General features: G+C 69.5%; 166 protein-coding genes, 1 tRNA gene and 5 pseudogenes. 80 read left to right on the forward strand and 92 right to left on the reverse strand.

The genetic code is table 11. From position 1 onward, the window contains the following. From ACFYOS_RS12290 to ACFYOS_RS12300, 3 genes are all read right to left on the reverse strand, one after another. On the reverse strand, nucleotides 1-326 hold a 326-nt coding region (locus tag ACFYOS_RS12290; RefSeq protein ID WP_387139150.1), incomplete at its 3' end, for a hypothetical protein. Nucleotides 327-712: 386 nt separating this feature from the next. Beyond that, nucleotides 713-1195 carry a hypothetical protein gene (locus ACFYOS_RS12295; protein WP_387139153.1) on the reverse strand — a complete coding sequence of 161 codons (483 nt, stop codon included), beginning with the start codon at nucleotides 1193-1195 and terminating at the stop codon, nucleotides 713-715. Between the two features lie 47 nt (nucleotides 1196-1242). Continuing rightward, nucleotides 1243-7386 carry an RHS repeat-associated core domain-containing protein gene (locus tag ACFYOS_RS12300; RefSeq protein WP_387139156.1) on the reverse strand — a complete coding sequence of 2048 codons (6144 nt, stop codon included), beginning with the start codon at nucleotides 7384-7386 and terminating at the stop codon, nucleotides 1243-1245. 402 nt (nucleotides 7387-7788) lie between these two features. Here ACFYOS_RS12300 and ACFYOS_RS12305 point away from each other — a divergent pair, with 402 nt between their 5' ends. Continuing rightward, on the forward strand, nucleotides 7789-8520 hold the full coding sequence (locus tag ACFYOS_RS12305; protein WP_387139159.1) for a LamG-like jellyroll fold domain-containing protein: 732 nt from the start codon (nucleotides 7789-7791) through the stop codon (nucleotides 8518-8520). 441 nt (nucleotides 8521-8961) lie between these two features. Here ACFYOS_RS12305 and ACFYOS_RS12310 read toward each other — a convergent pair whose 3' ends face one another. After that, a complete protein-coding gene (locus ACFYOS_RS12310) occupies nucleotides 8962-10140 on the reverse strand; it encodes a glycosyl hydrolase family 28-related protein (RefSeq protein ID WP_387139162.1) in 1179 nt (392 codons plus the stop codon). A gap of 1021 nt (nucleotides 10141-11161) precedes the next feature. Here ACFYOS_RS12310 and ACFYOS_RS12315 point away from each other — a divergent pair. From ACFYOS_RS12315 to ACFYOS_RS12330, 4 genes are all read left to right on the forward strand, one after another. Next, entirely contained in the window at nucleotides 11162-11929 is a 768-nt protein-coding gene (locus ACFYOS_RS12315) for a hypothetical protein (RefSeq protein WP_387139164.1), read from the forward strand. After that, nucleotides 11929-16218: a hypothetical protein gene (locus tag ACFYOS_RS12320; protein ID WP_387139166.1), complete on the forward strand. Its 4290-nt coding sequence runs from the start codon at nucleotides 11929-11931 to the stop codon at nucleotides 16216-16218. The genes ACFYOS_RS12315 and ACFYOS_RS12320 overlap by 1 nt, the downstream gene beginning before the upstream one ends. Before the next feature lie 511 nt (nucleotides 16219-16729). After that, on the forward strand, nucleotides 16730-17332 hold the full coding sequence (locus tag ACFYOS_RS12325) for a DNA-binding response regulator (protein WP_387139168.1): 603 nt from the start codon (nucleotides 16730-16732) through the stop codon (nucleotides 17330-17332). A 360-nt stretch (nucleotides 17333-17692) separates the two neighbouring features. Further along, complete coding sequence (locus tag ACFYOS_RS12330) at nucleotides 17693-18094, forward strand: hypothetical protein (protein WP_387139171.1); 402 nt, start codon at nucleotides 17693-17695, stop codon at nucleotides 18092-18094. A 10-nt stretch (nucleotides 18095-18104) separates the two neighbouring features. Here the strand turns inward: ACFYOS_RS12330 and ACFYOS_RS12335 are convergent, their stop codons facing one another. Beyond that, nucleotides 18105-19427 carry an IS701 family transposase gene (locus ACFYOS_RS12335; protein ID WP_387139173.1) on the reverse strand — a complete coding sequence of 441 codons (1323 nt, stop codon included), beginning with the start codon at nucleotides 19425-19427 and terminating at the stop codon, nucleotides 18105-18107. Nucleotides 19428-19725: 298 nt separating this feature from the next. On the opposite strand from ACFYOS_RS12335, the gene ACFYOS_RS12340 reads away from it, so the two are divergent. Beyond that, entirely contained in the window at nucleotides 19726-20760 is a 1035-nt protein-coding gene (locus tag ACFYOS_RS12340; protein WP_387139176.1) for an IS110 family transposase, read from the forward strand. Between the two features lie 355 nt (nucleotides 20761-21115). Here the strand turns inward: ACFYOS_RS12340 and ACFYOS_RS12345 are convergent, their stop codons facing one another. The 3 genes from ACFYOS_RS12345 to ACFYOS_RS12355 all read right to left on the reverse strand — a co-directional run bounded on the left by ACFYOS_RS12345 (nucleotide 21116) and on the right by ACFYOS_RS12355 (nucleotide 23119). After that, nucleotides 21116-21319: a hypothetical protein gene (locus tag ACFYOS_RS12345; RefSeq protein ID WP_387139179.1), complete on the reverse strand. Its 204-nt coding sequence runs from the start codon at nucleotides 21317-21319 to the stop codon at nucleotides 21116-21118. A gap of 91 nt (nucleotides 21320-21410) precedes the next feature. Then, on the reverse strand, nucleotides 21411-22151 hold the full coding sequence (locus ACFYOS_RS12350; RefSeq protein WP_387139182.1) for a hypothetical protein: 741 nt from the start codon (nucleotides 22149-22151) through the stop codon (nucleotides 21411-21413). 14 nt (nucleotides 22152-22165) lie between these two features. Further along, on the reverse strand, nucleotides 22166-23119 hold the full coding sequence (locus tag ACFYOS_RS12355; RefSeq protein WP_387139184.1) for a DNA-processing protein DprA: 954 nt from the start codon (nucleotides 23117-23119) through the stop codon (nucleotides 22166-22168). Nucleotides 23120-23434: 315 nt separating this feature from the next. On the opposite strand from ACFYOS_RS12355, the pseudogene ACFYOS_RS12360 reads away from it, so the two are divergent. From ACFYOS_RS12360 to ACFYOS_RS12380, 5 genes and pseudogenes are all read left to right on the forward strand, one after another. Next, nucleotides 23435-24137: pseudogene (locus tag ACFYOS_RS12360) on the forward strand (IS5 family transposase); the annotation flags it as partial. 201 nt (nucleotides 24138-24338) lie between these two features. Beyond that, entirely contained in the window at nucleotides 24339-25781 is a 1443-nt protein-coding gene (locus ACFYOS_RS12365) for a hypothetical protein (RefSeq protein ID WP_387139187.1), read from the forward strand. Beyond that, nucleotides 25778-26500 (forward strand): hypothetical protein, encoded by a 723-nt coding sequence (locus tag ACFYOS_RS12370; protein ID WP_387139190.1) that lies wholly within the window; start codon nucleotides 25778-25780, stop codon nucleotides 26498-26500. The genes ACFYOS_RS12365 and ACFYOS_RS12370 overlap by 4 nt, the downstream gene beginning before the upstream one ends. Further along, a complete protein-coding gene (locus tag ACFYOS_RS12375; RefSeq protein ID WP_387139192.1) occupies nucleotides 26500-30918 on the forward strand; it encodes a hypothetical protein in 4419 nt (1472 codons plus the stop codon). Before ACFYOS_RS12370 ends, ACFYOS_RS12375 begins: the two co-directional genes overlap by 1 nt. Then, a complete protein-coding gene (locus ACFYOS_RS12380; protein WP_387139195.1) occupies nucleotides 30915-32009 on the forward strand; it encodes a Wadjet anti-phage system protein JetD domain-containing protein in 1095 nt (364 codons plus the stop codon). Before ACFYOS_RS12375 ends, ACFYOS_RS12380 begins: the two co-directional genes overlap by 4 nt. Before the next feature lie 40 nt (nucleotides 32010-32049). Here ACFYOS_RS12380 and ACFYOS_RS12385 read toward each other — a convergent pair whose 3' ends face one another. The 6 genes from ACFYOS_RS12385 to ACFYOS_RS12410 all read right to left on the reverse strand — a co-directional run bounded on the left by ACFYOS_RS12385 (nucleotide 32050) and on the right by ACFYOS_RS12410 (nucleotide 41127). Further along, nucleotides 32050-35037, reverse strand: a complete 2988-nt coding sequence (locus ACFYOS_RS12385; protein WP_387139199.1) for an AAA family ATPase — start codon at nucleotides 35035-35037, stop codon at nucleotides 32050-32052. After that, nucleotides 35034-36275 (reverse strand): exonuclease SbcCD subunit D, encoded by a 1242-nt coding sequence (locus ACFYOS_RS12390; RefSeq protein ID WP_387139201.1) that lies wholly within the window; start codon nucleotides 36273-36275, stop codon nucleotides 35034-35036. The genes ACFYOS_RS12385 and ACFYOS_RS12390 overlap by 4 nt, the downstream gene beginning before the upstream one ends. A gap of 39 nt (nucleotides 36276-36314) precedes the next feature. After that, nucleotides 36315-37643, reverse strand: coding sequence for an AAA family ATPase (locus ACFYOS_RS12395; RefSeq protein ID WP_387139204.1), 1329 nt, complete (start codon nucleotides 37641-37643; stop codon nucleotides 36315-36317). After that, nucleotides 37640-39124, reverse strand: coding sequence for a hypothetical protein (locus ACFYOS_RS12400; RefSeq protein WP_387139599.1), 1485 nt, complete (start codon nucleotides 39122-39124; stop codon nucleotides 37640-37642). The genes ACFYOS_RS12395 and ACFYOS_RS12400 overlap by 4 nt, the downstream gene beginning before the upstream one ends. A 2-nt stretch (nucleotides 39125-39126) precedes the next feature. Further along, nucleotides 39127-40257 carry a hypothetical protein gene (locus tag ACFYOS_RS12405; RefSeq protein ID WP_387139207.1) on the reverse strand — a complete coding sequence of 377 codons (1131 nt, stop codon included), beginning with the start codon at nucleotides 40255-40257 and terminating at the stop codon, nucleotides 39127-39129. A gap of 66 nt (nucleotides 40258-40323) precedes the next feature. Then, nucleotides 40324-41127: a hypothetical protein gene (locus ACFYOS_RS12410; RefSeq protein WP_387139210.1), complete on the reverse strand. Its 804-nt coding sequence runs from the start codon at nucleotides 41125-41127 to the stop codon at nucleotides 40324-40326. A 1860-nt stretch (nucleotides 41128-42987) separates the two neighbouring features. On the opposite strand from ACFYOS_RS12410, the gene ACFYOS_RS12415 reads away from it, so the two are divergent. Then, entirely contained in the window at nucleotides 42988-44085 is a 1098-nt protein-coding gene (locus tag ACFYOS_RS12415; RefSeq protein WP_387139213.1) for an IS110 family transposase, read from the forward strand. Between the two features lie 56 nt (nucleotides 44086-44141). Here ACFYOS_RS12415 and ACFYOS_RS12420 read toward each other — a convergent pair whose 3' ends face one another. From ACFYOS_RS12420 to ACFYOS_RS12430, 3 genes are all read right to left on the reverse strand, one after another. Beyond that, the gene (locus ACFYOS_RS12420) at nucleotides 44142-44540 is read right to left on the reverse strand and encodes an SMI1/KNR4 family protein (protein ID WP_387139216.1); all 399 of its coding nucleotides are present in this window, start codon (nucleotides 44538-44540) and stop codon (nucleotides 44142-44144) included. 29 nt (nucleotides 44541-44569) lie between these two features. Continuing rightward, nucleotides 44570-51700: an FG-GAP-like repeat-containing protein gene (locus ACFYOS_RS12425; protein WP_387139219.1), complete on the reverse strand. Its 7131-nt coding sequence runs from the start codon at nucleotides 51698-51700 to the stop codon at nucleotides 44570-44572. Nucleotides 51701-52004: 304 nt separating this feature from the next. Further along, entirely contained in the window at nucleotides 52005-54815 is a 2811-nt protein-coding gene (locus ACFYOS_RS12430) for an NACHT domain-containing protein (protein ID WP_387139222.1), read from the reverse strand. A 1016-nt stretch (nucleotides 54816-55831) separates the two neighbouring features. Here ACFYOS_RS12430 and ACFYOS_RS12435 point away from each other — a divergent pair. Next, nucleotides 55832-56416 (forward strand): methyltransferase family protein, encoded by a 585-nt coding sequence (locus tag ACFYOS_RS12435; protein ID WP_387139225.1) that lies wholly within the window; start codon nucleotides 55832-55834, stop codon nucleotides 56414-56416. 43 nt (nucleotides 56417-56459) lie between these two features. On the opposite strand, the gene ACFYOS_RS12440 is transcribed toward ACFYOS_RS12435, so the two are convergent. After that, nucleotides 56460-56645 carry a transposase gene (locus ACFYOS_RS12440; RefSeq protein WP_387139228.1) on the reverse strand — a complete coding sequence of 62 codons (186 nt, stop codon included), beginning with the start codon at nucleotides 56643-56645 and terminating at the stop codon, nucleotides 56460-56462. 184 nt (nucleotides 56646-56829) lie between these two features. On the opposite strand from ACFYOS_RS12440, the gene ACFYOS_RS12445 reads away from it, so the two are divergent. Continuing rightward, the gene (locus ACFYOS_RS12445) at nucleotides 56830-57300 is read left to right on the forward strand and encodes a hypothetical protein (RefSeq protein WP_387139231.1); all 471 of its coding nucleotides are present in this window, start codon (nucleotides 56830-56832) and stop codon (nucleotides 57298-57300) included. Between the two features lie 28 nt (nucleotides 57301-57328). On the opposite strand, the gene ACFYOS_RS12450 is transcribed toward ACFYOS_RS12445, so the two are convergent. The 5 genes from ACFYOS_RS12450 to ACFYOS_RS12470 form a co-directional block, all read right to left on the reverse strand. Beyond that, a complete protein-coding gene (locus tag ACFYOS_RS12450) occupies nucleotides 57329-60820 on the reverse strand; it encodes a hypothetical protein (RefSeq protein WP_387139234.1) in 3492 nt (1163 codons plus the stop codon). After that, a complete protein-coding gene (locus ACFYOS_RS12455; RefSeq protein ID WP_387139237.1) occupies nucleotides 60817-62757 on the reverse strand; it encodes a trypsin-like serine peptidase in 1941 nt (646 codons plus the stop codon). The genes ACFYOS_RS12450 and ACFYOS_RS12455 overlap by 4 nt, the downstream gene beginning before the upstream one ends. After that, nucleotides 62754-63920 carry a trypsin-like serine peptidase gene (locus ACFYOS_RS12460; protein ID WP_387139240.1) on the reverse strand — a complete coding sequence of 389 codons (1167 nt, stop codon included), beginning with the start codon at nucleotides 63918-63920 and terminating at the stop codon, nucleotides 62754-62756. The genes ACFYOS_RS12455 and ACFYOS_RS12460 overlap by 4 nt, the downstream gene beginning before the upstream one ends. A gap of 1218 nt (nucleotides 63921-65138) precedes the next feature. Then, on the reverse strand, nucleotides 65139-65849 hold the full coding sequence (locus ACFYOS_RS12465) for a GNAT family N-acetyltransferase (RefSeq protein ID WP_387139243.1): 711 nt from the start codon (nucleotides 65847-65849) through the stop codon (nucleotides 65139-65141). Between the two features lie 651 nt (nucleotides 65850-66500). Then, on the reverse strand, nucleotides 66501-67091 hold the full coding sequence (locus tag ACFYOS_RS12470; protein ID WP_387139246.1) for a PH domain-containing protein: 591 nt from the start codon (nucleotides 67089-67091) through the stop codon (nucleotides 66501-66503). 454 nt (nucleotides 67092-67545) lie between these two features. On the opposite strand from ACFYOS_RS12470, the gene ACFYOS_RS12475 reads away from it, so the two are divergent. The 4 genes from ACFYOS_RS12475 (at nucleotide 67546) to ACFYOS_RS12490 (ending at nucleotide 70557) form a co-directional block, all read left to right on the forward strand. Continuing rightward, nucleotides 67546-68790 (forward strand): IS701 family transposase, encoded by a 1245-nt coding sequence (locus ACFYOS_RS12475; protein WP_387139601.1) that lies wholly within the window; start codon nucleotides 67546-67548, stop codon nucleotides 68788-68790. Between the two features lie 227 nt (nucleotides 68791-69017). Continuing rightward, nucleotides 69018-69533 carry a hypothetical protein gene (locus ACFYOS_RS12480; protein ID WP_387139248.1) on the forward strand — a complete coding sequence of 172 codons (516 nt, stop codon included), beginning with the start codon at nucleotides 69018-69020 and terminating at the stop codon, nucleotides 69531-69533. Next, nucleotides 69499-70122 carry a DUF3883 domain-containing protein gene (locus ACFYOS_RS12485; protein ID WP_387139250.1) on the forward strand — a complete coding sequence of 208 codons (624 nt, stop codon included), beginning with the start codon at nucleotides 69499-69501 and terminating at the stop codon, nucleotides 70120-70122. The genes ACFYOS_RS12480 and ACFYOS_RS12485 overlap by 35 nt, the downstream gene beginning before the upstream one ends. A gap of 192 nt (nucleotides 70123-70314) precedes the next feature. Then, nucleotides 70315-70557 carry a hypothetical protein gene (locus ACFYOS_RS12490; protein WP_387139253.1) on the forward strand — a complete coding sequence of 81 codons (243 nt, stop codon included), beginning with the start codon at nucleotides 70315-70317 and terminating at the stop codon, nucleotides 70555-70557. A 267-nt stretch (nucleotides 70558-70824) separates the two neighbouring features. On the opposite strand, the gene ACFYOS_RS12495 is transcribed toward ACFYOS_RS12490, so the two are convergent. From ACFYOS_RS12495 to ACFYOS_RS12515, 5 genes are all read right to left on the reverse strand, one after another. Then, the gene (locus ACFYOS_RS12495; protein ID WP_387139256.1) at nucleotides 70825-71112 is read right to left on the reverse strand and encodes a DUF2277 domain-containing protein; all 288 of its coding nucleotides are present in this window, start codon (nucleotides 71110-71112) and stop codon (nucleotides 70825-70827) included. A gap of 223 nt (nucleotides 71113-71335) precedes the next feature. Then, the gene (locus ACFYOS_RS12500; protein WP_387139259.1) at nucleotides 71336-71872 is read right to left on the reverse strand and encodes a GNAT family N-acetyltransferase; all 537 of its coding nucleotides are present in this window, start codon (nucleotides 71870-71872) and stop codon (nucleotides 71336-71338) included. Nucleotides 71873-72259: 387 nt separating this feature from the next. After that, entirely contained in the window at nucleotides 72260-74476 is a 2217-nt protein-coding gene (locus ACFYOS_RS12505; protein WP_387139262.1) for a protein NO VEIN domain-containing protein, read from the reverse strand. 264 nt (nucleotides 74477-74740) lie between these two features. Further along, nucleotides 74741-76141 (reverse strand): DUF4157 domain-containing protein, encoded by a 1401-nt coding sequence (locus tag ACFYOS_RS12510; protein WP_387139265.1) that lies wholly within the window; start codon nucleotides 76139-76141, stop codon nucleotides 74741-74743. A gap of 1 nt (nucleotide 76142) precedes the next feature. Next, nucleotides 76143-78284, reverse strand: a complete 2142-nt coding sequence (locus ACFYOS_RS12515) for a glycosyltransferase (protein ID WP_387139268.1) — start codon at nucleotides 78282-78284, stop codon at nucleotides 76143-76145. Nucleotides 78285-78363: 79 nt separating this feature from the next. On the opposite strand from ACFYOS_RS12515, the gene ACFYOS_RS12520 reads away from it, so the two are divergent. Further along, nucleotides 78364-84057, forward strand: a complete 5694-nt coding sequence (locus tag ACFYOS_RS12520; protein ID WP_387139271.1) for a DUF4157 domain-containing protein — start codon at nucleotides 78364-78366, stop codon at nucleotides 84055-84057. 30 nt (nucleotides 84058-84087) lie between these two features. Here the strand turns inward: ACFYOS_RS12520 and ACFYOS_RS12525 are convergent, their stop codons facing one another. Genes ACFYOS_RS12525 through ACFYOS_RS12615 form a run of 19 tightly spaced genes read right to left on the reverse strand, consistent with a single transcriptional unit; the run spans nucleotide 84088 to nucleotide 106921 of the window. Next, a complete protein-coding gene (locus ACFYOS_RS12525; RefSeq protein ID WP_387139273.1) occupies nucleotides 84088-84819 on the reverse strand; it encodes an FkbM family methyltransferase in 732 nt (243 codons plus the stop codon). Nucleotides 84820-84822: 3 nt separating this feature from the next. Then, entirely contained in the window at nucleotides 84823-86757 is a 1935-nt protein-coding gene (locus ACFYOS_RS12530) for an ATP-binding protein (protein WP_387139276.1), read from the reverse strand. Further along, entirely contained in the window at nucleotides 86754-88187 is a 1434-nt protein-coding gene (locus tag ACFYOS_RS12535; RefSeq protein WP_387139279.1) for a hypothetical protein, read from the reverse strand. Before ACFYOS_RS12535 ends, ACFYOS_RS12530 begins: the two co-directional genes overlap by 4 nt. Further along, nucleotides 88184-89497 carry a hypothetical protein gene (locus tag ACFYOS_RS12540; protein WP_387139282.1) on the reverse strand — a complete coding sequence of 438 codons (1314 nt, stop codon included), beginning with the start codon at nucleotides 89495-89497 and terminating at the stop codon, nucleotides 88184-88186. Before ACFYOS_RS12540 ends, ACFYOS_RS12535 begins: the two co-directional genes overlap by 4 nt. Continuing rightward, nucleotides 89494-91317 carry a hypothetical protein gene (locus ACFYOS_RS12545; protein ID WP_387139285.1) on the reverse strand — a complete coding sequence of 608 codons (1824 nt, stop codon included), beginning with the start codon at nucleotides 91315-91317 and terminating at the stop codon, nucleotides 89494-89496. The genes ACFYOS_RS12540 and ACFYOS_RS12545 overlap by 4 nt, the downstream gene beginning before the upstream one ends. Before the next feature lie 25 nt (nucleotides 91318-91342). Beyond that, nucleotides 91343-93616, reverse strand: coding sequence for a phage tail protein (locus ACFYOS_RS12550; RefSeq protein ID WP_387139288.1), 2274 nt, complete (start codon nucleotides 93614-93616; stop codon nucleotides 91343-91345). A 7-nt stretch (nucleotides 93617-93623) separates the two neighbouring features. Then, the gene (locus tag ACFYOS_RS12555) at nucleotides 93624-95795 is read right to left on the reverse strand and encodes a putative baseplate assembly protein (RefSeq protein ID WP_387139291.1); all 2172 of its coding nucleotides are present in this window, start codon (nucleotides 95793-95795) and stop codon (nucleotides 93624-93626) included. Continuing rightward, nucleotides 95792-96190, reverse strand: coding sequence for a GPW/gp25 family protein (locus ACFYOS_RS12560; protein ID WP_387139294.1), 399 nt, complete (start codon nucleotides 96188-96190; stop codon nucleotides 95792-95794). Before ACFYOS_RS12560 ends, ACFYOS_RS12555 begins: the two co-directional genes overlap by 4 nt. Beyond that, on the reverse strand, nucleotides 96187-97779 hold the full coding sequence (locus tag ACFYOS_RS12565) for a hypothetical protein (protein WP_387139297.1): 1593 nt from the start codon (nucleotides 97777-97779) through the stop codon (nucleotides 96187-96189). Before ACFYOS_RS12565 ends, ACFYOS_RS12560 begins: the two co-directional genes overlap by 4 nt. After that, on the reverse strand, nucleotides 97776-98489 hold the full coding sequence (locus tag ACFYOS_RS12570; RefSeq protein ID WP_387139300.1) for a phage baseplate assembly protein V: 714 nt from the start codon (nucleotides 98487-98489) through the stop codon (nucleotides 97776-97778). The genes ACFYOS_RS12565 and ACFYOS_RS12570 overlap by 4 nt, the downstream gene beginning before the upstream one ends. Then, complete coding sequence (locus ACFYOS_RS12575; protein WP_387139303.1) at nucleotides 98486-99571, reverse strand: phage late control D family protein; 1086 nt, start codon at nucleotides 99569-99571, stop codon at nucleotides 98486-98488. The genes ACFYOS_RS12570 and ACFYOS_RS12575 overlap by 4 nt, the downstream gene beginning before the upstream one ends. 3 nt (nucleotides 99572-99574) lie before the next feature. After that, nucleotides 99575-99739, reverse strand: a complete 165-nt coding sequence (locus tag ACFYOS_RS12580; protein WP_387139307.1) for a hypothetical protein — start codon at nucleotides 99737-99739, stop codon at nucleotides 99575-99577. A 14-nt stretch (nucleotides 99740-99753) separates the two neighbouring features. Next, nucleotides 99754-100494, reverse strand: coding sequence for a LysM peptidoglycan-binding domain-containing protein (locus ACFYOS_RS12585; RefSeq protein ID WP_387139310.1), 741 nt, complete (start codon nucleotides 100492-100494; stop codon nucleotides 99754-99756). Next, a complete protein-coding gene (locus ACFYOS_RS12590; protein WP_387139312.1) occupies nucleotides 100494-101060 on the reverse strand; it encodes a phage tail protein in 567 nt (188 codons plus the stop codon). Before ACFYOS_RS12590 ends, ACFYOS_RS12585 begins: the two co-directional genes overlap by 1 nt. Before the next feature lie 3 nt (nucleotides 101061-101063). Continuing rightward, on the reverse strand, nucleotides 101064-103109 hold the full coding sequence (locus tag ACFYOS_RS12595; protein WP_387139315.1) for a hypothetical protein: 2046 nt from the start codon (nucleotides 103107-103109) through the stop codon (nucleotides 101064-101066). Between the two features lie 5 nt (nucleotides 103110-103114). Beyond that, nucleotides 103115-103570 carry a phage tail protein gene (locus ACFYOS_RS12600; RefSeq protein WP_387139318.1) on the reverse strand — a complete coding sequence of 152 codons (456 nt, stop codon included), beginning with the start codon at nucleotides 103568-103570 and terminating at the stop codon, nucleotides 103115-103117. Nucleotides 103571-103592: 22 nt separating this feature from the next. Further along, on the reverse strand, nucleotides 103593-105524 hold the full coding sequence (locus ACFYOS_RS12605; protein ID WP_387139321.1) for a phage tail sheath family protein: 1932 nt from the start codon (nucleotides 105522-105524) through the stop codon (nucleotides 103593-103595). A gap of 22 nt (nucleotides 105525-105546) precedes the next feature. After that, nucleotides 105547-106284, reverse strand: coding sequence for a hypothetical protein (locus ACFYOS_RS12610; RefSeq protein ID WP_387139323.1), 738 nt, complete (start codon nucleotides 106282-106284; stop codon nucleotides 105547-105549). Between the two features lie 58 nt (nucleotides 106285-106342). Continuing rightward, the gene (locus tag ACFYOS_RS12615) at nucleotides 106343-106921 is read right to left on the reverse strand and encodes a DUF4255 domain-containing protein (protein WP_387139326.1); all 579 of its coding nucleotides are present in this window, start codon (nucleotides 106919-106921) and stop codon (nucleotides 106343-106345) included. A gap of 215 nt (nucleotides 106922-107136) precedes the next feature. Here ACFYOS_RS12615 and ACFYOS_RS12620 point away from each other — a divergent pair, with 215 nt between their 5' ends. Next, complete coding sequence (locus ACFYOS_RS12620; protein WP_387139328.1) at nucleotides 107137-107307, forward strand: hypothetical protein; 171 nt, start codon at nucleotides 107137-107139, stop codon at nucleotides 107305-107307. Nucleotides 107308-107404: 97 nt separating this feature from the next. Further along, a complete protein-coding gene (locus tag ACFYOS_RS12625; RefSeq protein WP_387139331.1) occupies nucleotides 107405-108220 on the forward strand; it encodes a BTAD domain-containing putative transcriptional regulator in 816 nt (271 codons plus the stop codon). On the opposite strand, the gene ACFYOS_RS12630 is transcribed toward ACFYOS_RS12625, so the two are convergent. Further along, nucleotides 108153-108818, reverse strand: a complete 666-nt coding sequence (locus ACFYOS_RS12630) for a BTAD domain-containing putative transcriptional regulator (protein WP_387139334.1) — start codon at nucleotides 108816-108818, stop codon at nucleotides 108153-108155. The two genes, ACFYOS_RS12625 and ACFYOS_RS12630, sit on opposite strands and share 68 nt — an antisense overlap. A 278-nt stretch (nucleotides 108819-109096) precedes the next feature. Here ACFYOS_RS12630 and ACFYOS_RS12635 point away from each other — a divergent pair, with 278 nt between their 5' ends. The 3 genes from ACFYOS_RS12635 to ACFYOS_RS12645 are packed head-to-tail and all read left to right on the forward strand — an operon-like array spanning nucleotide 109097 to nucleotide 110842. Beyond that, on the forward strand, nucleotides 109097-109813 hold the full coding sequence (locus ACFYOS_RS12635) for a PIG-L deacetylase family protein (RefSeq protein ID WP_387139337.1): 717 nt from the start codon (nucleotides 109097-109099) through the stop codon (nucleotides 109811-109813). After that, nucleotides 109810-110418, forward strand: coding sequence for a class I SAM-dependent DNA methyltransferase (locus tag ACFYOS_RS12640; RefSeq protein WP_387139340.1), 609 nt, complete (start codon nucleotides 109810-109812; stop codon nucleotides 110416-110418). The genes ACFYOS_RS12635 and ACFYOS_RS12640 overlap by 4 nt, the downstream gene beginning before the upstream one ends. Nucleotides 110419-110467: 49 nt before the next feature. Continuing rightward, nucleotides 110468-110842: a hypothetical protein gene (locus tag ACFYOS_RS12645; protein WP_387139343.1), complete on the forward strand. Its 375-nt coding sequence runs from the start codon at nucleotides 110468-110470 to the stop codon at nucleotides 110840-110842. Here the strand turns inward: ACFYOS_RS12645 and ACFYOS_RS12650 are convergent. The 4 genes from ACFYOS_RS12650 to ACFYOS_RS12665 all read right to left on the reverse strand — a co-directional run bounded on the left by ACFYOS_RS12650 (nucleotide 110839) and on the right by ACFYOS_RS12665 (nucleotide 121045). After that, nucleotides 110839-116778: an RHS repeat-associated core domain-containing protein gene (locus ACFYOS_RS12650; protein ID WP_387139346.1), complete on the reverse strand. Its 5940-nt coding sequence runs from the start codon at nucleotides 116776-116778 to the stop codon at nucleotides 110839-110841. The two genes, ACFYOS_RS12645 and ACFYOS_RS12650, sit on opposite strands and share 4 nt — an antisense overlap. Nucleotides 116779-116781: 3 nt before the next feature. Next, on the reverse strand, nucleotides 116782-117081 hold the full coding sequence (locus ACFYOS_RS12655) for a hypothetical protein (RefSeq protein WP_387139349.1): 300 nt from the start codon (nucleotides 117079-117081) through the stop codon (nucleotides 116782-116784). A gap of 5 nt (nucleotides 117082-117086) precedes the next feature. Next, entirely contained in the window at nucleotides 117087-119795 is a 2709-nt protein-coding gene (locus ACFYOS_RS12660; protein WP_387139352.1) for a hypothetical protein, read from the reverse strand. A gap of 200 nt (nucleotides 119796-119995) precedes the next feature. Further along, entirely contained in the window at nucleotides 119996-121045 is a 1050-nt protein-coding gene (locus ACFYOS_RS12665) for a peptidoglycan-binding protein (RefSeq protein WP_387139355.1), read from the reverse strand. A 2052-nt stretch (nucleotides 121046-123097) separates the two neighbouring features. Here ACFYOS_RS12665 and ACFYOS_RS12670 point away from each other — a divergent pair. The 3 genes from ACFYOS_RS12670 (at nucleotide 123098) to ACFYOS_RS12680 (ending at nucleotide 126619) form a co-directional block, all read left to right on the forward strand. Further along, nucleotides 123098-123334: a hypothetical protein gene (locus ACFYOS_RS12670; RefSeq protein ID WP_387139358.1), complete on the forward strand. Its 237-nt coding sequence runs from the start codon at nucleotides 123098-123100 to the stop codon at nucleotides 123332-123334. Nucleotides 123335-123485: 151 nt separating this feature from the next. Further along, a complete protein-coding gene (locus ACFYOS_RS12675) occupies nucleotides 123486-123788 on the forward strand; it encodes a hypothetical protein (protein WP_387139361.1) in 303 nt (100 codons plus the stop codon). Nucleotides 123789-123955: 167 nt separating this feature from the next. Next, nucleotides 123956-126619 (forward strand): tetratricopeptide repeat protein, encoded by a 2664-nt coding sequence (locus ACFYOS_RS12680; RefSeq protein ID WP_387139364.1) that lies wholly within the window; start codon nucleotides 123956-123958, stop codon nucleotides 126617-126619. A 216-nt stretch (nucleotides 126620-126835) separates the two neighbouring features. On the opposite strand, the gene ACFYOS_RS12685 is transcribed toward ACFYOS_RS12680, so the two are convergent. The 7 genes from ACFYOS_RS12685 to ACFYOS_RS12715 form a co-directional block, all read right to left on the reverse strand. Further along, complete coding sequence (locus ACFYOS_RS12685; RefSeq protein WP_387139367.1) at nucleotides 126836-128005, reverse strand: tyrosine-type recombinase/integrase; 1170 nt, start codon at nucleotides 128003-128005, stop codon at nucleotides 126836-126838. A gap of 2 nt (nucleotides 128006-128007) precedes the next feature. Next, nucleotides 128008-128382 carry a helix-turn-helix domain-containing protein gene (locus tag ACFYOS_RS12690; RefSeq protein WP_387139370.1) on the reverse strand — a complete coding sequence of 125 codons (375 nt, stop codon included), beginning with the start codon at nucleotides 128380-128382 and terminating at the stop codon, nucleotides 128008-128010. 105 nt (nucleotides 128383-128487) lie between these two features. After that, nucleotides 128488-128892, reverse strand: coding sequence for a hypothetical protein (locus ACFYOS_RS12695; protein ID WP_387139373.1), 405 nt, complete (start codon nucleotides 128890-128892; stop codon nucleotides 128488-128490). 241 nt (nucleotides 128893-129133) lie between these two features. Further along, a complete protein-coding gene (locus ACFYOS_RS12700; protein ID WP_387139375.1) occupies nucleotides 129134-129676 on the reverse strand; it encodes a DNA cytosine methyltransferase in 543 nt (180 codons plus the stop codon). 47 nt (nucleotides 129677-129723) lie between these two features. Next, nucleotides 129724-130716 carry a DNA methyltransferase gene (locus ACFYOS_RS12705; protein WP_387139378.1) on the reverse strand — a complete coding sequence of 331 codons (993 nt, stop codon included), beginning with the start codon at nucleotides 130714-130716 and terminating at the stop codon, nucleotides 129724-129726. After that, nucleotides 130709-131593 (reverse strand): hypothetical protein, encoded by an 885-nt coding sequence (locus tag ACFYOS_RS12710; RefSeq protein WP_387139380.1) that lies wholly within the window; start codon nucleotides 131591-131593, stop codon nucleotides 130709-130711. Before ACFYOS_RS12710 ends, ACFYOS_RS12705 begins: the two co-directional genes overlap by 8 nt. 361 nt (nucleotides 131594-131954) lie before the next feature. Beyond that, nucleotides 131955-132827, reverse strand: coding sequence for a hypothetical protein (locus ACFYOS_RS12715; RefSeq protein ID WP_387139383.1), 873 nt, complete (start codon nucleotides 132825-132827; stop codon nucleotides 131955-131957). Between the two features lie 1064 nt (nucleotides 132828-133891). On the opposite strand from ACFYOS_RS12715, the gene ACFYOS_RS12720 reads away from it, so the two are divergent. Both ACFYOS_RS12720 and ACFYOS_RS12725 read left to right on the forward strand, forming a co-directional pair. Further along, the gene (locus ACFYOS_RS12720; RefSeq protein WP_387139386.1) at nucleotides 133892-134266 is read left to right on the forward strand and encodes a pilin; all 375 of its coding nucleotides are present in this window, start codon (nucleotides 133892-133894) and stop codon (nucleotides 134264-134266) included. A 2-nt stretch (nucleotides 134267-134268) separates the two neighbouring features. Continuing rightward, nucleotides 134269-135189: a hypothetical protein gene (locus ACFYOS_RS12725; RefSeq protein WP_387139388.1), complete on the forward strand. Its 921-nt coding sequence runs from the start codon at nucleotides 134269-134271 to the stop codon at nucleotides 135187-135189. Between the two features lie 587 nt (nucleotides 135190-135776). On the opposite strand, the gene ACFYOS_RS12730 is transcribed toward ACFYOS_RS12725, so the two are convergent. Together ACFYOS_RS12730 and ACFYOS_RS12735 are read right to left on the reverse strand one after the other, a co-directional pair. Next, nucleotides 135777-135965 carry a hypothetical protein gene (locus ACFYOS_RS12730; protein WP_387139390.1) on the reverse strand — a complete coding sequence of 63 codons (189 nt, stop codon included), beginning with the start codon at nucleotides 135963-135965 and terminating at the stop codon, nucleotides 135777-135779. A gap of 139 nt (nucleotides 135966-136104) precedes the next feature. Beyond that, nucleotides 136105-136362, reverse strand: a complete 258-nt coding sequence (locus tag ACFYOS_RS12735) for a DUF5372 family protein (protein ID WP_387139393.1) — start codon at nucleotides 136360-136362, stop codon at nucleotides 136105-136107. Between ACFYOS_RS12735 and ACFYOS_RS12740 the strand changes: the two genes are divergently transcribed. The 4 genes from ACFYOS_RS12740 to ACFYOS_RS12755 all read left to right on the forward strand — a co-directional run bounded on the left by ACFYOS_RS12740 (nucleotide 136362) and on the right by ACFYOS_RS12755 (nucleotide 142830). Next, on the forward strand, nucleotides 136362-137336 hold the full coding sequence (locus ACFYOS_RS12740; protein WP_387139396.1) for a PrgI family protein: 975 nt from the start codon (nucleotides 136362-136364) through the stop codon (nucleotides 137334-137336). The genes ACFYOS_RS12735 and ACFYOS_RS12740 overlap by 1 nt on opposite strands. Beyond that, on the forward strand, nucleotides 137333-139120 hold the full coding sequence (locus ACFYOS_RS12745; RefSeq protein ID WP_387139399.1) for a VirB4 family type IV secretion system protein: 1788 nt from the start codon (nucleotides 137333-137335) through the stop codon (nucleotides 139118-139120). The genes ACFYOS_RS12740 and ACFYOS_RS12745 overlap by 4 nt, the downstream gene beginning before the upstream one ends. Nucleotides 139121-139194: 74 nt before the next feature. Further along, nucleotides 139195-141657, forward strand: a complete 2463-nt coding sequence (locus tag ACFYOS_RS12750) for a type IV secretory system conjugative DNA transfer family protein (RefSeq protein ID WP_387139604.1) — start codon at nucleotides 139195-139197, stop codon at nucleotides 141655-141657. 267 nt (nucleotides 141658-141924) lie between these two features. After that, nucleotides 141925-142830 (forward strand): replication-relaxation family protein, encoded by a 906-nt coding sequence (locus tag ACFYOS_RS12755; protein ID WP_387139402.1) that lies wholly within the window; start codon nucleotides 141925-141927, stop codon nucleotides 142828-142830. Nucleotides 142831-142970: 140 nt separating this feature from the next. Here the strand turns inward: ACFYOS_RS12755 and ACFYOS_RS12760 are convergent, their stop codons facing one another. Together ACFYOS_RS12760 and ACFYOS_RS12765 are read right to left on the reverse strand one after the other, a co-directional pair. Further along, nucleotides 142971-145346 carry a tetratricopeptide repeat protein gene (locus ACFYOS_RS12760; protein WP_387139607.1) on the reverse strand — a complete coding sequence of 792 codons (2376 nt, stop codon included), beginning with the start codon at nucleotides 145344-145346 and terminating at the stop codon, nucleotides 142971-142973. Between the two features lie 110 nt (nucleotides 145347-145456). Further along, a complete protein-coding gene (locus ACFYOS_RS12765; protein ID WP_387139405.1) occupies nucleotides 145457-145642 on the reverse strand; it encodes a hypothetical protein in 186 nt (61 codons plus the stop codon). Nucleotides 145643-146803: 1161 nt separating this feature from the next. Here ACFYOS_RS12765 and ACFYOS_RS12770 point away from each other — a divergent pair. From ACFYOS_RS12770 to ACFYOS_RS12870, 21 genes and pseudogenes are all read left to right on the forward strand, one after another. After that, on the forward strand, nucleotides 146804-147628 hold the full coding sequence (locus ACFYOS_RS12770) for a hypothetical protein (protein WP_387139408.1): 825 nt from the start codon (nucleotides 146804-146806) through the stop codon (nucleotides 147626-147628). Nucleotides 147629-148200: 572 nt separating this feature from the next. After that, the gene (locus ACFYOS_RS12775; RefSeq protein ID WP_387139411.1) at nucleotides 148201-149046 is read left to right on the forward strand and encodes a MarR family transcriptional regulator; all 846 of its coding nucleotides are present in this window, start codon (nucleotides 148201-148203) and stop codon (nucleotides 149044-149046) included. 89 nt (nucleotides 149047-149135) lie between these two features. Then, a complete protein-coding gene (locus ACFYOS_RS12780) occupies nucleotides 149136-149774 on the forward strand; it encodes a diguanylate cyclase domain-containing protein (protein ID WP_387139414.1) in 639 nt (212 codons plus the stop codon). An 80-nt stretch (nucleotides 149775-149854) separates the two neighbouring features. Then, nucleotides 149855-150697 carry a hypothetical protein gene (locus tag ACFYOS_RS12785; protein WP_387139417.1) on the forward strand — a complete coding sequence of 281 codons (843 nt, stop codon included), beginning with the start codon at nucleotides 149855-149857 and terminating at the stop codon, nucleotides 150695-150697. A gap of 83 nt (nucleotides 150698-150780) precedes the next feature. Beyond that, nucleotides 150781-151311, forward strand: coding sequence for a hypothetical protein (locus tag ACFYOS_RS12790; protein WP_387139420.1), 531 nt, complete (start codon nucleotides 150781-150783; stop codon nucleotides 151309-151311). After that, complete coding sequence (locus ACFYOS_RS12795; protein WP_387139423.1) at nucleotides 151308-152414, forward strand: C40 family peptidase; 1107 nt, start codon at nucleotides 151308-151310, stop codon at nucleotides 152412-152414. Before ACFYOS_RS12790 ends, ACFYOS_RS12795 begins: the two co-directional genes overlap by 4 nt. Nucleotides 152415-152516: 102 nt before the next feature. Continuing rightward, nucleotides 152517-153401, forward strand: coding sequence for a hypothetical protein (locus tag ACFYOS_RS12800; protein WP_387139426.1), 885 nt, complete (start codon nucleotides 152517-152519; stop codon nucleotides 153399-153401). Further along, the gene (locus ACFYOS_RS12805) at nucleotides 153398-154510 is read left to right on the forward strand and encodes a DUF4314 domain-containing protein (RefSeq protein ID WP_387139429.1); all 1113 of its coding nucleotides are present in this window, start codon (nucleotides 153398-153400) and stop codon (nucleotides 154508-154510) included. Before ACFYOS_RS12800 ends, ACFYOS_RS12805 begins: the two co-directional genes overlap by 4 nt. Then, on the forward strand, nucleotides 154503-154805 hold the full coding sequence (locus ACFYOS_RS12810; protein ID WP_387139432.1) for a hypothetical protein: 303 nt from the start codon (nucleotides 154503-154505) through the stop codon (nucleotides 154803-154805). The genes ACFYOS_RS12805 and ACFYOS_RS12810 overlap by 8 nt, the downstream gene beginning before the upstream one ends. Before the next feature lie 269 nt (nucleotides 154806-155074). Continuing rightward, entirely contained in the window at nucleotides 155075-156208 is a 1134-nt protein-coding gene (locus tag ACFYOS_RS12815; RefSeq protein WP_387139435.1) for an AAA family ATPase, read from the forward strand. A gap of 13 nt (nucleotides 156209-156221) precedes the next feature. Then, the gene (locus ACFYOS_RS12820; RefSeq protein ID WP_387139438.1) at nucleotides 156222-157820 is read left to right on the forward strand and encodes a VWA domain-containing protein; all 1599 of its coding nucleotides are present in this window, start codon (nucleotides 156222-156224) and stop codon (nucleotides 157818-157820) included. Between the two features lie 203 nt (nucleotides 157821-158023). Then, the gene (locus ACFYOS_RS12825; protein WP_387139441.1) at nucleotides 158024-159022 is read left to right on the forward strand and encodes a DUF4192 domain-containing protein; all 999 of its coding nucleotides are present in this window, start codon (nucleotides 158024-158026) and stop codon (nucleotides 159020-159022) included. A 44-nt stretch (nucleotides 159023-159066) separates the two neighbouring features. Continuing rightward, the gene (locus ACFYOS_RS12830) at nucleotides 159067-159483 is read left to right on the forward strand and encodes a hypothetical protein (protein ID WP_387139444.1); all 417 of its coding nucleotides are present in this window, start codon (nucleotides 159067-159069) and stop codon (nucleotides 159481-159483) included. A gap of 1027 nt (nucleotides 159484-160510) precedes the next feature. Beyond that, nucleotides 160511-161143: a hypothetical protein gene (locus ACFYOS_RS12835; protein ID WP_387139447.1), complete on the forward strand. Its 633-nt coding sequence runs from the start codon at nucleotides 160511-160513 to the stop codon at nucleotides 161141-161143. Nucleotides 161144-161174: 31 nt separating this feature from the next. Further along, entirely contained in the window at nucleotides 161175-161420 is a 246-nt protein-coding gene (locus ACFYOS_RS12840) for a hypothetical protein (protein WP_387139449.1), read from the forward strand. Between the two features lie 179 nt (nucleotides 161421-161599). Next, nucleotides 161600-161923: a hypothetical protein gene (locus ACFYOS_RS12845; RefSeq protein ID WP_387139452.1), complete on the forward strand. Its 324-nt coding sequence runs from the start codon at nucleotides 161600-161602 to the stop codon at nucleotides 161921-161923. A gap of 35 nt (nucleotides 161924-161958) precedes the next feature. Further along, the gene (locus ACFYOS_RS12850; protein ID WP_387139456.1) at nucleotides 161959-162345 is read left to right on the forward strand and encodes a hypothetical protein; all 387 of its coding nucleotides are present in this window, start codon (nucleotides 161959-161961) and stop codon (nucleotides 162343-162345) included. Between the two features lie 88 nt (nucleotides 162346-162433). Then, the gene (locus ACFYOS_RS12855) at nucleotides 162434-162595 is read left to right on the forward strand and encodes a hypothetical protein (protein ID WP_387139459.1); all 162 of its coding nucleotides are present in this window, start codon (nucleotides 162434-162436) and stop codon (nucleotides 162593-162595) included. Nucleotides 162596-163242: 647 nt separating this feature from the next. Beyond that, nucleotides 163243-163560 (forward strand): hypothetical protein, encoded by a 318-nt coding sequence (locus ACFYOS_RS12860; protein ID WP_387139462.1) that lies wholly within the window; start codon nucleotides 163243-163245, stop codon nucleotides 163558-163560. 6 nt (nucleotides 163561-163566) lie between these two features. Further along, nucleotides 163567-167676, forward strand: coding sequence for a tetratricopeptide repeat protein (locus ACFYOS_RS12865; protein WP_387139464.1), 4110 nt, complete (start codon nucleotides 163567-163569; stop codon nucleotides 167674-167676). 220 nt (nucleotides 167677-167896) lie between these two features. Continuing rightward, nucleotides 167897-168079: pseudogene (locus ACFYOS_RS12870) on the forward strand (DUF4262 domain-containing protein); the annotation flags it as partial. 276 nt (nucleotides 168080-168355) lie between these two features. On the opposite strand, the gene ACFYOS_RS12875 reads toward ACFYOS_RS12870, so the two are convergent. The 12 genes from ACFYOS_RS12875 to ACFYOS_RS12930 all read right to left on the reverse strand — a co-directional run bounded on the left by ACFYOS_RS12875 (nucleotide 168356) and on the right by ACFYOS_RS12930 (nucleotide 178922). Beyond that, nucleotides 168356-171541 carry a BTAD domain-containing putative transcriptional regulator gene (locus ACFYOS_RS12875; RefSeq protein WP_387139467.1) on the reverse strand — a complete coding sequence of 1062 codons (3186 nt, stop codon included), beginning with the start codon at nucleotides 171539-171541 and terminating at the stop codon, nucleotides 168356-168358. Nucleotides 171542-171572: 31 nt separating this feature from the next. Continuing rightward, nucleotides 171573-172019, reverse strand: a complete 447-nt coding sequence (locus ACFYOS_RS12880) for a pilus assembly protein TadG-related protein (protein ID WP_387139470.1) — start codon at nucleotides 172017-172019, stop codon at nucleotides 171573-171575. Continuing rightward, entirely contained in the window at nucleotides 172016-172483 is a 468-nt protein-coding gene (locus ACFYOS_RS12885; protein WP_387139473.1) for a hypothetical protein, read from the reverse strand. The genes ACFYOS_RS12880 and ACFYOS_RS12885 overlap by 4 nt, the downstream gene beginning before the upstream one ends. After that, nucleotides 172480-172920: a TadE/TadG family type IV pilus assembly protein gene (locus ACFYOS_RS12890; protein ID WP_387139476.1), complete on the reverse strand. Its 441-nt coding sequence runs from the start codon at nucleotides 172918-172920 to the stop codon at nucleotides 172480-172482. The genes ACFYOS_RS12885 and ACFYOS_RS12890 overlap by 4 nt, the downstream gene beginning before the upstream one ends. A 16-nt stretch (nucleotides 172921-172936) precedes the next feature. After that, complete coding sequence (locus ACFYOS_RS12895) at nucleotides 172937-173137, reverse strand: hypothetical protein (RefSeq protein ID WP_109966482.1); 201 nt, start codon at nucleotides 173135-173137, stop codon at nucleotides 172937-172939. Nucleotides 173138-173162: 25 nt separating this feature from the next. Next, the gene (locus tag ACFYOS_RS12900) at nucleotides 173163-174035 is read right to left on the reverse strand and encodes a type II secretion system F family protein (protein WP_387139480.1); all 873 of its coding nucleotides are present in this window, start codon (nucleotides 174033-174035) and stop codon (nucleotides 173163-173165) included. Beyond that, nucleotides 174032-174880 carry a type II secretion system F family protein gene (locus tag ACFYOS_RS12905; RefSeq protein ID WP_387139483.1) on the reverse strand — a complete coding sequence of 283 codons (849 nt, stop codon included), beginning with the start codon at nucleotides 174878-174880 and terminating at the stop codon, nucleotides 174032-174034. Before ACFYOS_RS12905 ends, ACFYOS_RS12900 begins: the two co-directional genes overlap by 4 nt. A gap of 3 nt (nucleotides 174881-174883) precedes the next feature. Beyond that, the gene (locus ACFYOS_RS12910; protein ID WP_387139486.1) at nucleotides 174884-176191 is read right to left on the reverse strand and encodes a CpaF family protein; all 1308 of its coding nucleotides are present in this window, start codon (nucleotides 176189-176191) and stop codon (nucleotides 174884-174886) included. Next, nucleotides 176188-176931 (reverse strand): hypothetical protein, encoded by a 744-nt coding sequence (locus ACFYOS_RS12915; RefSeq protein WP_387139488.1) that lies wholly within the window; start codon nucleotides 176929-176931, stop codon nucleotides 176188-176190. The genes ACFYOS_RS12910 and ACFYOS_RS12915 overlap by 4 nt, the downstream gene beginning before the upstream one ends. A gap of 7 nt (nucleotides 176932-176938) precedes the next feature. Further along, nucleotides 176939-177631 (reverse strand): SAF domain-containing protein, encoded by a 693-nt coding sequence (locus ACFYOS_RS12920; protein ID WP_387139491.1) that lies wholly within the window; start codon nucleotides 177629-177631, stop codon nucleotides 176939-176941. Continuing rightward, on the reverse strand, nucleotides 177628-178236 hold the full coding sequence (locus ACFYOS_RS12925) for a hypothetical protein (protein ID WP_387139494.1): 609 nt from the start codon (nucleotides 178234-178236) through the stop codon (nucleotides 177628-177630). The genes ACFYOS_RS12920 and ACFYOS_RS12925 overlap by 4 nt, the downstream gene beginning before the upstream one ends. A gap of 248 nt (nucleotides 178237-178484) precedes the next feature. Beyond that, nucleotides 178485-178922, reverse strand: a complete 438-nt coding sequence (locus ACFYOS_RS12930) for a hypothetical protein (protein ID WP_387139497.1) — start codon at nucleotides 178920-178922, stop codon at nucleotides 178485-178487. 864 nt (nucleotides 178923-179786) lie between these two features. Here ACFYOS_RS12930 and ACFYOS_RS12935 point away from each other — a divergent pair. After that, on the forward strand, nucleotides 179787-180167 hold the full coding sequence (locus tag ACFYOS_RS12935; RefSeq protein ID WP_387139500.1) for a winged helix-turn-helix transcriptional regulator: 381 nt from the start codon (nucleotides 179787-179789) through the stop codon (nucleotides 180165-180167). Nucleotides 180168-180427: 260 nt separating this feature from the next. On the opposite strand, the gene ACFYOS_RS12940 is transcribed toward ACFYOS_RS12935, so the two are convergent. After that, nucleotides 180428-180634: a hypothetical protein gene (locus tag ACFYOS_RS12940; RefSeq protein WP_387139503.1), complete on the reverse strand. Its 207-nt coding sequence runs from the start codon at nucleotides 180632-180634 to the stop codon at nucleotides 180428-180430. 339 nt (nucleotides 180635-180973) lie between these two features. Beyond that, nucleotides 180974-181209, reverse strand: a pseudogene (locus tag ACFYOS_RS12945) (IS630 family transposase); the annotation flags it as partial. Between the two features lie 226 nt (nucleotides 181210-181435). On the opposite strand from ACFYOS_RS12945, the gene ACFYOS_RS12950 reads away from it, so the two are divergent. Further along, nucleotides 181436-183640 carry an ATP-dependent RecD-like DNA helicase gene (locus ACFYOS_RS12950; protein WP_387139506.1) on the forward strand — a complete coding sequence of 735 codons (2205 nt, stop codon included), beginning with the start codon at nucleotides 181436-181438 and terminating at the stop codon, nucleotides 183638-183640. A gap of 33 nt (nucleotides 183641-183673) precedes the next feature. After that, nucleotides 183674-183925, forward strand: coding sequence for a hypothetical protein (locus tag ACFYOS_RS12955; RefSeq protein WP_387139509.1), 252 nt, complete (start codon nucleotides 183674-183676; stop codon nucleotides 183923-183925). A 63-nt stretch (nucleotides 183926-183988) separates the two neighbouring features. Here the strand turns inward: ACFYOS_RS12955 and ACFYOS_RS12960 are convergent, their stop codons facing one another. After that, nucleotides 183989-184660 (reverse strand): HNH endonuclease family protein, encoded by a 672-nt coding sequence (locus ACFYOS_RS12960; protein WP_387139512.1) that lies wholly within the window; start codon nucleotides 184658-184660, stop codon nucleotides 183989-183991. 261 nt (nucleotides 184661-184921) lie between these two features. Between ACFYOS_RS12960 and ACFYOS_RS12965 the strand changes: the two genes are divergently transcribed. Then, on the forward strand, nucleotides 184922-185488 hold the full coding sequence (locus ACFYOS_RS12965) for an endonuclease/exonuclease/phosphatase family protein (RefSeq protein WP_387139515.1): 567 nt from the start codon (nucleotides 184922-184924) through the stop codon (nucleotides 185486-185488). A 37-nt stretch (nucleotides 185489-185525) separates the two neighbouring features. Continuing rightward, nucleotides 185526-185873: an endonuclease/exonuclease/phosphatase family protein gene (locus ACFYOS_RS12970; protein ID WP_387139517.1), complete on the forward strand. Its 348-nt coding sequence runs from the start codon at nucleotides 185526-185528 to the stop codon at nucleotides 185871-185873. A 97-nt stretch (nucleotides 185874-185970) separates the two neighbouring features. On the opposite strand, the gene ACFYOS_RS12975 is transcribed toward ACFYOS_RS12970, so the two are convergent. Further along, nucleotides 185971-187041: an ATP-dependent DNA ligase gene (locus tag ACFYOS_RS12975; RefSeq protein WP_387139520.1), complete on the reverse strand. Its 1071-nt coding sequence runs from the start codon at nucleotides 187039-187041 to the stop codon at nucleotides 185971-185973. Nucleotides 187042-187966: 925 nt separating this feature from the next. Here ACFYOS_RS12975 and ACFYOS_RS12980 point away from each other — a divergent pair. After that, nucleotides 187967-188338 carry an ArsR/SmtB family transcription factor gene (locus tag ACFYOS_RS12980; RefSeq protein ID WP_387139610.1) on the forward strand — a complete coding sequence of 124 codons (372 nt, stop codon included), beginning with the start codon at nucleotides 187967-187969 and terminating at the stop codon, nucleotides 188336-188338. Nucleotides 188339-188371: 33 nt separating this feature from the next. Further along, nucleotides 188372-188701 (forward strand): DUF6924 domain-containing protein, encoded by a 330-nt coding sequence (locus tag ACFYOS_RS12985; RefSeq protein WP_387139613.1) that lies wholly within the window; start codon nucleotides 188372-188374, stop codon nucleotides 188699-188701. A 212-nt stretch (nucleotides 188702-188913) separates the two neighbouring features. On the opposite strand, the gene ACFYOS_RS12990 is transcribed toward ACFYOS_RS12985, so the two are convergent. From ACFYOS_RS12990 to ACFYOS_RS13000, 3 genes and pseudogenes are all read right to left on the reverse strand, one after another. Next, a complete protein-coding gene (locus ACFYOS_RS12990; protein WP_387139523.1) occupies nucleotides 188914-189639 on the reverse strand; it encodes a hypothetical protein in 726 nt (241 codons plus the stop codon). Nucleotides 189640-189907: 268 nt separating this feature from the next. After that, complete coding sequence (locus ACFYOS_RS12995; RefSeq protein ID WP_387139526.1) at nucleotides 189908-190120, reverse strand: transposase; 213 nt, start codon at nucleotides 190118-190120, stop codon at nucleotides 189908-189910. 91 nt (nucleotides 190121-190211) lie between these two features. After that, nucleotides 190212-190271: pseudogene (locus tag ACFYOS_RS13000) on the reverse strand (hypothetical protein); the annotation flags it as partial. 342 nt (nucleotides 190272-190613) lie between these two features. On the opposite strand from ACFYOS_RS13000, the gene ACFYOS_RS13005 reads away from it, so the two are divergent. Beyond that, nucleotides 190614-192071, forward strand: coding sequence for a stress response protein (locus tag ACFYOS_RS13005; RefSeq protein ID WP_387139529.1), 1458 nt, complete (start codon nucleotides 190614-190616; stop codon nucleotides 192069-192071). Nucleotides 192072-192289: 218 nt separating this feature from the next. Here ACFYOS_RS13005 and ACFYOS_RS13010 read toward each other — a convergent pair whose 3' ends face one another. Together ACFYOS_RS13010 and ACFYOS_RS13015 are read right to left on the reverse strand one after the other, a co-directional pair. After that, on the reverse strand, nucleotides 192290-193504 hold the full coding sequence (locus ACFYOS_RS13010; RefSeq protein ID WP_387139532.1) for an McrC family protein: 1215 nt from the start codon (nucleotides 193502-193504) through the stop codon (nucleotides 192290-192292). Continuing rightward, the gene (locus ACFYOS_RS13015) at nucleotides 193501-195789 is read right to left on the reverse strand and encodes an McrB family protein (protein ID WP_387139535.1); all 2289 of its coding nucleotides are present in this window, start codon (nucleotides 195787-195789) and stop codon (nucleotides 193501-193503) included. The genes ACFYOS_RS13010 and ACFYOS_RS13015 overlap by 4 nt, the downstream gene beginning before the upstream one ends. Before the next feature lie 984 nt (nucleotides 195790-196773). On the opposite strand from ACFYOS_RS13015, the gene ACFYOS_RS13020 reads away from it, so the two are divergent. The 3 genes from ACFYOS_RS13020 to ACFYOS_RS13030 all read left to right on the forward strand — a co-directional run bounded on the left by ACFYOS_RS13020 (nucleotide 196774) and on the right by ACFYOS_RS13030 (nucleotide 201639). Then, a complete protein-coding gene (locus ACFYOS_RS13020) occupies nucleotides 196774-197283 on the forward strand; it encodes a hypothetical protein (protein ID WP_387139538.1) in 510 nt (169 codons plus the stop codon). Further along, on the forward strand, nucleotides 197280-199427 hold the full coding sequence (locus tag ACFYOS_RS13025) for a DEAD/DEAH box helicase family protein (RefSeq protein ID WP_387139541.1): 2148 nt from the start codon (nucleotides 197280-197282) through the stop codon (nucleotides 199425-199427). The genes ACFYOS_RS13020 and ACFYOS_RS13025 overlap by 4 nt, the downstream gene beginning before the upstream one ends. A gap of 232 nt (nucleotides 199428-199659) precedes the next feature. Beyond that, nucleotides 199660-201639 (forward strand): AAA family ATPase, encoded by a 1980-nt coding sequence (locus tag ACFYOS_RS13030; RefSeq protein WP_387139544.1) that lies wholly within the window; start codon nucleotides 199660-199662, stop codon nucleotides 201637-201639. Between the two features lie 500 nt (nucleotides 201640-202139). On the opposite strand, the gene ACFYOS_RS13035 is transcribed toward ACFYOS_RS13030, so the two are convergent. After that, nucleotides 202140-203117 (reverse strand): DNA-methyltransferase, encoded by a 978-nt coding sequence (locus ACFYOS_RS13035; RefSeq protein WP_387139616.1) that lies wholly within the window; start codon nucleotides 203115-203117, stop codon nucleotides 202140-202142. A 355-nt stretch (nucleotides 203118-203472) separates the two neighbouring features. Between ACFYOS_RS13035 and ACFYOS_RS13040 the strand changes: the two genes are divergently transcribed. From ACFYOS_RS13040 to ACFYOS_RS13075, 8 genes and pseudogenes are all read left to right on the forward strand, one after another. Continuing rightward, complete coding sequence (locus ACFYOS_RS13040; protein ID WP_387139547.1) at nucleotides 203473-203601, forward strand: hypothetical protein; 129 nt, start codon at nucleotides 203473-203475, stop codon at nucleotides 203599-203601. Between the two features lie 134 nt (nucleotides 203602-203735). Next, nucleotides 203736-203903 (forward strand): hypothetical protein, encoded by a 168-nt coding sequence (locus ACFYOS_RS13045; RefSeq protein ID WP_387139551.1) that lies wholly within the window; start codon nucleotides 203736-203738, stop codon nucleotides 203901-203903. A 565-nt stretch (nucleotides 203904-204468) separates the two neighbouring features. Next, complete coding sequence (locus ACFYOS_RS13050; RefSeq protein WP_387139554.1) at nucleotides 204469-205521, forward strand: hypothetical protein; 1053 nt, start codon at nucleotides 204469-204471, stop codon at nucleotides 205519-205521. A gap of 41 nt (nucleotides 205522-205562) precedes the next feature. Then, nucleotides 205563-206144: a hypothetical protein gene (locus ACFYOS_RS13055; protein ID WP_387139557.1), complete on the forward strand. Its 582-nt coding sequence runs from the start codon at nucleotides 205563-205565 to the stop codon at nucleotides 206142-206144. Beyond that, nucleotides 206141-208243, forward strand: a complete 2103-nt coding sequence (locus ACFYOS_RS13060; RefSeq protein ID WP_387139560.1) for a DNA recombination protein RecN — start codon at nucleotides 206141-206143, stop codon at nucleotides 208241-208243. Before ACFYOS_RS13055 ends, ACFYOS_RS13060 begins: the two co-directional genes overlap by 4 nt. Nucleotides 208244-208565: 322 nt before the next feature. Further along, nucleotides 208566-208939: pseudogene (locus tag ACFYOS_RS13065) on the forward strand (transposase); the annotation flags it as partial. A gap of 180 nt (nucleotides 208940-209119) precedes the next feature. Continuing rightward, complete coding sequence (locus ACFYOS_RS13070) at nucleotides 209120-211633, forward strand: helicase C-terminal domain-containing protein (RefSeq protein ID WP_387139563.1); 2514 nt, start codon at nucleotides 209120-209122, stop codon at nucleotides 211631-211633. A gap of 587 nt (nucleotides 211634-212220) precedes the next feature. Continuing rightward, nucleotides 212221-212412 (forward strand): AlpA family transcriptional regulator, encoded by a 192-nt coding sequence (locus ACFYOS_RS13075; RefSeq protein WP_091341910.1) that lies wholly within the window; start codon nucleotides 212221-212223, stop codon nucleotides 212410-212412. A gap of 90 nt (nucleotides 212413-212502) precedes the next feature. Here ACFYOS_RS13075 and ACFYOS_RS13080 read toward each other — a convergent pair whose 3' ends face one another. Beyond that, nucleotides 212503-212874, reverse strand: coding sequence for a hypothetical protein (locus ACFYOS_RS13080; RefSeq protein WP_387139566.1), 372 nt, complete (start codon nucleotides 212872-212874; stop codon nucleotides 212503-212505). Nucleotides 212875-213406: 532 nt separating this feature from the next. On the opposite strand from ACFYOS_RS13080, the gene ACFYOS_RS13085 reads away from it, so the two are divergent. After that, nucleotides 213407-214666 (forward strand): IS701 family transposase, encoded by a 1260-nt coding sequence (locus tag ACFYOS_RS13085; protein WP_387139569.1) that lies wholly within the window; start codon nucleotides 213407-213409, stop codon nucleotides 214664-214666. A 689-nt stretch (nucleotides 214667-215355) separates the two neighbouring features. Here the strand turns inward: ACFYOS_RS13085 and ACFYOS_RS13090 are convergent. Together ACFYOS_RS13090 and ACFYOS_RS13095 are read right to left on the reverse strand one after the other, a co-directional pair. After that, nucleotides 215356-215427 (reverse strand) — tRNA-Val (locus ACFYOS_RS13090). A gap of 51 nt (nucleotides 215428-215478) precedes the next feature. Next, a complete protein-coding gene (locus ACFYOS_RS13095; RefSeq protein ID WP_387139572.1) occupies nucleotides 215479-216021 on the reverse strand; it encodes a PGPGW domain-containing protein in 543 nt (180 codons plus the stop codon). 272 nt (nucleotides 216022-216293) lie between these two features. Here ACFYOS_RS13095 and ACFYOS_RS13100 point away from each other — a divergent pair, with 272 nt between their 5' ends. After that, the gene (locus ACFYOS_RS13100) at nucleotides 216294-216725 is read left to right on the forward strand and encodes an SsgA family sporulation/cell division regulator (protein ID WP_007457244.1); all 432 of its coding nucleotides are present in this window, start codon (nucleotides 216294-216296) and stop codon (nucleotides 216723-216725) included. Nucleotides 216726-216796: 71 nt separating this feature from the next. Here ACFYOS_RS13100 and ACFYOS_RS13105 read toward each other — a convergent pair whose 3' ends face one another. Continuing rightward, nucleotides 216797-217576, reverse strand: coding sequence for an SDR family oxidoreductase (locus tag ACFYOS_RS13105; RefSeq protein ID WP_387139575.1), 780 nt, complete (start codon nucleotides 217574-217576; stop codon nucleotides 216797-216799). A gap of 158 nt (nucleotides 217577-217734) precedes the next feature. Here ACFYOS_RS13105 and ACFYOS_RS13110 point away from each other — a divergent pair, with 158 nt between their 5' ends. The 3 genes from ACFYOS_RS13110 (at nucleotide 217735) to ACFYOS_RS13120 (ending at nucleotide 219511) form a co-directional block, all read left to right on the forward strand. Beyond that, entirely contained in the window at nucleotides 217735-218655 is a 921-nt protein-coding gene (locus ACFYOS_RS13110; protein WP_387139578.1) for a helix-turn-helix transcriptional regulator, read from the forward strand. A 7-nt stretch (nucleotides 218656-218662) separates the two neighbouring features. Further along, a complete protein-coding gene (locus ACFYOS_RS13115) occupies nucleotides 218663-219118 on the forward strand; it encodes an RrF2 family transcriptional regulator (protein ID WP_387139581.1) in 456 nt (151 codons plus the stop codon). A gap of 213 nt (nucleotides 219119-219331) precedes the next feature. Beyond that, nucleotides 219332-219511, forward strand: coding sequence for a DUF4236 domain-containing protein (locus ACFYOS_RS13120; RefSeq protein WP_265004803.1), 180 nt, complete (start codon nucleotides 219332-219334; stop codon nucleotides 219509-219511). A 116-nt stretch (nucleotides 219512-219627) separates the two neighbouring features. On the opposite strand, the gene ACFYOS_RS13125 is transcribed toward ACFYOS_RS13120, so the two are convergent. Both ACFYOS_RS13125 and ACFYOS_RS13130 read right to left on the reverse strand, forming a co-directional pair. Beyond that, nucleotides 219628-220533, reverse strand: coding sequence for a hypothetical protein (locus ACFYOS_RS13125; RefSeq protein WP_387139584.1), 906 nt, complete (start codon nucleotides 220531-220533; stop codon nucleotides 219628-219630). Between the two features lie 18 nt (nucleotides 220534-220551). After that, a complete protein-coding gene (locus ACFYOS_RS13130; protein ID WP_387139587.1) occupies nucleotides 220552-221073 on the reverse strand; it encodes a VOC family protein in 522 nt (173 codons plus the stop codon). A gap of 50 nt (nucleotides 221074-221123) precedes the next feature. On the opposite strand from ACFYOS_RS13130, the gene ACFYOS_RS13135 reads away from it, so the two are divergent. Together ACFYOS_RS13135 and ACFYOS_RS13140 are read left to right on the forward strand one after the other, a co-directional pair. Then, nucleotides 221124-221594 carry a MarR family winged helix-turn-helix transcriptional regulator gene (locus ACFYOS_RS13135; protein WP_387139590.1) on the forward strand — a complete coding sequence of 157 codons (471 nt, stop codon included), beginning with the start codon at nucleotides 221124-221126 and terminating at the stop codon, nucleotides 221592-221594. A gap of 48 nt (nucleotides 221595-221642) precedes the next feature. After that, nucleotides 221643-223178 (forward strand): tetratricopeptide repeat protein, encoded by a 1536-nt coding sequence (locus tag ACFYOS_RS13140; protein ID WP_387139593.1) that lies wholly within the window; start codon nucleotides 221643-221645, stop codon nucleotides 223176-223178. A 15-nt stretch (nucleotides 223179-223193) separates the two neighbouring features. On the opposite strand, the gene ACFYOS_RS13145 is transcribed toward ACFYOS_RS13140, so the two are convergent. Continuing rightward, entirely contained in the window at nucleotides 223194-223721 is a 528-nt protein-coding gene (locus tag ACFYOS_RS13145; RefSeq protein WP_387139596.1) for a dihydrofolate reductase family protein, read from the reverse strand. Nucleotides 223722-223890 lie beyond the last annotated feature (169 nt).

The following is a 223890-nucleotide window of genomic DNA, read 5'->3' on the forward strand; positions in this document are numbered from 1 at the left end:
GAGACCCTCAGCAAGTCCCATCCTTCCAGCCCAGAGGGCACTTTCACGTTCTCGACCCGCCACCACAACGAGCCTTCATGAAGGCGCGAGGCTAGCTGGTGCTGCTCGGCACCTGGTTGACAGCCTTGGCAGTCCATGACGGTCATCGGCCGCAGGACGGTAAGAGGCTCGGCAGGAGCTCGACGCCGTCCCGCAAACGAGTAGTCGGTGAGCGGCTGGCGCAGGAGGAAGACCCACATGAACCAGGGCGCAACCACCGACCTCGACACGCATCCGACCGTCGCGGCACCGCTGCATCCCGCGGCGCTCGCCGCGACGATCTGCACCGCAACCCGACCAGCGGACGCTCCACCTAAACGAAACGCTAGAAGATGGCCCGCCAGCCCAGGCCGGAGAGCCGCAGGCAGGCTCGGCTAGCTGACCTTGACGGTCAGCCAGTGCGCGCGGCGTTCAGCGAGGTGGCGCAGGTCTCCGCCCCGGCGGAGTCGAACGAAATCGCGCCTCGAACCGCTGCCGCTGGACGCGGTCGAATGCGAAGCCTGGGTGGGCGCCAGTCTGGCGCCCACCCAGGTCCCGCGTTACCAGCACATATACCGGTTGAAGTCGGCGACACTCCTTCTATGTAGCCGTTTACGAGGCGAGAGGATTCTTCGCTCTCCCACGCCTTCCGCACTAGCGGGCCGTTCGGAGAACCCCCAGCACCCCCGTCTTATTAGGCACCAATAATCCTGATGGCGCCTACCGGATTAAGGCTGATCCAGATTCCGGCCGCCTCTCTGTCGACTCCGCGAATATATACATCACCCTTCACTTCTTTCGGGTGGTGCCGTGAGGTCAGCAGGCTCAGCGCTAGCCTTGCGGCCAGCGAAGCAAAGGCCAGAACGAGGGCGATCAACAGCGTCGACCCCAGATACTGCGCGTCATTGCACACCGAGTCGATGACGTGCGCGACGACGAGCAGTGACGCTACAACGACAACCGCCGGATAGACCCGACGCATCCATACCTTTTCCATTCGACAGGTCAGGGCGATTCGCTTTGCCGTTGCCGTGTCCACCGGGAGGGTGACTTCCACCCCACTCAGCCCGAAGCGACCCAGACAGCAGGTGCGCACTACAGATGCCGCCGCACTGCCATCAATGATGGACCTGCCGGGCGGCGTCAGCGTACCGGCAATCTTTCCGTCGAGCCACACGTCGACTCTTGGTCGCATTCGTCCACCCTTCAGACTCCACCAGTCTCCTAAGCGCAGAACTTACTGTTGATCCACGCATATCCGTGCGAGTAGTAACGGTGCTTGGTCAGGTATCCACGGAAGGTGCCATCAATGTAAGCACCTCGCTTCCGGGAGCATTTGTCACTGTATTCCCAGGCAATCCAAGCGATGGCGACGCCCGCGGCCCCGAAAGCAGCTGATACAGGCGGGGCCCACCAGGTGAGCACGGCGATGATCGCGTATGCGAAGCCGAGCCTCGTAACGTTCTTCGTGTCGTTGTGCGTGAAATAGCACTGCCAGTACACGTCGACGCGATAGCCCCCCCAGCCGCCCCACCAGTAGTACCACTTCCGTTCACTGGATCCGTATCGATAGCAGGAGTAGTTGCCGGAGATATCGTGCTTGTTGATCGAGTCTCCGGTGGCGTATTCGTAAGGGTTCGCGTTACCGCCGTAGACGGAGTCGACTGAGTTGAATCGACTGGTGGCGGGGTTGTAGAGGCGGGCGCCCATGAGTATCGAGCCATCAGGGGTGTCAGCGGCGCGTTGATGGGTGCCGAGCCAGCCGTAGCGGCGGGTGCCGGCGTCGGCGGAGTTACGGGCATTGCCGTGTTCATCGTATTCGCTGGTGTAGGCGAGTCCAGCACCGGTCTCGGTCATTCCGGCGAGAAGGTCACCGTGCAGATTGGTGATCTGCCAGACGACCCCGGTGGTGTTGGTGAACACGCCGGCGATGCCGGCGAGGCCGACGATGGCCCGGGAGTGTTTGCCGCCGCCCTCATCGGTCCAGCTCGGGCTGTCGCCATCGGCGCTGTAGTGGTTGATTCTCGTGAGGTTGTCGGTGGTGTCGGTCCAGGAGCGGATCCGGTCGGGTGCGACGTCCAGGGTGTAGGTGGTGGTGCGCGTGCCCTGGTTGATGCTGCGCACCATGTCGTTGACGTGGTAGGTCATGGTGCTGCCGGCGGCGCCGGGAACCGCGGAGTCGGCGGCAGGTTGGGTCAGCGTGCGACCTAGAGCGTCGTAGGTGTAGCCGACGCTGCTGGTGCGGTCGGCACTGTCGTAGCTCCATTCCTGACTAGCGCTGGTCGCGGTTGTCTGGCAGGCGCCGTCAGCCCCCGGGCCGTATGTCACCTGGCCGGTACGGTTGGTGGCGGCATCGAAGGTGTACTTGCGGGTGGTGCACTGACCAGCGATGGTGTCCTGGACATCGGTGAGCCGAGCAGCGTCGTCATACGTGTAGGCCTGCCCGGACAGGGTTGATGTGCGGCTGCGCCACTGATCGTGGACGCTGGATATGACCGTTTCGGTGTAGAGCGTGCAGTCGGTCTGGCCGCAACCAGGTTTGGTGTAGCTCGTACTGGTGGCTGCCCCGCTTTCATCGATGGTCAAGGCAACCGCGAGCCCGTTGGGCCAGGTCTGGCTGACAGTCGCCCCATCGCTGTCGTAGGCGCCAGTGAAGGTGCCCGTCTGGGTGTCCGCCACTGACGTCGGTAGGCCACGTCGCTCGGCGCCACCATCGTAGGTGTAGGTGCGGGTTCCCTTGCCATCGTTGACGGTGGCTGGGCGGCCAGCGATGTCGAAGGTGCTGGTAGTGACAGTCCCGTCGGCATCGGTGTACGCGTTCATCCGGCCCAAGCTGTCGTAGGCGCGGATGATCTCGGCCGTTACCGATCCCGGACCGTTGATCGTCTGAGTGCGGACGGCCTGCCCGTTGGCCTGGTCATAGATGGTGCGCCGCTTCTCCAGCGCGGTGCCCAGACCGGCTGCGGTCACCGAACTCTCCCACTGGCGGCCAGCGGAGTCATAGGTGACTTCGATCCGCCGCAGTTCACCCGATCCTGTCTTCGTCGACTGCACGCGTGGCTGCCCGTACATGTCGTAGGTGGTCACCGTCGCCGGTAGCTCCGGGCCGGATTCCGGCTGGCCGCCGGTCTGGGTACGGCAGACCAAGCCGTGCCACTCCGGCCGGTTGCCGCATTCGGCGTAGCTGGCGTTGGCCGCCGCCGTGTAGTAGACGACGACCCGGGTCGCCGGACTGGTGTCCACGCTGCCACCGGCCGGGGTCGTGGTGCTGACCACGCGACCTTCGCTGTCGTAGCTGGTGCGGGTGACCAGATCCAGAGCGCCCGGTGCCGCGGTCACCCTCACCGGCTGACGCAGCGTCCAGTCGTAATCGGTGGTCGTGGTGCGGCTGTCCGCGTCCACAGTCTGGCCGGCGTTGACGTAGCTGACCGAAAGCCGTTCGGTGGTTGGCAGGGAATACGGCCCACCACTGCTCGGCGCCCCTTCGTCGTAGGTGAGCCGGGTGTGCCGCCGACCGCGCACGATCGTGCCCGAGTCGAGCATCACGTCATGTTCCGGACCGAAGGTCTCCAGCAACTGCTGGCCGTCGCTGGAGTAGATGTTGAGGGTGGCGAGCTTGGCCGCGATCTGGGCCTCAACGGTGGCGTCGTCGCTCGGTGCCGCCGCCAGGGCCCGTTGGCGGTTCCCGGGGGTCAGCTCCCGAGCAACGTTGCCGTACTGGTCGTACCAGGTCGTGGTGATGTGCCCGCCCGGTGCGGCCATGTTCACGGTACGGGCGTTGGCGTCGAGGTAGGTCACCGTTGCCCGCTCGTAGGAGCTGGGCAGCGTCCCGGCCGCCGGGTCGCCGGTGGGCACCTGAGTGGGCGGGTAGACGGCGGTCGCGTCGGTCGGGGGTTCAGTCTGAGCCCACCGGGCCGTCTGGGCGCCCGACAGATCGTATGGTGCGCCAGTCCCGGAGGTTGGGACGCGGTAGACGACGGTCTCCACAGCCGTGCCGGCGGCTAGCGCCGAATGGGTAACCTTCGAGAGCCGCCCCTTGCCCGGGTCGTCGGGCAGGGTGGTGTAGGAGAACTGCAACGGCTCCTGAGCCGGCGGCGTCACCGTGGTGAGGATGCCGTCGGCGTCGTAGTCGTATACGGTGCGCAGCGAGTGCGCCCCGCTTCCGTCGGTGTAATCCAGGCGCGGATCCCACATCGCCCGCAGCCGGCCGGCGTCGTCGTAGGTGTAGCGAGCCAGGACAACCGTGCGCATTGCCGGAGTGGACAGATCCGGATCCCAGGCGGTGTACGCGATCTCCTTGACCCGGCCGAGGTAGTCGCCCCAGGCGTTAGCCGCAGTGCCCGTGGCCGTCGTCGCGGCGGCGTACGTGAAAATCAGCGCCTGGCAGCCACGGACCATCGTGGAGCAGGTCACCCCTGACGGCACGGGCGCGAGCAGGCGCGTCGGCCGCATCACGTCCTGGGTGCCGAGGGTCGCCTTCTGCCACGAGTACGTCGACGAGTTCGTGGAGCCGGCCGCACTGACCGCGGTCGGTGCATAGACCCCGGCGGGGTCGGTGGAGCCTCGGGTGAAGGTGGCGCTGTTGCCGTCGATGTCGGTCAGCCGGAAACTGTTGGCCGTCGAGTCGTAGGTCAGGCTGTACTTCTCCGCACCGACCTGCGGCTGGTACGTCGCCCCGGTGCTGTCGACCTTGGTGAACCCGAGGACCGACCCGTCGGGCAGGGAGACCTGGACCAGACTGTCGTAGGTGGTGAGCTTGGTGTACGGAGCGTCCGCCGCGCTGAGCACGCCGGAGACCCAGCCGGGACCGAAGAGCGGGTCAGTCCCGCCGGCCTGCCGCGTGTTGAAGGTGCGCCCGACCGACAGGCCACCTACCGAGACATCCGGTTGTGAGATCTGGTAGTTGCCGGTAATCAGGTTGACCGATCCGGGGCCCACCTCGGCGGTGGCGGCGCTGGCGAGGTTGCGGTCGAAGGTGATCCGGATGGCCGGCTCACCGACGTTGTCGTACTGGCCGCGGAACTCCAGTGGTCCGTCCCGCGGGATGCCCTGGGGGTCGGCCGCCGCGAGGGTGGCGGCCACGTTCCAGGTGACCTTCGGGATGGCGCCGTTGGACGCCTTGATCGGCCATCCGGCCACCGCGCCACCGCCGACCGCGTAGGTCACGTCGCTCGTCGGCAGGACGGTCCAGGTATCGGCGCCGGCCCGGCGCCACTGGTAGCGTACACCGACGATGGTCGGCGAGATCACCGAGGTGATCGAGACCTTGGCCGCGGTGATGTCACCGACCTGCGGCGAGGTGACCGCCGCGGAGCCCACCTTGAACGGGTAGCCGCGCACGTTGGACAGGTTGCCGGCGGAGTCCCGGCTGCGGACGTAGATGGTGTGCCACCCGGCGGTGGGCGGAGTCAGCGTCACCGACGCCTGAGCGCCGAGGCTGGGGGCGTTGACTACATTGGTCGGCGGGTTGACGTCCATCTCGTACACGTAGGCGGCCACGTCGCCGGCGCCGTTGGGGTCGAAGGTGAACACGCCCGGAACGCCGGCGTCCCCACCCCACTCGTTCTTCGGGTACGTCGGCGAGCTGGTCCACGGCGGGCTCGCGTGCGTGGTGTCGACCGAAAACTCACAGAACGACGACCAGGTGCCGTCGACGGTGCCGTCGTTGCCGCGCACCCGCCACTTGTAGGTGGATCCATTGGCCAGGGCGCCGGAAGGAACGGTGGCGCTCAGCGTGGAACCGGAGGCCCCGGTGGCGGTGACGGTGCTGCCGAGCTTGGTGGTGCCGTTCAGGGTCCACCACTCGAACTCGGCCTTCACCGATGACGCCTCCCCGTCGGAGATCACGGCCTTCAACTGCGGCGTCAGGCTGTTGATCTGCGGGCGGCTGCTTCCGATAACGCAGGCGGAGTCGGGGACGGTCGACCGGGTACCGACGGTGGGGTACGAGTTGTACGTCACCACCGCGTACGGCACCTGGGAGGTGTCGACCGCGTTGCGGGAGCGGAACTGCTTGAAGCTGTTGCCGGTCGTCTCGTCCGTGCCCCGCACACCCATGTACGCGGTGGACTGTCCGGCCGTAGCGGCCCGCTGGAAGAAGCTGGTGCCGCTGATACTCACCCAGCCGTCGTCGCAGGCCGACGAGTAGCCCTTGGTCTGGGTGGAGGTCGCTTCCTTCTGGATCCAGGTCGGCTGGGTGCCCCACCGAGTCGCGGAGGAGGCCGCGCCGGTGGTCCAGATCTCCCAGGAGTTCGCGGTGCAGGTGTTCGACCAGAAGTTCCAGAAGTTGACCGTCGCCGAGGTGATCTGCTTCCCGGCCAGCGCGGAAGTCGGCCAGTGCACGAACGCACGGGACTTGGCGTTCGGCGAACCGGCCAGCAGACCGAGCTGCAGGTCGTTCGCCCCGCTTCGGTCGACGGTGTCGCCCTCCTTCACGTACGTGTCGAAGGAGGTGTAGAGCGGGTTGATCTGCGGGTCGATGGTCACCGGGTACTTGGTGGCAGGGTCCTTGAGCCACTTCAGGTCGGGTGTGAGCCGCATGGTCAGGCCGCCACCGGTGCGGGACGCGCTCTTGGCCGGGCGGTCGGCCCGAGTGGCGATGACCGCCCGCCGCGTCGGCTCCTCGGAGCCCGGCGCCCGCTGACCGTCCCACATCTCCGGGGCCGGGACCGCCGCGATCGGCTTGCCCTTGGCGTTGGTGAGGGTGAGCCCGCCGGAGGGGTCCTGTGTGAACGAGGACAGCCCCTTGCCGCTGACTGGGAGTGCTAGCGAGGGGATCCGGTCGACGGCGGCCCGGTCCTTGACGGTCAGGTACTCGGAGAAGCCGGTACGGGTTGCCTCGACGACCAGGTCGATGCCGGGCACGACGTCCTGGTAGGTAGCCCGGTTGTGGTTGAGGGTCGGCGCGGGCAGGGCGCCCGGCCAACCGAGGGAGAGTCTGCCGTCGCCCTTCCCGACGGCCGCGAGCTCCCCGGCGGTCGAGCGGGCGCCGGATATCCACAGGTCGAGGGGGTGCGCGAGGGCGCTTACCGAGCCGTCAGCGGCCGGCTGGAGGGTCAAATCAATCGGCACCCAGCGGTTGTCGCGCCGCATCCGGACCGGACCGGCGTGGACCGTCGCCTCGACTTGCCCGTTCGGGTGGGCGATGTACTCGGCCGAGTCGGTGGTCATGTTCGTGATCTTGACCCGCTGCCCGGTCATCCGGGCGGTGATGAGCGCGGCCATCTCGTCCGGCCGCTCCAGCATCTTGTCGGGCTCTTTCAGTGGCGCCGCCTCCGCCCTCCGGGCAGGAAGCTCGTTGGCCACGGTCACCGCCATTACGGCGGCCATTCCGGCGGTGAGCAATCTGCCCCACCGGGTGTTTGTCATCTTCGCGCAGCCGATGATCGATCCGGCTGTTCGTACGCGCGCAGAAGCCACTAGCGGCCCTCCCCCGTATCGATGGACCTAAAGAGTGAGCAAACGCTACGGCCGCAGAGAGAAGATCGTCAATCACAACTTTGCGTCACCACCGCCCACCGAGTACAGGGCGTCTGACCAGGCAAAAAGGCAGCCGGAGAGGTGACCCTGAAGGGATCTAAGGTCTCCAACCCTTACAGATGGTGGCCGCGTGTTGGCCCGCGAGGCGAGCAGCCGCCGTGGCTCATGCCGGACACGCTTGTCGACTCCCAGGGCATTGACAGCGGCCGTATGCGTAGTGATCATGTTGACACGCTGCGACCGTACGGGGACCCGCAGCACGATCTCCGGAGGACCTTCATGGGTCGTACCATGTCCGCATTCGCCCTGGGTATCACCGCTCTCGCCGCCGCCGTGCTGGTCGACACCGCGCCCGCGTACGCCGCCACCGAGCAGCTGCGACTCGACTTCGACGCCACCCCGAGCGGGCAGGTCGAGCCCGGCCCATGGACGTCCGGCTGCTTCGCCGACGTCGCCACCCCTGGCGACTCGGGATGCATCGCGGTGAGCGACCCGGGCAGCATCTCCCGGACGACCCGCCCCAGCGGCACCAGCACCAGCCCGGCGATCGCCTTCCCCGCCGCGGGCAGCGCCGTAATCCAGGTGCCGGACGCCGTCAACCTCAACCCCGGTACCCAGGACTTCACAGTCAGCACGCTGGTGAAGACCACCTCGAGCCAGGTGACCAGTGGGGCCAACCTGATGCAGAAGGGCCTCTTCGCCGACCCGGCCCAGTGGAAGCTCCAGCTCGACAACGGCAAGCCGGGCTGCCGCATCGCCGGCACCGGTGCCAACGGCGCAACCTCACTACTGCTCACCGCAGACGCCTCCATCGCCGACCAGGGCTGGACGTTCGTCCAGTGCAAGCGGCGCGGTGACGTGCTGAGCCTGATCGTCGGCGGGCAGGTGGTGAAGACCGGGGCCGGCGCCACCATGGACATCACCAGCACCGCGAAGGTCAACATTGGCGCCAAGGGCCCCGGCCTGACCAACAACGACCAGTTCCGCGGGGAGATGGACAACGCCCTCTTCAGCATCGGTTGAGGTCTCGTTGTGTTCGGTGGGGCGGGCCCAGCGCCCGCCCCACCGTTCGGCGTCAAGAGGACCTTGACGGCGTGCAGCGGCTCCCAAGGGGAAATGCGCGATGAGGCCGTGGTCGGGATCCGGCGCGTGTATCCAGGGCAGGCCACTGGCCTGCCCGCAATATCCGATCCGGACGGTCGCAGAGGCTCCGGGACCAAGTGCGGCATAGCCGGAACCACGCTCCCGAACCCTGAGCGAACACCGATCACGGCAGGCGACACGAACCGGCTCTGGCCTGTTGTGGAACACCAGGCCAGAGACCCTATGACGTCACGACGACCCGGTCCGGTGAATGCACGAGCAGTTCTTCCCAGCCCGGTCGACGGATCCTGTTGAAGACCCATCGTCTGCCAGCCGGAGGGTCGGACCAGGCCGGGAGGACTCCCTCGTACATCCTGGCTGTCAGCCGATGGCCGAGACCGACGAGTGGACGCCGACCGTACCGCTGATCAGGCGCTGGAACGGCGCTGCCCGGCCCGCGCCGGTGACCAGCCGCACGGAGAGGTAGTCGGCGCTGCTGGCCAGGTACAGCGCGCACCGCATCCCGGCTCCGGAGAGGAGCCAGGAGGCGCCGCCGCCGCTCCGCTGGAAGGCGCTGCCCTCCAGGCTCAACGCGGACGTGGCGACGTAGAAGCCCGCGGACTGAGCGTCGTTGCTGGCACTGCTGCCGACCCCCGTGGAGTCGGCGGTGCAACCGGAGACCGTGCAGTTCGCGGCGACGATCTCGAAGCCGTTACCGATGGTGTCCTGGGCCTCGCAGCCCACGACTGTGGCGCGGGCGGACTCGAGCCGGAACGCGGGCTTCGGCGCCATCGCGGTGCCGGTGCCGTACGCCTTGCTGCCCCAGACCTTGATGTTGCCGCCGCTGATCAGGTAGCCGCCGCCGGAGCAGCCCTGCGACGAGCAGCCGCTGACGAAGCCGTCGGAGGACTGGAGGTTGTAGGCCCAGCCGCCCGAGTCCTCCACGCGGCAGTCGGTCAGCTTGAACTCCCGCTGCCCGCCGGAGTACGTGCCGCCGAGGTAGATGCCGTCGCCGGTGGTCCGGGTGACGAATACCCGGGTCACCCACGGCGCCGGGTCCGGCCCGTAATAGGTCGGCGCACCGTTCATTTGGAAGTTGATCCCGTTGGCCACCAGGTTCGCCGCGTCGAGGCCGATGTCGGTGACGCACTGCCGCGAGCCGGTCACGTCGCTGGTCGACCCGTCGACGACCAGGGCCGACCCGCTGAAGCCCGAGTCGGCGCGCAGCATGGTGACCAGCGGACCGGCGCCGATCAGGGCCTGCTTGTCGTACAGCACCACCGGGGCCTTGACCGTGTGGGTGCCGGGCGCAACGTAGACCGCCCGCTGGCTGCTGTCGGTCAGCGCGGTGTTGATGGCGGCCTGGGCGCCGACCGCCGGGTCGATCTCGTACGTGGCGCCGGAGCCGGCGGGACCGACCCACGGGATGGCGCCGGTGGACGCGAGTGCGGCGGCCTGGGCTGGCGTGATGCCGCCCAGCGCCGGCGCGGCGGCGACGGCGCCCGCGGTGACCGCGGCAGCCCGGAGCAGACCGCGACGGTCGGAACGCTTGTCCTGCATGCTTCTCCTGAGGGGTGGTCGGCCCTCGGCCCCTTGTCGAGGCGAGGCGCCGCGGCAGTGCCCACCGACGCACGGAGGAAGCGGACGGGCAGCCCGGCGTGCGCCGGGCTACGGGCAGCCTCTCCGTCAGAGACGATCCCCGTGGCAGCGGCGGGTCCCGCGCTGCATCGCGGGCCATCATTGCACCTGATCGGCGAACGGTCTGCCCCGCGAGCGCACTCACGGGACCACTGCCGCGCAGCAACCGCTATCCGCGCCATCAGAGCGTTGACCACTTCGGGCCAGCTCGAAGAGGTCACCACACTGGAGGCCCTGGTCAGGGCATTGCACGTGGGATCCGTGTCTCAGCTCGCGGGACCCACGCGGAAGCCAGCACGGCTAAGCCCAGAGTCATAGATCGATGCGGCAAGGCCTGTCCTGGCCGCCATGAGAGAGTCGAGACGACAGCCGGCGCCAGCCAGGCAGAAAGCAGCGGAGCCTGACCACTTCGGTCTTCCCGAAGAGGTCAGTCAAGCACGATCAACGACGCGGGACCCCTGGTGACCGGCGCGAATGGAAGGTTCCAGGCGTGGCCACGGGCCTGTTCAACGCCGTCTAGTGCTCCCAGCCGCTCCCACCGTTCTCCCCCGCCCTTGCGTCGGCGACGAGGGCGGGCGGCGTACGGAGCAGGATCGCGAACCGCAGAGTGCGACCAAGCGTCCAGGGTTGGCCGCGCGCAGAAGCCGATGAGCGCTCAGCCGATCTTGCCGCCATTCAATCACTGTTCCCGATCGAGAGATGTCAGACGAATGCCCTTCGCCGCTCGCAGGCCTCTAAGGAGAGCGCCGCGGGAGATCCCGCGGCGCCGACTCGAATCGTCTTGCAAGCTGGTCCGACCCTGCGCACTCCACGCAGTCACTCACGCTCGAGGGCGGACGTGCGGTGGCGCTGTTGACGCGGCCGCCCAGTCACAGGCAGCATCGAAGTTGTTGCATTCGGTTTCTGCGATCGATCGCTCTGGTCACTGGACGGGAGGCGCCGCGTGCTCGCCAACATCGTCGCCGGCCTGGTCACTGCGGCCCTGCTCGCCGTCGGCGGACTGGCATGGCAATACCGGGGACGCCTGGGGCTGCTACGAGCCCAGCTGCGCCGATCGGGCCGGCTGCGGGTGTCGGTCGCGGCTCTACTGCGCATCAAGGACGACGACGGCTACATCCTGATGCAGCATCCGTTTCGCCCGGATTCCTACGGTCCGCCCGGCGGCGTCTTCAAGTACACCAGCGCGGCACGCGTGGCCCTGGACGCGGTCGGCTTCGTCGAGCGCCGGCCGCCCGGCCGCGAGGCGACGATGAGTCGCGACCTGCGTGGCTTCGTGCCGGCGCGGCGCGGCCTCGGCTTCCTGCGCTGGTTCGACAGCGGCGCGGATCGCGAGTCCGGCCCCGAGTGTCTGCATCGCGAGTTGCGCGAGGAACTGGTTGAGGCGGGGCACCCCGAGCTGGTGGCGTTGGCCGAGAACCTGCGGTTCCGGAAGGTCCGTGCCGTCGTTGACGGGCCCCGGCCGACGCCCGGCAAGGAGTACCGCACGGTGCGTTCGTTCGAGGTGTACGACATCATCGCCGACACCCCGGAGGCGCTACAGCTCGTGCAGAGCTTGCTCACACTGGGCCGCGACGCGGGCGAGACGGCAATCTTGCTCGCGACGGCCGCCGACATCGAAGAGGGGCGCTGCGAGCGCCACCTCGTCAGCCCGCAGTCCGCGTTCCTGCTCGGCGAACAGCGGATCCACGAAGATCTGCCCGCGCTGCGCTGATGGTTCCTGCGGCCGCGACCGGTGGAAGCGAGGACCCGCTCGCCTCGCTGCTGGACCCGCAGGTCGCCCGGGCCCTGCGGGAATGGGCTATGGCGGGAGGCGGCGTCGTTCAGGCTCCCCACCCCAGTTGGAGCGCGTCGGGCTACACCGGCGCCGTCGTGGCGGTGATCCTTTTCGAGGAACGCCGTCCTGACGGTTCCTGGAGTTCGGACAAGCAGATCATTAAGGTCATCCCGGCCGGCGAGGAGCAGGAGACTGGCCTGCATGAGGAGGCCTGGCGGCATAACAAGCCATTCGCCGCGCAACATCTGGTGCGGCAGCGGGGCCGGCCGTGGCCGGTCGGTGACGGGCGCCACATCATGTTCCAGGACATCGCCGGTGACCTGCTCGACTATCGCCCAGTCGACAGGATAAGCGGCGACGTGCAGGCCGCCTGCTGCGCGGCCGTGGCACGGCTCGTCCTGACCGACTGGAACGGCGATCGATGGCCGGACCGGCCTACCCTTACGCGGAAGCTGGTCGGCGACTACCTACGCCACGAACTGCGAAAGCGAATCGACAAGATCGAGCAGTGGGCGGAGCGGCACGGCCTGGCCCGGCCAGGCGAGCAGTGGGTCGGCGCACCGACGGCCGACGAGGGCGAGCGACTGCCGAATCCCATCGCGATGGTCCGCACTGGGCTGTCCGCGCAGCGCGTCATCGTTCAGTACCTGTGGGGCCTGAGCCACGGCGACCTGCATCGCGGCAACATCCTCGTCCCTGCGCCCGAGCCGGCGCCCGGCGACCCAACCGCGCCGCCGGAGGTCGATCAGATCAGGATCGTCGACCTGGCGGCGTTTGACCCGGCCGCGCCGCTGACCCGCGACCTCGCCGAACTGTCCCTGTCGTTCGCCGCGGCCGAGCTAAAGGACAGCGCCCGGCCAGACGCCGCGGAGGTCTTGCTCTGCGTGCTCCTCGACGGCACCGGTCGACCCGGCCGCGCGGCGTCCCCGACCGGCGAGGCCCTCCGGTCCATCCAGCGCGCGGGTGGACAGCCCCGGCCGTTCCTCGTCGAGTGGCGGACGCAGTACCTGCTGTCGTTGCTGGCCGCCGCGCTGCGGCACACCGGCTACAAGAACCACGACGACGCGACGCGGCGGTGGTTCTTCCGCGTCGCAGCCAAATCTGCGGCGGAGTTTCTCCAGTTCGCCGAGCGAAGGCAGCTCATCCCGGCCGAACCGGCGGCCGAGGAGGCGCCGGAGCACGTGGTCGTGTCGCTGGTCTCCGCCGTGAGCGACCGACCGGCCGCCTATGCGCTACAGAAGCAACTGGCGCATCACGCAGAGGCCGGCGGGCTGAGCTGGACAGTCCACGTCCTGCTGCACACGGAGGAGCGCGGCGCGTCGCCCGACGCCGGCCCGCGCAGTCCAGACGTGGTCGTGTACCTGCTCTCCGAGCGCAGCCTCGTGGACCACGGCTGCCGGCGCGAGCTCGACGCCGCGAAGACCGGCGGCTTCCACGTGATCACCGTCCGGACCGACGCCACAACCATGGGACTCGGCGATCGCCAGGATGTGGTGCAGGCGGGCCCCGACGGCTTCGCCGAACTTACCCGTCGCATCGCCGAGCTCTCGCTGACGGAGCAGGTACGCCGGCAGATCTCTGAAAAGCTCGCACAGACCGAGGCGGAGGCGGAATGGGCGGAGGGGCCGAGGCTGCGAAGGCTCGACACCTACAACAGCGAGCAACGTGTGCGGCTGGAGGACGAACGGCGCCGGACGGCCGGCGACGGCCCCCGACGCGACGAGCCGGTGCCGTCGGACCTCACCGCCGAGACCGTCTCGGCGCACCATGTCCGGCTGATCAACAAGGCACCGGCCGTCGCCGAGGGCGAATTCTGCGACCGCGTGGCCGCGATGCACGGCGTCGAGGATGCGATCGGCGATGCATCGACCCGGGTGGTCGTGGTCGACGGCGCGGCTGGCGCCGGCAAAACGGCCTTCACGGCGGAGCTGCGGCGTCGGCTCGCCGCGCCCCGGCCGCGGGCAGCGGTAGACGCCGTCGTGTACCTTTCGGCCGACGGGTACCGGCCGGTCAACGTGGCAACCGTACTGCTCGACCTGGTGCGCAGCCTCGCGGAGGGCGCGGACCGCGAGCGGCTCACCGAGCGGCTAACGGACCCGATCGAGTGGCGGGAGAAACTGACCGACGTGCTGGTGGGCCTCGACGGACGGCCCGTCGTGGTGATCCTCGATGCCGCGGAGTATCTGTTCGACGCGACCGGTACCTTCCGGGACAGGGATCTGGGTGCGTTCGTGCGGGAGCTCGCCGGTCGCCCCGGGCACTCCGTAACGCTGGTCCTCGCCGTGGCTGAGGGACCGCCGCGGCAGATCCGGCGCGATCTGCCGACGAACGTCAGGTTCGTCGCCATCGAGCGCGGCCTGCCGTTCGCCGACACCATCAGGTTCCTCGACGCGCTGGACCGTACCGCGACGCTGGGTCTGTCGGCGCTGGCGCAGGACGAAGGCTATCGGCAGCGGGTGTACGAGGTGAGCCGCGGACATCCGCGGACGCTCGAACTGCTGGTAGGCCTCCTGCGGCTGGACCCGGACCGATCCGTGATCGGTCTCCTCGACGAGATCGAACGAGTGGCGCCGGAGAACGTCGCACTGACGCTGTTCGGCTGGACCTTCGCTCAGCTCGACCGGACCGAGCAGCGCGCGCTCCAGGCGCTCGCCGCCTACCGCCGGCCGGTACCGCCAGCGGCGGTCGACTTCCTGCTGAAGCCGTTCGTGAAGGGGGTCGACAGCGCTCCAGTGCTGCGCGGCCTCCACGAGCGGCGCATCATCCGCCACGACCACGGGCACTACTTCATGCCCTCCGCGGACAGCGCGCAGGTCCTTGCCGGCATACCGCAGGGGGCCCTCGACGACCATGGTCACGTGCCTCCGGTGCTGACCCGCTTCGCACTGCTGTACCGCGCCGCCGTGTACTTCAAGCAGGAACAGGCGGCCGGGGTCACCGGCCCGCTCGATCTCCGTCCGTACTTCAGCGAGATCGACTTACGCATCCGGGCCTGGGACTTCCACCGGGCGTACGAGGTCATGAACCACATCGAGGACGAGTACCTCCGGCCGTGGGGGCAGAGCGACGTGCTGCTGGACTGGCGGCGCGCGGTCCGCGGACGAGTCGGGGACGACGCCGAGGAGGCGAACAACCGCCGCCGTCTGGTCGCGGCGCTGCAGCAGCAGGAAGACATCGACGGAGCCCTGATCGAGCTGACGCAGGCACGCCGGGAATGCTCGTGGCTTCGTGCCCCGCGGGCCCGCCTCACGCTCAACATCCAGCTAGCGAACGTGTACTTCGACGCCGGGCGGCTGAGCCGCGCCGGTCGGCTGTATCGCCGGCAGCTGTGGCAGAGCAGGCTGGTGGGCGGAGCGGGAAGCGAGTTGACCGTCGCCCAGTGCAATCTCGCGCTCTGCCTCGGCCGGATCGGTCGCCACTCGCGGGCACTTCGTATGTTCGCCGCCGCCCGGTCCGCCGCCCGCAGCCTGTCGGACACCGACCGAAAACGCATCCTCCCGGAGCTGCTGGCAAGCCACGCCTGGGTCCTCGGTCAGCTCGACGAGACGCCGGCGGCCATCGAGCGGTTGCGAGAGGGCCAATCGTTGGCCTCCGCCGCTGGCAACCGGAACAAGGTCGGCCTCGGGCTCTGCCTCAACGGAGAGGCGGCGATCCTGGTCGACTCCGGAGCGGCCGAGGCCGCCGGCGGGTTGGCGCAGCAGGCGGCCGAGATCGGCGTGCTGACTCGTGACCCGAACCTCATTCGGCAGGCTAACCTCAACCTTGGCCTAGCCTATCTCTGCCTCGATCGGGAGGATGACGCACTCGCCACAGCGGAAATCAGTGCCCGGCTGGACCGCGGTCCGCACGCGGTCGGGGCCAACGGCCTGTTGGGCATTGCCGCGTTCCGCTGCGGGCGGCCGGACCGCGCGAGGCTCGCCTTCCTCACCGCGATGGATGCCGCCGGCCGGCAGCTGGAACGAGAACAGCACGACTATGTGGCGTGGGATGCGCGTGGTCTCGCCTGTTTCGGCCTTGCGCTGATCGAGGTCGAGCAGCAGTCCAAGCGACTCACCCAGGCCGCGGAGGCCTTTGCCCGAGCGCGCCGGATCACCGGCGCCGCCGGGGCCGTACGCCGGAATGCGATCCTGCTCGGCGGCTTCGGCGAGCGGGCGGATGACGGCCTGGTTGCCGCGATGACGGCGGTGGCCCGCGGATCCGGATCGCCGTTCGGCACCGCCTACTAAATCCGATCGACCGATCGGATCGCGACGTTGCTCTCTGTGTTGTCCGTCCAGAGAACCCGGAGCCGGCGCATCCCTACCCGGTTGACATGGACGACGACGCCCGTCGAGGCCTGGTCCGGGCGGGGATTCCGACGGCGGACCCGGTCGCCCCGCCGCCAGCCTTTTCGGCCCGGCGGCACGTCACCGGGATCGATGCGCCGAAAGTTTCCATTGACCATTGCCATCCCTCATCAGCATGCGCTAACGCGTCGGAATGAGGTCGTCGAAACGAAAGCGATACGCGCGCCGAGATCCATTCGGGCGTAAACAAGAAAGCGGCTTCGACGTATCTACACTTGAAGTTACGGGATGGACACTCCGCGCGTCCACGACGTCATTGGGGCAGGCTGACCTCACCCATGGCGGTATCCTGTCGCGATTGTGGCGCGTTCTTCGTCACATTCTGGACCAGACTGCATCCAGGTAAGACGGTAGGAGCAGCTTGCCGAGCCACGCTGAGAGGGCATGCCCGATGCCGGTGCGGATCGCCGTCTCCGATCCTCTGCCGATGTTCCGCCGCGGAGTAGCGGAGGCAATGCGCGGCGCAGGCTACGATGTTGAGTCGCCCGACGACCTGCTGTCGTGGACGAACGAAGTCGGTCCGCACATGGTAATCCTGACGCTGCTCAGCCCGGCCGACTGGACCCTCCTCGCCACGTTGCGCGAAAGCCGGTCGCAGGTCGCCTTGATCGCCGTGATCGAGCACGGCGACGTACTGACTTCCGTCCGGGCCCTCGTCTCCGGGGCCGTCGGCGTCATGGCCCGGGAGGCCGACCCCGAAACGGTGTGCAGCGTGGTGTCGGCCGTTGCCGCCGGTCGCAGCCTTTTGCCGGCCGAGGTGGTCCGCGCACTCACCGCACCGCAGTACCGGCCACCGCCCGAACACATTCCTACGGACAGGGAGATCGCATGGGTTCGCATGCTCACGCAAGGCTGCACGGTCGCCCGGCTGGCCCAGCACGCCGGCTACTCCGAACGGATGATGTTCCGGCTCCTGCGCGCCCTTTATGAGCGGTGGGGCGTAGCCAACCGTACAGAGGCCATCGTCCACGCCCGCGGGAACGGCTGGCTGTAAACCTCAGCGGGGGAGGATGCGGACGGGTCGGGAATCCGCACAATGGCGGGAAGGCCGGCAGACCTGTAGTCGTCCACCGCGTAGGTAAGGTCGGCCGAGTGGCGGGTGGACTGCAGTCGGCGCCGTTACCTCACGCTCGCGGTAGTGGCAGCCAACAGCTCACTCGGGCACGGTTCCTCTTTGGTCCCAGAGCGAGGGCTGACCACTCCATGATCACGCTTCCGCTCATGCCGTGTAGCGCTCGTCACGCAAGGTAACCAACTCACGGGTGCACGCATCCGGACGCGCCAAGTACAGCGTCTCCGTGCGCTGTTGTGCGACGCTGCGTGCGACGCGTTTACTCGCCTGCTGGAGACACACATGGATGTTGCATGGATCGCGACCGATCCTGGAAGTGGCGACCTGGCCTCCAAGGAAAACCGGTCTGACGTCGATGGCTTCATGTCCCGGCTCCAGCACCTTCTGAGCGTCGGAGAGGGATACACGGAGGTACGCCGCGTCGATACGGACTACCCCCACTTGACGTTCTCATTCAGAGAGGGCTACGCGGTCATGCACTTGTTCGCGTCCCCAGACGACTGCCGCCTTCTTCGTGGGGATGGCGGGCTGCCCACGACGAAAATCGTCGAAGTCCCGGTGCTCGGCGACGACTGCACATTCTCGGGTGACTTCGTCTCCAGCGTGACCAGGGCAACGGCGGCGATCGTCGCCTTCATCGATGGTGCTCCAGCCGAACGACTCGGAGAATGGGTTCGGCTCTAATACTCCAACGTCACTTCGCCGGTCGGCTGGCGTGGTGGCTGAGTCTGCGCTGGTAGTGGGATCGTCGGGCTCGGGCTTGGGATGTTCGCCGCCAGTACGACCAGTTCAGGGTGTGTTCTGGTGGTAGCGGTAGGGCGAGGACGAAGGCGTTGAGGAGTCGGCGGATCTCCGCCACGGTCAGCGGGATTGTCTGCGGGTCGGAGTCGCCTTGCTCAGCGGCGGAGGTGGCGGCGAGGACGGTCAGCACGGCCAGGGCGAGCATGGCCAGGGTGATGAACCGGTGCCAGCCGGTCCAGCCGCGGACCTGGTAGTGGTCCAGACCGACCTGGCCTTTGCCGGTCTGGAACAACTCCTCGATGCTCCAACGGGACCCGGCGACGGTCACGAGGGTGTGCAGCGGAACCGGCTTGGCTGACCAGCATAAGTAGAAGGCCAGCTCGCCGGTGGTGCGGTTGCGGCGGATGAGCAGCCAGCGGTGCTCACCGTGACTGGTGGCGGTGGTGATCCAGGCCCACAGGTAGTCGCGGGGTCCTTTCGCCCCGGGCCCGCAGCTGCGCAACTGCCATTCACGGGTGGGTATCCGGTCGGCGAGGTCATCGACGCGGACGATGGTGCGGCCGTCGTTGACGGTGACGCGCCGGTCGCAGCCGACCGCCAGGACATATCCCACGCCGCGCTGTTCGAGTTCGGCGCGCAGGCCGGGATCAGCGCCGTAGACCTCGTCGCCGGTGACCCACCTGGCCGGAACACCGGCGTCCACCGCCGCGGTGATCATCTGCCGGGCAAGGGCCGGTTTCGTGGCGAAGCCGACTTCATCGGGAACGCCGGCGGCGGTGCGGCGGGCAGGGCGGTCGCACCATGTCGTCTCCGGCAGGTAGAGCCGTCGGTCGATCAACCCGCGTCCGAGGGGTGAGGCGTAGGCCAGGAACACCCCGACCTGGCTGTTCTCGACACGACCGGCGGTGCCGGTGTACTGCCGCTGCACCCCGACCGAGCCCACACCCTTCTTCAGGAACCCGGTCTCGTCGGTGACCAGGACACCATCCGGGTGACCGACATGCTCCATCAGCAAAGCGCGGACGTCATCGCGGACGGCGTCGACGTCCCACACCGCCGTACGCAGCAGCCGCTGCATCGCCTGCGGATCCGCATGACCCGCGCGTTCCGCCAGGGACCAGCACGTCTTGCGTTCCACCATCGACAGCAGCCCCTCGACGAACGCCGCCATGCTCCGGCGTGGCTCGGCCCGGGCGAACCGTCCAGCGACACGCGCTACCGCCGCGTCGAGGATGACCCGCCACCCGGCGGGGTTTACGCTGTGGCCCGCGGCCACCGCACGATCTTCGGTTGTCTTCACAAACCATCGATGATCACGCGGTGGCCGTCTTCATGCCTCCGCCACGCCCAACACCAAAGCCAAGTGACGTTGGAGTATTAGATCCCAGTGTCACCCTCGAAGGGTCCGGCAGGTCCGCTCTACCTGTTACTTGCCTTCGTGGCTGTTGTGCATTCTGCGGCCTGCCGGACATGCAAGGACCGGCCGGTATGGCTTAAGAGGAGCGTGTCAGCGCCCGACTGGGATCTGCCTACCGACCGGCCCGCATCCCCTCGGTCAGAAGGAGACACCACCCATGGTGGTCATCGGGATCGACGCGCACAAGCGCACCCACACCGCGGTCATGGTCGACGCCAACGGACGGCAGCTCGCCACGCGGACCTGCGGCTCCACCAGCAAGGACCACCTGGCGTTGCTGCGTTGGGCAAGCAAGCACGACACCGACCGGGTCTGGGCACTCGAGGACTGCCGCAACATGACCCGCCGCCTCGAGCAGGACCTCCTCGCCGCCGGCGAACGCATCGTCCGGGTCCCGCCGAAGCTGATGGCCCACATTCGCGACGCCGCTCGCACCTACGGCAAGTCCGACCCGATCGACGCCCTGGCCGTCGCCCGCGCCGCCTTGCGCGAGGACAACCTGCCCATCGCGCACCTGGACGGGCCCGACCGCGACGTCCGGCTCCTCGTCGACCACCGCGAAGACCTCATCGCCGAACGCACTCGTGCGGTGAACCGGCTGCGCTGGCACCTGCACGAACTCGACGCCGACTGGGACCCACCCGCGCGATCATTGGACCGCGTCAGCAACCTCAATCGCATCAGCCACCGCCTCGCCGGTCTGCCCGGCATCGTCGCCCGTCTCGCCGCCGCGATCACCGAGCGATGCCGTCAGCTGACCATCGAGATCGACGCTCTCGAGGCCGAGATCAAAACACTGACCGAGCACCTCGCCCCCACGCTGATCGCCATACCCGGCTGCGCGGCGCTGACCGCGGCGAAGATCCTCGGCGAAACCGCCAGCATCCTCCGATTCCACTCCCCAGCCGCCTACGCCCGCCACAACGGCACCGCACCGCTGCCGGTCTGGTCGTCGAATCGGACCCGGCACCGCCTCAGCCGCACCGGCAACCGCCAGCTCAACGCCGCCCTGCACCGCATCGCCATGACCCAAGCCCGCTGCCATTCACCAGCGCGAGACCTCGTCGCACGCCGCAAAGCCTGCGGCGACGGCGGCCTGGAGGCCCTCCGCGTCCTCAAGCGGCGTCTCTCCGACGTCGTCTACCAAGCGCTACGCGCCGACCTCGTCACCCGACAACCAGTCGCCGCTTGACAGAGGAGCAATCCACACTCCCGGTAGTAGTCACTCAGGGCACTGACCGCCACGTGGTCGAGGTTCTTGGTCGTGGTGTGAGAGTGACTGTGAGCGCCGTACGTCGGTCGCGGGGGCGACAGCGAGCCGCAGGTCCTTCCAGCAAAGGTGTCGTCCTCGTGATCTCGTGGCCCTGCTGCCGCAACGCATCCCGGATGCGGGCGAGCGAGACGATCTGCTTCGCCGGGGCGACCTGCAAATTGGCCGACGCACCGAGGTACCACCGGCCGTCCTCAGCGGTCTCGCCGCCACGTCCCAAGCACGGCATCATGTTGGTGCTCCAAGCGTTCATCAGGGCACCAGCAGGCCCTCTCGGCTACGCCGGATCCAGCCACTTCTGATCATCGAGGTACAGCCTGCATTCGCCGGTATCCTCGAACAACACCGTGGCGATGCGCTGCCCGCTCACAGTCTGCCGGATGTCGATAACGACGCCGACTTCGTTGGTCGTCTTGACGCGCACGCGGCGAGCCTCCGGCGTGCCGCCGCGAATCACTTCCGTTCGCACTTCAAGGTCCATGTACGAAGTATGTCTCCTGGGTGTGACACAAGGCTGAGTGATCAGGACCGAGGGATGCTGTAGCCGATAGACAGTCTCGGCTACCAGCTCCTCAATGCCCAATCACGCAGTGGTCGAAGCTAAAGGTGCCACGGCGAGCCCCAGCCCAGACCCGCTGGCAGTTCTCGTTCCAGCCAGGGTCGATAACCCTGCCGACAGTCACAGCGACGACACCCGCAGCTCCCGCCAGTTGAAGCGCGGAGGCCGCGCTCTGCGTTCGCGCTCCAGAGGTGAACGTGTCCTCGACGAGTAAGACTCGGTGGCCCTCGACATCGTCGGTGACGACGAAGGCATCGTCGCTCGCCCTAACATGGCCTACAGCACCTGGGCCTCTCACCAGCACTGGTTGGTAGAGGTCTATAAGGTGAGGCACTCGGCTGACCGCCTGGACGAGTGGGTGACCGCCAGGTCGAGGAACCGGACGGGTGCTGGGGACAGTGGTCACACGGGTTGGCTCACCGCCGGTGAGACTAGAGATACAGGCCCAATGGGCGGCCGTGAAGCGTGCGATCGTGGCGGCGACAATAGTGCCGAACTGCCCTCGTTGGGCGGTGTTGCCGTCCTTGTAGTACCGCAGCACATGCCAGAGCTGGCTCTGTACCTGGTAGAGCGAGATCGGCACGACGTTCTCGGTCGGCAGGCTGACTTGTGACCGAGTGACGAAGCAGCTGTAGCAGGTGCTGTAGCCCGGACCCGTTCCGGTATGGCAGACGCCACACACGCCCTCCCCAGCAAGCGGTGGCTGCCGGAAGATCCCGAGGTAGGGCTCCGTGTACTGCTGGACGGTCGTCATCGACGTCCATCCTGCTACATCTTGAGCGTGAGCTGTTCCGGCGGAGTAGCTAGCTTGACCAGCACGTCTAGGACATCGTCGAGCTGGCGCACTACGCGGACACCGGGGCGCGTGGCATAGCGTTTCGCCCACTCCTGCGTTCTGACCAGGGACTCCAGCAGGAAGAGCCGCTTGCCATGCTCAAGCGCCAGCCTTGCCTGCATCTTCGCGCCGCTAGTTGCAGAGGCCTCGACGACTACCGTTCCCATCGCCATGCCGCTCATAACGACATTTCGCATAGGGAAGTTCATCGATCGCGGTGGCGCGTCCGGCCAGAACTGTGAGACGAGCGCGCCCTTCTCGCTGATCTCAGTGCCGAGACCCCTGTTCTCCTTCGGGTAGAGCGGGGTGCAGAGGCCTTGGCCGATCACGCCGACTGTACGCCCATCAGCGGCCAACGTTGCGGTGTGTGCTGCGGTGTCAATGCCGCGAGCTAAGCCGGAAAGCACCGTGACCCGCTCCATTGCCAGCTCTCTGGCGAGGCGCGCGGCACGCTTCCTCCCCTCGTCCGAGGCTTGGCGAGTCCCGACAATGGCGATAGCTCTGAAGTCCTGCGGCCTGAGCTCACCCTTCAGCCAGATGAAGGGAGGCCTGTTATAGATGAGCTGCAAGTTCGATGGGTAGTCATCATCGAGCACTGTCAGGAGCTTTATGCCCTGCTGAGCCATGCGCTCGATTAGATGCTCCGCCGCAGTGATGTCGGTTGACTCAGCGCGCTCGACTAGCTGCTCCGCGTAGAGCCTGTGTTCGTCAGCCATCAGGCCGATGCGGCCCTCTAGGAGAGCTGTGGCGCTGCCAGCTTCGTAGATGACCGTGGCAGTCTTGTACCACTCACCAGGGGAGACACGGGTCAGAGCAAGGACAGCGGCCTGTTCCGCAAGCGAGCTGCCCATCGTCGCTCCCTTGTTCGAATGCATGTTCGAGTCCATGCTACAGGTCCCTCACCGTCGTACGATAGCGTCCCACGTGTGATACGGGGGTTACCCGAGCAGGTGGTTTCGCTGGATAGTTTCCCTCCGTACCCGCTGGGAACCCAGTCACCTCAGGTTCTCGTCCCTCACCGAGCCGCCCCGTCTGACCAAGTCGGCCCTCAGCGCTCCTCGTGTGCATGAGTGCAGCGCGTTCGTTCCGACGCCGGACGCGATGCAAGGACCTGCTCGTTGACGCCAGCTGGCAGCGATCGGGTCAGCTGCAGCCGATGGCTTGCGTCCGCAACCCGCCAGCGGGGTTTAGCGCGGGTAGACCTGGCCGACGTGCAGTGGACGGTGCTGGAGCCGTTGCTGCCGGCGGGTAAGCGGCCAGGTCGACCGTCGTAGTGGAGTAGACGGCAGTTGATCGACGGGATCCGGTGGCGGACCAGGGTGGGTGTCCCCTGGCGGGACGTGCCACCGCAGTACGGGCCCTAGTCGGCGGTGTATGCGCTGTTCCCCTGATGGCGGCGCGAAGGCACCTGGCGGCGTTGCAGGCCCTCGCCGACACGGCCGGCAGGATCACCTGGGACGTGTCCCTGGACTCGACCAGCGCCCGTGCCCACCGACACGCGGCCGGGGCGAGGAAGAGGGGGATCTGCAGGCCGAACCACCCGGCAGAGTCAGCGTCGAACCGGCCGACTACGCGCTCGGCCGCTCCCGCGGTGGGTTGACCACGAAGCTGCACCTGGGCTGCGAGCAAGGGCAGAAGCCCTTCGCCATGGTGCTGACCGCCGGGCAGCGCGGCGACAGCCCGCAGTTCATCCCCGTCCTGGCCGCCACCCGCATTCCTCGCCTGGTCACCGGCCGACCGACGACCCGCCCGGACCGGGTCCTGGCCGACAAGGCGTACACATCGAAAGCCAACCGGGCCTACCTGCGCCGGCGAGGGATCGCCGCAACCATCCCGAGCAAGGCGGAACTGCGGCTGGCGATCTTTCCCCGTAGTCAGAGCGCATCCCAAACACCCCGACCACCTAGCACAAGTGTACGAGTCGCGGCTTTTGTCGCAACCATGTGCAACCATCTGTCATCCACGGAGCGCTGACTGTCGATCTCGTTCGGTCGTTGGGAGAATCGCTTGGTAGTACATGGGCAGCCGCCCGATCTGTTCAGGGTCGAGGACAGCACTTCGGAGCCATCGACGATCGAGGTACGCTCGCCGGTTGGGGACGCGTCCGTGCGGGCGAGGTGGCGAGCGCTGGTTCTCACCGACCCGGTAGCTCGCCTGGTTCGTAACGCAGGACATGCCGGTATTGACGACGAAATCTTCGATCTGCGGCAGTTGGCCCTCGCCGCGATCGACGTGGCGGTTGCCTCGATGGGATTCGCCCGGCAAATCACTCTGGCGCAGTTGGTGGACACCGTCGCCGAGCTCGCCCGGCTGATGGACGACCGGGAAGACTCAGCGGCGGCGATTGAGGCTGCGCGGTGGGTGGTTCGGGGCCTGCTCAACGACGCCGAGAATCAAGGCAAATTTGTGTACGTCTTTCATGACGTACGTTCGGCGCCGCGCCGGCGGGAGGAGTACGCCTTCAAGCTGCTGTCGTTGCAAGACAGCCCGTCCGGCGCCGTCGTGCAGGCATCGCCGCAGGCGGTCATGCTTTACCTCAACGGCCTGAACCTCGATGTCGACGACGCCGAGGAGGCCCTGTCGGTGGTCTTGCGTCGCCAATTGGAGGACCGCCGTTTCGAGGCTGCTGGCCGAACTGCGGAGACGGCCGAGCGTGCCTCGGTGGCGATGGCGGCCACCCTGGCAGACATCATCGAGTCGACTCGCCGCGACGTGCGTTCAGCCGACTGGCTGGTGGATGTCCCAACACGACTGGCCCGTGCTCGCAAGCACGTGAAAGCTCGGATCGAAGCGGACGGCGAGGTGATCGGTCATGTCATGTCCGGCATCGATGCGGAGTCCGATGCCGCAGTCCGACGTGCGTCCGGTGATCTGGTGGAGACGTTGCAGCGGATCCGCGACGTGCACCTCGATCTCGCGTCTCGTGCCGCCGGCGCGCGGGAGGTGCTCCAGCAGGCGCAACTGCGTCAGGTGTTCAGCCGGCCCGTACGGTTGCGGCTGCTCAACGTCGAACGGGAGCTGTTCGAGCCGATCCTGACGATGAACACCGCCGAGGCGCAGACGGTCGGCGAGGCGTTCACCGACCGGATTCTAGGGTTTCGGCTGCCGCGGGTGCTGCACCTGGGCGACCTGGTAAACACTCTACTGGCCCCGACCCGGCAGGTCGCGCCGGTCGACTATGTGCCGGAGGAACCTGGCAACGCCGACGAGGCCGATGCCCAGGCATACTCGCCAGAAGTTATCGCGGCAGCCACGAGGATTCTGCGCCGGGCCGAACACGCACCTGTACCGCTCACCCAGCTTGTCGACGCCGCCACCGGCGTCGACCCTGACGAGGTGGACGGCGCGGTCGAGGACGTCATCGAACTAGTCACCCTCGCCGCTCTGTGGGCCTACGCTCCCGACCTGCCCGAACCGGGAGATTCACCGACCGCAGGCATCGACACGTTGATTGCTGCCCTGGCAGCAGAGCGCAACGGTCACACCATCGACCGGCCCATGGTCTGGGGCAACCAGTTGATGATCTCCTCGATTGAGACGGCCTCATGAGTATTTCTCTGGAAGACGTCCGGCGCGCCGCTGAACTGGTCAGCTTCGGACTGCGCCACGGCGCCCGGCCAACCGATGGCAACCCCTATGGCCTGCTGCTGCACCGCTACCGCACCGAGGCGGTGTTTCGTGACTTGGTCGACGTACTCGCCAGCGGATTCGGCCTCGTCGTGCTCGGGACTCCGGCACGCACCGGCATCGTGGTAACCACCCAGCCCGGCAGCGTCTTCGCGATCCGGACCGCCGACCTGCGCAGCACCAACATGAGCCCGGACGACAAACTGGTGGCCGGCCTGGTCACCCTTGCGATCGCCGCATACGCCTTCCCCCACCCGCGGGACCTCGACAGCACCGATGTCAAGATCGTCGAAGTCGTCAGCCTGGACACCTTCATTCGTTCGGCAGTTGCGCGTGTAGCCGCCACAACTGGCGAGGACGGCAACGACGCACAGGCACGCCGCGCCGCCGACATCTACGACCGGATGAGCGCCTTCCTGCCCAAAGCGAACCAGACCGGCCCGGCTAAGGGATGCACGCAGTGGGCAATCGGCGAGGTCCTCGGCTGGCTCGTCGACCGCGGCGCCGCCCGCCCCGCACCAACCATGGGAGCCACCACCTATCAGCTCACCGACCGGTTTCGGCTCTTGGTCGCCGACATCGGCGGCGGTGAAGCCCTCGAGGCGCTGCGCACTGCCCGACGCGAATCGGAGACCGCCTGATGCCTGCTCCTGCCCGGCTGTGGAAGATCCACCGGATCTACCTCGACCGCATCGGTGCCCCTGCTGCCCGTTTCCGCGACGTGTGGCTGGAGTTCGGCAGCCGCACCGGCAATCCGCTCGACACCATCCTGTGGATGCGCAACGGCGGTGGGAAGTCCACGCTCATCGCGCTGATCTGCGCATCGATCCGGCCAGCACGCAACGACTACCTCGCCACCGCGGAGACCGGCCGTCACCTTGAGGACTGTGTCTTGGGTGCCGACACTGCCCACATCGCGATCGAGTGGCAGGATCCCGACGGCCGGCGCATGGTCACCGGGGCCGTCTACGAATGGACCGACCGCGTCCAACCCGCCGACCCGAACGTCTCCTGGGAACAGCTGCAACAACGTTGGTACGCCTTCACCCCGTCGCGCCCGCTCGCCGAGATTGACCTCCTACCCTTCCACGACGTCAACCAGCACCCCACGACGCTGAAGGCGTTCGCCGACGCAATCACAGCACTGCCACCCGAGGCGGACTCTGTGGTGGTCGAGTACAAAGATCAAGGGAAGTGGACGAGCGCACTGCAGGACCGCGGCTTGGATCCCGGTCTGTTCACCGCCATCCTGAAGATCAACGCCAGTGAAGGCGGCATCGAGAAGCAGTTCAAGTTCTCCACCACCGACGATTTCGTGCGCTACTTGCTCAGCCTGGTCGGTGACTCTGCGACGTCTCGCAAGTTGTCAACGATGCTGGGCAAACATCGCGACAGCATCGCCCGGCACCCGCGGCTGCGCACCGAGCTCGACTTCACACAAGAAGCCGTCGAGCACCTCGGCTTACTCAAGGACGACCATCAGCGACTCCATGAAGCCGCGGATGTCCGCGCCACGAAGCGCCGCCGTGCACGAGCACTGGCTGCTTCCTTCGCCGCGACAGCCGCGCAGGCCCGCGCCCAGATCGCCCGCCACAGCACGGACGCCGACCACCAGCGCGACCGTCAGAAGCAGGCCGCCGACAGCGCCGATGCCTACGAGCGTCTGCACCGCGAGTACCAGTGGTGGGCAGCATACCTGCACGAAGAAGCCGCCCGAGCCGCCAGCACAGCAGCGAAGAAGATCGTCACCGAGCGCCGCCGGCTACGCGAGGCGTGGCAGCTGGTCCCCGATGTCGTCCAGCACACGGAGTTGTCAGCACAGCTTGAGGGCCTCCGCGAGCAACAAACTCGCGACGAAGCCGACGCCGCGCCGGTCCGCCACCGCTACCAGCGCGCTGCTGCCCAGCTGATCGCGGTGCTGGAACGATCCCGACGCGAACTCGAACCGATGATCGCCGCCAACGTTGAGGCCGCCGCCGCTGCCGAAGGTGAACTGGAGAAGGCTCGGGACAAGATCGGGCACGTTGATCGCGAACTCGGTGCTTTGACCGCCGAGCGCACCCAACTCAGGCACAGCATCACCGTGTTCGAGACGGCGGTCGCCCAGGCTGTCGCCGGTAAGCACCTGCCAGCCGACGCTGACCTGGCCAACACGCACACAGCATGCGCCAGCCAGCACGCACGGTTGCTGCGCCAGATCGACGTGGAGCTACCCCAGGCGGTTGCCGCGCTGGCCGAGGAGCGTTCGCCCATCGACGTCGAACACGACGACCTGGCCACACAGATCGCCAACCTCGAAGCCGCGCTGCGCGAACTCAACCGCGAACGCCAGCCGCTGCTTGACCGGATCAACCAGCTGAGCACGCACAACCGGCTCACCCTGCTGGCGCAGGCCGACACCGTTGACCCGATCGCCGCAAACGACACTCTCAAACAGGCACTGAACGAAGCGATCATCGCGATCGACCGCGAACGTATCGATCTCGCCGTCGATGACGCCGACGACCGGCGAGCGCTGCGATCACTCGCTCAGCAACCCGGCCTGCTCCCGGCATCGCTCGACCTGACGCGAGCCGCCGACGTCCTGCGTGAACACAACATTCCCGCGGCTACCGGCTGGCACTACCTCGCCGACGCGGTCGCACCCACGTTGTGGCAGCGCGCCATCGCGACCGCGCCATCCCTGGTCGCCGGCCTGCTCGTGTACGACGCTGGCGATCTGGACGCCGCCCGAAAACACCTGGAAGCAGCTGCTCTCACCCCCGGCACCACCGTGCAGGTTTCCACCACCCATGCCCTGCAGGCCGCCATCGACGCCAGCACAAGAGCGGTGGACGGCTTCGTCGTACCGCCGGCGGCGGCACTCTTCGACCGTAACGCTGCCGCCATTGAGATCGAACGCCGGGAGGCGGCCCGCGCGGCCCGCGACGAGCACATGCGTCAACTTGAACTCGCCCGCGACCGCGACAAGCAGCTGATCGACGAACTCACGCTCCTGGCCACCAATTGCCCTCCGGGCCACCTCGAGCACCTAGCCGCCGAGCACAAGCGCATCACCTCCGGTGTCGGCGCCGCGCGGAAACGCCACAGCGAGCTCACCGGGCTGCGGGTCGGCTTCGATGCTCGCGCTGCGGAACTGCGCCAACAACGTGAGGAGGTCACCCGAGAGGAAAGGATCACGAGTTCCCGGGATCAGATCCTCGGCGTCCTGGCCCAGCAACTGCCCGCCATCACAGAGATCCGTGCTCGGCTAACGCAGATACCCGCCGCACGGAAAGACCTTGAGGCTACGCGGGCGACCGCGGTGGCATCCGAACAGCAGCACCGTCGGACCGCCGAGCGCGCGAATGGCGACGTTGGCCGTAACCGGCGGACCGTCGCCGAGTTCCTGCGCGAGGCCACCGAGCTCGCCGACGCCGCAGGCGAGGCGACCGCCGACGCCGAGGCTGTCACGCTTGCGCAGGCGCGAAGCACATTCGACACCGCTCGCACGGCCTATCAAATTCACGCATCTCGCAACGTGATCGACGCTCAGATCGAAAGCCTTGTTGTACAGACCTCGCGCCTGGCCGCCGCCATAGCCACGGCCGACCAGGACGTCCTGCACCTCGCCCGCGACCTTGCCGCCACCCCCGCTGCGGCCGACCCTGCGGTGACCGCCGAGCTCGCAGCGACTGCGGAGGAGCAGTACGCTACGGCGGTAGGCGAGGCGGCCGTCAAAGGCGCCGAAGCCACCACCGCCAACGCGGCGCTGCAGAAGGCCAGCGTCGAACGCCCGACTCGGGCCGAACTGATGCTGCCGGTCACCGAACCCGCCGATCTCGACCTCGCTCTGCACCTGCGGGCCGACACCGACGAACAGCAGAAGCATCACCGTACACAGCAACAGGCCGCAGCGAACGTCCTCGCCAGCCTGGATACGAAGATCGAGCGTCTGACGAACGACGCCGAGCAGTTCGGCAGCCTCGCTACCAGCCTCATCAGCGACGACGAGCAAGCCGCATGTGCCGCGGATGCGCCCACCGCCTACGCGGGAGCCATCACCGAGGCCATGGCCGAGGCCGACACGGCACGCAAAGAACTCGCCAAAGCCGACCGAAACTTCAACACCGCCCGCAACGCCGTCACCGAACGCGGGCACGCCATCAACCGCTGGGTCGGCGAGGCTCGATTCGCTACCGTCTCCGCTGAGGTGAAGGACCGGTTCACCGGCGGCGAACACACCACGGGCTTGGCTGAGGAGGCCGACCACCTCATTGCCGAAATCGCCCTCTATCGTGCAAATCTTCAAGGACAGCTTGATGAAGTCGAGCAGGACAAAGAGATCGTCGTCTCCGCCCTTTGCGAAGAAGCGCGCACCTGCCTCAAGATGCTGCAACGTGCCCAGACGCAAGCGCAGCTCCCGCCTGGCATCGGCGAACACCTCAAGAATCGCCGTTTCCTCGACGTCGGCCCAAAGTCCGGCGTCGATACCACCCCTGCTGTCATGCGCAGCCGCATCAGCACTCTCGTCGACGGCCTCGTGCGGAGCGAAGCCAAGACACAGCCTGATGGCAAGACCCTAACCTGGCAGGCTGTCTGCGCCGCCGTCGGCGGCCCCGGCAACTTCATCGCCCGCGTCCTGAAGCCCTCCACCAACCTCGCTGACGAACGTGAACCCGTCGAACGCATGGGCAAGTGGTCCGGCGGGGAGAAGGTCACTATCAGCCTGTTGCTGTTTTGCATGCTGGCCCGCCTACGCGCCGCCAGCCGCGGCACCGATCATCCCGGCCTGGGCGTCCTGCCCATGGACAACCCCCTCGGCACCGTCAACTACGTCGCGTTCCTGGATCTGCAACGACGGGTCGCCGCCGCCAACGGCATTCAACTCATCTTCCTATCCGGCCTGGCCGACATGCGCGCCATCGGCCGCTTCCCCAACATCATCCGGATGAAGAACACCCACAACCACGATCGTACCTACGCCCAGGTCAGCGAGCGTGACGTCAACGACGACACCCTCGCCACCGCCATCACCACCGCGAGGCTCACCTTTCCCCTCCAAGAGAGCCTGCTGTGACCGGCCTCAGCCCGCTGGCCCGTCACTTGGCCACAGCCGTCACCGCCCACCGGACCGCCCGGATACCGCTCGGCGTCCTGCGGACCGCAGCCCATACCGCGGACCTCTCGCTCGCCGGCGACCCCGACGCGCGTCGCAGAATCGCCGGCGCGCTCGACGAACTCGCCACCGCCGGCGTCATCCGCAAACCAGCAACCACCACACGGGCTGCCTGGGACCACACCCTCCAGCCACCATTGCCCAACTGGGTCCAACGCCCCACCGCACAACGACGTCCAACAGCCGTCCCGACGGCGGTTTCCACCACCTGGCATGCACGACTCGCGTGGGCCGCCGCGTTCGTCGCCACCGAACGCCCCACCGACCACGAACTCGCCCTGCTCCATGCGGCGAACCGCTACCTTGCGGGACACCAACCACCCGAGATCGTCCCGATGCGGGAACGCTCCTGGGAATTGCTCCACGAAGAGAAGGCCCTCGACGCCCTCAGCCGGGGACGGCTGTTCGCCTTGAACCGCCTTACCCTGGCGGACCTGCGGTGCGAACGCATACCCTTGCCTCTCGTTCAGTGGCAGATCGGCGAGGGCCCCGCCGCGCTTCTGGTCGAGAACCACACCACCGCCCACAGTCTCGCCTGCTGGCTGCCTGCGGACGGCACCGTCGGCACCGTCATGTGGACCGGGGGCAGCCAGCTCCCGCAGATTCTTGCCTCAATGCCGGCAGACTGGTCAGGTCCTCTGTACTATTACGGAGATCTCGACCTGCGCGGTATCGAGATCGCCGCCGACGGGGACCATCACGCCCAAGCCCTCGGGCTCGGTCCACTGACCCCGGCATCGAGCCTGTACCGACTGCTGCTGAATGTCGGCGCACCGATCAAACCCAGGACACGCGCCCGGATCATCGCCGCCGACCACGCCATCCTCAACTGGTTCCCACCCGACCTGCGTACACCGATCGGCGTCATCATCGCGGCAGGCCTGCGCATCCCTCAGGAAGCCACCGGCCGCAGCCAACTGGTCAACCTCGACCCGAAAGACTTCGACCCCTGCGGCGCCCCGGCAAGCCCTCAATGCTCGCCGGGGCGTTGATGGCCCGGCGGTCACCGACCACGCAGCACGGCCTTGCACGTCACGAGTGCAGCCCTTCGGCGTCTGCGGCGTCGGCGAGGGCGACCAGCTCAGCCTCGGTCGCCCACCGCAGGCTGCTGCCGATGGGTGATTTGGTGACCCGGATCAGGGATGTCACGTGCTGGGCGACGGCCAGCATGTGGCTGATGACGACGACCAGCCGTCCGGCGCTTGCCTGGGTGGACAACGCGTCGAGTGCCTCGGCCAGCGCCGACTGGTCGAGTGTCCCGAAGCCTTCGTCGAGGAAGAGCGCCTCAGCCCGGCCGCCGCTACTGCTGGCGTGTTCAACGAGTGCCAAGGCTAATGCCAAGCTGGCCTGGAACGTCTCTCCTCCAGAGAGGGTTTTCACGTCCCGCAGGCGGCAGGTGTGCTCGTCCCACACCTGGAAGTCGGTGCCGAACGAGAACCGTCCGAGGGACATGCCGCGCAGGAGTCCGGTAGCGGTGCCCAGCAACGTTTGCTGCCGCTCGTGGACGACATCGGCCACGAACTTTCCGTCGCCTAGGAGTTTCACCAGGGCATCGAGCCCGTCCACGTGTGGTTGCGCGATCTCGAGACGAGCGACGAGTTCGTCGTACTCGAGCGTCTTGACGGTGGCGTCCTGATACGTGCGGTCGGCGACCGCCTTGCGCCCAATCGCATCGGTGAGTGCCTCTTCGAGCGGCTTACCGCCGGTCGGCGCTTCAGCGATGATCGCGGCGCTCTTCTGCGCACACCGGCGTCGGACCTCGCCGAGCTGGACCAGCTGATGGTCGGCGGACGTCATCGCGGCCAGTGCCTTCTCGGCGACGTGGGCGGCCCACTCGGAGTGGACGTTGACGTCGTCTGTGACGTCGATGTCGGGTGCTTCCGGTAGCGACAGCGTCGCCGCGATCGCGACCTGTGCGGTTCGGAGCTTCAGCGCTGTTTGGCTGGCAGTCCTGGCCGGCTTGGTGACGTGTTCGGCGCGGCGGGCGGTGAGTTCCTGGCGCAGGTTGCCGATCTGCACGAGGTCGCCGTCGATTTCGTCGATCGTCTTCCAACGTTCGGCGAGGTCTTCCTGCTCGCGGGTGGCGGCCTCCTGCCGCGCGACCACGGCGTTCGCGGTCGGCTCGTCGGGCCGGTAGCGTTCCGGCACCTGCTTGATGAGCTCGACAATTCCGGCCCAGAGCGTCGCCAGTTCACGTTCTTCGCGGTCCACCGCGGCGGCATCGCGGTCGACCTGGTTGCCGAGGGCTTTGGCCTTGGCGGCGGCCTCCGTCTTGCTCTTGCGCAGCGCCGCAGCGGCTTCGGAGAGGGCGGCCTGCTCGTCGACGGCCCGCTGCAAGGCGGACAGGTAGTCGGCGAGGATCGCGTCGTCCTCGGATTCCAGCATGATCGGGCCGAGCTGCGCGGTGAGGGCGTCGATGGCGTGCTGCGTCCGCGTGTTCTGCGCCGTGAGGTCCTGTGTTGCTCGGGCAGCACGGGCCTGCGCCTCACGGTGAGCGGCAACCGCCTCGGTGACCGCCTCACCGGCCTTTTGGGCCTTCCGCTGCACGGAGGTGAGGGCGCGCTGCGCAGCCTTGAGGTCGGGTGCGTTGGGCGGGGCGAACCCGTCGGGCAACGGGTGTTCGCACACCGGGCATGCGTCGCCGGGTGCCAAACCTTCACCGGCGTGGGCGGCGGCGTTGGCACGCCGCTGGTCCTGGAGTGCCGCATCGACGGCGGCGACCTCGCGGTCAAGGTCGGTGGCGGCTTCGCGTGCCTTCTCCACGTCCGCGGCCGTCTCGGCCGCCGCGCCGTCGAGACGCTGCTTGGTGGCGGCGAACTCGTGGCGTTGCTCGGTGAGGCGGCGGGCGTCGGCGAGGGCGGCGCGAAGCTTCGCCAGATCGTCCTTGAGCCCATTGACGACACAGGTGCGTTCGGTCAGGGTGGCGTCTGTCTGCGTGAGCAGCGGCTGGTGCCGTGTGTCTTCGGCAGCGGCTGCCGAGGCTTCCACTCGCAGGGTGTCAAGGGCCTCCACCTCCGCTCGGTGGCGGTCGCGACGCTGCGCCGTGCTGATAATGCGTTCGTGCAGCTGAGACAGTTGTCGCACTGCGGTCGTAAGGGCGTTGGCCTGCGCGCCGCCGGGCCGGAAGTCACCCAGCTCAGCGAGAAGTTGCTCCCGTCGGATGCGCAGCGGGTCGGCTCGGTCGGTGAGTTCGTGTTCCTGGTCGGTGATCTCACGGTCGAGGTCGGCCAGCTGACGCAGTCGCTGCGGCGCATCGGTTTGGGCGGCTTTCGACAGGGCTGTCCGCAGCTTGGTGAGGGCGGCGTGTTGTTCGCCTGCGACCTTCTCCTCCTCGACGAGACCGGCGACGGCTGCCTGCGCTGCTCTGAGGTGGCCGAGCTGCACGCTGATTGCTTCCGCCTCAGCAGCGGCGGCCTCGGCGGTCGCGCGGGGGTCTCCGAGTGCCGTTTTGCGGGCGCGCAGGTCGGCGATGGCAGGGGTGAGCGCGTCGCGGTGCTGGCGGGCATAGTCCACGATCGTGTCGAGGATGTCGAGACCGAGCAGACCTTTGAGGATCTTGGCGCGCTCGCCGTCGCTGGCGTGCAGCAGTTGCTCGAACTTGCCTTGTGGCAGGAGGACCGAGCGGAGGAATGTCTTGTTGTCCATGCCGACGAGGTCAGCGACGCGTTGAGTGACGAACCTGCCGTGGACGACCTCGCCGCCGTCGAGCGACTCGAGCTTGTGGATGGTTCCGGTGGGCTTCCTCGACAGTTGTCGCGTCACCCGCCAGGGGCGCCCACGGGCCTCGAATTCCAGAGTCGCGGTCATGGTGCCGTCGCCGCCGTCGGCGATCAATACCTTCGGGGATGGGGTGTCCCAGGTTGGGGTTCCGAAGAGCGCGAAGTTGATCGCCATCAGGATGGTCGACTTACCGGCGCCAGTATCGCCGGTGATCCCGACGAGGTCGTGGCCACGGAAGTCGATGTGCTGCCGGCCGACGTACGAGCGAAACCCGGAGAAGGTGAGCTGCAGCGGCTTCATGCGGCACCGCCGGTCAGGGTGCGGAGCTGTTCCTCGGCCGGGAAGTACGGGTCGCGCTCGTCCTGCGCCGCGGCAAGGAACTCGGCCATCATGCTGGTGACCGTGTCGATCGGCGCGGTGCCCGCGCCGTGCTCGTTCACGTACTGCTCGAACGATTCGAGCAGGCTGCGCTGCAGCGGTATCTGCCCGGGCTCGACGACATCGTTGCGCGGCTCGGCGCCGGCGACGCGTTGCTGCACGTCCAGCACCCGGGCCTTGGCGAGCAGGGTGTGGACGCGTTGGGCGAGGGCGGGTTCATACGCCGGGGTGTGCACTGTGACCAGGCACAGCGCGTCGCCGATGGTGCCGGCTTGTTTCTGCAGCTCGTCCCAGGTGCCGTCGAACTTGATTAGGGCTCGGCCGCCGCGGAGCGGGACCTCCTCACACACGGTCGGCCTGCCGGGCTTTACGGTCACGAGGGCCACGCTCTTGCGTTGCCCGGCCTCGCCGAAATCGAGCGGGATCGGCGAGCCTGCGTAGCGTCCGACGACCCGGCCGGGCAGCGGCTGCGGCTGGTGGATGTGGCCGAAGGCGGCGTAGTTCACGGCGGGGATGGCGTCCGGGTCGATGGCGAACTCTTCGGTGGTGTGGCGGGCCCGCTCGCTGCCGGCGAGTCCGGCGCCGGTGACGTGCATGTGGGCGGTGAACAGGGTGACCTCGGTCCGTGGGTCCAGCCCGCCCGACAGGCCGGCGGCGATCCGGGCCTGCAGGTCGGCGAGCTGTTCGCGGTAGGTGCTCGACCAGGACTGGGCGCCGGGGACGGTGGTCATGCGTTGGGGGTAGATGAACGGCAGGACGCCGATCCGGGCGCGGGTGCCGTCACGGCCCGGCACGACCAGATAGTCACCGTTGGCACCGAGCGGCTGGCTGACGAAGTGCAACTGGTGCAGGCGGCCGAGCTTGTCGAGGTAGCGGTGCAGGGCGACGTTGTCGTGGTTGCCCGCGACGACGATCGTGGGGGCGATCGCCGCCAGTTCGGCGAGCCAGCCGACGACGCGTTCGATGTCGATGTGGCCGACCCTGGAGTGGTCGATCAGGTCCCCGGAGTGCAGGATGCCGTCGGGTCGGTGTTGCTTGGCGATGTCGATGATTTCGGTCATGGCGTCGGCGAGGTCGGACATTCGGGGCTCGTTGTAGGTGGTCCGGCCGGCATGCCAGTCGGAGGTGTGCAGAAAGAGCATGGCGATGTCGCCTTTCATCCGGCTACGTCGCGGCGCAGCCTGAGGCATCGGGAGTGGTCAGTGGAAGGCGCTGACGCGGTGGTTGGCCAGGTGGGCGAGGACGGCCTGGTTGGCCTCCCACCCGTCGGGGAACTTGATGAAGTCCTTGAGGTGCACGGGTTCGGTGCCGGGGTGGGCGTCCAGGAGTTCGGGGATACCGCGGCGTCCGACCACGATGCAGGCGTGACGGTGCCGGGATGTCAGCACGCACAGTCGGCCGGGGGTGAGGTGGAACGGTGTCGCGTCGATCCGTCCGGACAGTGGATGCAGGATCACGGTGATGTCGAATTCAGCGCCTTGCAGCCGGTTCGCGGTGTCCACCCGGATCCCGTGCGCTATCTCGCCGTGGTCCCGCAGCGCTCGGGTTATGGCGGCGACCTGGTCGCGGTGCGCGGCGCCGACGGCGATCCGAGCGGCGGTGAGCCGCCGGCCGTCAGGGGCTTGTTCGCAGCTCGTTTCGGTGCCGCGTTGCAGGAGCCGGACGGCGACGTCTGCGGTTGCAGCGACCGTCTCGGCGTCGGTCCGCAAGGTGTTGCGGTGCGGTAGCTCGAGGAATCCCCATCCGGTGTCCGCGGCGAGGTCGATCACTTCGTCGACTGCCGTGCGTCGGATCCCGACGGTTGGCACATGTATCGTGCGTTCGTCGTCGTGGGTGCCGGGAGTGAACTCGGAAAATGGGTAGAAGGCCGTCTGGACCAGGCGTGTGGCGCTGGCTGGCAGCCGCCAGGTCACGGGCAGTTCGTGCGGGACGATGTCCGGGTTGTTGCGCAGCAACACCGCCACAGCGCTCTGCATCGGGTCCCAGGGCAGGCCGGCCCACCGTTCCCCGTCGATGGGGGAGAACGGATCCAGCTGTCCCGGGTCGCCGACGAACAGCATCTGCTTGAACAGCGGCACGATCAGCAGCAGCATGTCCGAGCGCATCTGGTATGCCTCGTCGACGATGGCCCAGGGCCACGTCCGGGCGGTCTGCACCTGCGCCCACTTGGCGGCGGTGCCGACCACGACCCGGCAATCTGGCAGGTCATCGACGCGCGATGCGACTTGGACGCTGGGCAGGAGCAGCGTGGGCGGCGGCAGGTAGCCGTCGCGGGACAGCCGTCCGACCATCAGGCCGGGTAGCCGCGTCGCGATCTTGGCGACGAGGTCGTCGACCTGTGCGTTGGTCTGGGCGACGACCACCACGGTGTCACCGGCCGTGGCGATCTCAGCCGCGATGCGCCCGACCAGGGTGGACTTGCCGGCTCCGGGCGGAGAGTCGACGACGACGCCCCGGCGACCGCCGTTGGTGAACGCGGTGAGGATCTCTGCGGTCTTGATCTCCGCGCGGTCTTGAGGTGAGGTCATGACCAGTCCTCCGCCGCGTCCTCGACGACGGGCCCGGAGTCAGGTGGCGGGCCGCCGTGCGTCCAGGGGGTTTCGTCCCGCGTCGGCCAGGGCCGGCGCCGGACGAACGCCTCGGTCACGCTCGTGTACGTGACGTCCTCGCCGAGCACGGGAACCGAGCCGGGCTTTGCGGTCTGGCCGCTGCCCATCTGGTTCTGCAGCTCAAGTTCGATACGCCAGCCGTCCTCGGTCTCGGTGACCGACTCGATGACCGCCTGCTGGCCGTTGCGGGCCGGGTCGTACACGTGCTGGCCGACGTCGAGATGGACCTGGTCGGCGGTTGCCACCGTGACCAACGGACGCAGCACGCTGCGACGCGACCCGGGCACGCGGCGAGTCGCGTCGACATCGGCGACCTGCCCGGCGAACGCCTCACCAGTGAGCCGATGATCCGCAATCACCAGCGGGTCGTCGTAGGCGCGTTGCGCCTCGAACGCGGCCATCCGCTGTTCCAGCTCGGCAAGTCGATGGGCGCTGCGGCCGGCGCTGTCGCGTTTGGCCTGCGGTCTGCCACCGGTCGCCAGGTATTGATGAAACGAAGTGAACCGGTCACGTTGCTGTTCCCACCGTTTCGAAACCCGCGGCGCCTCAGGCACATCGCGCAGCAGGTCGATCGCCGTCCACACCAGCTCCCAGGTTGGACGCATTTGCTCTTGCAGCATCGCGGTCAGCCGCCGGTGAACGGCGCTATGCGCCGCCGAGGTCCGCGCGGCGGCCAGGTCCCGCAGCGCGGGTTCCAAGAAAAGCCGGTCGAAGGTCGGATCGGTGGACGGACCGGCCGGTGGGCACAGCTGTGGGTTCTCCGCCCGGCTGACTGCCGAGGCAACGTCCATCCCTTCGGGCGGGTCGAGCCAGGCCATCTGAGCTGCGAGATTGCCGTCTTCGAGATCGCTTTGGCCGGTCGCCCACACCGCAGCTATCGCCCGGGTCGCCGCGATCAGCGCGCCGGTGTCGGCGAACTCGGCCTGCTCCGCGAACCAGGTCAGCCAGATGCCGAGGTCGCGCACCTTCTTCGGCACCGCCCACGGTCCTTCGATCTGCCGTAGCCTCGTCATTCGACCCAACGTGCGGACGAACTCGATACCTGCCGGGTTCGGTACCCAGATCTGTGGGGCGTCGACGACCCGAATCCGCGCATTCGGCCCCGGACCGGTGACCTGTGTCCGTTGCGCGGCCATTTCGATGGGGAACAGCAGCTCGCTGGCGAGCCTACCGGCGAACTGCAGTCGCTCCGCTCGTTCACGTGGCTGCCGAGTGACGATCAGAGTCGGCCGGGCACGGTCGCGGCCGACCATCGCCGCGAGCGGCGCGTTGGTCTCCCCGGCCAAGGTGAGCGGCACGATGACGATCGGATTCGGCGAGATGTACTGGTGTCGGAAGACGGTCAGGCGCTGAGGGGTCATCGAGTAGGCCGCCAGCGCCTTGGCCAAGGAGGTCAGCATGGTCACCGGACAGCCCCCAACGCTGCCTCGCGCATGCCGTAGGCCCTTCGCAGCAGATCAGCCGCCTGCTGCTGGCCGGCGTCCGGCTCCCGCCGGCCGGTGGCCAGTTCGACCGCCTCCTTGATCGAGTCGATGCCGCCCAGATCTTCGCGTACCACTCGGCCCAGTACCGGCACCATGCCGCTCGCCTCCGACCGGCACACCCCACCCAGCTCGCAGGCGCCCAGGCACTCCGGCGAATACCGGGCGGTGACCTGGAAGACCGCCGCCGCGAGCTCCTGAGGATCGCGTGTCGGCCGACCGGCGTCATCCAACCGCAAGTCGAACGAGAGGTCCGGCGGCAGGAAGCGCAGCAGGCTTTCCACACTTTCCATCCGGTCCAGCTGCCGCTTCAACGTTGCCAACTGCTTGCGAACGTCGAGCAGTTCCGCAACCGGTTGATTGCTGAAGTCCTTCGGGCATACGAGCACGACCTGGTCCGACACCATGCCAGGGTCCAGTCCGGCCGTCTGCAACATCTCCCGCATCGCGAGCACGTACACCGCGGACTGTTGCGCGGCAGCCGCCACCTTGCCGGAGTCCGCGGTGCCGTCCAAGATGGCGAAGGACTTGATCTCCACGATGAAGAACTGGTTGCCGAGTTTGAACGTGATCAGATCCGGTTCGATCCGGACCTGCACGCCGTTCACGGTGAGCTGCAGGATCGGATGGTCGAACAACGTCCCGGTCGGCTCATTCGACTCTGCCGACGCCTGCAGGGCGCGCTGCGAGCGACGCAGCCGCGAGGTGATCCTGTCGTCGGTGTCGGCCGGGTTGAGGTCGTGATAGTGGACCTCGGCGACCGGCAGCCTGATGTGTTCGCGCAACAAGCGCAGCAGCTCAGCACATCCGTCCGCCTTCACCTTGGCCTCGAAACCCCTTCCACGGGCGATGGCGATGCTTGACATCTGGCCGATGGAGATACGCACGCCCAGCCCTTGCGCAATCTGCCCTTTGTCGATACCTGCGGCATCGAGCAGCGTGCGTCGACGGCAACCAGGGTTCGCCGCGAGCGCGGCGAGTGTGCGGGCGTTGTGCGGCTTTCGCGGCGCCGCACCTCGCAGAGCGTTCAAACGATCGTCGACGGCAGACATGTCATCCTTCGGAGGACGGGTCCGAATCTTCGCGGGATCCGGGCCGCCGGATGGGGGAAGTAGGATCTAGCCTTTCGTGACGGACCGAACTGCTTTGAGCTGCTGGCCCCCGAACAGTTGTTCCGCGTCGGAAAGCCGCCGCGCACGCTCAGCCGCAGCCTCACGTTGCTGCCGGTCGGATTCCTCGTGAATCTGCAGCTCCGCTTGTGCCGCGGCGATAAGCCTCGACGGCTCGAACTCCTCGGTGGAACCGCTGGCACCTGGGATGTTGTTGGTGAACGGCCACAGGAGGCGGATCGACTGCGGTCCAAGCTCCCCGGTGGTCTGCAGGTGGCGAACCAGCCGTACCGCGGCGGTAAGAAAGTCAACCCTGGGCGACAGTGGACCCATGATGCGGCGATCCAGCGGCCACGTGGATATCGCTAAGAGGCCACGCACCGCCACGAGCTGGTCAGCTGCCAGGGCAGCACACACGTAATACGGTCGGGAGTACGGCGCCGCGCGGAAGGATCGCTCCTCGTCGCGCCGAAGACTGGCCAGCTTGGTTGCAATCAGTCCGCCCGCGAACAACGCCTCGTGCGTCGCGACGATCAGCCGCGGCGCCGCAGCGACCCCGAGCACCGTAAGGACCTGATGGACCTGCTCGCGAACGGGGAACAACGACATGCCCGCTGGCAGCGTCGCCGGCGGTGACGGCGCCGACACCGAGTCGTCGGACTCCAGCAACGCCGAATCCCAACTCAGCTCCGCCGCCCGCAGCTCCGCGCGCAGACGCGGGACGGCGGCACGCTCGCCGGCGGCAAGTGCCTGGCGAAGGCGACCGCGAAGCTGCGAGATCCGCTCCTCGAGTTCGTCCATGGTTTCGGGCATGGCAAGGACCGTATCACAAGTTCCAAGTTTTTCCAGGGAGTTCCAAGATTAGTCGGTGGGGCAGCCACGCCGATCGCCACGCGAGGCCAACGGCCTCACCGCCCCCGATCCCAACCGCCTGACTCGAACAGCAGGGTCAAGAAACCAGCGGTGCCCGCTCCGAGCGGAGCGGCCCGGATACCAGGGATGTGACTTACCGCTCGGTCGTCTATGCGCCGTCTTCGCCGACACCCTCGACGGTTTGTGCCACGCCTGCCGTCGCCGCCCCGGGCACGTCTGTCAACGTCGGTTGACCATGGCCACCTCACCAACCGGTGCAGCAGACCCCGAGCTTCCTCGAAGGCTGCGGCGAGCTACAGCCACAGACCAGGCTGCAATACGCCATTGTGTCCACATCGACGCCCTGACGAAGCTGCCGCTCCAGCACGACGGCGCGCAGGAATGGTCGCCGGGGGCCACCGGCATGCCAGTCCTGAGCAGTTGAGATGTTCCGCAGGGCACCCGCCGTGCTGGTGTTCGACCTTCAACGGCTGGCACGAGCCGGGCGGTTGCCATGCCGGCTTGGCGTCGGTACGCCAGGGAGCTGCCTGCTCCCAATCTGCTCCCAATTTAAGGGGCAACAGCGGAGAAGCCCGTTACCGGTGATTCCGGTAACGGGCTTCCTGCCTGCCTATATTCATGGTGGGCGATACTGGGATCGAACCAGTGACCTCTTCGGTGTGAAGCAGGACGCTCCACCCACTCTGACCTGGGAAAACGCAGAACCGCAGGTCGGCGGTGGTGCCGTTGAGCGCTGTTCGATGGCGTTGGGTGCAGTTGACTGCCGTTCAGCGCACCCGGTTGCTCCCACCCCGCTCCCCCGGCCCCGCCACGGGTAAGCCTCCGGACGGTGGGGACGACGGGGTTTCGGCGGAGGGGTGAACGGCGGCGCGTACCTGGCTTTCCTTACGGGTTGAGTTGGTCGCCGGCGGCGGTGTCGAACGGTGGCCCCGCCCAGGCAGGGTCTTCGCCGCGAGCCGGTCGCGCACACCTTCGACCAGTTCGGTGCCGCGATCGACCTGGCGTTTTGCCCGCTGGGACCTGGCCCACATGCACATGTTCACGATGGGCGACCGGACCGAGATCACGCCGCTTGAGTTGTGGGACGACAAGCACCCGAGGGTGGCATCGACAGCGGCCGGACCAAGTTGGGCCGCCTGGGCAGCGGCGAGCAGTTCGCGTACGTGTTCGACTTCGGTGACGACTGGGCGCACCTGTGCACGGTCGCCGAGTCCCGCACCGAGCCGCTGGAGACGCTCGGCTTCCTGCCTGCCCAGCCAATGCCGTACTTCGGGTGGGGTGACTTGCCCGATCAGTACGGCGGCGTTGGGACGGCGACCACGGGGACTCACCGCGGCCGAAGCCGCCGCGACGCCCGCTCGCCGAACTTCCGCCACTGCTGCCCCGGCGGGGACCTCGTCAACGCGGACATTGACGACCCCCCTCCGGCGACACGCACCTGGACACCTTCACGCCCACCTACCTGGACATGCAACCGAGAGCGGGTCAACGACTTCACTGCTCAAGCCTGCCTCGATCATGCCAACACTCAACGCAACTGTGAGTGTGAGGGTGCGGTTCTGAGATCGTAGGAGCCGTGCTCCCGCGGGCCGCGGTCTGACCCGCAACGCAACCGGCTCAGTCGATGCCTTCGCGCTGATCTGTCGACTGTGGCTCGCGGGAGGGCCTGCTGTCACCGGACCGGTAGAGCGTGTCCCGATAGGGGCCTTGCTGCAACAAGGGCACCATCACAGTTCTGACCGCCCTGCCGGCCCGGCGATGGCCATCCGCCGTCCCGAGCCACCAGGAGACAAACGGTCCATGTCCAGCATGCCAAACACCGCCCCGGACGGTCAGCCCGACCCGGCCGGCGAGGAGGTCATCCTCGGCGTCGACACCCACAAGGACGCTCACGTCGCCGCAGTGACCACCCCACTCGGCGTCCAGGTCGCCTCTGCCAGCTTCCCGACCACCGCCGCCGGCTACCGCGACCTGCTGGCTTGGGCACGTGGTTTCGGCGACCTCCGCCGCGCCGGTGTCGAGGGAACCGGCTCTTTCGGCGCGGGCCTGGCCCGCTACCTGCGCAACCAGCGTCTGACCGTGATCGAGGTCAACCGCCCCGACCGCGCGGCGCGCCGCCGCCACGGCAAGACCGACACCATCGACGCGATGGCCGCCGCCCTGGCGGTGCTGTCCGGCCGGGCCGCCGCCACCGCAAAGACCGCCGACGGGCCGGTGGAGATGCTGCGCATGTTCCGCCTGGCCAGAGCCTCCGCGGTGAAATCCCGCACCCAGGCGGTCAACCAGCTCAAGGCCGTAATCGTCACCGCCGCAACGACGCTACGCGACACCTTGACCGGCCTGTCCAACACAGCGTTGATCCGCCACTGCGCCGCCCTGCCTGACACCGCCCCGACCGACGTGGCCACCGCCACCGTCTACACCCTGCGCCGCCTGGCCCAGCGCATCCAGGCACTCACCGCCGAGGAACGCGAACTCCAGCGTCAGATCACCGCCGTGCTGAACTCGTACGCGCCACAGCTGCTGCAACGTCACGGGATCGGCCCCGACAGCGCCTCCGCGCTGCTGGTCACCGCAGGTGACAACCCCGACCGGATGCACAGCCAGGCGTCCTTCGCCGCGCTATGCGGCGTCAACCCGATCGAGGCGTCCTCGGGCAAGACCCGCCGGCGCCGACTCAACCGCGGCGGTGACCGCCGCGCCAACGCCGCCCTCTACCGCATCGCCCTGACCCGATCACGCGGTGACCAACGCACCCGCGACTACCTCGACCGACGCAGCAGCCAAGGCCTCACCCGCCGCGAAGCCATGCGATGCCTCAAGCGCTACATCGCCCGCGAGATCTACCACCTGCTCCGCCGGCTCGATCCCGTAGATCCGACCCCACGAACCGCTTGACAGAACATAGGGGCATCAGAGCCACCTCTGCTCCCCGATCCGAAGCGCCGCCTATGTCACCTTTGTGAAATCTCGTGGCGCAAGAAATCAGTAAATGAACTCCATTCCCGAGAGACCTCCTTGTCGCCCTCCTGATACATGCACACCGGCGGATCGTCCGACAACGCATTTGTCATCCAGTAGACTTGGTATCCCTGATGCATTGCAAAGACGACAACGCCCCTTGGTGCGAGGCCAGGAACACCGCTGTCGGCAAGCAAATCGAATGCGTCATGCTTGATACCGAGAATGCCAGGATAGAAGGCATCCGTACCCGCAAGGAGAAAGCCGGCTTTCCTGCCCATCAGCCGAAGGAACTCAACGTAACGACTCGGTAGCGTGGCGACGGATTGATCCCTCGCGATCTCGGCTATCTCCGCCTCCGAAATACCGACAAGTTCGCCGGACGCGAACATGCCAAGCTCTTCTATGAGTGATCCCATCACTATCCCCAACTCACGTTCACTCGAATACCAGGAAACATTTCCCGGAACTGGTCAATAACAGACGAACAGCTTGGGCATGGCACCCTCTCAGAATACAAGTTGATCGTGCCTCGTGCATTCGGGCTGAGATTCGCGGCGTAATGCTCAAAGATCTTGTTCTCTGAATCAAATGGCCTCTCACCTGGATTGAACACGCGGCTTTTAGGTGCGGCTACAGAGCCGGGATTTGTGTGTTGCCCGCTAACTCCAATGCGTTGCCCAGACACGCCGTCAATATCATGCTGCGCAACAGCGACGTTCCTCCGACTGCCGACTCCATTAGCCGGGTTGGCACGGTATTCAGCAGCCACCTGCTTAGGTGTGCAGCTATCCCCCTTGCAGCCCGGATTGTTACTGGGCCGATTTCCACCGGCGGGCTTAGTGCTCTGCGTCGGCCCAGATTTTGTCGACTTGGGCGGCCTGGGCGGATCGGACTTGGGCGGCTTGGGCGGATCGGACTTGGTCCGCTTGGGCGGCTTGGGCGGATCGGACTTGGTCCGCTTGGGCGGCTTGGGCGGCCTGTGCGGATCCTTTTTGATGATCTTCTTGAGGAGCGCGGCAGCTTTTCCGATGAACTTGCCTAGGAATTTTCCGAACGCCTTTGCGAGTATCCCTGCACTGGCGAAGATTGCGCCGCTCTTGCCTATAGCACCGCCACCGCCGAGTCCTCCCCCTCCCGCGGAAGCGCCGCCTCCGCCCCCGTCGTTCGGTTTCCACTGGAGGCCATCGGGGTCAGTGAAGGTGATGGGGCTGTTGTTGCTGTAGGCGTAGGCGTTGAGGTGTTGCGGTTCGTAGTAGTCGATGAGGGGGTCGACGGAGAGGAACCGGCCGGTGGTGGGGTCGTATTCGCGGGCGCCGAGGTGGGTGTAGCCGGTGGGGTCGGTCGTGCCACCGACGAAGCCCTTGTCGTCGGGCCAGGTGGCGGGGGGTGCTCCGCGGTCTTCACCGAAGGGGGTGAGGCGTCGGCGGGTGGTGGTGAGGGTGGTGGCGTTGATGGCGACCTGCGTGGTGCCTTGGTGGTTGGCGGCCGTCCAGGTGAGGCCGTCGTTGGTGGTGCGGATGGCGTTGGGGTAGTAGCGGGTGGCGGTGACTTGTCCGGTGGTGTGGCTGAGGTGGTATTCGGTGTCGTCCAGGTAGAGGGTTTTTTCGGTGCCGGGGTTGTCGGCGATGAGGCGGTTGCCGTCGGGGTAGTAGATGTAGGTGTGGGTGGTGGCGCCGTTGGCGAGTTGGGTGAGGTGGCCTTCGGCGTCGTAGGTCAGGTTCTGGTCGGGCTTGCCGGTGGCGGTGCGGGTTTGGAGGTAGCCGCCGTTGTCGTAGGTGTAGTGGTTGGCGGGTTCGCCGCCGTCGCTGGTGATGTCGGTGAGGGCGTGGGGGCGGGGGCTGCCGGCGGGGGGGTAGGTGTAGATGCGGGTGGTGTCGCCGGTGCCGCTGTGACGGGTGTCGGTGGTTCGGTTGCCGATCTTGTTGTATGTGTAGGAGTGCCAGTAGGCGTCGGTGCCGCCGACGAAGTTCTGGCTGGGTGTGGTTTGGCAGGTGGTGGCGGTGGTGGTCCAGGCTTCGGTGAGGCGTTGCAGGTAGTCGTAGCCGAAGCACTGGTTCGCCACGACGCTGCGACCGTTGGTTTCTGCGATGCTGGTGATGTTGCCGGCGGAGTCGTAGGTGTACTGCTCGGTGAGTTTCTCGTCCCACGTGTCCGGGACGGTCTGGTTCTCGGTCTCAACCAGGTACGCGGTGAGGCGGCCAGTGGCGTCGTCGACCGTGTTGGTCAGGCGGGCCTGTTTCGTGCCGGAGGCCAGGATTTGCTGCTTGACGGCGCCGTGCCAGTAGTACTGGGCGCTGGCGAGGTAGGTGTCGAGGCCGGTGACGCCGGTGAGGTAGCCCTCGTCGGTGTAGGTGTAGGTGACGGTTTCGGCGGGGAGCCCGCCCTTGGCGGGCAGATCCGTCGTAGCGGGCGACCCGTTCGGGTTGTAGCCGTATCCGGTGGTGTAGGTGCCGGCGAGGGCTCCCTGGCTGGCGGGGATGGTGTTGGTCTGCCCGGTGGGTTGGTAGAGGTCGGTGTAGCCGGTCACGGCCTGGACGTAGTCGCCGGTGGGGTCGTGGCGGGTGGCCGAGGTGGGGTAGCCCTTGGCGAGGGTGTCGTAGAGCCAGGACACGCGCAGGTTGCCGGTGGCGTTGTCGTCGCGCAGTTCAGTGGGACGGCCGAGGGCGTCGTAGGCGCGGTAGAGGACCTCCCCGCGGCCGTCGGTGCTCGTGATGACCTGGTCGTTGTTGTCGTAGGTGTATGAGGTGTTGCCGGCGTCGGGGTCGGTGCTGGTGGTCAGCCGGTCGAGGCGGTCGTAGGTGTGGTTCCAGGTGTTGCCGTCGGCGTCGGTGACGGACTTCAGACGGTCGAGACGGTCGTAGGTGTAGGTCGTTTCGTCGTAGGGGCCGCTGAGGTTGGTGCTCTGGTATTGGCGTTGGGTGGTGGTGCGGCCGAGGGCGTCCTCGATGAGGGTGGTGGGGATTCCGCCGGAGGGTGGTTCGACGGTGACGCGGTCGCCGTCGCGGCTGAGGGTGATGTGCCACTTCTCCGTGTTGAGGGACCAGAGGGCGTCTCGGGTGAGGTCCTCGGTGCCGTCGTAGGTGTAGCGGCGTTGAGTGGGGACGGTGGCGTCGGTGAAGGTCACCAGGGTGCTGGTAGGTGCGCTGACGTTGTTGTAGAAGGCGGATTCGGCGGCGACAAGTCCGCGGGCGTCGTAGCGGACGTCGGAGATGACACGTTTGCCGTCGGGCGCGGTGGTCTGGGTTTGCCGCGGACGCAGGTGTCCGTCGTAGATCTCGAAGGAGCTGATCTGGCTACCGTTGGGACCGAGGGTCTTCGTCTGCAGGTAGTTGGCGACCGAGGCGCTGTCGGTGCCGTAGACGTACTCCTGGTTAGGGGTGTCGGCCGTGGTGCGCCCTGGCAGCCAGATCTTCAGCTGCCGCCCGAGCGGATCGTAGGTCGTCGTGGTGGTCTTGTCGTTGGGATCGACGACGGTGCTGGGCAGCCCGCGCAGGTTGAGGTTGGTGGTGGTGGTCTGCGACTTGGGGTTGGTCTCGTCGACCCGGGTGACCGGGCCGCCGGTGATGGGCGTGTAGACGGTGGTGGTGGTGTTACCTAGGGCATCACTGGATGTCAGGACCCGGCCGAGGGCGTCGTAGCTGGTGGTCCAGCGGGTAATGTAGGTGGGAGTGGCCCCGGTGAAGTCCGACAGGGCTTCGATCTTGGTGGGCAGTCCTCGGCTTCCGATGGTCCCGACGATGGTGTTGTCGTCGTAGTAGACGCGGGCGCCGGAGAGGGTGTCGTCGGGGCCGGGCGTCGTGGCGCAGTTGGTGGTGGTCGTCTGGGACAGTGGCTCGATCAGCCAGGCGGTGGTGTTGCGGGCGTATTCGACGGTGGTGCAGGTGTCGTCGGTGGAGACGGCGACGTCGCCGTGCTCTTCAGTGCGGGTGAGGGTGCCGTACGTGGTGTCGTAGGTGTTGACGGTCCTGGTGGTGCGCCAGGTTGCTGAGGCGGCGAGCCAGGTCATGTCGCGGGTGGTGCCGGGCTCGGTGTAGTAGGCGTAGGCGGTGGATGGCTGGGCGAGGTCGCTTGGTGACTGTCGCTGGGCGGTCTGCTGCAGCCACGGCGTCGTGACGGACTTTGTTAGTGGGATGCCGCCAGCGCCGTTGTAGTCGATCTCCTCGTGGAGCATGCCGGCGAGGTGGGAGTGGTCCTCGGTGACCTCACCCAACGAGTTGGTGATCTTCGCGTCGCGGGTGTTCTCGCCGGCGTCGGTGCGGTCGCCGTCCATGCCGCGGAAGTACAGGGCTCGGGTTTGCGACTGGGCCTGCCCGGCGATGCCGGTGGTGGTGGTGACGGTGGGCCAGCCGCGGAAGTCCGACCAGGAGCGCTTCTCCAGCGGGTTGCTCCAGGTGGCGGAGCCGTCGTTGTGGTGCCACAGCACGGTCGTGGAGGATCCGGCGGTGGAGTAGGCGTAGGTTTCCTCGACGTCGGGGCTGCCGCCGACGAGGTCCTTGTCGACCACCTTGGTGACGCGGTACTTGTTCCACCAGGACCAGCCCGGGGCGGGGGCGGCCGGCGGGTAGTAGTACTGCGGGAAGCAGCGCTTCGGGTTGTTGTCCGGGTTCGCCTGGGAGGCGACGGTGCAGTCCGATCCCTCGTAGGTCACGTTGGTTTCGCCGCCGGTTTCGTTGCTGACGCGGGTGATCCGGTAGCGGTTGACCATGGGGACGGCCGCGGACAGGTTGTAGTCGGTGCGGTTGGCGTAGCGGGTGCCGCCGAAGGTGGTGGCCGGCAGCGCCTTGGTGCCGCCGTCCTTGCCGGTCTGAACGATGGTCGCCAGCCACAGGGCGGCGCTGACGTCGGTTTCGCCGGTGGCCGGGTACTGGTGCGTGAGCACCCATTCGTCCATGTCGGCGTAGGTGGATCCGTTCCACGCCTGGGTGGTGACCTTTGCCAGCCGGCGGGTGGTCCAGAACGACGGGCTGATGTTCGTCGGGCAGGAGCTTGTCGTGCAGTTGAGGTCCCACGGGGTGTCGGGCCAGTTCGCGGTGATGGGCGTCGACCCGGACCAGCAGGAGGCCAGGCACCGGTCACCCGCAGTGAAGACGACCTGCATGGGTGCGGTGCCGGTGAGTTCCTGGCCGGCGCGGGTGCCGTACTCGATGCGCTGGAGCGTGCCGCCGCGCTCATACAAGGCGGTGGTGTTGGAGTTTCCAGCCAGTCCGGTGCGGGCCTGTTCGCGGCTGTACCAGTAGGAGATCGAGTTCTGGTGGGGGTCGATGACATGGTCGAGGTTCCATCGCCACGCCTGGGAGCAGTAGGAGGCGGTGAAGCCGGTGGCGCGCCAGCACGGCTCGTCGGCGGTGTTGCCGAAGACCGGCGCGGTCCAGACGGATCCGGTTTCCCGTTGGTTGGCGGTCCAGCCGGGCAGGCGGGACCGGCCGAAGTAGTACTGGACGCCGTCGGTGGTGGTCAGGCGCCAGTGTTCCCCGTTGTCGTCGCCGTTTTTGAGCCGTAGCCCGTCGGTGAGGTTCTGGGAGTTGCCGGTCTTCCAGCCGCCGGTGCCGTTGCCCGCGAGCAGGTAGAGGTCTTTGCTGGCCGCCTCGCGCCAGAGCACGTCGGGCTTGCCGTCACCGTCGAAGTCGCCGCCGGACAAAGCGATATCGGCGCCGTTAGGCCCGGAGGCGATCTTGGTGCCGATGCCGGTGATGAACCCGCCGGCACCGTTGCCGGTGTAGATCATCAGGTTCTTGGTGGTGGCGTCGCGGGTGATGACGTCGACCTTGTTGTCGCCGGTGAAGTCACCGGTGGAGAACATGAGGTCCTGGCTGTTGAAGCCGTTGCCGATCGATTCGCTGCTGCCGGTGATCCAGCCGCCGGTGCCGTTGCCACGAACCATGAACAGTTGGCCGTCGGAGGAACGCCGCCACAGGATGTCGATCTTGCCGTCGCCGCTGAAGTCGCCTCTGCCGAAGATGACGTTCGCGGTGCTGAAGCTGCCGATCAGTTCGCTGCTGCCGGTCAGCCAGCCGCCGGCGCCGTTGCCCCGCAGCAGATAGACGGTGCCGTCGGAGGTCTTGCGCCACAGCACGTCGGCCTTGCCGTCACCGGTGAAGTCACCGGGCGAGAGGATGAGGTCGGCGCCGCTGATGGACGCGACGGGTGTCGCCGCGCCGTTGTTGAGGAACCCTCCCGTGCCGTTGCCGCGCAGCAGGTAGAGGTCGTTGTCCGCGGCCCGGCGCAGCAGCACGTCGGCCTTGCCGTCACCGTCAAAGTCGCCGGGCGACAGGACGTTGATGGCGGCGTTCCAGTCCGCGCCGTCGCGGATGAGCTCGATTCGGCTGCCGTCATCATCGGCCAGCCGCCACGTCCCGGTGGTCGTGTCCCGCACCAACTCGGTCGATCGGCCCTGCCAGGACAGGGTGGCGTTGTCCTCGCGCCAGCACAGGTCACCGGTGGCGTTGGTGTAGGTGGGCGCCGGGAGTTGGTCGTCCTTGCATGACCGGTAGGACCGCTCAACGTAACCCGGCTCGTAGTTCCACCCCTCCCCCAGCCACGACGTCTGCCCGCTCTCACCGTTCGTGCGGCCGTCAACGGCACCGGAGGAGTAGCCGAAGGTGACGTCCGGGTCGAGGTCGCCCGGCGAGGATGGCATATCGAGGGGGTAGGAGTAGCTGAAGTCGCCGGCGGACTGCCCGGCCTGCCAGCTCGACGACTCCGCCAGCGACGTCCGGGTGAACGAACCCGTCTCGCTGTCGGTCCCCGCCGCCAGGGCCACCACCGCATCCGCCGCCAACGCGCCCTCGCCGGCGCCCAGGGAACTCACATCCCCGCCGCTGCTCACCGCAAGGTCCACGCTCGCCGACACCACACCGGAGGTTGTGTCATTCGTAGAGGTCAGGACTTCCTCGACACCGCAGCCCGCCGCAGAAGCCGCGGCCTCGCCCGCACATGGCGTCATCCGCACCAAGCGCAGCCGCGAAGCCCAGTCCGCCCCGTACGCCTCACGAAAGCCCGAATAGTCAACCTCAACCCGGACACGGGCCCGCGCGGCACCCGGGTCGACCCGGTCAAGTCGTAGCAGCACCGGCACGCCGGACACCGCGGACTGGGCTTGGTCGGCAACCTCTACGCGAACCTGCGCCGGCGCCACGACAGATGAAGCGACATCCTTCGTCAGACGCACCGGCAGGCCACCCACCCGGGTCCGCTCCACCTCACCGGCGCCCGGAGTAGACGCGACCTGCAGCACGGCCGACCCCGACGACGGCAACACCGCCGATCCAGGCTGCCACTTCCGGCCATCGGAAGGCGAAACACCGCGCTCACGCACCGGCAGCCTCTTCACCGGCACCGAACGGTCCTTCGCCGCCACCGCCGAGGAGCCACCACCTGCCGCCACGGCCGGCGTCGCCGGCACCACCGTCACCGCCAACAGGAACGCCGTCGCGAGACAGCCGCGACGCGCCAGCGCATGTACGCGGGCGAATACCGACGACGAACGCACACCATCGATCACTCGGGCCTCCCCAGGCGAGCAAGTGATCGGAGACGTTAAGTAGATCAACACCAGCCGTCAAGATCACGGCACAAACTATCACCACAAAGCCGACAAAGATCCATTAACCGACCGAGGCCTTCACTCGCAGTTACGAGCCTCGATTTGGCCATTCCGGCCTTACCGCCCGAGGCGGTGGGTTGTCGCCTGCGAGCGTGTCCGCCCATAGCGCCGCGGGATTGACCATTTCGGAGCCGCCGAAGAGGTCAGCGACCAAGTAGCCGATCACAGCCAGCGTGCCCTCGCCGAGCCTCCGATCGGCGTGTGCGACATCGGCACCTGACGACGCACAGGGCCGACGAGGAGCCGAAGCTCAGGAGACGGCGGTGGCACGAACGACGTCGTAGTAAATGATGCTCATGCGCTGACCGCACCACCGGTCGAACGCCTCGGCGTCGGCAGGCTGCAAAGCGGAGCGCAGGGCCTCCGGAGCCGACGTACCGACGCCCGATCGAGCCTGGAGGAGCTTGGCGACAACTCCATCGACCGGGTACTCACCGAGACGGTAGCGACTCTCGATGATCTCGCAGATGCAGAGGACGAGGCAGAGCACTCCGATCAGCACCTCGGGTCCATGACCCACAGCCCTGGTGAGCGCGGCGGCAGCGAGATCGGCCTGGCCGGTTCCACCGAGGACGTATTGGTTGAGCCGCCGACTCCCGGGGTGGTTCTGCAACGAGCCGGCGAGCTTGCTCAACCCCCCGGCCTGCCGCCCGAGCCAGCGGAGGCCACGGATCGCCGCTATTCGGCGGGATCGCTCCGTCTCTCGGTCGGCCACTGCCCTCAGCAGGGTGACGGCGACCGCGGGCGGACCATTATCCGCGAATTCGGACCAGGCGCCGGTCAGCAGTCGATCGAGCGTACCCGACAGGCTTTCGCCGAGCTGGCCGGCGAGGGCGTCGAGGCGGACGATTCCCTCCTGCACGAAGAAGTCCAGCAGCCATTGCCGCCCGTTCGCGATCTTGACCAGCTCACCGACGTTACGGCCGCTCAGACAGCTCAGCAGGATCTCCTCCATGCCGGTCGAGTACCGGAAGTCGGGGAGAAACATGGTGCGCAGTACGTCGTGGGGCACCGGAACAGTGAGCGACAGTGTCACCAGCTTCTTGAGCGCGGTGCCGTTCAGCATCACCACGTCGGCAGCAGCAACGACGAACTCCATCGCAGAGGACCTGAAGTCACCGGTCGCCCCGCTGATCAACTCCAACAGGGCCAGCATCGCTTTCGACGTCCCGAGCCGGCTCCGTTCCCCGTACATCAGAAGGGCGATTTGGGCCAAGATCTCGCCCTCCCCCGCCTTCATCATCTCGAAGACGTGTTCGGCGAGCTCCTCTGGGGAGTCCGAAATGCGAGTCAGGCGGTATGCCGCGAAGTACTCGTAGAAGCTTCGGTGGGTAAAGGAGTAGACGTCCTCGCCGTCGTGATCAGCGCCGATCTTTGTGAACATCCAGCCGCGGTCCCTACAGAAGTCGACGATCTCGCCCGCCACCCGGAGCCCCTCGGCAGTGTTCGGTATCGCCTCCGCCTCCAACGCCTGCGAGATCGCCTGCAGCAAACGTCCCTTTGTCATACCGTTGCGGTAAGCCTCGCTGCTCCTAATCAACTCGGCCACCGCACTGAGGGCAAACTCGTACATCCCGATTTCCCAAGGGTTCACCCGAATGCCCCGGGACAGGTCCCAATCACGCAGCAGCAGTTCAATGCAGCGACGATAGATCTCCGGGCGTCGCCGGGGAATGTCCTTCGTTCCCCGGTAAAGGACGCACACCAGCGCCAGCATGAGTGGGTTGGTTCTCAGGTCGTGGATCGACTCGCTGCCGCGCATGAAGTCGTCCACCGTCTTTTTCAAATCCCAGTGGAGCTGACGGGAGCTGAGCGCAAACCACTTTTCTACGTATTCTCGGACCTGGTCGACCCGGAACGGTTGGAGCGTGAACTCCGTGAAGACGTCGGGGTCTAACTGCACGGCCGAGTAGCCCACCAGACGGGCGGTCACCAAGAATCGGCACAACGGGAACATCCGCTGTGCCGATTCGACCACCTGCGCGATCTGTTTCCTGCGATACATGGGTGCAACCTCGTCGAGCCCGTCCAGGATGACGAGGGCGGCACCGTTCAGGAGCAGCTCCTCGACGAGCCCCGCAGGCGCCGGACGCTGGTAGACGGAAGAGAGAAGGCGCTCAATCTCACGAACCAGGTTGAATCCCGCCTCGTCCATACTGAGCTCACGAGCACGAAGATAGAAGGGCGCACCCCGATCCCGAGACCACAGCACCGCGAGTGCGGCCGTGGTGGTCGACTTGCCGGCTCCGGGATCGCCGAGGATCACCGCCTGGGTTAGGTCGTCGAAGAATTCTTCGAAGCTGAGCCCGAGGTCGTATCGGAATGGGCTGGACGGGATGTAGGAGACGTTGTAGACGGCGTGGAAGCTCGGCTTCACGAAGATCTCGCCGAGTCGCACCCGCCGCTTCGGCCCTATGTCGAACAGCGGTATTTGGCTGTGCACCTTACCGAATTCACTCTTGTAGCTGGTCAACCAACGCTCGGCCTCCTGCACGCTCGCACGCCCGGGGCTGTTGACCACGGCGAGGTGCCGCTCAATCGATTCGAAAAGGGACCTGGAGATCTGTCCGAGAGCCCAAGCGTGTACTGTCTCCTCCTGCGGAACGTCCCGCTTCAGCTGTCCGGCTACTGCTTCGCACGCCGCGTCCAAGGCCGCGTTGAACTTGGCCTGATATGCCACCAACTGCGGGCTGACGGGCACCCCCGTCGACTCCACCATCCATTGGTCGAGCGCGGAGAAGATCCGTTCGCGGTTGTGCGCCGAGGCCTCCAGTACGTGGATTGCCACCAACTGGGTGGCGTACGTGCGGAAGGTCGGCGAATCAATGCTCTTCTTCACCTTGGCGTAGGTCAGGCCCGGCGGAAGCCCCTCCAGCCCCGCCAGAGTGGAGAAGCCGGTGCGATGCGGGCCCTGGATCTGCAGGGATCGACCGAAAGCACCACCCGCCTTGACCAGACCCTTCTTAGTCAGAGCGGACTGAATCGTCTGCACGAAGGGCTTTACGCTGGCGGCAACAGCCGCCGTCAGCAACTTGACGACCGTGTCGGGGCCAACCGTCATGAGTCCATGCTGGAGCTTGCCCGCACGGATGTCGAGTCCGGTAGTCGACAACCGCAGGCCCGGTTTCTACGCACTCGCGACGCAGCTCGGACTACTGCCGCGCAATGCCTCATCACGTGCCGCAGCACCCCTGTTCGAGGCCGGCGTCGCAGACGATCGCCCGCCGGCAGCTTGACCACTTCGGGCACGCCGAAGAGGTCACCGGACAGGAAGCCCTTGTCAGAGGGTTGCCGGTGGGATTCGAGCCTCAGCTTCCGGGATCTATACCGACGCCACCACCGCGGAGCCCAGAGCCGTACGTCGATGCAGCATGGCCCTCGTGAGTGGCGTCCGCGGGCCTCAGGACGACAGCCGGCACGAGCCCGGCTGGAAGCAGTGAAACCTGACCACTTCGGTCTTCCCTCGGAGGTCACGCCGACCCGCTCGCCCGCATCACCGCAGGTCGGAGCCCTCTGCACTGTCCGACCCCGGTGAGCACTTCGGACGCGGTGACCACTTAGCCAAGCTGCACCCAATCTGCTCCCAGATGCAAGGCCAGGCCATCCAGCAGCTCCTTACCGGCCTGACCTGCGCATACTCGCCTGCCAGGCAACATAGAACGGCATCGACCGCTGGCCAAAACGGCTGAGCACTCCGTGTGAAGCAGGACGCCGCACCGACTCCGACCTGCGAAAACGGAAACCCGCAGGTCCGGGTGGGTGAAGTTGAGCGCCGTTGGGCACTGTTGGATGCAGTACAACGCCGTTCAGCGCACCCGACTGCTCCCCGGGTGCTCCCCGATCCCCGGTGCGCGACCGCGGCGCCGCCCGGAACCTTGGCGCTTCGCTTCGGCGCCTACCCAAGGAACAGCGCCGAGGCTGACGTTATTCAGCGTGACCGGTGCGCCGAGACACAGCGTGCACGGTCGGCGGCCATGAGAGTGCGGTGTTCCCGCGCCGGGCGAACGGGTTCGCGTACGCCCGCTGTCGCGGGGGTGTGTATAGCCGCCACCTCGGGGACCAGGCGATAATCCCCGTGTGCTCGCGCCGTATGGAGAACACTCGGCCTGGGCTCGCATCGTCCTGGATGCGAGCGTCGGCGCCTTCGCGGTGGGCGAGGTTTCGCAGGCGCTCCGCGTACGGCACGGCGCGACCCGTATCAATCTGCGCGCGGAGACACTGTTCCGGGCGATGTTCTTCGGTGGAATCCTGCTGCTACCTGCCGGACGAGCTGTCGCACCCGACGCCACCATCGGCGGCCCGTGGCTGTTCGCGCTCGGGGTGGTGATCGGGTGGCTCGGCCTGCTGCTGCGTTGGTGGTCCTTCGTGACCTTAGGGATGTACTTCACAGTAGTAGTGAAGACCAGTGAGGATCAGCCCGTCGTGGATAGCGGTCCGTACCGGGTACTGCGGCACCCGAGTTACACAGGCCTGCTGCTCGCCTTCGCCGGGTGCGGCCTGATGCTGGGGAACTGGGTCAGCACTGCCGCCGCGGTGGTCGTGATCTTAATCGCTCTCATCTATCGACTTCGGATCGAGGAGCGCGCCCTGGTCGCTGAGCTTGGCAACCGCTACCGAGACTTTGCAGCTAGCCGTGCTCGCCTAATTCCCCACGTCTGGTGAAGTCCGGAGTCGGTCGCAAACAACCTCGCAATATCAACTTGACTTAACGCGCTCGTCGCTTAGTCAGACCTTCGCGCTTACCGTCGTCGGTGTCGGCCTGGGCCAGCCAGTTACGCAGACACGACTCGGAGATCCCCAAGTCCGTGGCCACCTCCCGGATCGGCTTGTCCCGCAGCCGAGCCAACTCGACCGCGCGCTGACGAAACTCCGGCGGGTGTGGTGCGGGCATCCGAACTCCTCCCTCGGCGACCAGTGTCGCCTCAGCTCAGGTGTCCAGGAAACCGGGGGAAGCTCAAATCGAAACGGCCCTGGCGAGTGCGGCATCGCCGCATGTCAGGAACATGGCTGCCGGTGGCCGCTCGTCGTGATGAACCCCTCGCCGAAGCCCCTGCCCTCATCATTGGAGTTACGTCATGACTGACGCCGATGTGTCCGCACGGGACACCACCCGGACGGCCGCAGATGGGCCGGCATGGTACTCAAACCGCTTCGTCCAGGTAGTCGTCCTGGCCGCCCTGGTCGTGTTTGTGGTGCTGACCGTGTGGACGATGGCTGCGGCAGGCGACTGGCGGGACCGGCTCGCTGTCTACGACGGGGCGCTGGCATGGCTCTCCTTCCTGATCGGGGCGCTGGCGGGAGTCAGCGTGACGATCCCTCGCATCAACGACTTCCGGCAGCAGGCCTCGAAGGCCGAGAAGGGCCGGGAGGAAGCCGACAAGGACCTCGCCCGCGCCACAGGTCTGACCCACGAGCTCGTGGCAAGCGTAGAGATGGTGGCGCAAGGCGTCATGATCCCGCTTGGCGGCGAGGAATCCGTCGGCGGGGTAAACCCCGCCCTGGCGTCATTGCGGCAAAAGGCCCAGGAGGTCCCCCGAGCTGCGTGAACTCACCGAGCGCGGGCGCTATTGACGGTCATGCCGGCGCTGCGGCTTCCGAGAGGAGCTCGGCGAGTTGGCGGATGCCGGACGCCAGCGTTGTCGGACCGGCGCCCAGACCCACCTCGTGGCGCTCCGAGCGCACGACGATGCCGCGGACCCCGACGTTGCGTAGGGTAACCATGAGGATGTCGGTCAGGGCGACCCGCCCAGCGGTGGAGGTCGGCCGGGCGACAACGACCTCGCCAGCAGCGCCGGGCGTCGTCGTGAGGCCAGCCAGCGCAATGTGGCGGCGCAGCCGTGTCAACAGCTCGTTAGCGAGCGGCTGCGGATCACCCCGGTGGGGGAGGACACTCAGCGTCAGGTCGGGGCCGGACGGCGCCCGGCGACCGGCACGCAGCTCGTCGGCAACCGCGTCGAGCACGCCGGCGTACGCGAGGTCCCACCGCACGAACGCCCGCTGGGTGCGCCGCAGCCGCCGGCCCGCCGGCCAGGCGGCGCGTGCGACGTCGAGGAATGGGCCCATGACCCCGGACCGGTCCACGTACTCGACTAGTCGGGTGAGAACCGCACGGGCCTCCGGTGCCTCGTCGGCGGGCATGGCAGCAGGCGTCAGGTCGGCCGTGGGTACCGGCAACAGCTGCTCGGCGATCCGAGCCAGGCGCACCAACGCCTGGTCCTCGCCGAGGAGCTCGGCCAGCGCCAGCCGGATGGCGGGGCGCAGCTCAGGGTTGTCTCCCCGCAGCACGCCGACCACACGGGGGTACTCCCGCAGCCGGTCGGTGGCGAGTCTGGCCCCGTCGAATTCCCGCCCGAACCGCAACGCCAAATCGCCGAGGATCTCGTCAGTGCGCAGATCACCGATGGAACGGGGCACCGGCGCGGGGCGGCCGGTCAGTCGCGCGAAGTCGCGTTCCCAGGACGGGTCAGGGCGGTAGAGGCCGGCCAGGTGCCCGAGTGTCAGAGGTGGTCCCTGCGCACCGGCGGCCATCCAGGTCAGCGCCCGCCGAAGCTGGTCGACCGGGAACCGATCCTCCCGCTTTCGGGAGTCGCGAGCCTGTCGCGCGGTCAGGTCGGCCGCCAGCCGCCGATAGCGCCAGGGGCCGCTTGCGGGCCGCTGCAGAAGCAGCGAGTAGAACAGCTGCTCGACGGCCTCGTCAACAGGCGGTCGCTGGCCGCTGATCCCGTCGAGGTAGTCGGCTTGCCAGCGAAGGCAGGTCGTCACGTCCGTGTCCACGCGCGAAGCCACCGCATCAACCACCGCGTACCGGGTGGTCCGGGGGCGCTCGCGGTCACGGCCTCGTGCAGAAGTGGCGAACCGCCTGTCGGCCGTGCTCCAGTACTCCGACCACCGCGCGGCCTCGCAGTATGCCTGCGCCAGCCACTCGGGCTCCGTGGCCAGCTCGCGGTCGTCAAGCAGCGCGAGGGCGCGTGGTGCGTCGCCAGCCTCGACGAGGGCGGCGCCGCGCCGTACCACCCACCGGGCCCACATGGCGTCGGGAAGCGTGGCGGCGTCGTCCTCGGTGATGTCGTCGCCGCGCAGCACCCGAACCTGGGCGGCCAGGCGGGGTGGCAGTTCCGCCACAGACTCGCCGAGCGCGAGCGCCTGCCGGCGCCATTCCGCGTCGACGCGTGCCTCGTCGATCTCTGTGTCGCGGTCGCGCATCATCAGCCTGTGGTAGAGCGCCTCTACCGCCGCCTCCGCGGGCGACAGGTCGTCGCGTCCTTGCTCGTACCAGCGGGCCGCTGCCTCGTGGATTGCCCGCGTTCGCACGGTTTGTTCGGTGTCGGTAACCATCATCCTCAGCATCGCGCGGCGCACATCGGGCTGGTGTCGTAGCCCATCGGGCATCTGCTTGACCAGCCACACCTCGTCGGCCAACCGGCGGGTGAGCGCCTCGGCGTCGGCGACCGTGAGCGGGCCGAGATCGCACTGCGGCGCGAGGACGTCCCGGACGAGGGCAGGGGTGACCCGGCGCAGCACCAGGCCCGGGTGGGCGAGTTGGCGCACCCGGGGATCGCCGATATGCCCGAGGAAGCGGTCGTAGAGGACCGCGCGTCGCAGGTCGCTGTCGAGGTTGGCCGTCGCTTCGGCTCCGCCTGCAATGAAAGCGTTGCGCTCGGAGGGGTCGAGGCGCTCGAAGAACCGCGCAGCAACGCGCAGCGTTAGCGGATTGCCGCCGACGATGTCGGCCAGTGCATGCGCATGCCCGGCCGTCAGACCGAGGGCGCCCAGCAGCTCGCACGCCGCAGCGGGCGGGAGGTCGCCGAGGTGCTCGGTCAGTGGGTGCCCGAGTCCCGCAGCCGGCGCGACCTCGGCTCGGCCGGACACGATGACCCGCAGCCCGCCGAGGTCCATCTGGCGCCGGATTCGGTCGATCCACCCGAGAATGCGCCGCTCAGGGTCGTTCCAGTCTTCCCGCGGCGCGTCGTGGTACGGACGTTCGCGCTGCCACTCCTCGAACGTGTCGAGGACCAGCAGCACTGGCCGCGACTGCAATCCGTGGAGACGCACCAAGATGCCGGCGTCGTGCTCGAAACCCTGCGATCCGCGGCTGTCGCTCTCGACGGAGTTTGGGCCGGCCCAGACGTTGCCGCCCGTGCCGCGAAGCACCTCCCGGGCCTGGTGACGCAGAGCGGAGAAGTCAGCACCGGCCACCGGGTGGGCCGCGCCGAGCTGTCGGGTCACCTCGAAGGAAAGTTCCAGTTGCGCGTCGATCCGGAACTGCATTCGGTCGAAATCGATGACCACGACGGCCGGCACCGTGGGGTCGGCGACGGTCATCCCGTCGAGGTACGGGCGGATCAGCGCCGCGAGCACCGTAGACTTCCCGGCGCCGCCGATGCCGGTCACGGCCAGCAGGGGCAGGTCGGCCGCCGGGTCGACAGGCGCCTCGGCGAACGCCCGAAGCTGGGCCATCACCGCCTCGCGCCCGAAGAATCCGCGTTGCAGCAGGACGCCGTAGCTGGCGGAGATCGCCCGAATGCGCGCCTGCCGGCGGGCCTCGGCAAGGTGACCTGCGAAACCGCCGAGCGACACAGCCCAGGCCAGCGCCTGGACGGCCACATCGGGCGACACCGCCCTTGACGCCGCTGGCCCGTGCCGGACCAACTCACGCAGCGACTCCCCTGCCGGGTCGGTCGGGATGTTGTCGGCATCGCTCAGGGCGGTCATGATTGCGCCGCCGGCGGCCAACCGTACGAGAGTTTCTTGACGCGGTGCGCTGCGCAGCGTCCAGCTCCACGCGCTGCCGTCGTACGTACGGTCGAACTCCGGGGCGAGGACGGCTAGTAGATGTTCCGCCTGCTCGTCGGCAAAGTCTGCGACAAGTAGCTGCGGCGCGACCGCGCCGGACAGGGCCGCCCGCTGGCGTACCCGCTGCCGCGCCTGCCATGGTGGCGCCAACGGAGCCTCAGCCGGCAAAAGGCGGTGGGTAAAGTCCGCGCGCTCGGCGGCGGAGCGCCGCGACCAGGCTCGGGCGATGCGTTCGACGGCCGAGGTGACGGACGCGTCGGAGGGGCCTGTCATGGTTCGCCTACCGGGATCGCGTGCGGCAGCTCCGCGGCGAGCCTGGCAACTACCCAGTGCGCCGCGTCGTAGCCGAACAGAGCGTCCGCGTGGGCCTTAGCGAGCAGGCGGTCGGCCTCGTCAACGAGCTGCCAGTCGAGCGTGTCGCCGGGCGGCAGGAAATGCTGGGCGATGTCAGCTCCGGTCGGCGGCATAAGGTCCTCGATGGACGCTTCCATACCGAGAGGCGGGTTCCCCGGCCACCCGACGAGTACGAGTCGCAGCAATGGGTACTCGTCCAGCCGCCCGACGAGTGAGGTGACCAGGTCGCCCACGGCCTGCGGTACGTCGAGGGCGGCGCCGGCGAAGCCCTCGAGGACGAGCCACATCGCGTGTCGGCTGGCCAGATCCTCCCAGGTACGGCGCAGTGCCGGTGTGACCTCGTGGCGGACCTCGCGCGGTGCCGTGGTCAGGCCGTCGAGCCGGGCCTGCGGGATCTGCGCCGACATCGCGCCGGCGATGCGCCGTGCAAAGGAGGCGGCGTCGTCGGTCAGCGCATTGGCGAGGTCGAGCGTCGCCACGGCTCCGCCCTGGGACTCGACATACTCACGCACCAACCGCTTCGTGAAGCGCTTGCCGGTGCCAGGATCGCCGCGCACGATGAGCAACCGGTCCACGGCCGGGGCGTTCGCTCGCATGCCCCACCACAGGCTCGCCTGGGTGCGCCGCCGTCCGATCACTGGGTACGGGTACGGACTCAGGTCAACTGCGTTCACCAGGTGTGTCAGGATGGGCGCGTCGTCCGGCGGTGGCTGTCCGATCCGCTCGAGCCGCTCGCACCAGTAGCGGATCGGCACCGCGCGGTTGCGGTCGCCGGGCGACAGCCCGGCCGCTTGGGCGGCGTCCTGCAGGACGCGAGGTCCGGCCTGGTGCACCGCGACGATGCGCCACTGCTGGTCGAACACCGGCGCACCCGACGAGCCGCCGAGGGTATTGGCGTCGTGCAGGTAGCGCAGCGGCGGTACCCCGCCCAGCTGTTCGTCCAGCTTGCCGATCGACCAGACCAGCGGCTGACCCTGCCGTTGTGCACCATGCGGGTGGTGCAGGACATGGACAGGGAACACGCCGCCCGGCGGCTCACGGACCAGCTGTGGCGGCCCGGGAAGGTCGAGCGGTTGGGCCAGCCGGATGACGGCGAGGTCCCATGGACCGTCCGATGCCGTGATGCCGTCGACGTCACGTACGTCGAACAGGGCCGTCGCCCGTTCTAGCTGTGTGGGTGGGCTGCCCCAGTAGAGCCAGTCTGGGTGCAGCGTGGCCACCTTACCGGCCGGGCGGCTGGGTGTTCCGCCGTCTGGGCTCTCATCAAGGGCGTCACCGAAAGTCAGGGTCAGCCGATGCAGGCTGTCGTCGCTGGCGCGCAGGCTATCGTCCTCCGCGAGCGACGGCGAGCCATCCGCGTCGCGGGCGACAAGGGGCCAGATCACGTGGGCCGCGGTCGCCACGAGCGTGGGTTCGATGAGCACCCCCGTGCCGACCTGCAGTTCGTCGATGTCAATGCGGCAGACGTAGTCACAGGCCCGCAGCAGCCCGCGTCCGGCGAGCCTGGCGTCAACGCCGCCGAAGACCCCGTTGACGAACGCCTGCTGGGCGAACAGGGACCGTCCGATTAACGCCTCGATCTTGTCGTTGAAGGCCTCGATTCCCTCGGCGACGAGGTCGTCTTTGGCGAGGCGAAGGGCGAACGTGCGCAGGACCCCGAGCCGCAGCGCGGTCGCGAAGGCCTCGGCGAGAAACCGCGTCGGCTCCAACCCTGACTGCCGGCGTAGGTGGCTGCCGTGCTCGAGCGCCAGTCGTTCCCAGATCACGTCGATTCGTGCCCAGTCAGGCCGCACGGACCCGGCCAGACTGAGCATCGCCGGCTGGCCCGAGTTAGGGAGAGACGTCGTCTGGGTCATCCCAGCAACTCCGGCAGCATCCGGTTGACTTCGCGTGTCGTGCGTTCCAACGCGTGCGCCCAATTCTGCCGCGCGTGCAGGCCGGCGAAGTGCAGTCCGAGCGCCGTACGCCCGTCGGCGTCGAGGTCGACGACGGCGGAGCCGGAGTTGCCACCGAGCGTGCTCACGTCGTGCGTGAGCACCCACCCGCGCGGGTCGTGCGGGACCTGACCGGCGGCATCGACGATGCGGCCCGGAGCGAGTCGTTTGAAGCTCTTCACGCCGGCGAACAGGCGAACGAAGAGGTCGGGCGTGGTGGACTGCTCGTTCCCCGGGTAGCCGACGACGTAGACGCCGCGTCCGGCGTTGGCCAGCGCGCCCATCGTTCGGAGATCGTCACCGCGGGCCACCGTGATCGGCGCCGGGAACGGGCGCCCGGGAACGGGCTCGAGTTCCAGCACGGCCAAGTCGAGGCCGTCGAAGTTGAGGTTGGGCAGCTCGGGATGGACGTGCTCGTCGGCGCCCTGTTGCCCGACGGCGATAACCCGACGGACGGGGAAGCGCCGATCCTGCCGAACGTCGCGCACCTCGTGTCCGAAGTGAACGGCTACGCCTGGGTTGAGCCGCCCTTCGAAACGGCCATCACGACGCACTGCGGAGGGTGCGACGGCCCGAAGCACGTGATAGTTGGTGACGACAATGCCCTCGGCGACTGCCCAGGCGGTGCCTTGGTAGCCCAGCGGCTGCGCGGCAGGATCGTCGACCCGCCCGACCGAACGACAGACCGCCCGCACCGCGTCCTCTAACCGCGATAGCGGGGCTGCGTAGTCGCCAATCGACGGCGCGCGCACGTCGACGAAGTCGTCCTCCACGAACAGCACCGGTCGGGACCCGTCGGTGGCGATCACCGCCTCCAATCCGCCGACGTCGTCCCGGCCCAGCCGCGCATCAGGCCCGTCGCCGAACAGCTTGGCCAGCGCATCATCGGCCTTGCCGAGCAGCGCTCGCCAGCCGTAGGGGTCGACGCTAACGCCGGTCTTGCGCTCCACGTACGCGATCTCGGCGTCGAGCCGCTCGACGAGTTCAGAGCGAGCTGTGTGCGCGCGATTGCCGCCCGCACTCTCCAAGGCGCTGCCCGCCGGGCCGGTCGTCAGCAGGCCGACGTATGTGCGCGCGTCGGTCACGGTCAATCCCTCTGGGCAAACGACGCCAGCAGGTCTACCACCCGGTCGCGGTAAGCGGTGGCAGGGCCGCCTGTGTCCTCGCACCCGCCCTGCCGCCAACGGACCAACAGGGAGCAGGTGAACCCATCCAGGTTGAGACTGCGCTGGCACGCCGCCTTCGTCATCGCCGGCTCCCGTGCGTAGAGCAACATCCCGTCGTCCCGATATGGAGCGTGCTCCCCAAAATCCAGAAGTGTCAATGACGGATCACGGACAACGCGCGTCGCGGCGACCATCGGGGCGGGCCCGGTGCGGCTGACGACCGCAGCGTCACGTGCGGGAGGTGTCCACAACAACGGCGACCACAGCCGCCGGGGATGGCCGCGGACGCAGCTCATGGTCCCTACACGCCGCGAGGATCGCCCTTCCCAGCGACACCCGTAGCCACCCATTGGTAGGCGCGGCACGAACCTACGCTGCAAGTCGCCATCCGGGCACTAGCCGAAGCGGCGACGTCCGGCGTGACTCCCCGGACGCCGGACGCGGTTCGCCCGCCGAGCAGAGCAAGAACTCATCGGGTCCGCAGAAGAGGTCACTGAGCAGGAAGTCCTGGTCAACGCGTTGCCGCTGGGATCGATCTTCCAGAGAGCAAGACGACGCCAGACTGACCGACAGGCAGACGTAGAGACGATTGTCGATCGGTGAGATCCTCAGCCGGTTCGCTCCAGCCACCTACCTGGCACCGGAAGGAAGTCGGCGCCTTCGCGTCGACCGCGTGACCACTTCGGTGTTCTCTGGGAGGTCACGCCGGCATGCTCACCGGCATCGCCGCAGGTCAGAGCCTTGCGCCCGGTCCGACGTCAGTGAGCACTTCGGGCGCGGTGACCACTTCGCCAAGCTGCACCCAATCTGCTCCCAGATGCAAGGCCAAGCCATCCAGCAGCTCCTTACCGCCCCGACCTGCGCATACTCGCCTGCCAGGCGACATAGAGCATTGTCGACTGCTGCTCAATTTGGCTGAGCACTCCGTGTGAAGCAGGACGCCGCACCGGCTCTGAGCTGCGGAAACGGAAACCCGTACGTCGGGATGGGTGCAGTTGGTTGCCGTTCGGTGCCGTCGGACGCTGTCCAACGCCGTTCAGCGCACCCGGTTGCTCCCAACCTGCTCCCTCATCACGAGCAGCGATGTCGACCCCGGGACATCACGGAAGGCCGGCAACTCGCAGTCTGATCCGTCAACTAGGTCCCTGGTACCGGTACGAGTAGGACATGGTCGTCGACGTGCCGGTACCCGAGCCCTTCGTAGAGAGTCCGTGAACTTGGGGTGCAGTGCAGCCAGACCAGGTCTGAGTACCTGGCGGCAAGTTCACCCGAGGCGATGGTTAGCGCCGTGCCGAGTCCCTTGCCCTGCCAGGTTGGAAGCACGGTGATGGCTCCCAGATACGCAGTGTCGGCCATGAGCCGCACCCGCGCGCAACCGACTGGTTCACCCCCGACCCGCGCGACCAGGTGATGCATCCGTCCGGAGGCAAGGTGAGCGCCGGTGACCAGAGGTGCCAGTTCGGCTCCATACGGGATAAGGAACTCGTCGCGGTCGCGGGCCGGTCCGATGTCGGCCACCGATCGAGGGCGCGATGGAGGCGGACCTTGCAGGGCGAGTACGGGCATCAGGTCCCACCGCTGGAAGCCGACGACCTGGTGCTCGTCCTCGGCCCGGGCCATCAGCGTCCACTGTGGTGATCTGGCGCGCAGCCAGTCGGCTACCTGGGTCACCTGACCGGCGGTGGGCGGACCGGGCAACGCGAGGACCCGCCCGGTGGTGGCCCACAGGTAGGGCAGCTCGATGTGTTGACACGGCACGCCGGACACGACAGCCCAGTCGTCGCCGGCGGGGGTGAGATCGGCGGTATCCGCGTGGGCGGCCGAGATTCGCGCAGCAGCGTCACCCATCCGAACACCTCACCCCGAGCCACATCCCCGTGTCCACCCAAATCCGCAAGCCCAACGAGGAAGCCTGGGGCTAATGTGCCGGTAGCTCTGAAAACACCCGATTTGATGCGACCAGGCGGTCGGACGTTGAGCACCCCGTGCTTACGCACTGGCTGCGGCACCCCAGGACGGGTAGGCGTACTCGCCGCGCAGCAGCGGCACGTCGTACACCGACAGGTCCGACCGCGCGCATGCGCTGGAAAACCACGTTGATCGCGTTCGCCATCACCTTCAGCTCCCCTGCATACCGGGAGCCCTCCGGGGACCGGGCGTCCACGACGGACAGCCCGGTCCTCCGGGTCAGGGCGGCGCGGCTGCCCTCTACACCGAGCGACGCGTCAGCACCTGCCCACCATCGGCGAGGTGCACGCTTCATCGCCACCGTGGTCCTGGTGTCGGGTGCGCCCAGGGGCAATGCCTTGGTTCAGCCGGGTGGACCGCCTCGGTTACCACCATCCAAACAGCAGCGGAATTCGGATTGGCAAGCCCGAGTGGCCATGGCCGCCACCGCTCATCGGCGGTTGAGGGCGTCGCCGATCGACCAGCGCAAGCCGCGGACGCTGACGCCTTCGGGCGCCGAAGACTGCCAAATTCCGGATCACTAAGGATCGATTACAGCCGAGACAGTATCTCGGCTTTCTTGGTGGCGAACTCCTGCTCAGAGAGGATGCCCGCATCGCGCAACTGGCCGAGCTGACGCAGCTGTTCAATCGGGTCCGGTGCTGCGGCGGGTGGTGGCGTCGGGGTGGCCGGAGCTGGCTGTGGTTCTGGCACTACGGGCGGTAGTCCCGCGTAGATTCGGGTGTTCATTCGCTGCTGCTCGATCAATCGTGCATCCTGCACGGCCTTGTTGATGATCGACAAGGCGTTGCGTGGATCCGGGACGTCTTCTAGGATGACCCACTCCACACCGTTCGAGCGCTGCACCTGCACAACGATGTTCCCGACACCGCGGCCCTTCTGCACTATCGACTGGCGCAAGTCCACGTCGAGCACATGAGCAACCGGCACCTGCTGCGCGTTCGTGGACAACACGCCCTTTTCAAAGAAGAGCATCGTGGCCGTCAACTTGTACCGGCCTCCCCCGATACCGGTAAGCGGCTGGCCCTTGGCTGCCCACAACACTCCTGGTTCGAGCTGCGGCTGGGGTGGCGGCGGTGCGGCCTGCGGCGGGGGCGGGGCAGAAACGGGAATGCCGGTCAAGGTGACCACGTCAGGTTGCGCGTCTTGCCTCGTCACCTCTGAGGGAGCCCGCAGCGCAGGCAGATTAGTGGGCCCGGAGCTTGCCGGCCTGGGCGAGCGGGCGTCGTCAATGAAAAGCTGCCAGCCCTGCGGCGGCGCCGGCCAAGAAGGGTCCGGCTGCCATCCGGCCGGTGGGAGAAAACCTTCGGGTGCTGGTGGCCAGCCCGGTGGGGTGTTGAACCGAATTGCCATGAAGTGGAGCAGCCTTATCTGACCTTTTTCCGACCGATTGCCCGGTGAAGCCTAGTACTCCAGCCGGGGATGTTGACCTTGGCTGCGGGAGGGTTTGGGCCGGAGCAGGAATGAGGGCAGCCACCGTCGATCATGGACGGTTGTGTGGACTGACCATGACGCAGCGGTGGCTGCCGGATACAGGGTAGACGCCCAGCGTTGGCGGGTGTTGTTCGACGACCTGATGTTGACTGTCGGGCATCGTTTCCGCAGGCCGGAGCCTCGTCGCCGGGTGCGTGACTTCGTCCGGGGCTTGCTGGCGCCGTTACCGGCGAAGAACTGCTGGACCATTGCGGAGCACGCCGGAGACGCCGGCCCGGACGGGATGCAGGACCTGCTGAACCGGGTGAAGTGGGACGACAAAGCGGTCCGTGTCGACGTCCGCGCGTTCGTCGCCCGGCAGCTCGGCGATGCCGAAGCCGTGCTGGTCATCGATGAGACGGGTGACCTGAAGAAAGGACGGCACACCGTCGGCGTTCAGCGGCAGTACTCGGGCACGGCCGGCAAGATCGAGAACTGTCAGCTCGCCGTGCATCTCGTCTACGCCACCGAGGCTGCTCACGCGATGCTCGACACGGCCCTCTACCTGCCGAAGTCGTGGTGCGACAACCCCGAGCGTCGCACCGAGGCCGGCATCCCCGATACCGTGCGGTTCGCGACCAAGCCGCAACTGGCGTCCCGCATGATCGAGGCCGCGGTCACTGCCGGGCTGCCGTGCCGGTGGGCGGCCGGCGACGAGGCCTACGGCAACGATCCGCGCCTGGCCGCACGGCTACGTCAGCTGCGACTGGGCTACGTCCTGGCCGTGGCCTGCTCGCACCAGGTGACCACCGGCATCGGCACCTACCGCGTCGACGTGCTGGCCGCGGGTCTTCCCGCCACCGCGTCGCAGCGCGTGTCCGCCGGCCAGGGCGCGAAAGGTTACCGCTACTACGACTGGTCATTCACCGCTCTGTCACACACCGCCGACGAGCACGGCGGACACCACTGGCTGCTGATCCGCCGCAACCGCAGGACCGGCGAGCTGGCCTTCTACCGCTGCTGGTCACCCGAACCCGCCGCGCTGCACACGCTCGTCGCGGTTGCTGGCCGCCGCTGGAAGATCGAGGAATCGTTCCAGGCCGCGAAGACCGGACTCGGCCTCGACCAGCACCAACACCGCCGCTGGACGTCCTGGCACCGCTGGACCACCCTCGCGATCCTCGCCCACGCCTTCCTCGCCGCCGCGTCCGCCAGCCACCGCCACCGCTACAACCCGGCCGATCTGATCCCGCTGACTGTCAACGAGCTACGCCACCTGTTCAACATCCTGATCATCGAACCCACCCGCCGACGCTGCGACCCGCTGCTCTGGTCCATCCGCCGGCGCCGTCACCAAGCCCGAGCCAAGACCAGCCACTACACCCGACAAGCCCTCATCGAGCCGTGATCACAATCCCCGGCTGGAGTACTAGTCGCCCTGATGCCTCCCGCGACTCCGCCGAAAGACCGGTCCCAGACGGCGGGTGTCCACTCACCACCTTCGCTCGCACATTCCCGACAGGACGAACCGGCCGAGCTCCGCACAATCCGGCGTTGACCTGCCAGGTGACGGCGGGCAGACTTCGCCTGCAAGATCGCATGAATCACGGACGGCCTGCGGGAGGGCGGCGAGCCATGACTAGAGCGATCAACGCTGGCAACCTCGGCGCATGGCTGATCAAGTGTGATCCAAAGGTGTGGGACTTCCCGGGCTTCGTCCACGACGGCAACGACTACATCGACAGCTGGTCCCTGCGCGAGAACTACCGCAGCCACATGATGCAAGCCGGCGACCCGATCTTGTTCTGGCTGTCCGGGCGCCAATCGAGCTACCCGAGGGGTATCTGGGGTGCCGGGTACGTCACGGGCGAAGCTGGCGACGTAGCCGAGATAGTCGGCGACGAAGACGAGGTCGACTACTGGCTCGACGAGGATGCACGCATTGCGGTCACATACAGCGTGCCGGTGCATATCCCGCTGAGGCTCGACGCACCCGTGACGGACGCCGAACTCCGCGTAGCGGGAATCGAGGATCTCGAAGTCCAGCGAATGCCGGGCGGCAGCAACCCGTCATGGGTTACCACTGACCAGCTTACGAAGATCGACGCTTTGCTTGGTGAATGGCCCCAGCCACCCGGTCAAACAGGATGAGATCACCGTGACCGACCAAGGCGCTGGCTTCGGCAGCCCCTTGCAGAACCGCGCAGTAGAAGACGCAGCCACCAAGGCGGTCACTCAGGCGTATGAGGACGAGGGCTGGACAGTGGAGGACGTCAGCACGGAAAAGCTCGGCTGGGACCTCACATGCACCCACCCGGGTGGCGCCATCGTCAAGGTAGAGGTAAAGGGCGTGAGCGGCATCCGTCCGGCAGTGCTCCTGACAACCAACGAGGTGCGCGCCGCCCGGCACGAGGAGGAATGGGTGCTGACGGTGGTCACGCGCGCGTTGAGCAGCCGCCCTGAGATCACCGAGTTCAGCCGAGAGGACACTCTGGCCGCTGCGACGCCGTACGTCTTCCGCGCCGACCTGGGGGCTTCCGTCTCTACGCCTGCATCCACCTGCCCTCACTGCAGCCGTCCCGGCATACCGATCGTCCACGGGGAACCTGGCCCGGAAATGATCGCAGCGGCCAACGAGGGACGGATCGCTCTCGGTGGGTGCAGTATCAACGCCGGCCAACCAACGTGGACCTGTTCTGAGGGGCACAAGTGGCGCCTGGATGACCGGCCCCAGACATAGGCCTTCTTGTCGCCTGATGCGCGCACCGCTTCGGGTGCCACGCTTGCCAAGTTGCCGACGGCGACCATCGATGCCGGCCACGCGAGTCGCCCTACAGGGCCGGTACCGAGCAACACTAACGCCGAGCGCCACCGCTACTCGCGCATCGGCCGCCTACCGTGGTCCCGACGCCCGATTGCAAGGATAACCCCGATGGCTCGCACCCCCGCCGAACCCAAGCCTCTATCCACCGGGATCACCTGGAGCGGTGTGGCAGCCGTGGTGCTGATCAGCCTGTGGCCGGCGCTGCACGGCGTCTACTGGGCGATCCCTCTCACCGGAGCGACCGTCGCTATCGGCATCGGGGTATGGCGAGGCGTCGTGATCCTCGGCATGATCATCAACCACCTTCGGTGGCGCGACATCGAAGTACCCGCCAACGACGACCTCGCCTGAGAAGCGGAAATGAACTCGCCGACGCTGCACGGCGAAACTGCCGCATTCCCGGCTGGCCGTCAGGGCACGGTCACTTCGTACGGCCTCAACTATGGGCCAGCCTCAAGATTCGCTCCGCGGTCAGGCGGCCGAACGGCCGTTCGCCCGCCACGTCGCGTGATGATCATCCCGTCAGGAAGCCCTATACATGGTGACCTCCTTGGGTCCGCCGAAGAGGTCACCGAGCAGGAAGCCCTAACCGAGCGTGGCCCGTGAGATCGGGAGCCGTCAGTCCGAGGCCGCCGCTCGAATCCCATATCTTTCGGCCGCGCGCGCCTTGGCCTTCGCGGCCTCCACCTCGCGGTCACGGGGAGGCGCCTTCGTCACGAGGCTGTCCAGTAGTGTTCGGATGGCCGTCGTGACAGCGCGGACCGCCTCGTCGAACGCCTCCGCGTTGGCGGCGGACGGCCGTGTCGTTCCGCTGACCTTGCGCACGTACTGGAGGGCGGCGGCCTCGATCTCATCGCCGGTCGCAGGCGGTTCGAAGTTGTGGAGCACGCGAATGTCCCTGCACATGCCTCTACCATGCCAGTGCTCGCCGACACTGGCAGATGGGTCACCACCGGCATCGACGATGTTTGGCGCGCGTAACCCGATTATCGTGAGCAGTCGCCGACGGCCATGGCGGCGGCCGACTGGCGCTCGCCGCCGAAGAGGATGAACCGAAGATGGCTCCCCCGGCACTCCAGCGGATGACCGCAGTGCGCACATTCACCCCTGACTGACCGCTGCACGGCGATCATTTCGTCGCCGGGATTTTCTCCAGCCGCAGCTTCAGGACCTGCTCGTGGTTGAACATCTGTCCTGTGGGTTGAAACCCGTACCGCTGGTAGAAACCCATCGGCGAGCCCTGTCCCGGAACCACGCTCGTCACCAACACATCCGCGCCCGGACGGGTCTTCACATACGCGACGACACAGTCCAGGGCCGCGCGACCATAGCCGCGGCCTTGGAAACGCGCGTCGATCAGCAGCCGCCAAAGGTAGTAGCGCCAAGGTATGTGGGGACTACCAGGGGGAACGTCATCGCCGAGCATCACGAAGCCCACCGGGGCCTCTCCCGAGTAGACGGCCCGGTACCACGGCCTGGCGTGCGGAGTGGCTGCTGCTTCGACAAGCGATTGCTGGACGCCGTCAACGAAGGCCTCTTGCCCCGCCGCCACCCTCAAGTCCTCAATAGACTTACGATTGCTCTCCGTGATCACACGCAGCGTCACCGGTTCAGACGCCTCAGGAGTGCGACGGCCCGCCGGGTTCATGACTTCATCATCGCGCATCCGCACCCTGCTGGGAGACCACCGACCGCCTCAGGTCTCAGGGCTGGGCATCCTCAAAATCGGCTTCTTATCTACTGGTGCCGCGACCGCAGACCGGCCAGGCCTCGTCGAGGTGACCAGTTGAGGACATCGGCGGCTGACCAACGCGACCACGGACCCTGACGCCGATGGCGTGGACGATTGACCGGTAGGGGTCCGGCGCCGCCGGCTCACCAACGAGCGGCTTCCGATTCCTGGGCAACGGCCGAATCAGGTTGTCGAGGAGAACGGACAATCATCGCAGTGTGTCGATTAACTCGCGAAGCTTGTCGTCCATTCGAGCAGCACCGGAGCACCACGCGGGCATCCGGAGCCACCGACGGGCAGGGCTAACAGGGCTGCCGACGGTCACGACCAGCGGTACTCCAGACGGAGACCTTGTCCGGCGAACTGATAACGGCCGCGGCTCGCCGGCTCGAACGGGTTCGGCAGCATGCGGATTTGGCGGTTCTCATTCATGACGTTGGTGATCACGATGAGCCGCCACCGCTGGTTCCGGGCGTTCTCTTGCGCCGCGATCACCTGGGTCTCGCCTAGCTCGATCCGACCACCCTCGCCGAGCGTGGTCTTAACCTCGTAGTACCAACTGCCGCGCCGGCTGGGGATTTCGAAGTCCCAGCCCAGGCCGTCGTCACCGGTGCCGGGAAATACCTGCTCGCGGTACCTCGAAACCCAGCACTCCGGGGTGAAGTCGGCCCCGTAATGCCGCTCCAGCCACCGATACGCGTACCACTCGCCGGCGAAACCCACCCCCAGTTTCTGCAGGCTCGACAGCTCGGAGGCGGACCTGCCGCCGCCGAAGCCGCCACCGCTGGTCCGGGCGCCGCAGCCCGGTCGGCTGTCGATTTCCTGAAGGCCGGTGAACTTGCGAGGGGTGGTCAGGAATTCGGGCGTCCGGTCAAGCGCGTCGTCGAGAGCCGCGCGTAGCGATGCGAAGCCGTCGTCCAGGTCGAACGGCTTGTCGTCGATGGTCACGGTCCGTCGCTGCCGTTCCCGTTCGGCGCGTTGCTGCCGCTCCTCGGCCTTTTGGCGGTCGAGGTCGTCGTCTGTGAGTTCGAGCGTGGCGGCGTCATCGGTCGGGAGCATGTCGGCCGGCCAGACGCCAAGCGTCTGCAACCAGCGCAGCACATCCGGCAATGTCAGGACGGCGAAGTCGAGCGCTCCGGCCGAGTCGAGCGTCGCGCGCAGCGCGGGACCCGCCGACGCCTCATCGGTCCACGGCGCGGGAATGGGCCGGCCGTGTCGCTCAAGCCAGGCGCGCACGAGCTTGGCCAGCCGTCGGGCGGCGGTGTCGACCAGCTCGGCGTTGGCCTTCGCGCAGTCACTGCGGCGCGGCAGGGATGGGCCGCTGGTCGGCGGTCGTCCGCCCAGCCGCGCCTCGAGTTCCTCCTCAACCCGCACCGCCATGAGGTCGGCCGAGAGCACGTCGACGATCGTGCCCCAACTGGGGTCGGGGGCGAGTAGCTCGACGCGCCGGAGTTGCGGCCAGTCCGGCTGCGGCTCGCCGGCCGCGAACCGATCCCATCGATGCCAGCGCAGCCGGTCGAGCAGCGAGTCGCGCTGGCCGCGTGCATAGTCGGCGAAGTCCTCGGCGTACTGCGCGCTGTAGTCGATGAGCGCATAGCGCCCGCCCATTCCGGAAAGGGTGGCGTTGAGCTCGCGGACCGGGATTTTCAGTTGTTGCTGGAGTACCGCGAGGGTCGGAGCGTCGAGAGCGGCAACGAACAGCCGGTCCGGTTCGTGGCCGAGCCGGTCAGCCAGCGCGGCGAGCCGGTCCCGCGCGTCCTGCTCGCTCTCCACCGACGGCGAGTCGGGATCGAACGCCGCGGCCGCTTCGGCGTCCAGGTAGTACGCCAGAACGGGATAGAGACGATGCAGTACGGGCTGCAGGGCCGACTGGATGCGCCGTGCCATCGCCCGGATGTCCTCGGCGGTGACGTCGCAGATCTCGGCCACGTCATCGTCGCTGAGTTGGGCGACGGGGACACCGATCCGCCGGGTCCGCTCCGCGGCCCAGCGCAGGGTGCGGGCGTAGTCGCGCCGGCCGATGAGGTAGGCCAGCGGCTCCGCCATCGCCTCCAGCATGTCGCAGTCCAGGTCCGGCTCCGCTCCCTCGACGATCAGGGTCGGATGTTCGGCGTGCGGCGCCGGCAGCACCCCGTGCAGCCGATCCGGGAGCCGCCTGGTCTCCTCGCCGAGACGGACCTCGACCGTGACCGCGAAGGCGATCCGCACCCGCCGCAGCGCGTCGAGTGTGTCGTCGAACGCCCGCTGGCCGAGGCGGCTGAACTGGCTGCGCTGGTGTTCGAGCAGCGTCGCCACGAACAACGGCAGCCACGGGAGGACACCGACGATCGGCCGGGCGCTGGCCGCAGCCGTCGCGCCGAACTCGTGACCGTCCAGCAGCACGACCGGACTGATGTTGCTGGCGCGCGACACCCGGTCACCGAGGCGGCGGCGCAGGATGGCGGTCACCGTCTCGGGATGCGCGTCCACTTCGAGGACCCGCCACCCGAAATCGGCCATAAGCCGCAGTAGGCTCTGTTCGTCCTCCCGCGACGCCACAACTACCGGCGGTTCCTGCTCACCGCCGTCCGGCTCCAGCGGCAGGGCGGTCGACGAACCGCCGACGTCGACGACAAGGTAGCCCCGGGTGTTCGGCGGGAACGGTTCCGCCTCGACGCCGAGTCCGGCGCAGGCCGCCCACGCCGCCCGGTACGCGTTTTGGAACTGCGCCCCATGGGTCTCGGTAATCGCACCGCCGTGGAACAACGCTCCCAGGTGGCGCACCAGCCGCGGGGCGTCGGTGCCGCGGCCCCACACGCCTAGCTAGACGCCGGTCGGGGTGAACGGCTTGCCGGCCTTCTCCGCCTTGACCGCGGCGGCGGCGCGAGCCGTCACCTCATCGCGGTAGGTGGCGGCTTTGGGCCCGCTGCCGTTGTACGCGCGGACCGCCTCCGACCAACTGCTCACGTTCTTGCGTTTCTCGAAGAGCCAGCGGATGGCGGTGCGGATCCAGAACTCGTAATCGAGCTGGCGGGTGGTGGCGCCGACCGACGCCGTGAAGAATTCCTGCACAGCGGTGGCGAAGCCGGCGGGCGCTCCGGGCGCCCGGTACTGCCAGAAGTAGTCCTCCCAGCTGCCACCGGGGCCGGACAGGCCGGACAGGGCGGCGAGCTCGGCGTTCTCGGCGGCGCTGCGGGTCGCCTTCTTGGTCAGTTTGTCCCACCGGTTCTGCGCGGCGATCAGATCGGGCCGCAGGTTCTCCAGCTTGTACTTGGCGAACAGGGCGGCGTCGACCTCCTGGATCATGATGAGCAGTGCCGGACCGGAGGTATCGATCACCTGCCCCAGGTTGAACCGGGACTTGCGCGAGGCCGGGCCGGCCGGCGTGGGCATCAGATGCTCGCCGGCCGTTCCCATCTGCGATTCCTGAAACAGCATGGCCTTGACCAGGTTCGGGTCGAGCCCGGCCGCTGCGGTGTAGCCGAACTGGGCGTTGTAGTGGTCGGTCCAGAGTTTGATGAGCGGGTCGAACCGGTTGAGCATCGTCTCCTGGATCAATCGGCGGTTGAGCGTTTTCTCGCGGGTGTCCTGCAGACCCTCGAGCCGGGGGATCTCCCCGGGCCGCGGGCCGCCGGGCCGAGCCGCCTCCGCCGCGATCGCCGCTTCCCCGCGTCGCACCGTGGCCGCCTGCGCCGCCGCGCCCGCGCTGTACGGTGCGACGCCGGCGGTCACCGGCCGTACCGGAAGAAGGATCGACTTGGGGAGGTCGGTCTCCGCGGGCGGCGGGCCGGGCACCCGGACGCGCGCGGTATCACTGTCGTTCGCCCAGCTCACCACCGTGACGGTGGTGCCCGCGGCGACGGCGCCGGCCGGCGCCGTCGTCTTCATTGTGGTACCGGCCATCTCGGAGCTGACGTCCTCGGGCACGATCCGGCGGCGCACCGGCGGCGGCCCTGCGTGGTGGGCGTCGGCCACCACGTGTCCGAGCTCGTGGGCCAGGTCGCCGGGGCCGGCCCGGTTGCCGACCACGATGTCGAGGTCGTGCGTGTAGGCGACCGCCCCGATCGACCGTACCGCCGTGTCATCGTGGTGAATGCGCACGCCGGACAGGTCCAGCGGCACCGCGGCGAGGCCGTCGCGGTTGATCTGCTCCGCCACCCGGTCGGCGGCCTCCTCCGGCTCCGCCTCGTCGCGGCGGCGCCGGTGTGGCTCGAACGCGTACATCTCAGGCCACCCTGCTCAGGTTTCGGTAGAAGGACGCGTCGGGGCCGAGGCAGGCGGTCACCTCACCCACGCCGATCGGGTTCCAGTACGCGTTGCGGCCCGACTTGGCCACCGTGTTGCCCGGATGCACCAGGCCGACCACGCAGTTCTCGGCGGCGACGTCGGCCAGTCTGCGGACCGGTGCCCGCCACAGGAACCGGGTGTCCTCGCCGGTGGCGATCTCGGCGAACGGGGAGCCCTGCCACAACGACCGCGGATAGCAGAGGCTGGTGCCGGCCGCCCAGGCGCGGCGGCCGGGCCACGTGTATCGCCACGCCCGGTCGCGGCCCGGTTCCCAGAACATCAGGCTGGCCGCGCCGCACAGGTCGGCGCCGTCGAGCCGGGCCAGCTGGGTGCGCAGCCGGTGCGGCGCCTGCCAGTCGTCGTCGTCCCAGTGCACGATGACCTCGCCGGTGGCGATCTCGCACGCGCGGTTGCGTTTCGCGCCGAGCACCAGCGGCCGGTCGAGCCGGTGATAGTGGATGCCGGGCGCGCCGGGCACCACGTCGGCGACCGGGTCGTCGCCGTCGTCCAGGACGATCAGCTCCTTGGCCGGGTGGTCCTGGCGCAGGAAGTATTCGACGGCCTTGACCACGTACGGGCGCCGGTCCCGGGTCGGCATGATGCAGCTGACCAGCGCGGCGGTCCGGAGCGGGCGGGCCAGCGCGGCGTAGAAGGCGCGGTCGCCCGGCGGCAGGTTGGGTACGGGGGCCGGGGTCCAGCCGTCCGCGCGCACCGCCCGGCCCGCGTCGACCTGCCAGCTGTTGCCGCCGTGCCGCACGTAGACGTACCGGCCCTGGCCATTGATCCGCCGCAGCCGCGCGCCGGCGCGGACCGCCCGGTCGAGGAAGTCGGCGTCCTCGGCGAGCGACCAGTCCGGGAAGCGGTGGTGGCGCAGCAGCCCGCGGCGAAACGCCATGGTGCCGGCGTAGACGTCCCGCCGGAGCATCTTGCGGTGCAGCTCGGGGGTGAGCCGCCAGGCCCGCCAGGTGGCCGGCTCGAACCAGTCGAGGCCGGCCAGCGCGGTGATGTCGGCGTGGCCCTCCAGCAGCGGCGCGACCTGGTCGGACACCCGAGTTGGGCCATGCCAGTCGTCGTCGTCCCACAGCACGACGAACTCGCCGCGGGCGGCCGTGCAGCCGAGGTTGCGCAGCGCGCCGATGCTGCTCGGCGTGGCGGTCCGGCCAGCGGTCAGGACGCGGACGCGCGGGTCCGGGGGCAGGTCGACCGGGCCGTCCGCGACGACGACCAGTTCCCGGTGCGGGTAGTTCTGGCCGAGGAAGTAGCGGACCGCCTGGACGGCGAACTCGTTCCGGTCGCGGGTCGGCATCACGCAGCTGACCAGCGGCGTTCGGGGCATGGCCCGAACAGGGGGCCCGGCCGGGCGGATGGTGATCAGCTCGAGGGGCGCGAACTCGGCGCACTCCTCGCCGCGGCAGTGCGGCTGGTAACCGCCGGTGCCGCGCAACCGCAGGCCACAGAACCGGTCCTGGTAGAGCTCGCGGGCGCGGCGCATCTGCGCCTCGCTCTCCGCGGCGGGCGGCGGCCGCCAGACGTACGCGCCGCCGACCCAGATGCCGTCGAATCCGGCCCGGGCGGCGCGGACGTTGTAGTCCATCTCCCAGCACGGCCCCTCGCCGTACGCGATGTCGGCCGGCCCGATCGCGTCGATCACCTCGCGGCGTACCGCGTAGCAGAAGTCGCCGAGCGAGTAGAGCGGGGCAAGCGTGCGGACCGCGTGCCCGAAGCGCCGCAGCAGCGCGGAGGCGTCCCGACGGATGCCGCGCAGGTCCGGGGTGGCAACACCGACGCAGCTCTGCTCGTTCCAGGCCCGGTTCGTGCTCGGGCCGGCCAGGCCGGCGCCGGTGCGGTCCATCGCGGCGGTGAGCAGGTCGAGCCAGCGCGGCCCGACCCGGACGCCCGCCTCCAGCAGCACCACGACGGCGGCGCCGGTGGCCGCCAGCTCGTTGAACGCCCGCGGGCCGACCCCGTCCAGCCGGATCCGGGGTACGGCCGGGTCGGTGTGCACGGCCAGGAACTCCAGCGAATCCGCGACGGCGCCGGCCTCGCCCGCCGCTACGCCGACCGCGATCCCGGGTGCCACCGCACCACCGTCCAACCCGGCCGTCACCGGGTCGTCACGAGTGACGACCGGGTGACAACGGCGGCGTTGACTGGCCGGCATGGCCAGCGAGGCGGCGCGGATTCAGCAGGGTCCGTCGCCCGCTCCCGCCCCGATCGAGGAGCCGGCCCGGGCCTCGGCGGCACCCGCCCAGGCCGCCGCCGATCCGATCTGGGTGCGGATCCGCGACGGCGACGCGTCGGCCGGGCCGGCGCTGCGGGCCATGAGCGGGCCGTTCGGGCAGTCGTTCGACGGCGTCACGCTCGACGACGATCCGCGCGCCGACGCGGAGGCGCGCGAGCGGCACGCGGCGGCGTTCACCGACCGCGAGCGGATCGGCTTCGCGGCGGGGCGGTTCGAGCCGTGGACGCGGGCCGGGGCGTTCACGCTGGCGCACGAGCTCGCGCACGTGGTGCAGCTGCGATCCGGGGTGGGCGACCGGCCGCACGCACTGCTCGAGGCGGACGCCGATCGCGCCGCGAACGACGTGCTGGCCGGGCGCCGCCCGCAGATCGCCGCCGGGGGTTCCGGCCCGTCCCCCGACATGGTCCTGCGGCAGGACGCCGACGCCGCCAAGAACGAGCCGGCGGCGGACAAGTCGGAGTGGCAACCGGTCGTCCGGAGCGGCGGCATCGCCGACAATCAGCCGTTCCTGCTGCGGTACATCATGCGGAACAACCCCGACGTTCCGGCCGACCGCATCGGCCTGTTCTTCTTCGCTGGCAAAAGCCTGGAGCTCTACATCGGCGACAAACACCGCGCGACGATGACGCTCGCCGAGTCGTCGGCGCCGGTCCCCGCCGGGATCTACGCGGCCGGTTCCGGCGGCCACGCCGATCAGCTCTATCAGCGGCGAACCGCCGACGGCAAAGTCACCTACGACTGGTTCGCGGTGCCGGTGACCGATCCGGACCGCAGCACCCTGGACCAGGTCATTCCCGCCCAGGTCGAGCAGTACAAGGCGATCGCCCGGGAAACCAAGATTCTCTGGTACGTCCGGACACAGTCGACCGGCACCGGGACCGGCGAGGGCGGCGGGGGCGGGAAGACCACCGAGGGCGAGGGCGGCGGCCCGGCGGGCGAGGGCGGGACGCCGCTCCCCCAGTGGGCGACCGACATGCACCGTGGCCTGGTCGCCCGCCTCAACCGCGAGCAGGCCCGCATCAAGGAGACCGCGCAACAGACCGTCCAGGACACCGAGCCCAAGACGCTGCAACGGCTCTACTCCTTCGAGGGCATCCCGAAGGCACTCGCGCTCGGGACATCCGGGGAGCGCCCCAGCGAACAGGTCACCGTGGACCGGCCCAAGGACAAGGACAAGCCGGCCGAGGTGTCCGGCGTCGTCCCGCTGGTGGAACGGGACGAGGTCGACGACGCGTGGGAGCGGATCGTCACGGCGGCCCGCCTGCTCTACGCCAACCGGCCGGCGCGGCCCGGCGACGCCGAGGCCGACGCGCCGATGGGCATCCCGGGCGAGGACCCCGCCGACCCGGAGACCGTCGCCCCGAACAAGGCCGCCTATCCGTCACAGATCCACAACTACGGACCACCGATCGGTGTCGTCGGCACGCCGCAGCACTTCGCCATGGAGCTGAACTGGTCGATCGAGGGTCAGTGGGGCGTTTTCGGGCCGATGGCGCTGCGCGGCTACCACTGGCGCATCTTCCGGATCCGCGACAAGACCGGCACCGACGTACGCGAAGAAGGCCGGAAGGTCGGGGTCGGCGAGGGGCCCGGTGCCGTGATCCGGCACGGGTTCGGCGACATCGGGGAGGACCTCGACTCGACCACGATCGGCGAGTACGCCGTGATGGGCGACCTGGTGGCGCTCGACGCGATCCTGCGCGGCGCCGGCACGCTGGTCAAGAGCTACGTGTCGCTGGTGACCCAGCCGCAGAACGAGCGCGCCGTCGAGTTCGGGGCGCCCGGGACGTACGTCATCGTCTGTGTCAGCTCTCAGGTGCCGGTGAAGCCCACCGAGGACATCCCCGATCCGGTCGTACGGGCGCCGAGCGTCGCGACGTACCTGCTGCGGGTGGAGAACAAGAAGGATCTGGCGCAGACCAGCGTCGAGGCGACCGACCTGAAGGCGGCCGAGGCCGAGCTGGTCGACCTCGCCGACAAGGCGAGCGCCGCCCCGGAGGAGGAGAAGGAGCAGGCCGAGGCGGAGGTGAGGGCGCAGCAGGCCGAGATTGAGCGGCTCCGCGAGGCCGACCGGGCGGACCTGCCCGGCCACCTGTCCTCGAGCATCGCCACCAGCGAGAAGCAGATCGACGTCCTGAAGCGGCTGATCGCCTTGCAGGCCACCGGCACCGCGCCGGCCACCTGGACGGACTTCGAGGCCCGGGTGACCCGGGTCGGGCTGGAGCTGCAGCACATCCCGGCGGAGGAGGCTCTCCGGCAGGTCACCGCGGCGCTCGACCAGCTGAAGGTCCAGCAGCGGATGATGCTGGAGGTCACCGACCTCAAGACGGTGACCTACCGGCCGCACGTCGCGTTCGTGCCGGACGCCGACGGCCGGGTGCTGCCGGTGATGATGATGCTCGGCGAGCACACCGCCAGCACCGACCGGCGGCAACGCTGGGTGCTGATCGACGTTTCGGTGCCCGGTCACCGCGATCGTTACGAGGGCACGAGCGGTCGCGGCGGCGCCGCCGGCACGGCCGAGGCGATCACCAACGCTTTCGAGGACTTCGCCGGCAAGATTCCGTACGGGCGGGGCGAGGTCGGCGTACGGCTGCCCGACGCGCTCCTGGATCTCATCCAGGGCCAGACCGTGCCGAACCGGTACCGCGCTCATCCCGACATGAGCACCCGCTTCTGGCAGCGGCTCGAGAGCCTGGCCACCGCGGCCTCGATCGCCGCCCTCGTGGTGTCCGGGCCGGCGGGCGTCGCGCTCGGCGTGGTGGGCGGGCTGGCCGGCGGCGCGATCGCCGCGCACCGCATCCACCAGCGGGTGTCCGGCGGATATTTCGAGTGGGATCTGCAGACGGCCCTCGACGTGACCGCGATCGTGGCGGCCGTGCTGCCGGGGCTGGGGGCCGCCGCGGGCCGGGTACCGGCCGGATCCCGGTTCGCGCGGACCGCGGACTGGATACAGAACGGCATCGAGATCTACGGATACGTGCAGTTGGCCGGCACGTTCGTGCTCATTCCGGAGTCGTTGTACCGGCAGATCAAGGCGATCGAGGACGATCCGAAGCTGTCGCCGGGCGAGAAGGCGGCCAAGCGCGCCGAGGCGTTCCTCGACTCGACCCGGGACATGGTGGTGGCGGCCGCGACCGCGGCCCAGATGATCGAGCACGCGACCGCCGGGCCGCGACCGCCGCGCCCGGCCGCGCCGGAGAATCCGCCCGTCGAGACCCAAAAGCCCCCTCGCCCACCCGAGGAGACAACGCCACCGGCGCCCATCGAGGAACCGAAGCCACCGGCGCAGGCCGAAGAGCCGAAGCAGCCGAGGCAGCCGAAGCCATCGGCGCCGGCCGAAGAGCCCAAGCCACCGCCGGAGGTCGCGGGGCAGGACGTCGTACGGGAGTCCATCGAGGAGGGCATGGTCCTCATGGCTCCCGAGGGGCAGACCCTCAGCAGCCGGGTCGCGACGGACCTGTTCGTCAGCGCCGCGCACAGCACCCCGTACGCCGAGGTCGCGCTGCTCTACAACCTCGACGGCGGCGACTACGTCGTGGTGATCGGCAACGAGCGCAGCGTACGGCTCGGCGAGTCGAACCCGAACTGGCAGGAGATCCTGCCGGAGCGCTCCCGGACCGGCCGCTGGGTGATGCGGGAGCACAGCCACGCCGCCGACCGGACGACCGGCTACGTCTCGTTCGAGCGGCGCTGGCCGAGCGGCGCCGACGGCGACTTCCTCGTCCTGGTCGACGAGGCCAGGGCCACCGGCGAGACCGCGGTCGGCAAGATCCGGCTGCGTACGCCCGAGGGCGAGCAGGTGACCACCTACAAGTACCACCCCAAGACCGCGCGGCCGTACGAGGTGGACGTCGCCCTGCCCGGCAACCGTCGGTACGCGCGCCGGTACGCGAACATCGAGGACTACCAGGCCGACCTCGCCGAGAAGACCGGACAGCCCCAGGGTCCGGTGCCCGAGGACTTCCCCGGGGCCAAGCGTGGCCCGGCCGGCCCGGAACGCCCGCCCGCGGCCGACATCCCGGAACCGGCTCGCGCGCCGGGGCAGGCCGAGGCGCCGGCCCGCACCCGCCAGCAGGAGCTCACCGCCCGGGAGAAGGCCGCCCAGGACGCCCTGGCCAGCGGCAACACCGAGCTCAGCAGCGAGGCCACAGCCCGGCTGCGGCAGTTCCAGGAGCAGCTCGCCGCCGGGTTCGAGGGCACCGGCTTCGACGTCAAGCAGATCGCCCGGCTCCTCGACGCCGGCGTGACGCCCGACCAGGTCCGCGCGCTGCGCACCTGGCTCGGCGAGAGCGCCGGCGCCTACCTCGACCGGCGCAGTCTGAGCCGGGCCGACCTCGAGGTGCTCGGCCGGGCCGCGGAACAGCTGGCGCCGTTGCTGGGCAACCCGGACGTCGACGCCGGGCTGGCCCGGATGGCCCGGCCGGGCGGTGACCGCAAGGTCGGGCCGTTGAAGATCGCCAAACGGCTGGCCGAGGTCCCGCCGGCCAAGCTGCCCACCCTGCTGCGCATCTTCGCGGATCCGCTGTTCCCGGTCCGCGGCCTGCAGGACCGGCACTACGACCTGCTCCGCGAACCGAACGTCATCGATCTCATCGGCCAGTACGGCGCGACGCTGTGGCGCCAGATGAACCTCCCCCAGGACTACCAGGTGCGCGAGCAGGCCCTGCGCGCGCTGGCCGACAAGGTCGCGGCGAACCCGGCCGGCGGCCCCGACCTGGTCCAGGCGGTCCTCGACGCCAAGACGGCCCGGGCGATGGCGACCGTCGTCGAGCTGCCGCCGCCCCAGCGCAAGGTGTCACCGCGCCGCGGCGGCATCGACCTGGCGGAGGCGCCGGGGACCGCCGAGTGGGAGACCGCGCTGCTGCAAGCCGGCGAGTTCGCCCGGGACCATCCGGAGTGGCTGGCCCAGGCCATGCAGCCGCAGCGGGGCGGGATCCCGGCCCGGACCCAGGCCGAGGTCGAGGCGCTGCTGGCCCGCACGTACATGGCGGAGGCCCGCGCCCGGCGGCAGTACTACGACTATCTGAGCCACGACGACAAGCTCGTCCTGCTGCGCAACTTCGTCGAGCTGACCCGGCAGCTCGGCTGGGAGGGGCGGTTGCAGACCTGGGCCAACCGGGCCTCCGGCGCGGTGAGCGAGGGGTTGTTCCTGCCCGAGGGCGCGCGCCCGCAGATTCGGCTGCCGCACCCGGGCGAGGCGCCGAACAAGCCCACGATCATCGACTACGAGCTGCCGGCCGACAAGCGAGTCGTGCCGGACCGGCGCAACTTCGTGGAGCAGAAGTCCGACGCGCTCAGCGCTCCGTCCAGCCGGGGCGTCGACGCCGGCGACGTGGCCTTGGCCCGCAAGTACGTCGGGGACGCGCGCGACGACGCGCCGGGCGTGGCGGCGGCGCCCGCGAACACCCGGCCCGGCTTCGAGGCGCCGGGCGGCGGCGTCCACATGATCGAGTTCGTCCGCACGCCGAACGACGTCACCATGGAGGCCATGCTGGACGTCCTGCTGGCGCCGGACTCGCCGTTCGAGGCGGCCAAGTTCGGCGACGGACCCTGGGTCACGAAGGCCGCGTGGCAGGCCCGGCAGCCGGTGATCGCCTCGCCGCGCTGAACGGTCACGGCTAAAGCAATCGGCACAGTTTCATATGCGCCCCCGGCAGGCGACAACCTCGAAAAGCCCGCTCGCGTACGGCTCAGCCAGCATCAGCGACGGCTCGAACGGGCGCAGGCCGGGCGTCAGGACCGTGTCGTATCCGGCGAGCACCGCCTCGAGCTGTTCGAGGCGCGGCCGCGGGTCGCTCCAGAAGCGGGCGTGCACCGACACGAACAGCGGCGGCTGCCGGGCGGCGAGGTGGGCGGCCGCGGCGGACAGCACCTCCGCCTCGGCGCCCTCAATGTCGATCTTGACTAGGCCGAGTTCGTCGTCGGCGATGCCGTCGAGCACCTCGGCGAGACCCACCGAACTCACCTCCCATCCGACGGGCGACTCGGCGAACAGCAGGCTGGACATCGAGTCGCCGCCGCCGGCCGACGTGCGGTTGCCCAGCCGCACCGAGCCGGCCGCCGCCCCGACGGCGGCCGGCGACACCTGTACGAGGCCGGCCAGCTCCGGGTTGCGGGCCAGGTTGGCGAGCAGCTCGGCCCGGGCCACCGGATCCGGCTCGAACGCGTGGCTGCGCGCGCCGATCGCCGCCGCGTACAGCGTCAGCGGGCCGATCCACGCGCCCACGTCGACCAGCACGGAACCGGGCGTCAGGAAGCGATCGAGCACGCCGTACGAATCCGGCTCCCAGTCGCCCGCGATGACCCGCCGCCAGAACGCGTCGTGGCCGCCGCCCACCCGGAACCGCGCGCTGCCGACCGTGACGTCCATCCGTCAGCCTCGCCGCAGCCGGTCCGGCAGCGGGCAGGTACCGCCGATGCGGCGGTACTCGCGGCGGACCGCGGCCAGCAGATGCGGGTCGCCGACCGGTACGTCGTCGTCGAGCGCGAGCAGGCTTGCGTGCAGCGCCGCGTTGCGAATCGCGCCGCCGGTCTGCGGGCAGCGGCGGGCGATCTCGGTGAGCGTCTCGTCGGTGACCGTGTTGTCGTCCGGCAGGTGCGTGCTCCAGATCAGCCAGCGCTGCTCGGCGGTCGGCGGCAGGAAGTCCACCGTGACGTCGATCCGCCGTTGGAAGGCCGGGTCGATGCGCCCAGCCGCGTTGCTGGTCACGATCAGGACGCCGGCGAACGACTCGAGCCGCTGCAACAGGAAGTTCGTCTCCAGGTTCGCGTAGCGGTCGTGCGCGTCGCCGACGTCGGTGCGCCGGGCCAGCAGCGAGTCGCCCTCGTCGAGCAGCAGCACGACGCCCAGTTCCTCGGCGAGCGACAGCACCCGGTCCAGGTTCCGCTCGGTGACCCCGATGTACTTGTTGACCACGCCGGCCAGGTTGATCCGGTAGACGTCCAGGGACAGGCAGCCGGCCAGGTAGCGCGCGGTGAGCGTCTTGCCGGTGCCGCTCGGCCCGCTGAACAACGCCCGCAGCCCGCGGTCGGCGGTCACGCCCCGCTCGGCCAGCCGCTCACGGTGCCGGCAGCGCAGCAGGAGCGTGTCCAGTTCCTCGTCGGCCGCCGGGGCGAGCACCGGCCGCGGTCCGGCCAGCGGCTCGAGCCGGACGGCCAGCGGTTCCAGCTGCTGGCGGTCGAGCTGGCCGACCGCCTCGCGGATGTCCTCGGCCCCGATCCGATCCCGGCGGGCGGAGAGCGCCAGGCCGGCCGCGTTGCGCAGGTTGCCCGGGGTGAGCAGGAACGACTCGACGATCGCGGGCAGCTCGTCGCGGTCGGCGCGCAGGCCCGCCCGCACCCACAGGTCACGCCGGGCGGACGCGTCGCAGTGCGGCAGGGTCAGCGTCCGCGGCCGGCGCAGCGGCTCGCCACCGAGCCCGCCGGCCGGCCCGGCCGTGACGCCGACGGCCCGCTCGACGCCGGGCAGCGGCGGCAGCGTCAGCGTCTCGTCCGGCGTGGGCGTGCACCGGACGACCGGCAGGATCGGCCCGACGGCGGTGAGCGCGGCCAGGGTCCGCCAGGTCTCCGGGGTCGCGGCGGCCTGGTCGCAGGCGAGCACGTCCCAGCCGAGTTCGCGGGCCGCCGCGCCCAGCAGCGTCCGCCGCCCCGACCGGGCCGGGCCGCGCACCACGACGGCGCTGACCTCGCCGTCGCGCAGGATCGCGGGCAGCGTCTCGACCTCCAGGTCACCCACCCAGACGTCGCCGAGCGCCGGGAACCCGGCGGCCGGGTGCAGGCTCAGGCCGGCCGGCAGCACCCCGGGGCCGACCCGGCCGGTACGCACCAGCTCGTCCACCGGCGCCGGCAGCCGCACGATCCACTCGGCGCGCGGATCGCCCGGGTTGGTGACCTCCAGCAGGCCGCGCTCGGCCAGGCCCCGGCAGCGCAGCGCCGGGTCGTCACCGGCGCCGGCGAGCAGCCAGCCGAGCAGTCCCACGGTCGGCCGGCGGGCCGTCAGCGGAGCCTGGAACGCGGCGAACAGCGACCCGAACCGGATGTCGTCGTCGACCAGGCCGGCCGCCACCACCAGCAGCGCCTCGGCCCGCTCGAGCCGGGCCAGCGGCGTCGGCTCGGCCATGGTCCGCTCGAACTCGTCGAGCCGGGCCGCGCACTCCCCCTCCCCCGCGTCGGCGTAGCGGCGCAGCCAGCCCTCCTCGGCCGCGCCCGATTCGTCGAGCCGGCGCAGCAGGCCGGCGACCACGACGGCGCGCATCAGCCCGGCGTGCCGGGCGGCCCGGTTGGTGACCCGATCCAGGGTTGCCGTCATGGCCGGTCCTCGAAGTGGAAGGCGACGATCCGGCCCAGCCGGGGCATCCATCCCGGGTCCTGGTCGAGGCCGGCGATCCGGACGTCCAGGTCGATCTGGTCGACGCCGAGGACGACGTCGACGTGGGTGTCGGTGATCAGCAGCCGGCCGGGCTGCTCGAAGGTCGCGGGGCCCAGGTGGTGCTCGCCGAGCCACCCCCGGGCCGGCGGCCACCAGGTCCTCGGGCGCGGCGGCGGGAGGCGGTCGAGCCCGGCCAGGTCGCGCAGGACGGTCCAGATCGGATCCCGGTGGCGGCGGGCGCGCGGGCGGCCGCGCAGCAGGTGCCGGCCGAAATCGGCGAAGCCCGCCCAGTCCAGGTCGTCCTCGGCGTAGCGCCGCATGAGGTTGAGCAGGTAGAAGAGGCCGGCGTGGCCGGTGTGGACCGGCTCGCCCGACGCGTCCTCGGCGACCGGGGACGCGGCGGGCGGTACGCCGGGCGGGGCGGCCCGGCGTGAAGCCGGGTCCGGCGCCGGGCGGGGCGCGATCGGGGGGAGATCGGGCAGCGCCGGCGGGGCGGGAAGCGGGGGCGGGCCCGGCCTCGGATCGGGGTGCGGTGTGCAGTGCGGTGCGGTGTCCGGTGCGACGAGCGTCCGGACCCAGGCTCGCAGGACGTCCCGGCGGGCCGCCGGTTCGGCCGCGAGCACGGCGGCGGCCGCCAGCAGGGCTCGCCCGGTGGGCGACTGCGGAACGGTCGCGGCGGGCACCATGCGGAGCCATCGGGCGGGCGGCCGGTCCGGCGGCGACGGCTCCAACGGCCGGGCGGGGGCGATCGGGCGCCCCTCGGCGTACGCCACCGGGTCTTGCGATCTTGTCGATGCGGCCGCGGGCGCCGCGGCGGGCGTGCCCACCCGCCGGAGATCGCGGTGGACCGGCGCCGGCGGATCCGCGGGCACGGCCAGCAGCGCCGCGAGCACCGACTCGGCCTCCGCCGGGGTGAGCCACGCGACGGCGTGCCCGGCCAGCGCCGGCCGCCGCCGCTCCAGCGTGGACAGCACGGCCGGCAGCCAGCGGATCTCGGCGAGCCAAACCTGCGCCAGGGCCGCCGATCCGGTCGCGGCGCGGGGCAGCCAGGACCGCCAGTACCAGCGGTCGTGGGCCACGCCGTACCGCAGATCGGCGGTCAGACAGGCGAGCAGGTCGACCTCGTCGCGGAAGAGGACGGCGTCGGCGGCCGGGTCGACGCGGGCGGCCACCGGGCGCGCCGCGCGGCGGCGCAGGTCGTCGAGGCGGCGTCGGGCCTCGGCCGGAGACGAGCCGGTGAGCACCAGCCGCCGGGCGATGAGCACGCTGCGGTCGGCGTCGGTGGGCAGCATCGCGCGCAGCAGGTTCTCTGCGGCCGGGCGCGGCGACGTGCCGTGCATCCGCAGCGTGCGCACCGCGAGGTCGGTCATCCGCGTGGCCCGCTGTCCACCGAGTCGGCCAGGATCACCGGGGCGAGCGACTGGCTGTACCAGCCGTAGTTGGCCACGAAGACGGCGTAGAGCGTTGCGGGGATCCGCAGGCGCCGCTTGTCCAGGTGCTCGGGGATCCGCCGGCCGAGCTGGATCAGGTTCTCCCGGATCAGGTAGACGGTGATCGGCTGGACGCCCTGCGGGAACGCGGCCGGATCCGCCATCACGGCGGGCGGGCGATACCACGACTCGCGCAGCATGAGCTCGGCCACCTCGAAGTCGACGACCCCGCCGAACCGCGCCAGGTTGCCGAAGAAGGTGCCGAGGTCGAAGCCGGGACGGATGAGCGCCGCGGACGCCGCGTCGATCAGCTCCGCGTCCTGGCGGACCCGTTTGCCGAGCGTGGTCAGGAAGTCGACCGCGACCGGCAGGAAGCCGACCGGCGGGAGCAGCGGGAGGTACTCCGACACGATGATCTTCCCGGCCATGCCGCGGTCGAGGTACTCCGCGACCTGGTCCTGGAACTGATGGAAGCGCGCCTGGCCGTCGCGGTCGCGGCGGTCGGCGGTGAGCGTGTGCCAGCCACCGGCGCCCGGCTCCGGCGCGGTGACCCGGCGCCGCACCGACCAGTTGTCCAGGTCGCCGACCGTCTGGCCGTCCCAGGCGAACACGGCCAGCGGCACGTCGTCGGCGGTCACCTCGGCGAGCTGGTCGACACCCAGCGCGGGCGCGAAGTCGAACGGGTCGATCGGCAGGCCGGCGAGCTGGTCGGCGCCGAAGCACCAGGACGCGACCAGGTTGCGCCCGTTCGCCGTGGTCAGCGGGATGCCGCGCAGGTCGGTGCCGATCGGCAGCGTGGTGACCCGGAACTCCAGGCCGGCGGCGGTCATGGTGGTGCAGTCGCCGGACGAGCGGCCGGCCGGGCGCGCGGTCAGCAGATAGCGCCCGGCGCCGACCGAGGACCCGCCGCCGGCCGGCCCGGAGTCGCAGCAGGAGAACGCCGCATTGTCGCGGGTCGCGACCTCCGCGAGCGGGATGGCCAGCGCGAGGGTGGCCTGGCTGGTCAGCGACACCGGCTCGCCGGCCCGGTTGATCGCTAGCCCGGGCGCGACGCTCAGCGTCGTCGCGGACGGGGTGACCTCGAGGCCGGTCACGATCCCGGCCCCGGCCGCCTGCCCCGCCCACCGGTCGCGCAGCAGCAGCGTGCCCTGGTCGGTGGTGAGGTCGTCGGCCCGCAGCAGCCGGCCGTCGGTGTAGCTGGGCAGCAGCGGCGCCCCGGTGAAGTCGGTACCCAGGCCGTAGGTGGTCATTGCTTCGCTCCGGGCGCCACCCGGGCGAACGCGATGATCTGCAGTTCGCGGCGGTCCCAGCCGACGAACAGGATGCCGTTCTTGTCGATCCAGGTGGCCAGGTTGATCTTCTTCTGGAGCTGGTTCTGAACGGTCATCTCCTTCGTGCGGAAGACCAGGCGCAGGTACGCCGGCAGCGGCGACTTGTTGTCGGGAACGTCGGTCTCCACGTTCCAGACGTTGGCGTACAGCTGGTTCGGGGTCAGCGCGGTCACGTTCACCGGGTTGCCGGTGATCTCGTCGAAGATCTCGAAGACCGGCTTGTCGGCCAGCCGGGTGTCGTCCCGCGGCCCGCGCGGCTGCGGGTGGAACCACAGCTCGAGGCCGAGCTTCTTCTCGGCGAGCACGCCGGTGGTGATCATGACGAACTCGGCGCTGGCCACCGGCGGCGGGGGCGGCGGGGGCGGCGCCGGATCGATCTCGATGGTCGCGTAGGCTGCCACGCTGCCGTCCGGATCGCTGTTGAGCAGGGTCAGCCCGGCGGCCTGGACGTCGGCCAGGGTGGTGGCCGGCGCGCCGATCCGCAGGGCGCCGATCAGCGTCGTGGCGCCGTCGAAGTGGACCACGAGCTGCTCGCCGTCGAGGGGAACGAAATCGTCCGGGGCGCTGATCAGCCAGCGTGGGGCGGGAGCAATGCCGCCGACCGCCGTGGCGGTGAACCCCGCGGACCCGCCGCCCTCGGTCTCCACCGCGACGATGCCGGGCAGCGTCACCGGATCGGTCAGGTGGAACCATGCGTCCAGGGACAGGTGGCCGTTCGCGTCCACGGCGGCGGCCAGGGTCACCAGCTCGCGGGGTTTCGTGACGAGGTCCGCGTCGAGCGACCGCAGCTCCTGCAGCAGGCCGGTGTGCAGAAGGTACGGCCGGCCGGTGTCGTCCGGCGGGTCGAACGCGGTGATCACCGGGTGCAGCGGGTCGAACGGCTCGGCGGCCGAGAAGGCGATCGTCGCGAGCAGGATCGGCGCCGGCTCGCCCGGGGTGGACAGATCCGGTTCCAGCTGCGGCCGCACCCGTGTCACCCAGGCCGTGAAGATCCGGTCGAGGGCGTCGGCGGCGGTCTCGGCCGGCAGCCGGAACACCGGGCCGCTGGGCGAGGAGTCCGGGTCGAGGTCGCCCGGGCCGTCGCCGACCCGATCGGACAGGCCGAGCACCGCGTCCAGCAGTTGCTGCTCGGCCGAGTCGGCCTCGGGCAGGCCGGGCACGAGGTGCACGGCGGCGAGCAGCCGGGCGAGCCGGCGGTCGGTGTCCCAGCGCGGCATCGGCGGCAGGTCGAAGGTGAGCTCGACGTCCCAGGCGTCCCGGATGCGCGACGCCACCGAGGTCTGCGAGCTGGTGCTGCACGGGGTGCCGGGCAGCGGGACCAGGTTGTCGAGGCAGGTGGCGTACTTGGCGACCACGTAGACGGTCAGCCCGCCGGACGGGTCGCGATGCCCGGCCACCGTTCCCGGGGCGGCCTGCTCACGGGCGGCCAGCCAGGCGCCGATCCGGGCGCACTGGGCGCAGGTGATCAAGGCCTCCCGGCCGGCCTGGTCGATCAGCAGGCCGGTCGAGACGGTCACGGTCACGTCGTTCGGGTCGTCGGCCGAGGTCTCGGCGGTCACCTCGAGGCCGTACACGGTGCCGAAGCCGTGCAGCGCGCGCTCGTGCCGGTAGGCGTGCTCCAGCCGGTGCTGCTGCTCGGTCAGGAACTCGTCGACGCCGAGCACCATGCCGTACGCGTAGTTGACCCGCTGGTCGGGGCCGGTCGTGCCGGTGGTCAGGGACACGCAGGTGTCGGTCATCGCTCCTCCTCGCAAACGGTGGTGGTCATAGCGCCGGCCAACTGCCGAGGCGATCGCGGTCGGCAACCACCCGGTCGGCGATGTCGAAGGGGCGCTGGAAGCCGAGGTAACCCCGGCCGAGCGGGGTCTCGCCCAGCACCACGGGCACGAAGCGGGGCGAGCCGACCAGCTCGGTGTCGAGGCCGAGGCGCGCCCGACCGACCACGAACAGCTCCTCGTACGGCTGCAGGTCGAACGCCGCGTGCGCGGGTTTGCCCTGCTCGACGATGCGCCCCACCATGGCCAGTTGGTCGGCGGTGAGCGTGCCGGGGGCCTGCACGTCGAAGCGGTGCGCCGCGTCGGCGGTCAACGGCTCGACGAGGAACCGTTCGATCAGGCGGATCCGGGAGGCGGTGGCGGGCACCGCGCCGACCTCGAAGATGCTCGCCTCGTCGACCGTGTCGTCGAAGAACACCCGCAGCATGGCCAGCAGCCCCGCAACAGTGCCGCGGCGGCGGTAGAACGCGTCCACGTGGGCGATCAGGAACCTGCGCCGTTCGGTGGTCCACATCGGATCGAGGACGAGCCCGAACCAGGATGCCAGCCACGGCAGGTCGGCGACGCGGGCCGTGCGGGGGTCGAGGATCAGGTGGCTGTGCTCGATCTTCTCCTCGATCGCGGTGAGGATCCCCTCCGGGTTGGCCAGGAACCGCTCGAGGAAGCGGGCGGGACGGTCGTTGTCGGCATACGTGGCGGGAAGGTAGTTGTCCACGTAGGAGAACCGGGGGAACCAGGCGCGCACCGAGCGGATCGTGGCGCTGGACCGGCCGGTGCCCAGGACGGTGATCTCCAACTGCAGGTAGCGTCCGACGATCTCCTGGAAGAGCAGCTCGTACGCGTCCACGTCGTCGTTCTCGGCCCACGGCAGCTCGGAGCCGTCCGTCCGCCGGTACGGCACCGGCTGGCTCACCCAGGGCGCGACCTCGACCAGGTCCGCCTCGTCGGCGGCGCGGGCCCGGACGGCGATCGACGTGCCGGTCGGCACGAACGCGTCCAGCAGCAGCCGGTGCCAGACGCAGCCGGGCTGCCGGCCGTCGAACATCTCGCCCGGCAGCGTGCCGCTCGCGAGCGCGGTGACCAGGGTCGCGGCCGAGGCGAACCGGCACTCGGTGAACACCGCGAGGGGGACCCACCGCTCGCCGAAGTCGTACCACGCGCCCCCGGTGGCCCGGACCAGGGCGCGCCCGGCGAACCGGCGCATCGGCAGGAAGTCGTCCTTGCCGATCAGCTCGCCGGTGGCCGGGTCGAGCGTGAACGCGACGACCTGGTCGCCCTCGGAGTCCGCGACGTAGAGCACCGGGATCTCGTCCAGGTAGACGAAGTCGTAGCCGAGCACCGAGTACCGGTGGGCGGTGCTCGCCGGGTCGGCCGGGTCGATCACCTCGACGATGTCCCGCAGCGGCGTCTGCCAGCGCAGCGTCTGTTCGTCGAAGCAGTAGAGCGTCGACCAGCCGCGAACCGGGTCGGCGTCGAGGACCAGGACGGATCCGCCGGGGCCCGGCTCGATGCTGATCGGACGGACACCGCCGAGGTCGTACGGCCGGGGCGCGGCCGGTTCCGGGTAGACCAGCGGGCCACTCCCGTCGGTGGCGGCGAAGAACGCGGTGCGGGACCGCTCCTGGCCGCGTACCCGGAAATGCTCGTCGAGCCGCCAGTAGCGCGCGGGTTCGAGCACCAGGACGCCACCGTCGGGCAGGTCGCAGAGGTCGATCGGGGTGAACGGCTCGCCGGCCGGCCACACCAGGCGCAGCGGCCCGCCGCCGCCCTGCAGGTCGAACAGCAGCAGCCCGGACTCGTCGGCGCTGGTATACCCGGCGACGAGATAGTGGTGGGTGGTCACCGCGAGACCGGACAGCACGGCGTCGGCGGCCGGGCACGGCGCGGCGGCGGTGAAGCCGTCCGCCGCCGCGCAGGCGGCCGACAGGTCGTCCACCGACCACCACGCCGCGGCGGCCGCGTCACCCACCGGAAGCCATTGGATGCCCCGCCGGTCGGTGTCGATCCAGTACCAGTTGCCGTAGCCGTCCCGGCCCGCGCCGCGCCGCCCGGCCGGGTCCATCGGCGGGGTCCGCCCGGCCCGGCGGAACAGCGGGGTGTCCCGGCGCAGTCGCAGCCAGCCCACTTCGTCGTCGTACTCCCAGGCGGTGTCCGAGCGTTGCTGCCAGAGGTCGCCGAGCGGGCGGCCGGCGGCCACGTCGACGCAGCCGGCCCAGTCCGCGCGCCCGTGGATGAGGTGGTACTGCGAGCCCTGGACGTCCATCCCGGCCTCAGCAGGTCGGCGGGACGACGGGAACCGGGACGGTGCTGGGTGGCGTCGCCTGGCTGCCCCCGATGAGGCTCGCCGGGTCGGCCGCCGGCCCGCTGCCGGCGAACACCGTGGCGTCCGGCATCTGGAGCCCGGTGATCTCGACGGTGTCCAGCGGCGAGACCAGCGCGCCCCCGGCGAACGCGGCCGCCATGACCACCGAGTCGACGTAGCGGACGCCGAGCACCCGGGTCGCGACGGCCTCGATGTCCCGGGTCCGCACCGCCACCCCGAGCGGCCAGCCGATGCCGGCCAGGCCGCCGGTCAGCGGCGACAGGAACGCGCGGACCGCGGCCGCGACCGCCTGCTCGATCAGTGTCGGCACCTGGCCGGCCAGCGTGACGATGCCGACCGACACCCAGATCGGCTGGTAGACCGGGCCGCACACGTGCAGCTCGGTGGTGATGAGCCGGCGCGGCTCGAGCCAGCCGCAGACCGCGGACAGGAACTGCCGGTCGGGGGCGGGCGCGGACGGGTGCAGCGGGTCGGTGCGCGGGACGACCAGGACCGTGACGGTGCCGGGCGAGGCCCGGTCCGGTCCGAGGTCGGGGTGGAACAGCGGCAGCACCTCGACCCGGCCGAGGTCCACCCCGGGCGTACGCCGGGTCAGGTCCGTGAAGTCCTCGGCGGTGACCAGCCGGTCGCGGTGCCGCAGCCAACTGGTCACCGCCGCCTCGCCGTCGCTCACGGTCTCACCGTTGCCGGCCCCCCAGGTGGCGACCGGGTTGCCGATCGTGAAGCCGCCGGGCAGCGCCACCGAGCGGTTGATCGCCCCGATCGGCACCTGGCCGGCCAGCCCGCCGCCGAAGGAGTACGCGACCCGGACCGCGGCGCCGCGCGGCACCCGGCGGCCGGCGAGCCCGCTGCCGAAGGTGACCTTCCCGGTGGCCCGGTCGAGCGCGAACGCCGTGGCCTCCGGGTCGGCCGCGAAGATGTCGTCGATCTCCGCCCAGGCCTGCCACTGGTCGCCGGTGTCGCGGACCTCGAGCACGAACGGGTGCTCGTCGTCGGCGACCACCGGCGCGTTGGCCAGGGTGAAGCTCTGGAAGGGGGTGCCGGTGCCGAGCCCGAGCGCCTCCCGCCCGATCGCGACCGTCTGGGCCGCGCGGGCCGCGTTGACCCCGGCCCAGGAGATCGTCCCGGTGTTGCCGCGCAGCCGCAGCCAGGTCACCAGCCGGCTGCTCACGGCGGCGTCGTCGAGGCGCGGCGGGTAGTCGCTGGTGCCCTCCTCCTCGGGGTCGAACGCCCACAGCAGCAGTCGTTCGTACGGCGGCAGGGTGACCTGCAAGATGCCCGGCGCGTCGAGGACCGGCTCGCTGTACGTCGGCTGCAGCCGCGTGTAGCGCGGCGCGCCGATGCCGAACCCGGGCCCGGCCAGCCCGGACGGGTCGGTCTCCGGCGCCGCGATCTCCACCACCAGTCCCGGGTCGGTGCCCGGCCGCGGCGCCACGGTCAGGCCGGCGACCCGGCCGTACGGATAGACGCCGATCGACAGGCTCTGCCCGGCGACCGCCCGCCGCACGTCGTCGACGTCGGTGTTTCCCGGCGCGAGAACGGCCAGCCACAGCGAACGGTCGAGGGTTTCGCCGAGGTCGACCACCGGATCGGGTTTCCCGGCGGCCGGCTCGTCGAGGCGGATCGGCGAGTAGAAGGAGAGCGTGTCGGTGTCGGACTCCAGGAACGTCTGGTAGATCAGCCGATAGCGGGCGAGCGTCGCGTCGTCGAGCTGTTCCGGCCGCTTGTAGTACGCCTGGCTGGTCACCGGGAGCACGGCCAGCCCCGTCGTGGTGGCGAACCGCACCGGCCCGGCCTTCGCCTCGGTCCCGGCCGGCAGCGCCAGCGGATCCAGCGGTCCCTTCACGTTGGCGACCGTGACCAACGCCCGCCCCGGCGTCGGCGGCTGCAGCGCGATGCCCAGCATGGTGAGGAACTTCAGCCGGTTCGCCTCGGGGATGCGGTTGCTGCGGTACAGCAGGTTGTCGGTGAGGAAGGCGAACAGCTCGAGGATCGTGATGCCGGGGTCGCTCGCGTTGAGGTTGGTCCACTCCGGGGTGTGCACCGCGGCACGGGCCCGGACCTCGGCCATCAACTGGTCGTAGGAGCGGTCGTCGAGGACCGGGATCTCGATGGTCATGCCGTGCCCTCCGCTGTGAGAGTCATCCCGATCCGCTCCTGCACGCCGGTGGCGACCAGGGTGTACGAGACGGTGATGTCGACCGCCCGCACGTCCTCGGGGTTGACCACCGCGGTCACGTCGTCCAGCGAGATCCGCGGCTCCCACCGGCCGAGCGCCTGCTGCACGTCCTCGACGATCAGCCGCAGGGTGGCGACCGAGTTCGGCTCGAACAGGTAGCGGTCGAGTCCGCAGCCGAACCCGGCCCGCTCGACCCGCTCGCCGGGCCGGGTACGCAGGATGGTGGCGATGCACTCGCGCACGTTCGGCTCGCCGGCCGACCACACCATCGCGCCGTCCGGCCCCACCCGCGGAGGGAAGGACAGTCCCTGTCCGTAGAGCGCCGGAGACGTCATGGCGTCGGCCCGTTCGGCGTGGCGGGCCGCACCGGCACCGGGAAGCAGATCTTCAGGAACGGCAGCCACCAGAACACGATGTTCAGCAGGATCAGGAAGATGAACATCACGATGAAGGCGACGAGCATGATGATCTGCAGCGAGAACGAGCAGATCATGCCGAGCTGCAGGCCGGTGCTCGGGCCGAGGCCGTCGCCCTTCATCATCTCCGGCGTGACCCGGTCGAGCAGGGCGCGCAGCGACGGCGGCATCTCGATCGCCACCCCGCGGTTGAAGCTGCGCAGGTGGTTGACGTCGGGCAGCTGGATCAGCACGGGCCGGGCGGGCGCGTCCGGGTCGAGCGGCCGGGCCAGCTCGAACGGGTGGGTCGGGGCGCTGAGCACCGGGCGGCAGGGCGGGTGGTCGAGAACGACGCGGATGACGTACGCCTGATTGTCGCCGGGCTGCACGGCGTCGACCGGATCCCCCTTGATCAGGCCCTGCAGCTCCGGCGGCACCCGGTATGGATCGCCGATCTCGAGGACCGCCGCCAGCGCGAGCCCGGCCAGGCTCGCCGGTTTCTTGGCCGGTTGCAGCCAGTCGGCGGTCCGGGCCGCGGTCTTCAGGTCGTAGCTGGTGGCCGGGCCGGGGTCATCGGCGCCGGTCAGCAGGGACAGGAACGAGGCGACGGCGGCGAGCGCGGCGTCCAGGTCGACCGTGCCGCCGCTGGTCGGCACCCGCACCGCGTGGATCCCGTCGAACAGCGCCCTTGCGGCCGAGCCGGGCGTCAGCGCGCCGCCCTCGGTGATCGCGTCGAACACGGCCGGCACGTTCACCCGCAGCCAGTCCAGAAGGTCCAGGAGCAGATACAGCGACGCGTACCCGATGTCGGAGCCCGCGGGCGCCAGGGTGAGCCGGGTCCACGGGTCGACCACCCGCCCGATCAGCTCGACGATCGCCGGATGCTCCTTCGGGTTCGGGAACGACATCGTGTCCTGCAGTTGCTTGAGCGCGGCGCCCGGATCGGCGATCGGCGGCACCATAGCGTCGCGCGCCGCGACCGGGATGTAGCCGTAGAACACGCTCCGGGTGGACGGCTGCCCGGCGGCCATGCCGAGCGCGGCGGCCGTCGTGCCGGGCGCCGCGAACCCGGGCACCGAGGCCGGGTGCATCGGGTGCTCCAACTCCCCCGGCAGCAGCTCGGTGGCGCCGGCCGGCAGCCACGCGCCGTCGACCAGGCCGTGCTCCGCGCCGGACGCGTCGACCTGCCGCATCACGAAGAACGCCCGCTCACCGGCCGAGACCCGGTGATCCGGGATGCCCGGCCGCCGGCACACGAGGGTGGCCGCGACCAGGTAGTAGCGCATGCTCAGCGGCTGGAACAGCCGGTACGGGCCGCCGGTCGCGGGCGGCTGGGTCGCGGCGAGACCGCCCGGCAGCGCGGCGCGGAAGTCGTCGACGAACCGGTCCGACCGCAGCTCGGCGATCCACGGCTCGACCAGGTCGCGGGCCGCCCGGCCGACGCCGCCGTCCGGCCACAGCGGCGCCGGCGCCAGCCACTGCAGCGACTCCGCGGTGTGCGCCGGCACCGGCAGGCGGACGGTGCTCACCAGATGTTCCCGGCGCCGGGGGTGTAGCTGCTGCCCACGACCGCGTTGGCGATGGCGGTGCTGCACTGGATGACACCCGAGTACGTCCACATGGCGGAGCTGACGTTCGCCGAGCCGCAGTCGATCTCGACGGTGCCGGCGGTGATCTTCAGCTGGCTCGCGGCCGTGAGGGTCACGCCGCTGGGCGCCATCTCCAGCGAGTTGCCGGTGCTGTCCTCGAGCTTGACCGTGGTGGCGCCGTCGTCGAGGGTGACCTTCTGCCCGCCGGGCGTCTCCAGCGTCAGCTTGACCGCCCCCGCCGTGTCATCCATCGTGATCTTGATGCCGCTGCGGGAGGTCAGCGAGCGGACGTCGTCGTTCTGGGAGATCGTCTCGGGCGTCGCGTCGACCCCGTTCCACAGCGAGCCCACCACGTACGGCCACGCCGGATCGCCGCCGCCGAAGCAGACCAGCACCTCGTCGCCCACCTCGGGGATGAACCAGCTGCCCCGGTTGTCGCCGGCGCTCATCGTCGCCAGCCGCGCCCACGCGTTGTACTCGTCGCCGTCGCTGTCCGGCGACCAGGGCAGCCGCACCCGCACCCGGCCCTGCCCGTCCGGATCCTGGTTGTCCGACACCGTCGCCGGGTAGACGCCGTAGTGGTGGCGGCGGGCCGATCCGGCCAGCAGGTCCAGGTCGAGGTCGGTGGCGTTCGCGTCCACCAGGCTCATGAGGTCGCTCCTATCCCGGCGCGTTCCACGTCGATGTGGGTGCGGTAGCCGTGCGTCAGGTCGAAGGTGTGCCGCGCCCGGGTGACGTAGTAGTCGCCGTCGAACATCGGGCCCAGTCCGGCGAGGGTCACCCGGGAGCCGACCCGGGCGGCCGGGGTGCCGCCGGTGGTCCCGCTGCCGCACACGAAGCGCCGCGCCTTCTCCAGGTAGGCGGCCCGGGCCCAGGCGCGGGCGTCGTCCGCGGCCAGCGGCACGGCCCGGACCACCCGCTCGTCCCGGCTGCCCAGCGTGTCGTCGAGGATGCTGGAGCCGCCGGTGAGATCGCCGAGTTCGGCGCCGAGCGCGGAGGAGTCGCTCGACTCGTCGATCGCGTCCTTGTCGGCGACCGACCAGCCGGTGACGGCGAGGGAGCTCACCTGGTGGGCGAGATCCGCGCGCACCGAGAAGGAGAGCAGATTCCCGCCGTACGTCAGTCGCGGCGGATCACCGGCGTCCTGCTCCCGGTCCGGGCGGCGGGCGACGTGCAGGGTGCTGCCGGCCAGCCACACCTCGCCGTCGTCGGCGCGCGCGAGACCGCGGAGGAAGGCCAGGTCGGACTGGTTGAGCTGAGCTGACACCCGGCGGGTCGGGCCGTCCAGGCCGACGTCGGCGGTCAGGCCGTGCTCGCGGGCGATCTGGTCGGCGATGTCGGCCGTGGACGAGTCGGCGAACGTCCTCGTCCGCCGCTTCATCCGCAGGCCCTGCAGGCCGTCCTCGGCCAGCACGGTCAGCCGGGCGACATCGTCGGCCGGGTACTCCGCCTGCAGCGCGCTGACCCGACCGGCGAAAACCTCGTGCCGGTCACCGTCGGGCCCGAAGGAGACCGCCAGGTCGGTGCCGAAGTCAAGCACGTCCCGGGACAGGTAGAGGTAGTCCGGGCCGCCCCGGCGCGTGCCCCAATTGCGGAACGTCGCCTCGCACCAGGCCATGCCGGCGGTGTCCTCCTCGGCGGACAGCGACAGCAGGTTCGCCACCGCCAGGTCGTCCGGCGAGCCGCCGACGGTCAGGGCGGGCGTCGACACGTACGCAGTCTCCGTGCTCATCGCTCAGTCCGCCCGCCGCCGCGCGGCCCGCTCGGCCAGCTCACGATGCCAGGCCCGTAGCTGATCGCCGGTCGCCGCGGCCGGCGCTTTCCCCGGCCGGGCGGGCGCTTTCTCCGGGGGCGCCGGCGGATCGTTGATGATCTCCACCTCGTGGATCTCGATGGGCACGAGGAGCTCCTTCCCTAGGGCAGCCGTACCTGGACGTCGAGGACCGTGCCGGGCGGCAGCAGCCGGGGGTTGTCGATGTTGTTGGCGGCCGCGACCGACTTCCAGGAGGCGCCGGCCCCGGCCCGGGCGGTGATCGCAGCGACCGTGTCCCCCGCCTGGCTGAAGGTCAGCGGGGTGGTGCCGATCGACGCGCCGATCGAACCGCCGATCGAGGCGTTGAGCGAGAGCCCGATCCCCGCGTTCGCCCCGAACCCGAACCCGCCGCCGCCCCCGCCCGAGGAGCCGGCCGTCCCGCCGGAGCCGTTGTCTGGGTTGGGCGGATCGACCTTGCTGAGGCTGACGTTGACCGCGGCGCGCAGCGGCACCCCGGCGTCCGAGAAGAAGTCGATCGTCTGGGACATCGAGGAGACCGTGCCGTAGAACAGGAAGCTGCCCCAGCTGAAGCGCACCACCCGCCGGCTCTGCGAGTTCGGGTAGGTCAGCCGTACCATCTGATCGGTCTTCTCCTGCACCGAATCCCCGGTGGCCGAGGTGTCGAAGGTGAGGTCGACCGTGAGGCTGGTGGAATGACCGGTCTGCTGCGGCGCCGTCTTGCCGACGAGCCGGTCGTCGACCGGGGTGGACGCGCTGGTGGTGCCGGTCGGCGAGTAGGACAGCGACAGGCTCTTCGGATCGAAGTCGACGGTGAGCTGCACGCCGCCGGAGGTGGCGCGACCGTTGTCCGCGTCCCACTCGGTGATCGTCGCGGTGCCCATCAGGAGATCCCCGCGCTGAGGCCGACGCTGCCGGACAGCCCGATGCCCGCCGACAGGCTCACCGACGCGCCGATGCCGACGGAGAGGCCGAGGCTCGCGCCCGCGGCGCCCACCTCGAGCTTCTCGTAGACCAGGGCCAGTTCCTCGATCGCCACCCCGCCGGCGCCGGCCGCGTTGAGGCCGGGCGCCCGCATCCGTACCGGAAGGCAGCCGGTGAGGGTGAACTCGAGGCCGGGGGTGCCGTCGGCGGCCCAAACCACGATCTGGCCGTGCGCGGTCAGCACCGAGCCGGGCCGGGTGCCCCGGGCGAACCAGTCCCACAATTGCAGGTTGGTGGTCATGCCGCGTTTGAGGGTGAGCTGACCGGCGGTGACCGGGCCGATGAGGTGCACCTGCCGGTCGTTGACGCCGCCCACCTCGAGGGTCTTGACCTGCATGGTGAGCTCGAGCCCGTCGCATTCGGCGAACGCGGCCTCGCACAGCGGGCTGGCCAGGCCGGCGGTGGGCTCGTCCAGGTCGAGGACGACCTCGAAGCGGAAGGCGACGAACGGCTGGTCGAGGGGCATCGCTCAGTCCTCCCAGACGTCGAGCAGGCCCTCGCCGCTGCGGACGAGGGTGACGGTAACGAACTCGACCGGCGAGGTGGGCGCGACCCGCAGCGACACGACCAGGCTGCCGTCGTCGGCGGCGGTGCCGACCTCGTACGCGTGGAAGGCGCCCTGGGCGGTCAGCGCGGCGAGGATCCGCTCGAACCGGCGCTGCACGAGCTGCCGGAACCGCTCGTTGTTGATCTCGAAGGTGTAGCGCTGCCCGGCCTGCAGGGCGATCTTGCGGAGCAGGATCAGGGTGCGCCGCACCGACAGTTGCAGCAGCGGCTCGTCGGCGAGGGTGTGCGCGGCGATCGGCGCGAAGCTGCCGGGCCGCTGCACGACGACGTTGGCGTGCGCGTCGAACAGCCGCACCGGGTCGTCGCCGACGAGCCGAGGACCAACATCAATAGGACCGAGCAGGGGTACGGCGGCGGGCGCCACCCAGACGCCCCGGCTCAGCTCGCGGGCCGCGATCATCCCGGCCACGGCGCCGTCCGGCGGCACGTCGCGCAGCGGATCCGGGAGGGTGAGCCACGGATGCCAGTAGGCCGCGAAGCTGAGCAGGTCCGGCGCCGACGCGACCAGGGCGCGGTGCCAGTCCTCGACGTCCCGCCGGTCGTAGTGGCGGGGCACGCTGAGCAGCGCGACCAGGTCGGCGCGGGCCGCGCACATGGTGACCAGGGCGGACTGCACGGCCAGCAGCGGGCCGTCGTCGTACGCCGCGACCGGGTCGAGCTGCACCCCGGCCACCGGCGGCGTCACGATCGGCTCGGGTGCGGGCGGCGGGGGTGCCGGCGTCTCGGCCACCGCGCAGCAGCGGAAGTCGCTCCAGTCCGGGCCGAGCGGCGGCTCGGGGGGATCGGGCGGCGGGTCGGCGGCCGGCGGCGGCACCGGTGACCAGCCCCGCTGGGTCAGGTCGGGGCAGGCCACCATGGCCACGTCCTCGATCGGCAGCAGCGCGTGGATGCCACGCAGCCGGGCCGGCACGGCGGCCAGGGAGGTGAGCGCGTCGGCGTCGGCCATCAGGCTCAGGACGGTGTCGTGGCCGAGCCGGTCGTCGACGAAGACCGCCCACGGGTCGTACGTGTCCAGGTCGTCGTCGCCCTCGACGAGCGGCGGTCCCGCGGCGGCCGGGCCGGTCGGCACCACCAGGCCGGCCGGGCCGCCGGCCACGGCACGCAGGTTCAGCGAACGATCCAGGTCGGGCTCCGGGTCGCCGGCGGGCTGCAGGACCTCGCCGAAGGACGCGTAAGCGAGGTCGTCGAACCGCTCGACCAGGTGCAGTTGGCCGTCCTCGAGGCGCTGCACCACGAGATCCATCCGCAGCAGCGTCACGACGTCGACGGGGAACACCGACGGCAGGCCGGCCAGGGCGCCCGGGTCCGGCCCGCTGAGGCCGTACGGAAGCTCTGTCCCCGTGCTGACCACGCCGCCGTCGACCGCCACCGCCCGTACGAAAAGATGGTCGTCGAGGGTGAGCAGATCCCCCGGCTGCACCGACGCGGCGGCGACCGGTGGCAGCAGCAACTGACCAGGGCCGGCACCGGCGCGCTGATAGGCGGCCGCGCGAGTCAGCGGTCGGGCGATCGGCGCGATCGTCACCTGGGTGCCCGCCGCCCACCGCCCCGGCCACGCGGCCTCGACCTCGACCGGCGTGACCGCACCGCTGACCGGGTCCCAGACCTGCATCCCGGGGATCTGCCAGCGCGAGGTGGTCCGGTTCGGCCCGGCGACCCGGACGGCGTAGCAGCGCTTGCCGCCGTTGTCGAAGAACGCCCGGACGGCCGCCGGCAGTTGGGCGTAGACGGGTTTGCCGGCGTCCTCGGCGAGCACGAGATCGCCCCCGAAGATGGTGGTGAACGCGGCCGGATCGGCGAGCGCCACCGGAACGTCCACCGGCCCCCGCCCCGCGAACCCGGCGAACGCGGCCACGTCGAGCCGGACCGGCGACGCGGCCGGCGGCAGCGCCGGGGCGATCCCGACGCCCGGGAGGCGGCCGTGGAAGGTGAGGGCGGGCGAGGTCATCGCGGTCACTCGATGGTCAGGTCTTCGACCGACAGGACCAGTTCCTCGATCGCCACGTCGGTGCCGGTCTTGGCGTTGAAGCTGGGCACGGTGTAGCGCATCGGGCGGGCGTTGATCAGCGTCCAGGTCATCACCGGCCCGTTGTGCTGCTCGTCCATCAGCGAGACGTGCACAGTGCGCAGCAGCGAATGGTCACCGGTGCGCAGCGAGTGCATCCACGAGTAGAGGTCGAGGAAGCCGATCAGGCCGCGCTTGAACGTCACGTCCCCGACCTTGTAAAGGCCGTTGATCTTGACGGCGTGGTTGGTCTTCGAGTTGCCGGCCCGGTACTCCATGATGGAGTTGTCGATGTTCATCCCGCTGACCTCGGCAAACCCACCGCGGGCGGTGTTCACGTCGCCGGTGGAGAAGTCGACGAGGAAGTTGAAGCTTCCGTACGGGTTTTCCCGGTCCTTGGCCATGGAGCTGTCTCCTTGATCCGGCCTAGCTGGTGGCGGCGGCGGTGAACTGGCTGATGCGGAAGATGACGAACTCGGCCGGCTTGGCCGCCGCGACGCCGATGACGCAGATGAGCCGCCCGTTGTCCAGGTCGTCGGCGGTCATGGTCGACTCGTCGCAGCGCACGAAGAAGCCCTCCTCCGGCTTGCGGCCGAGCAGGGCGCCGCCGCGCCACTCGTTGAACAGGAAGCCCTCGACGGTGTGCCGGACCGAGTCCCACAGCGCCGGGCCGTTGATCTCGAAGACCACCCACTGGGTGCCCTGGTCGATGGACCGTTCCAGGTAGTTGAAGTACCGGCGGATGGACAGGTACTTCCACTCGGGGTCGTCGGAGATGGTGCGCGCCCCCCAGACCAGGAACCCCGGCCCCGGGAAGAAGCGCAGGCAGTTGACGCCCTCCGGGTTGAGCAACTCCTGCTGGGCCTTGTTGACCCGGGTCTCCAGGTCGAGCGCCGAGCGTACGGTCTCGTTCGCGGGCGCCTTGATGACGCCGCGGGCGTTGTCCGAGCGGGCCCAGATCCCGGCCATGTAGGCGGACGGCGGCACGTCGATCCGGCTGCCGTCGATCGGGTGGGACACCGTGACCCAGGGGTAGTAGAGCGCCGCGTGGGTGGAGGATCGCAGGTTGCGGTAGTCGAGCGCGTTGGTCGGCAGGAACCCGGGCGGGGTGTCTAGAGCCGCGACCCGATAGAGCATCCGCTCGCAGTGCGCGGTGACCGCGTTGTTGATCGCCTGTCCCTGCTGGGCCCCGGTCGTCGGATCGCCGGCCGGCCCGACCCAGCCGGTGGCGGCCCCGGGCGCGGCCACGATCGACACGTCCTCGACCACCTCGAGGGCGAGCAGCCCGTTCAGCGGCAGCGCGGTCGCGTTGTTCTGGTAGTCGGCGAAGTTGAGCGGATCCCCGGCGTACTCGGTGATGTCCGGGGCGCCGCCGTCCGAGCCGTCGGCGAGGGTGACGACCCGCTGCCGGTCGGCGAGCGGCGTCGTCGACACCGGCGCGGTGCCCAGGAGGGTGGCGCCGAACAGCGTCGTGGCGATCGCACCCGGCACGGCGTCCGGGCTCGCCCCGCTGACCGACGGCCCGATCAGCTCGTCGATGCCCTCGATGGCCAGCGGCACGGTCAGCGCCTGCCGCCGGGTGGGCGGGTTCGCGGTCAGCACCGTCGAGATCCCGGTACCGGTCGCGCGCGGGTCGAACCCGAACTCGCCGATCGACACCCGCGGCCCGAACGCCGGCAGCCCGCGCGAGTCGACGGTCGGCCGCTCCACCTCGACCAGCACGGTCAGCGGATAGACCGCGCCCACCTCGTCGAGGGTCAGCTCGGTGTCGCCCCCGGCCAGCCGCCAGTCCCCGGTGGCGGCGTCGCGGCGCACCACGTGGACGGAGCCCGCCGGCGTCGACTCGGCGGACATCGCCCAGACCGTGTCGAACTCGTGCACCCGGGTGAGGTTCGCGCCGCCCGCGGTCGACACGAGGGCGTTGCCGCCGGCCCGCAGCGTGAACGTGACCCGCAGGTTGCCGGCCTGGCCGGGGAACCGGGCGCGCAGGGTGAGCAGTTGGTTCGGGTCGTCCGGGTCGGTCAGGTCGACGTGGGCATGGTCGGCCTCCGGCGAGCCGGGCGTGCTGTAGGCGAAGGTGCGGACGACGTACAGGCTGCTGCCGCCCTCGTCGAAGAAGCCCTTCACCCCCAGCGCCACGAAGTTGGTGACGGCCCCGGCGTCGCCCAGGTTGAGCTCGGCCGCGTCGCCGTAGATCTGGCCGAAATCGAGATAGGAGGTCAGCAACTCGGGGCGGCCGCTGGTCGGGCCGAACCGGCACGGTCCCACGAAGGCGGCCACGCTCGTGCTGACTCCTTCGATGGTGCGCGGGCCCGGGATCTCCTCGACGTAGACGCCAGGCGCGAGGTATTGGGGCATGTCTCCGCTCCGTTCGGATCAGTCAGGACGGCTGTACGAGAAGGATCAGGACGGTGGGTGCGCCGAAGGCGAGCTCGTCGGTGGCGGGTGGCCCGGCAACGGGCGCCTGGCCGAGGATCGAGCCGAGCTCGGGCGGGTCGCCCCCGGTCAGGGCGCCCGGCTCGCTCCGGACGGCAATCGTGAGTGGCCAGGTCATCGCGCTCAGCCCGGGTCCGGCGGGCGGCGAGCCGGACAGCGGCGGCAGGGCCTCCGGATAGGGCGCGATCAGCAGGAAGCGGCCGAGCCCGTCGCCGACCACGTCGTACGTGTCCGGCCCGGCCGTCACCGAGACGACCGGCCAGGCGAGCGGATCCCCGGACGTCTGGTCGTGCACCTCGCCGCGCACCACCGCCCAGCCCGAGGGCGGCAACCGCGACACGCTGGAGTGCAGCGGCACCTCCACCGGGGCGGCCACCGGCACCGGCACCTCGAGGACGACCGGCAGATACCGCCGTCGAAGATCAACAACGCCGATTGCGTACGTCGTGGGGGCGGGCGCCGGGCCGGGTGCTCGTTGATAGGTGCGCAGGCTGGGCAGCTCGCCGAAGCCTTGCAGCCCGGACAGCGGCGAGGAGGTGGCGGTCAGCCGCACGTCGGGGTCGGCCGCCGGCCCGGCCGTGACCACGAGCTCGTCGGCCACCACGACGCCGGTGATCGCGTCGGTGCAGCGTACGCTCAGCGCCGCCCGGTAGAACGCCCGTTCCAGCTCGCACGCCGTCACGACTGTCCCACCCCGTGCTCGCTTCCAAGGCCCGGGCATGACCCGTCGGGATAACCCGTCATGGCTGCCCCACCCCGTCGAGATAGCGCAGGTCGCGCACCTGGACCGGCCGGGCGGCCGGCTCCAGGATCGCCGACTCGATCCGCACCACCCGGGCCTGGTAGGGCATCGACAGCTGCAGGCTGATCGGCATCGCCTGCCACAGCTGGAAGACCTCGTCGTTGGTGAGCTGCGCGGCCACCAGCTCGACGGTCTCCTCGGGCCGGAACACGTCCGGGACGGCCGCGTTGAGAAAGCCGCTGGAGAGCACCGGGTTGTCGGCGATCGCCCGCATCGCCCAGCCGAGCAGGGTGTGCTCGGCCGGGGCGTTCTTCGCCCACGCGGTCAGCATGAGCGACACGCAGATCGGCAGAGGGCGCCGGTGACGCGGGTCCGGCGGCGGCAGCGTGCGCTGAATCGCGTCGAGCCCCACCTGGTACACGAAGATCGACACGCCGGTGGCCATCGGCTCGTCGAAGTCGGTGCGGTGGTAGACCTCGAAGCGCGGGTTCAGGCCGCCGGCGTCCTCGGTCCAGGAGTGCTCCAGCAGCCGGCGCACGGCCTCGGCCACCGAGCCGATCGCCTGATACGTCGCCATGTGCCGCCCCCCACGCTGCCGTCCGGTTTACCGGTGCGGCCACTGTGGCAGTCCAGCGTGGCGGCACCGTCACACCCGCGTCACCCCGACCCGGCCGGTTGACACGGCGAGTACGCGCCGGTGACGCCCGGCGCGCAGAATGCACTCATCCACCGTGGAAAGGCGCTGACGTGACAGCTCCGGAACCCGTTCGTGGGGGCGTGCTGGTCGTTCAGGTGTGGTTCGAGGACGGTCCGGCCGACGCGTCGTTCCGCGCCCGGATCACCAGCAGCGTGGACCTCGACAGCGAGACGCAATACGTTTCGGTCGTCGCGTCGGCCGAGAGCGCCGTCGAGGAGGTGCGCAGCCGGCTCTCCGAGATGATCGATCACCAGCACCCGATCTGACGAACCTCCGACAGCTGAGGCCCGCTGTGATGCGCCGGTGACGCTGCGACGACTAGCGTGCGACTGTCTCCGCTGCTTACGCCAATGGGAGGCCGCCATGATCGCCGACCTGGTCGACTCGCTCGTCGCCGGCGAACCCGCGTCCCGGCCGGTGCTGCGCCTGTTCGACGATCCCAAGATCAGTTACGGGCGGGACCGGCGCGACGTGCCGGACGGATGCAAACGGCTGCTGGTCTTCCTCGCGCTGCACCGCCGCCGCGTCGACCGCCGCTACGCCGCCGGGATCCTGTGGCCGGACGGCACCGACGACCGCGCGGCCGGCAACCTGCGGTCCGCGCTGTGGCGACTCAACCGGGCGTATCAGGACCTGGTCCGGGTCGACCGGCACGGACTCGCCTTCGGACCCGACGTGCTGGTCGACATCGATCTCGTGGCGGAGTGGGCCAAGCGGGTCATCTCGGGCCGGCTCGCGCACAGTGACCTGCGGGTGGTGCCGACCGGCAACGAGGCGTTCGATCTGCTGCCCGGCTGGTACGACGACTGGGTGCTGGTCGAGCGCGAGCGCATCCGGCAACGCGTGCTGCACGCCATGGAGGCGATGAGCCGGCACCTGGTCGCGGCCGGGCGGTGCGCCGAGGCGGTGGAGGTGGCCCTGCTGGCCACGAGCGCCGACCCGCTGCGGGAGAGCGCCCAGATCGTGCTGCTGGAAGCGCATCTCGCCGAGGGCAACTGGGTCGAGGCCCGCCGCGGGCTGGACGCCTACCGCGGGTTGCTGGCCCGCGAGTTCGGCATCGAACCGGGCACACGGCTGCGAGCCCTGCTAGACGCGTACCCGAACGCTCGCGTCACTCGGCCGGCCGGTCCCGCGCCTGCCGGATCAACGCCGCGAGTTGCGCCGACGGCTGCACGCTGAGCCGCTCGGCCAGCAGCCGCCTCACCACATCGGCCTGCCGTCGCGCCTCCGCGATCCGGCCGTCGGCCAGGAACGCCGCCAGCACCAGCCGGTGCGCACTCTCCCGCAGGCTGTCGGCGGAGACGGCGGCCGTGGCCCACCGCAGTGCGCTGCCCGGGTCCCCGGCGCACAGCGCCGTCGAGGCGGCGTTCTCCAGCATCCGGAGGTACCGGTGGTGAAGGCGCTCCCGGCTGATCAACACCCAGTCGTTCTCCCAGCCGGGCAGCAGCGGCGGGCAGCCGCGGCCGATGTAGTCCGAGAGGAAGGCCTCGTCCACGGCGCCGGCCGTGAACCGCCGGGTGTCGATCTCCACCTCGAGCGGGATGGCCAGCACGCCGTCCCGCCGCTGGAGCAGGCACGGCGCCACCTGATCGAGCCGCCACAGCGTCGTCCGCAGAATCGCCATGGCCCGGTCGTCCCGGCGGGACTGCCACAGCGTCCCCGCCGCCTGGGTCCGTGCCGTCGGGCCATGGATGGCGAGGAACGCGACCAGCCGCTGCGCCGTCGGTGCCAGCGTCACCGGGCTGGCACCGCGGACGATGTCGAACCCGCCAAGCATCCTCACACGCCACCGGCCGGGCTCGGGAGCGGAGGAAATCTGCACGTCGATGCACCCCTCTCGACGTTCGCAGCAGACACCAGCCGCCGCACCGGAGGAAGCATGCTGTCGCAGCCCCGACAGTCGGTAGTCGGCTCCCGGCTCGGCTCCCGCCTCCCGCCTCCCGCCTCCCGGCTCCCGGCACCCGGCTCCCGGCTCCCGGCTTGCGGCTCCCGGCTCCCGGCTTGCGGTGACGACACGGCCACGGCCGGGTGACATGCCGGCGAGATCTTTGATCGATGGGAGGCTTGCTCACCGGCACCGGCACCGACGAGTCGCTGTGGCGATCATGGCCGACGATCGCGACCTGGCCCGAGCTGCCCCTGCCGACCGCCGCGCCGCTCGTGGTGGCGCCGCACCCGGACGACGAGGTCCTCGGCGTCGGCGGACTACTGAACCTGGCCGGCGCGGCCGAGGTGGTCGCGGTGACCGACGGCGAGGCGTCGCATCCCGACTCCGCGGTCCACCGCCTGGAGGACCTCGCATCGATCCGCCGGGCCGAGACCGCCGAGGCGCTGCTCCGGCTGGGGCTGCGGGCCGACGTGCACCGCCTGGGCCATCCGGACGGAGACATCGACGAAGACGCCCTCGCCGCACAGCTCGCGGAGCGGCTCACCGCCGGTCGATGGTGCCTGGCCACCTGGGCCTCCGACGGGCACCCGGACCACGAGGCCGCCGGCCGCGCCGCCGCCGCGGCGTGCCGGGCGACGAACGCCGTGCTGCTGGAATACCCGATCTGGGCTTGGCACTGGGCCGAGCCCGGCGATGCGCGGGTGCCCTGGCACCGGGCCCACCGGGTCGATCTGCCGGGAGAGGCGCAGGCCGCGAAGGCACGGGCCGTGGCGGCCTTCCGAAGTCAGATCGCCGCCCTGGGCCCGGGTCCGGGCGACGGACCGGTGCTGCCCCCATCGGTCCTGGCCAAATTCGCCCGCCCGTACGAGGTGGTGTTCGCGTGAGTACGCCGTTGCACTACTTCGAGGGTCTCTACGCCGCCGCCGAGGACCCGTGGAACTTCACCGACAGCTGGTACGACCAGCGGAAACATGCGCTGACCGTGGCGAGCCTGCCCCGGCGAAGGTACCGGTCCGCCTTCGAGCCCGGATGCTCCACCGGGATGCTCACCCACCTGCTGGCGGCACGCTGCGATCGCCTGCTGGCCGTGGACGCCGTCGAATCCGCCGCAACAACGGCGGCCGAGCGGCTCGGCGCATGCCCGCACGTCCGCGTCGCTCGCGGCCAGGTACCCGACGATTGGCCGGAGGAACAATTCGACCTCATCGTGCTGTCCGAGCTGATCTACTACTTCGACGACCTCCGGGCCGGTCGGCTGATCGACCAGACCATCACCTCGCTGGCCCCCGGCGGCGACCTGGTCACCGTGCATTGGCGGTGGCCGGTCCCCCAGCACGTCCGCAGCGCCGATGAGGTGCAGCGAGAGCTCGCCGGGCGCACCGAACTGACCCGCACCGTCAGCCACCGCGAAGCCGACTTCTACCTGGACGTCTACAGCCGCACCCCGCCGGCGGCGCGGTCCGTGGCCCAGCGAGAGGGCCGCTGCTGAGCTCGCCGCCGACACGATCGCCTCAGCGGACTCCTCCACGAATACGATCATGCTGCCTGACCTGCGCAGTCGGGATTTCCGGCACCTGCGGACTCGCGACGACGTCTTCGGTCAACTCATGACCTCGCCGACCGTACGGACTTCCATGCCCCGCACCTTGATTGCCCGCATGATCTTCGCGAAGTCGTCCCGATGGCACTCGGAACTGTTCGCCGGTGTCGTCGTGACGATCCGATGGAAGCAGAGGATGAGCCAGCCGCCAGCTGTCGCCGCCCATCGGGGCCCCGGTCTGTACACCAGCGCCTACGACTTGGCGCTGGTCGCACGCGCCGTGCGCGACAACCACCACGCGGCTCGGCGACCACGCCGATGCGGGACTGGTGGCCGTGCCGCTGTGGCGGGCATCGCGCGGGCGACGCATTAGAACGAGACTTGGATGCCAGTGCTCCAGGACTGGTCGCTGCGGCCTCCGAGCGGGACCGGCTGGGGCGGCCCGAATAGAGTGCGGCCGGTGCCGGTCAGCGGTTCAAGGATGTTCCCCGCCGGGTATTTCAGCGCCTTGCCAACTTCTCCAGGGGTAGTGATGTCGATGACGGTTTGGTTGCCCGCAGCGATGCGGTAGTCGGGGAAGATGTTGTTGCCGCGGGCGTTGCGGCCGAACGCGCCCTGCTGGATGACCTGGTTGCTCAGGATCGGGTCCGCGCTGTTGGCCAGTTCATCGTCGACGAGCCGGTTGACGGCGGTGCCGTATCTCGCCCGCTCCCACGCGGTGCCCACGGACCGCAGGAACCGCTGGACAGCCGGGTGGGTGGCCGCCTCGCCGTTGCCGATCGCCTGCTCGGCGCGAAACACCGCCTGCCCGATTTCCCGCTGGGCCACATAGCTGGCCCAGTTCTCGTACGGCGAGCCCCGGCCGACCGCGGTGCGCACCTCGCCGACCCCGCCGAGGCCGCCCCAGGTGTTTGGCTCCTTGTAGCGGGTGGCCCAGTACGCCAGCGAGAACCCCAGCCCCTTGCTCGCCTCTAGGAAGCCGAACTGGCGCACCTCGAGACCGAAGCTGATGCCGCCGCGCGCGAGGCCGTAGGTGCCCCGGCCGATCGCGTAGGCGTTCATGGCGGTGTCGCCGAAGACCATTGCGGCATCGAAGTGCCTGCCCTGGGCCTCGAGCGCCTGCATCCGCTCCGAGCGTTCCGTGAGGCCCTCGCCGACCCAGTCCAGGAACCGGCCGGAGTCGACGGCCCCGTACAGGCTCTGGAACCACTCGCCGGCCGCTGCGCGCTTCAGCTGCGCCTCCTCGTTCATCGGGACACCGGCGATGTCCAGCCAGGAGATGACTCCCATCTCGATCAGGCCGTACACGTTGTGCAGGGCGCCGGCCGCGCCGCCGGCGAAGTGCCGCACGGCCTTGCCGGCCTCGCCCGGCTCCAGGCCCAAGAGGTCCACGTAACGCGCCGGGTTGTTCAGCCCGTACGTGTAGAGACTGGTGCCGGCCACGGATCCTTTCGGGTCGCGCTGCAGGAAGCGGCCCAGCGCCGGGGAGTAGGCGCGGGCGCGCAGGTCGTACGCGGCGGCTTCGGTGTCGTAGCGGCGCCCCGCGTAGCCGGCTGGCATCGCTGTCCCGCTGGCCGCCGTCCGGTTTCCCCACAGGTCGTACGAGGCTCGGCCGACCACGACGCCGCTCACGTCGGTCAGCAGCCGCGGCGTGCCAACGCTGTCCTCGTGTACCCACAGGTCCTGCAGCGGCCGGCAGCTCTGCACCGGCCGCTCCTCGGCGCCGCCGTAGACGTGCTGGGCGACGAGCGCCCCCGACCGCCGCTCCTCTAGCACCCGGAGGCCGTCCAGGACCATCGTCGTCGCGGTCCCGCCGCGCAGCTCGGCGACGCGTCGCCCCTCGGCGTCGTGCAGGAATGTGACGAGCCGGGCGCCGGTCGCGGAGTCGACGACGCCGGTCAGGAGGTGTCGGCTGTCGTAGCGGTATTCCCGCGTCCCGTCGGAGACGAGGTTGCCCGCCCTGTCGTAGCGCAGGACGTGGCCACCGACCTCGGTGTACTGGTGCAGGGCGTTGCTGATGTACGGCACCGGCGGTCCGGCCGGCGGCAGTTCCTGGGTCCGGCTGCCGGCCGGGTCGTACGTCCAGCGGGCGGTGGGCGGGGTTTGGGCCAGCGGGCCGGCCAGCGCGTCCATCGCGGCCTGCCGACCTTGGACCGGCTCGGGCGGCGGGCTCGCCGGCGGGGCGAACGCGGCCGGGTCGAACGCGGGTATGCCGGCCGCCGGCTCGGCGTGGGTGAGCTGCCCGATCGAGTCGTAGCGCAGGCGGTCGCCGGCGCCCTGGCCGGCGGCCAGGTCGGTGCGCAGCCGGACGTCTCCGGCGGCGTCGTAGAGGTACTGCATGCGCAGCGCGTCGCCGGTTGCGTCCCGGTGCCGGATTTCCACCAGTCGGTTCACCCCGTCGTAGGCGTATCCGGTGGAGGTGCCGTTGCCATAGCGGGCGCGGGCCGGCCGTGTACCCCGGTACTCGAAGCGCGCTACCTCGTATGGCACCGGCAGGGTGGGCGAGCCCAGCAGACCACCGGGGCGGGTCAGGCTGCGCAGGCGGGTGATCCGGCCCAGCGCGTCGCGGTCGACAGCGATCCGGCGGCCGGCAGGGTAGCCCAGTTCCGTCAGCGCGCCCCGGGCGTCGAAGCCCCGGTCGAGGACGTACGGACCGGCCCCGCCGAGCGCCGGGGCGGTGAACGACCAGCACTCCTGGACTGCGCGGCCGAGGGAGTCCCGGGAGGTGGTGATCCGGCAATGGTCGTTGGCCTCGACCACCACCGCCCCGGCGGCGTCGTAGCCGTAGGACTCGAACCGCTCGCCTTCCACAGCCGGCGTTCCCGCGGCGACGGTCACCCGGATCAGCCGGCCCAGCCCGTCGTAGGCGCGGTGTCGCACGGTGCCGTTCGCGTCCCGGGTACGTCTTAGCAGGTCGTCGCCGTCATAGGCTTCCGCGGTGCTACTGCCGTCGGCGTAGCGAGTGGCCACTCGACGGTTGAGAGCGTCGAAGTCCTGGTCGGTCCTGGCGCCCGCGCCGTCGACGAAGGTCACCACGTGTCCGTCCGGGTCGTACTCGCGGCGGCACACGATCGGGTCAAGCGCAGGTCCGCCGCCAAGCCCGGAAGCGGTTCGTTCGATCGACTCGGCGACCAGCCGGCCATACACGTCGTACTCGTTGCGCCGGACGTTGCCCAGCGGGTCGACGGTCCGTTCCACCCGGTCGCGGCTGTCGTAGCCGGTCTCGGTGGCGTTGCCGAAGCCGTCCACCGTCCGCACCCGCCGGTTCAACTCGTCGTAGGCACACCAGGTGGAGAACACCTCGGATCCCGTCACCGCGGCGGTCGACGGGTCGCGTACCAGCTCAACGACGTCGATTCGTAGCACGTTGCCGTGCGGGTCGTGGTCTTGGCGTATCTCGTTGCCAAGCGGGTCGGTGCGTACCCGCTCGCGTCCCAACGCGTCGAAGGTCACGGTGCTGGCGGCGCCTGCTGCGTCGTCCAACCGGACCGCCCGATCCAGGGCGTCGTAGAAGGTATGGTTCGCCAGCACGGTGCCGGGTCCGGGCGGGGCGAGGTGGGCGCCAGCCGGGTCGGCCACCGGCAGGGGCGCGGGGAACAGGTTTCGCCGCTCCTCGATGCGCCGGCCGCGTTCGTCGTAGCGATACTCGGTGCGCCGCAGCAGCTCGAAGCCACCGTCCGGGCGCCGACCGAAGAGCCGCTCGACCAGCAGGTTGTCGCCTTTGTCATGGGTGAGCAGGCGCAGGTTTCCCGCGTCGTCCTCGATCCGGGTGATGCGGCCGAGCGCGTCGTAGCCGTACCGGGTGACTCGCCCCTCGTGCGAGCGCACCTCGACCGGGCGTCCGTCCCCGTCGTACCGGGTGCGACGGGTCGACGCCTCCGGCGTGCAGGCGCCTCGGGTCACCGCGATCTCAAGGCCCCGCCCGTCGTGGACCCGGATGGTCCGGGTACCGCGCGGGCTGGTGGTCCGCGCCAGCCGTCCCGCGGCGTCGTAGTCGTACCGGGTGACCAGGTGCCCGGCCGGGTTGCTACCGCCGAACGACTCTTCCACCAGGTGTGCGGCTTCGTCGTACCCCCGTGTGAGAACCTCGACCCCGCCGTGCAAGGGCCGGCCCGCCTCGTCGCGCAATTCCCGCTCGACCCGTACCACCAAGCCCCGCGCGTCGTATTCGGTGCGGGTGAGGTAGCGGAACGGCGCGGGACTTTCCGTGCGGACCACGCGGTCCAGCGCGTCGATCTCGAAGCGCGTCGTGCATGCGGACTCGGGGTCGCCGGCGTACCGGGGGCGGCGGATGGCAGTGACCATGCCGACGTCGTTGACCTCGTACTCGGTTCGCACCGCGAGGGTGTCCGGATCCGCCACCTGCGACTGCAGGTAACCCTCGCGGACACCGTCCTCGGGCCCGAAGTAGACGTGCGCGGTGACCGTGCCGGCCGCGTCGACGTGCCGCAGCAGGCGGCCCCGCACGTCGTGGTCGGTGAACCGCTCCACCGTCTCTGGCGTGCTGCTGCCGTCGGCCTGTGTGGTGGCGGGGCGGCGCACCAGCGTCGGCAGCCGGTACGGGTCACCGGGCGGTCCGGTGTACTCGTAGCGCACCAGGGTCCGGTGGTAGTCGGCCGATTCCGGCGCCCGGGGGTCCGCCGAGGCGGTGTACCGCGGATCCGAGGCGGTCAGCGGCTGCTGGTAGTCCGGGTCGCGGGTCCATTTGACCACGATGTCGTCGGAATGGGCCCGCATCGGGTCGGGAAAGATGTCGCCCCACGGGCCGCCGGTGAGGGCCAGCACCCCGGGCCGGAAGACGCGGCCTCGGCGCACCGTGGCGAGCACGTTGCCGAACGCCCGCCGTCGGCGGGCGGTCAACCCGGGGTGGGTCGCGATGTCGTCGTCGTGGGAGTCCTCGACGCGCAGGAAGTCGTCGCGCCCGTAGTGGTACTGGGTGAGGCGGCCCTCCGGGCTCACCGCTGCGACCAACGCTCCGTCCCGGTTGTAGCGGTACTGCCAGCGCAGCACCCCGGTCCCGTTCTCCTCCTTCAGCAGCAGGTTGCCCCGACTGTTGTAGACACGGCGGGTCCAGTGCCCGTCGGGCGCGACCAGCGTCGTGCGCGAGGCCGGTCTGTCCTGCTCGGTGTAGTCGTACTCGAAGACGTTGGTGACCCGCTCGTAGGTCAGCAGCCACTCGCCGCCGGCCCGCTGCCGCACCACCCGGTTGAAGTCCAGCTCACCCGGGTTGGTGCCGTAGACGTTCTCCACCTGCACACCGCCCACGCCGTCGATGACCCGGAGCAGGTTGTGCGCCAGGGGACCGGTCACTGCGGCGGTGGAGTACTCGTACCTGGTGGTCGTACCGGCCGGGAAGTGGGTGGTCGCCGGGGTGGTTACGGCGACGAGGTCGCCGAGGTCGTCGTACCGGTACGACCAGGCTCGACCGGTGAAGTCGCGGACCACCGTCAGCCGGCCCTCGTCGTCGTAGTCGAATGCGACAAGCCGGTCGGGATGGTTGACCCTGACCCGACGGAGCCGGTCGTCGGCGTACTCGAACTCCAGCGCGTTGTCGAACCGGTCGGCGATCCGGACCACGCGGTGCAGGTCTGGCCGCGCCGGGTCGCGGCGGTACGCGAAGCGCACCCCACCCGGCGTGGTAAGCAGGTAGCTGTCGGCGGCCGGGCCGAGGGTCGCGTGCTGCCCGTCCGGCGGCACCCAGTACGAGAAGCCGGCCTGCCCGTACCGGGGATGCCGGGTGTAGCGGTCCTCGCGCAGAGTCCCGGTCGAGCGCAGCAGGTCGTCGCCGGTCTCCCGGATCCAGAGGTTGTAGGCGTGGTCCCAGCACGGGCCGAGCGGCCCCAGGTACGCGACCTGGCTGCGGTACACCCGGTGGAACCGGAAGTCCATGCCGGCGCCCTTGACGACGAGGTCGTCCGCCTCGTGCACGAACTGCCCGCTGAACATCTCGATCGGGTCCGCGGCCCGCTGCACCTGACCGGTTGCCGGGTCGGTGCCGGCGATGCCGACCTGCGCCGCGAACGCGTCCAGCTGCGCGCCGACCACGGCGTCCACCGACGGGAGGCTCGCGCCGAGGTCCAACCCCTCCACCAGGTATGTCTGCAGCTGTCGCCGCTGCGACGCGGCGAGCAGCCCGGCGACGTCCTGCGGGTACGTCTGGATCACCGCGTTGACGAACTGCCGTACCGCCTCTCGGGTCGCCGGGGAGTCTCCGCCGCGGCGGAAGTGCTCCTGGGCGGCGAGGCGCAGCTGTTCGACCCGTTCGGCGGCCTCGTTGCCCTGCTCGCAGACGAGTTCGGCGTCGGGCATGGCTCAGCCGGCTTTCGACTGTCCGGTGCTGCCCCGCGTGCTGCCTGAGTCGTCGAACTGCTCGGGCGCGTTGACGATGAGGACCGAGGTGAGCAGCGAGCCGTTGAGCAACAGGCTCGCTTCCTGCCGGTCGGTCTCGGGCAGCAGCACGGAGACCTCGATGGTCTGGCCGGTGCCCATGCCGTCGTTGAGCCGTCGGCGCAGATCTTGCTCGTCGGTCTCGGACGGCAGCGGCCAGTGGGTGCCGGTCAGGTGCCCGGATGTGGGATCGACGTACGCGTTGAGCAGCAGGATCAATGGCATGAACCTCACTCCTCCGTGGCCGTGGGGTCGCCGAGCAACGTCAGACGGGCCCTGACCGCCTCGTCGACCGGCAGGCCGGTACGGCGGGCGAAATCGGGCAGCGGCAGGGCCAGGGCATCGGTGACCGGGGTGTTCGCGCCCAGGCCCTCGCGCACGGACTCGGGTACTGAGGTGTCGGCCAGCCTCGCCCGCAGGCGGTCCTCGGGCAGCAGCCTGGCGATCCGTTCCTTGACGTGGTCGGTTTCCAGCAGGCCGGTGACACCGGGCGGACGCCGTGACGGCATCCGCCACGAGCGGGCGAGCGCCTGGTGGATCTGCCGCAGCAGGTCCTTGGTGGCGCTGCCGCCGCTGATCGGGTCGGGCTGCTCCTCGAGCAGCACCGGGGCGACGGGCAGCGTCTGCTCGTCAACCACCGAGTCGGTACGCGCCACGAGCCGGTCCTGCGGCAGTGGGAGCGGCTCAAGGCAGCGGCTGCCAGTGCGCAGGCACGTGGAGAGCGAGCGTGAGGTGATGAGGAACTTCGTGGTGACCTTGGGGCCGCCGCCGCCCTGGTCGTCGGCCGGCTTCGGCTTGCGGGTGTGCACCTGGTACGTCCGGTTGAAGATGGCGCCGGGACCCCACCACGGCGCCCCGTAGATGGTGCCGAAAACCTGCACGCTGGTGTCGGAGGTGGCCCGGTAGTCGTAGCCGGTCAGCGATGTGTTGGCCTGGTTGTTTGAGTTGTTCGCGATCTCGGAGATGCCTCCGTGGCTGGGGTCGCCCTTGGTCCGGTCGATGGTCCAGGGAGAGCTGATCGTGTACACGGAGGTCGGCTGGTCCTCGATCTTCTTCGTCTCGCCGCCAAGGCCGCCGACGCCGCCGTTGTTGGCGTGCAGCGAGATGGTGAACTCCTCCGTGTTCTCGATCCACTGCTCCGCCGGCGGCTCTTCCTTGGTGACTGTCTCCGGAAAGTGCCCGGTCTCCAGCAACGCCTCGACGCACAGGCCGGGCATGCCGGTGGGGTGCTCGACGACGAGGAAGAATTCCTGCACGCCCTCGATGATTCGCAGGCCCTGCGCGAACGTGCGCCGGTCGGTGGGCTGCAGCATGTGCGGGCGGGGCAGCATGATGAATGACGCCCGGTTGGTGCCCTGGTGGTAGCCGGTCAGCAGGTTGTACATCTGGCTGATGTTGGTGGACGTGCCCTGGGTCTCCCGGCTGTTGCGCGAGGCATCCGCCTGCACCTGGAAGCTGTCCTGGTCGGTGGTGCCCCACTTGTGGGAGATCTTGCCGTTGACCTCGGCCTGGCCGTACGGCGACGGCGGTGAGGTGTACTTCGAACCCAGCTCCAGGCCGGTCTCGGTGGTCTCGGTGTGCGCCCGGGTCTTGTCCGTCTTCACGCCGGAGACCGAGGCGGTGAGGATCTCGCCGTTTTGCGTCGCCGCCTGGTACAGATCACGGATCTTCGGCTCGAAGTCGATGATGTGCGGGTAGTCGGAGAGGACGACCGCGCGCTCGACCGGGACCTCACGGCACAGTTCCAGCAGGGACGCGTTGCCGGCCGGGGACTCCAGAATCACTTTGTCGATTCCCTCGCCCTGGGCCTCGAGGGTATGCGGGACCCCGAGGTCGCTCGGGCTGGTTGATGCGGACACCAGCTCGTCGCCCCGGTACGCGTACAGAGTGACCCCCTCCACTGCGGGGCGGGTGGGGACGTACCAGCAGAGTTCCAGCAGCAGGCCGCCCTTGGGCCCGGCGGAGAACACCACCTGGTCGATGCCCTGGCCGGCGACCTCCAGTCCGTGCTCCACACCCGCGTCCGCGGGAGTCGTCGCGGAGCCGACCTGAGTACCCGCGCTGTAGGCGGTCATCGACACGGCCCGCGGCTTGGGATCACCCTTGGCAGACACCAGGCGGGCGGTCACCCGGGAGGAGGCCGGCAATCGCACCGACATGCCATCCTCGAAGGACAGCTCGCCCCGCCCGTCGGGAGTGTCTGGGTACTGGTCGACGATCTTCATCGTCTTGCCGGGCTGCGCTTCAAACGTCACGTCACCGGCAGGATAGGGGTTCGGCAGAGCACCGCCGGGTGTTACGTCGGCGAAAGAGAGGCAGCGCGGGCGCGGCACCGGCGCGGGCTCGCGCAGGGCTACCTTCGTGGTCACCCGGCCGGTTGTCGGGAGGGTGACCGCCATGCGTTGACCAAGGTCGAGTTCCCCGCTGCCGTTGCCGCCGGACGGGTAGGAGTCGACGACCATGTTGCGATCACGATCGACATCGAAGCTGACGTCGCCGTCAACGTACGGGTTGGCCAGCGAGACGCCAGGCCGCAGAGCATCGAAGCGCAGGCACGTCGTCTTCTGTTCGACGATGGTGTCGGAGTGCGGGAACACTGCGATGTTGAGCATCACCCCGTAGCACGCCAGGTATTCGTCGAGGATCTGGGTAAGGCGTTCTGTGGGTACGTCGGGAAAGATCACATAACCCCGGTCGGTCTCTTCCTTGGTCGCCTGGTACCCCGTGATGGTGGCGCTCACCTTGAGGAACAGCAGTCCGCGCGGGCACGGATCCGCGTCCGACGGGACGATGTCCGGCTCGTATGCCGAGATCGCCAGCGACGATCGGAACGCGAACGGGTACGCCTTGTTCCCGAACGTAGTGTCCATCATGTCCGGGCTGACGGCGACGAGTTTCCACGGGATGTCCAGCGGGAGCGCCATGTCCTGGTAGGCCACGTCAACACTTCTTTCATGAGGGAGTTCACGCGGGGCCCGGCGGCCAAATGGCAGCCAGGTGCAAGATTCCAGCTAATCGCCGGCCACAGCATTGCGGCATGCGACAGAGCACAACGTTCCAACGTCCACATCGGGCCACCGGCCTCGTCTCCACGTTGGCCGCCAGAATGCTGCTCAGGTGCCATTCCGTCGTGACGGTGCTAATAGCGTGTGGTCACGCGCATCTCTCGCCACGTGATTCGGCCGACTATGCCATCGGCCTCGACACCCCGCATCTTCTGGTACCAGCGCACGCCGTTTTCGGTGCGGTCATCGAACACCCCGGTTGATTTTCCGCACCTCCGTTCGCCGATGAACTGCTGCACGAACGCGACGTCCTTGCCTGTCATGCCTGGGGTCAGGGTCCGGGTGCCCGGGCTTCTGTCCCGCGGTCTCGGCCTCGGCTTTGTCGCCTCGAGAATGGCGTTCGTTGTCTTAGGGCCGACAACACCGTCCACTGCGAGACTCTTCGATCGCTGGAAATTGCGGACCCAGGCTTCGGTCTTGCTGCCAAACTCGCCGTCGACCACGAGCTTTCCGCCGAGTTGGTTCGCGAGAATCTGGAGTTCCCTAACGTCGCCGCCCTCGCTCCCGTTTCGGAGAACGCGATCGCCCAGCCTCTCGACCCTTGCTGCGGCGATACCCCAGGCCTGTGCGCTGTTTTCCAACGCCGGCGTGTGACTCACGCTGACATGCAGGTGCTTATCGTGCGGGTTCGCGCCGGTGTACCGTGCGGGCTTGAACCCCCGTACCCGGCTCCAGATAGTCCGGTCGAAGATGACGTATTGCGTGGACGGGTGTTGGACGGCTTTACGGACAACCAGGATCGGATCGATGCCGTCCTTGTCGAAGTCCGCCGCGTTCACCGAGTTATCGTCCGTGTCCGGGTTGTGGTCCGACTTTCTGGCTTGGTGTGCCGCGTCCCCGATCCAACCGTCCGATGTCTTGTCCCGGCGGGGCCAGCGTTCATTGATCTCGTCTCGCAGGATTCTCAGTGCGGGCGCGAGATGTACTTCAGCTTGGATTCGGGATCCGTCTAATGCGATGCGCCGATGCCCTGGCGAAGCGTCAAGTCGGTCATCCGACTCCTCGTCTTCTTTCTCGTCCACGCCGAGGTCATACGCAACAGCCTCTCCGAGGTTGCCCTCGGGATCGTCGTCCTCGTCCGCATGCGCGATTTCGGGGTCTTCGAGATCGGGGGGAGAATCCATGACACACGTCACCTCTCAAGCCTTCCTGGCACGAGGTATGATGCCTAGCGGGATCGATAAGAGGCGCACCCGCGTACATCCTTTCTAGATGGCAACTACTCGGATCGAAAGCTCAAGTCGGGTACACGACGTAGTCTGCGTCTTCCAGCTCGATCGCGGACAATAAGCCTCTGTCCATCGCGGCCGTGGCATGACGTGTCCATGCCCGACAACGGCACGCAGCCCGACAAGTCCGACCTCAAGGCCGCATCCGCGGCCGAGTACGGGGCCGCTGCGGACCTTCGATGACCTGCGCATTCACGCCGGACCCTGCGCCTCTGCATTGCCAGCGGCTCTGGCAGTTGGCGCCGCCTGCCGAGTGAAGGTATGGACGCTGTCGAGCCGGCGCTCGGCGCTCGGACTCCACAGCGCGGAGATAAGCGCCAATTCAGCTGGCGGGTTGTGGCTCGCTGGGGAGCCGACGTGGGTGCCGAGGCCCACCCGCCCCATAACCCCAAACGTCCGACCACTTCAGTCTTCCCGAAGAGGTCACCAGGCGGAAAGTCCTGGCGGGAGGTCGCCCAGCGGGGGCAACGAGGAATCGAGCGGGCGGCAAGCCGTTGCGGAACCCGCTGCCGCTGAGGCCGACCTGACCGGCGCCTCATCCATCAGCTCGCCCCCGTGCCGGAAGCCGCCCGCACCGCGCTGCTCGTGCTTGCCCTGACCGCGGCGCCAGAGCTTCCGGTGATACTCACGGCGCTCGGCGCTCGGTCTGCCGGCGTCGGTTTTGGATCCGGCGGACGCGGCCGGGCTGATCGTCGCCGACGGGAACGGCTCCGGTTCTCTCATCCGCCGGTGCAGACCGCCGTGGAGAACGGGGCCAGCGGGTGGCGACGCCGCCGGGCCTACGACGCCTTGATCTCCTCGTGCGACGGTAACAACCGCCTCCGCTCCCAGCCGGCCGCCGCCACCGGGCCGGACGACGAGCTCGAGGCGACCGCCGGGCGGAGGCGGGATCTGTCGGCATCGGCCGTCGCGGCGCACACGCTCTACCGTGCCGCGCAGCTCGGCGCCGGGGAGGGCGGGCGGGCCCAGCGGCTGGTTCGCGCCACCGCCGACGCGCTCGACGGCGGGCTGCTGGACGAGGCTTCCCGCTGGTATGAGCGGGCGTCCGCCACGGCAGGCGACGCCCGCTTCGCAGCCGACGTCGATCTCCTACGGCGACGGGTTCTGACCATGTGGGGACCATGTAGGCGTACCTGTCGACGGCCGCAGACACGGTCGCGGTTGACGATCCGGGGCGGGTCGCTCGGCTGCTGTGTGATACCGGCGCTGCGGTGTGCACCGAGGGGCGGGTCAGCGCGGCCCGGGCGGATGGGCTGGCGGCCGTGCGGATGTGCCGGCGGCCGTGCGGCACGCGGAGGCCGCCGGCGACCCTGTCATTCTCAGCCACGCCCAAGTCGTGCACGCCCAAGCCCTGATCCTCGGTGGGCAGGTGACCGCGCCCGCGAGGTACTCGGGGCCCCTCGCGCCGTCCCGGCTCGACCGAGAACCCGGTGGCGCTGGGCAGATGTGCCACGCCTGATGGAGGAGTTCGCCTGGCCCGGCGCGCTGCTGGACATCTCCGCCGCTCCGGCCGCCGGCGGCAGCGCATGAGCCTCGCCCAGCCTTGGCGGGCACATCGGCGGAGTTCACCGGTACTGCCCTGCTGGTCGCCGCCGCGCGGCATTGACGCCAAAACCAAGGGACGGAAGGCCATGAACGGGTGGCACTGGCCCAGCCTAGGCACGTAGAGGGTTGTCAGCTACCGGACATGGTCTCCTGTGGGGCAATGCCGGCATTCGCATTAGGGTAGGGGTCCCTGAGAGTTCTACGACATGGCCAAACGGGCAGCAGGCGGAAGTCAGGACCGCACGCTTATTAGGGCGGTGTGACCTTGGTGGGTGCGGGCACTCGGGACAAATCACTCGGTCACGGCGGACAATTCGATGAGAACACCGGGCGCGCGACCGTCACAGATTTTAAGTCTTACCGCGGAGCGAGTCGAGCCGCTTACTAGGCGGGGTGGTTGACATGACGGGTGGCCGCTGGGCTCTATTTGCTACCGGACTGATGATGGTCGCGGCGGCCGTCGTCTTTCTGCTGATCCAGCACGACCAGGTGGCGGTGGTCGCTGCCGTGCTCTCCGCCGTGGTGGCGATCGCTGGGCTCGGCGTTGCGGTCTGGGCGGCGCTCCGGAAGCCCGCCGGTCCGGGACGACGGTGCGAGTGCGGCGGTCTGGTTCGGTCCAGCGCTCAGGTGCTGGGATGAACGCCACGGCAGTCACCGGGGTAGACGTGCAGGGCGACGAAGTGCCGACACAGGTCGACGTTCAGCGGTCGGGGTCGGTGGACGGTGACGGCGACGCAGTGACGGGCTTCCGGCAGCGGTGAGGCATCACGAGGACCGCAACCCTCAGGTGGTGAGCGCTCACCGCACCGGTGATGTGCAAGCCGAGGCCGCCGTGGTGGCGGTGACCGGCGTGGTGCTCGGCCCGATCACGGTCGGCCTCAGCCGTTACCTGCTCGACGAATTCCCGGTGTCGCCACCCGCAGTGCCTGCAGGGGTGTCGCTCAGCCACCTCTTGGCGGCCCGCTACGCGTTCCTGCCGTTCGCGGGCCGAAAAGCCGAGCTCGACGACTTGCGTGGCTGGCGCGATGATCCGCAACGCTTGCGGGCCGCGCGGTTGGTGTACGGCCCGCCGGTCAGGGCAAGAGCAGACTGATCGCCCAGTTCGCTCGCCAAAGCACACAAGAGGGATGGTGGGTCGTTCAGGCCCGCCACGATTCGGCCCTGGACGAGGTACCGGCAGCCAAGTCTAGGCGACCTAAATCCGGTCTGCTCCTGGTAGTCGACTACGCGGAGCGCTGGCCAGCCAGTCATCTGCTGACCATGCTCCGCGAGCGGGTGCAGCCCGTTGCCGGCCCGGTTCGAGTGCTGCTGGTCGCACGCCCCGCCGGATCCTGGTGGCACGGGTTGCGACACGAGCTGGCAAAGGCGGGGATGGCCAGTAGCGCAACTGGGCTCGGCCCGCTGGCACCGACCATCGCCGGACGGGCCGCGATTTACGGCGCGGCGTGCGCTACCTTCGCCGACCGGCTCGGCGTGACTGACGTGACCGAGTGGCCGGTCCCCGACCTGGCTGGCGACCGATGGAAACTGGTTCTCACAATTCATATGGCCGCGCTCGCCGCAGTGGACGCCCACGTGCGGGAAACGACCGCGCCTATCGAGCCCGACCTGATCTCGGCCTACCTGCTCGACCGCGAGCACGCCCACTGGCAGGCCCTGCATGGCAACGGGCGGATCGGCACCGCGCAGGCCATGATCGGTCGAGCCGCCTACACGGCGACGCTCACCGGTCCGATGCCTCGTGCCCGCGCCGTCGAGGTGCTCACCGCCGTCCAGGTTGAGCCAAGTAATTCCGTCGTAGACGACCACGCCATGTGCTATCCGCCGGATGATCCCGCCGCCGCCTTGCAACCCATCTATCCCGACCTGCTCGGCGAGGACTTTCTCGCGCTGAGCACTCCCGGGCATCCGGTAGCCGACTACCTTCCGGACGGGTGGGCAACAACCGCAGCGGCGAAGTTGCTGTCCGGGGTAGATGCAGACGAGCCGTCACCTTGGGCTGCGTCCGCGGTTACCGTCCTAGTGGAGACGGCTCGGCGCTGGCCGCACATCGCCACCGGCGTCCTCGGCCCGCTGCTGCGGGCGAACCCCGGACTCGCCCTGACGGCAGGCAACGCCGCGATGACCGGGCTAGCAGCCATCGAGGACATCGGGATGGAGGTGTTAGACCTGATCGCGGCACGGTTCCCCGCCAGGCGCCACCTCGACCTCGACGTCGGCATTGCCGCGATCACCAGCCGGCTGACTGGCCCGAGGCTGCGGGCCGCCGTCGACGACCACACCCGCGCCAGTCTGCATGACGAGGCCGGCCAGCGCCTGGGCAACGCGGGCCGCTATGCCGAAGGCGCCGACGCGCTGGCCGCGGCGGCGGACCTCTACCGCCACATGGGGGACGAGTACGCTTCCGAACTCGCCGGCGCGCTGTCCTCGCTCAGCTACCTCTATTCCAAGCTGGGGCGACAGTCCGAAGCCATCGCCGCTACCACAGAAGCAGTCGGGACCTTGCGGCGGCTTGTGCGCACCGACGTCAGCCACCTGCCCGACCTCGCGAATGCGTTGCAGAGTCTGGGTGTGGACCTCAGCCATCAGGGCCGGCTGGCCGAATCCTTGGACGCCACCGTCGAGGGGGTGCGCTACCTGCGACTGATCGCCGAGGCCGACCCCGAGCGATCCAAGGTTGACCTGGCGCGGGCATTGGCAAACCTCGGCATCCGGCTAAGCCATGCTGGCGAGCGGAAGGAAGCGCTGGTCGTCGGCCGCGAAGCAGTGGGGCTTTTCCGAGAGGCGGTGGCCCGTGACCCAACCCGCCACCAAGACGAGCTGGCGCTCGCGCTGGACGAGCTCGGTAGCCGCCTCACCGACGTCGGTCGACGGGAGCAGGCGGTGGAGGCGTCGCAGGAGGCCGTGGTGCTACACCGCCGCCTCGCGGCGGTCAACCCGGCGGCGTTCGGACCCGACTTGGCGCAGTCGCTGGGCCGCTTGGGGATCCGATTGTCGTTCGTCGGGAGATGGAGCGAAGGCCTGGCGGTGACCGCGGAGGCGGTCGGCACGTGGCGTCTGCTTGCTGCGATGGCTCCCCTAGCCTACGAACCTCAGCTGGCCGAAGCGCTGAGCTTATACGGGGTTCGCGCGGCTGAAGTAGGTAGGGTTGCCGACGCCCTACGCGCCACTGCAGACGCGGCACACGTACTACGCCGACTCGCCTCAGACAACCCGCGGGCGTATCAGCCCAACCTTGCGGCAACGCTGGACAACCTAGGCGTTCGCCTCTTTGAGGCCGGTCGCCGAACGGAGGCCCGGCAGGTAACGGCTGAGTCCGTGCAGCTCTATCGAGATCTCGCGGCCGCCGATCCCCGTACGTACGAACCCGACCTCGCGATGGCGCTTGCAAATCTCGGTGCCTTCGCCTCCTCACTGGGGGAGCCGGAAGCGGCGGTAGAGGCGGCTGCCGAAGCCGTGCAGATTCGGGGACGGCTCGCCGCCGCCAACCCGGACGCATTCCTGCCCGACCTAGCCATGTCGCTCGTCAACCTGGGCATCGGACTGGCCAAGACCCACCGCTGCAGCGACGGGCTGGTCGTCACTGCGGACGCCGTACAGATGTGCCGCCAGCTCTCCGCAAACGTCCCCGACGCCTTTCGGTTTGACCTGGCCCGGGCGCTACGCGGCTTCGCCGCGGTCCGGCTCTGGTGCGGTCGGGAGCTGCCGGAGGCGTCGGCCGCAGCCGACGAGTCGCAGGCCCTGCTCCGCTCTCTCGCCGACGAGTACCCCGATAAGTTCACGGCGGAGCTTGCCTCACTCGACGATATCCGCATTGGCCTGCAGGCCGCCAGCACGAACTCCAGCGGCGACAACCCCGATGGAGTGCTTCCATCTGCCGCCTCGGAGCCCGTGGCCGGCGACGGCCAGGATGCCACGCCCTAACTCGTGCGACCTGTATGCGTTCTTGCCGTGGGGGGTGCAGCCGCGGAATCTGCCCCGGGCAGCCGGCCCACACCGGTCTGCGTGCCGGCCCGAGCGAACCCGCTGTGACCGCGGGTGTCGGCTAACCGGAGCGACCCCAGCATGCCGAGCGATCGGGGCACGAGCGCAAGGCCAGAGCCCGGCGGCTACCCACGGCGGTCGTGGACCCCCGGGCCGCTAGCCTGGCCAGCACTTCGGTTGCTTGGTCGCCGGCGTCAGCGGGCGTAGCCGCCGGACGACCGGGTCAGGGACGTCGGGTTGGGTCGCTTCCCAGCGGCGCTGCAGCGCGTCCAGGAGGTTGCTAATCATCACCTCGGTGACGTGGCTGTAGATGCCCCTTACGCCGGCGAGGCGGTGTCCGAGGCGGCGGGCTTGTGCGATTTCGGGGATGCCGTCTTCGATGAGCCAGGTCTTGTGGGTGTGGCGCAGGTCGTGGAAGTGCATGCCGGGCAGTATCGGCGGGATTTCTCGTTTCGTGTCGCCGGTGACGGCGGGGGTCCAGGCGCGGCGGTTGAAGTTGGAGCGGCGTTGGTGGTAGCCGCGGGCGCCGGGGAAGACGGTGTCGTGGAGGTGTTCGGCGAGGTGGGTGGCGAGGAGGTTGGTCAGGAAGCGCGGTAGGCGGATGTGGCGGACGGAGTCGTTGGTCTTGGGTGGGCCGAGGTACAGCTTGCCTTCGACTTCGTGCAGAGCGCCGATGTCGGGGTGGACGTAGATGTTGCCGGTGGTGAGGTCGAGGTTGTCTCGGTGGAGGCCGGTGAGTTCGCCCCATCGCATGCCGGTGTAGGCGGCGGTGAGGATCATCAACCCGTCGGTGGCCCGTGGTTGGCGGGCGACGATGGCGGCGACCTGGTCGGCGGTGGCGTGGGGTCGTTCGGCGCGGATGCCTTTGGGGATGCGGATGCCGCGGCAGGGGTTGAGCGGGATGCGCCGGTCTTCGACCGCTTCCTGGAGGATCATCGACAGGACCATGATCACGTCGGTGACGGATCGGGGTGACAGGCGCTTGCCGAGGGTGACGGCGAGCGTCTTGACGTGTTGGCGGCGGATGTCGACCAGGGACAGCGGGCCGAGGGCGGGCAGGATGTGCAGCCGCAGGTGGCTGCGGTAGGCCGACCAGGTGGCCGGGGATGCCTGGTGTGTTGACTGCCAGATGGGTACCCAGTCGGCGAGGGGGATGCGTCCGCCGCGGGGGTCGATGAAGGTGTCGCGGGCGACTTCCACGTCGATCTCTTTGGCGCGGATGACGGCGTCGGCGCGTACGTCGTGGACGGAGTCGGTGGTGACGGTGCCGTCGGGCATGCGGAGGCGGACGCGGAATTTGGTGCCGCGCTTTTCCACCCAGGCCATGGCTATTCCTCCGATCGGTTCGTGTGCGGTGCGTCGGTGATGGACGCGTGACTTCCGGCGTGGGGCAAGTCGGTGGTGGTAGGCGGTCGTGGGCGTCGCCGGGTGGGGCGCCGTCCGGTGGCGGGTTCCGCGGCGGCGGCGATGATGGCGGCGAGGTCGGCGGCGGAGAAGCGCAGGTGCTTGCCGAGGAAGGTGCAGGGGATCTGGCGGCGGCCGGCGCGGCGGCGCAGCCAGGATTCCGTGACGCGCATTCGTGCTGCGGCTTCTGACGGGGTGTAGAGACGCGGTTCTTGGTCGTCGCTGTGACCGGTTACGTGGGCGGGTGGGGGCGCGGGTGGCGGTAGCCGGCGTTGGGGTCGAGGCGGGGTGGATTGCATGCGGCTTCCTCGAGTCGAGGTGGGTGACGGGGCCTGGGCCAGCACGGGTGGCTCTTCGCGGGCAGCGTGGGGCCGTCCGCGAAGAGCCGTGTGGTGCGGCAGGGTTCAGTGGTGGCGGCGCAGCAGGAGGCGGAGGGCGGTTGCCGCTTGGGCGGGGACGACGCCGTTGCCGAGGACGCGCAGCGCGGCGGTGCGGGGCAGTCCGAGTGTGGGGTTGGTGACCCAGTGTTCGGGTAGGCCCATGAGCCATTCCACGAACGGCGGCGCGAGGACGGGTTTGCCGTGCTGCCCGGGTTGGGTGGGTGCGGGGACGGGCCGGCCGATCAGTATTTCCCAGCTGGCGATCGCGGGGGCGTAGATCCCCCAGGTGGTCTCGTCGAGTGTGCCGAGGCTTCCGCTGGTGAGCTGGGCGACGGTGGTGCGCAGGTCCGCGCTGCCGTCGCCGTGGCGGCCGGGGCCGTGCGCGTCGGAGGCCCGGGGCGTCGGTAGGTGATGTGGTACGCAGCGCACGGCCGCTGACGGCAGGGTGAGGTCCCCGTGCGAGCCCCGTTGCCCTGGGCAGCCTTTCTGCCCGTCGGTGGCACGCGGGGTGGGCAGCAGTACTTGTGACAGGGGCGGCCGGAAGTTTGTGCCGGCGCGACGGCCTGAGGTGCCGGTGTCGCTGGCGCGTGGGGTCGGTAGAAGGTTATGCCGGGTGCCGTGGGGTTCGATGACGTCGGGCAGTCCGTGCTGGTGGCCTGGCCCCTTGCCGTCACGGGCGCAGGGTGTGGGCAGCGTCCGCAGCCTCTCCCCCGCTTCGGGTGGCGAGCAGGAACAGCCGGTCGCGTCGGTGGGCGGCGCCGATGTCGGATGCGCGTAGGCATAGCCAGCTCGTGTCGTACCCGAGCGTGGCCAGGTCGGCGTGGACGACGTCGAGTCCGCGTCTGCGGAGGGCGGCCACGTTTTCCACGAACACGAGTGGGGGTCGAAGGACGCGAAGGGCTGTAGTGATGTGGTGCCACAGGCTGGAGTGGGGTCCGGTGATGCCGGCGCGTTTGCCGGCGTTGGAGATGTCCTGGCAGGGGAAGCCTGCGGTGAGGACGTCGACGGGTGGGACGCGGGTCCAGTCGACGGTGCGGATGTCGCCGAGGTTGGGCACGTGCGGCCAGTGGTGGGCGCAGACGGTGCGGGCGTGTCGGTCGGTTTCGGCGTACCAGATGAGCTGGCCGCCGAGCACCAGTTCGACGGCCAAGTCGAGGCCGCCGTATCCGGTGCACAGCGATCCGATCCGCGGCCCGGGAACGTGGTCACTCACGCCACCTCCCGCGCACCGGTGCGGACGTTGGCGCCCAGCGGTGGTCGTCAGTCATCGGCGACCTCCGCGGGTAGTTCCGGCCGGCGGAAGATCAGCACGTCCTCGTGGGTGATCAGGTGCAGCGGGGTGCCGACGGTGCGGGCCTTGCGCACGGCTTGAAGTTGAAAAAACGACGGCCGGGCGACGAGCCGCCCGTCGCGGACCGCGGCGAGGAGCGCGACGCACCGCTCGGTCGGGATGAGGCCCGCGCGGACACCAGCGGCGATGACCGCGCTGGGCAGGTCGACGAGCTGGCCGTTCTTGCGCCACGGACGGGCGGTGACCACCACGGTGCCGCCGGGGCGCAGCAGCACCGCGCACCCGGAAAGGATCTGCTCGAACCCATCAGTGAGACCGGTGAGGTCCCGGTAGGCGAGGTTTCCCTTGTCGGTGCCGTCGTTGTAGGCGTTGTCGAACTTCGCCACCCCGTCGGCGCCGGGTCGGACGAGGCCGTGAACGGTGGGCCCGTACGGCGGTGAGGTGACGACCAGGGCGACCTGCCCGGTGAGGGCGGCGGGCAGCAGCGATCGCAGGCGGGTGGCGTCGCCGCGGACCACGGAGGCCCGGCCGCCGGCGCCCTGTTGCTGGGCGTGGGTGATGTTGGCGTCGGCGATGTTCGACCAGCGCGGCTCGTACTCCACCCCGATCGCGTCGCGGCGCGCGTGGATCGCTTCGATCAGGGTGGTGCCGATTCCGCACATCGGGTCGAGGACCAGGTCGCCGGGCTGGGTGTAGGCGGCGATGGCGTGTGCGGCGATCGCGGGCAGCATCCGGGCGGGGTGTTTGACGGACTCGGCCACGTAGCGGCCGCGGCGCTGCACCGGCCCGGTCCGCTGGGCGGTCGCCCACACTGACAGGCCCTCCGGTCCGCCCGGCGCGCGGTGGCGTCCGCCGGTGTCGCGGTGGCGGCCCTCGTAGAGGTGGCGCCTGCCGGGGCGGGTGTCCTCGGCCGGGTTTGCCGGCTGGTTCGGGTCGGCGGGGAAGGGCAGGTGCTCAGCCACGGCGACCGCCCCCCGAGCGCGGTTTCGGCTGTGGCGTCGGTGCCTGGTGGTGGGTGAACACCAGCAGGTCCGCGTGCACCCGCAGGTGCGCCACCGTCCACGGCTGCTCGGCCTGCGTGGCGAGGGCGAGGAGTTCCTCGTCGGTGACGTGGTAGACGAACGCGTCGCCGCACGTGTCGGCGGTGACGGCGACGATGTGCTGCAGGTAGCCCAGCCCGACGCTGGCGGCCGCCTGCACGACGGGGGTGAAGTCCTGCGGGGCGGCCGGGCTGGCGGGGGCGGTGACGACGAGGATCAGGCAGCCGCCGGGTCGCAGCAGCCGCGCGCACGCGGTCAACAGCCACGCCAGTCGGATGCGGTTGGTCGCGTCGGCGGTGTCGAGGGGCCAGCACGCCACGACCAGGCTGGTCGCCTCCGCCAGGGACGCGCCGTCGGGTACAGGGACAGCCGGGTTGCTGGACGGGGGAAGGTCGGCGTCGGTGAGGTCGTCACCGAACCAAGCGGTCGTGTCCGGCAGGTCGCCGTCGTCGAACTGGGCGGCCGAGTCGGGGCGGGTCGGCGGGCCGATAATCAGGCTGGACGCATCGGTGAACCAGCCCGGATGGTGTCGGCGCCCACCCGTGGCGCAGGCGCTGGTGAGGGCGTGGTCCGTGGTGAGGTCGATGACCGCGTCGCCGGGGCGGCTGTAGGCGGCCACGAGCCGGTAGGCCAGCCGGGCGCCGATCGCGCGGCCGGTGTCGGAGTCCGTGCGGGCGGTGCGCCACACGGTGACCGGGACCGGCGGGTCACCGGCCACCAGGTCGATGAGGGTCGGGTCGACATGCGGGTCGACGGGGTGGGCGGGGTCGTGGTGGTGCTGCGGCGTGTGCTCGCTCATCTGGATGTCGGCTCCGCGCCGCGCGGGTAGTGCGCTGACACCCCCAAACCGGCGGTTGTGTGCTCTGACGAACGCCCCCGGTTCTCACAGCGGCTCGCAAGCGCTCACGGTCAGGCGTTCGTTGCGCTCACATCGCAGGTCAGCGGCGGTATAGCGGTACTGGGCTGGTGAGGGGGTCGCGAGCGCCCCGCCGTTTGCTCCAGTGGCGTGCGCCCGCTCAACCCGGCTGGGCCGGGGCGGGGTGTGGCGTTCGGCTGCTGTGCGGTGGGAACATGCGGCGGCGCCCTCACCTGAGAGGGTGAGGGCGCCGGCGGGTGTTGCGAGTTCGGGTCGGTCAGGCAGGGCCGTGCCAGTGGACGCCTCAGGCGGCCGCCCCGGCTTCGCACACGAGGTGAGGTCGGCTAGTGGTGGCACGGCCGGCGCGAGTGGCTGCTCGGTGTTCGGCTTGCGCGGCGAGGGTTGCGGCGGCGTGCGGGGAGGCGGTGCCGGTGAGCAGACCCCTGTGCAGTGCGTCGGCGATGCGGGTGTCGATGCGGCCCAGACGCATGCGTAGGGCGTCGGCGGTGATGCCGAGTCCGGCGGCGATCGGCTCGATCGCCCGCCGTGCGAGCCGCACGTCGATGTAGGGCTGTTCGTCGTCCGGGTCGAGGATGCCCAAGCCGACGGCGCGGCGCACGAGCACGTCGGGGTGTCCGTAGGGCACCTTGGGGGTGCGAGGGCCGGGCAGGTGGTCGACGTTGGCGATCGAGGTGTACTCGCCGGCCTGCAGGCGCAGCCGGTGCCCGGCGCGCCACGCCGCCCGGCACAGCGCCGCGTACGGGGCGTCGCGGGTCAGGTCGACGCGGTCGCGCAGGGCGGTGAGGAATCCGGTGAGGATCTCGGCGTCGATGTCGTCGGGGTCGCCGTCGTAGCCGGCGCACAACTGGCCGGCGTAACGGCGCAGGGCGGGCATGGCCATCCCGACTGCGGCGATCACCCACGCCGGCCCGTCCAAGCGGGCCCGGCGGATCAGCTCCCGCCACACGCTGTCGCGTAGCGCGTATGCCTGAGGGTGACGCAGGAGCCAGTCGCGCAGCGCCGGCAGTGTCATGACGCCCGACCCGGATGCGTCGGGCACGCCGCAGGTGTCTAGGTCGAGCGTCAAGGGTGCTGGCTCGCCGGTCAGCGCGGTGAAGGCGGCGTCTGCGGCTGCGAGAGGCGAGGTTGGCCAGTCGGTGGCGGCGGGCAGGCTCATGTCACAACTCCCCCTGTCGAAGATGACCGCCGATTCGGCAAAGCCGCGATGCCACGGCGGCGCGGCGGTACCGATTGGGCCACGGCCGTCTCACAACCCGCTCACAGCGCAGGCCACGGCCCAGCGGGGCGGCGCCGGCACTCGTGACACCGCCCCAGGCAGGCAACCCGTGACATCGAGCCGATGTCGTTGGCGTTTGGATTTGTCAGTGCCGTTGAGCTGGGCTGTGACACAGGCCGGGCGCTGATGCCACCGGCCGCCGAGGGCAGGGCCGTCGACAACCGGATGGAGCGCGACGGGGTTGCTACCGGCCGGAGGTGACACTCACCGCCGCCCACGGCCGCTCACAACGACTCACATCGCGGCACCTGTGACATCGGGCGACCGCGACGATGCCGCGTCTGGCGCGACAGGGCGTCGATGTCAGTGCCACCAAGACGTCACAAAGCCGGTCTGACACCGACACCTGAGGTCATGTCAGCGGCAGGATGACAAGCATCGGTGCCATCGGCCGCGGTGGTCACAGGAGGTGTCGTCCGCGCCGTGTCATCGGCGCCTATCGCTAACTCGGGCGGCCTTCAGTGGTGCGTCGTGTCTGACAGCCGTACCTGACATCGCCACGACTCGACCAGATGTCGCACGTCGGTCGCCCCTGGCCGACATCCGCCATCACATCGAGGCGGAGCCCAATCGGCGCGACATGGAGTCGCTGTGTGTCGCTGTGAGTGGCGGTGATAACCGGGGGCGTTCGCCAGAGCACACAACCGGCGGTTTGGGGGTGCGGGACTTCTCGTCGCCCACGGCGTGGCGAGGATCCCGCCCGCCGCCGGGTCCGCACCTAGTCGGGCCGCCCGCCGTGCCGGCCGCCTCGGGTGCCGCGCAGTGCTTGGTGCGCTGACACCTCATCGAACACCCGCTACCCGACAAGGGAGGAAGGGCTCCTCCCGGGGACGGCCTGGTTCGCGGCGCGTCTCGTCCGCGGGCCCGGCGGCGGTCTTCCGTGACCATCCGCTAGCACCCCCGCCGCGTCTCCGGGCGGCGGCGGGGCCGGAGGTGAAAGAGTCATGTCCCGCATTTCGGCACGTCTTCGTGCCCTCACCCGCTCCCGTACCGCCCGCCGCGTCGCCGTCACCGGTTCCGTGATGGTGTTGTTGTTGGCGCCCACCGCCGCGCACGCCGATCCTGGCTCGCCGGCGATCGTGGCGGTGAACTCGCTGCCGGTTGTCATCGCCAATCTGCGGGCCTGGCTGATCGGCATCCTCACCGCACTGGCCACCTTGTTCCTCGTCCTGGCCGGCGTCTACTGGGCCACCGCAGGCGGCGACCCGGCGCAGGTCGAGCGGGCCAAGGGCGCACTGAAAAACGCCCTGATCGGCTACGGCCTGGCCATCCTCGCCCCTGTCCTGCTGCAGGTCGTCCAAGGCATCGTCGGAGGCTGACCATGAGCTGGCTACTCGACCAGATCCTGGACTGGCTGGCGGCGGCGATCCTCGCGAGCCTCGACGCGCTGTTCGGGGTGATCAGCAGCGCGCTGCTGATCACCCCGAAGGTCACCGCCCTGCCCCAGGTCCAAGCCCTGACCGGCCGTTCGGCGCTCGTCGTCGACACCGTCTTCGTCCTCGCCTTCGTCGCCGCCGGGGTGCTCACCATGACCGCCGGCGGCAGTGAAACCACCCGCTACACGGCCAAAGACCTCATTCCGAGGCTGATCGTCGGGTTCGTCGCCGCGCACTTCTCTCAGCTGTGGTGCGGCATGCTCATCGACCTGGCCAACGCCCTGACCGGCGCGCTCACCACACCCGAGGGCGACAGCGACGGCGCGCTGCGCGCCATCAAAACGCACATCCTCGCCGGGCAGGACACCACCGCGGTGCTTCTGTTCGTGATCTGCGTGGCGATCATCGCCGTCCTCCTCGCGGGCACCGCGTTCAGCGTGATCGTCCGCTTCGCCGTCGTCATCGTCCTGACCGCCTTCGCGCCACTGGCCCTCGCCTGTCACGCGATGCCGCAGACCGAACCGGTCGCCCGCCTGTGGTGGCGGTCCTACACTGGCGTCCTCGCCGTGCCCGTGGTGCAGGGCTTCACCCTCTACGCCGGGCAGTGGATGCTCACCGACCCCGAGCACCTGCTGCCGGTGCTCGGACTGCCGGTGGATCCGGTCGGCGCGATCAACCTGTTCGTCGTCATGGTCATGCTCTGGACGACGCTGCGCGTGCCGTCCCTCATGCGCCGCTACGTGGCCACGGGCAACAGCGGCCGCGGGGTGAACATGCTCGGCGCGGCGGTGCGGGTCATCGTCGTGCAGCAGGCCACCCGCGCCGTTCCCGGCCTCAGCCGCGGGCTGAAGGCGGTCGGCCGATGAGCCGCCACGACGACGGAGCAGATCCGGGCCGGGTGCGGATGCCGACGGGCGCTTAATACTGCCCTTTCTGCGGTTGGTGGTGGGATTGGGCGGGGCTGGGTCGGAGCCTGGCTTCGGTCGTGGGGACCGATCCCGGATGGGCGTTTCTCTCGGACCCCGGCTGAGCGTTTCGCCATGATCAATGTGTGTGGGTTTGGGTCCCACCCTGCGGGCGTAGGCGGGTGAGCGCGAGCATGTCGATCAGGCTGCCGGGGCCGCCAGCCCCCGCAACCTCTCTGGCGCGCTGCGGGGGACTCTGCATATCCGCTCACGCTCAGCGCCCGAGGTCGGGCCAGTCCGCTGGGACTTCCTCTTCGGTCGAGTAGATCTCCGGCGTCGGGTGCCCAACGCCCGCATTCCACTGGTGCCGTTGGGCGGCATGCTCCGCGCCCGAGGGTATGTTCCAGCCGTTGCGAGAATGGGCGCCGCACGAGCAGCGCCACCGGTAGGACGTCCGAGTCTTGGTGCTGACGCGATCAGGCGCGGTGCCGCTGAGCGCCCGCAGAATCTTCCCGAACATGGCTGGCCTCCTGTTGCCCGCGGAGAGTCTATGTCCCGCAAGCTCGGCTCAGCCCGCCGCCGGGCGCCCAGCCCATCTCCACCGCGGTCGCGGCCAGCCCGTACTGCCGTGTCGTGGACTCCCCGTGCACCCGGACCTGCACCACGCTCGACTGCCGGACATTCACCACCGCCAGCCTGCCCCGGTGCGAGGCTATGATCTTCGACGTCGTCTTCACCGCGATCCGCCTCCGCCTGCAACACCGCTGCGGCCATGTTCGCCATGGCCATCACGGCCTCGACCTGGTCCCACCCGGCGCCCACGCCTCATCCCCGTTCGCGCCGTCCGGACGACCGTGCTGTCCACAACGGACTGGATCATTCCGTATCTCCCATAGCGGCGCACAGCCGGGATGCGAGCGCGTCGACGAGCTCTCGGGCTGCGGTGAGCCCGTCAACGGCCAGCCGGTTCGGACCGGCCTGCGGACCGCGATCGGTCCAGGACTGCGGCAGCGAGATCCGCCGCTTACCGTCCTCGATCTCGCACACGAACACCAACACGCCCTTCATCCGGGCGGTGAACAACACCGGCAACTCCTCACCCACCAATGGGTGGAAAGGGTGCGTAACGACCAATGAATCCGAAGAAAAACTTTGACGACGAGCCCTATAGAGCTCGTATTCCCGCTGACGTCGACGCTCCCGACAAGGTGCTGTACGGGCTGACGTTCCGGCAGCTGGCGGTCCTCGCCGTCGCCGCCCTGGCCTTCTACGGCGTCTGGCAGGCCCTGCATCAGGTCGTGCCCGCGCCGGTGCTCGTCGGCGCCGCCGTCGTCATCGGCGGCCTCGTCTTCGGCGTCGCTGTCGGCCGTCGCGACGGCCTGCCACTGGACGTGTGGCTGCTCGCCGCCGTCGGTCACGCGCGGGCTCCGCGCGCCCTATCGACAACGGACACGACGTCGAAGACACCGGACTGGGTGCAGGCGCCGACGACGAAGGTGATGCTGCCGGCGCCGTTGAAGCTGCCCGCCGACGCCATCGACGAGGGAGGGGAAATCCGACTCGGCGCCGCGCGAGCGGCGATGGTCGCTACGACGAATGTCAACCTCGCGCTGCGCACCGGCGATGAGCAGGCCGCCCTTGTCGACACTTTCGGTCGCTGGCTCAACAGCTTGTCGACCCCGACGCAGATCGTGGTGTCGGCGCAGCCGGTGGACCTGCACTCGGCCGCCCGCAGCCTCGCCCAAGCAGCCATGCAGCTGCCGCACCCGGCGCTGACCGACGCGGCGGCCGACCACGCCCGCTTCCTCGACGACCTCGCAGCGCGCAAGGATCCGCTGCGCCGGCAGGTCCTCATCGTCACCGGCACGAGCGCCGGTGAGCGCGGCGAGCACGCGGCTCGACGGCGTGCCGACGACACGGTTCGCGCCCTGTCCGGCCTCGGCGTCACCACCCGCGCCCTCGACGGGCCGGCGGTCACCGCGGCGCTCGCCGCAGCCGCCGACCCCTACCGGGCGCCCCGTCCCGGCGGCCTCGCGGCCCCCGACACCGTCATCACCTCACCCACACCCCATCAGCGTCACCGGCGCGGAAGGAGCCAACCGACATGAAGCTGCGCCGTCGCTCCCAGCCTGCCGACGGTGGCTGCCAGCCGGACGGGCTGGCGGCCACCGTCGCCCCCGCCGCCGTCGAGGTCACCCCGCGGTTCCTGCGCGTCGGGGACGGCTACGCCGCCACCCTCGTGGTGACCGGCTACCCGGCCGAGGTCGGTCCGGCCTGGCTCGAACCCCTCCTGTCTTGGCCGGGCCGGCTCGACCTTGCCCTGCACATCGATCCGCTGCCCGCCCCGGTCGCCGCCACCCGACTGCGTAACCAGCGGGCCCGCTTCGAATCGTCCCGCCGGGCGGACGCCGAGCGGGGCAAGCTGCCCGACCCGTCCGTGGAAGCCGCCGCCGACGACGCAGCGGACCTCGCGCAACGGTTGGCCCGCGGCGCGGCGAAACTGTTCCGCGTCGGCCTCTACCTGACCGTGCACGCCCGCACCGAAGACGAACTGCTCGAGGCGTGCGCGCAGGTGAAGGCCGCCGCCGCCTCGACGCTGATCGAGGTGCAGCCCGCCACGTGGCGGCACCTGGCCGGGTGGACCACCACCCTGCCGCTTGCCACCGACAGCCTGCAGATGCGCCGCACCATGGACACCGCCGCTCTCGCCGCTGCGTTCCCCCTCGCCAGCGCAGACCTGCCCGCGCCGCTGCCCGGCGACCCGCCCGCCGACGGCGGGGTGCTCTACGGCGTCAACCCCGACTCCAGCGGGATCGTGTGGTGGGACCGCTGGGCACAGGAGAACCACAACAGCGTCGTTCTCGCCCGCTCGGGCGCCGGCAAGTCGTACTTCGTGAAGCTGGAGATCCTGCGCAACCTCTACCAGCAGGTGCAGGTCGCCGTCATCGACCCTGAGGACGAGTACCTGCGGTTGGCCGACGCGGTCGGTGGAGCCGTGGTCCGCCTCGGCGTCGCCGGCGTGAAGGTCAACCCGCTCGACCTGCCGGGAGGTGACTCCCGCCCTGACGTGCTCACCCGACGCGGCCTGTTCCTGCACACCCTCATCAGCGTGCTGCTGGGCCAGCAGCCGCCACCGGCGGAACGGGCGGCCCTGGACCGGGCGATCCTGGCCGTCTACCGGGCCGCGGGCATCACCCCGGACCCGGCCACCCACCACCGGCCCGCCCCGCTCCTGCGCGACCTCGCCGACTGCCTGCACACCGACACCGACCCCGCCGCCGGCCAGCTCGCCGCCCGCCTCACCCCCTGGGTTGAGGGTTCCTTCTCGCACCTGTTCGACGGGCCCACCACCACCCGCCCCGACGGCTACCTCGTGGTGTGGTCGCTACGGCACCTGCCCGACGAACTGCGCACCGTCGGCACCCTGCTCGCCTTGGACGCGATCTGGCGGCAGGTCGACGCACCCAGCCGGCAGGCCGCACGGCGGCTCGTCGTGGTGGACGAGGCGTGGCTGCTCCTGCGCGACGGTGAAGGCGCCCGGTTCCTGTTCCGCATGTCCAAGGCCGCCCGTAAACGCCACGCCGGGCTGACCGTCATCACCCAGGACGTCGCCGACATGCTCGGCACCGACCTCGGCCAGGCCGTCGTCGCCAACGCCGCCACCCAGATCCTGCTCAAGCAGGCCCCGCAAGCCATCGACGCCATCGGCGACGCCTTCGGGCTCACCGCCGGCGAGCGGCGGCTGCTCCTCGCCGCGCGGGTCGGCACCGGCCTGCTGATCTCCGGCACCAACCGGACCAGCTTCGAAGCCGTCGCCTCGCAGGCGGAGCACCAGCTGTGTACGACACGGCCGAGCGAACTCGCCGACCTCGACGAGGGAGACGACCTGTGACCCCACCCGCCGCATACCTCGCGGCCATCCTGACCTTCACTCCCCATCCGACCGGCCCAGGCGCCGACATCGTCGTGCCGCCCACCGGCGCCACCCGCTGGCTGCTCGAGGCCACCGCGTGGCTGGGGCAGCGGCCGTGGCTGCTCGCCGTCGCCGCCGGCTTGCTCGTAGCGCACGTCGCCGGCCGCAATCTCCTCGCAGAATGGCAGCACCGCCGGCACAGTGAGGGCGCAAGACTCGTAACGATCGCCCCACCCCCCGAGGTCGACCCCCACAGCGCGGGCGCGCTGTGGGCCAACCTCGCCGGCACCCTCACCCCGTCCCGGCACCGGCGCTGGCTCTACGGCAGCCCTCACGTCGCCTGGCAGTACACCTGGGCCGGACGACGGCTGCTCATCTCCATCTGGGTACCCGGCACCGTCCCGCCCGGCGCCGTCGAAGCCGCCGTACGCGCCGCCTGGCCCGGCGCCGCCTGCACCACCGACGACACCCCCGCCCCGCCCATCCCGCTCGACATGCCAACAGTGGTGGGCGGACATCTGCTGCCCACCGCCGCCGAATGGCTGCCCCTGCGCATCGACCACGACAACGACCCGCTGCGCGCGCTGATCTCCGCCGGCTCCCAACTGCGGGCCGACGAGCACGCCTGCGTTCAGATCCTCGCCCGCCCCGCCGCACCCCGCCGCGCCCTGCGCGCCCGCCGCACCGCCGGCAGGTTGCGCGACGGCAAGACCGCCCTCCCCGCCATCAACCCAGCCGCGCCGCTGCTGTGGCTCGTCGAGGCGTTCCTACCCGGCCACACCTCCAGCGCCCGCCAGCCGGGGCCCACGGGCCGCCGCGACCCCGGCGTGGAACGCGATGTCCGGGCCATCCTCGACAAGACCTCCCACCCGCTGTGGGAGACCGCCATCCGCTACGCCGTCGGCAAGGACAGTCGACGCGCCGGGACCGACCAGCGGCCACGGTTGAGAGGCATCGCCGACACCATCGCCTCCTCCTTCGCCGTCTACTCCGGCCGCAACCGCCTCACCCACCGCGCCCGCATGCCCTCCCCCACCGCGGTCCTCGCGCGGCGGCGCCTCGGCGCCGGATTCCTCACCTCCACCCCCGAACTGGCCGCGCTCGCCGCGCTGCCCCAAGATCTGGCCGTCCCTGGCCTGGACCGCGCGCGGGCGAAGTCCATGCCCGCACCGGTCGCCGTCGCGACCGGCGGACGTGGCACCAAGGCCCTCGGCACCGCCGAGGTCGGCGTCCACGGCGTGGCCCTGGCCGTGCCGGATGCGAGGTATCACCTGCACGTGATCGGATCCACTGGCAGCGGGAAGACGACGCTGCTGGTCAACATGGCCGTCGACGACATCACCGCCGGCCGCGGCACTGTCGTCATCGACCCGCACGGCGACATGGTCCTCGACATCCTCGACCGGCTTCCCGCCTCTGTCGCCGACCGCCTCGTCATCTTCGACCCGGACCAGCCGAACCCGCCGACCATCAACCCTCTCGCCGGGGACGACCCCGACCTGGTCGTGGACAACCTCGTGTCGATCTTCGGGAACATCTTCGCCAAAGCGTGGGGCCCCCGGATGGACGACGTCATGCGCGTCGCCTGTCTCACGTTGTTGCGGCACGCCAACGTCACCCTGCAACACATCCCACCGCTGCTCAACAGCGCCCAGTTCCGGTCGGCGATGACCGTCGACCTGGACGACCCGGCCGGCCTGTCCGGGTTCTGGCAGTGGTACGACGAGCTCAACCCCGCCCTGCGCTCGCAGGTCATCGGCCCCGTCCTCGCCCGCCTCCGCGCGTTCCTCCTGCGTGACTTCGTCAAGCGCACCATGCGCTACCCGCGCTCGAGCTTCGACATGGGCAAAGTCCTCGACGGCGGCGCGCTGCTCGTGCGCATCCCGAAAGGCCAACTGGGGGAAGACACCAGCAAGCTGCTCGGCTCCCTGGTGTTGGCGCAGGTGTGGCAGGCCGCCACCGCCCGCGCCAAGATCGACCCCGACAAGCGGCGCGACGCCACTCTGATAATCGACGAGGCGCAGAACTTCCTCACCCTCGCCAACAGCCTCGACACGATGCTCGCCGAGGCCCGCAAGTACCGGCTGTCCCTCGTCCTCAGCCATCAGGACCTCGCCCAGTTCCCGAAGGACCTCCTCGCCGCCGCATCGGCGAACGCCCGCAACAAGGTCTACTTCTCGTGCGCGCCCGAGGACGCCCGCGTGCTGGCCCGCCACACCCTGCCCGAGCTCGACGAGCACGACCTGACCCACCTCGACGCCTACACCACCGCGACGCGTCTCGTCGCCGACGGCCGCCAGACACCGGCGTTCACCATGAAGACGCACCCGCCGAAACCGGTGGTCGGGGAGGCGACCGCGATCCGGCACGTCGCGGCCGAAGCCATCAAACCCCAGGACACCAGCGCCATCGACGCCCTCGTCGACCGGTTCTCCCGCCCAGACAACAGCGACCGGCCCACCGGAGCGGACACTCGCGACGCCCGGCGGAGCAGCCGCCCTTCCCGCCCCGCCTGACCACCAACCACCGTATGCCCGACACCGTCGCTGTCAGCGGCGCCGCGGGCTGATCCGGCGGGGTCCGTGGGCCTTCCGTGAAGCCTTCCGCTGCGGCTTCACCACGCCTTCACCACCTCTCACAACCTCCCGACTGGCGTCGCAGCCGTGTCCGGCTGTCAGGGCAGCACACCGCCCGTGAGGACATCCGCTGAGCAGTGGTGACAGTTCCAGACTCCTCCCTCTGGGAGGAGTCTCTCTTCGTCTACTCCCCTGAGGAGATCCCTCATGTCCCGCGAATCCACCAACCCCGACTCCCGCCCGTCCCGCTCCCCCTCCAGCAGACTCCAGCGGCTGGCCCACCTGCGTCGGCTGACCCTGCGCGACCGTCAACTCCTGGCCTGGCTCGCCGAGCACTATGTGCTGTCCACCGCCCAGATCGCGGCGGCCCTGTTCCCGTCACCGCGCTCCGCGCGGCTGCGCCTGGCCGCCCTGCACCGCATCGACGCCGTGCACCGCTTCGTCGACGTCACCACCGGCGACGGCCAACACCTCTACACCCTCGGCCCCCTCGGCATGCTCGTGCACCCCACCACCTACACCGACCCCGAACACCCTGACGCCCGGCCGCCGCGCTCCAGCATCGAACGCACCGAACGCATCATCGGCAGCCCCCGCCTGCGCCACCTGCTCGGCACCAACCAGCTCTTCATCGACCTGCACGCCTACACCCGCACCGACCCCAGCACGAAGCTGGCACGGTGGTGGTCCGAGCAGCACGCCACCACCGCCTACACCCTCGCCGGCATCCGCCCCGACGGCCACGGCATCTGGTCAGTAGCCGGCCGCACCGTCGGGTTCTTCCTCGAGCACGACAACGGCACCGAACCCCTGCGCACGGTGCTGCGAAAGCTGCGCGGCTACGAACGCCTCGCCGAGTTCGGCCCCCGCTACCCCGTCCTTCTACGGATACCCACCCGACGCCGCGAGGCCCACCTGCTCGACGCTCTCGCTGGCGTCCCGACGGTCATGCCGGTGGTTACCGGCCTGCACGACGAGCATCCCGCCGGCCCCGCCTGGACCCTCGCCGCCGAGCCCGGCCCTCGTCGGTGGCTGCACGAACTGCCCTCCGACCACGGCCCCCACCACACCGCCACGAACCCACACCGCTACACCGACCTCGACGACCACTGACAGCCGCGCCTGCAACTCCCAGCGAGGGTTGACCCTTCGTAGGGGAGTTGGCATCACGACCAACGGCTGAGCACCTGTGAAGAGGCGCGGATCACCAGGCAACCGCTGGTTCGTCGACTGACCGCCACTGCAAGATCAAATTAGCCTCTGGCTTGGCATGCCCGCAGCAAATCAGCCGCAGCTATCGTGTCTGGGTGCTGGCGGCCGAGTAGCCGCGCGGAGTCGGCGACCACCTGCTCCAGGATGGTGATCGCGTCAGCTGTGCGCCCTGCTTCCCAGTAGGAGGCGGCGAGGTTGAAACGGGCGGTCAGCGTGGATGGGTGCTCGTGGCCGAGCAGTCGCTCCCGGTCGGCGACCACCTGCTCCAGGATGGTGATCGCGTCAGCGGTGCGCCCTGCTTCCCAGTAGGAGATGGCGAGGTTGGCGCGGGCGGTCAGCGTGAAGGGGTGCTTGTCGCCGAGCAGCCGCGCGGAGTCGGCGACCACCTGCTCCAGGATGGTGATCGCGTCAGCTGCGCGCCCTGCTTGCAAGTAGCAGGCGGCAAGGTTGGTGCGGGCGGTCAGAGTGTCCGGGTGCTCGTGGCCGAGCAGTCGCTCCCGGTCAGCGACCACCTGCTCCAAGATGGTGATCGCGCCGGCAGTGAGCCCTGCTTGCCGGTAGGAAGTGGCGAGGTTGGAGCGGGCGGTCAGCGTGTCCGGGTGCTCGTGGCCGAGCAGTCGCTGCCGGTCAGCGACCACCTGCTCCTCAATGCTGATCGCGTCGAAGGTGCGCCCTGCTTGCCAGTAGGAGGTGGCGAGGCTGGCGCGGGCGGTCAGCGTGTCCGGGTGCTCGTGGCCGAGCAGTCGCTCCCGGTCAGCGACCACCTGCTCCAGGATGGTGATCGCGTCGAAGGTGCGCCCTGCTTGCCAGTAGGAGGTGGCGAGGTTGGCGCGGGCGGTCAGCGTGGAGGGGTGCTTGTCGCCGAGCAGCCGCGCGGAGTCAGCGACCACCTGCTCCAAGATGGTGATCGCGTCGGCGGTGAACCCTGCGTGCCAGTAGGAGCCCGCGAGGCTGGCGCGGGCGGTCAGCGTGTCCGGGTGCTCGTCGCCGAGCAGCCGCCCGGCCTGTTCGGCCAAATGGTGCCAGTAGGTGACGGCGGAGGTGTACAGGCCGGCGCGAAGCAGGCTGTCGCCGGCCCAGTACAGCAGCGGGTGCCCGTCGGGGTGCCAGAGCAGATCACCGGCGACGCCGGTCAAGGTGGCAGCATTGGTACGCAGCGCGGCGACGAGGTCGGTGGTGGTGTGGTCGTCGGCCGGCCACAGCTGCAGCAGCGCGTCGGCGGCGGCGTGGGCGAGCGCCGCCGGGTCGGTGGTGTTTTCCCGGGCGGCGCGGGCGGTCAGGGCGTGGATGCGCACGGCGCGGGCGCCGTCGGTGGAGGTGTGGGTGAGCAGACCGTAGCGGTGCAGCAGCCGCAGGACCTTACGTGTCTGGTCGTTGGTGACAGGCTGGCCTGGGCCGCCGGTCCGGTGGGCGGACAGGTAGTCGGTGACGGCGGTGGTGGCCCAGAGCGTGTCGGGATGACCGTCGGGGTCGTAGACGGCCGCCAGGGCCAGGGCGGGGCGGGCCAGCCCGGCGGGGGCGGCGGTGTCCGCGGCCTCCAGGGCGAGCAGAAGGGTGACGGCCACGGGTCGGCCGTAGCCGTCGGGGTCGGTGCCGGGGGGCATGAGTTCGGCCAGCCGTTCCCGGCCGGTGGTGTAGCGGGTCAGGTAGGTCGCGCACCCTTCCTCCTGGTTGATCATGTAGGCGGCGGCGTGTGACAACGCCAGGGGCAGGTGCCCCAAGGCCGCAGCCAGGTCGGCAGCGCGCGGGTCGAGCAGGTGAGCCAGCCCGGCGTTGGTGAGCCGGTTGGTCAGATATGCCATCGACTCGTCCTGGGTGTACACGCGGACGTCGATCATCTGCCGACCGGAACTGGCGAGGGTGGCGTCTTGCAGGCGGGTGGTGGCCAGGGTCCATCCGGTTGGCCGATGCGGCGGCCACCACTTCGCCAGGTGGGCCGGGTCGGTGATGTCGTCGAGGACGACCAGCCAGGTGCGGTCGGTGGTGTGCAGCCACTCCAGCAACGCCCTGGCGTCGCCAGCTGGGTCGGCGCCGTCGGCGCCGGGCACGCCAACCCGTGCCGCGGCGCGGGCGTACGCGGTGATGACCTGGTCGGGGCTGCTGGCGGCCACCCATACCATCAGGTCCGTGCCGTGCTCGAGAGCATCGTGGGCGAACCACGCCGCCAGCTGGGACTTACCGACGCCTCCTCCACCCGCAAGGACCCGCGTGCCCGGACCAGCGCTGCCACGTCCGCTGGCAGGCTGGGCCAGGACTACGTCGTCGCCGTGACGGCGGGCGGCGAGGACCTTCTCCCGCAGCCCCCGCCGAGGCTGAAACGCAGACGCCAAGGCTGGGGGCTGCCCCACCTGGACCGGCCAGACCGGCTGCGGGGCCGCAGGGGGATAGTGATGGTGCTCGACGGTGACATCGCCCATGACGCCGGTGTTGGCGATACCGCCGTTGTCAGCGCTTGCGTTGCCGGAGCCGGTGACGGTCGCCGGAGCCGCGTCGGCGTTCCTCGTTGGGGGTGAGGTTTCGCTGGTGGTCACGGCCGGGATCCGCGCTGGACACCGGTGTTGGCCACCGAACCGGGTCCATCGGCGGTCGCGTCCCCCGAACGCAGGACCTGCGCCGGCCGGTCGTCGCCGGTGGCCTCAAGTCCAGTATTGGCCCGGCCACCACCCGTGGCGGTGGCCTTCCCGGAATCCTCGACCCTGTCCGGATTAGGCATCGATACACCTCCTGGCTGGGGCGGGGGCAGCAGATACGGCGCGCCCAAAGCGACCAACGCCAGGACGGCACCGATGCTGCTGGCCAGCTTGTCCGCCCTGTCGACTCCGACCGCGGCGAGGTAGACCAACAGCGCCACGACGATCACGCCGAAGCCGACGCGCCCAGCCCATATCCATCGCCGACTCCGACGCGGCACAACGGCCACCCCCAACCATCAAGATCAAGTCCTGGGTGATTGACCCCAGTCTACGAACACGACTCCACTTCGACTGATCCCAACGTCGCCCACACCGTCCATGACTGGTGGCGGTTTTCCGACACCCCACGGACAGAGGGCGTCGCATCAGCTCTACCGATGCGAGACACCCCCCGGCGCATACAAGTGCCAAACGTTTCGGCACTCGCCAGCGAGAAGCCGGGCAGGGTGCTGCGCAAGCTGCGTACCGACGACGCCTCGCCAAGTTCGGCCCCCGCTACCCCTCCCACTTCGCGCGGGCAACCGCCGCCGCGAGGCAATCTCCTGCACGCCCTGCCCGGCACACCACATGCCGGTCGCCACCGGCATCCAAGAAGATCACCCCGGCACAGCTGGACACTGACCAACGACCCGGGGTTGCGACGCTGGCTGCACGAGCTGGTTGCCCAGCGACCACAGGGCCCACAACCCGCCACCGCACCACAGCGTCCGCTCGCAACCAGCGCCAGTCGCGCCGTCGATCACCGCGCCGGTCACCATCCCTGCCGCACCTCACCACGGCCGGTGACTGTCACGCCACAAGATCGGCTGTGAGCGGGGCGACGGCTCACAGCGAAGCAGGCCCCACCCATCCAACAGCGACAATTGATCTCTCACGGCGCAGGTCAACCGTCTTTCCTGCCGCTGTCGCTCCGGAATGCACTGTGAGTGGCAGCCGCTACCTTTCCGGCAACACCACACCCCAGATATCGCTCCACCCCGGTTCGGTCCCACCTCAGGGATCCCCGCCGCACCCCAGCGATACGCGACGCCCACCCGCTTCGGCCGGTCGGCACGCGCCCGCGCGGCGACCCTCGAGGTCGCACCAGCCACCCACACCAACTCTTCCCTTGATCCGACCCACGTACCCGATGGGCCGGTCATCCCTGCGCCCGCGCGCACCCCATCCAAGGAGGACGACTTATGCCCACTGTCAACGGCACCCCGCTGACCCGCCACGGCAGCCGTGTGCCAGCCATCCCGACACGACCGGCGTCAGCGAAGGCGACGCCGGCAGCCGAGGCCCGCCCGGTCCGCACCCGGGCCACCACCACCACCACTCGGCCAACCGTCACGCCGGCCCCGACCATCGCCACGATGATCATCTGCCTGCCCGACGCGCTGCCCGCGCAGGCGCTCACCAGCCATCAGCTCGACACCCACTTCAATGTCAGCGGCACTCTCGCGCCTGTGTTCTGGGCGGTCGCGCAGCTGCGTGTGTGGCAGCGCCAGCAGATGGTCCGGCTGCGCAAGGGCCGACCCGCGCCGTGCGCGGGCGGACCGGTCCGGCTGCTCGACCTGCGCGGGATGCGCCACGCCGCCGCGGTCGGCGCCGGGATCCGCTACCAGATCTGGCAGCAGGTCGTCCACGGCACCCGAGCCGCCACCCCGTGGCCGCTGTTCGAAACCCGCCACCTCACCGACCCCGACCGCTACCCCCTCGACACGGCGATCGCGGAATTCCACGCCCAACCCCGCGTCCACGCCATGCGCCTGCACGCCGCCGCCGCTCCCGGCCCTGTCCAGCCCGCCGTCGGAGAGCTGGAGATGTACCAGGCGGGCCAGATTGCCTACCAGCACTACCGCGCCGCAAGCGCCGTCGCCGGCGATGCGATGCTCACCTCCGACGGCCGCAAGCTCGCCCCGGCCAGCGACGCCCTCGCCCACCGCATCACCTACCTCGAGCAGGCCCTGGCCCACCTCGACACCCTCGACCCCGATCAGCGGCTACTCGCCGTCGCTCTCTAAACCGCATCCCCAAGCCCGCGGTCGAGGGCACCGGAAACTCACTGCGGGCCCAGCCCAGCTGGATTCCCCAGCGATCGGTCCATGCCGTGTCAACCTGCAGGGCCAGCTTTCCTCTGCTGCCAACGACGCACCGCAGCTGCCTCAACGGCCAGCTGCCGCACCGCCGCACACAGCGGCGGTCACTGCTCTACAGGCCGGGCGCCCCGGGCCAGGGGAGCCCGCTCCCCCCTGGCCTGAAACAGGCCGCCGTATTCCTCTTCCAGCCCCATCGGCAGGCGGTCCTCCCACGGTTCCGCATCGACGGCGGGCTGCCCCTCGTGCAGCACCTCATGGCCTGCCCGGCCCACCGCCTCACCGGGGCACACGGCATCGAGCCCTCGTTCTCACCGCACCCAGCCGGCACCCGCGCCGGCCGATCAGTCATTCCTTCCCACGCGCGCCCGCCACGCCCCTGGCTGGCGACGACCACAGCGCGGATCTCGGGATGTCCCGAGATCCGGTCGTCGCACTTGATCAGCGACGCGGTCGAAGCGTGGATCACTGCTGACCTCCACACCAGGAAGGACGTGCCCATGACGGATGCAACGCAGCCCGTGCCGGCGCACACGATGTTCACGGTCCTCGCCGCGCTCAGCGAGCTCGGCGAGGCCACTGCCACGGCCGTGGCCGAGCACGCCGGGCTCGGCTATTCCACGGCGACGGCGAAGCTGCGCGCCTGGGAGAAGACCGGGCAGGCCGAGCGGTTCCGCAGCGACGACAACCGCGCCATGTGGCGGTTGACCGACACCGGCCGCACCACCACCGCCACGCCACTCTCCACCCAGGAGGCGGCTGACACACCATCCAGCGGGACCGCGGTCGCCACCTCGGACACCGCCACCCCGACCGATCCCCTCGGCGCCCCTGGCGTGCCGGAACGGGACGGCGAGCCTCCTGTACCGGCAGACCAGGACACGGACGAGGCGTCCCCGGCCCTGGCTTCCACCGGTGGCGCACCTGCTCCGCTGGACACCGTCACGTCTTCCAGTGGCGGCGACGAGCAGCGGCCGCCCTCGGAGGAGGCAGGCCACGACCGCCAACAGTCCGACGCCGCGCCCGACGACGCCGAGGCCGAGGGCGAGGGCGGGTCGAACGCCGACCCGCAGGGGCAGGCAACCGCAACGGGGAACGGCCGCCGGGTAAAGGGCTCCCTGCGGGGTGCCGTACTGGACATCCTCGAGGCCCACCGCGACCGGCAGTACAAGACCAGTGAGCTGTGCAAGCTCATCGACGCCGCGAACGCCGGCAGCGGCGCGAAGAAAGCCAGCCAGGGCGCGGTGTACAACGCGGCGATCAAGCTAGTCGCCGCCGGCGCGCTCGTGCAGACCGTCGAACGCCCGGCCACCTTCCAACTCGCCCCCAGCGATGGCGGCCAGTAGCCCACTCGCCAGGCAGCCCGAGGGCGGGCGTTGAAGTTGGCGCCTCACGCCCGCCCCCGGTGCTCCTTCGTATCCAAGGAGCGTTCCGAGTGTCTCCCATCCTGCAAGGAATCGTCACCACCGTCGGCGGGATCCTCGCCGGCCTCGCCTTGGCCAGCGCCCTCCTGTGGCGTCAACAGCAATCCCTCGACGCGGCCCGCTACCAGGCCAGCCACGACGAGATCACCGGGCTGCCCAACCGGCGGCTGTTCCTCACGCGGCTGCGCGCCGCCCTCGCCGGCCGAGCGGCCGTCGGGGTGGTGCTACTCGACCTCGACGGGTTCAAGGCCGTCAACGACACCCTCGGCCACGACACCGGCAACCTTCTGCTCGCCCACGTCGGCCGGCTCCTCGCCGCCCTCGACGCCCCGGTGGAGATCGCCGCGCGGCTGTCCGGCGACGAGTTCGCCCTCCTCGTGCGGGGCGACCACGAGGACGTGGCTGCTGCCGCCCGTGCCGCATGGCAGGCCATCGGCGCCGTTCCCTTCCGCCTGAACAGCGGCGAGGTCAGTGTCAGCGGCTCCGTGGGCTACACCCACAACCCCGCCTACCTGTCCGCCAACCCCCGTCAGCTGCTGGCCGAGGCGGACGCGGCGATGTACCACGCGAAGCGTTCCGGCGCCGGCGTGCACGGCCACCATCCTTTGGCCACCCCAGTGGGACGCAGCCGCGACCGCCACCACCACTGACAGATCTGACGCCTTGAGGGCCCCCAACCACCCGGTTGCGGGGCCCTCCCCCCTTTTCCGCCCTGGCAAGGGAGACCCCTGTGCTGTCCTTCACCGCTGTCCACGCCCTGGCCGGTTGCCTCCTGGCGACCGACGCCGACGCTGAGCATCTGGGCTGGAGCCAGTCCCCGACGCTGCTGCTCATCCACACCCGACCCCTCCACACGGCTCCGCCCGCGCACGCCTTGCGCAGCGTGGAATTCCCGCTGCGCCGCGACGACCTGCTCACCGACCCCGCTGGCCTGCCCGCCCTGCTGCACCGCCTCGCCGCAGGCTTGCGCCAGCCCCACGCGTCAACGCCCTACCAGGCCACCCTCGACACGATCGTCCGCCTGATCCGGGCGACCGAACCCGATGCGCGGCTACTGGCCTGGGCCACCTGCTACGACGAGATCCTCGCCATCGGCGGCGCGCCCCGGCAGGCGCGCCGCATCGACGCCGTCGACACAGACGGCCGCCTCTACCAGCTCACCCACCCGCGAGGCGATGACCAACCGCTGCTGCTCATCCACGAGACCCCCGACCCGGGCGACGTCCCCGCCACCTACCCAGGACTGACCGCCCTCCTCACCGCCACCGCCCAGCCGGCCAGCCGCGGTGGCCGCGGGGGGCATTGCGTGACCGGCCCGCGACGGCGACCCGACGCCAACGACGAGGAGCCGATCTTCATCACGTGGGGGCCCGACGGGACGTCACTGCGCTGCCAGGTGTGCGGGGTCGTCGACGAGTTCGTCCAGGACGAGATGCCGTCTATGGCCGGCTACGGCGAAGACACCTACATCCGCTGCAGCCGCTGCGGATCCGTCGAGACCAGCGACCCGATCTTTGGCTGGCGCGCCAAGCCCGCCCCTTGGCCGGCACCGCAGCAACAGGACGAGCCGTGATCGTCCCGTCCGGCGTCTCGGCCACCGGTCCGCGCACCTCATGCCCTCCCGTTCCCGCATCTGCTGCGAAGGAGACCTGCCCCGTGAGCACCCACTGCTTCGTCGGCACCACCGATGTCGCGAACCCGCACCTCGTGCACGCCCGGTTCGTGCTCTTGGACGGCCAGCCGAGCGTCGTCGTGCCGACCCTCGCCGCGATCTGGGTCGGCCGCGCCCGCCGCGACGCCCACGCGCTGAACACCGCGATCCTCGCCTCCGACTGGGAGTACCTCGACCCGGCTATCACCGCCGCCACCGAATCCGGGTTCGCCGGGCAGCGCCCGGTGCCCGGCGTCGGCATGACCCTCGCCAGCACGACCGACGGTGCCATCGACGCGCCGGAACCGGTCACCGTGCTCCCGTTGTCCCACGCCCGGCACCTCGACGTGGAATGGATCTACCTGATCGACCCGCTCACCGCCACGGTCGCCGTGCACACCGACGACGGGCAGCACCTGGCCCGCTACCGGCTCGCCGGCTGCCTGCCCCCGTCACCGGCTGCCACCTGCACCCCCGCGAGCCGCTCCCCCGCAGCGCGCTACGCCCCGCGGCCGCCGGTAGGAGCCCCGCGGTGAGCGGGCGCGGTCTCGCCGCAATCGTCGCCGCGGTGCTCGCCGTGCTGATGCAGTGCGCGGGCGGGATCGGAATGCTGTTCACCGGCGGTGGCACCGCCTCGGCCGCGTGCAGCGGCAGTGTCGGCCCAGGCCGGCAGCCGTTGCTGCCCACCGTCACCGTGTCCCCGCCCGCTGCGGACCTCGGGGGCTGGACCGGTAAGCAGGTCACCAACGGCGCCGTGATCGTGTCCGTCGGCGTCGAGCTGAAGGTCCCGCCTCGAGGCTGGGTCATCGCCCTGGCCACCGCCATGCAGGAGTCCACCCTGCGCAACCTTCCCGGCGGGGACCGCGACTCGGTGGGGCTGTTCCAGCAGCGCCCGTCCCAAGGCTGGGGCACACCCGCCCAACTACAGGACCCGCGCTACGCGGCCGGCAGGTTCTACCGGGCGTTGCTGGGCGTCGACGGTTGGCAGGCCATGCCGTTGACCGACGCCGCGCAAGCGGTGCAGCGCTCCGCCTACCCCGGCACCTACGCGAAGTGGGAGGACGACGCGATCGCCCTGGTCCGCGTCCTGAGCGGTGGCACCCTCGCCGGGCCCGTCGGAGGGGATCTGGAGCAGGCGATGAGCAACCCGCTGTGCCTGTTCGACGCAGGTGACGGCCAGCCCGGCGGCGAGCAGGTGCCGCTGCCGGCGGGGTTCACCCTGCCTGCGGGCACGCCGGGCCCGGTCGTCACGGCGGTCGGCTGGGCCCTGGCGCAGCTCGGCAGCCCATACACCTTTGGCGGGGACTGCACCGCACCACACTCCGGCATCCCCGCCCGCCAATGCGACTGCTCGTCGCTGATACAGCAGGCCTACCGGGCCGCCGGCGTCACCCTGCCCCGCACCACCAGCGAGCAGATCCACGCGGGCCGGCCGGTCACCGATTACCGGGACCTGCGGCCGGGGGACCTGCTGTTCATTCCCGGCAGCCGTGGCACCACCGCCAGGCCCGGGCACGTCGGTCTCTACCTCGGGCAAGGGCTGATCGTGCAGGCCCCGCACAGCGGTGACGTCGTCAAGATCAGCCGCCTGTCGGCGTGGGCCGAGCAGCTCGCCGCCGCGCGCCGCGTCATCGGCTGAACCACCGCATTCCCAAACCGTTCACGGATCCCGTCGGCCGGGGCGGCCCCTTCTGGGCGCCGGCCGCTGCGGATCCCCCATCCCTTCGGAGAGGACATGACCGTGACCGACACGGACCACACCAGCAGCAGGAAACAGCCGGGGACCCGGCCCGAGGACCACACGGACTGGGTCGCCTTGGGCCGCCGGCTGCAGAACATCCAGAACACCCTGGTCCACCACGAGAAGACCCCGCGCTACGGCGACGACTACTACGCCGAGGCGCTGCGCCGGCTGCTGACCGACTCCCGCTGCGGCTGGATGAGCACCGCGGAGCACCAGTGGCTGCTCGACCTGCACACCCAGGTGGACCGGCGCAACGCGCAGGAGGCGAACCGGCGGGCCCGTGAGGCCCGTGCCCGCTACGCCGCCGCCTCCCGCAAGATCCGCGCCGAGCTGGCCGGGTGGCTGCGCCGGGTCACCAATGAGCGGACCGTGCCGGCCCGCTACCGCCGTGAGGGGGTGCTGCTCGCCGCCGATTGGCTCGACCCGGCCACCTCCGCATCCCCGTACGCCGGTCTCGAGACCAGCGCCGCCTTCAGTAGCTCCCAGCAGGCGCCCGTTTCGCCGGTCGGCTCGGACGTGCTGCTGGCGTTGCGGAACGCGGGTGAGCGTGAGGGACGGCTCGCCGTGGGCTGGTGGCAGCAGCACGCCCTCGAGGGGCGCGGCGCGTCCGAGCAGGCGCGGAGCGCCCAGGCGGTCCTGGACGGCATCGACAGCAGCGACGACGGTGTCCTGGCGGCGTTGCCCCGCTTCGACGTTGCTGGCTACGACGCCGACCGCTACCAGGCCCACGCGCCGGCTGGCGCCCCCGGCTGGTCGGAGCTGCCCGACCACGATCAGGCGCTGGTGGTCGACGCGGTGCGGGACGGGTTCACCGACGCCGTCCGCGACGGTGTCGCCGCCCGCTGCCACGCCGTCCTGACGGCACGGGAGGGGACCCGATGACCTACCAGCCTGGCGAGCGGGTGGCGCTTGAGCACACCAGCGACCCGCACACGCTTCTGCGTCCGGGTGACGAGGGCACGGTGCGCCACTACAACCCGGACCAGCAGGTCCTCGAGGTGAACTGGGACAGCGATTCCCGCCTGTCGATGCTTCTCGAGGCCGGTGACCACGTCCGGCGGCTCCCCGCCCCCACTGGCGACGCTGGCTGGGAGCAGGTGCTCGACTCGGTGCGGGTCGCGGGCGCGGCGGCTGGCCGGGACGCAGCCGTGTGGTGGGCGCAGAACGTCATCGGCGGGAGGACCACCGGCGACGTCAGCGAGGTCGCGCGGCAGGTGCTGGCCGGCATCGACGACGTGGACCCGCCCGTCATTGACGGGCTGCCCGCCGCCGACCGGTACGTCCTCGCAGAGGACAGCGACCGGTATGCCGAGCACGCCCCGCAGGGTGCTCCGGCGTGGGAGGACCTGACCGCCCGGCAGCGCGACCAGACGCGGTGGGCGTGGTGCGACGGGTTCGAAGACGCCGCCGAAGCCGAGGTGGCCCGGCAGTGCCGGATCGTGCTGCACCCGCACGGCGACGACCGGGACATGAGCCACCTGGCTCCCGACCGGGTGCGCCTCGGCGGGCCGGGCGTCTTCGCCGGGGACTGGGCGTGGACGCCGAACGGCGACGGACAGATGCGGATCCCGGTCGGGTTCGTCGGCACGCTGGTGGACACGTGGAACGGGTGGGCGGTGTTCACCTGCACCCGGCAGGTGGCCGAGGCGATCGTCGCCGACCAGCGCGACGCCCGCGACCGCTACCGCCGCCAGCTCGCCGCCGAGGGCATCAGCGGCCAGCGGCAGGACCGGATGGTCGACGAGTCCATGGCGCGGCTGTGGTTCGACGGGGACGTCATCGTCGCCCACGAAACCCGCGTGCACGACGACCCGGGCGCCACCGAACGGATCAGCCCCGACTCGGACGGCCGGTACATGGTGATGGGCCGCGCCTGGACTTGGCTGCCGGTGCACCCGTACGACTGCGACCGGATCGCAGGCGACATCCCCGACCCGCCCTCCGCCGCCGGCACTGCAGGAACGCCGACGGCGGGAGCAGCTGATGCGTGACGACGTGACTGACGTGTTCGGCGAGTACGCCCACGAGGACATCCTGCAAGCCCTCGTCCTGAGCCTGCTGACTAGCGCTGACCTGGACGAGCTGTGCGATGACGCCGACCTGCCGCAGCTCACCTACGACGACGGGCTGCCGGTGACGATCGCGTCGGCGCGCACGTGCCGGGACGCGGGGGTTCTGACGTTGGACCGTGGGGTGTGGCTGGAGCTGTCCGACGGCAGCGTGTTCGGGCTGACTGTGCAGGTCTCCCGCCGCCCCCGCGGCGAGGTCACCCTCCGCCGCAGGTAGCCGCACTGGCCCACCGCGCCGGGCCGACTTGATCAATCCCGGCGCGGGTGCGTTCCTTGTCGTCGCCCACCACCCGATGGCGGCGACATCACCGATCCGCAGCCCTGTCGGGGTGCCTGCTGAGCACCTCACGGAGCTTGCCGGCCGTCCCTGCCAACGGGGCCCGGCCCGTCAACCGCCCCGTCTCCACCGCGCGGACACCGCACCAGCATGCCCGCGCACCCGGAGGCGGGGTGCGCGGGCCCAACCCCAGATGACAGGAGGCCTGCATGGACCCTGCAACCTCAACCCCGATTACCGGTGACGGCTCCCCCACACCAGAGCCGGGTGACGGCCGCCGGCCTGGCTACCTCTACCGGCAGGTGGCCGCTCATCTGGCCGCCAACCCTGATCAGGTGTTCAAGGTCGGGGAGCTGACCACGGCGATCGCCGCCCGCTCCACCGGCGCGGTGTTCGAAGCCTTGAAGAAGATGGCTGCCGCCGGGTACGCCGCGCACCAGACGGGCCCGCACCGGTTTCAGATCACCCAGGCCGGGATCGACGCGGCCGGGGCGATGCCACCGCCCGCCCCGCGTACACCCCGCCAAGGTAGCCGCGGGGCACGTCGGCGGCACCCCGTCGCCCGCCCGAACGGTGACCTGTATTTCCCGCGCAAGCTCGCGGGTGCCACCGACGTGGACGTGCTGCGCAGGCTGCGCGAGAAGCGTATCCCGGTGCTGCTGTACGGGCCGCCCGGCACCGGCAAGACCGCCCTGGTCGAGGCCGCGTTCCCGGACCTCCTGACGGTCGCCGGGACTGGGGACACGGTGGTGGAGGACTTCCTCGGCAACTTCATCCCGCTGCCCGACGGCGGGTTCGAGTTCGTCTACGGCCCCCTCGTCACGGCGATGCGGGAAGGGCGGGCGCTGCTGGTCGACGACGCCACCCTCATCCCGCCGAAGGTCCTCGCTGTGCTGTACCCGGCGATGGACGGCCGGCGGGTCATCACCATCCCCGGCTACCGCAACGAACACGTCGAAGCGTGCGACGGGTTCTACGTCGTCGCCGGCCACAACCCCGGCGTGCACGGCGCCATCCTCACCGAGGCCCTGGCATCGCGGTTCGACGTGCACATCGAGGTCACCACCGACTGGGACCTCGCCCGCCACCTCGGCGTCCCATCCCCCGCCGTGCAAGCGGCCATCGCGCTCAACGCTGACCTGGCGGCGGGGCGGGTGTCGTGGGCGCCGCAGCTACGCGAGCTGCTCGGCTTCGCCCGCGTCCGTAAAACCCTCGGCCTGGCCGCGGCCATAGGCAACCTCGCCGGTCGCGCCCCCGAGGACGACCGGCCAGCGGTCGTCGCCGCCCTGCAACAGCACTTCGGCGCGGACGTGACCGCGCTGACCCTCGGCAAGCAACGCTGAAAGGAGCACGGACATGCCTCATCCCGCCACCCATCAACAACCCGGCCACACCACCCCGGCCGGCGGTGATCCGGACTGGCAGGCCTGGAGCGACGCGTGGACCCGGCACATCCCGGTCCTGACCGGCCGCACCGACCTGACCGTCACGGTCGCCCCCGGCGCGGGCGGCGGCGCCCCCGCCTGCTTCTACCCCGACAGCGCCCGGATCGAAGTCGACGCCACCCACATCGGCGCACCTGACGCCGCCAACCCGAAGCGGGCCGGCCACAAGCGGCTCGTGCCCACCGCCTACGGGCTGCTCGTCCACGAGGCCGCGCACGCCGCCCACAGCCAGTGGCGCACCCCGCCCGGCACCCCACCCGTGGTTGCCGCCGTCGCCGAGGTCCTCGAGGAGTCCCGCATCGAGTACCGGCAACGCAGCCGTCGGCGCGGGGACCGGCGGTGGCTGCGCCACACCGTCACCACCCTGATCAGCCCCGGTGAGGCCCCCGTCGACGACCCATGGCACGCCGGACACCTCGCCGGGCTGCTCCTCGCCCGCGTCGACGCCCGCATCATCACCGCCAAGGACATCCGCGGCGTCCGCGCCGCTGTCACCGCGATCCTCGGCCGCAAACGCCTCCTGCAGCTGCGAGACGTGTGGCGGCAGGCCCACGCCACCGACGACTCCGACGCCGACAGCATGGTCGACCTGGCGTGGCGGTGGTGTCGCATCCTCGGCATCGACCCCCGTCTGCAGCCGCAGACACCGGTACCGGATCCGGGGTTGTTCGCCGGCCGGCTCGCTCAGGCCCTGACCGACTACCTCGCCCACGCCACCGGGCTCACCCCCGCCGAGTACCGGGCACAGCAGCTCACCGCCCGGTTCTCCGCCCCCGCGACCTGGAGCCGACGCGAGCCCACCGACGCCGAACGCGCCGCCGCCCGCCACCTCGCCGCACGGCTGCGCCGCGCCCGCACCCACCAACCCGAACCCGACACCCGGCCCAGCCTCATCCCACCCGGCAGGCTCCGCACCCGCCACGCCATCACCGCCCAGGCGCAGCGCGCCGCCGGCACCATCCCCACCGCCACACCGTGGCAGCAGCGGGCCGCGATGCCGCCGCCGAAGCCGACCCTGCACCTGGGCGTCATCGTCGACGTGTCGTACTCGATGCACCCCTACGCCGGACCCATGTCGTCGGCGGGGTGGATCCTCGCCCACGCCGCCCGCAGCAGCGACGCGGTCACCGCCACGATCGCGTTCGGCAGCGACGTCACCCTGCTCATCGGCCCACGGCAGCGTCCCACCCACGTGCAGGACATGAATACCTTCGGCGGCAGCAGCACGTTCATCGACGCCGTGAAACTCGCCGACGAGCTGCTGCACCTGCGTCAACCCGGCAGGCTGCGGATGCTCGCGGTTGTCTCCGACGGCGACCTCGATGACATCCCGGCGGCGCAGCGGCTCGTCAGCGCTCTGCACCGGGCCGGCTGCGCCGTGTTGTGGCTACGGCCCGCCGACCTGGACGGGCACACGTTCACCGACGCCACCACCGTCCTGGTCGCCGACCCGGTGCAGGCCACCGGCCACATCGCCGACGCCGCCGTCGCCGCCCTCGAGCAGGCCTGACAACAGCCAGCTGACCGGCCCTGGACAGACGGCCTCCGCCGAAGCCAGACGCGGCGGATGGTTCCGCCTGCCTCCTCGACGGACAACCGATCGGTCCTTCCCCCGCACCGCCTGCAGCCGCTTGCCCGGCTAGCCGCGCGACCGCGCACCCCGGGCACGGCGGCACCGCCGTGCCCGGGCTCCCTCACACATTTGGAGACATCGTGAGCGACCAGCACCGCCTACCGGTCACCTCACCGGCTGACCTGATCGTCGCCGTGCCCTACCTGCTCGGCTTCCACCCCACCGACAGTCTGGTCCTCGTCGGTGTCGCCGGCACCCGCGTCGCCGTAGCCAGCCGCGCCGACCTACCCGACCCCGCCGACGCCGTCGGCTGGGCCGACGAGCTGATGCCTCAACATCTGCGCATGCTTCACCACGCGGGCGTGACCACCGCGATCATCGTCGGCTACGGGCCCGCCAGCCGGGTCACCCCCGTCATCGACACCGTCACGCCCCGGCTACGTGATGGCGGCATCAACGTGTTCGACGCGCTGCGCGTCACTGACCGCCGCTACTACTCCTACCTCTGCCAGGAACCCACCTGCTGTCCCATCGACGGGGTGCCCTTCGACCCCGACCGCAGCGACCTCACCCTGCACGCCATCGTCGCCGGTTGCAGCACCCTGCCCGACCGGCGGGCGCTCGTCGCCAGCATCGCCCCCATCGACGGTCCCGCCCGCCACGCCGTCACCCGCGCCACCTACAAGGCCCGGGCACGCCGCCGCACCCTCTCTACCGAGGGTGGCCGGGACGCGCTGATCCGCGCGGGCGAGGACATCGTGCGGGAAACGTTCGCCCGCTACGCCGACGAGCAGGTGCTGACCGACGACGAGCTGGCCTGGCTCACGGTGCTGCTGCCGATCACCGCGGTCCGCGACGCGGCGTGGCGGGCCACCGACGCGCAGCCCTGGCATGTCGCGCTGTGGAGCGACATCACCCGCCGCGCCCAACCCGACCTCGCCGCCCCACCCGCCAGCCTGCTCGCCTTCGCCGCCTGGCGCAGCGGCGCCGGAGCGTTGGCCTCCGTCGCCGTCGACCGGGCCCTGCAAGCGAACCCCGCCTACTCCCTCGCCCAGCTCATCGACCGTGCGCTACGCGAAGGGCTCCCCCCGTCCGTGCTCGACGGCTGGCCCGACCAGGACTTCCCCACCACGCCCTGACCCCACGCCATCACCGGTCACGCCACCATCCCGGAAGGAAACCTGTGTCTGACTACCTCGAGGTCCTGCGACACCTCATCCGCCCGGCGGGTTTCGCCCTCGACGCGGACGAGCGGGACCAGACCTGTGCGCAGCATCCCGACGCCGTGTGCGCGCTGTTCGCGGCAGCCTGCACCATCGCTGCCGCCGACGCGCAGATCGCCACGCTGGCCGGCGCGGCGAACCTGCTCTGCGACGTGCACTCCGACGCCGACATCAACACGGTCCTGTCCATGCGAGAGCACCTCGACCGCGTCGCCGACGCCCTCACAGGGGCCCTCGCCCAGCGCGACAAGGCCACCGCCCGCCTACGGCAGGCCTGCGACGCCCTCACCGACCTGGGCACCGGCGTGATCACCCGCCCCGGCGGCAGCACCCCTCCCGCTGACCAACCCGACAGCGCATACCCGGCCACGCCGTGACCACAGCTGCCTAGAGCCCACCGACAACGCACCGGCGAGCCGGCCCTCTACCGGCACCGCCGGCAACTCCCGCGCCCCGCGCCGCATTCCGGCCGCGGGGCGCCTCCACACCCATTCACCGAAAGCCAGTAGGGGAGCACACCGCAGATGACCAACGCGGACGTCCCACCCCGCGAACCGGCACTCGAAACAATCCTGCGCACCAGCTGGGAGACCTTCCACCCCGGCCAGCAGGCACCACTGGGCTGGCTCACCCACACCACCGCCCAGGTCGTGTCCTACCTGCGCCAGACCCAAACCCCGCCCGACATCGCCCGGCACCCGGACGCGATCGACCGGTTCCACCGGCAACTGCGGGAAGCGCTCGCCGACGCCGTCTGCACCGAGCAGGTCAGCATCGACGCCGCGAACAATCTCCTGGAGGTCCTCGACCTGCCGCTGCTGCCCCGCCGCTGGCAGGTCCGCCTCACCTGCCCCTGCTCATCGACATCACCGCCACCACCCGCGAGGACGCCTTCACCAACGCGGAGAACACCATCGAAGCCGCGCTGGCCGATCTGCCCGCCAGCATCGAGTGGGACGGGCAGGAAGGCTACGAAGCCCTTGGTGGTGACCTCGACGCCGACGAGCCACTGCGCCAGGACGGCGATCGCACCGCCGACGGCTGACAGTCGGCGTCCTCCCGTGCACGCGCCGGCACTCCACTGGGCCTTGCACAAGCTGCGGCGCCATCAGGGTCCCGGCCCTGCGCGCTCTCGTCCTTCCCTTCGCGCGGCGTCCCGGTCCCGACCGGGACGCCGCCGCTGCTTTCTCCCAGGAGATAGTGATGTCGTATCGCATGTGGTGGCGCACGGAGGACGTGCTGCCCCTCGCCGAAACCACCATCGCCGCAGCCCGCCGCGGTTCCCGGCGACGCCGCCGCGCCGCGCTCCTCTTGACCAGCGGCCCCGATGGCCTCTCAATGACCGGTTCACCCGGTCCCGCCGGCCAGCACCCCACTGCTCCCAGTGCGCGGGCGGAGACCTGGGTGCGGCCCGCCACGGCGCCGCCCGCGCCGGAATACCGGGTGGTGCTCCCGCTGCGCCGCTACCGGATCGGCCGGCGCAGCCTGTGGCGCCTGCTCCGGAAGGCAAGCCTTCCCCGGTTGCACTGGATCAGCATCACCGTCGACCCCTCCCGCGGCGGCAGGCTTCGCTATGAGGCGGCTGCCAACCGAGATGATGTTCTGCCGCCCGGGGCCACGTGGACGCCGATGGCCGTCACCTGCCACGTCGTCGCCGGCGGGGCGTTCCGCGCGCTGGTCGCCGACGGGCACACCAGCGTCGACGACGGCGCGGTGCTCGCCCGGTTCCCCCGCTACGCGGTGCAACTCATGGCCACCCACCTCGACGGGCTGCGGCTCGGGGACATGCCCGGCGAGCACCCGCTGCGCTTCGACGGCGCCACCGTCGTCGAGTGGGAACACGACGAGCTCGGATTCACCCGCCGCATCGAGTGCGACCGCATCAGCCCCGACGCCAACGGCTGCTACGCCATCGGCGCCTACCAGTGGCCATGGGCACCGCTGCCCACCTCCGACGACGGCACCCACCAGGAGGATGCCGCCACCGGCCAAGACCAACCGCTGCCGCCCTCGCCTTGGCCCGCGACGCCGACCTGATCCTGGCCGAGATCAACCACACACCGTCGAGGTGCAGAACGAGGGCAGCGCTCGACTACGCACACCCGGCAGACCGTTCGGCACCTACAGCACCTGCAGCTTCCCCGCCCACGACCACACCACCAGCACCGGCCGCAACCGCGAAGCCCTCGATGTCCCGGCACCGACGCGGTGCCGCCGCGGCGGCCAGCGCGCCCATTACGACGAACTGCTGCTGGACTGCCGGCACGAAAACCCCGCCACCGGCGGCTGCCTCGTCAACCGCCGAGACACCTAACCCGCCGGGCGGGGCCAGGGAGTCGTCCACCCGATGTCGCGGCGACGACTTGATCTATCCGGAAAGTCGAGCGTCACTCGTCGCGGTCGCCACGCCGGCGGACCCGACAGCGGCCCTGCGCACCGCTGGCCAGGGTGGCGGCCACCCGAGTCGCACCCGCACCGGAAGGGCAACCTTTGATGTCGCAGCCGCACCGCCGCGCCGCACCGCCCCACGCCACCGACGTCCTGCTGTGGCTCCTCGCCACCGACGTCGCCGCCCAGCACCTTGCCGACCCCGACCGGCCCGGCCACTGCGCCAACCTGCGCTGCCACAAGGAGACGTACCCGTGTGCGCCGGCGCGCGACGCCTACCGAGCGTGCCGCACCGCGACCCGGCCCACGCTGCTCGCCCGTGGCCGGGCGCGGGTCATCGCCCCTGCCACCGCAGCGGCACGGTTCGCCGGCTGGTTCCGGCCTAACCCACCACAGCAACGGCCGACGTCGGCGCGGCGAGCCGCCTGACCTTGGCCGCATAGGCACCTGCAGAAGGAGACACCATGGATCCATTGGCCGACCCTGGCAAGCACGTCGGCACCACCAACGCGAACCTCAGCGTCGGCGACCCCGACCTCGGCAAGTCACGCCTGCTGTCGCGGCAGTGCGATACCTGCGTATTCGCCCCTGGCAACAAGATGCACCTCACCCCGGGTCGGCTTCGCGATCTGGTCGCCGAAGCCCGAGCCAGGGAGTCATTTATCATCTGCCACTCCACGCTCCCCCACTATAAGCACCCCGACGCCAAGCCGGCGATCTGCCGCGGCTTCGCCGACCGATACCACACCCAGGCGCTGCAGCTCATCGAACGGCTCTTCGGCTTCGTCGAGGTCGACCCGCCACAGCCTGCCGGCCCGCAGCGAGGGCCAAACCGCACCACCGCGACGTGACATAGCCCCACGGCACCCTCCGACCCGCCGCGCTTTGCGAAAGGGACGCTGCAGCGGATCGCACACCGACAGAAGGATCTGGCCCATCATGGGCACCGAAGAGCTCATTCACCGCCAGGACGAGATCGTCGACGAGGTCGGTTGGGCGGTCATCCTTGTCATGCCGGCCGCCGACGACCCCGACGGCGGTACCTGCCCCTGCTCGGGGTCGAGCCGTTGCCCGTGGTTCAGTTCCCGCCGGTACCGCTGAGCCTGAACTCACGGTCCAGGCGATTGACGCCGTCGCCGGCGATCGCCCGGCTGTTGCCGCTGCGCATGGCTTGCTCCGGTCGCTCTTGGAGTCGGTAAGCAGCCAGCCGCGCCCCTCGTAGCGCTTCGCCTCCAAGGTGACGATGTAGCGGCGGTTGCCGCTGGGTACCGGCACCGGCGAGTTGTTGGCCCGGTAGGTCGGCCAGTAGTTGGTGTAGTCATCACATGATGTGATGGTCGCTGTCGCAGGACTGGCGTCCAGGTGCAGTTTGGTCACCTTGGTGTCGGCGGTCCGCGTGGGCTGAGCATCGGCGGGAGGTATTCCCGGACGGGCTGTTCGCTGACCTCTTCCGTCCGGGCGGGGAGGTCCGTCGGTGCCGGGCGAGGTGATCGCGTCGGTGTTGGTGTTGCAGACGCTTGCGGACCTGTCCGACGCCGAGGCGATGCAGGCGCTGCGGTGTTACCTGCGGTGGAAGGTGCCGTGTGGGCTGCCGATCCACCACGGGGGTCTCACCGACGACGTTGATGGTCTGGCGGAACCCAGTGCGCGCGGATCGTTAGTGCAGCATCGATCCAACCTGTTGCACCGCATCTACGATGAGTGCACCGCGACGACGGAGGTGCATCGTGCGACGGCATGTATGGTTTGTGGCGGTCACCCTGCTCATCGGGACGATCATCGACATCACCGCGAACGTCGTGCCTCTGCCGCAGAGCTGGCGAGCCCACCTGTGGATCGCCTGGCTGGTGCTCGCCGCTGCGCTGGTGGGGTTGATTGTGGTGTCCGTACTCGAACGGTGCAACGCGGAGCGCTCGCCGTCAGTCCCACCGCCAGGCCCAGCCGTCCGGCAGGACATCATCGCCGCCGGACCGGGCGCGATGGCCAGCGGCGCGATCAATGGCAACGTCGTCCACCACCATCACGCGCCGCTGCCACCGGCTAAGCCGGACGCGGAAGGCCGGTGAGCTGGCGTGTTCGACGCGACCCAACACGTCAGCGCCATCGCTGGGTTCGCATACGGCGCGATCGGCGCCGACGTGCACGTCCACGGCGACGGAAGTCCGTTGTACCTGTTGGAAGAGCATCGATCGCGACCCGGACCAGACCCGGACTGGCTTCGGCAGGCGCCCAGTCGCATGCTCAACGCGCACACGCGTCTTGTTCCGTTTATTGGACGGACGGCCGAACTGGACGAGGCCCGCCGCTGGCTGTCGAGCCGCGCCCGTCTGGCGGTGCACTGGATGCAGGGTCCGGGCGGACAGGGCAAGACCCGCCTCGCGAAGCACGTCGCGGACCTGGCGGCAGCCGACGGCTGGCGCGTCGTGTCTGCAACACACGGTGTGGGTGCCGTCCAACCACCGGCGTCGGCCCAGGACCTACGCACCGACGACCATCACGGCGTTCTGTTGATCGTCGACTACGCGGACCGATGGACGTTGACCGCGTTGACCTGGCTTCTGCGCAACGCGCTGCTGCACCGGCCGCACGTGCCGGCCCGGGTACTGCTTCTCGCGCGCTCGTCAACGAACTGGCCTGGTCTGCGCGGCATGTTGCAGAGTCCCGAGCTGCGCGCGAGCTTGTCGAGTAGCCGGCTCACCGGCCTGACCGGGCATGACCGTGACGGCCGGTGGGCGATGTTCGCTGCCGCACGCGAGGCTTTCGCCGGAATCTATGGGTTGCCGGATACGTCAGCGGTCACCCCGCCGGCTGGGCTCGACGCCGAACAGTTCAGCCTTATCCTGGCCGTGCACGTCGCGGCGCTTGTGGCTGTCGACGCCCATGCGACCGGCACGACGCCGGCCGATGATCCCGCCGCCCTGAGCGAGTACCTGCTGGATCGGGAGCGGTCGCACTGGGCTCTGCTCTACGAGGAGGGTCGCCACCGCGGCCTGGACTACGCGACGCCGCCGGTCCTCATGTCTCGCACAGTGTTCACCAGCTCCCTCACTGGTCGACTCCATCGCGAAACCGGATCCGCCCTATTGCGGTGGTTGGAGCCCGGCACGACGACGGAACGCATCCTCGCCGATCACCGCTACTGCTACCCGCCGTTAGCCGCTAACGGCGCCGAGGCCCCCGACTTCGTTTTGGAGCCGCTTTACCCGGACCGGCTCGCGGAGGACTTTATCGCGTTGTGCCTGCGTGACGGCGACACCGCCGCATGGGCGGGCGGACGCTTGGGGCAGCTCGTGCCTGCCGACGTGCAGCCGTCTTCCCCCTATGCGGGCCGCGCCGTGACCTTCCTGACGGCCGCCGCCGCCCGGTGGCCCCTTCTCGGCCGGCAACGACTGTACCCGCTCGTGCGCCGCTCACCCGAGTCGGCGCTGGCTGCGGGCAGCGCCACACTATCGGCACTCGCCGGACTCATCGAAATAGATATCGAGACCTTGGAGGCGATCGAGGCACGGATCCCCAAGCACGGCAACGTCGACCTCGACGACGGCCTCGCCGCTGTCAGCGTCGCCCTAACCCACCGCCGTGTCGAGACTGAGCAGGATCCCGCAACGCGGGGCAGCTTACGTCTCAAGAATGCCGAACGCCTCGCCCGTGCCGGGCGCATGGGTGAGGCACTGAAGGCCGCTGGAGATGCTGTCATCGACTTCAATTCGGTCCAGGACCCGGATACGACCGCACAGGGCCATCTCGGCGAGGCGCTGACCATCGTCGGCGGTGCCTTGACGACCACAGGGCGTTGCCACGAGGCGCTCGAGCCACTCGAGCGCGCTGAAGGTATCCTCCGGGCAGTCGCCTCGACGGACGTCGGCTGGCTGTTGTCACTGTCCATGACCATCAACAACCTCGGCATCACGCTGGCGCAGTTGGGCCGTCAGGACGACGCTCTCAAAATGCACCGATCCGGCGTCGAGTTGAACCGGCGGCTGGTCTCCGCTGCACCCGAGATAAGCTTGATCGATCTCGGGACGTCGCTGACCAATCTCGTCGCACGCCTTGCAGAGCTCGGCCGCTACGACGAGGCATTGCCTGCGGCGGTGGAAGCCGTCGAGATCCTTCGCGGCCTGGTTCACGACGAGCCCGCCCACCTACCAGCGTTGAACACGGCACTCACCAACGCCGGGGTCACTCACGCCGGTTTGCGCCAATGGCAAGAGGCCCTCGCCTGCGCTGAGGAGTCTCTGAGCATCAGCGCTCGCATGGCCGAGATCAACCCCGTGGCCTACACACCCGACCTGGCGACCGCCCAGCACAACCTCAGCGCTCGCCGCAGCGAGGTCCATCGATTCACTGACGCGCTCGCAGCCGTCGATGAGGCCATAGGCATCCGCCGCCGACTGGTTCGCGACAATCCAGTCGACTTCGCCTGGCTGCTGGCGACCTCCTTGGCGGCCCGCAGCGGGTATCTCGGAGCGATCGGACGCGGCGCCGAGGCGGTCGTGGATGCCGCCGAGGCGGTCGAGATCACCCGGGGTCTTGCGGAGACCAATCCGCCCGGTCACCTTCCCGGCCTCGGTTCGACACTCACCACGTATGCGTCGGCACTCTCAAGCCGCGGCCGACACGCTGAAGCGCTGGACGCGGCGGAGGAGGCCGAACATATCCTGCGGCGCTGCGCCGAGGTCGAACCGGTCGCACACCGCACAGCCTTAGCTACGGCACTCCAACGCCGCGCCGCTGCCCTCGTCGGACTCGGTCGGCCGCAGGCTGCCCTCGAGCCTGCCGCTGAAGCGCTGCGGACGTACGAAGGACTCGCCGAGCTGAACCCGGTGGCACACCTTGATCGTCTCGTCCCAGCGCTCAACCACGTTGGCCTCGCACTGTGGAACTGCGGCCGCCGAAACGAGGCAATTCCGCCAGCCGCACGAGCGGTTGAGATCTCCCGGCGCCTTGTTGCAGAGCGGCAGGACGCTTATCTTCCTGCGCTGGCCACTGCGCTCAACAACCTCGCGGTACGCCTCGCCGAGACCGGTTCACGTACGGAGGCACTCGCACCAGCTCAGGAGGCGCAGCGCCTCTGCGAGCAGCTCGAGCGGGAGAACTCAGGCGTTCACACCGCAGACCTGGCCATGACCACGCTCAACCTCGCATTGCGGCTGGCGTGGGCTGGACGAGTCACCGACGCGCGCGTTTACGCCCAGCGCGCCGTCCAGCTCTATCGGCAGCTGGTGGCAGCCAACCCGGACAGACACCGTCACGACCTAGCCGACGCATTGAGCAACCTTGGCGTGATGCTCACCGATCAGCACGAGTGCGGGTTGGCGCTGACCACGACCACAGAGGCGGTGGCGCTTTACCGCGAACTGGCGCGACGCGACGTGGCGGCACACCAGCATCGTCTCGCCGAAACACTGATCAATCTCGGACGCTGCCACGCTGCTGCCGGGCGCCGCGCTGAGGCATTGGACTGCGTCGAGGAGGCTGTGCGCCTCGTGGCGCCGCTCGTCGAACAGCACCCAGCAACACACGAGTACCTCCACGCAGCGGCGGTCGACGCGTTGGGCCTGCGCCTCGCCGAGGCCGAGCGCCCGGACGACGCGCTCCCAGTGGCACGGACAGCCGTCACCCTCTTTCGCGGACTGGTCGAACGCAATCAGTCTGCCTACCTGCCGGACTATGCGGTCACCCTCACCAATCTCGCCGCCACTCTGCTGGACGTCAACCAGCCTGATGAGGCGATATCGGTCGCTACCGAGGCCGCGAACATTCTGCGCCGACTTGCCACGGGCAATCCGGCAACTTACTCAACGCCGCTCGGCATCTCTATGAACAACCTGTATGTTGCTCTGGCCCGCTCGGAACGGATCGACGAGGCATTAACCGCAGCGCAGAAGTCGGTCGCGGCGTTCCGTGTAGCGATGACGAACTCATCCGTCCATGCCCCAACGCTGCTCAACGACCTGGTCGCTGTGGCCGGGATGTCGGTCGATCAGAATCGCGACCTGCCCGGTGCAACAGCTGCGCTTCATGAGGCATTGGACGTCTACGCGGGGCTGAGCACGCCTCATCCTGACTCGGCAAGATTGCGCAGCGTCGGCGGCATGGTGTTTCGCGCCCTCGTCGCGGAGGGCCGCGTCGTGGACGCGATGCGGCTGCGCGACCATTTCGCAGCCGTCATCGTGGCGTGATTGACGACAACAAGGGTCTGTCAACTTCCGTTTTTGCGCGCGTGAGGCGCTGGCGCGCTGTGAGGCGCCGCAAACTGAAGGTGGTGGAGGACCTCCTCGCCGGGGTGTCGCAGCAGCCCGGTAGGAGCAGCCCAAACCGGGAAACGCCGGGGAGGGTGGGAAGCAGCGTTGACAAAGCCGCGACGTCCCCGAGCTACTGATCGCAGGACTGGCCCCCGCCATATCGAAGGCGCCGCTCAACGACCTCGCCGGCAAGGGTGTGTACGACAGGGTCGAACGGTTCCACCACGGCCAGCGCATCAGCGACCTCATCGCCGGCTACGACGCCGTCATCGTGGGCGGCGATGCCATGCCGGAGTTGCATCCCGGCACCGCCGATGGCCGCTGCGGGCGCGACCGTGTGCGCCTGCAGCAGATCGTCTGGCCAGATCCGCAGGGCCGCTTCCCCTGGGACAGCAGCTACGCCTACCCCAGGGCTGCAGCCGGTCATCGGACGGCCATCGTCCCGCCCTGTCACCACGGGCTGGAGGCTGGGCCGGCGCTCTACGTGTATTGGCCCAGCCTCCAGCACGCCCTGCCGCCGACGGCTCGCGTGCCCACGCTCCCGGTGGGGTTCCGGGCGAGGAGAAAGGCGGCGTTTTGTCGGTCACCGTCCCGCAGATGCTGCCGAGCAAGGGCCTCAGACGGTCCTCCCGTCCTCATCGGGTGGACGGAGTACGCGGGAGCCGTGGCCGCCTCGCCGCAGGTCTGCCGTGAGGCGGTCGGCGAGTGTGAGGGTGTCGTCGCTGGGCTCGGCATCGATCTCGGCGAGCTGGCGGCTCAGGGTCCGGCGCAGCGCCCGCACGGCGTCGAGGTCGCCGAGCTGTGCGTGGGCGCGCATCGCTGTCTGGTAGAGCTCTTCGCCGTAGGGGTGTTGTGGGATCGCCGCGTCCAGTACGGCAAGCTGCTCGGCTGGGTGGCCGGTGAGTTCCTCGGCGAGGGCGACGGTGGCGTCGAGGGCCTCTTGGCGTATCGCCTCCCGGTAGGGCTCGAGCCATTCGTACTCGCAGCCCTGGGCTAGTGGCCGGCGGTAGGTGTCGACGGCGCGGCGCAGCGCCGCGACCCGCTCAGGCTTGCTGGTGGCGCCGTCGGCGGCGCGGATGGCGGCGCGCATCCTCCACAGGTCGATGTCGAAGCGCTGGGCGTTGAGCTGGTAGCGGTGGTTCGGGTGGGTGAGGTAGCTGCCGGGGCCGGCGTTGTGGCGCAGGACGCTGCGCAGGTCTGAGACGTAGGTGTGCAGCCGGTGCACGGCCTTGCTCGCTGGGGCGTCGGGGAGCAGGTCGTCCAGGATGGCCTCTGCGGAGGCGCTGCCGTCCCGGACTGCCAGGTACACGAGTAGTTCGAGGGACTTCGCGCGCAGGCTGCGTTGCGGGTCGGCGCCGACGATGCCCGGCGTGCCGAGCACGGCGACCTCGACCGGGATGGGCATGCCTGCGGTCGTCTGCGTGCGAGGTGGCGTCGGGGCGGCGGTGGCCGAAGCGTGGCCTTCGCCGGGGTCGTCGGTGTCTTCTGCAGCAGCAGGGCCGCCGCGGGCCGTGGAATCGGTGGCCGATGCCGTGCTGCCTGAAGAACCGGCGGTGCCGCTGTCGACTGGACGGGTGGGAGCTTTGGCTGCTGCTTCTGTCGGTGGCTGCGCATCATCAGGTTGGGTCGTCGGGTGGGCTGGCGGCAGCGGCTCGGGGTCCTGGTCGGGAGTGGGTGCGGCTTCGGCGGGGGCGGGCGCGGGAAGTTGGCCGGTGTGGGATTCCGCCAGGGTCGCTAGGAGGGTGGCGGTTTCGTCGGGGTTGATGACGGCGAGCCGGCCCACGTCTGCCGGGTGGGAGCCGTGGCGGGTGGTGACGCCGTCGGCGGGGGTGGTGGTGCCGTCATGGGCGACGTCGACGGTGTTCCCGTCGGGCCATGTTCCGAGGAGCACGCCGTGAATGTCCAGGCGTTGGCCTTGCGTGAGCAGGGCGGCGATGCGGGCGCGTTCGTGGCGGCCGGTGGCGTCGGCCAGCAGGATGATTGGTGGCAGGGGTTCTTCGTAGGGGTCGGCGGCGCGCAGGTCGGTGACGGTGTCGACCTCGTGTTGGTAGACCAGCCGGGTGCGGTGCAGTGTCTGCGCTTCCAGGATCTCCAGGGCGTCGTCGAGGCCGGCGGTGATGGTCAGCCGGGGCGTGCGGGGCAGGGTGACTGCGGCGGCGCCGAGCAGCGTCGCCGCGGTCGCTGAGGGCATCACCACCTGGGCGCGGGCTTCGGGGTGGTCCGGTCCGCCTGCGGCCAGGGCGGCGGTGAGGAATCCGCGGGCGGCGGCCTCCGCGCCGGGGCCGGTCAGGCCGAGCCCGGCGGGCGGCCATACCGTCGACAGCGGGTGGGCGAGGGCCGGCGACACCGGTGTGGGCTCGCCGCTGCCTTGTTCGGCGACGTCCTGGGCGGCTGCGGGGGTGGTGTCGGGGTCGCCGGTGCGGCCGTGGGTGGCCTGGGCGTCGGTGTCGTCGGGGTCGCGATGGGTTGCGGCGGTGGGGTGGTCGTCGCTGCCGTCGAACTCGTCGGTGTGCCTGTCGGCGGGGTCGTGGTCGGGCGTGTCCGGCTGCCCGGCGGTGGTGCGTTGCAGGGCGCGGCGGATCTGGCTGACTATGGGGGGCATGGGCGCGAGGTTCGGGTCGCCCAGGCGCGGCAGAGCCGAGGGCTTGCGGGGGGTGTAGCGGCGTTGGCGGTGTGCCCACACCAGCGCGGCGGCGGCGGCGATTGCCAGGGCGAGGCCGAGGTCGACCCAGCTTCCGGTGGGAAGTGGCACGCCGGGGTTGTGCCGCTCGCGGTTGGGGCGGCTGGTATGGGTTGGGCTGGCGCCGGCCGCGTCGCTCGTGCTGAGGGTGGCCGTGGTGGGTGCGGGCGCGGTGGTGCCGCTGCTGGTGGGCGTTGGGGCGGTGGCCGTAGTACTCGGGGTGGGGGTGGGTGCCGGCGCTCTGGTGGCGGTCGGTCCGGCCGTGGGGGTGACGTCAGGGTTCGTCGGGGGTGTCGGTGCCTCAGTGTCCGGGCGCTCTGTGGGTGGCTTGGGCGGCGCGGGTCGGGGTTGGTGGCCGGCGGGTGGGGTGGCGTCTGCGGGCAGGTCGAGGGTCCAGCCGGGGTAGATGATGTTCGGGTTGCGCAGGGTTCCGCCGACGTTGGTGAAGTGGGTGCCGCGGTTGAGGGCGAAGATTTCCGGCCAGCGGTGAGGGTCGCCGAGCCACTGCTCGGCTATCTCGGACAGGGTGTCGCCGCGCTTGACGGTGTAGGTGTATTCGCGGCCGGCGGCGACGAGGATCAGGTTCCCGGTGGTTTCGGTCTTGCGAGCAGGTGCCGCAGCGGCTGAGGGTGTGTCCGTCCCGGCCGCGGTGGCGGCCCGTCCGCTCGCAGGATGCGACGTGTCGGAAGCTGCTGTGATCATGACCGTGGTGCCGGGGTTGGCCTGTGTGGGCGAGGACAGGGGCGGTGTGGCGGCGTGGGCGGCGGTGGCGAGGACGCCTCCGGTGATCGTGGCGACGAGGAGCGCGGCGAGGCCCCGCGCGGGCGTGAGGGCGCGCGGTTGGGGTAGCCGCACGCCGGTGAGGGCGGCGGCGAGCTCGGCGATGACCGACCAGGCGAACGACGTCCAGGCCAGCCAGAGCAGTCCGACGAGGATGGCGCCGAGGGTCTGGTCGGTCAGTGGGGTGGTCAGGGTCGTCGCGATGTCGTGCCAGGATGGCAGGCTGTCCGGTAGCGGCGGGTGGAGGTAGCGCAGCAGGGCCCAGGGAACGCCGGCGAGCAGCAGCGCCAGCATCGCGGCGCCGGCGACGCGGCGGGCGGTGGAGGTGAGCAGGGCGAGCACGGTGGCAGCTCCCGGGATGTGTCGGGGGTGGTCAGGTGGGGGCGGTGACGCCGGTGAGTGGTGTGGCGGTGGCGGTGGCGGAGACGGGCAGGCTGGTGATGCCGACGAGGGTGAGCAGTTGGGTGGGCCGGCGCGTGGTGATGGTGACGGTGACGGTGGTGGTTGAGGCGGTGGCGGTGCCTGGGACGCCGGCCTGGGCGAGGAAGGCGCGGGCGGCGGTGGCGGCTTGGGTGGGGTCGAGTTGCACGGTGCCGGTGCGGCGGTAGGTGTTTAGGTCGATCTCGCGGGCGCCGGCGCGGGCGGCGGCCTGTGCGAGGTCGAGGACGCGGACCTTGTCGGACATGCCGAGGCCGAGGTCCAGGACGAGGCCGGCGAGGATGAGCACGATGAGCACGCCGGCGATGGTCCAGGGGGTGACCTGGCCGCGGTCGTCGTCACGCAGTCGCCGCAGCAGGCGGAGGGGCTGGTGGTGGGTCATGGTTGTTGTTCCCCGATGTAGGTGTCGACGGGTTGGCGGGCGGTGCCGGTGATGCGGACCGTGCCGGGCAGGCCGAGCCCGTAGAGGTCCTGCAGTGCGACGGTGCAGGTGACCGTGATGGCGACCTGCCCGCCGGGGGCGAGGGCACCGGCGTCGACGGTGATGGTGCGCGGTGAGCAGGTGATGTCGCGGCCCTGCAGTGTCGCGGCGGCGGCGTCCTGCCCGCCGGCGGCTGCGGCGGCGGGGCTGCGGGCCAGGGATGCTTGCCGGGCGGCGGCCGCGGCGGCGGCGTTGACGTCAAGGTTGGCGGAGACCAGGCGCAGGCAGGCGACGATCGCGACGGTGGCGAGGACCATCAGCGGCACGTAGCTGAGCACGATCTCGGTACTGACCGAGCCTGTGTCGTCGCGCCACCTCGCCGAGCGGCGTGCCGATCCAGGCCGGGCTGGCCGGCGGACGGTCATGCTTGGCCCTCCTTCGCCGACTCGGTCTGCTCCTGTCGTGGCAGGGCTTGGGGTCGGAATCGTTCGGTTGGGGCGGCGGCGGTGGTGGCGACTCGCAGGCGCAGGAAGGGCACGACGCGGGGAGCGGTGCCGCTGATGCGCACCGTGGTGCGGTCCTGGGTGCGGGTCACGTTGACCTGCCGGTCGCCGACGAGGCTGCCGGCGAGTTGGGTGAGCACCGTGTTCGCGTCGGCCTGTCCGGCTGTCGTGGTGCCCTGGTAGACGCGGGTGGTCTGCAGTGCGTGGTTGGCGGCGTGCTGCACCGCGAGGTGGGCCAGTCCCCAGGTGGCGAACTGCACGCCGAGTAGGACGAGCAGCATCAGCAGGGGGGCGTAGAGGACGACCTCGGTGGTGACCGAACCCCGGTCACCACCGAGCCGTCGTCGCGTGCGGCGCACCGTAGTCCCCCGGCCTTTAGAGGTTGATGCCGGTCATCTTCGTGATGATCTTGGTGTTGAAGATGGCGTAGACGGCGGCGACGAGGATGACGAGGAACGCGATCCACAGGACCTTCTCGGTGGTCTCGCTGCCCTGGTCGCCGGAGTCGCGCAGGCGGCGCATCCGGTCGGTCAGGGTGAGGCCGAGCAGGGTCAGTGCGGCGTGCAGTCGGGACACGATGTCTGCTCCTTTACGAGCGGGGTTAGAAGGCGTCGATGGCGGCGACGGCCGGGTAGAGCAGGAAGATCATGTAGGCGACGGCGAGCAGCATCACGGGCATCGACATGCGTTCGGTGGCGGAGTTGGCCTTGGCCTCGAGGGCGTTGGCCTGGTGGGCGCGCATGGTGGCGGCGCGGATGCCCAGGGAGGTGCGGATCCGGGCGCCTTCGGCGCCGGCGAGGCTCATGGTGGCGGCCAGTTCCTGCAGTTCGATGACGCCGGTGTCCTCGCCGAGCTGGCCGAGAGCCTGCCAGGGTGGGAGGCGCAGGAGCCGGGCGGTGGCCACGGCCCGGTTCAGGCGATTCGCGGCCCAGCCGGAGGTGTCTGCGCAGGCGTCGTCGAGGGCTTGTTCGATTCCGGCGCCGCCGGCCAGGGAGATGACGACCAGGTCGAGCACGGCGGACAGGGCGTGGCGCAGCTCGTCGCGGCGGCGTTGCGCCTCGGCGTGCACCGTCGTTTCGGCGAGCCACCACCCGCCGACACCGCCGGCGAGCGACGCCCACAGCGGCACACCGGCGGCGAAGGTGGTGCCGCCTGCGGCCAGCAGCGCGACGACCAGGGGCGGCAGCAGCAGGCCGGCGATCACGGCGAGGGTCTGGTCGGCCAGGTGCGCCGCGACGGGACGCTCCAGCACGGCCAGGTCGGCGCGGGTGCGGACGCCCGGCAGGTTGACCGCCTGCCACGGCCCGGCCAGCGCCCGCACGCGCCACGGCAGCGGCTCGCCCACCGGTTCGGGTGCCCGGCGCAGCCCGTCGAGGACCTGGGTCAGGCTGGGGCGGGCGGGCACCAGAGCGGACACGGCGAGGATCACGCCGATACCGGACACGACGCCGGCGGCGAGGACCAGGGGGCTCATGCCGGTCTCCGTTCGCCGGCTTCGGAGAGGATGCGGGGTGGGGCGGGGATGCGGGAGGCGCGGGCCAGCCACCAGAACCCGCCAGCGAACACCGCGCCGACGAGGAGCAGGACCATCTGGCCGGTGAGGGTGCCGTAGAGGGCGAGGAAGCCGCGGTTGAGCACGATCAGCCCGGCGACCATCACCACCGAGGTGCCGGTGATGACCCGGGCGGCGGTGCGGGTGGTGGCCCGGGTGGTGGCCACCCGCATCCGGATCGAGGCCTGCTCGCGGGCGGTGGCGGCGAGGCTGGTCAGGCTGTCGGTCAGCTGCCCGCCGTGGTAGCCGGCGGCCTGCTGCAACGCCCGCACCACCAGGTCGGCGGTCGGGTCGGCGAGCTCGGCGGCGAAGACCCGCAGCGCGTCATGCAGCCGCGCCCCCGACCGGACGCCATCGGCGAGGGCCTGAACCTGCGGGCGGATCGGTGCCGGGGTGACCGCGGCGGTCGCGGTGATCGCCTGCTCCAGCCCGGCCGCCGAGGACAGGGTGTCGCGCAGCAGTTCCGCCCACGTCGCGATCGCCTCGATGCGCCCCAGTGACCGCTGGTGCTCCCGGTCCGGGCCGAGGATCCGCGGCAGGGTCCACATTCCTGCTGCGGTCAGCAGTGCCGCGACCGGCCAGCGGGTCAGCACGGCGGCGGCGAACCCCGCCGTCACCGACACCGCCAGGCGGGTGCGGTCCGCCGGCGTCCACGCTCGCCGTGGGGAGGCCGGCGCCGGGCCGGGCGGGCGGCGGCGTAGCCCGTCGACGATCAGGGTGAGCCCGGCCGCGCACACCAGGCCGAGCAGGATCGGCAGGAGATTCACCGGTCACCACCGGTCCTTGTCGAGCAGGTCGGGGTCTAGGCCGGCGGCGACGAGCTGGTCGAGGGTGTCCGCGCGCATCGGCGCCGCGGGCAGTGCGCGCCGGTCCGGGCCGGGCCGGTAGATCTCGTTGCTGGGCACCTGCGTGCCGTCGGTTTCGAGGACCTGCCGGATGGAGGAGACCACCCGGGTGCCGTCGGTCGCGGTGTCCAGGTGGATGACGAAGTCGACGGCCTGGCCGATGAGCATGTTCGCCGCGTCGAAGGGGAACCGCTCCGGTGCCTGCATGACGTAGGTGGCCAGCCGGGAAAGGGCCTGCTTCGACGAGGAGGCGTGCAGAGTGCACATCGACCCGTCGTTGCCCTGCGACATGGCCAGGAGCATCGGCACGGCTTCGGCGCCGCGGGACTCGCCGACGATGACCCGGTCGGGGCGCATCCGCAGCCCCCACCGCACCATCGTGGACATGTCGATCCCGCCGACGCCCTCCAGGTTCGGTTCACGCTGCTGCAGGGCGGTGGTGTTCGGGTGGGCGTCTGCGTCCTCGTCCAAGCCCAGCTCGTAGGCGTCCTCGACGGTGACGATGCGCTCCAGCGGGCTCATCGCCCCCGCGGCGGCCCGCAGCAGGGTGGTCTTCCCGGCGCCGGTGCCGCCGGAGATGATCAGGTTCTTGCGGGCGCGGACCATCGCCGCGATCAGCTCCCGCAGCCCCAGCGTGATCTCCCCGCGCTGCTGCAGGTCGCCGAGGGTAACCTTCTGCAGCACGTTACGGCGGATCGACAGGCTCGGTCGCTTCGCCACGGCCATGACCGCGAAGAGCCGCTGCCCGCCCGGCAGGCGCAGCGACAATCCCGGCGACCCCCGGTCGAAACGCCGCTCCTCCTGCCCGCTGCGGGCCGCCGCGACGCGGACGAGGTCAACCAGGTCGGCGTCGGAAGCGGCCACCGGCGGCACCCGCATCACCCGGCCCTCGGTGGTGCGGATCCACACGTTGTCGCAGCCGTTGACGAAGATGTCCTCGACCTGCGGATCGTCCAGCAGCCGCTGCAACCCGCCCAGCCCGGTGAACGAGTCCCGCAACGCGCGGGCGACCGCCGCCTCCGCCCGCGGCGACGGCGGGGTACGGCCCGCGGCGATGTCCCCCTCCGCGCTGCGCACCAACTCCTCAGCGATAAGCCCGGCGATCAGGGCGTCACGCTCAACGTCGGGCAACCCGGCGCCCCGTTCGGCGAGCCGGTCGCTGACCCGCGCCCGCAGGCGCGCCACTACCTCCGGCGGCGCCGCCGACCCCCCAGCAGGGTCCGGCCCGGTCACCGCGACACCACCCCCGACTCCGCCTCATTCCCGTGGTTGACCTGCTGGTGCAGGGTCGCGGCGAGGTCGCGCAGGGCCCGCACCAGACGGGTGCGCTGCCACGCCCAGCCGGTCAACCGGCCCGCCAGGACACCGGCTCCCCACCGGTCGCGCGGCAACACCGCCCACACCGGCGCTCCCAGCCGCGCGGCGATCTCACCCGCTGGGTAGGAGCCGGGCCCGGCGAGCGCCAATCCCAGGGCACCGGGCCGCAACATCTCCCGCAGCCCCGGCATCCGCGCGTCCACATGATCCAGGTACTCCGTGGCCGGCATTGCGAGGACCAGCACCGCGTCGGCGGCGGGCAGCAGTCCCGCGGCGGGGCTGCCCGGGTAGAGCCGGCCCACGTCCGCGACCACCACGCCCGCCCCGTCCCGCAGGACGGTGGCCGAATGTCGGCCCAGCACGGTCACCGACCCGGCGGCGGTTTCCGCCGACCCCGGCGCGACGACCGCCTCGATGCCCAGCGGCAGCCCCTGCAGGTGCTCGGCCATCGACTCCACCCCGCCGCCGTGGCGGGTCGCCGCCGCCAGCGAGGTCAGGCCCGGTTGCTGCGCCAGCCCGAACCGGGCCGCGACCACCCCACCTGACGGGTCCGCCTCCACCAGCAGCGCCGGCCCTCCCGGCCACTGCGCTGCCAGCCCCACCGCCGTCGTCGACACGCCTGGAGAACCCGACAACGACGCGCACACGATCAACATGTGGTCCTCACCTGCCTGGCCCGAGCTGCACCACCGACACGTCCCCCGTCGCCGACGCGACCGCCTCCGCCGCGTCCGCGGCGAGCAGCACCGTCACCAACTGCGTGCCGACCTGGTCCGCGCCCGCCTCGACCGACACCACCGTCGCCACCGCCCGCCGCACCCCCGCCCCACCCGCGGGGCCCTGCGGCGCGGTCTGGCCCGCGCCGGCCGGCGGCGCGACCAGCACCAACACCCGCGCTCCCGCCGCCAGCCCGGCCGGCGCCCGGCCCGGCTTCACCGGCAGCGCGATCACCGCCTGCCCCGCCGGAGGCCACGCCGCCGGCCCCACCTGCCCGACGGTGAGCAGGCTGCCCACGGTCAACGGCACCGCCGCGGTCCGACCCACCACGTCGGCGCGCTGCCCAGCCGGCAGCAACGCCAACCCCGAGGAGTTCGCCACCCGCACCACCTCGACGTCCCCGTCGGCGATCACCTGCCCCGCCTCGACCGGCCGCGCGACAGCCAGGAACGACTCATCCGCGTGCCGGCGCAGGTCGACCTGCCAGAACACGACCACGCTCAGCACCACCAGCAGCGCCCCCACAGCGACCCGACGGCCGCTGCGCTGCCCCACCCGCCGCCCGGGCTGCGACGCCGCCACCGCCCTCGCAGCCCGGTCCGCTCCCGCCGACAGCGGGCGGTTCACCGTCACGCTCATCGCTGCCCCGTCACCGTCGCCTGCGACTCCGCCACCGGCAACCGCTCCGACCCGGTCGTCGTCAACGGCGGCACCGTCGCACTGCGCCCACCACCGGACCAGGACACCGACCAGGTCACCGTCGCGGTCAAGGTGAACGCGTTACCCGGCGCGCCCGCCGAGCTGACCCGGTAGGTGTGGCCGCACGACGACGCCGCTCTCGGATCGCCCCCGGGGTGCCACGGGGTTCCCGGCCCCTCGCACACCACCACATCGCCAGTGCCGTCACCCGGGCTCCACACGACCCGCACCGGCGTGGCCGTTGCAGTCACCGACATCCCCGGCACCGACGCTGTCGCCGAACGCCGCCCCCACGTTGAGGGATCCACCCACCACCACACCGGGACCTGCGCCAGCACACCCGCCGCTGCGCTGGGGTTCCTTCGGATCGCGGGGGCTGGCAGCCGCAGTCGCGACACCGCCACACGTGCCAGCGCCTCCGGGTCAGCGACCTGCCCGTCGGCCAGCCACACCACCCGCTGCGAGCCGATACCGTCCTGCTCGCACGTCTGCTCGTACCAGGCACCCGGCCCCGCACCCGCCGGCGGCGCCTGCTGCTGCGGCAACCTCCTGTAAGTACAGGGCGATTCGCTGCCCCCGCTGGATCCGTCCCCGGACCCGCCGTTGCCGTCGCCGCCGGACCCGGCACCGCCGGGTGCTCCCGAGCTGCCGGCGGAGACGTCGCAGACCGGAACGTTGGGTGTCTCGCTGCAGTCCACCTTCCCCCAGCCGTCTCTGGCCGAAGCCGGCGACGGCGGAAGGAGGATGAGTGCGCAAGCCCCTGCCAATGCTGCGGCCAAGGCCTGCGGTCGCTTCAGCACGTGCCGACCTCCTGTACACCGAAGCTCGTGACCTTCCAGCCCTCGCCACGACGGTTCACCACCGTGGCGGTCGCCGACCTACGGCCCCCTGGCTCGTCGTCAGCGAGCTCACCCGCGGCCGTATAGACGAGGAACCGCGTCCCATCGAGGCAGTCCGTCACGGTTACCGTCGTGGGATCGCCTGGCGGCACGGCGTCCGCCGCCCGAGGGCTGGAACCGAACTCGCCCTTAATTACCTGCTTCTCGCTGCGGTACTCGGCAAGACCCTTGCGCAGGGTCGCTAAAGCTTCGTCAGCCGCGTAGCGGGCCAGGTCGGGTTCATCCGGGTTGGCGGCACGACCTGCCTTCGCATAGGCCCGCCACATGCCGCTGTAGGCAACCAGCGCTGCCTGCTCCGCGGCGTCTCGGGCATCCGGAGCCGGCGCCGACACAGATGGCTGCGCACTTTCGTTCGCCTTGGGGGAATCGGTGCTACGGCACGCTCCCACCAAGCCCAGCACAACGACGGCAGCGGTGACGCGAAGCCGTCGAGGCCAGGGCGCAGGGAAAAACCTGGGGACACGCTTTATCCTCTGGTCACCGTCCGTCACGTTGTGCACGTTCAACCGGACGCGTGCCCGCCGTACCATGACACCCCCGCAGAAGTCGCACCAATCACGGTCTGAAACACGTCTACACCCAACACCCGCAGTTACCGCAAGGTGCTTACCGGCCAGTGACTACCGGTTGGTAACCACCTCTTGGCAACTAGCGATGCACATGTATGGGTAAGAACCGGACGCCGAGTGTCGGGTTCGCGCACTATGCCCGCAGGGATCGAGAATCCTAGAACCGCGCAACCATCGCCGGGGAGTACGGAAATGAGGAGCGATGACGAGGGCCGCGACCTAACGATCTCGCAGCCGGACTGCCCCGCAGTTCGAGCCCGATCACGGCGCTCGCTACTCTGTGCACATCGGAGGGTGCTGCCCTCGAGGAGCTTCATCACGCGGTGCGGTGTCCGGCCGGGCAGCGAGTTAGGACAGGACTTCCGGTGGCTGGCAGCTGTCGGCCTGGTGCGTCGCGAGCCAGCATCGGGCAGCTGGGTCGTCAGCGACCCCGCCGCGATCTATCGACTCTCCGAGCCCGGGCACGCCCTAGCCAAGTCAGCAGTGGAACACGCTGAAGGGTGCGACAACCTGCGCAGTTGCCAAGAGCGCGCAACTATCTGACGCATCCCCCGTCACAGGGACGGCGGTCAATCTCACAGCCGAACGTGGTTCACGGATTGCATTCGTGTGATTACACTCGCCGAGTTGGCCGACCGTGACCGGGAGGGACGGCGGGTGCGGCGTATTGAAACTGTCTACGATGCGGTCAGGCTGTGCGGGCACCGGTGGAGCCTGGAGATCCTGACCGTCCTGGATCACCACCGGCAGATGCGATTCACCGACCTGCAGCAGACAATTCGACCGACACCCAGTTCGAAGTCCCTCATCGAAGCGCTGCGCCGCCTACAAGACCACGGCCTGGTCGACCGTTCCACACTCGCCGACGCCAGCCCTTACCAGCTCAGTGCCGCAGGGCAGCACCTCCTGCCACTCCTGCTGACCTTCATGGACCAGCTTCAGAAGTGGACAGACACGTACCGCGACGGCACCGGCCAGCGCGTCGATCGCGGCACCGACGCGCGATAGCCCTCGCACGCGCACGGGCGCCGGCAGACTCACGACGAGCATCGCAGCGGCCGTCCTCGCCGTGAGCCCGGCGGGCGTGGCCGCAGGAACGTCGCTCCCATCATTGGTGCGACGCCTCACGATTCCGGTCGGGCCGGCGCCGGATCCTCGTGCCTCCCATGTCCCGGAGACGGTGCAGGGCAAACTCTGCCAAGCCATATCGCCCCCGGGTCCTCGAATCCGACTGGCGTTCGGGGTGGGACTCCGTCTTGCCTTGGCGGTCAGGGCGGCTCACGGCCGATCGATCGGGCAACGGGTTCATCCCGGCCGTCTGGCTGGAAGTCCTGTACGCAGGTGCCCTGCTCGCCGTTATCGACGTAGCCGTACGTCGCCTGCCCACCCTGGTCATCCGCTCCGCCGCAATCACGGCCGGCGTGCTCCTGCTTATGCACGACCTGCTCGCCGACCGGCCGTCCCTTCTCGGGCACGCGCTGCTGGCTGCGGCGGCGCTCGGCGGCGGGTACGCCCTCTTGGCCCTGCCGATGGGTGTCAGCCTGTGCATGGGCGACGTACGGCTCGCCGCGCTGCTCGGACTGGCGTTCGGTGCCGTCAGTTGGTCGGCCGTGCTGGTCCGCGGGCTCCTGCCCTCATCGACTCGCCGCGGCGGTCGCGCTGGAAGGACTCGCCCGACGGATACCCGACCTCCCCTTCGACCTTCTTCTCGTCGGCGGTGCCGTGCTGGCGGCGCTCATCGGTCCATGACCGCAAGGGCACCCGTGAGGAACACAGCTCGTGCGCTGACGAAGACCGTTTGCCGGGTCTGAGTGTCAGGCGGCGTTGGCTCGAGGCCGTCCCCAGCGTTGTTGACGTTCGCTGCCGATGCGGGCTCGGTCCCGGCGTTGGGCGGCGAGGACGTCGCGGTGGCGAGCGTTGGCCTTTCGCCAACGCAGGTACCGCTGCAGCTCAGGGCCAGCACGGTGTGGTTGGGGTAGTTGAAGTTGGCCAGGGTGAACGCGCCTTGCGGACCGAACTGGGCCGCGATCGGGTTAGCCCAGGACGCCTGGGCGGTGGACGCCGAGGACTGAGCCAAGCGGCGGGTCTGGTCAAGGCGGGCGTGGCCGGGCAACTCCGGCGACCTCGACCAGGTCGGCGCCGGCCCGCACCATCGTGGTGGCGAAGATGTGCCGCCAGACGCGGGCGGATGCCTCGGTCAGCGAGGCCAACCGCTGGCGGGCGGCATTTGGCCGGGCGGATAGCACTGCCGCCTCGGCAGAGGGCAGGATGGGCGGGTGACTGCCCCTACTCGCCCGCCATTGGCAGTATTGGATGCGGTGTTGGAGCGGTTGACCTACGTCAACGAGGAGACCGGTTACACCGTCGCCCGGGTGGCTACTGACCGCAGCTCCGACCTGCTGACCGTGGTGGGGGCGCTGCTGGGCGCGCAGCCCGGGGAGAGTCTGCGCCTGTCCGGGCGGTGGTCGTCGCATCCGCAGTACGGACGGCAGTTCGAGGTCGACTCCTACACCACGGTCCTGCCGGCCACGATCCAGGGCATCCAGCGGTACCTCGGCTCGGGCCTGGTCAAGGGCATCGGTCCGGTGTTCGCCGAGCGGATCGTGGCCCACTTCGGCCTGGACACCCTGCGGGTCATCGAGGAGGAGCCCTCCCGGCTGGTGGAGGTGCCGGGGCTGGGGCCGAAGCGCACGGCGAAGATCACTGCGGCGTGGGCGGAGCAGAAGGCCATCAAGGAGGTGATGGTCTTCCTGCAAGGTGTCGGGGTGTCGACGTCGCTGGCGGTGCGGATCTTCAAGCAGTACGGCGACGCGTCCATCGGCGTGGTCACGAAGGAGCCGTACCGGCTGGCGGCGGACGTGTGGGGCATCGGGTTCAAGACCGCCGACACCATCGCCCAGGCCGTCGGGATCCCGCACGACAGCCCCCAGCGGGTCATGGCCGGGCTGCAGTACACCCTGTCCGAGGCCACCGACAGCGGCCACTGCTATCTGGCTGCCGCGCAGCTCGTCGCCGACGCCGCGAAGATCCTCGATGTGCCCGGGGACCTCGTCAACCGCTGCCTCGACGACCTCGCCGGCGACGAGGGCGTCGTCCGCGAGACGCTGCCCGGCCCGGACGGTGAACCGGTGCAGGCGGTGTACCTGGTGCCGTTCCACCGCGCCGAGCAGTCCCTCGCCGGCTCCCTGCTGCGCCTGCTCAACGACCGGGCCGACCGGCTACCCCACTTCGCCGGCGTCGACTGGGGCAAGGCCCTGGCGTGGTTGAAGGCGCGCACCGGCGCCGACCTGGCCCCGGAGCAGGAACAGGCCGTCCGCGTGGCGCTGACATCGAAGGTGGCGGTGCTGACGGGCGGGCCGGGCTGCGGCAAGAGCTTCACTGTCCGCTCGATCGTCGAACTCGCCGCCGCTAAGAAAGCCAAGGTCACCCTCGTCGCCCCGACCGGCCGCGCCGCCAAACGCCTGTCCGAGCTCACCGGCCACCCCGCGGCCACCGTGCACCGGCTGCTGCAACTACGCCCCGGCGGGGACGCCTCCTACGACCGGGACAACCCCCTCGACGTGGACCTGCTCGTGGTTGACGAGGCCTCCATGCTCGACCTGATCCTGGCCAACAAGCTCGTCAAAGCTATTCCACCCGGCGCGCACCTGCTGCTGGTCGGCGACGTCGACCAACTCCCCTCCGTCGGCGCCGGAGAGGTCCTCCGCGACCTGCTCACCGCCCCCGCCATCCCCCGGGTGCGGCTGACGCAGATCTTCCGCCAGGCCGCCCAGTCCGGCGTCGTCACCAACGCCCACCGCATCAACGCCGGCCGCCCACCCCTCCTGGAAGGCCTGTCGGACTTCTTCCTGTTCGCCTGCGATGACACCGACGCCACCGCCAACCTGACCGTCGACGTCGCCTGCACCCGCATCCCCGCGAAGTTCGGGCTCGACCCACGCCGGGACGTGCAGGTCCTCACCCCCATGCACCGCGGCCCCGCCGGCGCCGGCACCCTCAACACCCTGCTCCAGCAGCGCCTCACCCCGCACCGCGAGGGCCAGCCAGAGCGACGAATGGGCGGGCGGGTGTTCCGCATCGGCGACAAGATCATCCAAATCCGCAACAACTACGACAAAGGCCAAGCCGGCATCTTCAACGGCACCCTCGGCATCGTCACCGCCCTCTCCCCCGAGGAACAGACCCTCACGGTGCGCACTGACGAGGACGAGAGCATCGACTACGACTTCGACGAACTCGACGAACTCGCCCACGCATACGCCATGACCATCCACCGCTCTCAAGGCTCCGAATACCCCGCCGTCGTCATCCCCCTCACCACGAGCGCGTGGATGATGCTGCAACGCAACCTGCTCTACACCGCCGTCACCCGCGCCAAAAAACTCGTCGTCCTCGTCGGCTCCCGCCGCGCCCTCGCCGCCGCCGTACGCACCGTCGGCGCCGGCCGCCGCCACACCGCCCTCGACCACCGACTTAGCTGACATACGCCAGTCGAACACTTGTACGATGCCGTGGTGGAGGACGTGGCAGCAAGATGGTGGAACGGGATCTGGGGGCGCCTGGGCCGCCGCGACGTGTGGCTGACCCGCCAGGTCCGATGGAAGGTCGTCGCCCGCGCCGGCGACAGCGAGACAGGCCGGGTGCTGCGGTGGGAGTTCGACACCGAGCCCGAAGCTCTCGCGATGGTCCAACGTCTCCTCGCCGCCGACGCAGGCGGCAGTTGGCGCAAGCAAGCCAGCGACGCCGCATCATCCCCGCCCCAGTGACGGCTCAGGTTCCGGCCGGCGGTCGCGTCCCAGAGGGCAGCGCCGCCGGCCGGAGCTGCGCGGTCAGGAGCTGCAGGTGTTGAGCATGCCCTGCAGCGCAGACTTCTCCGAGGACTGCAGCTTCAGCCCCCAGCTGTACTTCACGGTGATCCACATCTTGCTGTAGGTGCACCGGTACGACGACAGCGGCGGCTGCCACGTCGACGGGTCCTGGTCACCCTTGGACTGATTCACGTTGTCCGTGACCGCGATCAGCTGCGGGCGGGTGAGGTCGTTGGCGAAACTCTGCCGGCGGCTGGTCGTCCAGGAGCTGGCGCCGGAGCGCCACGCCTCCGCGAGGGGCACGACGTGGTCGATGTCGACGTCGGAGGCGGCGGTCCAGGTCGCCCCGTCGTACGGGCTGTACCAGCGCCCGGACGTGGCAGCGCAGGAGCTGTTGACCACGACGGAGGTGCCGTCACGCTTGAGGACCGTCTCGCGGGTGTCGCAGCTGCCGCTGATGGTGATCCAGTGCGGGAACAGGTCGCGGGAGTAGCCGCTGGTCGAGCCCTGCGCCGCCACCGTCAGGGCGTTGAGCTGTGACTGTGCCGTCGCCTTGGAGGGGATTCCCGGAGGCGTGGCCGCGGCTGGTTGCGCGTTCACGGCCACCAGGCACGCGCCGGCGAGCGCGGCGACGGCCGTCGCGGCGACACGTCGCCGCAGGGAGGATCGGGTGGACATCTGGGTGTCTCGCATGTGGGCCTCCTGGGAAACCGTGGTGGACAGCGACCATCTCCAACGATCATGTCCATCGAAGGTCATCCTTGTGAAGGGGTGGAGGCACTTCCGCGAAGACTGAATTCAATACCCCGCACCGGGCCCTCAGCACCTCGCGGCCCTCTTGCAGCTGGCCTGCTCGTGGCTGTCGACATGGCGACCTAGCGGCAGTCGAGGATCTCCCGGCGGCCTACAGTGCGACGTTGAGCCTGGTAGCGGACCTGAATGCAGGGAGCGACGGTGGCCAACGATCTGATCGTCATGACCTGGAACGTGGAAAACCTGTTCCGGCCCGACGACACCGACCCCTCAGCCGCGGAAACCTACGCCGCGAAGCTCTCCTATCTGGCCGGGCTCATCTCCGGCACCGGCGCCAACGTCGTCGCCCTCCAAGAGATCGGTTCTTCGGCAGCCGCTGAAGATCTCCGGGCCGCCCTCGGCGAGCCCTGGCAGGCGGTCGTGTCCGCCCACCCGGACGGCCGTGGGATCCGCGTCGCCCTCCTCGCCCGGCACGCCCTCACCGAGAAAGCGCAAATCATCGCGCTGCCGCAGGCCGGCCTGCCGGCGGTCCCCGGCGTCGACGGCGACACGCTCACGCACCTGGGCCGCGGAGCGGTTCAGGTCCACGTCGACTGCGGCGGCCCTGGCCTACGACTGCTCACGGCTCACGGCTCACCTCAAGAGCAAACTGCTCAACCCAGGCGGACGACGCTATCCGCGCAACGAGGACGAGCGCGCCTGCGGCGCCGGCTACGCCCTGCTGCGCCGTACCGCCGAAGCCGTCGCCGTGCGCGTACACCTCAATGACGTCCGCGCCGAATCCTCGGTGAACGGGCAGCCCGGCATGCCGACGATCCTGTGCGGGGATTTCAACGACGGACCCGACGCCGTCACCACCGTCTTGCTCGAAGGACCCGCCGACGGGGACGTCCACCGCCCCGACATAGGCGACGCGGTCCGGCTGTACAACCTTGGGCGCCGCCTGCCCCCAGCCCGCGCCTACTCCCGCATCTACCAGGGCCACGGTGAGCTCATCGACCACATCCTCGCCACCCGCGACCTGCAGCTGCGCCTGGTCGGCATCGACTCCCTCGTCGACGACATCACCTCCATCGGCGTGTCCACCCGAAGCCGTGAGGCTGCCATCGTGCCGGACCACGCCCCGGTCGTCGCTCGCTTCACCCAGCCGTAGAGCGACGGCCAGCGGTCGCCGAGGGCGTAGACGGCCGCCCTCAACCTGGGTGACTGAGGTTGTGAAGCCAGCCAGGGATTGTCGCCGGATCCGCCCGTCAGCGGCTCGGCGTCCCGAACGGGTCTTCACCTTCGCCGAGGAGCAGCGGCACGTCGTAGACCGACATGTCGGTCCGGGCCCTGGCGTACCGCACCCGGTGGCGCCACCGCTGGTGCTCGAACGCCACGTCGGCCTCGATTTCCGCCACCACGGTCGGCTCCACCTGTACGTACCGCAGCGGCTCGGGCTGGTCCAACTGGCCCGACCAGGACGCGGGCAGCGGCTGCGGCCACGGGTGGGCCACGACGCAGCGGCGCGGAAGCCGCGGCGGCGCGAGCAGCGCGGCCAGCTCCACGGCCTGGATGGTGGTCAGGGGGTGGGTGCGGCCGGTGTATCGCAGCCGTCCCCGCCGGTCGAATCGGCCCAGCAGCACGGTCTCCGGGATGCTGATGCTGCCGGTCACCCCACCGACGATGGCCTCCGTGACGATCTGGGTCCGGAACTTCGACCAGCCTCGCCGGCCGGACTCGTACCGGCCGGCCAGGCGCTTGCTCACCACGCCCTCGATGCCCGCCGCGACGGTCCAGTTCAGCAACCAGTCCGACACCTGCCGCATGTCGGCCGTCTGCGGGGTCAGGGTGAGCTGCGCCGGCGCGTCGGCGAGCAGCTGCTCCAGCCGTGCCCGACGTTGCGACAGCGGCAGGTCCAGGATCACCTGTCCGCCGGCGTCCGCGAGCAGATCGAACAGCACGTAGTGCGCGGGGCACTCGCGTGCCAGGCGCAGCAGGGCGCGGCCGGCGGTGACGCGTCGCTGCAGCTGCGCGAAGTTGGTTCGGCCACGCTCCCAGACGATCAGCTCACCGTCGAGGACCACGCCTGGCGGGATGGCCGTCCGGATCGCGCGGGTGATGTCCGGGAAGTACGTGGTCAGGTTCCGGCCGGCCCGCGACTGGAGGTACACCCCGTCGGTCTCGCGGAAGGCGATCGCCCGCCACCCGTCCCACTTCGGCTCGTGCACCAGGCTGGGGCCCTCGGGCACCGCGTCGACCGGCGCCGCGAGCATCGGCGCGACCGGCCGACGCAGCACGGGTGCCGCCGCCGCGCTTGCCCGCGGGCGGGCGGGAGTCACCTCCAGCTCCGCCCGTGCCGGCCGTGAACGCGTCTCATCATTCGTCCCCCACGTCATCGTGGGTACGACGGAGGCCGTCTCGGGCGGAGATCCGCGACAACGAATCCGCCCGCGGCTCGTGCCACCGGTGGCGTTCGACCAGCAAGCGAGGGAGGTCGCTGATCACGTCGCCGCCCGCGGCGCGTCGGGCCACCTACGCCCCACGCTCAGCCAGCCTCACCAGGGGATCGCCGACCTGCGCGGACTGCCCACGGGCGGCCACTCCCCACCATGACTTCAGCGGCAGGCCGCGAACGGACCCTCTGGCGGTTCTTGCGCTACTCGCTCGTGGGACACGGTCCGCAAGCATGGCGACAAAGCGCAGGTCCCAGGGGTGCTAGCAGGTTCGGCCATGATCAGGGCGTTTTCCACAGGCACGCGAGTTGTCCACAGCCTGGGGACCGGCCGTGGTGCGCCAAGGTCTCGACGGCGAAGCTGAGCTGGTCGGCGAGGCCGCCGCCCGGCTGCTGGCCACGGCCACACGCAGGTGGAGCAGCCCCAGCCGCAGGCCACCGACCACCGGTCCCCGCGTCAAGCAGCGGCGCGGGGACCGGCTGCACGCGTACGCAGCTAACGAGCGGACCCGGCCCGCATCCGCAGCCCTTGCCGGCCTGCGCATACAGGGTGCTCGTAGTGCACGCCCCCTGCCCGGAGAACACGCACCGTCGAATGGGTGGACGTGCTGCTGCGCGGCGGGCCAGGTGACGGGCACATCGTCCCCGGCAGCGGGGAAACCGTCCTGTGGCAGGCCTGCCTGTACGAGATCACGCCCGCGGTTGAACACCGGCGTGGACGCGACCTGCGGGTGTACCAACACCGCCCGGACTGCTGGCCATCGGGGTACTGGTCCTGGTTCCACCGGCCTATCGATGGTGTTGGTGGAACGATGGCAGACGTGGGAACTGCGAAAACTGCTATACCTGCCATCTCGCCGCTTGCTGGCGAGCCGATCAAGCGTGCCGATGCCGCGCGGCTCGCGGGAGTGCTGAAGGCATTCGCCGACCCGGCCCGGCTGCGACTGCTCAGTCTCATCCAGTCCGCTCCGGAGGGCGAGGCGTCCGTGAGTGACCTCACCGCGCCGCTTGGCCTCTCCCAGCCGACCGTGAGTCACCACCTTCGCATCCTCACCGAGGCCGGCCTGCTCGAGCGCGAGAAGCGCGGCGTCTGGGCGTACTACCGCCTGATGCCGTCCGCGATCGCGGCGATAGCTGACCTGTTGACGCCGCCCCGCAAGCGGGCGACGAAGAAGGCCCGCTGAGCGACACTGTCGAACGCCGGCGCCGGTGCCCTCATCACCGGAGGCCCTTACCCCAACGCGACCTTCGTCAGCGACCCTCAGTACGCCGCGGTAGGAATCCATGCCCTGGTCCAAGCCGATGCCGACGCGGACGATGACGACAAGCTGACCTACCTGTTCCTCGCCGACTCGACCACCATGGCCGACGACGAGCACCCGCTGCTCGCCGTCGACCTCTACGGCCAGCCCGGCCGCACCTTCCGGGTGCCGCCCCGCTGGAACGCCGAAGTCTGCGCCAACATGTCCATCGCGAACATGGACTTCGCCGACTTCGCCGACTTCGCCGACGAGTCCGGCACGTTCCGCGGCCTCGAGGGTGACTGACCAAGCCCGTGAAGGAGAGGCCAATAGCCCGCCGAATCGGGCACGCCGCGGACTGGAGAGCGAGGCACAAGGTCTACCAGTACCGGCCGCCCGCGACGGAGACGAAAGACTGACAGCTTGTCGCAGCACGTCGATAGCCCCTGCCGTCAGGTCTTATCCCGCGCCTTGAAGCGACGCCCCTGTTGGCCCGTTCCGACCCGGTACCCGTTTCCCTACTCAGAAATTGGCCCGGCTTGCCGGCGGCGCAGCGTGCGGATCCACCCCTGGGCGGTGTGCCGGGGCACGTCGTAATGGTCGGCGACAGCCGTCACACTGCCGGCCTGCTGGTAGACCGCTTCGAGATCGGCCGGTGAGCGCCGGTACATCCGTCCCTCGCCTCCGGAGGATCCGCCTTTGGCGCTCCGCTTCGTGGCCTTCGCCGCCGTAGTCGTGGCCTTGACGCCCGTTGCGGTCTTCGGCTTGCCCGCTCGGCTGTGGGTCGCGCCGGCGCCTGACGCCCGGGTGGCCTTCTTCGCGTTGCTTGCCTTGGTCGCCGGTGACGCCTGCTTGGGCACCACGACGTCAACCGCACCAGCTTCCACAGGGTTACTCGTAGCCGGCTCATCCGCACCCCTGGTAGGGGCAGTGGGCTGGACCGCCGTCGGCTCGACGGCGGGCTCACCGTCGCCGATGGGCACGGCGCCGGCTGCGGGCGCCTCGTCGGATACGGCGATGGGCGGCGTGGCTATCGCCTGCCGCCCACCGGCGGCGGGCGCGATCGCCCTCAAGAGCAGGTCCAGGTCGACCGCGGGGATCTGGCCCGCGGTCAGCCCGTCCCCCTGCCCGGCGCGAACGACCAGTTCGGTGATGCGCGGGGTGGTGTCGTTCACCTCGACCTTCAGGGTTGTGATCGCTCGACTGGGATCGTCAGCGGCGATGGTGATGGTGTAGGAACTCATCGAATCATTGCCTCCAATGTGGATACCGGCTGTCGCCTCATGTAAGACGTCCGGCAACGCGGCAGGAACTCCACCTGTTCACCGATCGGTGTTGGTGAAGAAAGTACCGCAGACCCCCTGAGCCGATATTTCAACCCATCACCCAGGTCGGTCGCTCAAGCGGTACGGCGCGGCTTGTTTCTTGATCCTGCCGGCGACGGCGGTTGCGGCTTCACGGTGCAGCCGCTTGACGACGCTGGTAACGACCTGGGGATCAATAGTCGTGGGTTCATCGGGTCGGTTCGACTGGCGCTCGGACCGCGTCGACGTCGGGTTGGTCGAAGATTGAGCGCACCAGGGTGGCGATCCACGGCTGCGTCGGCTTGGGCACCTTGATCAGCGGCTCGCGCAGGTAGCTGGTCCGGGCCGACCCCTGCGACCTGGGACCGGGTAGTGCGGCGCCGACCGGGATGGCGAGACCGCGGTGAGCATCGGAGATCACAAGCTACGCGCCGGACAGGCCGCGGGCGGTCAACGACCGCCAGAAGCGCCAACCAACCGGCTCCGTCCTCGCCGGAGGCGACGTCCAGGCCGAGAACCTCGCGTTGACCCTCTCCGATGACGTCAACGGCGACGAGAGCGTGGACGTTCAGGGCGGCCGGTTTCCCGGACCTTCATCGTCACCCCCCATCCACAAGAACGTGTAATGCCCGCTGCCAAGAGGCCGACTGTGCACCGCCCCGCCCTGCGCGTCCAGATGCGTTGCTATCTCCCCGATCTGGCCCACCTCCTGCCCTGGCGAAGCAAAAACCCTGCAGTCGCGTACGACCTAATAGGAGAGATCGGCGGGTACCAGTGGTCACCGTCCGCCCCTATGCCCCTGCTCTACGTCCGAATCGGTCGGCTTTCCTGTGCACTCGTCGCTTCAGTCGGTCCGTTTTCTCCATGCACCCTAGGTGTAGTTTGCGTGAAACCCCCGTTACGAGGAGTGATCCATGCCGGAGGACACCTGGCTTACCGCCCGTCTCATCCCCACGTCTGGGATCAACGGCGCTGAAGAGCAGGAGCGGCGCGCGACGTCGGCACTGCTCGCGGTAATGACCGCCGTACGAGAGTTCGGTCGAGCCCTCACCCAGCCGCTGGGCGCGCCAGCCGGTCCCGTGCAGACGTTTATCGAGGTTCCTTTCAAGCACGGCGACAAGCAGTGCTTCCCCGACGGCCTCATCCGGGTCACCCGCGGCCAGCGCCAGTGGACCGCGCTCGTAGAGGTCAAGACAGGCAGCAATCAGCTGCAGTCAGAGCAGCTCGAGCGCTACCTGGATGTGGCTAGAGACGAGGGCTTCGATTCGTTGATCACGGTCTCCAATGAGATACCTCCCGTCGCGGGCCAGCATCCGACGTCAGTCGACAGACGCAAGCTCAGGAAGGTCACACTTCACCACCTACCGTGGAGCGAGATCCTCACGGCAGCCGTCATGCAGAAGGAGTACCGGGGCGTCGCAGACCCTGACCAAGCGTGGGTTCTTGGCGAGTTGATCCGGTACCTGGAACATCCTCGGTCCGGGGCTTTGGAGTTCAACGACATGGGCCCGGCATGGGTGCCGGTGCGGGAGGCGGTCAGCGCTGGCACGCTGCGTCCCACCGACTCCGTTGTCACCGAGATCGCCGGACGGTTCGACGCCCTGGTGCGCTATGCCGGCCTCAAGTTGGGGCGGCGACTGGGCACGGAGGTCACGCCTGCCCTTACCCGTCGAGAACTGGCCGATCCCGCCAGTCGAACCCAGACGCTGGTCACGCAGTTGGCGTCCACCGGCCTCATGACCGCAGGGCTTAAGATCCCGGGCGCCATCGGCTCGCTCTACATCACGGCCGATCTGCGTGCCGCCAAGATCGTCTGCCACGTTGATGTGGATGCGCCGCGCGCGGGCAGACCCGCGACCCGGGTCAATTGGCTGACACGCCAGCTTAAAGATGCCCCGGACAACGTGCGGATCGAGGCGTTCACGATGCATGGCCGAGGGCCAGGAAACGTTGAACTTCTCCGAGTGGTCCGGAGTGACCCGACGACCTTGATCAGCGACCCCACGAAGGAACTGCGGTCCTTCCGCATCGCGCAAGTATCTGCGGCGGGTTCGAAGCGCGGTACCGGCCGAGGGGCATTCATCGACTCGCTCCTCGGAGCCGTCGACGACTTCTACGAGCAGGTCATTCAGAACCTCAAACCCTGGATGCCGGCGCCCCCGCGGCTCAGATCCTCCGACGAGCCCCAACCCGTCGAACCAGTAGCCCCGAGCCTCGTGTCCACGGCGATCTCCTCCCAAGATGGCCCACAGCCGGATCAGACCTCGCCAAAGGCATCCGACGATGCACAACAGCATGCGACAACCACCGAGAAACCCCTCCCCAACCAGCTTGCCAAGTCGACCGGAAAGACCGCGTCCTCCACCACGTAATGACAACTATGTTGCGGCTCCGCCGCCGGTCACCTGGACAATCCTCGTGCCCATACGATCGTTCGAGCACTGAACGGTGTGGGAGTGGAATCCACTGGTCGACACAAGTCGACTTCCAACCCGGGCTGCGCCTTCTCGGCACCATCCCGCTCGGCTGATAGCCGCTCTGCCTGGGCAGACCCGGGTCTCGGGCGACCGACCCCACCGGGAGTCACGGATCAAGCGTGGTGGCGAAGTGGTGCAGCTTTGCGCATGGCCGAGTCAGCGAAGTACTGCACGTCTTTCAGCAGTTGGTGAGGTGGTTGGCGCAGGTTGAGGGGTCGATAGCCGATCGTGGTGCCGGAGTTGCGGATGCGCCACGTCGTGGGCGGCTCTGTACCTTCAGCGTAGATGATCCATCCGATGCGGAGATTCAGAGCGGTGCAGTAGGCGAGCATCTGATAGATGTCAGGGTTGGTGGGCTTTCCCGTGCCAGGTTCGATCTTGTACTTGGCGTCGAACACCGCCGCCGGTTGCCCGTTGATGATGTGTAGGACATCCGGCTCGATCCGGATGGCTTGCCCTGCATCGAGCGCGTCCTTGGCCGGGGTTTCGGTGTGGCCGGGGTAGGCCGACAGGGCCTCGCGCAGCGCGGCGCCGATGAACGCTTCGAACACTTTCTCCATGTTGACCACGAAGGCCGCGATGGTGTGGGGGCCGGCGCCTGGGTCGGCGGAGCAGTGCTGCAGGATCAGCTCGCTGAGACGGAGCGCCGGGTCGTATCGGGCGTTGAGCCGGCTGGTGTGCCAGACGGGCGGTGGGGTGCCTGGCGGCAACACGGTTACGCCGGCCAGGCGTGCGTCCAGCTCGGTCAGATCGGCCTGGTCGGCCGGCCTCAACCGCGGCACAGCGAGCATTCGCCGTACGGCGGTGCGCATGATTCGGTTCTCGGGGATGTCTTTGCTGTACTCGTCGTACTGCACCTCTATGGGCAGCGGTATGCCGGGGCGGCCGGCGAGGTGGTCGCCGAACCGGATCCGTCCGCGGACGAGTGGTAGGGCGTCGTCGACGGTGGCGTATCCGCGCAGTGGGCCCGAGGCGATCGCCCGACGGGTGTGGCGGATCAGCGACGTGGCCAGCGCGGGCCACAGGCCTGCGGTCGGGATGCCGGCCACGTCTTCGGGGCGGAATCCCGGGTGCGCCGCGTAGCCGAGGAAGAAGAGCATGTTGGCAACGCCGACCTTCGGCGTCACCTCTATCTCGATGTTGCCGATCCGGATCGCACCGACCTTGCGGCCAGCCTTGAGCTTCCATTGGCCACCGGCCGCACGGCGCACGGTGACCAGGTCGGCCGCGCGCAGGGCCGCCACCTGGTTGTCGTCCAGCGCCAGCACGACCTCTTTGGTCCCCACCTCCGTGAGGACGACTGGTTCCGGCGCGCCGATGGAGTTCACGCCTCGCCCGCGGCTGCGTTGGCACCGTCTGGCACCGCCAAAACGTATCCGGGGTCGGTGCCGTTACCTCCTTGCGCGCCGTTGGGCACCCCGGTGCTCATCCGCAGACGGATGGCCGGGAGGCCGAACTTGCTGCGAACCGCCGCGCGTGACAGGCGCCCCGCGTAGTGCTCCTCTAGCAGTGGCAGCAGGTCGTGGTCCCAGACTCGGTCGAGTCCGCCGGCGTGGTCGGCGCCTGGTCGCATGAGGTAGGAGGGGCCGATTTTGAAGTCGTGGTCCGCTTCCCCGATCGCCTCGTTGAGGGCACGCAGCAGTGCCGGCCGTGCGTCGTCGGTCTTGCCCCGCTTCTTCAGCCATCCCTCCAGCACCGATCTGATCGGTTCCTCGTCGGGGTGGAGTTCGACGAATGCGAAGCGGCGCCGGATGGCGGCATCAACCAGGGCGATCGACCGGTCGGCGGTGTTCATGGTGCCGATGAGCAGGACGTTGGGCGGCAGGTTAAATGCCTCCGCCGGCGAGTACTGGAGGCGGACGGTGGCCTGCCGGTATTCCAGGAGGAAGTACAGTTCACCGAAGACCTTTGCCAGGTTTGCCCGGTTGATCTCGTCGATCAGCAGGACGTATGGCTTGGCCGGGTTCGCCTTGGCCGCTGCGGCGATCTCTCGCAGTGGTCCGGGGACTTTGGCGAAGCCCACGGCTCCGCCGTCCGCGCCTTCGACTGGCCGGAATCCCTCGAAGAAGTCTTCGTAGGCGTAGGAGGGGTGGAACTGGACCAGCCGAATGGCGTCCCGGTCGGCGATGTGCCTGGCGATGGCCTGGGCGATGAACGTCTTGCCAGTGCCGGGTGGGCCGAAGAGCACCACCTGGGTGCGCTCGTGCCACAGATCCAGTAGGTCCTGCAACCAACGTCGAGGTAGGTGCAGGCGATCAGCGAGGTCGTCGGTGGCGGCCGCCAGCGGAGGCACGGTTTGCCCCAGTTCCGGTCCTCGTCCGTCGTCGTCCGTTCCCGAGTCCGCAGGCTCGACCACCTTCTCGATCAGCGCGGTGAGTACCTCCAGGGCGCCGGTCAGATCGACGACGGTGCCCTGTTGATCCAGCTCGGCGGGCAGCGGTGCTGGAAGGGTGTCCACCGTGAGCGCGTCCATTGCCACCCACTGCACCGGCCTGCGCAGCCAAACACCGTCGCCATCAGAGACGTATTCCGGCTCGCCGTCGATCACTCCGAGGTGGAGCCGGTCGTCCGCGACCGTCGCCACGATGTCCTCGACGTTCATCAACGACAGGAAGGCGTGGTACTCCGTGGCGAGTACCAGCCGGCCGGCGTAGTCCAGATGCCCGAAACCGGCATCCACGGCAGCCCGGACATCGGGCCGCTCGGCTCCCGCTGACACTTCGCCGAGATGGGTGGCCACGAGCCAGACCGCTCCGTCGCCTTTCCAAGCGTCGAGCATGTCGTCGGCTCCGCGCGGTCGGACCAGCCAGGCGCGCCGCCCCTGCGGGGGCGGCTTCCACTGGCTGGCGAACGGCGGCCGATAGAAGTCAACCCGCTGCCCGCCAACCTGCTCCTGCACCCGGGCGGTAATCTGAAACAGGTCCCGATTGAGGTCCCTGGTGGGCACCACGGCGGCGCTTGGAGCGAACGCGTCGCGGATCGCCCGCTTGTGGTCGACGTTGACGATCGGCAAGAAGTGCGTGGGAAACCCGAGGTAGAGCAGCGCCTCCCGGAGCGATGCCATCAGCTTCTTCCCGTACACGACTTCCTGCCACGCCCACGGATCAACCAGCGCCGAGGTGCGCTGCTCTTCGGGCAGCGACCACCATGCCAGGAGAAACTCGACCGCGTCGGCGAGCCACTTCCACAGCATCGTGTGTGCCCCGGTGCCGCCATTCCAGGTGTGCTGCCGGAAAGCGGCCAGGACCGCCTCCGGCACCGTCGCGGGCGTGTGCATCCACGCCAGCACGGACTCGACCCGTCTCCGCTTCGTCGCCGAGGTGAGGTTGCTAAGCGGCAGCGCCTGCAGCGTCAGCAGTTCCGCAGCCAACAGCTTTGCCTCATCGGACGCGCCGTCGAGCTGCCGGCGAAGCTTGATCATGAACGGGTCGGAGCCCTCGTCCGGGCGGTCGTTGTAGACGCGGAACAGCTCAGCCGCGGCCTCCCGTGTCCACACCGACCTGCCTGGGAGGAACACCGATCCGGCCTCACCAAGTCCTACGTCGATGAACCTGCGGCCAACAGACCGCACCGTGTCGTCCGCCCGTGAAGGAATGATCACCTCGTCGTCCACGCCCGACCCCTGCCCGGTCAAGAGCCGACCGGCAAACCCACAGCCGACAGCCGTCTAATCACGTCCGAAGTAACTTACCGACGCAGCTACGTCGCACCACAGACCCAAACGGTCGAAACAGGCGCAAGCCTTGTTCCGGCTTCGCCCCCTACATGGATCTATTGATCAAGACATCGTCGTCGGGGGAAAAGGCGCAGGCACCACCCGGAGGCCGGCTCGCCCTGTACACCTCGGCCGGCGCGGTTCCTTGACGCCATGGAGCCTGTTGCATGGCAGGCCGGACGCAGCGGGGACGTCGTGCCAGGCGGCGGGGAGACCGTCGTGTGGCGGGTCTACCCATACGAGACCACGCTCGGGTACAGCCGCCGGCGTGGACGCGACCTGCGCGTGTACCGCCACCCTCGTGACTGCGCGAGCGGACGGCCGAGGCACCGAAGAGCGCTGCAGCCGCCCCTGGTGCCACCGTTGAGGTTGTACGCAAGAGGATTCCCGGGCCGCCGCAGGAGCAGTACCCGGACCATGCGCGCCCGGAACGACAACGCGGAGCGGCTGGTTTCCGTCAGGGAAGGACGTGCTGGAACGCTTGCCTGTCGGACGTCGTCTCCGCCCGGCTAGTCGAAGGGTGCGACGCCGGGCGGTAAGGCTCAGCGAGAGTCGTAGGTCGCATGTCGAGCGACGCCGGCAAATCAGCGCGTTGCCGGAAACGACCGGCCGCCGCTCGCGGATGCAGGTGAACCGGCCGTCGGACGCTCTACCCTCAACATCGTCCTGGCGATGTCGTACTGGCATGGCATGGTAACTGTGTCTTGCAGGGATGGGACTGGTGGGATGGGTAGGTGCGGCATGGCAAGCAGCCAGGCTGGACGAGCTGCGTACTCTTCCCATATGTCCGGGAACCCCGTCCGATGGCCCGTCCCTGAGCTGCACCGTCACTTCTGCTCCGGCTTGGGAGACCGCCTGGCGGAATGGCCCTCTCCCTTGGACATGGCGACCAAGCCGCTGAGGCTTCGAACTGCCTCTCCCTTGCCGCCTCGGCTGATCGTCTACCTGTTCAACGCTACAGATCACCCCTCAGAGCGTCGCGCAGGCGACTACCGCATTCAGCTCAGGCTGCCCGGCCAAAGACCGCGCTCGCGAGGAAGCCTGGAGTCCACCCCGGGTTCCATGGTCGTTCTAGCGGGCTACATCCAAGACTTCGATACCTTCATCATGTGGGATGCGACCGCCCATTCGGAATTCCCTTACTCGAAAGGCGTTCAGGTGGCGGCCCGGACCGTGCATCAAGCAGCTATCGACGGGATCGCGGAGCAAATTCGCCTGATCCGATCGGCAGGCGTCACCGAACACGTAGTCGCGGCGCGAACAGACCATCTTGTCCAAGCCCTAGTACGGCGCCATGAGATCACCCGCGACGACCTCCTCGCAGAGACGCACGGCGACCACGGCCAGCGCCGGTCGACTAAGGCCGATTCATCCCAGGGAGGACTTTGGTGAAGCGCCTCCGAGAGTTGGAGCTAAAGGAAAGCTACGATAAGGGCGAAGACGACATAGCCAATGACTTCTACCTGCCGTGCATGAGGCTCTCAACGCGTTACGATCGCATCTCCGGTTACTTCTCGTCGGCCGTCTTCGGTATCGCATGGCCCGCCCTGAAAGAATTCGTCCGCTCAGGCGGCAAGATGCGGCTCATTTGCTCGCCGGTATTTTCTACCGCTGACGCCACAGTATTGCGCGAGGGTCAGGAGTCACTACGCAACGAGGAGCTGGCGGCTGCTCTAGTAGCGGAGCTAAACGTTCTTCTTGCTCATGATCGGTCCCGGAAGCCAACTCGGGTCCTCGCCGGACTTATAGCAGCCCGAGTGGTTGAAATCCGTTTGGCCAGCGTCGGCGTGTCAGCAGGAGCCGCAGAGCGTCGAATGTTCCACGACAAGGTTGGCCTATTCGGTGATTCAAGCAGCGACTGGGTCGGCTTCCGCGGATCGATGAACGAGACGTATCTTGGCCTCGCTGCCGATGGAAATATCGAGAGCATCGATGTCTTCGCTTCATGGCACGACGCGCGCGATACGCGAAGGACCGAAAGTGCGCGGCAACGGTTCGACCTTCTTTGGCAAGATCAGGCACCGGGGGTCCGGGTGCGGCCCCTCACCGACGAGGCGATGGCCAGGGTCAGGGAGGCCGGAGCTGAGGATTGGGAGGTCCTGGTTGATGAGGTGATTGCCGAAGCGTCCGTCAGGGCGAAGACCATCGGAACCCGTTCACCCCTTCGAGATCACCAAGTGCAGGCCCTTGCGTCCTGGGAGCTCAACCACCGGCACGGCCTTGTCGAACACGCCACCGGCAGCGGCAAGACCTATACCGCTATAAACGCCATCCGTGCCGCCCTTGAGGACGGCGGCAACGCCCTTGTGGTGGTCCCGAGCGCGCTGCTGCTCGCACAATGGCAGCGGGAACTAGGTGAGGGCCTTCGAGACCTCGATCCGAAGATCTTGCTTGCGGGTAACGGGAACGAGGACTGGCGCCGGCAGGAGCTCCTACGGCCATGGACCGGGCCCGGTACAGGGGCACGAATTGTACTGGCGACGCTACAAACCGCTTGCACCGACAGCTTCCGCAGTCGCCTCCAACCACATGACCGTATGCTCTTAGTGGCAGATGAGGCGCACCGACTCGGTAGCCTCAAGGCAAGAAGCATCCTCAGCGTCAAAGCGGGCTGGCGCCTAGGACTTAGCGCGACACCACGGCGGGCGGGAGATGCTGAAGGAACCTCCGCAATCCTCGATTACTTCGATGGCATCCTAAAGCCAACGTACAGCCTTGCCGACGCTATTCGAGACCGAGTCCTTACACCTTACACGTACCATCCACACGCCGCTCCACTAACTGAGGCCGAACAAGCCGAATACGACGACATTACTCGCAGGATTCGACGAGAAGTCGCCAGATCCAATGGCGCCTTTAACGACCTGGAAGGGAACGAGCGACTTCGGCGGCTTGCCATCGCACGGGCACGAATTCTCAAGCAGGCGTCGGGAAAGATTGACTTGGCCCGTCAGGTGCTGGTCGATCATTGGCAGGATGGTCAACGATGGATCGTCTACTGTGACAGTATCGATCAAGTGCACCAGGTGCGGGCTGCGCTGAGTAGCGCGGGTATCCCATCCCTTGAATACCACTCGGAGATGGATGGAAGTAGGGAAGCTACGCTAGCGGAGCTAGAACTCAATGGCGGTGTACTGGTGAGCGTTCGTTGCCTTGACGAAGGTGTAGACCTTCCGGCCGTGTCACATGCCCTAATCCTAGCGAGCAGCCGAAATCCCCGGGAGTTCATTCAACGGAGGGGCCGCATCCTTCGCAGGTACCCCGGTAAGACCTTTGCACGACTCCACGACGCTGTCACTACACCAAGCGTCGACAGAGACGAAGACGCCACGCCGCCCAACATCCGCAGTCGACATACTGACCGCCTTCTAGCGGGCGAGCTCGGTCGTGTGCTTGACTTCGCAAGGGGAGCTGCAAACCCTCAGGCCATGACGGAGGTCGAGCGAATCTGCATCCAGCATGGAGTTCAGGTCATCGCAAACCATGTCGCGGACGGTGCCGAGGGCCTCGAGTCGGAGGACTATGACGATGAGTGATACTGAAAGCGCAGCGTCAGTGCCTGACACTGATCGCGTCCTGCCTCAAGCCTCAGTTGAGGATGTGTTTCGCGCAGCTGAGGAGCTGCGTGAGGCAGAGTTTCCCGACGTTCCCGCGGAGCTTCTCGAGGCCGTACTCAATGCTGAGCGAGACAACCTCGACAACGGGTCAGTCGCAACCCGTGCGGTAGCGAGGGCAGTAGAGGACTACCTCTCGCGGGAGGGACGGTAGATGCTGCGCCTCAAGGCTCTGGAAATTACTGACTTCGGCCCTTACCGCGGGAGCCAGACGTACGAATTCTCTGACAAGCCCGGCGTCGAGCTTTTGTGGGGCGAGAACGGGCGGGGCAAGACGTCATTCCTGAACGCACTGCGATATGCCTTGTTTGGCGTGATCCTCGGTCGTGGCTCTGCGAAGATCGACCTTACAACCGTCGGGAACAGCGAGGCTGAAGGCCACCGGGGAGCAAGAGGTTTCAAGACCGTCCTATCGTTTGTTTATGCTGGACGATCCTACAAGCTCACACGCGCCTTCAAGCCCTACGATCCCACTCGCCCGGCTCATACAACGGCGGATTTCCGTGAGCAGCTCAGCCTGCTCCGCGACGGGGTTGCTCTCGGCCCTGAAGAACGCGACCAGGAGCTCGCCCGGCTGCTGCCAGAACAGATCGCGCGCTTCTTCCTCTTCGACGCCGAACTGCTTCAGGAGTACGAGCAGCTACTGACTACTGGCAGTGAGGTCGGGGAACGCCTCAAAGAGGCAATTGAGCGCATCCTGGGTGTACCCGTCCTAACGGAAGCACGTGCGCATGCTGCCGCGCTCCTGAAGACCGCCCGCACCGATCAGGCTAAGGCAGCCCAACGGGATAAGAGCACACGCGAGCTTGGCAACCACCTACAGATTTCGAGCGAGCAAGCAGACCAGCACCGCGAGAACGTCCGAGACCTGACCACTAAGGTTGAAGAGCTCACCAGCAGCGTTAGCGACCTGGAGAAGAGGCTGGCAGCCGCAACTCGCCTCCGCGAACGGCTAGGCAAGCGCAACGCGAAGCGTGACGAGGTCGAACGGCTGCGTCAACGCCACGATGAGCTAGTCAACGACCTCAAAGCCAAGTCGGGTACCGCGTGGCGTGCTGTAATAGAGCCGACGGCGCAGAAGGTGCTAGTGCAGCTCGACGACGAGATCGACGAGATTACGAAGCGGCGTAACCATGCCGTGCTTGCGCGGGCTTCAGCAGAGAACCTCGCCAAACTGATGTCTAGCGGCCAGTGCCCTACCTGCGGCCAAGGCACCGCGGCGATCCAAACCCTAGAGAAGCAGGATGAGATCGCGCCGTCGGACGATCCCGCCGAACTCGACCGGATGCTAGTTGATCTTCGCAATCGCCAACGGGCACTCCGCCGGTTGAAGGGGGAGGCGTCTCTGCTTGCCCAACTGGAGAGCCAGGCCGAGCAGACTCTGGTAGACCTCTCGGACGCTGAGCAACAGTTGAACGAACTGGAGACACAGCTCAAGGAAGACGGCAGCGGCGAAGCCGCACTAATGGAGCTCGTTGAACGGCACGCCAATACCCGCATCAGCCTCGGCAATACGAAAGCGATTCTCGCCGAAGAGCGCCGACTGCTTGCCAGTAAAGAAGCAGCAGTCGCCCGGCTATCCGAGAGGTTGGCAAAGGCCGGGAATAACCAGACCGGGCCGTACGACCGCAAGGTAGCGCTTCTAACCCGGCTACACGACCTGCTCGATACTGCCGTCACTGACTTTCGCGAGAGGCTACGGGAGCGTATCGAAGAAGACGCCACCGCCGTCTTTCGCGTTCTCTCGGGAGAGCCGGACTATGACCGGCTCCGTATCAATGAAAACTATGGCCTGACGATCCTTCACAAGGATGGCCAACCGATCGTCAACCGGAGTAGCGGATACGAGCACATCGTTGCGCTGTCCCTGATTGCCGCCCTGCAGAGATGTTCCCCAATGAGCGGACCGATCATCACAGACAGCCCCTTTGGTCGGCTCGACCGGACGCACAAGCGGCATGTCTTGAAAGCCCTACCGATGCTAACGGATCAGGTACTCCTACTTGTGCACGATGACGAGCTCGATCGGGCAACTGCTCTTCACGAGCTTGATCACCTGCTCGCCTCTGAACATCACCTACGTAGACGGTCCGCACGTCACACCGAAATCGAACGGGGGGCACAGATATCGTGACCGCTCCTATACAGCGCAGCACGACAGCAAATCACTCCCAGGGCAAGACTCCCAAGAAGACGATGAGCTTCACAGCTGCGGCAGAAGCTGCCGCTAAGCGGGTGAAGGACCATTTCAGGCTCCCTGACGCTTTGGATGCCGGACGCCTAGGCATCGCCTACGCTCTAAGAGAAAACTTGCCAGCTGAAAGGCCCAGCGACTTCGGCGCCCTAAGTGGCACGTTGTACAACATTGGATCAGTCGACCCCGATGGAGAGCTCCGAGACCTCCTGTTGGCCTTGCGACCTGAACTCTCGGAAGACCCTTATCGCGCAATCGAGACTCTGCTGAATGTAGGAACGATCAGTCTGGATAATCAAGTCTCTACGGCAGCGGTTCTCTCGCTTAGAGACTTGCTGAGTGAGCAGCAGTAGATCGAGTCGCTTCCGTCGGCCACCATGCTCGAAGCGGCGGCGCTGCGTAATTGGTCTCTTGTCTACGCAGCGCCGGCCATCGGCGAACTACAAATTCGGGCAGCTGCCAGCCTTTACCAACTCGTACGTGTTCCGAATCTCATCAAGATCCTTTCCCTCCAGAAAACGAATACTAGACAAGTCGGCGTACTCGCGGCTCTCCTCAATGGAAAGCCATCTGCGACCGAGTCGCTGAGCGACGCTACCGGTCGTATTGGAGCCGCTGAAGATGTCTACTACCAGGTCGCCTTCTTCTGTCAGCATCTTGATGAAGAACTCTGGAAGTGCGGCAGGGAAGCGTGCCGGGTGTCCGCGCCGACCAAGCTGTTTGCAGGTTCGGATGTAGAAGCCGTTCGAATCCGAGTTCGGATAGGAGAGCAGGTTTGACGGGAGAGCGCCGCCGTTGTCTTGACGGAAAGCCTTGCCGATGGCATGGCCCGAGTCTCGGAGCTTTGGTTTGTAGTATCCGTCGGGGTTCTTTAATAGCCGCCGCATTGACTCCGAGTAGGGCACCCTAACGGGGTCGAGGTTAACTTTAGGAAAGTCCGTTTTGGAGAGCCACCAAACCGTGTTTACCGCGTCCTTAACCCGGATCTTCCTCTTGTTGACCCATTCGATTGGCGACGGAAGTTTCGCGGTGTTGTGCCAGTAAAACTCCTCGGCCAGCTCGTAGCCGACATTTTCGACAAGCGCAATCAGGACAAGGTACTGGTGGAGAGACCGGACCGGCCGACCTCTTTGATAGGCGCCGCCAATGTCAAGAACCAGGCTACCTGTGTCCTTCAGCGCGTCCTTAGCGGCCTTCGCGAAATCGACAAGCCAGTCCACGTAGGCGTGCTGATCCTCGTTGCCATACTCCTTCTTCCGCAGAAGGGGAAACGGCGGGGACGTCACGATTAGGTCGACGGAGTTCGCGGGAAGTTTCGGCAGGACTTCCCGACTGTCGGCGCAGACCTGGGTGCCACTACCTGTTGTGTAGACACGACTGCTGTGCGCAATCTTCTCGAGCAGATCCGCTTGAGTCATGATCACCGAACTCCTCAGGCATCACCGACCTAGCGTGCCGGTGTTGTTGGCACACTAACGGAATGCCGCAGGCAATCAAGTATTCTAGCAGGGGTACTGCGCGTTCTTCGGAGGTGTCGCTCGTAGCCCGTGCCGGGTGGCGCGATCACCTCGACCGCGCGGCCTGGCCGCCGCCCGGCGGTGAGCAAGCACCTCCGCTCGGCATTCTCCTGCTCCCCGTAATACGCCCGCTCTCCTCGGCTTGAGAGTCTGTCTGTGGCGGCTGCTAGGTTCTGGGCGTGGCCCACCTGGCGAAGCCATCGCAACCCTTGACGGATGCGGGGTCCTGTCCCCCTTGGCGGATCTAGTCCAGCAGGTGTACCGGCAGGCGGCCGATCGGCAAGAGCCCGAGCTGGACGACGATGCGATGAGCTTCGGGACCACGGTGTGGCGGAACCTCACCAAACTGGGTGCGGCGCAGTTCGCCCGGGCTGCCTGGGGTTGACCCGCGGATCGAGGACAGTTTGCTGGAGATCCTCTGCGCCGGCTGCATCCTGCGTCTGTACTCGCTGTAGGGCGGCATTGCCGCCAGCGTCGAGTCGATCCGCTGGGGGCAGCGAGGGGCGGCTGGGTGGTGTCGTGGAGAACAGCCGGCACGGTCAGCTGGCTCTGGATGACGATGAGCAGTTCCCTGACGCGTTCGTCGGGGTGCTGCCCCGCCGGAGGCACCTGCGCGTGGCACACGGCGGCAGCATCGAGACCGGCGAGGTCGTGGCTTACATCGGTGCGCCACGGGGACAACCGTGATGGCGGATCGCCCTGGTTTGAGGTCCATCTGTGGATCGGCCAGCCCGCCCGACTCACCGTGCGTGAGGCCGACGGCGGCCGGAGGAACAACTCCGGCCGGCTTCCCGGCGAGCTGCCGACCCCCGAGCTCGACGTGCAGGTCCGTCCGGGCAGCGGCGCGGGCAGGCATCTGTCAGCGCTCGCGCGAGGGCTGCCGGCAGCCGGGGCGAGACGCCGGCGCTGGCCGTGGCGGCGTTCCAGCCGCACGCACTGACACTCGCTCGGTAATGGCGCCAGCTGCGGAAGAAGGACTTGGCGCAGCAGTTGGGTACCACCGCGGCGGCGGTCAGCCAGTACGAGCTGAGGCAGTCGTCGGCCAGCGTGTCGTACGGGCAGGGGTTCGCGCGATCAGCGCCCTGGGGCGCATGTGGGGGCCTTTCGCCTCCTCCTGCTCCCCGGTTTAGCCGCCGTTGCTGCGCGAAGAAGAGTCGAATGGGCAGTCGCACGTGTCGTCCTGTAACCCCTTGATTGCTTTGCGCTGTCCGCTTTGAAATGCTGTCGGCGAAGGCGTCGAGGAGGGGGTCCCGTGTCGGAGAGTGGGCTGGTTCTGGCAGCCGGCGAGCCTCCGATCAACTTTCGTGCGCACGAACTCCGAGCCGCCAACCTCGCCGGTGCGCGCGACGACTTCGAGCAAATGATTCGCGAGTTGGTGGCAGCGTGGTACCGAGGCGCGCGCCTGATCGCGGCCAACCCGGGCGACTGGGGTATCGACGTCGTGGTCGGTGACCTGGCGGGGCAGATCGTGATCTGGCAGGCGAAATACTTCATGCCTGTGGTGACCGCCTCCCACCAGGGCCAGATCCGCGAGTCCTTCTCGTCTGCCATGAAGGCCGCAGCGGAGCATGGCCACAAAGTCCGCAAGTGGATCTTGTGTGTTCCCGCGAGCATGGACGCCCCGATGGACAAGTGGTGGTCCACGTGGAAGAAGAAGGCGGAGAAAGACTTCGACGTCAAGATCGAGCTGTGGCACGAGGGCGAGTTGCGGCAGCGCCTGATCTCGCCGGACGCCGCTAACGTCCGGCGCCACTACTACGACCCGTACCAGCCCCCTGCAGAGCCGAAGCCGGACCGACCCGAGGTGGTCCAGGTCGAGCCGGAGAAGGCGACCGCCCTGGAGACCGCGCTGTTCGTCAGGCAGCTCCGGGAAGCCGGGCACCAACAGGTCAGCTCGGCGAAACTGGAGTTTTTCAACGCCGAGCTGCTCGCGCGCGAGATCGTCGACAAGGATGTGCCCGCTGAGGTAAATGCGCTCATTGAGGCAGGTGCCACCGTCCACGGCATCTGGGAAACGTCTTTCAACGAGGTCGCCGAGCTGCACCCCGCTGGCCCCAAACTGCCGGGTCTGCACGCGTCAGTGATGAGACAGATTCGCGGCATGGGCGACTCCTGGCCGGCGGAGCTACGGTCGACGCCCGTGCACCGGTGCGGCATGATGCACCGGATTGTCGAGGACGGCCGTGCAGGCTGGGTCCCTCACTGGGAAGACGTGGTCGTGGAGCATCGGGACGGGCAGCCAGCGCAGGTGCCTGCGCCGGCTCAGCGGGATCCCGACACTGAGTCCGCCGGAGCCCTCACATGACCGCGCCGTCGGACTCGGCCCACGCCGTCCACCGGCTGCCGGTGGCGGTGCCGGAGGACGACACGGTGTTCCGGCTGGCCCAACTTGTGCTTCTCCTCCACGTGGTCGCCGAGTTCCACCCGGACGGTGTAGAGCTGGAACGCCTCGGCACGTACGACTTCATCGCCGCGAACCCCCTGCTGATGGCGTCGAGCGATGACGACCCCGACCGGTTCGAGCTGCTCATGGCGGGCTTCGACGACCGGGCGTTGTCCTACGCGAGCGCGGCGCAGAGGTTCGCCACGCGGCGAGAGCGGCTCAAGCACGACCTGGCGCTCCTGCTCGCTTACGACCTGGCGACCACCGCAGTCCGTGGCCACGTGCTTTACCGGTTGACGGACGCCGGCGTCGACATGGCGATGCGGTTCACCGCCATGTACGCGCGCTCCTACATGACCGCGGCGACCATTGTCGTGCGCAGGCTGAGGAAGGTCCGGCCCGGACCGCTCCGGGAGAGGGTGACCGAATGGACTCGCCAGCCCTCGGGCCCCCACCGCATCGACCTGGCCGACCTGTTCGTTGAGCCCGAAGAGCTGGACGAAGCGGACGCCTTCGGCGAAGACAGCGTGGGCAGGTCGTCATGACATCACCCGCGAACCCCGCCTCGTCGCCGCCGGGCAGACGAGGCATCCGAGTCCGCCGGCTACGGCTCGTCGGACCCGAACGCCACTACCAGGTCGACTTCGTCGATCGTGAGACAGGCAACCCGAACTCCTTGTCCGTCATCGCCGGGGCCTTCAGCACGGGCAAGTCGACCGTCCTGGAATTCATCGACTACTGCCTAGGCGCGGGCGACTACCCCCGGCACCCAGAAGTAATCGCGAAGGTCCTACACGCCTTCGTCGAGCTGGAACTGTCCGGTACGCCGTACGTCATCGAGCGTGGCCTCGGAGATCAATCCGGCCACGTCTTCCTACGCCCCGGCAGGCTCGACGACGGCGCTGGCCCCCCTGTCGAACGACGGCCGATCAAACCGCCCGGCAGCCCGGACAGCCTCTCCTCTCTCTTGCTGATGCACTGCGGGCTGGAAGGCGTCCAGCTCCGCGAGGCCCCCACCCAGGCGAGCTCTGGCACAGACCCGCTCAGTTTCCGAGACCTGATGGGACTGTGCTTCCTACCCAACGAGCGCGTGGCCAGCAAGTCCTTGCTGTTCGAGACCCAGCACATGAAGGCGCTCAAACTGCGCCAGGTCGTCGACGTGGTGTTCGACGTCCACGACGACCGCGCGGTAGACCTCGGACAGCGCATCAAAGACCTGGAGACACGGCTGGCCCGGGCCCGGGTGGCATACGAAGCGGCACAGCAGATCGTCGAGGAACAACGACTCGGCGGGCGCATGGAGCTGGAAATGGCCCGTGACCGAGCGGCCGAGGAGTTGGCCGTCGTTGCCCGGGAACAGGACGCGATCGACCAGCGTGTAGCCGCCGCCGCTGGATTCGCCGAGGCGCAGCGGCGGCGGCATCAAGCAGCCGCGGAAGAAGCACGTCGCGCTGATGCGATGCTTCGCGATCGCGAGACACAGCTCCGCCGGATGGTTCCGCTGCGGGCACAGTACGCCGCCGACGTGGCCAAGTTGACGATGCTCACTGAGGCTCATCAGCTCTTCGACCCGCTCCAGATCAAGGTCTGCCCAGCATGTTTGTCCGCCCTCGGGCGAACCATCGAGGTCGAAGACGGGGCGTGCGGGTTGTGCCACACCCCGGTCGCCGATGTGACTGGCACGCTGACTCTCGGCGACGTAGCGCCCCCAGCCGTGCCAAAGCAGAACGGCGCCATCAACGGCACGGCTGCCGGTCCGAGCGGAGGAAACGGCGCCTTGCCGGACGTCGACAGCTCCCTCAGCCCGTTCGACGTCAGCACCGAGCTGCGCGCGACCAAAGCACGCCTGGCCGAGCTGACCAGATTCGTGGATGACCTGGACGCCGATGTAAGCCGGCTTAGGCCGCGCGTAGAAGCTGCTCGCACCGCTGAACAGCAAGCAGCAGCCGAAGTTGATCACGCCACCACTCGGGCGATCAGCCCGTACCTCGCCGAACGTGACGCTCTTGCCCGGCGGCGCCAGGACGCCACCGCCGCAGCTCAGCTCGCCGCAGCGGGGTTGCAGATGGTCAGCAGCCTCGAAAGACGAGCCAACGACGTGCTCCGCTTGGACACCTCGGTCAAGGCCCTTCGCGAAGAACTCGCTACTGCTGGGCAAGATCGGACGGACCGAGCCGCGATCATCCGGACCATCAGCGACCGGTTCACCGCGATCCTGGCCGACTGGCGGTATCCGAAACTGAGTGGCGCCCGTCTGAACGACGAACTGGTCCCGTTCGTGCGCGACCTCCGATACACCTCGGCATCCTCCGGCGGCCGGACCCTGATTTCCCTCGCGTGGATCCTCGCGATCTTCGAGGTCTCCTGGGAGTCGGGTGGCTCCCACCCCGGCTTTCTCTTCCTGGACAGCCCTCAGAAAAACCTCGGCCAGACCGGCGAACGCGATGCCGAGTTCGCCGACACCGTCACGATCGCGGACTTCTACAAGCACCTGCACACCTGGCTCGCCGGCCGCGGCGCCGGGGCCCAGATCATCATCGTCGACAACGCGCCGCCCGCCGAGGTCGAGAACGATGTTGTCGTGCGTTACTCCGGACGGGCGGACCAACCGCCCTACGGCCTCATCGACGACGCGATCGCTTGAACCCCTGTACTGGCTGTCCCACAAGCGGCCAAGCGCGTCGCGGACTTCACCCGGCCAGCATGGTTTTCCGCATTGATGTCCATCCCGGCCGCTGGGGCGGCAGGGTATACGCCTGTTTCGTTCGGGTTGCTGATCGACCGTTCGCTGGCATCCCGTGCGCTGTGTCTAGTGCTGTGACCACATCGGTTCGCCGGGTTGGATGCTGCGGCGGTTGGATATCCCGAGACGTCCGTCCGTCGCTGGGGGTGGTGTCAGAGCCTGTCCGCGTGCGCGGATTGACCGACCAGGAGGGGCAGAGGCTGCAGCAGGTCGTGCGCCGGGGCAGTCGGCCCGCCCGGACGGCGCTCCGATCTACGTAATCCTGGACGACCTGTCCGCCTACAAGGGCGAGATGATCCGGCGTTGAGCGAAGAAGGCCCGGGTCGAGCTGTGCTTCACCCCGACCTACGCGTCCTGGGCCAACCCGATCGAGGCCCACTTCGGGTCACTGCGGCAGTTCACGATCGCCAACTCCCACCACCGCAACCACACCGTCCAGACCCAGGCCCTGCACGCCTACCTGCGCTAACGTCAACGCCCATCACCCCGACGTTCTCGCAGCGCAGCGCAGCGCAGCGCCGCGAACGCGTCCACATCCGCATCCGCAGCGAGAAAGGCATCCGCTGGGGCGGACGCCCACTCACAACGGCAGTCTGACCACTCCGCGCCCCAGACCGTCTGGCTTCGTCCACGAGAACGGACAGCGCTTCGACAGCGTTTCGGGAGGCGTTCGGCCGTGTCCGCCTGGTGAGATGTTCATGACTTTCAACAGCGCTGGACTCCGTCCTAGGTGGCAGGATGTTGGGTCGGACCCCTTGGCCTAGGGAAGGGCGCGACATGGGTTTCGACTTTGAGGACCTGTCGGCTGGCGACACGATCGAGACGATCAATGATCCGGTCACCCTGTTCGACGCGCTTCCGAACAAGAAACCTGGCTACGGCTACCTGCGCGCCGTGCAGAAGGAGGTCCTGGACGCGTGGGGCAAGCGCCGAGGGGAACGCGATCTCGTCGTCAAGACGAACACCGGCGGTGGAAAGACCGTCATCGGTCTGCTCATCCTCCAGGTGTGCCTAAACGAGGGAAAGGGCCCATCCCTATACCTCGCGCCCACCGGTGACCTTGCAGGTCGGGTCCGCGAAGAAGCCAGCCACCTCGGGCTCGACGTGGTCGATGACCCTCACGATCCGCAGTTTCTTCGTGGTGAGGCCATCTGCGTCACGACGATGTACCACTTGATCAACGGCAAGTCCCGCTTCGGGATGACCGTGCCGGGCAGCCGGCATCAGCCAATTCCAGTGACTTCGGTGGTCATCGACGATGCTCATGCCGCGCTGGCCACCATGGAGGAACAAAACCGGCTGAACATCCCCCGGGACCATGACGCCTACGAGGCGCTCCTTGATCTCTTTGCCGACGACCTTCAAGGGCAGAATCTCGCTCAGTTCAAGGACATCCAGGAGCGGGATCCGAGCGCGGTGCTACCAATCCCGTTCTGGGCGTGGCAGGACAAGCAGTCCTCGGTGATGGAGGAGCTTCACCCGCATCGAGGAGAGCCTGCGTTCGAGTGGGTGTGGCCGTTGATCAGCAATCTTCTGCCCTGGTGTCAAGCCGTCGTGACCGCCGAGTCCATCGAGGTCGTGCCCCCGTGCCCGCCGATCGAGAAATTCCCCAGTTTCGCTCAGGCCGAGCGCCGCGTCTACCTGACCGCCACTCTCGCGGACGACAGCGTGCTGGTCACCCACTTCAACGCCGACCCGGATAGCGTCGCCAAGTCCATCGTGCCGGACAGCGCCGCCGACCTCGGTGATCGCCTCGTACTCGCCCCGCAGGAACTCAATCCCGACCTCACCCACGAGGACCTACGCGCGCTCGCTGCCTCCGTCGCAGAGAAACGCAACGTGGTAGTGCTCGTACCCAGCAAGAGACAAGCCGCCGAGTGGAAAGCGGAGGCAGACCTGACCGTCAGCACGACGGAGCAGATCCAGGCGGCCGTGAAGCAACTGACCACCCACCATGTCGGTCTCGTAGTCATGATCAACAGATACGACGGGATTGACCTGCCCGATGAGGCATGCCGGCTTCTGATCATAGACAGCCTGCCATTCGCCTACACCGGCATCGAACGCAGGGAAGCACTAGCGCTGCAGGACAGCAAGGCGATGGTCGGCAGGCAGCTGCAACGCCTCGAACAGGGCATGGGCCGCGGCGTACGCAGTCGTGACGACCGATGTGCCGTGCTCCTGCTCGGCCCCCGCCTCACTCACCTACTCGCGCGGCCCGGCAACGCCGACTACCTGTCCGCCGCAACCCGGGCTCAATTCGATCTATCCCGCAAAGCCGCCCGCAAACTCGGTGCGCCCGACATCCCGGCGATCCGAGAAGTGATCGACCTCGTCATCGAAGGTGACCCCGGCTTCCGCAAGGTCTCGCGGCAAGCACTACTCGGCGTCACCTACAACCCCGCGAAGGTCAATCCCACGGCAACGCACCTTCGGGCCGCCTATAACAGCGCCGTCAACGCTCGAGCAGGTGAGGCCGTCCAGCACGCTCGCGCTGCGATGCAGGCAGCCCGAGAAGGCGGCGACGCACCCCTGGCCGGGTGGCTTGGCGAAACATGCGCCGCCTACGAGCACGCAGTAGATCCGGTCGCCGCTCAGAAAACGTTGGACGACGCCCGACGCTCAAACAACGTCGTCCTACGCCCGCGCGCTGGTGTCGAGTACGAGCGGCTTCCTCCGCCCTCCCCACAATCCCAGCAAGCCGCCACCTACCTCACGAGCCTGTATCCGACCGGACATGCCCTCACCCTCGGACTGGATGCGATCATGGCCGACATCGACTGGGACCGCGCGCGCACCAAGGAAGCCGAAGCCGCCCTCGCGGCCCTCGGCCGGCATCTCGGGTTCACCGCCCATCGTCCCGAAGACGAGTTCGGCCGTGGCAGCGATGTCCTCTGGAGCATCGGCGGCAACACCTACCTGGTCATCGAGGCGAAGACTGGCGCCGACGCACCCAAGATCTGGAAGAAGGACATCAACCAGCTCGCCGGCTCCGTCAACTGGTGCCAGCAGGTTTACGGCCACGACGCCAAGATCATTCCGGTCATGGTGCATCAGACCCACGTGGTCGAAGGGACCGGCACTCCGCCCCAAAACACCCGCGTCATCACCGCCGGCAAACTCAAAGCCCTCAAGGCGGCAATCAGGCAGTTCACGCGAGCGATCGCAAGCGACGGCCAGTGCCGCAACCCGGCTGATGTCGAACGCCACCTGGGCTACCACAAGTTGCTCGCCGGCACCCTGATCGACACCTACACGCAGACTGCCTACCAGGAGCCGCCAAGATCCTAGGCTGCACTGCTGCCGCCCGGGTCGAACACTGCCCACACATCCGCCGGCGGGCCTGCTCCGCCACGCACTCCTCAGTGACCGGCCGGGCACAGTCGACGAGCGCCGATGGGCAGGGGTCCGCGGGGCTCACCTGCATCGAACAACGACTCCGACCGTCCTGGACCTGACCACCCACGCTCGCAGGGTCCTTTTCGAGTCCCGGACTCGGGGACAGGTGCCATCGGGCCGGCAGTGAGGGCACTTCTGGCGCCGATGAAGGTCGATCATCCAGCCAGCGACTAGCACCAGGTACGGGATGTCAGCCACGACGGTTCCTCCGGAGCGCGAACGACGACCGCCAGAGGCCACCAAGGGTCATCAGGGGTCGACTCCGTGGGATCGCCACGGTAGGAGCGTTCCAGTGAGCGCCGTAAGCGCCTGCTCTATGCGGATAGCTGGACACTTGGACTACATCGATGGGCTCGTCTGGCCTCTGAAACCACCTGAGTCGGCTAGTCATCCGTCAAGGGTAACCGACTAGGGCGTGTGATCAGTAGTCCTGCGCTAAGTTGGCACACGACTAGTTCACGGCTGCCTAGCTTCGGGACATGGCGAAGCGACTGCGGCTGATGGGCTCGGCGGAGATCCGAGTCATGCTCGGCGGTGTGTCTCGCCAGCGCGTCTACCAGATCACCAACCGCAGGGACTTTCCCGAGCCTGTAGCGACTCTCCAGATGGGGAACGTCTGGCTGGCTGAGGACGTCGAGCGCTGGATAGCCGAGAGGCGTCCAGAGGACTAGACGAGTAGTTCCGAAGTCGGTCGGGGTCGTAGGCAATCAGGGATCGGGGGACGGCTGCTGCGCTCTTGTTGTTGTGTCAGATCGCGGCGGTCATGGCGAGCAGACGTCGACCGACACGGACGGCGACGCCGGTGAAGGTTCGTCCGCCGTGTTCTTCCAGGTCGAGCTGGCCCTTGAGGTGACATTGACCGACTCGATGAGCGGGCGGACCTTCTTGAGCATCGGCTCGCCGTAGCGGGCCCTTTTCCGTTTGCGGGATGGGCGCAGCAGTTCGATGCCCTGCTCGGCCAGCAGCCGCTCGAACGGCCTGGAGGCGAAGCCCTTGTCCGTGATCAGCAGGATCCTGTCGTACTCGGCGACCACCCCGGCCTCCACCTCCAGCATCGCCGCGAGGACCTCGCGTTCGCCGATCTTCGGGTTGGCCAGGGCCCACAAGATCGGCATGCCGGTCGGGGCGCACATCAGGTACAGCCCTAGTCCCCAGAAGTATCGGGAGCGAGAGACGCAGTAGCCGTAGCCGGCCTAGCCGGCCAGATCGGATCGTTGCACCGTCGGGCGGGACATGCCAGGTCGCTAGACTGAGCCCTCGCGCCCTCGTAGCTCAGGGGATAGAGCAACGGTTTCCTAAACCGTGTGTCGCATGTTCGAGTCCTGAGTGGTCGCCGCATTAGGGGTCGTCGTGGTTGGACGCGTCGCAGGGCCTGCATCAGCCGACGCGCAGATGTTCAGGCCAGCCGGTGAGACGCTACCCACCTCTCATACCATCTGATGACCTGCTGCCATGAGTGCTGGCTGCGCTGCTGCCACTCGATGCGGCCGCCCTAGTAGGGGTTAATACTCCAACGTCACTTGGCTTCGGCGTTGGGCGTGGCGTGGGTATGAGGACGGCCACCGCGTTGATCATCGATGGTTTGTGAGGACAATCGAAGATCGTGCGGTGGCCGTGGGCCACAGCGTAGACCTTGGTCGGTGGCGGGTCATCCTGGACGAGGCGGTGACGCGTGTCGCTGGCCGGTTCGTGCGGGCGGAGCCGCGTCGGACCGCTGGGCAGTTCGTGGAAGGGCTGCTGTCGGGCGTGGAGCGCAAGACCTGCTGGTCCCTGGCGGAGCGGGCGGGCCACGGCGATCCGCAGGCGATGCAGCGGCTGCTGCGTACGGCGGTGTGGGACGCCGACGCTGTCCGCGATGACGTGCGGGATTGGCTGATTGAGCAGCTCGGCCACCCAGACGCGGTGCTGGTCACCGATGAGACCGGCTTCCTGAAGAAGGGGGTGTGCTCGGTCGGGGTTCAGCGGCAGTACACGGGCACCGCCGGTCGTGTCGAGAACAGCCAGGTCGGGGTGTTCCTGGCCTACGTCTCAGCGGCCGGTCGGGCGATGATCGATCGTCGGCTCTATCTGCCGGAGGCGACCTGGTGCGACCAGCCAGACCGTCTCACCGATGCCGGGGTGCCGGACGATGTCGGGTTCGCTACGAAGCCTGCCCTGGCCCGGCAGATGATCGCCGCCGCGTTGGACGCCGGCGTCCCTGCCGGTTGGGTGACCGGCGACGAGGTTTACGGCGCCGACCCCGGCCTACGCGCTGACCTCGAAGACCGCGAGATCGGCTACGTCCTGGCGGTCGGCTGCGACCGACGCGTGCACGTCAACGACGGCCGCACCCTGATCCGCGTCGACGACCTCGCCGACCGGATCCCCACCACCGGATGGCAGCCGCACAGCTGCGGGCCAGGGGCGAAAGGTCCCCGCGACTACCTGTGGGCCTGGATCACCACCGCCACCCGGCCGGATGAGCACCGGTGGCTGCTCATCCGCCGCAACCGCACCACCGGCGAGCTGGCCTTCTACCTGTGCTGGTCACCCCGCCCGGTCCCGCTGCACACCCTCGTGACCGTCGCTGGCTCCCGCTGGAGCATCGAGGAGCTTTTCCAGACCGGCAAAGGCCAGGTCGGACTGGACCACTACCAGGTCCGCGGCTGGACCGGCTGGCACCGGTTCATCACCCTGGCCATGCTCGCCCTGGCCGTCCTGACCATCCTCGCCGCCACCGCGCAGCAGCCCGACACTGAACCGGACCTCATCGCGCTGACCGTCGCCGAGATCCGCCGACTCCTGAACGCCTTCGTCCTCGCCACATCGCTACCGCCAGAGCACACCCTGCTCTGGTCGATCTGGCGGCGAACATCCCAAGCCCGAGCCCGCCGGTCCCACTACCAGCGCAGACTCGCTCACGACGCCAGCCCAAAGATCAAGTGACGTTGGAGTATTAAGGGCCTGCGCAGGTGTCCAGCCGTTGAGTTTGGCGTGGCGGCGCAGAGCCCGCCCCACGAGCAGTAGGCCGCCGACGACGCCGGCACGGCCGATGTGCGTGACGGCGTCGCAGTCTCGGCAGTGGATCTCGACCCCGGCTAGAGTCTGGGTGCGGGTGGCATTTTCGTAGGTCCACTGCTCGTGGCAGATCAGGTTTCGGCCGCCGGGCACATGCAGCCCGCAGGGCTCGCAGTGCTCGCCGGCTTGGTCAAGCGCCCAGCGGCGCAGCCGCTGCCACTCCGACCGTGACAGCACGTCCCGCAGGTTGCGGCCCCACAGCGGCCGCGGAACGAGCTCCACCCGCAGCCGGAGGGCAGGCTCACCGCCGTGGGTGTTACTCACCCGCCCACGATGCCTGATCATCGCCCAACCCGACCAGGGCCAGCCGTCGGAGGAGACGGTGGGCGACCGGTTGGACAACGGCACCCGTGGTCGACCGGGTACGCCGCCGTGACGTCGTTGACGGGGATCGACGAGCATGTTGCTGGGCCGTGAAGGAGTGCCGCGTTTCCCGAGGTCAGGATCGCGAGCCGGTTGGCGCTGCTCCCAATCTGCTCCCAATTTAAGGGGCAACAACGCGAAAGCCCGTTACCGGTGGTTCCGGTGACGGGCTCGCTACCTGCAAATATTTACGGTGGGCGATACTGGGATCGAACCAGTGACCTCTTCGGTGTGAACGAAGCGCTCTCCCGCTGAGCTAATCGCCCTCAGCGCCGATGACTCTACCTGATCGACACTGCGGACCAAAAACCCGGGGGTCAGTGCGTCGCGAGGTAGTGCAGGGCGCGGGCGACCAGGTCGATGCCGAGGCTGTATTTGAGCGACAGCCACACCACTACGGACACGAACACCAGCCCGACGATGCCCAGCACGAAGCGTACGGGGAGTGAGCGACTGGTCACCCAGCGGGTCCAGGCCTGGACATTGCCGCGGGTGAAGGCGAGCAGGCGGCGGGCCCAGTGGAACTCGACCGCCCAGACGCCGAGGCCGGCGATCACCAGCAGCCAGCCGGGGCCGGGGAGCGGAATGAGGGCGATGCCGACGGTGACGATGATCGCGCCGAGGACGGCGATGAAGATCTTGAGGGCGACCCGGCCGGTGGGGTTGGCGCGGATGAGTTCGAGGGTGGTGTGCAGACGGGCCCGCCAACCGGTGCGGCGAGGCTCCGCGAGGGAGGTGCCGCCACGCTGGGGACCCCGTTCGACTGGCACCTCGTACCCCCGCCTTTCGGCTGCTCGGGCCGCTCCTTTCGGCGGGTCGGCCGTGGCCCGCGGATCCACTGCGGAACCCTTCGTGACCATTTCCACCCCCAGTGTCGCGCGGGACCGTCACCCCTGCTGAGGACTGGACGTTACCGGAGTAAGTCGACGACTGAACCACCCGCTGCCGGGCGGCGCACGGACTGGGCAGAACCGGAAATCCTACAAGAATTTTCACATTCTCGAGGCGTTTCCGACCCCCTTCCCACCACTGGGTGAAGTCAGCGTATGGCGGAGCGTAGCCAGGAGTAGCACCTGAGTATGGGAAAAGCGGGACACGCGCGTTCCGCAGCGGTGCCGGGGGGAGAACGTCCATGAGTGTCATTCGACCGACGACCGTAGAGGTCGAGACGTCGCTAAGGCTCGTCGCGCCTGACGCCACCGCCTTGCCGGTGCGTGCCAGTCTGCGTTACGACCCTGCTGACCCGTATGCGGTCCATGTCCTGTTCCACGCCGAATCCGCCGGCGGCGAGGCGGTGAGCTGGTCGTTCGCCCGCGAACTGCTGGTCACCGGGCTCGACGAACCGGCCGGCATCGGCGACGTCCGGGTGTGGCCGTGGGCCACCCCACGCGGCGACTTCGTCGCGCTCGCGCTGTCGTCGCCGGACGGCAACGCCCTGTTCGAGGTCCCACGCAGCGTCCTCGTACGCTTCCTGCGCCGGACCTACGTCGTCGTCCCGCGCGGTCGCGAGGCCGAGCACCTGGACGTCGACACAGCGGTGAACCGGCTGCTCGCCGGCCGCTGACGACGCACCCCGGGGCCGCGCGGATCTGCCGAGTCCGCGCGGCCCCGGGCCGTCACATCAGGGGTACGGCGTCAGCCGTGCGTGGTGATCCCGCCGTCGACCGGGATCACCGCTCCGGTCAGGTACGCCCCGGCCCGCGACGACAGGTAGATCGCGGTGCCGGCCATGTCCTCGGGCCGGCCGATCCGCCCGAGCGGCACCTGCTGCTCGATCGCCGCCCGGGACGTCGGGTCGTCCAGCGCGAAGGCCATCATCTTGCTCTCGAACGGCCCCGGCGCGATCGCGTTGACCGTGATCTGCTCGCCGGCGAGCTGGTGGGCGAGGCTCCGGGTGAGCATGTGCACGGCCGCCTTCGTCGCGGAGTACGCGTACACCTCCATCCACGGCACGCGGAGGCCGTCGATCGACCCGATGTTGATCACGCGGGCGGGGTCGTCGGCGCTGGCTGCCGCGCGCAGCGCCGGCAGCAGCGCGGTGGTGAGCCGGAAGACGGCCTTGACGTTGACCGCCCAGAGCTTGTCGAAGGCGGTCTCCGGGTACGACTCCAGCGGCGCGCCCCAGGTGGCGCCGGCGTTGTTCACCAGCACGTCGAGCCGGTCGCCGGTGCGCTCCCGCACGGCCGCGGCCAGCCCCAGGGCACCCTCGTCGTGGCTCAGGTCGGCGGGGATCGCCGCACACGAGCCCTCGGCGGAGAGCTCCTTGGCCACGGCCTCGCAGACGTCGGCCTTCCGCGAGGAGATGATGACCGTCGCGCCGGCCTGCACGAAGCCCCGGGCGATCATCAGCCCGATCCCCCGCGAACCACCGGTGACCAGGACCGTCTTGCCTTCGACCGAGAACAGCTCCGTCATGCCCATCCCATCGCGAGTCGGCGGGGCGCGGGTCGGTCCGGCGACCCAGGCGCTACCGCTCGGTAACCTAACCGTCCGGCGTCGGGGCGACAAGACCACCGCGAGCGGCGGAAACCGCCGAGATGCAGGATGCTGCGAGGGCGGTTACCGTCGGGACGATGGTCACTACCGGACAGCTTCCCCCAGCCTCCCGTACCGACCTGTCCCCGCGCGGGGCCGAAGCCGACCGCCACCACATCACCACGGTTGCGCTGCGTGACCTCGCCCCCGAGCCGAACTGGCCCCGCCCGGTCCTGCTCGACGCGGAGCTGCTGATCCTGGTCACGGGCGGTCACGGCACCGCCGAGCTGGACTTCCGCGCGCTGCCCTGCCGGCCCGGCGCCCTGCTGCGGGCCCGCGCCGGCCAGGTGCTGCGCTGCCACGGCCCGCACCTCGACGCGACCGTGGTGCGCTGGGGCGCCAAGACGCTGCGCGGGTTGGACGTCGACCCGGACGCCGTGCCCGCCTACCGGCAGCTCGCCGGGGAGGACGAGGACGCGGTGATCAGCGAGGTGACCCAGTTGGCGGTCGACGCGGACCGGCACGCAGGCGTGCCCGCCGCCGGGGCGCTGCTGCGCCACCAGCTCGCCGTGCTGCTGCTGCGGCTGGCCCTGCTCCCCGCCGCCGAGCAGCGGCCGACGCCGCGCCTGGAGACGGAGACCTTCGAGCGGCTCTGCCGGGAGGTGGAACGCGGCTACCAGCACACCCGCCGGGTGGAGGACTACGCCGCGCAGCTCAGCTGCTCGGTGCGTACCCTCACCCGCGCCTGCCTGGCGGTGACCGGTCGAAGCGCCAAGCAGGTCATCGACGATCGGGTGGCGTTGCAGGCCAGCCGGCTGCTCGCCGCCACCGACGAGCCGATCGCCCGGATCGGCCGCCGGCTCGGCTTCCCCGAGCCGACCAACTTCGGCCGCTTCTTCACCCGCGAGATCGGGGTCAGCCCGGGGGCGTTCCGGGCGGCCCAGGAACAGCCGATCCCGTTCCGGATGGTGCGCCCCCGCCCGCCCGCCGACTCCCCCGTCCGACCCGGCCGGGCATGATGGCGGGGTGCAGATCTCCGCGCGTGGCGACTACGCGGTCCGGGCCGCACTGAACCTGGCCTCCGCGTACCCCGCGCTGCTGTCCACCCAGGCCATCGCGACGGAACAGGACATGCCCCGCAAGTTCCTGGAGGCGGTGCTGGCGGACCTGCGCCGCGCGGGGATCGTGCGGGCGCAGCGCGGCGCCGAGGGCGGCTACACCCTGGCCCGGCCGCCGCGCGAGATCAGCATCGGGCAGATCCTCCGCGCCGTCGACGGCCCGCTGGCCGGGGTACGCGGGATGCGTCCCGAGGAGACCCGGTACGAGGGGGCGGCGGAGAACCTGCCCCGGCTCTGGGTGTCCGTCCGCGCCTCGGTACGGCGGGTGGTCGACGAGGTGAGCCTCGCCGAGCTGGTCAGCGGTCGCCTCCCCGCCCACGTCCGGAGGTTGACCGCCCTGCCCGACGCCTGGGAACCCCGCTGACGGGTGGGCGACCTCCTCGTAGGACGTCGCCGCTGCCCTTGTCACCGCCCGCCCCCACCAACGCTTGTCACCCCTTGACACCTAACCCGTGGACGGAGATCGGGGCGGGCGCTTCGAGGACCGTCCAGTGCGGACCAGGGCGGTTTCGGGCAAGCCGGGTTCGGGCATGTTCGATGCCGCAGGGGCAGGGAGACGATCGAGAGGAGCCCGGCGATGGGCATCGTGTTTCGCAAGCGGCAGAAGTTCGGCCCGCTGATCCTCAACTTCACCGAGCACGGCTTCTCGTCGTGGAGCATCAAGATCGGCAAGTGGTCGTGGAACTCCCGGACCCGCGCCCACCGGGTGGACCTGCCGGGACCGCTCTCCTGGAAGCAGGACAAGTCCCGGGCGTGACGTCCCGAGGTCGCGCGGGGTGCCGGTGGATCACACCGGCACCCCGCGCGGCGTCCGGGCGGGTTCGCCATGGTGTTTCAGCGTCGGGGTGGTCGCGACCGGGGCGTCCATCGTGGTCAGGCAGATGACCGGGTGCCCCCGCCCGCGACGCTGACCACCACGTCGCCGCCGAGCCGGCCGTGCTCTGGGGCCCGGGTCACCGCGCCGGAGGCGACCAGCGAGGCCAGCGCCCGGTTCGCGTCGGCGCCCCGGTAGACCGTCGAGGTCGCGGCGAAGCGGCGCAGCTCGGTCACCGTCCGCGGGCCGGAGCGGGTGAGTTCGGCCAGCAGCTCGCGGCGCAGCGGGCCGGGTTCCGGGGCGAGGGTGATGGCGAGCAGCCGCCCGGCCGGGTCGGCCGGGTCGCGGTAGTGCACCCCGGCGTACTCGTCGACCGCCCAGAGCGCGTCCTTGAGCGCTTCGAGGCCCTTGTCCGAACCGGTGCCGTAGGCGAGCAGGCGGGCCGGGCCGCCGTCGTCAGGCACCAGCTCCACCTCGGTGACCAGCGGGAACCCGGCTGCGGTCAGCGCCGGGCGCACGGGCCGCCTGGCAGCGGTGACCAGCAGCAGCTCGGCCGGGCGGCCGGTCGCGGCGGCGGCCAGCAGGGCCGGGTCGGGGTCGCCGCCGTCGATGACGGTCAGCAGCGGGGCGCCGGCGGCGCCGGCGGCCTTGAGCGCCACCGGCAGCCGATCCGGGTGGCCGGGCACCACGTGCACGGCGACGTCCGCCGGCAGGGCGGCCTCGGTCGCGCCGAGCCCGGCCGGCAGCTCCGCGCCGCCCTCGGCGAGCACCAGCACGGTCAGCCGCCGGCCGCGCAGCCGGTCGGCGAACTCGGCCACCACCCGCAGCGCGGCCTCCGCGCCGCCGGTGTCACGGCCGGCGTACGCGAGGGCCAGGGTGGCCCGCCGGGAGCGGTGCAGCGCTCCCGGCAGCCAGTGGTCGAGCTGCCGGACGAGGAGCTCGCGCAGGATGGCGTCGGTCGACATCCTGCCGTTGTACCGCACTCAGGCCGGAATGGAGATACCTACCCCGCCGCGGGTCTGGCCGCCGTAGCGCTGGCGCTCCCGGTCGAGGTCGAGCCGGCCGATCCGCTTGCGGGCGGCGAGGGCATCGTCGTCGAGCAGGTCGGCGGGGACGATCCAGACGATCTCGAACTCCAGCCCGTCCGGGTCCCGCCCGTACAGGCTCTTGGTGGTGCCGTGATCGGAGGCACCGACCAGGGCGTCGGCGGCGGCCAGCCGCTCGGCGGTGGCGGCGAGTTCGTCCAGGGTGTCGAGCTCCCAGGCCAGGTGGTAGAGGCCGACGGTGGCCCGGCCGGCCGGGGAGGGGCCGGCGGCGTCGCCGATCTCGAACAGGCCGAGGTCGTGGTCGTTGGTGGAGTCGGGTGCCTGGAGGAAGGCGGCGCCACGGAACCCGTCCGGCGTCATCGGCACCGGACGGAAGCCCAGGACGTCGCGGTAGAAGGCGACGCTGCGCTCGAGGTTACGGACGTAGAGCACGGCGTGGTTGAGCCGGTGGATTCCCATGTCCCCCACGGTAGCGCGATTTGGTTGAGCGTTCAACAACACTCGCTATGATGGCCGTCATGACCCGGTGGCTGGACCCCGACGAGCAACGGACCTGGCGCGCCTTCCTCACCGCCTCCCGGGCGCTGATGGACAGCCTCGACCGCGAGCTGCAACGCGACGCGGGGATGCCGCACGCCTACTACGAGATCCTGGTGCGGCTCTCCGAGGCCCCCGACCGGCGCCTGCGGATGAGCGAACTCGCCGACGCCACCGGCTCCTCGCGCAGCCGGCTCTCGCACGCCGTCTCCCGCCTCGAGGCGGCCGGCTGGATCCGCCGGGAGGAGTGCCCCACCGACCGGCGCGGGCAGATCGCCGTCCTCACCGACACCGGCTTCGCCACCCTCGCCGCCGCCGCGCCCGGCCACGTCGAGGGGGTACGCCGGCACCTCTTCGACGCGCTCAGCCCGGCTCAGGTCGACCAGCTCCGCCGGATCAGCGAGACCCTCGCCGACCACCTGACCGGATCCGGACGAAACTGATCCACTGCGGGGGTTGTACTTACCGTCGTCGGATGAGCACGATGGGGCGTGTCCTCCGGCTTCGGTGAACTGACGGTCCAGGCGCACCACCTGGTGTCCGAAGGCGACCTCGCCGGTGCCCAGCGGCTGCTGGCCGACGCGCTGACCGACGCCGATCCGCGCCCCGCCAACGCCTCCCCCGAGCTGGCCGACGCCGCCGGCCTCCAGGCCCGCGTGCTGGTCGCGCTCGGCGAGCCGCACTCCGCGCGCGGCTGGGCCGCCTTCGCGTACGCGGCGGCAACCCGGCTGTACGGCCGCTCCGACGAGCGCACCCTCAGCGCCGCCGCCACCCTGGCCGCAGTGCTGCACCGCGTCGGCAGCGACGCCCGGGCCGCCCGGCTCTACTCCGACGTCATCATCGAACTGACCGCGCGGGACGGACCGGAGTCGCAACGGGTGCTGGCCGCGCACGCCGACCTGGCCACCGTGGAGTACGCCCGCGGCCAGTGCGACCTTGCCCGGGACCGCCTCCAGGACGCCTGGGAGCTGCACCGCGAGGTGTACGGCGACGCCCACCCCAGCGGCATCAAGATGCTGGCCAAGCTCGGCGCGATGGAACGCGACTGCGGCCGGTACGCCGAGTCCCACGAGCACCTGACGCTCGCCGAGGAGTTGTGCACGCTGCACCTCGCCGCCGACGATCCGCTCGCCGGGCAGGTGGCGACGCTGGCCCGCGCCGCCGCCGACCCGGACCACGCCTGCGCCGACCCGGCGCCGCCCGGCGGGGAGACGCCGGTGGTGCCGGCCGCCCGGGTCCCCCCGGCCGCCGAGGGGCCGCCCGACCCGCTGATCTACCGCCCGCCGGACCGGCCGACCGTGCCGCCCGAGCCGGCCGAGGCGCCGCACGTGCCCACGCCGCGTACCCCGCCCGAGGCCGACGACGACCGGTTCGGTGGGCCGGCCGACGACTGGCCGCCGGACGAGCAGCGGGACGACACCTGGCCGCCCGGGGAAAGCGACCTGCCCCCGACCGTGGTCGGGCTGACCGACGACGAGCCGGCGGGCGTACGCCGGGTGTCCGGGGTCGAGCCCGAGCCGTCGCCCTACCTGCCGGTGCCCGTGGCTCGACCGCCCGCACCCGAAAGCCGCAGCACGCCGTGGCTGCCGCTGGTCGTGGCCGGGGCGATCGTGGTCCTGCTGCTCAGCACCATCGCCGTGGTCGCCGGGGTCTCCCGGATGGTCCACTCCCGCGAAACCCCGGCGCCCGTACGCACCACCGGCGCCGCGCCGAGCGCCACCCCCACCGGCACGCCGAACGCCGCGCCCGCCTCGCCGGGCAGCCCGCCCGGGGTGGTCCGGCTGACCGACCGGCGGGACAGCATCCTGCTGAGCTGGACGTATCCGGCCGGCGCGGAGGGGCCGGTGGTCATCGCCGGCGGCCGGTCGCGGGCCGAGCAGCGCACCTTCCAGGAGCTGCCGGCCGGCACCGACAGCTACATCGCCTACGGGCTGAGCCGCAGCATCGACTACTGCTTCACCGTCGCGGTGGTCTGGTCCACCGACACGGTCGCCCGCGCCGCCCCGGTCTGCACCAGGCGGGGTTGACCCCGCCAGGCAGACCTACCTGGTCGCGCCCGGGCGGTGCCGCACGTTCACGGCGGCCGAGCGGTCATCGCCGGTGAGCAGCTCAAGTCGGAGCGGGTCGCCCCCGGGGTTGTCGAACAGCCGAATCCCGTCGCCGAGCAGCACCGGGGCGATGTGCAGGTCGATCTCGTCGATCAGCCCGCGCTCGAGGAGCTGTCGGCCGATCGTGGCCGAGAAGACCTCGAGGTTCTTGCCGCCGGCGGCCTCCAGTCCGATTCGGACCGCCTCGGCCACATCGCAGCTCAGGAACGTCACGCCAGTGGTGGGCGGCGCGTCCTCGGGATGGTGGGTGAGGACGAACACCCGCCCCTGCCACGCGCCGCCGTAGATGCCGCTGACATCGGGGTAGGCATCGAAGCCGTTCCGACCACCCAGCACGGCGCCGGTCGTCTTGGCGTACTCCTCGACCAGCCCGGGGCGCGACGAGACCCCCGCCATCCAGTCCATCGCGTGGTTCGGCCCCGCCACGAACCCGTCGAGCGACATCGTGAAGTGCCAGAGCACCTTGCCTCCGGCGGTCTGCCGTTCCGGGTCCGCCCTCGGCGCAGCGATCGTGGTGTCGATGCGCTGCGCCGCACCTAGACGAGTAAGTCCTAATGCTGGTCAGTGGTCGTAGGCGATCAGGGATCGGGTGACGGGTTGGCTCATGCTGCGGTTGTGCCAGATAGCGGCG

This window comes from Micromonospora sp. NPDC005806 (genome assembly GCF_042871425.1).
GTDB lineage: Bacteria > Actinomycetota > Actinomycetes > Mycobacteriales > Micromonosporaceae > Micromonospora.

Excerpts from the sequence above, each read along its gene's own strand:
- ACFYOS_RS12300 (WP_387139156.1), bottom strand. The coding sequence starts at position 7,386 with ATGACAAACACCCGGTGGGGCAGATTGCTCACCGCCGGAATGGCCGCC.
- ACFYOS_RS12305 (WP_387139159.1), top strand. The coding sequence starts at position 7,789 with ATGTCCGCATTCGCCCTGGGTATCACCGCTCTCGCCGCCGCCGTGCTG.
- ACFYOS_RS12310 (WP_387139162.1), bottom strand. The coding sequence starts at position 10,140 with ATGCAGGACAAGCGTTCCGACCGTCGCGGTCTGCTCCGGGCTGCCGCG.
- ACFYOS_RS12320 (WP_387139166.1), top strand. The coding sequence starts at position 11,929 with ATGGTTCCTGCGGCCGCGACCGGTGGAAGCGAGGACCCGCTCGCCTCG.
- ACFYOS_RS12325 (WP_387139168.1), top strand. The coding sequence starts at position 16,730 with ATGCCGGTGCGGATCGCCGTCTCCGATCCTCTGCCGATGTTCCGCCGC.
- ACFYOS_RS12330 (WP_387139171.1), top strand. The coding sequence starts at position 17,693 with ATGGATGTTGCATGGATCGCGACCGATCCTGGAAGTGGCGACCTGGCC.
- ACFYOS_RS12340 (WP_387139176.1), top strand. The coding sequence starts at position 19,726 with ATGGTGGTCATCGGGATCGACGCGCACAAGCGCACCCACACCGCGGTC.
- ACFYOS_RS12345 (WP_387139179.1), bottom strand. The coding sequence starts at position 21,319 with ATGGACCTTGAAGTGCGAACGGAAGTGATTCGCGGCGGCACGCCGGAG.
- ACFYOS_RS12350 (WP_387139182.1), bottom strand. The coding sequence starts at position 22,151 with ATGACGACCGTCCAGCAGTACACGGAGCCCTACCTCGGGATCTTCCGG.
- ACFYOS_RS12355 (WP_387139184.1), bottom strand. The coding sequence starts at position 23,119 with ATGGACTCGAACATGCATTCGAACAAGGGAGCGACGATGGGCAGCTCG.
- ACFYOS_RS12370 (WP_387139190.1), top strand. The coding sequence starts at position 25,778 with ATGAGTATTTCTCTGGAAGACGTCCGGCGCGCCGCTGAACTGGTCAGC.
- ACFYOS_RS12375 (WP_387139192.1), top strand. The coding sequence starts at position 26,500 with ATGCCTGCTCCTGCCCGGCTGTGGAAGATCCACCGGATCTACCTCGAC.
- ACFYOS_RS12385 (WP_387139199.1), bottom strand. The coding sequence starts at position 35,037 with ATGAAGCCGCTGCAGCTCACCTTCTCCGGGTTTCGCTCGTACGTCGGC.
- ACFYOS_RS12390 (WP_387139201.1), bottom strand. The coding sequence starts at position 36,275 with ATGAAAGGCGACATCGCCATGCTCTTTCTGCACACCTCCGACTGGCAT.
- ACFYOS_RS12395 (WP_387139204.1), bottom strand. The coding sequence starts at position 37,643 with ATGACCTCACCTCAAGACCGCGCGGAGATCAAGACCGCAGAGATCCTC.
- ACFYOS_RS12400 (WP_387139599.1), bottom strand. The coding sequence starts at position 39,124 with ATGCTGACCTCCTTGGCCAAGGCGCTGGCGGCCTACTCGATGACCCCT.
- ACFYOS_RS12405 (WP_387139207.1), bottom strand. The coding sequence starts at position 40,257 with ATGTCTGCCGTCGACGATCGTTTGAACGCTCTGCGAGGTGCGGCGCCG.
- ACFYOS_RS12410 (WP_387139210.1), bottom strand. The coding sequence starts at position 41,127 with ATGCCCGAAACCATGGACGAACTCGAGGAGCGGATCTCGCAGCTTCGC.
- ACFYOS_RS12415 (WP_387139213.1), top strand. The coding sequence starts at position 42,988 with ATGTCCAGCATGCCAAACACCGCCCCGGACGGTCAGCCCGACCCGGCC.
- ACFYOS_RS12420 (WP_387139216.1), bottom strand. The coding sequence starts at position 44,540 with ATGTTCGCGTCCGGCGAACTTGTCGGTATTTCGGAGGCGGAGATAGCC.
- ACFYOS_RS12430 (WP_387139222.1), bottom strand. The coding sequence starts at position 54,815 with ATGACGGTTGGCCCCGACACGGTCGTCAAGTTGCTGACGGCGGCTGTT.
- ACFYOS_RS12440 (WP_387139228.1), bottom strand. The coding sequence starts at position 56,645 with ATGCCCGCACCACACCCGCCGGAGTTTCGTCAGCGCGCGGTCGAGTTG.
- ACFYOS_RS12445 (WP_387139231.1), top strand. The coding sequence starts at position 56,830 with ATGACTGACGCCGATGTGTCCGCACGGGACACCACCCGGACGGCCGCA.
- ACFYOS_RS12450 (WP_387139234.1), bottom strand. The coding sequence starts at position 60,820 with ATGACAGGCCCCTCCGACGCGTCCGTCACCTCGGCCGTCGAACGCATC.
- ACFYOS_RS12455 (WP_387139237.1), bottom strand. The coding sequence starts at position 62,757 with ATGACCCAGACGACGTCTCTCCCTAACTCGGGCCAGCCGGCGATGCTC.
- ACFYOS_RS12465 (WP_387139243.1), bottom strand. The coding sequence starts at position 65,849 with ATGGGTGACGCTGCTGCGCGAATCTCGGCCGCCCACGCGGATACCGCC.
- ACFYOS_RS12475 (WP_387139601.1), top strand. The coding sequence starts at position 67,546 with ATGTTGACTGTCGGGCATCGTTTCCGCAGGCCGGAGCCTCGTCGCCGG.
- ACFYOS_RS12480 (WP_387139248.1), top strand. The coding sequence starts at position 69,018 with ATGACTAGAGCGATCAACGCTGGCAACCTCGGCGCATGGCTGATCAAG.
- ACFYOS_RS12490 (WP_387139253.1), top strand. The coding sequence starts at position 70,315 with ATGGCTCGCACCCCCGCCGAACCCAAGCCTCTATCCACCGGGATCACC.
- ACFYOS_RS12495 (WP_387139256.1), bottom strand. The coding sequence starts at position 71,112 with ATGTGCAGGGACATTCGCGTGCTCCACAACTTCGAACCGCCTGCGACC.
- ACFYOS_RS12500 (WP_387139259.1), bottom strand. The coding sequence starts at position 71,872 with ATGCGCGATGATGAAGTCATGAACCCGGCGGGCCGTCGCACTCCTGAG.
- ACFYOS_RS12510 (WP_387139265.1), bottom strand. The coding sequence starts at position 76,141 with ATGTACGCGTTCGAGCCACACCGGCGCCGCCGCGACGAGGCGGAGCCG.
- ACFYOS_RS12520 (WP_387139271.1), top strand. The coding sequence starts at position 78,364 with ATGGCCAGCGAGGCGGCGCGGATTCAGCAGGGTCCGTCGCCCGCTCCC.
- ACFYOS_RS12525 (WP_387139273.1), bottom strand. The coding sequence starts at position 84,819 with ATGGACGTCACGGTCGGCAGCGCGCGGTTCCGGGTGGGCGGCGGCCAC.
- ACFYOS_RS12530 (WP_387139276.1), bottom strand. The coding sequence starts at position 86,757 with ATGACGGCAACCCTGGATCGGGTCACCAACCGGGCCGCCCGGCACGCC.
- ACFYOS_RS12535 (WP_387139279.1), bottom strand. The coding sequence starts at position 88,187 with ATGACCGACCTCGCGGTGCGCACGCTGCGGATGCACGGCACGTCGCCG.
- ACFYOS_RS12540 (WP_387139282.1), bottom strand. The coding sequence starts at position 89,497 with ATGACCACCTACGGCCTGGGTACCGACTTCACCGGGGCGCCGCTGCTG.
- ACFYOS_RS12545 (WP_387139285.1), bottom strand. The coding sequence starts at position 91,317 with ATGACCGACACCTGCGTGTCCCTGACCACCGGCACGACCGGCCCCGAC.
- ACFYOS_RS12550 (WP_387139288.1), bottom strand. The coding sequence starts at position 93,616 with ATGGACGTCCAGGGCTCGCAGTACCACCTCATCCACGGGCGCGCGGAC.
- ACFYOS_RS12555 (WP_387139291.1), bottom strand. The coding sequence starts at position 95,795 with ATGACCATCGAGATCCCGGTCCTCGACGACCGCTCCTACGACCAGTTG.
- ACFYOS_RS12560 (WP_387139294.1), bottom strand. The coding sequence starts at position 96,190 with ATGACGTCTCCGGCGCTCTACGGACAGGGACTGTCCTTCCCTCCGCGG.
- ACFYOS_RS12570 (WP_387139300.1), bottom strand. The coding sequence starts at position 98,489 with ATGAGCCTGGTGGACGCGAACGCCACCGACCTCGACCTGGACCTGCTG.
- ACFYOS_RS12575 (WP_387139303.1), bottom strand. The coding sequence starts at position 99,571 with ATGAGCACGGAGACTGCGTACGTGTCGACGCCCGCCCTGACCGTCGGC.
- ACFYOS_RS12585 (WP_387139310.1), bottom strand. The coding sequence starts at position 100,494 with ATGGGCACCGCGACGATCACCGAGTGGGACGCGGACAACGGTCGCGCC.
- ACFYOS_RS12590 (WP_387139312.1), bottom strand. The coding sequence starts at position 101,060 with ATGCCCCTCGACCAGCCGTTCGTCGCCTTCCGCTTCGAGGTCGTCCTC.
- ACFYOS_RS12595 (WP_387139315.1), bottom strand. The coding sequence starts at position 103,109 with ATGACCTCGCCCGCCCTCACCTTCCACGGCCGCCTCCCGGGCGTCGGG.
- ACFYOS_RS12600 (WP_387139318.1), bottom strand. The coding sequence starts at position 103,570 with ATGGCCAAGGACCGGGAAAACCCGTACGGAAGCTTCAACTTCCTCGTC.
- ACFYOS_RS12605 (WP_387139321.1), bottom strand. The coding sequence starts at position 105,524 with ATGCCCCAATACCTCGCGCCTGGCGTCTACGTCGAGGAGATCCCGGGC.
- ACFYOS_RS12615 (WP_387139326.1), bottom strand. The coding sequence starts at position 106,921 with ATGGCGACGTATCAGGCGATCGGCTCGGTGGCCGAGGCCGTGCGCCGG.
- ACFYOS_RS12625 (WP_387139331.1), top strand. The coding sequence starts at position 107,405 with ATGATCGCCGACCTGGTCGACTCGCTCGTCGCCGGCGAACCCGCGTCC.
- ACFYOS_RS12630 (WP_387139334.1), bottom strand. The coding sequence starts at position 108,818 with ATGCTTGGCGGGTTCGACATCGTCCGCGGTGCCAGCCCGGTGACGCTG.
- ACFYOS_RS12635 (WP_387139337.1), top strand. The coding sequence starts at position 109,097 with ATGGGAGGCTTGCTCACCGGCACCGGCACCGACGAGTCGCTGTGGCGA.
- ACFYOS_RS12645 (WP_387139343.1), top strand. The coding sequence starts at position 110,468 with ATGCTGCCTGACCTGCGCAGTCGGGATTTCCGGCACCTGCGGACTCGC.
- ACFYOS_RS12650 (WP_387139346.1), bottom strand. The coding sequence starts at position 116,778 with ATGCCCGACGCCGAACTCGTCTGCGAGCAGGGCAACGAGGCCGCCGAA.
- ACFYOS_RS12655 (WP_387139349.1), bottom strand. The coding sequence starts at position 117,081 with ATGCCATTGATCCTGCTGCTCAACGCGTACGTCGATCCCACATCCGGG.
- ACFYOS_RS12665 (WP_387139355.1), bottom strand. The coding sequence starts at position 121,045 with ATGGATTCTCCCCCCGATCTCGAAGACCCCGAAATCGCGCATGCGGAC.
- ACFYOS_RS12670 (WP_387139358.1), top strand. The coding sequence starts at position 123,098 with ATGACGGGTGGCCGCTGGGCTCTATTTGCTACCGGACTGATGATGGTC.
- ACFYOS_RS12680 (WP_387139364.1), top strand. The coding sequence starts at position 123,956 with ATGCTCCGCGAGCGGGTGCAGCCCGTTGCCGGCCCGGTTCGAGTGCTG.
- ACFYOS_RS12685 (WP_387139367.1), bottom strand. The coding sequence starts at position 128,005 with ATGGCCTGGGTGGAAAAGCGCGGCACCAAATTCCGCGTCCGCCTCCGC.
- ACFYOS_RS12690 (WP_387139370.1), bottom strand. The coding sequence starts at position 128,382 with ATGCAATCCACCCCGCCTCGACCCCAACGCCGGCTACCGCCACCCGCG.
- ACFYOS_RS12710 (WP_387139380.1), bottom strand. The coding sequence starts at position 131,593 with ATGAGCGAGCACACGCCGCAGCACCACCACGACCCCGCCCACCCCGTC.
- ACFYOS_RS12715 (WP_387139383.1), bottom strand. The coding sequence starts at position 132,827 with ATGAGCCTGCCCGCCGCCACCGACTGGCCAACCTCGCCTCTCGCAGCC.
- ACFYOS_RS12720 (WP_387139386.1), top strand. The coding sequence starts at position 133,892 with ATGTCCCGCATTTCGGCACGTCTTCGTGCCCTCACCCGCTCCCGTACC.
- ACFYOS_RS12725 (WP_387139388.1), top strand. The coding sequence starts at position 134,269 with ATGAGCTGGCTACTCGACCAGATCCTGGACTGGCTGGCGGCGGCGATC.
- ACFYOS_RS12740 (WP_387139396.1), top strand. The coding sequence starts at position 136,362 with ATGAATCCGAAGAAAAACTTTGACGACGAGCCCTATAGAGCTCGTATT.
- ACFYOS_RS12745 (WP_387139399.1), top strand. The coding sequence starts at position 137,333 with ATGAAGCTGCGCCGTCGCTCCCAGCCTGCCGACGGTGGCTGCCAGCCG.
- ACFYOS_RS12755 (WP_387139402.1), top strand. The coding sequence starts at position 141,925 with ATGTCCCGCGAATCCACCAACCCCGACTCCCGCCCGTCCCGCTCCCCC.
- ACFYOS_RS12760 (WP_387139607.1), bottom strand. The coding sequence starts at position 145,346 with ATGGGCGATGTCACCGTCGAGCACCATCACTATCCCCCTGCGGCCCCG.
- ACFYOS_RS12765 (WP_387139405.1), bottom strand. The coding sequence starts at position 145,642 with ATGCCTAATCCGGACAGGGTCGAGGATTCCGGGAAGGCCACCGCCACG.
- ACFYOS_RS12770 (WP_387139408.1), top strand. The coding sequence starts at position 146,804 with ATGCCCACTGTCAACGGCACCCCGCTGACCCGCCACGGCAGCCGTGTG.
- ACFYOS_RS12775 (WP_387139411.1), top strand. The coding sequence starts at position 148,201 with ATGACGGATGCAACGCAGCCCGTGCCGGCGCACACGATGTTCACGGTC.
- ACFYOS_RS12805 (WP_387139429.1), top strand. The coding sequence starts at position 153,398 with ATGACCTACCAGCCTGGCGAGCGGGTGGCGCTTGAGCACACCAGCGAC.
- ACFYOS_RS12810 (WP_387139432.1), top strand. The coding sequence starts at position 154,503 with ATGCGTGACGACGTGACTGACGTGTTCGGCGAGTACGCCCACGAGGAC.
- ACFYOS_RS12815 (WP_387139435.1), top strand. The coding sequence starts at position 155,075 with ATGGACCCTGCAACCTCAACCCCGATTACCGGTGACGGCTCCCCCACA.
- ACFYOS_RS12820 (WP_387139438.1), top strand. The coding sequence starts at position 156,222 with ATGCCTCATCCCGCCACCCATCAACAACCCGGCCACACCACCCCGGCC.
- ACFYOS_RS12845 (WP_387139452.1), top strand. The coding sequence starts at position 161,600 with ATGTCGCAGCCGCACCGCCGCGCCGCACCGCCCCACGCCACCGACGTC.
- ACFYOS_RS12850 (WP_387139456.1), top strand. The coding sequence starts at position 161,959 with ATGGATCCATTGGCCGACCCTGGCAAGCACGTCGGCACCACCAACGCG.
- ACFYOS_RS12855 (WP_387139459.1), top strand. The coding sequence starts at position 162,434 with ATGGGCACCGAAGAGCTCATTCACCGCCAGGACGAGATCGTCGACGAG.
- ACFYOS_RS12880 (WP_387139470.1), bottom strand. The coding sequence starts at position 172,019 with ATGACCCACCACCAGCCCCTCCGCCTGCTGCGGCGACTGCGTGACGAC.
- ACFYOS_RS12885 (WP_387139473.1), bottom strand. The coding sequence starts at position 172,483 with ATGACCGTCCGCCGGCCAGCCCGGCCTGGATCGGCACGCCGCTCGGCG.
- ACFYOS_RS12900 (WP_387139480.1), bottom strand. The coding sequence starts at position 174,035 with ATGAGCCCCCTGGTCCTCGCCGCCGGCGTCGTGTCCGGTATCGGCGTG.
- ACFYOS_RS12915 (WP_387139488.1), bottom strand. The coding sequence starts at position 176,931 with ATGTTGATCGTGTGCGCGTCGTTGTCGGGTTCTCCAGGCGTGTCGACG.
- ACFYOS_RS12920 (WP_387139491.1), bottom strand. The coding sequence starts at position 177,631 with ATGAGCGTGACGGTGAACCGCCCGCTGTCGGCGGGAGCGGACCGGGCT.
- ACFYOS_RS12960 (WP_387139512.1), bottom strand. The coding sequence starts at position 184,660 with ATGCGAGACACCCAGATGTCCACCCGATCCTCCCTGCGGCGACGTGTC.
- ACFYOS_RS12970 (WP_387139517.1), top strand. The coding sequence starts at position 185,526 with ATGCCGACGATCCTGTGCGGGGATTTCAACGACGGACCCGACGCCGTC.
- ACFYOS_RS12980 (WP_387139610.1), top strand. The coding sequence starts at position 187,967 with ATGGCAGACGTGGGAACTGCGAAAACTGCTATACCTGCCATCTCGCCG.
- ACFYOS_RS12990 (WP_387139523.1), bottom strand. The coding sequence starts at position 189,639 with ATGAGTTCCTACACCATCACCATCGCCGCTGACGATCCCAGTCGAGCG.
- ACFYOS_RS13005 (WP_387139529.1), top strand. The coding sequence starts at position 190,614 with ATGCCGGAGGACACCTGGCTTACCGCCCGTCTCATCCCCACGTCTGGG.
- ACFYOS_RS13020 (WP_387139538.1), top strand. The coding sequence starts at position 196,774 with ATGGCGACCAAGCCGCTGAGGCTTCGAACTGCCTCTCCCTTGCCGCCT.
- ACFYOS_RS13030 (WP_387139544.1), top strand. The coding sequence starts at position 199,660 with ATGCTGCGCCTCAAGGCTCTGGAAATTACTGACTTCGGCCCTTACCGC.
- ACFYOS_RS13035 (WP_387139616.1), bottom strand. The coding sequence starts at position 203,117 with ATGACTCAAGCGGATCTGCTCGAGAAGATTGCGCACAGCAGTCGTGTC.
- ACFYOS_RS13060 (WP_387139560.1), top strand. The coding sequence starts at position 206,141 with ATGACATCACCCGCGAACCCCGCCTCGTCGCCGCCGGGCAGACGAGGC.
- ACFYOS_RS13070 (WP_387139563.1), top strand. The coding sequence starts at position 209,120 with ATGGGTTTCGACTTTGAGGACCTGTCGGCTGGCGACACGATCGAGACG.
- ACFYOS_RS13075 (WP_091341910.1), top strand. The coding sequence starts at position 212,221 with ATGGCGAAGCGACTGCGGCTGATGGGCTCGGCGGAGATCCGAGTCATG.
- ACFYOS_RS13080 (WP_387139566.1), bottom strand. The coding sequence starts at position 212,874 with ATGTGCGCCCCGACCGGCATGCCGATCTTGTGGGCCCTGGCCAACCCG.
- ACFYOS_RS13095 (WP_387139572.1), bottom strand. The coding sequence starts at position 216,021 with ATGGTCACGAAGGGTTCCGCAGTGGATCCGCGGGCCACGGCCGACCCG.
- ACFYOS_RS13100 (WP_007457244.1), top strand. The coding sequence starts at position 216,294 with ATGAGTGTCATTCGACCGACGACCGTAGAGGTCGAGACGTCGCTAAGG.
- ACFYOS_RS13105 (WP_387139575.1), bottom strand. The coding sequence starts at position 217,576 with ATGACGGAGCTGTTCTCGGTCGAAGGCAAGACGGTCCTGGTCACCGGT.
- ACFYOS_RS13110 (WP_387139578.1), top strand. The coding sequence starts at position 217,735 with ATGGTCACTACCGGACAGCTTCCCCCAGCCTCCCGTACCGACCTGTCC.
- ACFYOS_RS13120 (WP_265004803.1), top strand. The coding sequence starts at position 219,332 with ATGGGCATCGTGTTTCGCAAGCGGCAGAAGTTCGGCCCGCTGATCCTC.
- ACFYOS_RS13125 (WP_387139584.1), bottom strand. The coding sequence starts at position 220,533 with ATGTCGACCGACGCCATCCTGCGCGAGCTCCTCGTCCGGCAGCTCGAC.
- ACFYOS_RS13130 (WP_387139587.1), bottom strand. The coding sequence starts at position 221,073 with ATGGGAATCCACCGGCTCAACCACGCCGTGCTCTACGTCCGTAACCTC.
- ACFYOS_RS13135 (WP_387139590.1), top strand. The coding sequence starts at position 221,124 with ATGGCCGTCATGACCCGGTGGCTGGACCCCGACGAGCAACGGACCTGG.